Origin of the sequence: Janibacter terrae (assembly GCF_039636765.1) — a bacterium.
GTDB lineage: Bacteria > Actinomycetota > Actinomycetes > Actinomycetales > Dermatophilaceae > Janibacter > Janibacter terrae.
Genome location: NZ_CP144167.1, coordinates 55,689 through 277,046 on the forward strand (window position 1 = coordinate 55,689; position 221,358 = coordinate 277,046).

Genomic DNA, 221,358 nt, shown 5'->3' on the forward strand with positions numbered 1-221,358 from the left:
GGGCACGGCGTCACCGCACCACTGGTGCCCGAGAGGTAGATGGTGCGCGCCGTCGTCCCGGACGGGGTCCCGCCACCGGTCTGGTTCCACCACTCGCAGTAGGACAGGGCCAGCGGCAGCATCGCGGTACCACCGCTCGGGTAGCCCCAGGCGGCCGAGCTCCGTGCCGAGACGACGGCGCTGTCCCCCTGCCCGATGACGGGGGCGAACACGTGCTCGCTCGTCCCGCGGTTGTCCACCGTGACACGACCGACGACGGGGTCGAAGGCGGCGATCGTGGCCGTGGGGTCGGCGTCGTTGCTGTTGGGGACGGCGAGCGCCTGCGCGGTCTGGTTGCGCTTGTCGCAGGCCGTGGACACGCGGGCGCAGTCCTGGGCGATCGCCAGGGCGGCGGCGTCGGCCCCGGTCTGCAGCTGCTGCCGCTCGGCGTACATGGCGGCCACGTCGATGGAGATGGCCGCGAAGGCGATCAGCGGGACCATGAGCAGGGCCACGACGACGGCGACGGCACCGCGGTCGTCCTCAGCACGGCGCGTCATCCGTTGCATCGCATGGTCCCCTTGCCGGTGAGCTTGACGGTGAACTTCGTCGGGAGCAACAGGTCCAGCTCCCGGGTGATCGTGACGGTGGCCGTCGCCGGCACGGCCGTGGTGGTGGTGCAGCTCGTCGGGCTGACCGCGATGTCCGCGTCGGTGAGCTCCACGGTCGGCGACGCCGAGGACTTGGCCACGGCCCGGGCGGCGGCGGGCTTGTTCTGCAGGGCCATCACCCGGACACCATCACGAGCAGCCGCGGACAGCACCGTCTGGGCGTGGTAGGCGCGTCCGAACTCCGCCACGCCGAGCACCAGGGCCAGCAGCAGAGGGAGCACGAAGGCGAACTCCACCGCCGCTGCTCCACGGTCGTTTCCCATGGGCCTCACGCACACCTCCGAGAGGACGACCGGCGCAGCAGCCGCTGGCTGCTGCGCCGGTGGCTGGTCACGCGGGGATCAGGGGGTGACGGGCGCGCTCGTGGACGTGGACGCGGGCATCTTGTTCGAGACCGTCTCGAACATGCCGTTCAGCTTGGGGCCGAGGACCACGAGGGTGGCGATGATGGCCACGGCGATGAGGCCGACCAGCAGGCCGTACTCGACGGCGGTGGCGCCGCGGTCCTTGCGACCCTCGATGCGCTCGCCGATGAGCGTGTACATGGTGACCAGGTAAGCAGCTGCGTGGTTCATGAAATCTTCCTTCACTGGATTTTCGGACCGTTTGGCCCGGTCAGGGGGGCTCAGGTCCTCGTGAACCAGTGCCAGAACCATGGTGGCAGATCATTGCTGTATCTGCAACATCGCGCGTCGTGCGACTATTCGGACTGTGCAGATGTCCGGATCTTGGCCGAAAACTACCCCTACCGCCAGCTGCCGGGGCGACGGTTCAGAGCCTTGGCGCCCGGCGACTCGTTCGTGCGTTAGGGTCGGGCGGCATGGTCGAGATTTTGCGCGTTGCGCAACCTCACACATCAGGCAATTGCGGGGTATGGTAAGCAAATGGTCAAGGAAGAGTTAGGTCTCCGGGAGCTCAAGAAGCAGCTGACGCGTGAGTCGATCGCCGACGCGGCGTTGCAGCTCACCCTGGAGAAGGGTCTGAGCGACGTCACGATCGAGGAGATCGCCCAGGTGGCCTTCGTGTCGCCGCGAACCGTCTCGAACTACTTCTCGTGCAAGGAGGAGGCGATCGTGACTGCAGGGGGCAGCGCGTCAGCGGCCCTCCTCGACGAGTTCGCCCTCCGACCGGCAGAGGAGGCCCCGCTCGACTCCCTGCGCGAGGTCATCGTCGCCTCCGTCTCCTCGAGCACCCCGGAGCAGCTGCGGCTCAGCGTGCAGAAGATGCGGCTCGTCGACGAGAACCCGTCCCTGCGCCCGTACCAGGTGGCCCAGCACGCCCACCTCGAAGAGGTCCTCCGCACGCAGATCGCCGAGCGCAACGGGTGCGACGTCGAGAAGGATCTCTACCCGTGGCTGGTCGCAGGTGCTGCGGTGACCGCGGTGACCGCAGCCATGCGGCTCTGGGCCCACCAGGATGCGCCGCCGGAGCGGCTCGTCTCCCTCGTGGAGGACGCCTTCACGCTGACCTCCCGGGGACTGCGCCTGCCGTCGCACGAGCACACGAGCGCACGCCTCGACGACGCCCCCGCAGCAGAGTCGGTGGGCGACTCCGCGGCGCGCGCGGGCTGACCCCCGAGCCGACGGGCACAGCGCCTCTGCTCCGGCTCACACCTCGTCGTCCGGGGCCATCCGGCCGGCCCACGGCCACCAGATCCGGTTGCCGAGGTCCGAGGCGAGGGCCGGTACGAGGACCGACCGCGTGACGATCGTGTCGAGCAGCACGCCGAAGGCGACGATGAAGGCGATCTGCGCGAGGAAGAGCAAGGGGATGATCGCCAGTGCGGAGAAGGTCGCGGCGAGCACGACACCGGCGCTGGTGATGACCCCTCCGGTGACGGCGACAGCGCGCCGGATGCCGCGCCGCGTGCCGACCTGCAGCGCCTCCTCACGTGCCCTCGTCATGAGGAAGATCGAGTAGTCGACGGCGAGCGCGACGAGGAAGACGAAGCCGAGCACGGGGGTCGACGGGTCGGCGCCCGGCTGGTCGAGGACCTGGGTGAACAGGACCGCGGAGACCCCGAGCGTCGCCGCGAAGGTCAGGACGTTGACCACGACGAGCAGCACGGCGGCGGCCACCGACCGCAGCAGCGCGATGAGGATCAGCGTCACGACGAGCAGGATGGCGGGCACGACGACGCGGTAGTCGCGGGTGCTCGCGTCGTCGGTGTCGACCGCCGTGGCGGTCGTGCCGCCGACGAGGATCTCCCCGTCGACCGCGTGCAGCTCCTCGCGCAGGTCTCGCACGACCTGCCGCGCCTCCTCCGACTCCGAGCCGACCGTGAGGGTCGCCGAGAGCAGCGTCGTCCCGGCCCCGCTCGTCGACCCCTGCGCCTGCACCCGCTCGGCGACGTCCTCGTGGCCGGTGAGGACCCCCTTCGCCTCCTCGACCGCCGCGTCGGGCGCGACGACCTGGACCGGCTGCTGGTCACCGCCGTCGAAGTGCCGGTCGAGCACACCCTGGCCCTCGACGGACTCGACGTCGGTGGTGAAGAACTGCGCCTGCGTGATCCCCGAGGTCGGGAAGGTCAGGGCCGCCACGGCCGCGACGAGCAGCAGGGCGGTGGTCACCACCCACGTGATCCGCGGTCGCACCGTGACGCGTCGGGCGACGCCGGACCAGAAACGGTGCCGGGGCTGGGTCCCCCTCCGGGGGACGGAGGGCCAGAAGGCCGCGCGACCGAGGAGGGCCAGGACCGCCGGCAGCAGCGTGAGCGCGGCGATCATCGCGCCAGCGATGCCGAGGGCGCCCACCGGCCCGAGGCCGGAGATGTTGCCGAGGTCGGACAGCAGCAGGCAGAGCAGACCGGCGATGACCGTGCCGCCGCTGGCAGCGACGGGTCCGAGCGTCTGCCGCCAGGCCACCTTGAGCGCAGGGAGCGGGTCGGCGGAGTGCAGCTCCTCGCGGTAGCGGGCGACGAGCAGCAGCGAGTAGTCCGTCGCGGCACCCACGACGAGGATGAAGAGGATCCCCTGGCTCTGCCCGGACAGCTGGATCCAGTCCGCGTCGGCCATCGGGTAGATGACGAGTGCGGCGAGCGCCAGGCCGAAGATGCTCGTCAGCAGCACGACGAAGGGGAGGACCGGGCTGCGGTAGACGACGAGCAGGATGACGAGGACGACGGCGAGCGTGACGAGCAGGAGCAGCCCGTCGATGCCGGCGAAGGCCTCACCCAGGTCTGCGGCGAAACCCGCCGGACCGGTCACCGCGACGCTCGCCCCGTCGACCTGGGGGGCGAGGTCGCCCCGCAGGTCCTCGACGAGCAGGTTGGAGATCGCGGTCTCCTCGACGGTCTCCTGCACCGCGTCGGCGTCGAGGCTGAGGACGACGAGCGCCGCCTGACCGTCCTCGGACGGGATGACCGGGATGCGTTCCTGCGCCAGGTAGTCCCCGAACGTGCCGGGGACGTCGGTCACCTGCTGGGCCGGCAGCTGCTTGGCCCAGGCGTTGAGCTCGCCGAGGACGGCCCGACCCAGCCCCCCTTCGTCCTCGACGGCGAGGATCAGGGGCAGGGTCGCGTCCGCGTCGAAGTCCGCGAGCTGCTCGGCCACCCGCGTCGACTCGGCCGACTGCGGGAGGAAGGAGGCCTGGTCGTTGTCCTGCACGCTGGACAGCTGGCCGACGAGCGGCCCGCCGATCCCGGCCAGCGCGAACCAGAGGACGACGACGATGCCGGCGAGGACCCGCAGACGGAGACCTGAGCGCGCTCGAGAGACCATGCCCAAACCTTAGACGAACATTGGACGATCTCGGACCACGAGGCCGGGGTCATCGGCGAACGGCCTCTGGCGGCCGTCAGTCCATCGCTGCCGCGAGTGCGCGGGCCGACGCGGCGTAGCCGTCCTGGGTCGGGTGCGCCCACTCGGGCACCTCCCGGCCCGGGGCCAGCACCGGCACGAGCCAAGCTCGGGAGTTGTCCGGCACCGAGCGCGGGTCGAGTCCGTGGGTCCGACCGTCCCAGGCGGGCTTGACGTCGACGAAGGTGAACCCGCCCGGGCCCTCGGCCGTGTCGTCGAGCTCGGCGACGGCCTCGCGCTGGACCCGGTCGCTCCTGAGCTGGAGCGCGTCGAGCGCGGCGCCGGCGTCGTAGGTTGGGGCGGCCTCGGGGATGGAGTAGCTGTCGGTGTTGATGAGGTGCGGGTAGCCGAGCAGGTACACCTGCGCGTGGCCGCCGGAGCGCTCGTAGACGGCGTCGAGGGCCTGCTTGGTCTGCTGCTGCAGCCGCGGCAACCTGGCATCGGCGGTCTCGAGGCTGCCCTCGCAGGAGCTCGCGCTGCGCAGCACGAGGCAGCTGAGCACGATCGAGGAGAAGCCGATGTCGTTGCCGCCGATGGTGAGGAAGACGGCGTCGGTGTCCCTGGTGACGGCGTCGATCTGCGGGGCCGCGGTCAGCTGGCAGCTGACCGTCGAGGTCCGTGCGCGCCCGACCTGCGACGCCGAGGTCACCGTGTACTCGTAGGACCAGTCGGCCTGGGCCTGCGTCCCGCAGAGCTCGGCGGCCCTGGCCTGGCGCAGCCAGTGGTGGGCGGCGTTGGGCGCCTTGCCGGGGATCTCGTAGGTCGCGGTGCGCGTCGTCGGCGCGCCGAGCGGGCGCGGGTTGAGGATGTCGGCGACGACCCCGCCGCTGCACGCGACGTCGGTGTAGCTCGCGCCGTCGGCCCGGGCCACCCGCGCGCCGTAGTTGTCCGGCGAGCGCCAGCACGTCTTCTCGTCGTAGGTGCCCGCGCCGTTGCCGGCCGAGTAGGAGTCACCGAGCTGCACGTACTCCAGCGCCGGGTCGGCGCCGGCCGTGGGAGCGGCCAGCCCCACACCACCTCCCATCGCGGCGACGGCGGTGATCAGGGCGAGGGTGCGACGACGGTGGCGCATGGGTACCTCCAGGTGGACGAAGGGGGATCAGAGACTACCCATGAGGTTCTCCATCAGTCTGATCGCTCCAGGGCCGATGATGACGACGAAGAGCGCCGGGAAGATGCAGAGCAGGAGCGGGAAGAGGATCTTGACGGTGACCTTCTGTGCCTTCTCCTCACCCTTCTGCCGGCGGGTGACGCGCATGGCCGAGGTCTGCTCGCGCAGGACCTTGGCGATCGGGATGCCGAGCCGGTCGGCCTGGACGATCGCCGAGATGAAGTTCTTCACCTCGGGCAGCACCATCCGCTCACCCAGCGAGGAGAAGGCGTCGGCGCGCGTCTTGCCGAGCTGGATCTCCGAGAGCACGCGGGCGAACTCACCCGACATCGGACCGTCGGTGCCGCGGGCGACCCTCAGGAGTGCGGCGTCGAAACCCTGCCCGGCCTCGACGCAGACGGTGAGCACGTCGAGCGTGTCCGCGAGGTCCCTGGCCGTGCGCTCCTGACGATGCAGCCCGGCGTTGTGGACTAGCAGGTCGGGGACGAAGAGGCCCACGGCGCCGAGCACGACGGCGACCAGGGTCCCCCCGAGGTCAAGACCCGCATAGAGGATGCCGAAAGCAACGCCCAGGAGCAGGGCCAAGCCCTTGACCCCCATGAGTCGGTCGACGGTCCACGGTGCGGGGTTTCCCGCACGGTCCAGCGACTTGGCGATCCGCTCCACCGTGCCCGCGGGGGACAGCCGGACCGCGAGGCGACGGCACCCGTCGATCAAGGGCGTGACGAATCGCTCCTTGACGGGCAGCTCGCTGCGGCTCACCGCGTCCGGGCTGATGCCGCCATTGATCATCACGAGGCTCCTGGCGACGCCGGTGGGTCCCGAGCTGAAGCCGAGCACCACGACGGCCACGACGAGCACGAGCGCCAGGGCGATGAGTCCGATACCGATGAGAGCGATGGTCATGTCACACCTCGATCTTGACGACGCGACGCATCCAGACGACCCCGACGATCATCTGCGTGACCGCACCGATGAGCATGATCAGTCCGATGGACGTGGTCCACAGGAGCTGGATGTAGTCGTAGTTGACGTAGAGCATGTACAGGAACATCCCGATCGGCAGGCCGATGAGGATCTGCGCCGAGAGACGCCCTTCCGCTGACAAGGTGGCGATCTGCCGCTTGAGGGTCTCGCGCTCGAGCAGGGTGCGTGCGGTGGTCTCGAGGGTCTCGGCAAGGTTGCCGCCGACCTCGCGCTGGATCCGGATCGCCATGACCGCCATGTGCATCGCGTCGCTGCCCATGCGATCGGCCATGCGCTCCAGCGCGTCGCCGATGTCGGTGCCGATCCGGGTCTCGGCGAGAGCTCGTGAGAACTCACGGTCGACGGGGGGAGCAGAGTCCTGCGCCACGGCGCTCAGCGCCTGCGGCAGCCCGAACCCGCTCCGCAGGGTGGTCGCGACGAGCGTGAGCGACTGGGGCAGGACCCGTTCAAAAGCCTTCGCCCGGCGCGCCGCGAGGTAGCGCAGCACGAGCTGCGGCAGGAAGACGCCCGCGACGAGCCCCACCACGATCCCGAGCAGCCAGGGTCCGGGCAGGAGGAGCGCACCGATGACGAGCCCCCCGAGGGTTGCGCCCAGGCGGATGACGAACCACTCCCCCGCCCGCAGCGGCAGGTCCGCGCGGTTGATGAGCTGCATGGTCCGGGTCGTCGAGCTGCGACCGTGCATGGTGCGCTCACCGAAGGCGACGAGCTGCTCCCGCACCGGGGGGCTCGCCGCCCGGGCATCCGCGCGGGTCGCCATGCCCGGCACGACATAGGTGTCGATCGCGGCAAGACGCCGCTCACGACGGGTCAGCAGCGTGGGCGTCAGCATGCCGTAGGCGAAGAGCGAGATGGCCAGACCGAGGCTCAGGGCCCCGAGCCAGGGCCACAGCGACGAGGTCATGCCCGGTGCGGCGATCTGGCCGAGGGCACCATCCCCCGGGTCGAGGGTGGGCGCCACGGCGGCGGGGCCGGCTCCGGCACCCAGGTCGAAGCGCTGCTCGACGACGAAGGGCTCACCACCCGCGGTCCCCTCGAGGCGGATGACGTGGCTGCCGACGAGCGGCTCGGGCGTCGTGATCTCGAAGGAGGACTGGGACTGCAGCGCGCGGGCCGACCCCTCGAAGGCTCGACCGACCTCCTGGGCGTCCCCTGCGGAGATGACGGAGCCACCCCCCGCACGAGCGAACCCCTGCAGTGCGGTCGTGGCGTCCGGGTCGTCGGTGTTGAAGCGCACGACGTCCACGCGGATCCCCCTGTCACGCAGGGCCTTCGTCGCCTTCTTGCGGTCCGAGGTGCGGGCCGTGCTGATCGTGTCGGCGCCGTCGCTGAGCAGCACGATGCTGCGGTCACCTTCGTCGCCGAGGGCCTTCGCCGCGGCGGTGACGCCCGCGTAGAGGCTGGTGTCGCCGTAGCTGACGAGTCCGTCGACGACCCGCTGGACACGTCCGCGGTCAGCGGTGGGCGCCTGGTCCACACCGGCGGTGTCGGCGAAGGTGGCGACTCCCACGCGCACGTCCTTAGGCGCCTCGGCGAGATAGGCCTTGGTCGCCGAACGCACCGTGCGCATGCCGTCTGCACCCATCGAGCCGCTCGTGTCGATGACGAGCATCGAGGTCCGCTTGATGCTCGAGGACTCCGATGCCACGACCTCTCGCGCCTCGCCGTCGACCTTCGCCACGAGCCCGCGGGGGTCGACCTCGACGACCTCGGCGCTGCGGAAGGTGAGGACGCCGGTCACCGAGGTGCCATCGACCTCGACATTGCCGATGGACACCTTGGTCACGGCTGCGGCGGGCGCGGCCCCGAGTGCGGCGACGACCAGGAAGGCGAGCACCGATCCGAGGAGCCGGGCGAGGAATCTCATCATGATGAGTACCGCACGAAGAGCTGCGGTGGCAGCGCGATCCCGAGGTCCTCGAGCTCGTGGACGAAGCCCGGACGGATGCCGGTCGGCACGAGCGAGCCGAGGTACCGGCCGTCGACGTCGCGACCTGCGGCGTAGTCGAAGGTGTACAGATCCTGCAGCGTGACGATCTCGCTCTCCATCCCGATCACCTCCGTGATGGCGACGATGCGCCGCGTGCCATCGCTGAGACGGGACTGCTGGATGATGAGGTCGACGGCACCGGCGACCTGCTCACGGATGGCGCGGACCGGCAGCTCGATGCCGGCCATGAGCACCATCGTCTCGAGCCGGGCGAGGCTGTCACGGGCAGAGTTGGCGTGGACGGTCGTCAGCGACCCGTCATGGCCGGTGTTCATCGCCTGCAGCATGTCGAGGGCGGCGGCGTCACGGACCTCCCCGACGATGATGCGGTCGGGGCGCATGCGCAGGGCGTTGCGCACGAGGTCACGGATGGAGATCTCCCCGCGCCCCTCGATGTTGGGCGGGCGCGACTCCAGGCGCAGCACGTGCCGCTGGTGGAGCTGGAGCTCCGCGGCGTCCTCGATGGTCACGATGCGCTCGTCCTCGGGGAGGAAGCTGCTCACGACGTTGAGCGTCGTCGTCTTGCCCGAGCCGGTACCACCGGAGACGACCATGCTGCGCCGGCCGCGCACGCAGGCGTCGAGGAAGTCCCGGACCTGCCGCGACATCGTCCCCATGCCGACGAGGTCGTCATCGGTGAAGGGGTCCGCGGCGAACTTGCGGATCGTCAGCATCGAGCCGTCGATGGCGACGGGGGGCAGCACCGCGTTCACCCGGGAGCCGTCGGGCAGACGGGCGTCGACCATGGGGCTCGACTCGTCGACGCGCCGCCCGACCCGGGAGACGATCTTGTCGATCGTGCGTCGCAGGTGGGCATCGTCGACGAAGCTGGTCGGCGCCGGGAAGAGGCGACCGGCACGCTCGATGTAGATGTCGTCCGGCCCGTTGACCATGATCTCGGTGACCTCGGGGTCACGCAGGTAGGGCTCGAGCGGCCCGTGACCGAGGATGTCGTCGGAGACGTCCTGGGCGATCTTGGTGCGGTCGGCCTGCGAGAGGGGTGTGTGCTCCGAGTCGATGACCGACTGCAGGGTCGCTCGTACCTGTGCGGCGAGCTCGTCCTCGGAGAGGTGCGGGTCGTAGAGGCGCGGTCCGAGGGACTCGACGAGCTCCTGGTGGACGCGTGCCTTGACGTCGGCGTGCGGGTCAGCGCGGTGGTGGGCCCCGGCCCGTCGCGTGCGTGGCCCGGCGCTCGGATCCCCGCCCGAAGAGGGGTTGCGCACCTGGTCGAGACGATCGGCGAGACTGCTCATGCCCTGCTCCTCTTCAGCCCGAGGCTGCGCCGCGGACTCTCCTCGACCAGCTCGCCGAACCGACGGCGGACCTCACGATCGGTCAGGTCGCGGATCGCCAGGGTCGCCGGTCCCTTGGGGTCCTGGACGAGCAGCGGGACGCCACGGTTGGTGGCCGCCGGCACGCTCAGGCTGTTGGGGATGCTCACGGCGATGGCCTGCTTGAGCACGTCCTCGACGTCGCCGCCGTCCAGACCGACCTTGAGCCCCGAGCGGTTGAGGACGACGACCCGGTTGTCCCTGGACCCACCCAGGGTGTCCAGGGTGTTCATCGCGATGCGCAGGTTCTTCACCGCGGGGATGTCGAGCGTCGTGATGAGCACCGCGAGGTCACTGATGTCCAGGGCGGTGAGGACGTGGTCGGTGAAAGCGGGCGGGGTGTCGATGACGATGTAGTCGTACATCGTGCGTGCGGTGCGCAGCATCTCGAGGACGACATCGGCGGGGACGCGCTCCGCGTCCCCCGGGTCGCTCGAGGGCGCGATGACGTCGAGCCCAGTGCCCTCGTGGGTGACGACGATGGACTCGAGCCCTGCCCGGTCGATGTGGCCCCGCATGGTGACGAGATCGGTGACCGTGCCGTTGGGGACGAGCTGGAGGCTGATGGCGACGTCGCCGAACATCAGGTCCAGGTCGACCAGGAGCGTCCGCGCCCCGCTCGTCGCGAGATGAGCCGCGAGGTTCGTCGACACGGTCGTCTTGCCCACTCCTCCCTTGGCCGAGAAGACGGTGATGATCCGCCCCTGCTTCTGACGGGTGGAGTCACCGCCGAGGCGGGCGGAGAGCTGCTCGTTGCGTCGCATGGCGTCGGCGAGCGCGGTCTGGTCGTCTGCCTGGACGACCTCACGGATGCCGCTGCGCAGGGCGAAGCCCATGACGTTGACGTCGAGGCGGTGCCGCAGCAGCAGGACGCCGACCTCGGGGCGCTGGACGCGCAGGTGCTCGGCCAGGTCGCAGGCGGCCTCGACGGGGATGTCGGGGCCGATGACGACGAGTCGGTGACGTGACGACTGCTCGAGCTCGCGCACGACCTGTGGCCCGTGGGTCATCACGTCCGCCGACTCGCCGAGGGCGAAGGAGTAGGTGTCGATGGCCCGCGGGTCCGGGTCCCAGAGGATGGTCATGACGCGTCCTTCCGTAGCAGGTCGGCCGCGACGTCCTCGTCGAAGACCGTCATGTCGTTGGTCGAGGACCCGTCGTCCATCTTGACGTCCGACCCGCGCAGACCGGCGTAGAGCTGGTACTCGGTGATGCCGTGGGCGAGTCGAGGGGCGTCCTTGGGGTCGACCGCGACAGTCACGAGGAAGCTCTGCTGCTCGGTCGCCTGGGCGTCGCTCTCCTCTTCGTCGTCGGGAGAGGCCTGCTGTGTCGGGGCAGCCAGGGGCTTGGTCCCCATGGCGATGACCTGGACGTCGGGCAGCAACACGCTCGTGCCGGAGACGTCGAGCTCGTTGATCTGCTTCACCTTGGCCCCGTCCCCGATGACCTTGATCTTGTGGGTGGCGTAGATCGCGATGCGGGAGCCCGGGGTCACGAACTCGCCGACGCGCGCCGGGTCGGAGAGCTCGACCGACATCGCGAGCTTGCCGGGCGGCACCTCGATCGCCTTGGTCCCGGTCGGTGTGGTGCCGAAACGCGAGGTCATGAGGAACTCGCCCGGCTGCACGTCCGAGAGCGCGAGCAGTGCGTTGTTGTCCGGGCCGACCCACTCGAGCGCACCATCCGGTCGCGCCTCGGAGGCGACCTTGGTCCGCACGATGAGGTCATTGCGCTGCGCGTCCTTGAGGGTCGTGCCTGCGGGGACGGGCTGCTCGGCGACGTAGACGTAGACCGGCTGTGCTCCTGCCACGGCTCGCGCATCCGCCCCGCGGACATAGGTCAGGACCATGACGGACCCGCCGAGCGCCAGGAGGACTGCGACGATGACGGCGATGACTCGACGTTTCATGGGTCTCTTCTCTCAGTGTTTCGTGGGACGCTGGTCAGCCGGCCGGGACGATGCTGCGAGCACCGCGGTCCTCGCCGCCCAACCCGCCGGAGTCGACGGGCTTGAGGCTGGAGGTGAACCAGCCCCAGATGTAGCTGACGGAGTCGTTGCACTTGCCCGTGCACACCGTCGCCGGTCGCTGGTAGATGTCGTAGCTCTTGGTCGGGGCGGCCGAGGACACGCCGTTCCACCCCGCGAAGTAGAAGGACGCGACGCCGGAGATCTTGTACTCCGCACCCCCACCCGTGCCCTTGGTCTCTACGTAGATCGGGATGAAGACCTCGGTCCCGATGTACTTCTTCAGCTCGTCGGCAAGGCATCCCTCGCTCGTGCCGGGGCCGCCGCCCACCCAGCCGTCCGAGACGTCGGCCACGCAGCCCTCGTTGTCGAGCCAGGAGAAGCCGCCCGGGTAGGTCGCGCCCGGGCTGCCCTCGCACTTGTGGTCGGCGCTGTCGTGGGTGAAGATGCCCGTCGCGTAGTCCCCGGACGAGATGGAGGTGGGCAGGACCGGCGGGGCGCTCCCGTTGGGCGCCGGCGTGTACGGAGGGGACGGCGCGTACTTGGAGCCGGGCACCCCGCCGACCGAGGTCTTGTTCACCCAGTCGCATGCCCCGATCGTGATGGGCAGCGTGTTTCCGGTGCTTCCGGCAGGGCCGTACGCCGCACGGGCGCACGCAGTCGTCCCCGAGTCCCCGTCGCTCCCGCCGGTCAGGACCCGCGAGAAGGGGAGGAAGAGCTCGTCGTCGCCCGACGTCGTGAGCGTGCGGGTGTAGGTCTCGACGTAGGGGATGCTCGCGCCGGTCCCGGTGAGCCAGGACGGCAGGGGCGGGCACTCGCCCAGGTCCCCGATCGAGCCCGTGGCGAGGCAGGTGGGGAGCGACCCGATCCCGCGGCCGCACGCGCCGTTCGGCGCGCCGTTCACGGTCCGGTTGTCGTACTGCATGCGCTCGTCCCCGGCATTGGGGTTCAGCAGGTCGGACACCGCGGTAGGAGCGCACCCGGCCGCGTCCTCAGCGCACTCCTGGGCGAGAGCCAGCGAGGTGGCGTCCGCGCCGTTCTGCAACTGGCGGCGCTCGTAGGTGAGGTTGCCGAGGTCGACACTCACGGCCAGCATGCCGATGATCATCAACCCCGAGAAGAGGACGGCCACGATGACCGCCGCGCCGCCGCGCTCACCCTGCAGACGCCGTGAAGCGTGCGAACGGATACGAGTCAGCCACCGCACCTCATCACCGCCTTGGCCCGTGCCGGCGGCAGGGTCCCGCTGGCACCGAACAGGCTCATGGCCGGGTCCAGGAGGATCCACTCGAAGGTGCCAGTGGCGACGACCTCGGCGTCACCTCCCACACCTGCGGTGCACAGTTGCGGTGTCGTGACCGCCAAGCCTTGGACCACGCCGGCGGCCTTCTCGGTCCGCAGGACAATATTCGGCTGGGACTCACCCAGCACCGCGACGCGGGCACCCTCGCGGACCGCGTTGGTCAGCTGGATCTCGGTCAGGAAGTATCGGCCGAAGTCGACGATGCCGGCGATCATCAGGAACAGCAGGGGCAGGACGAGTGCCATCTCGACTGCGGCAGCGCCCCGTTGGCGCCAAGCAGGACGGGAGTGTCCGGTGCGTGCCATGGTCCACCCCTTCGAGGCGTCGTCGTCATGGAGGTTGGGACCACTCATGGGTCCGGGTCATGGATCGGATGGCATCCGCGGCGGGGGTGGGCAGGAACGGCACCCCCGCCGGGGACTGCCACCGGGCTCTATCAGGGGGTGACGGTGATCGCCTTCTCGACCTTTTCGAAGGCCGCGTTGATGTCGGTGCCGAGCGTGGTGACGGCGAGCACGATCACGGCCGCGATGAGCGCGACGATCATGCCGTACTCCACGGCGGTCGCCCCCTTCTCGCGCTGGACCGTGAGCAGGGACTGGAGGCGGACGTAGAGCTCGATCATGGTTCTCTCCTTGTGCAAAGGCGCCGAGGAGCCCCGGACGGGCACGGCGTGTGGCGGTGGTGCTGTGGTCGTCAGACCAGGTCCGTCGACGACGGGCCGAAGAAGGGCCGGCGGCCCGGTGCGGGCTGGCGGCGAGAGCCGTTGCGGCTGAAGGGACCTCGTGAACGACCGAGGTGCAGGGACGTGGTGCAGGGACGGCAGGACCAAGGCATGGCACTGCCCTACAACTGGTTGATCTGGTCTTCCCCCGAAGTGCTGTCTCAGGAATTCCTGGCCAACTGATTCGTAACCGTAAGGGCTTGGTCAGGTTTTTGCCAGAGTTTCTTCAGTAACATTTTCAAGCGGCCCGAATCGACGAGTCCCGCGGCCGCCGGTAGGGTCGAATTCGTGCCCGACATCGCCGTCCTCTCCGTGACTCTGATCGGCGCCCTGGCGGGGGTCGCGCTGCGGTTCCGGCTGACGCGCCTGGGCTACCGGCTGGACGACGAGCGTGAGCTGTCGCGTCCCCCTTCGTGGTGGGTCGTCCCGGTCACGGCGATCGCGAGCGTCCTTGTGTGGCAGTCGATTTTGCCCGACAACCCGCCCGTCGTCCCGGCGGTCTACGTGCTCGCCAGCTGGGTCATGGTGGCGCTCGCCTTCATCGATCTCGACGTCCACCGACTGCCCGATCGCATCCAGCTGCCGGCCTACCCGACCGTGCTGGTGCTGCTCGTGGCATGCAGCATCGCGAGCAGCGACTGGGGTGCGCTCGTCCGCGCGCTCGTCGCGGGCGTGGCCCTGTTCGTCCTTTACCTTTTCCTTGCACTTCTGCCCGGAGGCGGCATCGGCTTCGGCGACGTCAAGCTCGCCGGCCTGCTCGGGATGCTCCTCGGGTGGCTCTCGTGGACCCACGTGATGCGCGGGACGGTCGCCGCGTTCCTCATCGGTGGCCTCGTCGCGGCGCTCCTGCTGGTACTGCGCAGGGTGAAGCGGGACGACGAGTTCCCCTACGGCCCACCGATGCTCGTCGGCGCGGTGGGCGCGCTCATCGCACCCCTCGCGCTCGGGGCGATCGGCTGATCAGGCCAGACGCACGAGGGCGTCCGGGTCCTCCTGGGGCAGACGCCCCTCGGTGAGCACGGCCGTGACGGCCTGCCGGTTGAAGTTCATCCGGCCCCCACGAGTGGTGAGGAAGGCCGTGTCCGCGGCGTCGCGGCCGGTCGCGATGCGGACCATGGCCTCACGCGGAGCGAGCCGGGTCGCGTCGACGATGTGCCACGCGTCCTCGACCCAGGCCTCGGCGACGGCGTGGAAGTCCATGGGCTGCAGGCCCGGCGCGTAGACCGAGACGAGCCGTGCCGGCGTGCCCAGCGCGCGCAGCAGTGCGACGACCACGTGCGCGAAGTCCCGGCACACCCCCGACGCCTGGAGGATCGAGTCGACCGCACCGTCGGTGCCGCGGCTCGAACCGGAGACGTAGGCCATGTGCGAGTTCACCCACTCCGCGACCGCACGCACGCGCTCGACCCCGGTCTGCGACGGGAAGAGCTGGGCGGCCATGGGCGCCAGGCGATCCGACTCCGCGTACCGGCTCGGGCGGGTGAAGACCCAGCGGTCGAAGTCGATCTCGGGCCCGACCTGGTCGCCCACCGGACGGGTGATGTCGACGAGCGCCGAGTAGGTCACCTCGAGCCAGCCGCTGCCCACGTCCTCGACGAGGTGCAACCGCGTGCCGTGGTTGCCCGCGAGCTCGCGGGCCTCGACCCGACGGCCGGCCGCGTGGATGAGGATCTCCTCCTCGAGGATGTCGTGCGCGCTGGACACCGCGAAGGACAGCAGTGCCTCCCGGACGCCGTTGGTCCCGTAGGCGAACTTGGTCCCCACCCGCGCCTGGAGCGGGGTGGAGTCGGCGTCGACGATCGCGAGGTCGGTCATGGGTCCATCCGACCCCGCCCGGGCACCCCAGGTCAAAGCGAAGGGAGCGCCGCTCGCCTCACACCGCCGCCGGCACGGCCAGGAAGGCCGAGAGCGCACCGAGGGTCTCCGGCGCGATGCGGTACCAGACATAGGTCCCGCGACGCTCCGACGTGACGATCCCGGCCTCGCGCAGGGTCTTCAGATGGTGCGAGATCGTGCCCGCGGACAGGGCGAAGGCCGGGGTGATGTCGCAGACGCACACCTCGGGCTGGGCCGCGATGAGGCTGGCCAGGCGCAGGCGCACCGGATCGCCGAGGGCCTTGAACACCGGAGCCATGCTCACCGCATCGGCCTCGCTGACCGGCGCCTCGGTGAGGCCGCCACACGTGACGACCGGCTCGACGAGGTGGGTGCGGGCGCTCATGGAGCCATCTTGACATATGTCAAAACAGCGATCACGCTGGGACCGCTGATTGGCCAACCATCAAAGCAGGAGCTCACCGTGACCCGGCAGGACATCCACGACGTGGTCCGCGAGCGCTACGCCTCCGCCGCCCGCACCGCCCTCGACCCGACGACGACCTCGACCTGCTGCGGCAGCACGGCGACCGACCCGATCACGGTCGGGCTCTACGAGGGGACGGACTCCCCTTCGGACACCGCACTGGCCGCCTCCCTCGGGTGCGGCAACCCGACCGCACTGGCCGACCTCTCGCCCGGTGAGGACGTGCTCGACCTCGGCTCGGGCGGCGGCCTCGACGTCCTGCTGTCCGCGCGACGGGTCGCCCCCGGCGGCACCGCCGTCGGTCTCGACATGACCGACGAGATGCTCGAGCTCGCTCGTCGCCACCAGGCCGAGGCCGGCATCGACAACGCGCGCTTCCTGAAAGGGATGATCGAGCAGATCCCGTTGGCGGACGCCTCCGTCGACGTCGTCATCTCCAACTGCGTCATCAACCTCTCGCCCGACAAGGACGCCGTGATCCGCGAGGCGCACCGCGTGCTGCGTCCCGGCGGCCGCTTCGCCGTCTCCGACGTCGTGCTCCTCCGCGAGATCCCCGACGCGCTGCGGGGCGTCGTCGGCCTGTGGACCGGGTGCATCTCCGGCTCGCTGCTCGACACGGACTACGTCGCCAAGCTCACCGCCGCCGGCTTCGCCGACGCGGGCGTCGAGGTGACCCGACGGTTCGACCGCTCCGACCTGGAGGACATGTCCGACCTGGTCGGCGACCGGCTGCCGCCGGGCTGGACCCTCCCAGGTGTGCTCGACGCGCTCGACGGCTCCTTCGCCAGCGCATTCGTCCGTGCCCGGAAGGCAGACCGCTGATGACCACCACCACCGCCCGACCCCAGTCGCCCGCTCGTCTGTCGACCCTGGACCGCTGGCTCCCCCTGTGGATCGGCTTGGCCATGGTCGCCGGCCTCCTCCTCGGACGACTCGTCCCCGGCCTCGGCGGAGCGCTGAGTGCGATCGAGGTCGACGGCATCTCGCTCCCGATCGCCATCGGCCTGCTCGTCATGATGTACCCGGTGCTCGCCAAGGTCCGCTACGACCGGCTCGACACGGTCACGAGCGACCGGCGCCTGCTCGGTTCTTCTCTCGTGCTCAACTGGCTCGTCGGGCCTGCCCTGATGTTCGCCCTCGCCTGGCTGATGCTGCCCGACCTGCCCGAGTACCGCACCGGTCTGATCATCGTCGGGCTCGCCCGGTGCATCGCCATGGTCATCATCTGGAACGACCTCGCCTGCGGTGACCGCGACGCAGCCGCGGTGCTCGTGGCCATCAACTCGCTCTTCCAGGTCGTCGCGTTCGCCGCGCTCGGCTGGTTCTACCTGTCGGTCCTGCCCGGCTGGCTCGGTCTCGACCAGGCGGCGCTCGACGTCTCCGCATGGCAGATCGCCAAGTCCGTGCTGATCTTCCTCGGCATCCCGCTGCTCGCGGGCTACCTGACCCGCCGGGGTGGCGAGCGCCGGTGGGGCCGTGAGCGCTACGAAGCCTCCTTCCTGCCGAGGATCGGCCCGTGGGCGCTGTACGGGCTGCTCTTCACGATCGTCCTGCTCTTCGCCCTGCAGGGCGAGGCGATCACCTCCAAGCCCGGTGACGTCGCCCGCATCGCGCTGCCGCTGCTCGCGTACTTCGCGATCATGTGGGGCGTCGGCTACCTCACCGGCCGGCTGCTCGGGATGTCGTACGAGCGCACGACCACCCTCGCCTTCACCGCCTCGGGCAACAACTTCGAGCTGGCGATCGCCGTGGCGATCGCGACCTTCGGCGCGACGAGCGGCCAGGCCCTCGCCGGCGTCGTCGGTCCGCTCATCGAGGTCCCCGTCCTCGTCGGGCTGGTCTACGTGAGCCTCGCACTGCGCCACAGGTTCCCTCACGCCTCGCCCGTGGGCCCGGCCCGCACCCCCGCCGAGGAACTGTCATGAGCGCCCACGCCCACGCCCACGACCCGTATGCCGACATCGTCGACGACCTGACGTACGCGTACGACGGCGTCTTCTCCCCGGAGACCGTCGCCACGGTCGTGCGCGAAGCCCGCGAGCTGCTCGAGCCCCGCGCGACGATCACGCGGTACCTGCCGATCTTCGTGGCCCGTCAGGCCCGCGAGCAGCTGATGACGGTCGCCCAGGCCGACGGGCGGGTCGCCAAGCAGGTGCCCGAGGTGCTCTTCGTCTGCGTGCACAACGCGGGCCGCTCCCAGATGGCTGCGGCTCTCACCGAGCACCTCTCGGCCCGTCGCGTCCACGTCCGCTCTGCCGGCTCGCAGCCCGCCGACGAGGTCAACCCCGTCGTCGTGGAGGCCCTCGCCGAGCGCGGCATCGCCCTCACGACGCCGTACCCCAAGCCGCTCAGCCACTCCGCCGTGCAGGCCGCCGACGTCATCGTGACGATGGGCTGCGGCGACGCCTGCCCGATCTTCCCCGGCAAGCGCTACGAGGACTGGGACGTCGCCGACCCGGCCGGACAGCCCCTGGAGGCGGTCCGGGACATCCGCGACGACATCCAGGGCCGCGTGACCGCGCTGCTGCGCGCCGTCCTCTCCTGACCCACCGCCCACCCGGAGGCATCGATGACCGACCACCCTTCCGTTCTCTACGTCTGCGTCCACAACGCCGGCCGCTCGCAGATGGCAGCCGCCTACACGCGCGCGCTCTCCGGCGGGGCCGTCGAGGTCCGCTCCGCCGGTTCGGCGCCTGCCGACTCGATCAACCCCGCTGTCCACGGGGCCATGCTCGAGGAGGGCATCGACCTGTCGGCCGAGCGGCCGAAGGTGCTGACCACCGACGCGGTGCAGTCCTCCGACGTCGTCATCACCATGGGGTGCGGCGACGCCTGTCCGATCTTCCCCGGCAAGCGCTACGAGGACTGGCAGCTGGAGGACCCGGCCGGTCAGGGCGTCGAGGCCGTCCGTCCCATCCGTGACGAGATCCGGGGCCGCGTCGTCGCGCTCCTGTCCTCGCTCGACGTGCCCGTGCAGGACTCCTCGCGATGAGCCGCCCGTCGGTGCTCTTCGTCTGCGTCAAGAACGGCGGGAAGTCGCAGATGGCCGCGGCCCTCATGCGCCAGCGTCACGGCGCCGACGTCGACGTGCACTCCGCGGGCACCCGACCGGGAGACGCACTCAACCCGGGCTCGGTCGCCGCACTCGAGGAGGTCGGTGCCGACGTCGGGGGCGAGCACCCCAAGCCCATCGACCCGGCGCTGCTCGACGCCGTCAGCCTCGTCGTCGTCATCGGCGACGAGGCCCGGCTCGACCTCCCCGGCCGCGCGCCGGTCGACCGGTGGGTCACCGTCGAGCCGTCGCTGCGCGGCATCGAGGGCGAGGAGCGGATGCGCCTCATCCGTGACGACCTGACCGAGCGGGTCGACGCCCTCGCCGCACAGATGACCCGCTCCATCTCCCCGTGAGGAAGGGGGTCGGACCCCCCCCCTTCGTCAGTGGTCGGCGCCCAGGCGCCCGCTGAGCCGATCGTGTCGGTCCGCCGACGCCTGGTTGAGCCCGACGATCTCCACGCTCTTGCCCAGCCGCTCGTACTTGGTGCGGATGCCGTCGAGCGCGGCCACGGTCGAGGCGTCCCAGATGTGGCTGTCGGACAGGTCGATGACGACTCGAGCAGGGTCCCCGGCGTAGTCGAACTGGTAGACGAGGTCGTTGCTCGTGGCGAAGAACAGCTCACCGTTGACCTTGTAGACCCTCACGTCGACCGCGCCGTCCCCGTCGACATCAGTCTCGGCGATCCGCTCGACGTAGGCGAAGTGGGCCACCCGCCGGGTGAAGAAGATCATCGCCGCGACGACACCGAGGATCACCCCGTAGGCCAGGTTGTGCGTGACGACCGTGACGGCCACGGTCGTCGCCATGACGAGGTTCTCGCTCTTGGGCATGCGCCGGAGCGTGGCGGGGTGGACGCTGTGCCAGTCGAAGGTCGCGACCGACACCATGACCATCACGGCGACGAGTGCGGCCATGGGGATCATGCCCACGAGCGGTCCCGCACCGACGACGAGCGCCAGCAGGAAGGCGCCGGCGAGGAATGTCGAGATCCGGGTCCGGGCTCCCGAGACCTTGACGTTGATCATCGTCTGGCCGATCATCGCGCAGCCACCCATGCCGCCGAAGAGGCCGGAGGCCATGTTGGCCACGCCCTGGCCCCAGGTCTCCCGGGTCTTGTCCGAGTGGGTGTCCGTGATGTCGTCGACGAGCTTGGCGGTCATGAGCGACTCGAGGATGCCGACGAGGGCCATGGCCAGCGCGAAGGGGCCGATGACCTGGAGCGTCTCCAGGGTGACCGGGACGTCGGGCAGGAGCAGCTGGGGCAGCGACTCCGGCAGCTCGCCCTGGTCGGACACGTCCGGCAGGGTCCACCCGCCGGCCCAGACCACGGCGGTGACGGCAACGATCGCCACGAGGGGCGCCGGCACCAGGGTCGTCAGTCGGGGCAGGCCGATCATGATCAGGATGCCGGCCGCGACCATGGGGTAGACCAGCCACGGCACTCCGACCAGGTAGGGCAGCTGCGCCATGAAGATCAGGATGGCCAGGGCGTTGACGAAGCCGATCATCACCATCCGCGGGATGAAGCGCATGAGCTTGGCCACGCCGAGCAGGGACAGGACGATCTGCAGCACGCCCGCGAGGATCACGGTCGCGAGGAAGTAGTCCATGCCGTGGTCCCGCGCGACGGGGGCGATGACGAGTGCGACCGCGCCCGTGGCCGCCGAGATCATCGCGGGCCGGCCACCGACGAAGGCGATCGTCACGGCCATGACGAAGCTGGAGAACAGCCCCACTCGCGGGTCGACGCCCGCGATGACCGAGAACGAGATCGCCTCGGGGATCAGGGCGAGCGCCACGACCAGACCGGCAAGGACCTCGGTCCTCAACCGGCGAGGGTCGCGAAAGGCAGCGCGGGTGGAGGTCTCGCGTTCACCGGCCTCGGGCACTGCCGGTAGGCCGGAGCCGGCGGGCGCGGTACTGACGGCAGGGTCGGGCACGGGGATCCTTCAGGACGAGGCACGGAGAGCACGGCAACCCTACCGTGACGTTAGGGTAGCCAGATCCCGGTCGCGAGTCCGTGTCGACCTGCCACGGTGGGGCGGCTGCCAGACGGTAGCCTTCCGCCCATGTCTGCTGTCGCTGACGGGATGAGGACGTGAACGACGACCCCCACGTCCACATCGGCCAGGTGGCCTCCCGCACCGGCCTGTCGCACCGCACCCTGCGCTACTACGAAGAGATGGGGCTGCTCACTCCCAGCGCGCGCACCGACGGTGGATTCCGCCTCTACGGCCAGGCTGACGTCGAGCGCCTCCTGCTGATCAAGCCGATGAAGCCGCTCGGGTTCTCGATCGAGGAGATGCGTCAGCTCGTGGACGCCCTTGATGTCCTCGCAGACCCCACCGCGAACGCGGCAGACACATCGTCGGCCCGAGCGCAGGTCGATGCGATCCACGCGGACGCACTCACACGGGTGACCGAGCTGAGAGCGGCCACCGCGCGTGCAGAGGCCTTCACCGACGCCTTGGCGCAGCTCGCTCTGCCCAGGCCACCGACGAACGACCCTGCCGGTCCGTGAGCGTAGTGTCGTGTGCAGTCCGACGCACCGCTGAGCACGCGCCCCCCGAGGAGATCACATGAGCCACCCACACCTCGAGCTGGGCCCACCGCCTGCACTCTCCAAGGGAGCCCTGCGGGTCATCCCCCTGGGTGGTCTCGGCGAGGTGGGGCGCAACATGACGGTCCTGGAGCACCGGGGCAAGCTGCTGGTGATCGACTGCGGCGTCCTGTTCCCCGAGGAGCACCAGCCGGGCGTCGATGTCATCCTGCCGGACTTCACCTTCCTGAAGGACCGTATGGACGACGTGGTGGGCATCGTCCTGACCCACGGCCACGAGGACCACATCGGCGCCGTGCCCTACCTCCTGAGACACCGCAACGACATCCCCCTGATCGGCTCGCGTCTCACCTTGGCGCTGATCACCGCGAAGCTCAAGGAGCACCGGATCAAGCCCTCGACCCTCGAGGTCGTCGAGGGCGACCACCGAGCCCTGGGCCCCTTCGGGTGCGAGTTCGTCGCGGTCAACCACTCCATCCCCGACGGCCTGGCCGTCGCCGTGCGTACCTCAGCCGGCCTGCTGCTCCACACCGGCGACTTCAAGATGGATCAGTTCCCGCTCGACAAGCGGCTGACCGACCTCCCCGCCTTCGCCCGGCTGGGGGCGGAGGGCGTCGACCTCTTCCTCACCGACTCCACCAACGCGGAGGTGCCCGGCTTCACCACCTCCGAGAAGGACCTCGCGCCGGCCATCGAGACCGTCTTCCGCACCGCCCCGGGACGGGTCATCGTCTCCAGCTTCGCCAGTCACGTCCACCGCATCCAGCAGGTGCTGGACTCGGCACATCGCAACAAGCGCAAGGTCGCCTTCGTCGGCCGATCAATGGTGCGCAACATGGACATCGCACGACGGCTCGGCTATCTCGATGTCCCACGCGGGCTCGTCGTCGACGTCAAGGAGCTCTCGAGGTTGCCCGACCGCAAGGTCACCCTGGTGTGCACCGGGTCGCAGGGTGAGCCCATGGCCGCGCTCTCCCGGATGGCCAGCGGCGACCACCAGATCCGTATCGGGGACAACGACACGGTGCTGCTGGCGTCCTCGCTCATCCCGGGCAACGAGACCTCGATCTCGCGCGTCATCAACGGCCTGATCCGGCGGGGCGCCGACGTCGTGCACAAGGGCAACGCCAAGGTGCACGTCTCCGGTCACGCCAGCGCCGGCGAGCTGGTCTACTGCTACAACCTCGTCAAGCCGCGCAATGTCATGCCGGTCCACGGGGAGTGGCGCCACCTGCGCGCCAACGCCGACCTGGCGATCGCCACGGGCCTCGACCCCGAGCACGTCGTCGTCGTCGACGACGGAGTCGTGGTCGACCTGCAGGACGGCGAGGTGCGCGTCACCGGCAAGGTCCGTGCCGGGTACGTCTACGTCTCGGCCGGCACCGTCGGCGGCGTGACCGAGGAGAGCCTGCGCGACAGGGTCACGCTGAGCCAGGAAGGCATCGTCACGGTGCTCGCGCTGATCGACATCGACACGGGCAAGCTCGTCGAGCCGCCGGAGTTCCTCACGCGGGGCCTGGGTGCCGACGAGTCCCTCTTCGACGAGGCGATCCCGGCCATCGAGAAGGCGCTCACGGCGGCAGCGGCAGACGGTGTCGGCGACCCGATCGATCTCGAGAAGCGGATCGGGCGCGCCGTCTCCCAGTGGGCCGGGCGCAAGCACCGTCGCAATCCCCTGGTCATCCCCGTGGTCGTCGAAGCGTGAGCTGAAGCACCTCGGCGCCCTGCAGCGCGGCCAGCTCGGCGGCGTCGACGAGCAGCTTGGAGCCGCGCACGCCCGAGCCGATGACGACCTCGCCGGCGGCAACGACCGCCTCGTCGACGAGCACCGGCCACCCCTCCGGCAGCCCGACGGGGGTGATGCCGCCGTACTCCATGCCGGTGACCTCGACGGCCTCGTCCATCGGGGCGAAGGAGATCTTGCGCGCGTCGACGTGCCGGCGCACGACGCCGTTGATGTCCGCCCGGTCCGTCGCGAGGACGAGGACGGCGGCGTGCCGGGTCTCCCCTCCCCTTCGGCCTGCGACGACGACGCAGTTGGCGGACAACTGCGGCGGCGACGCATAGGCCTCGCAGAAGGCGGCGGTGTCCGCCAGCTCGGGGTCGATCTCGGCCACGCGGGCCGAGGGGACCGCCGCGATCGCGGCGGCGACGGGCGCGGCGAGCAGGTCGGTGCGCTCGGCCGCCGGAGTCCAGGTCAGGGTGCCGGCTGCGGTGCTCATCCCTCGACTCTAGGCCCCGCCCGGTCTACCCTGACCGGGGACCACGAGGAGGTGGCCGATGGTGGAGTCGGGCCGACGGCGCACGCTGCAGCGCGCCTGGGAGCACTGGCGCGAGGGCAGTGCCCCCGAGCAGGTGCGCCCCGAGATCCTCTCGTCGTGGGAGCGGTCCGCCGAGCACCTGCCCGCCAGCGTCGACGCGGCCCCCCTGGCCGACGAAGGGGAGACCGCCAGCCTCTTCGCGGAGTCACCGCTGTCGGCCGCGGTCGCCCGGCTCGAGGGGGCGCTGCGGTCCGCGGCCGAGGACGGCGACCTCGTCGTCGCTGTCACCGACCCCCAGACACGGATCCTGTGGACCTATGGCGGGCGGGTCATGCGCAGCGCTGCCGAGCAGGTCAACTTCGTCGCCGGCGGCCGGTGGGACGAGGGCAGCGTCGGGACCAATGCGCTCAACCTCGCGCTGCGCACGGACTCCGTCTCAACCGTCTTCGCCGCCGAGCACTACGCCCCGATCATCCACAACTGGGTCTGCTGGGCCGCGCCCGTCCACGACCCGGTGACCGGTGCCCAGCTCGGGGTGCTCGACCTGTCGACGACGTGGGACCGCAGCCACCCCATCGGCGCCGCCACCGCCCAGGCGCTGGCGCGTCTCCTCGAGACGGCGATCCCCGCCTCGTCGATCGCCTCGACGCTGACCGTGCCAGCGCAGCAGGGGCTGCACCTACGGCTGCTCGGCGCGAGCGAGGTCCACCTCGACGGCTCGCGCCTGCTGCTCACCCGCCGCCAGGTCGAGATCCTCGCGATCCTCGCGCTGCACCCCGACGGGCTCTCGCTCGGCGAGTTGCACGCCCACCTCTACGGCGACGAGCGGGTCTCGACGAGCACCCTGAAGTCGGAGGTCAGCCACCTGCGCTCGGCCCTCGGCGGCCGGCTCGCATCGCGCCCCTACCGACTCGACCTGCCGGTGACGAGCGATGTCGACGCCGTCCGGGCCGCCGTGCGGCGCGGTGACGCCCGGGCCGCCGTCGACGCCTACGGCGGCGACCTCGTCCCCGGGACCAGCTCGCCGCTGCTCACCGAGACGGCCGACTACCTCGCCGTCGCCGTCCGCGAGTGCCTGCTCACCGACCCCGACCCCTCGGCGGTCCTCGCCTACAGCGAGGTCGTCGCCGACACCGAGGTGCTGCAGCGGGCGCTCGACGAGCTGGGCGATGGGCGCCACCCGGCCCGGGCACCGCTCACCGCGCGGCTGGCGGCGGTGCTGCGGTAGGGCGGTAGCGTCGCACCATGAGCGCAGCCGATCGCGCGGGCCAGCCCGCACTGCCCGAGGACCTCATCGACGTCAGCCACGTCGTCACCGCCTACTACGCGGTCCAGCCCGACCCCGAGGACGTCGACCAGCAGGTCGCCTTCGGCACGAGCGGGCACCGGGGCTCCTCGCTCACCGCGTCCTTCAACGAAGCCCACATCCTCGCCACGACCCAGGCGATCGTCGACCACCGCCGCGCGGCCGGCATCGACGGCCCGCTCTTCCTCGGCCGCGACACCCACGCCCTCTCCGAGCCGGCGTGGACCACCGCCCTCGAGGTCCTCGTCGCCGGCGGCGTCACCGTCCTCGTCGACTCCCGCGACGGCTACACCCCGACGCCCGCGATCTCGCACGCGATCCTCACCGCCAACCGGGGCAAGGACCTCACGGCGAAGGGGGGTGGCCTCGCCGACGGCATCGTCGTCACCCCGTCGCACAACCCCCCGAGCGACGGCGGCTTCAAGTACAACCCGCCCCACGGCGGCCCCGCCGACACCGACGTCACGAGCGCCATCGCGGACGCGGCCAATGCACACCTGCGCGATGGGCTGCGGCAGGTGCGGCGGACTCCCTTCGCCCGGGCCCGGGCCATCGCGACCGACCACGACTACCTCGACGCCTACGTCACCGACCTGCCCGATGTGGTCGACCTGCAACGGATCCGGGACGCCGGCGTGCGGATCGGTGCCGACCCGATGGGCGGCGCGGCCGTGCACTACTGGGGCGAGATCGGCGAGCGGCACGGCCTCGACCTCACGGTGGTCAACCCGCTCGTCGACCCGACGTGGCGGTTCATGACCCTCGACAAGGACGGCAGGATCCGGATGGACTGCAGCTCGCCGTCCGCGATGGCCAGCCTTGTCGCACAACGCGATCGGTACGACATCGCGACCGGCAACGACGCAGACTCCGACCGGCACGGCATCGTCACGCCCGACGCGGGGCTGATGAACCCCAACCACTACCTCGCCGTCGCGATCCAGTACCTGCACGGCGGCGCGCGAGCGGGATGGACGAGCCGGCGCATCGGCAAGACGCTCGTGTCGAGCTCCATGATCGACCGCGTCGCGGCCGACCTCGGCATGGACCTGTGGGAGGTGCCGGTCGGCTTCAAGTGGTTCGTCCCCGGCCTGCTCGACGGCTCGGTCGGCTTCGGCGGCGAGGAGTCGGCCGGCGCCTCTTTCCTCCGCCACGACGGGTCGGTGTGGACCACTGACAAGGACGGCATCATCCTCGCGCTGCTCGCCTCCGAGATCCTCGCGACCACCGGTCGCTCTCCCAGCGAGCACTACGCCGACCTCGTCGCGCGGCACGGCGAGCCCGCCTACGCCCGCGTCGACGCGCCCGCGACCCGTGAGCAGAAGGCTGCCCTCAAGGCCCTCACCCCGGCCGCTGTCTCCGCGGACTCCCTTGCAGGAGAGGCGATCACGGCCAAGGTCACCGAGGCCCCCGGCAACGGCGCGGCCATCGGTGGGCTCAAGGTCACCACCGAGTCGGCATGGTGTGCCGCGCGCCCGTCTGGCACCGAGGACGTCTACAAGATCTACGCCGAGTCCTTCCGCGGGCCCGAGCACCTGGCGCAGGTGCAGGCGGACGCCAAGGCCATCGTGGACGCGGCACTGGGCGGCGCCTGACCACCCGCCTGACCGACCCGGGCAGGCCACGGACTACCCGTTAGGGCAGTTACGGCCGTCCTCTCACGTCACTAACTTGGGCCGAACCAGACAGCGACGTCGGAAGGACAACACCATGGCAGACGAGCAGCACGACGGTCTCGAGCAAGACGCTCAGGTCGACGCAGTCGCCGATGACCTCGTGGAAGAGGTCTCCATCGACGGCATGTGCGGCGTCTACTGATCCGCGCCTCGACCAGAGATCGATGATCGCGATGAACGCGGAAACGCCACGGATGCTGATGCGGCCCTGGGAGCTGTCGGCATCCGTGGCGCTTCGCCCCGAACCCTTCGGGGCCCTGGCCTACAACTTCCACAACCGCAAGCTGTCCTTCCTCAAGCGACCGGAGCTCGTCCGCGTCGTGGAGCACCTCGCCGACCACCCGGACGTGCAGAGCACCCTGGTCGCCGAGGGCATCCCGCAGGAGCAGCACGACGGGTACCTGCGTGCGCTGCAGGGTCTTGCCGCCAACGGCATGATCCGCCCACGCACCGACTCCTGAGGAGCCAGCATGACCCTCACCACCGACCGACCCGCGGCCCGGCAGGCACCAGCCCGCCCCGAGGGCGGCACGCTCGTCGAGCAGTTCGAGTTCGGCCTCGACGCCCCGATCTGCCTGACCTGGGAGCTGACCTACGCCTGCAACCTCGAGTGCGCCCACTGCCTCTCCAGCTCGGGTCGGCGAGACCCGCGCGAGTTGAGCACCGAGCAGTGCAAGGCCGTCATCGACGAGTTGCAGCGGATGCAGGTCTTCTACGTCAACATCGGCGGTGGTGAGCCGACGATCCGCCCCGACTTCTGGGAGCTGCTCGAGTACGCGGTCGCCCACGACGTGGGCGTGAAGTTCTCGACGAACGGCGCCCGGATCACCCCCGAGCGCGCGGCCTTCCTCGCCGCGACCGACTACGTCGACGTACAGATCTCCCTCGACGGCGCGACCGCCGAGGTCAACGACTACGTCCGCGGCCCCGGCTCCTACGACATGGCGCTGCGTGCCCTCGACAACCTGCAGGCCGCCGGGTTCGGTGACGCCAAGATCTCCGTCGTCTGCACCCGACAGAACATCAGCCAGCTCGACGACTTCAAGGCCATCGCCGACCGCTACGGCGCCACGCTGCGCCTGACCCGGCTGCGTCCCTCGGGCCGCGGCGCCGACGTGTGGGACGAACTGCACCCGTTGCCGGAGCAGCAGCGGGTGCTCTACGACTGGCTCATGGCTCACGGAGAGGACGTGCTCACCGGCGACTCCTTCTTCCACCTTGCGGCCTTCGGCGAGTCCCTGCCCGGGCTCAACCTCTGCGGTGCCGGCCGCGTCGTCTGCCTCATCGACCCCGTCGGTGACGTCTACGCGTGCCCCTTCGCGATCCACGACCAGTTCCACGCCGGGAACCTGCTCACCGACGGCGGCTTCGGCGGGGTGTGGCGCGACTCCGAGCTCTTCCGCGAGCTGCGCTCCCCTCAGACCGGTGGCGCCTGCTCGAAGTGCGCCCACTTCGACAGCTGCCGCGGCGGCTGCATGGCCGCGAAGTTCTTCACCGGCCTGCCGCTCGACGGCCCCGACCCGGAGTGCGTCCAGGGCTACGGCGAGTCCGCCCTCTCGGGCGAGCGCACCGTGCCCGCCGCCAGCCAGGACCACTCCAAGGCCAACCCCACCCGCAACGAGCCCGTGATGCTCAAGCTCATGCGCCGCCGGCCCGAAGGGGAGACCGCTGCCCCGCCGCGTCCGGTCTCGCCGTGCGCCGAGAGCCCGCTCGCTGGCTTCGACCCTCGATGACGAGGACGAGACGATGAACAAGCCCGAGTGGCTCACCAACCCCTGGAAGCAGAACCCCTGGTTCGAGTCCGTCGCCGTCGCCCAGGAGCGCGCCCGCAAAAAGCTGCCCGCTCCCGTCTACGGCGCACTCGTCGCCGGGTCGGAGCGCGGCCAGAGTCGCGACGACAACCAGAGCGCCTTCGCCGAGATCGGCCTGGCTCCGCACGTCGTCGGCCAGCAGCCCGAGCGTGACCAGTCGACGACCGTCTTCGGCCAGCAGATCGGCTCGCCGGTCATCATCAGCCCCACCGGCGTCCAGGCGGTCCACCCCGACGGCGAGGTCGCCGTCGCCCGGGCCGCCGCGGCCCGCGGCACGATCATGGGCCTGTCCAACTTCGCCTCGAAGTCCGTCGAGGAGGTCTGCGACACCGGAGCGACGACCTTCTTCCAGATGTACTGGACCGGCGACCGCGACACGATGATCCAGCGGATGACCCGCGCCCACGAGGCCGGCGCCAAGGGCCTCATCGCCACCCTCGACTGGTCCTTCTCCATCGGCCGTGACTGGGGCAGCCCGGAGATCCCCGAGAAGGTCGACCTCAAGGCGATGATCCGGCTCGCCCCGCAGGTCGCGACGAAGCCTCGCTGGCTCGTCGACTTCGGCCGCCAGTTCATCGACACCGGCAAGCTGCCCGACCTCACCGCGCCCAACCTCACCCCGCCCGGAGGGGAGGCGCCGACCTTCTTCGGTGCCTACTACGAGTGGATGACCACGCCGCCGCCCTCCTGGCAGGACGTCGCGTGGATGCGGGAGCAGTGGTCGCAGATCAGCGGCACCCCCTTCGTCCTCAAGGGTGTCTCCCGCGTCGACGACGCGCTGCGCGCGGTCGACGTCGGCGTCGCCGGCATCTCGGTGTCCAACCACGGCGGCAACAACCTCGACGGTACCCCCGCCGCGATCCGCATGGTCCACCCGATCTCGCAGCGGGTCGGCCACCAGGTCGACGTCGTCATGGACGGCGGCATCCGCCGCGGCTCCGACGTCGTCAAGGCCCTCGCCCTCGGCGCCAAGGCCGTCCTCATCGGCCGGGCCTACCTCTGGGGGCTCGCCGCCAACGGCCAGGCCGGGGTGGAAAACGTCCTCGACCTGCTCAACGGCGGCGTCGACTCCGCGCTGCGCGGCCTCGCCCTCTCCTCCGTCGCCGAGCTGGGCCCCGAGCACCTGCTCGTCCCCGAGGGTTTCCACCGCGAGCTCGGTGTGCCCGCGGCCGCGACGACGCGCTGACGGGCATGCCCTCCCCCGACCGGCCGCGCGAGCTGGCCCACCTTGCCTCCGCGGAGGCCGAAGGGGTGGACCTCCTCGTCGTGCCGGTCGGGTCGATCGAGCAGCACGGCCCGCACCTGCCGCTCGACACCGACGCGCTCATCGCCACCGCCGTCGCCCAGGGCGTGGCCGAGCGGCTCACCGCCGCGGGGACGACGGCGTGGGTCGCGCCCGTCGTCGCGCTCGGGTCGAGCGGCGAGCACCAGCACTTCCCCGGGACCATCTCGATCGGCACCGAAGTCCTGCGCCAGGTCGTCGTCGAGCTCGTCCGCTCGGCCCGCACCTGGGCCCCACGGGTGCTGCTCGTCAACGGGCACGGCGGCAACAGCCAGGCGCTGACCGCCGCCGTGGGGCAGCTCGTCGACGAGGGCCACGACGTCGGCTGGGCCGCGTGCGCCACCGAGAGCGTCGACCTGCACGCCGGGCGGACCGAGACCTCGCTGCTGCTCCACCTGCGCCCCGAGACCGTCCGCCTCGACCGCGCCGAACCCGGCGACACCCGGCCCCTCGCCGAGATCCTGCCCACGATGATGGCCGGCGGGGTCATCGCCGTCTCGCCCAACGGCGTGCTCGGCGACCCGACCGGCGCGAGCGCCGCCGAGGGCGCGCCGGTCCTCGCCGCGATGGTCGACGACGTCGTCGCGCAGGCGCTGCAGCCCACCCTGGAACCCTCGTCATGAGCCGGGTCGCCCTCGTCACCGGGGCCGCCCGCGGGATGGGGGCGGCGACCGCCCTTCGTCTCGCGGAGGAGGGCTACGACGTCCTCGCGCTCGACGCGTGCGCCGGCCCCACCGCCCACCCCTACCCGATGCCGACGGTCGACGACCTCGAGTCGGTCGCCGCCGACCCGCGAGCCGGCGGCCGGGTCGTCACCCGGGTCGCCGACGTGCGCGACCCCGCGGCCGTGGCCGACGCGGTCGTCGACGCCGTCGAGCGGTGGGGGCGGCTCGACGCCGCGGTCGCCGCCGCCGGGATCGTCGCCGGAGGCCAACCCCTCTGGGAGACACCGACCGACCAGCTCGACCTGCTCTGGCAGGTCGACGCGCTCGGCGTCTGGCACACCGCGGCCGCCGCCGTCCCCGCGATGCTCGCTGGGCCGGACCCCTCGGGCGGCCGGTTCGTCGCCATCGCCTCCGCGGCCGGAGGGCGCGGCCTCTTCCACCTCGCCGCCTACAACGCCGCCAAGCACGCCGTCGTCGGCATGGTGCGCGGGCTCGCCGCCGACCTCGTCGGCACCGGCGTCACCGCCGTCGCCGTGAGCCCCGGCGGCACCGACACCCCGATGCTCGCGGCGACGGCCGCCCTCTACGGCACGACGAGCGAGCACCTCGCCGAGCACCAGCTGCTCCGCCGCCCCCTCGACCCCGACGAGATCGCCGCCACCGTGAGCCTGTGCTGCTCCCCCGCCGGAGCCGCGCTCAACGGCGGCGTCGTCGCCGCCGACGGGGGGTTCAGCGGATGACCACCCGGTTTGCCCCCGGCTACGAGGCCCGGATCCGCCACGACGTGCGGGCCTACGACGACGGCCTGCTCGTCGGCGGCTCCCCGCTGCGGGCCGTGCGCCTGGGCGCCGCCGCCCGCGAGCGCGTCGTCGACGGTCGCCTCGTCGTGCGCGGCCCCGCCGACGAGCCCCTCGTCGCCCGCCTCGTCGACGGCAACCTCGCCGACCCCGTGCTCCACGGCGCCGGCCCCGACCCGTCGGAGATCACCGTCGTCATCCCGATCCGCGACCGGCCCGAGCAGCTCGCACGAGCCCTCGACGCCCTCGACGGACTGCGCTGCATCGTCGTCGATGATGCGTCGCACGACCCCGACGCGGTCGCCCGGGTCGCCGCCGACCACGGCGCGCGGGTCATCTCCCTGCCCGTCAACCTCGGCCCCGCCGGGGCCCGCAACGCCGGCGTTCTCGCGGTGGAGACCCCCTTCGTCGCGCTCGTCGACTCCGACGTCCAGGCCGACGCTGCGATGCTGCGCCGGCTGGCCCGACACTTCGCCGACGACCAGGTAGCGCTCGTCGGGCCCCTCGTGCGCAGCCGGGCCCGCGCCGACGACCCCGCGTGGTTCGAGCGCTACGACGAGCAGGTCTCCTCGCTCGCCCTCGGGCGCCGCGCCTGCTCGGTGCGGCCGGGGGCCGCCGTCGGGTGGCTGCCCAGCGCCTGCCTCGTGGCCCGCGTCGACCGGCTGCGCGCCGCCGGCGGATTTGCCGAGGACATGCGCGTCGGCGAGGACGTCGACCTCGTCTGGCGGCTCGTCGACGCCGGCCAGACCGTGCGCTACGACCCCGACGAGATCGCCTGGCACGACACCCGCGCCACCGTCGGCGGCTGGCTCGGCCGCAAGTTCCTCTACGGCACCGGCGGCGCCGGCCTCGCCGCCCGCCACGGGCGCAAGGGCGCCCCCGCCGTCATGTCCGCGACGATGGCCGTCACCGCCGCGGCCGTGCTCGCCCGCCGCCGCTGGTCGCTGCCCGTGGCCGGCTTCGGCCTGCTCTGGGGCGTGCGCTCGCTCGACCGACGACTGCCCGAGGGGCCGCAGCGGCGCGAGCTCGCCGTGCGCCTCGGCGCCCAGGGCCTGGGCTGGGCCGTCCGGCAGGAGACCGCGCTGCTGCTGCGCCACTGGTGGCCGCTCGCCGCCGTCGCCGCGACCCGCAGCAGCACCGTGCGTCGAGCCCTCGTCACCTCGCTGCTCGTCGACGTCGTCGTCGCCCGGACCGACCACCCCGAGGCGACCTACGACCCGATCAGCCGCCGCCTCGACGACCTCGCCTACGGCGCCGGCCTCTGGGTCGGCGCCGCGCGAGCCCGGTCCCTCGGAGCCCTCCTGCCCCGCCGTCCCGGCGGCTGACGGCGGCCCTCCCTTCGCCCCACGAGCCGAGCCGGCACCGCGGGGCGATGACCCACGTCCGGGCGCTCTGCAGGGCCCTGCCCGATCGGGCAGGTGGGCACCTGCCACGGGGGTGGGGATCTGGACTCTGGACTGTCCGGCCGGTGCACCGCCGCCCTAGGTTCCGAGAGCAACCCACCCCCGGTCAAAGGAGACCAACAATGCAGGTTGATGATCTGCTCAAGCCATTCCCGATCAAGGAGTTCCACCCCTTCCCGCGCGCCATGATGGGCCCCGGAGCCTGGGAGATGATCGGTCCGGAGGCCCTCAAGCTCGGCTTCCGCAAGACGCTCGTCATGACGACCGGCCTGCGCGGCACGGACATCGTCAAGAACATCGTCGAGTCGATGAGGTACCACGGCCTCGAAGTCGTCGTCTACGACCAGGTCGAGTCCAACCCCAAGGACTACAACGTCATGGACTCCGTGGCGCTGTACCAGGAAAACGCCTGCGACTCCTTCGTCTCCATCGGCGGCGGCTCCGCGCACGACGCCTGCAAGGGCGCGCGCATCTCCGTCGCGCACGACGGTCGCAATGTCAACGAGTTCGAGGGCTTCAACATGTCCGAGAACCCGAAGAACCCGCCGCACATCGCGGTCTCCACCACGGCCGGCACCGGCTCCGAGACCTCGTGGGCCTACGTCATCACCGACACGACGACCGACCCGGACAACCCCCACAAGTACGTCGCCTTCGACGACGCGTCCGTCGCCAGCCTCGCCGTCGACGACCCGGTGCTGTACTTCGACTGCCCGACCGACTTCACCGCCCAGTGCGGCTTCGACGTCCTCGCGCACGCCTCCGAGCCCTATGTCTCGCGACTGAACTTCGAGCCCTCGCTCGGCAACGCCATCCGGGCGATCAAGCTCACCTCGGAGAACCTGCGCGAGGCGGTCTGGAACGGTCAGGACCTCAAGGGCCGCGAGGGCATGATGTACGCCCAGTACATCGCCGCCCAGGCCTTCAACTCCGGTGGCCTCGGCATCATCCACTCGATCAGCCACGCGGTGAGCGCCTTCTACGACACGCACCACGGGCTCAACAACGCCATCGCCCTGCCGCGCGTGTGGGCCTTCAACATGCCCGCCTGCTACGGCCGCTTCGCCGACATCGCGGAGGCCATGGGCATCGACACCCACGGCATGACCAAGGTGCAGGCCGCCGACGCCGCGCTCGAGGCGTCGATCCGGCTGCTGCGCGACGTGGGCATCCCCGAGCGCTTCGTCGACGTCACCCAGGACAGCTACTCCAAGAACCGCCTGGGCACCGGGCCGACGGAGTACTACAAGAACTCCCCGGAGATCAAGGGTGACGCCGCGGACGTCGACCGCATCACCAACCACGTCCTCGGCGACGCCTGCACCCCGGGCAACGCCAAGGAGTGCACCTTCGAGACCGTGCGCCCCGTCGTCGAGCACTGCATGACCGGTGACCTCGACGACCTCATCAGCTGACGCACCTCACCAAGCCGCGGCGGTCCCCCTTCGTCCCCACCGGGTAGGAGGACGAAGGGGGACCGCCGCACCCCCGGACGAACCACCGACAGGAGCGCCATGTCCACCACCACGACGGACGCCGTGCCCGCCCTCGCGAGCGTCGAGGACACCATCGAGCAGTTCCGCGAGCACGGGTACCTCGCCGACCGCAAGCTCGCGACCACCGTCTTCCTCCAGACCCGCCTGGAGAAGCCGGTCCTCCTCGAGGGGCCGGCCGGCGTGGGCAAGACGCAGCTGGCCCAGAGCCTCGCCGAGGTGACCGGACGCCGCCTCATCCGCCTGCAGTGCTACGAGGGCCAGGACGAGTCGAAGGCCCTCTACGAGTGGGACTACGGCAAGCAGCTGCTCTACACGCAGATCCTGCGGGAGAAGATCGGGCAGATCGTCTCCGACGCCGCCGACCTCACCGAGGCCGTCGACCGGATCTCGGCGCACGACAGCATCTTCTTCTCCGAGCGATTCCTCGCGGCGCGACCGCTACTCGAGGCCATCACCAGCGAGGACCCCGTCGTCCTACTGATCGATGAGGTCGATCGGGCCGATGAGGCCCTCGAGGCCGTGCTGCTCGAGCTGCTCTCGGAGTTCCAGATCTCGATTCCCGAGATCGGTACCGTCCGGGCCAAGCACCTCCCGCTCGTCGTACTGACCTCCAACAACACCAGGGACCTGTCGGCCGCGCTCAAGCGCCGCTGCCTGCACCTCTTCCTCGACTACCCGAGCCCCGAGCGCGAGCTGGACATCCTGCGCTCCAAGGAGACCGGGCTGCAGGACGCGCTCGCCGCGCGCCTCGTCGAGATCGTCCGCGGCCTGCGCGAGCTCGAGCTGCGCAAGGCGCCGAGCATCTCCGAGACCATCGACTGGGCGCGCACGCTCGCCGTCCTCGGGGTCGACGAGCTCGACGCGACCCTGCTGTCGGACACGCTGAGCGTCGTCGTCAAGTACGACCGCGACCTGCGCCGTGCCGGCGAGGCGCTGCCCAAGCTCGTCGACCCCAATGCCGTCGTCCCCGAGGGGCACGACCACGGGCACGGGCACGACCACACGCACGACCACCCTCATCCCCACGGCTCCGACCACGGGGACGACGACGTCGACGGGCGCGAGGCCCGCAAGGCGAAGGACGCCCCCGGCCGCCACGACACCGACTACTACGGAGCACCCGGGGGTCTCGGGACCTCCCGCAAGGTGACACCGGGTCAGGGCGACCGCTCCTTCGCCGGTCGGGGCGCGCGCAAGCGCCCCCTGTGAGGAGGGAGCGACGATGGAGACCACCCTCCACCGCTTCGTGCGGATCCTGCGGCTGCGCGGTGTCCCGGCGAGCGTCGCCGAGGCCATCGACGGGCTGAAAGCCGCCGCGCAGCCGGGCGTCCTGGAGGACCGCGAGGTCCTCCGGGCCGCCCTCGCGGTCAGCCTCATCAAGGACCGCCGGGACATGCCGGTCTTCGACGAGACCTTCGACCGCTTCTTCTCGCTGCGGCCGGTGCTCACCCAGGACCCCGAGCACGGGCACAGCCACGACGACCTCTCCGACGACGGCGAGCTCACCGAGTTCTCCCTGTCAGAGGAGCCGGGCGACATGCCTCAGGACGGTCACTCGCACGGCAAGCCGGTCGACCTGCACGACTTCTTCCGGCCCGAGGACATGGCGCAGCAGTACAACCTGCACCAGGAGGCCAACCGCCTCGACATGGCCAACCTCACCGACGAGATCGTCCTGTCCGACGGGACCCAGGCCGGTCCCGACGAGGCCGCGCGCGTGCAGATCTCCACCTCGCGGCTGCACAACCCCGGGGCACCGGGCGACCTCGCCCGCCGACCGGGCATGCAGGTCGACGCCGAGCTGAGCGTCGCGCAGGAGATGGCCCTGCTCGCGTGGCTCGACGAGTCCTCCGACCTGCCCGAGGGCGACGAGGACGAGGGACCGGAGATGGCGGCGCTGCGCGAGGCGCTGCAGCCCTTCCTCGACGCGCTGCCCGAGCGGCTCAAGGGGTTCCTCGAGGAGCTCATGGCCCGCGAGGCCGAGCTGGAGATGCGCGAGATCGAGGCGGCCCAGGCCGAGACCGTCGACGAGGCCGACCGGGCCGCGCTCGAGGACTCGATCCGCCGGCTGCTGCGCTCGCTGCACGGCGCGCCCCGCCCCCGGCGGCACACCGCGGCCCGCGGGACGATCGACGGCCGGCTGACGATGCGCCGCAACATGCGCTACGACGGCGTGCCCTTCCGCCCCGTCACGGTGAGCAAGGTCGAGGACCGGCCGCGGCTGCTCGTGCTGTGCGACGTCTCGCTGTCGGTGCGGCAGACCTCGCGCTTCATGCTCCACCTCGTCCACTCGCTGCAGTCCGTCGCGGCCAAGGTGCGCTCCTTCGCCTTCGTCCAGGACTGCGTCGAGATCACCGACCTCTTCGCCGACCACCCCGTCGAGGAGGCGCTGTCGCTCGTCATGTCCGGCCTGCCCGCGGGTGGGGTGCTCGACGTCGACGCCGACTCCGACTTCGGGTCCGCCTTCGAGGTCTTCCTCGAGCAGTACGGCGGCGCGCTCAACCGGCGCACGACGGTCATCGTCCTCGGCGACGGGCGCAACAACGGCAACGACCCGCGGATCGAGGTCTTCGAGGAGATCGCCCGGCGGGTGCGCTCGGTCATCTGGCTCACGCCCGAGCCGCGCTACTCGTGGGGCCTCGGCAGCTGCGACCTGCCCCTCTACGCCGAGTCGTGCGACCGCGTGCAGGTGGTGCGCAGCCTCGGCGGGCTCGAGCGCGTGTCCGCCGCGACCGTGGGGGCGGGGACGTGATCCCCGTCGTCGCGAGCGCCGAGCCGCGGCCCATCGACCCGCTCGCCCCCGGGCGGCCCGCCTACGTCGACGACCTCGTCCGGGTCGTGCGCACCGACGGCGAGCTGCCGCGGCGCACCCTGCGGACCGTGCGGACCGAGCACTTCGACATCAGCCACGAAGGGGGCCGGGTCGCCATCGCGCACCGCGTCCCCCTCGAGGAGGTGCACGCCGGTCTCGCGGAGCTGCTCTCCCGGGAGATCTTCGGCCCCGGGTGGCTGCGCGGCGCCGACGTCTTCGAGCGGATCATGACGGGCATCGTCCTGACGTCCGCCGACGACCCGCTGAGCGCGTGGGAGCACTTCTACCGCACGAGCCTGCGCACGATCGAGGCCGCGACCGACCTCGCCGACTCGCCCTCCGCGGGGATGCACGGCGCGGTCGCCGGGTACGCCCCCGTCTACGCGCGCGCCGAGGAGGTGCTCGTCGGCGACTCGGTCGTCGAGCTGGGCTCGTGCTTCGGCTTCTTCTCCCTGCGCCAGGCCGGGACCCGCGAGGTGACGGCCATCGACGTCTCCGCAGGGTCGATCCGCCTGCTCGAGCAGGTCTCGGCGCAACTCGGCACGCCGGTGGAGGCGCTCACCGCGGACGCCGCCCACGTGCCGCTGCCCGACGGGTGCGCCGACACCGTCGTCGCGCTCCACCTGCTCGAGCACCTCGAGCCGCAGCACGGCTGGCGGGTCGTCACCGAGGCGGTCCGCCTCGCCCGCCGCCGCGTCGTCATCGCCGTTCCCTACGAGGACGAGCCCGAGGAGCTGTGGGGTCACGTGCGCACCCTCACCCGCGAGGACCTGGCCGCCTACGGCCTGCGCACCGGCCTCCCCTTCGCCGTCGAGGAGCACCACGGGGGCTGGCTCGTGCTCGACCTCGCCTGAGCGAAGGGGGTCAGAGCAGGCCGGCCTTGGAGGCCGCGTACACGGCCTCGGCCCGGCGCGAGACGCCGAGCTTGCGCAGGATGTTGCCGACGTGGAACTTCGCGGTCGTCTCGGAGATGAAGAGCTCGGCGCCGATCTTGCTGTTGGACAGGCCCGACGCGAGCAGCCGCAGGACCTCGAGCTCGCGGCTCGTCAGCTCCTTGGGCTGCTCCTCCTCCGCCCCGTGCAGCCCGCGGACCATCGCGGCCGCCGACCGGGCATCGAAGGCGCTGCCCCCGCGGCTCACGTCACGGATCGCCCGGACGAGGCCCGAGGTGTCGACGTCCTTGACGACGTAGCCACGCGCGCCGGCCCGGATCGCCCGCAGCACGAGCCGCTCGTCGAGGAAGGTCGTCAGCACGAGCACCGCGATGTCGGGGTGGAGCGTCGTGAGCTCCTCGCACAGGGCGATGCCCTCGCTGTCGGAGGAGGTCGAGAGCTTGAGGTCGAGGCAGACCATCTGCGGGGAGAGCTCGGCCACGAGCTCCTTGGCCCGGGCCGCGTCCTCGGCCTCGCCGACGACCCGGATGCCCTCCTCGCGCTGGAGCACCGAGCGCAGGCCCTGGCGCACGATGGCGTGGTCGTCGACGAGGAGCAGCCGGATCTCGTCCTCGTCGGTGGTGCTCGTCGCTGTCGTCATGCTCGTCCCCTCTCACCGGTCCGGTCACCCTGCGCGAGCTGCTCGATGAGGCTGTGCCGCTCGCCGTCCGACGGGACGGGCACCCGGATCTCGACCCGCACTCCCCCGATGCGGGCGCGGCGGAACCGCACCCGCCCGCCGAGGTCGGCCACCCGCGCCTCGATGTTGGCCAGGCCGCGGTGGCTGCCGTCGGTGCTGCGACGCTCGACGCGCAGCAGCCGCCCGAGCACGACCGGGTCGCCGCAGCCGTCGTCGGCCACCGACGCGACGACCTCGTCGGGCCGGTAGTGCAGGCGCACCACCGCCCGCGTCGCCTGCGCGTGGAGCGCGACGTTGAACATCGCCTCGCCGACCGCCCGGGCGATGTCGTGCTCGGCGTCGGCGCCCAGCGGCACGGCCTCGCCCGCGACGCGGACCTTGACCTGCAGGTGGCTGCGGTGGTGCTCGGCGACCTCGCGGACGAGGTCGGGCAGCGAGGCGAGGGTCTCGCCCTGGGAGCGGCTCAGCGCGTAGATCGCCCGGCGCAGCTGGCTCACGGCCTGCTGGGTGAGGTCCTTGGCGGTGACGAGCTGCTCGTGCATCGGGTCGGCGGTCCCCGACCGTGCCTCGACCTCGCCCCGCGCGATCTCGACCGCCATGCCGGCCGAGAGGACGTACTGCGTCACCGAGTCGTGCAGCTCGCGGGCGATCCGGCCGCGCTCGGTGTCGATGAGCTCGCGCTGCCGGGCCAGCTCGAGCCTCTTTTCGAGGCGGTGCAGCTCGTGGGTGCGCTGTTCGAGGTCGCGGGCCTGCGCCTGCACCTCGTCGTAGAGGCTCTGCGCCCGGCGGTGCTGGCGCTGGCCCTCGAGATACTGCTCCGACGTGTGCAGCGAGACGGCGGCCTGGTTGGCGAGGATCCGCAGCACCGCGAGGTCGCCGGGCTCGGGGTCCGCGGCCAGGCCGTGCAGCCCGGCGAGCGCGCCGACGGGGGTCCCGGCGAGCACGACCGGCACCCGCACCCACGGCCCCTCGTCGGCCGTGCGCACCGCGAGACCCGCACGGATCGCGCCCAGCTCGCGGCGCACCATCGGCGGCAGTTGCTCCTCGTCGTCGACGGGGGTGGTCTCCCCCTTCGCCAGGGCGAGGACGCGGGGCCGGGCCCCGATGAGCCGGCCGTCGGCGATCGCGAGGATCATCCACTGCGCCTCGAGGTGGGACGCCGCCGCGCGCACGACCTCTTCGAGGAGTCCTCGCGGACCCTCGTGGGTGCGCACGAGCGCCCGGGAGATCGAGTCCATCGCCCGCACGGCCCGCTGGGTGCGCTCGTCGGAGCGGACGTAGGCGCGGTAGTAGGACCCCTTGCCCGAGCGGACACCGGTGAGCGCCTCGAGGTCGTGGGCCGACCGCGGGGTGCTCACAGCGCGCCCCGGAAGAGCGCCCGGATGTCGTCCTGGTCGGCCGCCCGCGGGTTGGTCGTCAGGCAGGCGTCCTCCAGGGTGGTCGCCGAGAGGGAGTCGAGGTCCTCCTCCCGCACGCCGAGGTCGCGCAGGCCCCGCGGGACGCCGACGTCGTCGGCCAGCCGGCGCACGTGGTCGGCGAGCAGCTCGGCGGCCTCGTCGCCCGGCACGTCGCCGACGGTCAGCCCGGCCGAGCGCGCCAGCCCGACGAAGCGGTCGGGCGCCGCACGGGCGTTGTAGCGGATGACGTGCGGCAGCAGCACGCCGTTGATCACCCCGTGGGGTGCGTCGAGGAGGCCGCCGACCTGGTGGCTCATCGCGTGCGTCGCGCCGAGGATCGCGTTGGTGAAGGCCATGCCGGCCTGCAGGCTCGCCTGCGCCATCTTGCCCCGCGGCCCGAGGTCGAAGGGGTGGTCCATCGTCTCGCGCAGGTGGCCGCAGACGAGCCCCACGGCGCTCAGCGCCTGACCGTCGGCGATCGGGTTGTGCGCCCGGGAGACGTACGACTCGACGGCATGGGTCAGCGCGTCGAGACCGGTCGCGGCGTTGAGGTCCTCGGGCATCGTCGTGAGCAGCCGCGGGTCGGTGATCGAGATGTCCGGGACGAGGGCGCGGCCCATGATCGTCAGCTTCACCCGGCGGTCGGTGTCGGTGACGATGCAGAACTGCGAGACGTCGGCGCCCGTGCCCGAGGTGCTCGGGATGATGAGCACCGGCGGGATCGGCGCGTCGACCTTGTCGATACCCGCATAGTCGCGGATGTCGCCGCCGTTGCCCGCAAGGACCGCGACCCCCTTCGCCGCGTCGGCACAGGAACCCCCTCCGATGGCGACGATGACGTCACCACCCACCTCGAGGTAGCGCTCGTAGGCGGCGGCGATCTCGTGGTCCTTGGGGTTGGGAGTCACCGAGGTCCACACCGTCGGCTGGAGACCCTCGGCCCGGAGGAGCAGGACGAGCTCGTCGACCCAGCCCGCCTCGACGATGCCCGGGTCCGAGACGACGAATGGACGCTGCGCGCCCAATCGCGCTGCGGCACGGCCGGATTCGTCGAGCGAGCCGGGGCCGAAGAGGATCTCCGGGGCGTGGAACTTCAGGAGGAAGGGGCCGTCGGACGGACCGGTCACCTCGGACGCGGACTCCGGGTCCGCGTGTCGGTGTCGGCTCGTCGTCGTCGACGTGATCCCTCCCGGTCTCATCCGGTCACCGTAGCCCCACGTCGGGGTGCACGGTAGGTCGACGGAGCAGACCTACCCGATCGGGTAGGTGGGTGCGCACGCGACCAACCTTCGACCAACCTCCCCCGTCCTACGGTCGGCCCAGGACGACGGCGCGACGGAGCGTCGTCGGTTGACTCTCAGGAGGCAGACAGACATGGCCGTCTACAGCCAGCCGGGCAGCTCGGACTCGACCATCGAGGTCAAGGCGCAGTACGACAACTTCATCGGTGGCGAGTGGGTCGCCCCGGTGAACGGAGAATACTTCGACAACATCACGCCGGTGACCGGGCAGGTCTTCACCCGCGTCGCACGCAGCACCGCCGAGGACGTCGACAAGGCCCTCGACGCGGCCCACGCCGCCAAGGACGCCTGGGGCCGCACCTCGATCACCGAGCGGTCCAATATCCTGCTCAAGATCGCCGACACCATCGAGGCCAACCTCGAGGACATCGCGGTCATCGAGACCTGGGACAACGGCAAGGCCGTGCGCGAGACGCTGGCCGCGGACATCCCGCTGGCAGTTGACCACTTCCGCTACTTCGCCGGGGCCATCCGCGCCCAGGAGAGCGGCAACACCGAGATCGACAACGACACCATCGCGTACCACTTCCACGAGCCGCTCGGCGTCGTCGGGCAAATCATCCCGTGGAACTTCCCGATCCTCATGGGCGTCTGGAAGCTCGCGCCCGCTCTGGCCGCCGGCAACTGCATCGTCCTGAAGCCGGCCGAGCAGACCCCGTGGTCGATCCTCAAGGTCATGGAGCTCATCGGCCACCTGCTGCCCGCCGGCGTCCTCAATGTCGTCAACGGCTTCGGCCTCGAGGCCGGCAAGCCGCTCGCGTCGAGCCCGCGCATCGCCAAGATCGCCTTCACCGGTGAGACGACGACCGGCCGGCTGATCATGCAGTACGCCAGCCAGAACATCATCCCCGTCACGCTCGAGCTCGGTGGTAAGTCGCCGAATGTCTTCTTCGACGACGTGGCCGCCCAGGACGACGCCTTCTACGACAAGGCACTCGAAGGCTTCTCGATGTTTGCGCTCAACCAGGGCGAGATCTGCACGTGCCCGTCGCGGGCGCTGGTCCAGAAGGGTATGTACGAGAAGTTCGTCCCCGACGCCATCAAGCGGGTCGAGGCCATCGTCCAGGGCAACCCCCTCGACACCGAGACGATGATGGGCGCCCAGGCGAGCAATGACCAGTTCGAGAAGATCAAGAGCTACCTCGACATCGGCCGCGAGGAGGGCGCCAAGGTGCTCACCGGCGGTGAGGTGGTCGACCTCGGCGGTGACCTCTCGGGCGGGTACTACATCGCCCCGACGGTCTTCGAGGGCACCAACAAGATGCGCATCTTCCAGGAGGAGATCTTCGGCCCGGTCGTCTCGCTGACCTCCTTCACTGACGAGGAGGAAGCCCTGTCGATCGCCAACGACTCGCTCTACGGCCTCGGCGCGGGCGTCTGGTCGCGCAGTGCCCACACCACCTACCGCATGGGCCGGGGCATCCAGGCCGGCCGGGTCTGGACCAACTGCTACCACCAGTACCCCGCGGGTGCTGCCTTCGGTGGCTACAAGGCGTCCGGCATCGGACGTGAGAACCACAAGATGATGCTCGATCACTACCAGCAGACCAAGAACCTGCTGGTGAGCTACGACCAGAACAAGCTCGGCTTCTTCTGATCGAGCCCGATCACCGACACGAAGGGAGTTCCCCGCCATGGGTACACGCGTCGACCTCACTGACGAGGCAGCAACAATGCTCGCGACGCTGGAGCGGCGGCACGGACCGCTGATGTTCCACCAGAGCGGCGGCTGCTGCGACGGGTCATCGCCGATGTGTTACCCGGCGGGGGACTTCATCACGAGCGAGGCCGACATCAACCTCGGCACGCTCACCAGCGAGGGCTTCACACCGATCGAGTTCTGGATGAGCGTGTCACAGTACGAGTACTGGAAGCACACCCACCTCACGGTCGACGTCGTCCCGGGGCGCGGTTCCGGCTTCTCGGTCGAGGCACCCGAGGGCGTGCGCTTCCTCATCCGGTCGCGCCTGATGACCGAGGACGAGCTGCGGGAGTTCGACCTCCTCTGAGCGGGGTGGGGGCGGCGGAGCGAGCAGGTCTACCGTGGGGTCGTGACCGCTCCCCTCCTCACCGCAGCCGCCGTCGACGAGGCGGCAGCCCTGCTCGCCGATGTCCTGCCGCCGACCCCGCTGCACCGCAGCGAGCGCCTGTCGACCGCGACCGGCGCCGACGTCTGGCTCAAGCGCGAGGACCTGCAGCCGGTGCGGTCGTACAAGGTGCGCGGGGCCTACACCTTCATCGCCCACCTCTCCGACGAGCAGCGGGCGAAGGGGGTCGTCGCCGCCTCCGCGGGCAACCACGCGCAGGGTGTCGCGCTCGCCGGTCGCCGGCTCGGCGTACGTGCCCGGATCTACCTGCCGCGCAACACCCCCCGGCAGAAGCGGGAGCGGGTCGCTGCGCTCGGTGGCGACCTGGTCGAGGTCATCGTCACCGGCGAGGTCTACGACGACGCGGCGGCCGCGGCGGCCGCGGATGCGGCACGCAGCGGCGCGGTCATGGTGCCGGCCTTCGACGCCCTCGACACGATGGCCGGGCAGGGGTCGGTCGCGGTCGAGATCGTCCGGCAGCTCGGCCGCACCCCCGACCTCGTCACCGTGCCCGTCGGCGGCGGCGGGCTCCTCGGCGGCATGGCCACGTGGCTCGCCGCCAACTCGTCCACGACCCGCCTCGTCGGGGTGGAGCCGGAGGGGGCGGCCTCGATGGCCGCGGCCCTCGCCGCGGGCCGGCCGGTCGAGCTCGAGGAGGTCTCCCCCTTCGTCGACGGGGCCGCGGTCCGGCGCGCCGGCGACCTCACCCACGCGGCCGTCGCCGCGACCGGCACCCACCTCACGTCGGTCTCCGAGGGGGCGCTGTGCGTGGAGATGCTCGCGATGTACCAGTCCGACGGGATCATCGCCGAGCCCGCGGGTGCCCTGGCGACGGCGGTCCTGCCGGACCTGCGGATCGAGCCGGGCGCCACCGTCGTCGCCGTCGTCTCCGGCGGCAACAACGACGTCTCGCGGTACGCGGAGATCGTCGAGAAGGCGCTCATCCACGAGGGTCGCAAGCACTACTTCCTCGTCGACTTCCCCCAGGAGCCGGGCGCGCTGCGACGCTTCCTCGACGAGGTGCTCGGGCCCGACGACGACATCGCGTACTTCGAGTACGTCAAGCGGAGCAACCGGGAGACCGGCCCGGCGCTCGTCGGCCTCGAGCTCGGTCACGCCGACGACCTGCTCCCCCTGCTCGCCCGCATGGACGCCTCGCCGCTGACGATGGAGCGGGTCGACCCCTCGAGCCCGCTCTTCCGGTTCATCGGCTGACGGACCCGCCGAGGGGCTGTCCATCGGGGCCGGGCCGGCGCATACTCGAGGGGTGCCCTCCGACCTCGGGTTCGCCGGCTCCGTGCCGTACGTCTACGACACCCTCCTGGTGCCGCTGATGTTCCTCGACTACGCCGAGGACGTGGCGCTCGCGGTCGCCGCCACCGCTCCCGACGAGGTCCTCGAGACCGCGGCCGGCACCGGTGTCGTGACCCGGGCACTGCACCGGGCCCTCCCCTCCGCCCGGATCACCGCGACCGACCTCAGCCCGGCCATGCTGGACCGCGCGGCCCACCATCTCCCGGCCTCCGAGTCCGTGACCTGGGCACCCGCCGACGCGCACGACCTCCCCTTCGACGACGACTCCTTCGACGCGTTGGTGTGCCAGTTCGGGGTGATGTTCCTCGACCGCCCCCGCGCCCACGCCGAGGCCCGGCGCGTCCTTCGGCCCGGAGGACGGCTCGTCCTCGCCGCATGGGGACGCCTCGAGGACAACGAGGCCGCGCTCGGCGTGCAGGAGGCCCTCGAGGCCCTCCTCCCGGACGACCCACCCCTCTTCCTGCGGCGGGTCCCCTTCGGCTACACCGACGTGGGCGTCATCCGGGCCGAGCTCGAGGACGCAGGCCTCACCGACGTGGACGTCCGCGTGGTCGCCCACCGCAACCGGCCCGCGTCCGCCCACGACATCGCCCTCGCGCACTGCCAGGGCACGCCAGTCGCCAACATCCTCGCCGAGCTGCAGCTCGACGCCGAGCAGGTCACCGAGGACATGGCGCGGCTGCTCCGCGAGCGGTGGGGTGACGAGCCGGTCAGTGGCCCCATCACCGCGCACCTCGTCACGGCGACGGCCTGAAATACCCTGCCGGGGTATGGTGTTGACCTCTGGAGACCATCAGGAGGACGACATGGCCGGCTACAGCGGCAGCAAGGACGACTACCTCAAGCGGTTGCGCCGCGTGGAGGGCCAGATCCGCGGCATCTCGCGGATGGTCGAGGAGGACACCTACTGCATCGACATCCTGACCCAGGTGGCCGCCGCGACCAAGGCCCTGCAGGCCGTGAGCCTCGGGCTGCTGGAGGACCACGTCGGCCACTGCGTCGTCGATGCCGCCCGCGAGTCCGACGAGGCCGCGGCCGCCAAGGTCGCCGAGGCCAGCGCGGCGATCGCCCGGCTCGTCCGCTCCTGAGTCGACCGGTCGTCGTCAGCCCCCCGATCGAGGTACAAGGGGTCGATGGGCCAGCGACCGGATAAGCGGTCGCGAATACCTCGATCCGGGCAGACGGCACCGGCGACGCGCCACCCCGGCCTCCCTCGGGAGCCACCCGCCGGACGGGACAATGAGGCATGAGCACCACGACCACCCCCCGCCCCGAGGCAGACGTCGAGCCGGCCACCGGGGACGAGGGCAGCATCGCGCCCGGCCCCCGACTCGCTCCCCCGACGCACACCGCGCTCGAGGGCACCGACCTGCAACGGCGCACCGCCGTGGCCGTCGTGCTCTCGCTCGCCGTCGTCGTCCTCGCACTCGGGCCGTGGGACGGGCCGGCCATCCCGTGGGTCCAGTGGCTGCTCGCCACCCCGGTCATCGGCTGGGCCGCCTGGCCGCTGCACCGAGCCGCGGTCCTCGCCGCCCGCCGCCGCAGCACCACCACCGACACCCTCTCGAGCCTGGGTGTCGTCCTCGCCTGGCTGTGGTCCACGGTCACCCTGCTGACTGGCGCCGGAGCAGAGGCCACCTACTTCTTCGCTCCGGCCGCCGTCGTCACCGCCTGCCTCCTCGTCGGCCGCTGGGTCGAGGCCCGGGCCATGGACGCGGCCCGGGCGGACCTCGACGAGCTCACCGGGCTGGGCGCCGACGGGGTCGCCGTGCAGCGCATCGACTCCCGCACCCGGGCGACGACCGAGGTCCTCCTGCCGCTCGGCGACCTGCGGGTCGGCGACCACTTCATCGTCCGGCCCGGCGAGCGGGTCGCCACCGACGGCGTCGTCGTCGACGGCACGAGCTCGATCGACACCTCCTTGCTCACCGGCAGCACGGTCCCGCTCGACGTCCGCAGCGGGGACCACGTCGACGCCGGCACGGTCAACACCTCCGGCCGCCTCGTCGTCGAGGTCACGGCGCTCGGCGCCGACACCACCCACGCCGAGATCGTGCGCCGCGTCGAGCGGGCGCAGACCGGGTCGTCCGACGCACAGCGGCTCGCCGACCGGGGCGCCTCGGCGCTCGTGCCCGCCGTCCTTGGCCTCGCCGTGCTGGCCTTCTTCGGCTGGTGGGTCGGCAGCGGCTCGACGGTGACCGCGCTCGGCGTCGCCGTCGCCGTCCTCGTCATCGCCTGCCCCCTCGCGCTCGCCCTGGCGACCCCGGCGGCCGTGCTCGTCGGCACGACCCGCGGCGCCCAGCGCGGCATCCTCGTCGCCGGCCCGCACGTCCTCGACGGGGTCGGTCGCATCGACACCCTCGTCCTCGACAAGACCGGCACGATCACCACCGGCGACGCCCAGGTGACCGACCTCGCCGCCGCCCCCGGCCTGCATCCCGCCGCTGTCCTCACCGCGGCCGCGGCGGTCGAGTCCGGCAGCGACCACCCCATCGCGCGGGCGATCGTGCGCCGGGCGCAGGACCAGGGCATCAAGATCCCCGTGGTCCGCGACTTCGAGGCGCTGCCCGGCTCCGGTGCCGTCGCGTCGATCAAGGACACCCGCGTCACGGTCGGCCGGGCCGACCTCTTCGACGAGGTGCCGGCCGAGCTCGCAACGCTCGAGCGTCCCGGGACGACGGTCTTCGTCGGCTGGGGCGGCACCGCCCGCGGCGCGCTCACCGTCGCCGACCCGGTGCGCGACTCGTCCGGGGACGCCCTGCGCTCCCTGCGCGCCGCCGGTCTGGAGATCTGGCTCGTGAGCGGCGACAACGCGCACAACGCCACCGAGATCGCGGCGAAGGTCGGCATCGAGCCCGAGCACGTCATCGCCGACGTGCGCCCGCAGGACAAGCACGACGAGATCGCCCGGCTCCAGGAGGCCGGCCGGGTCGTCGCCGTCGTCGGTGACGGCAGCCACGACGGCACCGCCATCGAGCGGGCCGACCTCGGCCTCGCCCTCGGCACTGGCGCCCCGTTGGCTGCGGACTCGGCCGACATCGTCCTCGTCCACGGTGACCTCGAGTCCGTGCCGCGGGCGGTCGCGCTCACCCGGCGTACCCACACCGTGAGCCGGCACAACGTGCTCTTCGCGATCGGCTACAACGTCGTCGCGCTCCTGCTCGCGCTCACCGGTCTGGTCCCGCCGGTCGTCGCCGGTGCACTGACCGCGGTGGCGTCGGTCGCGGTGGTGCTCAGCTCCCTTCGCCTGCGGCGCGCTGCCGACTGACCCGAGACGAACGTCGGCCCGGGTACGCCCCCTGCGGGTACCCGGGCCGACGCGTGACCGGCAGAGGTGTCACACCTCCGCCCGCCACGCCTCCCTGTAGAGAGCGAGCCGCGGGTCTGCATGAGCGGCCGCCGGTGGATCCGCTCGGCGACGAGACGCATCGGCTGCAGGATCGCGGAGAAGGGGGGCACCCAGCCGGGTACGTCGGCCACCGTCCCCGAGAGGGGGGCAGGCGACGAACCACGCGGCGATGAGCTTGCTGAGGAGCGACTCGCCGACGTGGTCGAGCCGGGAGGCCACGGTGGTCAGAGGGTGACCGGACCGCCGGGGGTGTTGAAGGTGACCGACATCAGGCCCGGCGTGCCGTGCGGCGCGACGAACTCGAAGTCGATGACGGAGGAGGTCTCCTCGGGCGGCAGGCCACCGAGCCAGTCGGTGACGCGCGCCGGGTCGCCGGCGATCATCAGCGCGGAGATGGTCACCTCGGTCTCGGCCTCGGCCGAGGGGTGAGGGGAGTCGTCGTTCCACTTGACGAAGAAGGGCAGCTGCGGGTCGGCGAGGGTGCCCTTGATGCCGATCTGCTTCCAGGTGAACTCGCGGCCGTCGGCGAGGCGACGGTTGCCGTCGACGGCCGGGCGGTCGAGGCGCGCCTCGACGGCCTCGAGGTCGTCGTCGACCCGGATGACCCAGCCCATCCAGCCACCACCGGCCTCGGAGCGGGCACGGACGACCTGGCCGAAGGGGGCCTTGTCGGAGCTCGGGTGGTCGAGGACCCCGACGACCTCGACGTAGCGCTCGTGGGCGAGCGGCAGGATCATGTTGCGCGTGCCGAAGCGCGGGTGGATACCCCCGTCGACGGGGGTCACGCCCAGTGCCTCGCCCAGACGCTGGGCCGTGGCCTTGACACCGGACTTGTCTGCTGCAAAGGAGACATGGTCGACGCGCATGCAGGCATCGTGACACAGGCCGCACCCGGGCCAGTAATCGGGGTGGTCAGACCCGTCGCTGGCGGACCGCCTCGTAGACGACGACGGCAGCAGAGGTGGCGACGTTGAGCGAGTTGGCGCGTCCGACCATGGGGATGCGGACGCGGTGGCGGGCACCGGCGAGGGCGGTGTCGGTGAGACCGTACTTCTCCGAACCCACCGCCAGCGCCACGGGACCGGTGAGGTCGACGTCGGTGTGCTCGACGTCGGTGTCGGGCGTCGTGGCGACGACCCCGATGTCGCGCTCGGCGAGCCACGCGAGGGCGTCGTGCGTGCTCGCGGCGGCGACCGGCACGGAGAAGACGGTGCCCTTGCTCGACCGGATGACGTTGGGGTTGCCCCAGTCCGTCACCGGGTCCGCGGAGATGACGAGGGAGACGCCGGCCGCGTCGGCGGTGCGCAGCATCGCGCCCAGGTTGCCTGGCTTCTCGACGCCCTCGCACAGCAGGACGAGCGCGCCGTCGGGAAGGTCGACCTCGTCGAGCCGGAGGCCTGGTGCGGGCACCTTGGCGAGGATGCCGTCGGGCCCCTCCCGGTAGGCGACCTTCTCGAAGGCGGCGCGCCCCAGCTCCACGACCTCGGCGCCGGCGGCGCGGGCGCCCTCGACGAGCGCGGCGCCGACGGAGGGGTCGAGCATGAGCTCGGGGCAGTGGAAGAGCGCGATCGGCGCGACCCCGGCGTCCAGCGCGAGGGTGGTCTCCTCGAGGCCCTCGACGAGGGTCGTGCCGGTGCTCTCACGGGCACGACGGCGCCGGAGCGTGACGAGGTCCTTGAGCCGCTGGTTGGCCGGGGAGGTGATGACGAGATCGGACATGGCGGGACAAGCATGCCCCACAATCGGGTGGTGCCTGCCGACCACCACCCCACGTCTCTGCGTGCCGTGGCCGCCCTCGTGACGATGACGCTCATCATGCTCTGCGTCGCGGCCCTCGGTCGCTGGGTGCTCATCCCGTCCGGGTGGGCACGGCGGCTGGACGAAGGGGGCCTGGCCGCGGGCACCGACCTCGTCCTCTCGGCGCCGTGGCTGGCCGATGTCGCGCAGGTGTGGTCCGACCTCAGCGGTCCGTGGGTCGTGCACCCGCTCGTCATCGCCGTCACCCTCGTCCTCATCGCCCGGGGCTGCGTCGGGCGCTGGGCGCTCGTCGTGCCCGCGATCGGGCTCGTCGGCTGGGGGCTCGGCGCCCTGTGCAAGGAGGTCGTGCAGCGGGCCAGGCCCGAGGACGCGGTCGTCGCCTTCGGCAGCTGGTCGTACCCGAGCGGGCACGCGAACAACGCGGCCCTCGGCGCGGTGCTGCTCGTGGCACTCCTGGCGACCGTGCGGACCGCATGGATCCGTTGGGGCGCCACGGCGCTGGTCGTCCTGGGCGCCCTGCTGACCGCGGCCGACCGGATCGTCCTGGGGGTGCACTACGTGACCGACGTGAGCGCCGGACTGCTCCTCGGCACGGCCACGGCCCTGACGGGCCTGGCCGTCCTGCGCCCGCTCAGATCCGCTGGTGACGCGCCCGCGCGAAGCAGTACAGGCCGAAGGCGACGAGGCCGAGGGCCGCGGCGGTGAGCAGGTACGGGCCGAAGGGCTGGTCGCGCAGGGACTTCAGCGCGCCGTCCAGGCCGGTGGCCTCCTCCGACTGCTCCTGCACGGCCGCGATGATGAAGAAGACGCCGACGAGGGCGAGGACGGCCCCCTTCGCCGGGTAGCCGATCATGCCGAGCGTGCGCGCCACGGTGCCCGGGTCCTCCTCGAGGTCCTTGATGAAACGCTGCGTCACGCCCTTGTACACGTGGTACCCGCCGACCGCGATGATCCCGACGCCGAGCGCACCGACGAGCCACCGCCCGGCCGGCTGCTGCATGAGGCTCGCGGTGACATCCTGCGAGGACTGCTCGCTCGACGACGAGGAGCCCGAGCCGAGCGCGAACTTCAGCGCCGTGAAGGCCAGCGCTCCGTAGACGACGGCCTTGCCGACGGCCTTGAGCCGGTCGCCGACGCCCCCGTCACCGACTGCGGGCGCGACGGCCACGGCCAGCTGCCAGAGGGCGAGCGCGACGAGGCCGATGACGACGACCCACATGAGCACGACGCCACCGGGGTTGCTCGCGAGCGAGGCGAGCGCGCCGGACTGGTCGGCCTGCCCGCCGCCACCGCCCCACGCGACGCGACCGGCGGTGTAGCCGATGACGATGTGCAGGACGCCGGAGACGACGAAGCCGACGCGGGCGAGGGCTTCGAGGGCGGGGTGGTCGCCCACGGTTCGGGCGGTGTCCCGGGCAGCGTCACGGGCGTCGTCGAGGTCTCGGGTGCGGCTCACCTGCCAATCATGCCCCTCCGCCGGACCCGGAGGGTTCAGGCGAGGGGGCGAAGGGCGTGCGCCAGCCCGTCCTCGTCGACGGACCCCGTGGTCTCGTCCGCGGCATCGACGACCTCGGGCGGCGCACCGCCCATGGCGACCCCGCGTGCCGCCCACCGGAGCATCTCGAGGTCGTTGCGCTGGTCCCCCGCGGCGAAGGTCAGGTGCGGCTCGACGCCGAGGCGACGGCGCACGAGCTCGAGCGCGGACCCCTTGGACACACCCTCGGGCGCGAGGTCGAGCCAGGCGGTGTAGCCGACGGCGTAGCTCACGCCGTGCAGACCGATCCGCTCGACGAGCTCGAGGAAGTCCTCGCTCGCCGCGTCGGGGTCGTGGAAGGTCACGCGGGTCGTCGGCCGGTCGACGAGCTGCTCGAAGGGGACGACGACCTGCTCGCCCTGGAGCACGCCCTCGGGGTAGGGGCGGGCGACCTTGAATCCCACGCCCACCTCCTCCACCGCGACGAGGATGTGGGGGGCGTGCTCCATGACGAGCGTGAGCGCCGCGCGCGGGTCGAAGGTCACCGTGTCGGCGATCCGATAACCCTGCGGCGCAGCGGGATCCAGCTCGAGGGTGACCGCGCCGTTGGAGCAGATCGCCCACCCGTGCGAGAGACCGAGCAGGTCGAGGACCGGGGTCGTCGCCAGGACGGAGCGGCCCGTCGAGACGACGATGTGGTGCCCCGCGTCGGCGACCGCGCGGATCGCGTCGCGGGTGGCCGGACGCAGCTCGCCGGCGTGGGTCAGGATCGTGCCGTCGACATCCAGGGCGACGAGGTGCGGCTCCATGTCGCGCAGGCTACCCGCCGCCCGCCCCGCCCCCGGAGGAGGTCGCGAAGCAACCATCTCGAAGGGCTCAGACGCGTGCGGCACCGAGCTTCCAGTAGCCGGAGAAGGTGATCGCGCGCCTGTCCATGCCGACCTCCTGCACGAGATGGCGCCGCAGGGAGGTCGCCAGCCCCGACTCGCCGCACAGCCACGCGTGGTCCAGGTCCGCGGTCGAGACGGGGGTGGCGACGAGTGCGGTGAGGACCGCGGTCCCGGGGGCGGCGTGCCCGCGCTCGTGGACCGTGACCCGGGCCGGGACGTCGAGGCCGCCCAGGACCTCGGCGGAGGGGACCTCGACGTGCGCCTCGATGTCGGCGCCGAGGCCTGGCAGGCCGCGACGGTCGCGCTCCTCGAGGATCGCGAGCAGCGCGGGCACCGCGGTCTCGTCGGCGACGAGCAGCTGGCGCGCGTGCTCGAAGCTGGAGTAGAGCGCTCCCCCGGAGCGGAACGCGGCCCTGTCGCCGACCTGGGCGGCCGTCGCCCATGCGGAGCCCGGGCCGGAGTCGCCGTGCGTGACGATGTCGACGTCGATCTCGTGGACATCGCGACGCAGCGCGCGCACCGTGTACCAGCGCAGCCCGGGCTGCTCGTCCTCGGGCATCTCGCTGATCGCAGCCCGCACGTTGCTGCACGCGGGATCGGGCAGGTGCAGCCGGCCGTCGGCGCCGGGGACGAGCAGACCGAAGTACTCGTCGGGGCCGACCAGGCGGTGGTCGCGCAGCTGCGGCGCGGACAACGTGATCCGGCGCACCACGGGGTTGAGGTCCGTGACGGCGACGACCGTCACCTCGAACTGCGACTCCACCTTCGACTCTCCTCGTGCGACCGGGACGGCTTGATGAGGCGAGCCTAACCTAGCCGTGGAGCACGGGGTCAGGCGAGCCCGAGCTCCTCGAGCCCGAAGACGTGGCGGTACTCGAGGCCAGCCTCGGCGAACTTCTCCGCCGCACCGGTCGCGCGATCGGCGATCGTCGCGACGGCGACGACCTCGGCGCCCGCCTCGCGGGCGGCGGTGGCTGCCTCGAGCGGCGAGCTCCCGGTCGTCGAGGTGTCCTCGACGACCAGGACACGCCGCCCGGCGATCGACGGGCCCTCGATGCGCTGCTGCAGGCCGTGCGCCTTGCCCGCCTTGCGCACGACGAAGGCGTCCAGGCGCTCCCCCTTCGCCGCAGTGGCGTGGAGCATCGACGTGGCGACCGGGTCGGCACCGAGCGTGAGCCCACCGACGGCGTCGAAGTCGAGGTCCTCGACGAGGTCGAGCAAGACGCGGCCGACGAGCGGGGAGGCCTCGCCGTCGAGGGTGATGCGGCGCAGGTCGACGTAGTAGTCGGCCTCCGCGCCGGAGGACAGCGTCACGCGTCCGTGGACGATGGCCTTGTCCTTGACGATCTCGAGCAGGCGGGCGCGGTCGGCAGCGATGTCAGTCACGCCTGCCAGTTTAGGTCGACCGTCGTCAGTGGGTGTCCTTGCGATGCAGCGCGGTGACGCGCGGGTTGCGCAGGAGCACCCGGGGCAGGTGGCGGACGAGCGCGACGACGGCCTTGTACTGCGGGCTCGGCACGGAGACGACGCGACCCCGCTCCGAGTCGGCGAGCGCCGCGCGCACGAGGTCGCTCGCGTCGAGCCAGAAGGGACCGGACCGGGTGCCCTTGTCGATCCCGGCGCGCTCGTGGAACTCGGTGCGCACGTAGCCGGGCAGGAGCGCGGTGACGCGGACCCCCTTCGGCCGCAGCTGTGCCGCGATGGACTCCGTGAAGGTCGTCACCCAGGCCTTGGCCGCGGCGTACGTGCCGCTCGTCAGGTGGCCGGCGACGGATGAGACGTTGATGATCCGGCCGTGCCCGCGCGCGACCATGGCGCCGGCGGCCGCGTGGCTGAGGACGAGCACCGCGCGCACGAGCACGTCGAGCAGGCGCTCCTCGTCCTCGACGTCGGTGTCGACGAAGGGGGTCCCCAGCCCGTACCCCGCGTTGTTGACGAGCAGGTCGACGGGCCGGTCGGCGGCGCGCAGCCGCTCGGCGACCCGCTCCAGCTGGGCACGGTCGGACAGGTCGGCCGCGAGCACCTCGGCGTGCACCCCGTGCGCCTCGCCCAGCTCGGTGGCGAGGTCGTGCAGCCGCGCGGTGTCGCGGGCGACGAGGACGAGGTCGTGACCCTGCGCGGCCAGCTGGACCGCGAACTCGCGGCCGATGCCGGCCGTGGCACCGGTGACGAGGGCGGTGCTCATGCGTGCTCTCCCCCGGCCTGCAGGGTCCGCGCGAAGAGCTCCTCGAGCTCGGCGAAGTGCCGCTCGGCGCCCGCCTCCTGGTAGCTCGACGTGTCGCTCATCGTGAAGCCGTGCGGGGCGTCGGGGTAGATCGCGGTCTGCGCCTGCAGGCCGTGCTCCGCGAGCGCCGCGTCGAGCCGCTCGACCATCTCCGGCGGCATCGTGCCGTCGCGGTCGGCGTGCCCGTAGACGAAGGCCGCCCGCGCGCTCCCCAGCGACAGGTGCGGGCTGTCGGGCCCGTCGGAGGCGACGTGCGCCCCGTGGAAGCCACCGCAGGCCGCGATGCTCGGGTCGACGCAGGCGGCCCGGGTCGCGTGCTTGGCCCCCATGCAGTACCCCGTGGTCCCGATCGGGCCCTCGGCGACGCCGGGCAGGGCGCGCAGCGCGGCGACGAAGGGGGCGACGTCCGCCTCGGTGCGCTCCTTCGTCAGCTCGGCGACACGCGGCAGGCTCAGCTGACCGTAGGTCGCCCGCTGCTCGGGGTCGGTCAGGTCGGTACCTGCAGGGGGCGACATCTCTGCCGCAGAGCCGAGCCGGTAGAAGGTGTTGGGCGCCAGCACGATGTAGCCCCACGAGGCGATGCGGTCGGCCATCTCCTCGATGCGGGGCCGCAGCCCGATGGCGTCCATCCACAGCAGGACGCCGGGGTACGTGCCGTCCGCGTCGGGCCGGGCGACGACCGCCTCGGCCGTGCCGTCGGCAGCGGGGATCTCGACGAGGGGTCGCATGGCCATGGGCCCATGGTGTCAGGCCGCGCTCACCCGCGGGGCAGGCCAAGGCGCCCGGCTAGGGTGGCGCCGTGCGTATCGCGACCTGGAACGTCAACTCCATCCGCTCCCGCGTCGACCGCGTCGAGGCCTGGCTGCAGCGCAGCGACGTCGACGTGCTCGCCATCCAGGAGACCAAGGCCAGGGAGGAGCAGTTCCCCTTCGACCGCTTCACCGCCCTGGGCTACGAGGTCGCCCACCACGGCCTGAACCAGTGGAACGGCGTGGCGATCCTCTCCAGGGTCGGCCTGCAGGACGTCTCGATCGGGTTCGACGGTGACCCCGGGTTCGGCGATCCGCTCGCGCCCGAGGCGCGCTCGATCGGCGCGACGTGCGGGGGCGTGCGCGTGTGGTCGCTCTACGTCCCCAACGGTCGCACCCTCGACGACCCGCACATGGCCTACAAGCTCTCCTGGCTCGAGCAGCTGCGGCAGCGCGCGAGCGAGTGGAGCGCCGACGGGACCCCGACGGCGCTGTGCGGCGACTGGAACGTCGCGCCGCAGGACGAGGACGTGTGGTCGATGGCGTACTTCGCCGACAAGACCCACGTCTCGCCGCCGGAGCGGGCCGCCTTCAACGCCTTCCTCGAGTCCGGTTTCGTCGACGTCGTCCGCCCCCACACCCCCGGGCCGGGTACCTACACCTACTGGGACTACCAGCAGCTCGCCTTCCCCAAGAAGCGCGGCATGCGCATCGACTTCATCCTCGGGTCGCCGTCCTTCGCCGACCGCGTCACGGGCGCCTCGATCGACCGCGAGGAGCGCAAGGGCAAGGGCGCGAGCGACCACGCGCCGGTCATCGTCGGGCTCGACGGCGACCCGGGGAGCCCTGCGTGACCTCGACGGCCCGTCGCCTCACGGTCGCCGCCCCTGACGGGGCGCGCATCGCGGTCCTCGACCACCCGGCGGCCGGCGACCGTCCCGAGGGCCCGACGCTCGTCCTCGCCCACGGCTGGTGCTCGACGACCGAGGTGTGGGAACCGGTCGTCGCCGAGCTGCAGCGCCGGCGCCCCCACCTGAGGGTCATCACCTACGACCAGCCGGGCCACGGCCGGTCGACGCCGGGCCGGGACCGCCGCGTCTCCCTCCTGGACCTCGGGGTCACGCTGCGTGAGGTCATCGCGGAGACCGCGCCGGAGGGCGATGTCGTCCTCGGTGGCCACTCGATGGGCGGCATGACGATCATGGCGATGGCCCAGGTCGACCCCGAGCTGGTGCGCCGCCGCGTCCGTGGCGTCGCCCTGGTCGGCACCGCCGCGCACCTCGACCGGCGGGCGATCCGGGGCGAGGCCCTCGCCATGGGGCTGCTCGGCCGTCTGCCGGCCAAGGCCCGCGGGCTGCCCTCCACGGCGCGGCTCACGGCAGCCAACCTCTTCGGTCCGGACCCCGACCCGGTCGCCGTGCGGACGACGATGCGGATGACCACGCGCACCCGGGCCAATGTCGTCTCCGACTGGCACCGCGCGATCGGCGAGCTCGACTTCCGCAAGCACCTCGCCCCCTTCGCGGACGTGCGCACGGTCGTCGTGACGGGCGGGATGGACCGGCTCACCCCGGTCTCCGCCGGCCGGCGGCTGGCCGCCGGCATCCCGGGGGCCGACTTCTGGATGGTGCCGCGCACCGGCCACATGGTCCTGCTCGAGGTCCCTGCGGTGGTCGCCGACAAGATCGAGCTACTCCTCGACGCCGAACCCGCGCGCCAACGAGCCTGAGCCCTCGCGCCGCCGGATGCCGAGGAAGACGAAGGCGAGCAGCGCGCCCACCGCGGCGGCACCGGCGGCCCCGACGAAGACCGTGTGCACCTGCAGCAGCGCGGCGTCGAGCAGCGCCCGGCCGCTCGTCTGCTGCTCGCGCGGCAGCGCCTCGACGGCCGCGTAGTAGCGGTGCAGGCCGACACCGGTGAGCAGCGCGAGCCCGACGACCATCCCGACCATGCGGGCGACGACCACGAGGCTCGAGGCGGTGCCGTGGACGTCCTGGGGCGAGTCCGCGAGCGCGGCGTCGTTGACCGGCGCGAGCGCCATGCCGAGCCCGAGCCCGACGAGCGCGAGGGTGAGGGTCGAGGTGAGCTCGGCGAGCGACCCGCGCTCCCAGCCCGACATGAGCAGCAGCCCGACGGCGGCGAGGGTGAGCCCGACGCCGGCGGCCAGACCGTCGCCGACCCAGCGCAGCACCCACCCACCGAGGAGGGCGCCGACCGGGACGGCGACGAGGAACTTCACGAGCTCCATCGCCGCGTCGGTCTGCGAGCCCTCCGTCGTCAGGCGGGAGAAGAGCGGCACGTCGACGACGACCGCGACGAGGGCCACCCCCACGGCGAGCGAGACGAGCAGCGACCAGCCCGTGCGGCCGCGGACCGTGCCCCGCGGGACGAGCGGCGCTCCGGCCGTGCGGTGCCGGACGACGTAGAGCAGCACGGCGACGACCGCGACGGGCAGCAGCGCGTAGCCGAGCGGGCCGACGACCTCGCTCTCGGGGTCCGCCGAGCTGAAGGTGAGCACGACACTCCCGAGTGCCGTCCCGAGGAGCAGCGCGCCCGGGAGGTCGCTGTCGCGCAGCGGCGCCCACCAGAGGCGGGCGGTGCGGACGAGCAGGAGCACGGCGAGGGCCGCGGTCAGCGCACCGACCGGCGTGAGCACCCGGCGGTCGCCGACGAAGGGGACGAACGGCACCCCGAGGTAGACGTCCGTGGCGAGCACCGCGGGGGCCGCGAGCGTCAGCCAGAGCAGGCCGACGGTGACGACCCCGAGGACGACCGTCCCAGTACGCCTCCCCCGCTCCCTGCCCGCAGCCGGACTCCCCCGCTCCCTGAGGAGGCCGCCCGCAGCCGGACTCCCCCGCTCCCTGAGGAGGCCGCCCGCGGCCGTCTCGAAGGGCGCCACCCGGGTGATCGACGCGATCGCGACCCAGAGGACCAGGCCGAGCACGACGTTGAGCCAGAAGATCGCCCGCCAGTCCGCGACGGCGAGGACCGCTGCCCCGAGCAGGGGGCCGAGGACCGAGCCGAGCTCCTGGACCGCGCCGACGACGCCGAGCGGCATCCCCCGGCGTCCCGGCGGCCAGAGGTCCGCGACGAGCGCGAGGGTCGCTGGGACGAGGCCGCCTCCGCCGACGCCCTGGACGACGCGGCCGACGACGAGCACGTCGAGGTCGACCGCGAGCGCGGTGATGCCTGAGCCGACGACGAAGACGGCGAGGCAGCCGAGGAGGATCCGCGATCGGCTCACGACGTCGGCGAGGCGCCCGATGAGGGGCAGGACCGCGACGTAGCCGAGGAGGAAGCCCGAGATGATCGGTGCGGCGCGCTGGAGGTTGTCCAGGCCGAGGCCGACGCCGTTCATCATGTCGGTCAGCGCGAGGACGACGACGTAGGTGTCCGCGGCGGCGAGCGCGACCGCCGTCGAGGCGAGCGCGAGCAGGGCCCGGGGGCTGCGCCCGGGGACGTCGAGCGTCACGGTCAGGACGCGGGCTCGGAGATCTCGACGGCCTTGCCGTAGTCCTTGATCTTGAGCGTGAAGGTCGTCTCCTGCTCCTCGTAGAAGTTGCCGGTGATCTCCGCCGAGCGCAGCTCCCCGCTCTCGGGCTCGATGCCGTACGTGACGTCGAAGTCGTCGGCGCCCTCACCGAGCGCGAACAGTCGGTGGACGTCCTCGGCCGGGACCTTGCCGGTGTACTCCTGCAGGACGGTGTCGCCGGCGCGGGTGCGCTCCCCTTCGCTCGCGTCGGTCGTGCCGGCGAGGATCTGGTCGACGCCGCTGCCGGGGCGGAAGAACTCGGCCGGGTTGGGCGCGCCGAGGTCGGACATGTCGACCGGGTTGAAGTCCTTGGTGAAGAAGGACATCCACGTCTTGTCGTCGACGGCGATGATCTCGACGCCTGCGGAGTTGCCCCGGATGACCCCGGTGACCTCTCCCTGGAACTTGGGCGTGGTCGTGTCGACGATGCCCGAGCCGTCCGCCGCGGACACGCCGTCGCGCCCCTTGGGGATGGCGGACTGCTTGAGGTCGAAGCCGACCGCACCGGCGTCGACGAAGGCCGTGCGCGCCGTCTCGAGGGCCTCTGCGGGCGGGGCTGCGTCCTCGAAGGCCGAGCAGCCGGCCGGCAGTGCCAGGGCGAGGGGCACGGCGGCCACCAGGAGTCGTCGTCGCATGTCGGCCAACCTAACCGCTGCGGGCACCGGTCCCGGTGCGGACGTGACCCGGGTCAACGCACCTTGTTCTTGCGCATCCAGTCCCGCAGCTCGTCGTAGGCACCATCGACGTTGGCGAACTCCACGACATTGCGCGCGGACGTGAACCACGGCCCGGTGGAGGGGCGCACCTCCCCGAGCGAGCGCTTGAGGTCGGCCATGCCGATCCAGCGCATCGTCCCGGTGCGCGCGCCCTCCATGAGGGCGAACTCGGTGGCGGTCTCGCAGACGTGCGCGATGTCGGCGCCCGAGAGGCCCTGCGACCGGCGCGCGAGCCAGGCGACGTCGACGCCCTCGACGGGCCGGTCGGCGAGGTGGTGGCGGAAGATCGCGGCCCGCGCCTCCTCGTCGGGCGGGGCGACGAAGAGCGTGCGGTCGAGTCGGCCGGGGCGGCGCAGGGCCGCGTCGACGTCCCACGGCTGGTTGGTCGCGCCGACGACGAAGACCCCCTCGTTGTCGGCCTCGACCCCGTCCATCTCCATGAGCAGCTGGTTGACGACCGTGCGCAGGCCACTGTTGTGCGTCGTCGCACGCTTGGCGCCGATGGCGTCGAGCTCGTCGAGGAAGACGACCGTCGGCGCGTGCGAGCGGGCGAACTCGAAGATCTCCGAGACATTGCGCTCGGACCGGCCCGTGTACATGTCGAGGACGTCGCTGATCCCGACGTTGACGAAGCCGGCGCCGAGCTCGCCTGCCAGGGCGCGGCCGACGAAGGTCTTGCCGCAGCCGGGCGGACCGTAGAGGAGGATGCCGCCCTTGAGCGACTTGCCGTACGCCTTGCGCAGCTCCGGATGGCGAAGGGGGGCGAGGAAGGCCGCGTCGAGCCGCGCCTTGACCTGCTGCATGCCCCCGACGTCCTCGAGCGTGATCGCGGGACGCTCGAGGTCGTGCGCGGCGACCTCGGACGCGCCCGGGTCGCCGTCGACGAACATCGGCTGCGGGGAGATGTCGCCCATCTCCCCCTCGGCGGCGCTCCAGTCGAAGCCGTCGTGGGAGCGGGCAGGCGCGGGCGTGGTGGGCCCGGGTGAGGTGGGCCCTGGCGTGAGGGCCGCGGCCATCAGCTCCCGCGCCGCGGCGTTGGCCGGGTCCTGCTGGAGGACGGTGGCGCAGTGGGTGACGGCCTCGTCGCCGCGGCCGGCGTCCACGAGCAGCTGCGCGAGGTGGAGACGCAGCGGCAGGTCCTGCGGGCTGGCTCCGACGGCGCGGGCGAGTGAGTCGATGAGGTCGCTCATGGGCCCATCCTCCACGACACCCGGCTCACCACCGGCTCCAGGCGATGACGATCGCCGCGACGCACGCGACGGTGACGACGACGGCCCAACCGGTGGCGACGCGGTGGGCACGGGAGAAGCGGCGCAGGTACGCCCTTCGTCCTCGGGGGACGGCGCGGGCCCAGGCGAGCGCGGGCAGGGCGAGCAGCAGCGGCGGGAGGAGCGAGACGGCACGCCCGACCCACGGCAGCGACCCGGTGGCCATGACCGTGACGAGCTGCCCGACGACCAGTGCGGTCCACAGCCCGAGCAGGAAGACGAGGACCAGGTCCATCGACCCCGCGGACCGGCCGTCGTCGAGCGCGGCCTGACGCACGATGCGGGAGGTGGCGCTCCCGATGCGGGCGCCGCGCAGGTCCGTGCGGGCCAGCTCGGTCATGGCCCAGGCGTGGTGGGGGTCGAGACGCAGGGCCTCCATGAGGTGCCAGCGGGCCGCGTCGCGCTGCGCCCGGGAGCCTCCGGGCGAGCTGGGCCAGAGGGTGATGCCCATCGTCACGTGGCTGTCGGGGTCGCCCGGGTCGAGCGAGAGCGCGTGCGCCGCGACGGCCACGGCTCGCTCCCGGGTCCCGATGTCCTGCACGAGCACGAGCGCGACCTGCCGGTGCGGGCCGGGGGCGAAGGGAGCCAGCCGCGTCGCCTCGACCGCCGCCTCGTAGGCGCCGGCGCGGTCGCCGCGGACGTGGAGGACCGACGAGCGGATCATGTGCAGCCCGGGCTCGTCGGGCGCGACGGCGAGGGCTTCGCCGACGGCGCGCAGGGCCTCGGCGCCGCGGTCGAGCTGGTGCAGCGCGCGGGCACGCAGGGTGAGCAGCTCGGGGTCGTCCGGTGTCGCCGCGAGGCCGGACTCGACGGTCGCGAGCGCCTGCGCCACCCGCCCCAGGCCGAGCTGTGCGTGGACCCGCTCGGCCGCTCCCCCGGCTGGCACGCCTAGCGGTTGCGGGCCCAGGCGACCCACGACAGGACCGCGCCGACGAGGAGGCAGCCGACCCCGATGCCGTAGGCCCCGGCGAAGCCGGTCGCCGCACCGAGGAGGAAGGCGAGCACGCCCACGAGGAGCAGGCAGGCCCAGATCGCGACGAGCGGCTGCCGCCGCGCGAAGCCGCGGAGGTAGGCACCGCGGGCGGTCGGCACCTCGCGCAGCAGGCGCACGACGATGAACCCGACGGCGAGGAGCGAGAGCCCGGCGATGATCCCGAAGCGGGGGCGCTCCGGGATCGCGTCGATCCGACCGATGATGAAGACCGACAGGAAGAGCGCCCAGTGCGCGATCGCCACGTTGTTGGTCAGGGCGACGTCCATGTTGGCGTGGAAGAGCTGCTCCTGAGGTGACCCCGACACGGCTCGCGCGAGGGTGCCGGCGGCCGCAGCGGGGCGCCGGCGCGCCATCTGGATGCGCGCGAGCTCGTTGAGCGCCATGGGCGACTCGGGTTCGAGGTCGAGGGCGGCGCGCACGTGGTGCTCGGCGAGCTCGAGGTCGCGCCGTCCGGGTCGGCGGCCCTGCGGGAAGACGGCGTCCACCATCGCCAGGTGGCTGTCGGCCTCACGGGGACCGAGCTCGAGGGCGCGCCCGGCGGCGAGCCGTGCCTCGGCGGACCACTGCGGACCGCCCGCCGCGTAGGCGCGAGCCAGCTGGCGCTGCGGCTCCGGCTCGAAGGGGGCCAGCCGCGCCGACTCGCCGGCGGCCGCGACGGCGTCGCCGTGGTGGCCGAGTCGCGACAGGGCCATCGACGCGAGGAGGTGCAGGGTCGGGTCGTCCGGGTCGGCGACGAGCGCGTGGTTGGCCGCGTCGAGGGCCCACTGCGAGCGACCGGAGTCGAGGAGGGCGACGACGCGCAGGCGTTGCAGCTCGGCGTCGTCCGGGGCGCTCGCCAGGGCCTGATCGACGTCCTGGAGCGCCGCGTCGTAGAGCCCTCGCGACAGGTGGAGGCGCACGCGCTCGCGCGCGACGTCCAGGTGGTCGTGGTCCACGCGCCAGAGACTAGGGCACGAGGCGCAGCGCTCGGTCGCGCACACCGCGGCCGCGGCGGCTCGTCGCCGCCCGGAGGGCGACGGTCGCGGTGAGCCGCAGGACCTGGCCGGAGGCGTGGCGGCGTCTGCTGTAGGCGAGGGGGGCTCCCTTCGTCCCCCGGCGGTGGATCTCCTCGGCGAGGACGACCGCGTCCCGGAGGGCCTCGTTGGCGCCGCGGCCGAGGTTGGGGCTCATCGCGTGCGCGGCGTCGCCGACGAGGACGAGGCCGTCGTCGACGATCGTGCGCATCGGCGGCGCGAGGAGCACCCGCTGGACGTCCGCGGCATCGCCGACGCGGGCCAGGACGTCGCGGACCGTGGGGTCCCAGTCACCGAAGTGGCCCCGCGCGGCGGCGACCGCCTCCGCCGGGTCGACGGTGACGCCCCGGTGGTCGGCGCGCACCGCGCAGAACCACGCGACGCCCTGTGGGCCGGGCGTCGTCCCGAAGAGGCCGTCCGGCCCCCACCACTCCGTGGCGCTCGTCGTCGGCGGTCCGGGCAGGTGGCCGCGCAGCGCGATCCACTCCGTGACGACCGGCGCGCTGCCCTCGAAGGCCTGCTGCCGGCAGACCGAGCGCACCCCGTCGGCCCCGACGACGAGGTCGGCGCCGACCTCCGCGGCGAGCGCGCGCGGGTCGGTGACCTGCCGGGTCGTGCGCGTGACCGAAGGGGGGATCCCCGCCTCGAGCGACGTCACGAGATCGCGGCGCGGGACGAACCACAACGGCAGGTCGCGGCGGGCGACGAGGGGGGCGCCGTCCGCCGAGCGGAGCGCGGCCCGCTCGACCGGCAGCGCGGTGCGCCGGACCGTCTCGCCGACCCCGAGGTCGTCGAGGGCCGATCGGCCGCCGCGCCACAGGGCGAGGACGGTGCCGTGCCCGGCCCGCTCGGGGCGTTCCTCGACGAGAGTGACATGCACCCGGCGCGGGTCGAGGGCCGCGGCGAGCGCGAGGCCGGCGATGCCGCCCCCGACGACGAGGACGTGATGGCGTGGTCGCACGGGTCCACCCTGCCAGCAACCGGAGGTCGTCCCGACTAGCCTGACCCCATGCATCGACGCCTCTCAGCCGACGACTCGGCCTTCCAGCAACGGCTGCGTGAGTACTTCACGACGACCTTCCCCCAGGATCTCCGCGACAAGGTCGGGGCGGGCGAGAAACTTGGACCAGAGGACATCCGACGCAGTCAGGCAGCCCTCGCCGAGGCGGGTCTCGCCACGCCCGGGTGGCCGACGGAGTGGGGCGGTCAGGACTGGACCGCGTTGCAGAAGCACATCTGGAACACCGAGCTGCAGGCAGCGGGTGTCCCGCCGCCGCTCCCCTTCAACGCGTCGATGGTGGGGCCGGTCATCGCGACCTTCGGGTCCCAGGAGCTCAAGCAGAGGTTCCTCCCCAAGACGGCCACCGCCGAGATCTGGTGGTGCCAGGGGTTCTCCGAGCCGGGTGCCGGGTCGGACCTCGCGTCCTTGCGCACGACCGCTGTGCGCGACGGTGACGTGTACGTCGTCAACGGCCAGAAGACCTGGACGACCCTCGCGCAGCACGCCGACTGGATGTTCGCCCTCGTCCGCACCGACCCCGCGGCACCCAAGAAGCAGGCCGGGATCTCCTTCCTGCTGCTCGACATGCGCAGCGAGGGGGTGACGGTCCGGCCGATCCGCACGCTCGACGGGGGCCAAGAGGTCAACGAGGTCTTCTTCGACAACGTCCGCGTACCGGCCGACCAGCTCGTCGGCGAGGAGAACAAGGGCTGGGACTACGCGAAGTTCCTGCTGGGCAACGAGCGCGTGGGCGTCGCCAACACCGGGCTCGTCAAGCGCTGGCTCGTCGAGCTCAAGGAGCACGCTCGACAGGTGCGCCTCGGCGACGGCACCCTCCTCGACGACCCGGGCACGGCCGCGCGATTCGCCGACCTCGAGTCGCGGCTCATGGCGCTCGAGCTGACCGTCGTGCGGGTCTCGGGCACCTCGGAGGACGGCCGGCCCAACCCGGCGTCCTCGATCCTCAAGCTGTGCGGCTCCCAGCTCCAGCAGGAGGTCCTCGAGCTGGCGGTGGACATCAGCGGCCCGATGGGCCTGGTCTGGGACGAGCTCGACTCCGTGCCGGCCTGGGCCGCGCGCAGCGTCCCCACCTACCTCAACTACCGCAAGGCGACGATCTACGGCGGATCCAGCGAGGTCCAGCGCGGCATCGTGGCCGCGACCATCCTCGGACTGAAGGGCTGACCCATGGACTTCACCCCCACCGACGAGCAACGTGCCCTGGCCGATGCCGTCCGCGGCGTGCTGCGCCGCCACGGCTCCCCTGCGGCCGAGCGCGGCGACTCCGCCGCCCCTGCTCACCATGACGAGACCGTCTGGTCGGGTCTGGTCGAGACAGGCGTGCCCGCTCTGCTCTGGTCCGAGGAGGACGGAGGGGTAGGCGCCGGTCTCGCCGACCTCGCCGCCGCCGCCACCGAGGTCGGCCGGTCCCGAGTGCAGGTACCGCTCGCCGAGACGGTCGTCGCCGGGTCGCTCGTCCGCTCCCTCGCCACCGACGAGGTCCGCCGCGAGGTCCTCGCCGGCCTGTCGTCAGGAGAGGTCCTGGCGGTTCCCGCGCTCGCCGAGCCGATGCGCGCGTGGTCCCCCGTCCCGACCGACGTCACCGCGACCGGCGCCGACGGTGCGTGGACCCTCACCGGCACCAAGTCGCCCGTGCGCTACGCCCCGTCCGCGACCCACCTGGTCGTCACGGCAGCCACGGACGCGGGGACCGGGGTCTTCCTCGTGTCGACCACGGGTGCGACCACGCAGGAGGTCGTGCTCGACGCCACCCCTGCGACCCTGCTCGGGCAGGGGCCGGCCGCCGACACCGCCCTCCGTGAGGCGCTCGCCTCCGGCCACACGGTCCTGTGCGCCGAGGCGATCGGCGCCATGGACGAAGCCCTGCGCCTCACGACGGAGTACCTGCGCACCCGGACCCAGTTCGGCCGCAGCCTCGCCAGCTTCCAGACCCTGACCCACCGGGCCGCCGACATGTACGCCGAGCTGGAGCTGGCCCGCAGCGCGACGCTCTACGCCGCGATGGTGGTCGACGAGTCACCCCTCGACGTCGACACCGTCCTGCGCGCCCTGGTCGTCGTGGACAGGGCGGCCCGGCTCGTCGGCCAGGAGGCCATCCAGATGCACGGAGGCATCGGGGTCACCGCTGAGCACCCGGTCGGGCACCTGACCTCCCGGCTGACGATGATCACCCGCACGTGGGGTGACCGGCGAGCACACCTCGCGGACCTGTCCGAGCGCATCGCCGACCACGCCGGCGTCGACGTCCTCGCGTGAGCCACGAGGGCCCACGGACTCCTGGTCCGTGGGCCCTCGTCGACCGTGCCGGCGGTTCGGCCCTCAGCGAAGGGAGAGCCGCCCCCCTTCGTCATCGACGTCCACGACGACGGTCGAGCCGTCGCGCACGTCACCGGCGAGCAGGGCGGTGGCCAGCCGGTCACCGATCTCCTTCTGCACCAGGCGACGCAGCGGTCGGGCGCCGTAGGCGGGGTCGTACCCGGTCTCGGCGAGCCACTCGCGCGCGGCCGGGGTGACCTCGAGCCCGATCCGCCGGTCGGCCAGGCGGGTGGTGAGCTCACGCACCTGCAGCTCGACGATGTGGCCGAGCTCGTCACGGGTCAGCGCGTCGAAGATGACGATCTCGTCGAGCCGGTTGAGGAACTCCGGCTTGAAGGACTGCCGCACGAGGCCCATGACCGACTCGCGTCGCGCCTCCTGCTCGATGAGCGGGTCCGTGAGGAACTGGCTGCCGAGGTTGGAGGTCATCACGAGGATGACGTTGCGGAAGTCGACCGTGCGGCCCTGGCCGTCGGTCAGGCGGCCGTCGTCGAGCACCTGCAGCAGGATGTCGAAGGTCTCGGGGTGCGCCTTCTCCACCTCGTCGAGGAGCACGACGGAGTACGGACGGCGCCGCACGGCCTCGGTGAGCTGGCCGCCCTCCTCGTACCCGACGTAGCCGGGAGGGGCGCCGATCAGGCGCGCGACCGCGTGCCGCTCGGCGTACTCCGACATGTCGATGCGCACCATCGCGCGCTCGTCGTCGAAGAGGAAGTCCGCGAGCGACTTGGCCAGCTCCGTCTTGCCGACACCGGTCGGGCCGAGGAAGAGGAAGGAGCCGGTCGGCCGGTTCGGGTCGGCGATGCCGGCCCGCGAGCGGCGCACCGCGTCGGAGACCGCCCGCACGGCCGCGGTCTGGCCGATGAGGCGTGAGCCGATGATCGACTCCATGCTCAGCAGCTTCTCCGTCTCGCCCTGGAGCAGGCGCCCGGCCGGGATGCCGGTCCAGGCGGAGATGACCTCGGCGATGTCGTCGGCCCCGACGCGCTCCTTGACCATGAGGTCGTCGTCGCGGTTGGCCTCGGCCTCGCTGGCCTGCGCGAGCTCGGCCTCCAGCGCGGGGATGTCGCCGTACATCAGGCGCGACGCCCCCTCGTAGTCACCCTCGCGCTGCAGCCGGTCGGCCTGGGTGCGCAGGTCGTCGAGCCGCGCCTTGAGGTCACCGACGGCGTTGAGGCCGGTCTTCTCCGCCTCCCACCGCGCGGTGAGCCCGGCGAGCTCCTCGCTCTTGTCGGCGAGGTCCTGGCGCAGCCGCTCCAGGCGCTCCTTCGACGCGTCGTCGCTCTCCCGGGCGAGGTGCAGCTCCTCCATCTTCAGCCGGTCGACGGCGCGGGAGAGCTCGTCGATCTCGACCGGGCTGGAGTCGATCTCCATGCGCAGCCGCGAGGCCGCCTCGTCGACGAGGTCGATCGCCTTGTCGGGCAGCTGCCGGCCGGTGATGTAGCGGTCCGACAGCGTGGCCGCCGCGACGAGCGCGGCGTCCTCGATCTCGACCTTGTGGTGCGCCTCGTAGCGCTCCTTGAGCCCGCGCAGGATCGCGATGGTGTCCTCGACGCTCGGCTCACCGACGAAGACCTGCTGGAAGCGCCGCTCCAGGGCCGGGTCCTTTTCGATGTGCTCGCGGAACTCGTCGAGCGTCGTCGCGCCGACGAGTCGCAGCTCGCCGCGGGCGAGCATCGGCTTGAGCATGTTGCCCGCATCCATGGCGCCGTCACCGGACGCGCCCGCACCGACGACGGTGTGCAGCTCGTCGATGAAGGTGACGATCTGCCCGTCGCTGGCCTTGATCTCCTCGAGCACGGCCTTGAGCCGCTCCTCGAACTCGCCGCGGTACTTCGCGCCGGCGACCATCGCGCCGAGGTCGAGGCTGACGAGCCGCTTGTCGCGCAGCGACTCGGGCACGTCACCGTCGACGATGCGCTGGGCCAGGCCCTCGACGACGGCGGTCTTGCCGACGCCGGGCTCGCCGATGAGCACGGGGTTGTTCTTCGTCCGGCGGGAGAGCACCTGGACGACGCGGCGGATCTCGGCGTCCCGCCCGATGACCGGGTCGAGCTTGCCGTCGCGGGCGGCCTGGGTCAGGTCGGTGCCGTACTGCTCGAGCGACTCGCCGCCCTCGGCGGGCGTCTCGGACGTCACCTTGCGCCCGGCGCGCAGCTCGTCGATCTTCGCCTCCATGTCGCGGGCGCCGCGGGACTCGACGGCCGCGAGGTGGCCCGTCTCGGCGAGCGCGAGCAGGAGCAGGTCGAGGGCGAGGTGCGTGTCCCCCTTCGCCCGCATGAGGGTGTCGGCCTGCTGGAGCACAGCGAGCAGGCTGCGCCCGAGCGTCGGGGAGGCCGCCGCACCGCTCGTGGTCGGCAACGAGCGCACGGCCGCATCGGCCTGCGCGAGGACGTGCCCGGCGCCGGTCCCGGCGGCCTGCAGGAGGGTGTCGCACTGCGGTGTGTCGAGCTGCACGAGGGCGCTGACGAGGTGGTCGGGCGTGACCTCGGGGTGCCCCTGGGTCTGGGCAGAACGCTGGGCCAAGGCGAGCGCCTCGGCCACCTTGGTGGTGGGCTGGAAGTCCATGGGGTCTCCTCTACGTCTGGCGGTGGTCTCTTCTTCGATCAACCTTCCCAGACTTGAGTCTATTCCGCTCAACTCTGTACCGACCCCCTTCCGCCGCGTGCTCCCCTTCGGCCAGAGCCACCCCGCACGAGAGCGGCCCTCACAGACTTGACGTCGAGACTCTGCATTGCCGTAGGGCAATGCAGAGTCTCGAGGGTCAGCAGGTGGCGGTGATGTCGCTCAGCTCGTCGGACTCGGTCGTCGTCGTCGAGGAGGAGGACGGCTCGGTGGTGCTGGTCGAGCTGGGGGTCTTCTTCGGGGTCGACGTCTTGGGGGCAGGGGGCGGGGGATTGATCGCCTCGTCGACCATCGCGTGGATCTTGGCGTAGTCGGGCTTGTTGACGTCGATGTTCTGGTTGGTGAGCGGCAGCGACTTGATCGAGCCCCCCTCCTGGATGCGCAGGACGAGCTCGGCCCAGGCCGAGAGGTCCTGCTGCGGGATGTCGACCTTGACGTTGTCGCGCAGGGTCTTGGCCAGCGCCGGGTAGCGCACGAGCATCGAGGTCGGGTTGACCTGGTTGAGCAGCGCACCCACCATGCAGCGCTGGCGCCGCATCCGGGAGAAGTCACCGTCGGCGGACTCCGCGCGGGAGCGCGAGTACCACAGGGCCCGGTAGCCGTCGAGGCGCTGGATGCCCGGCTCGATGTAGCCCGTCGTGCCCACGACGTTGCCACCGGGATCGATGTGGCAGCCGATGCACACCCGCTCCTTGACGTCGATCTCGACGCCGCCCATCGCGTCGACGAGCTGCGTGAAGCCCTCGAGGTTGATGACGGTCGTGTAGTCGATGTCGAGCCCGAGGACCTGCGAGGCCGCGTCCTTGGTCGCCGTCAGCCCCGGGTTGGGGTCGCCGGGGAAGAGCGCGGCGTTGTCGCGGCCCAGGGTCCAGACGTACTCCATGAGGCACTCGTCGCCGCAGTTGAACCCCTCCGGGTACTGCTTCGACAGCGGGTTGTCCGGGGAGAAGGGGATGTTCTGCAGGTTGCGGGGGATGCCGAAGAGGACGGTCTCGCCGGTCTGGGTGTCCACGCTCGCGACCATGACCGAGTCCGGACGGATGCCGTCGCGGTCCTGGCCGGCGTCGGACCCGACGAGCATGATGTTGACCCGCTCGGTGCCGGCCCACGGGTCCTCGCCCTCGACGGGAGCGGCCGCGCCGTCCGGGCGGAACTTCTCGAAGACCGTGCCGATGACGGAGCGCTGGATGACGGCGTACCGGACCGACTGCGCGGCCGGCGCGAAGACCAGGATCGAGGCGAACGCGGCGAAGACGACCATCGCCACCTTGGATCGCCCCCGCGTGCCCTCCGGCAGGTTGTCGCGAGCGGTGGTGATGATCCCCCAGATCCACACGAGAGCGCCGACGACGACGAGCGGGATGAGCACCATCAGGGCGCGACGGCTCACCCCGACGCTGATGACCGAGGAGGTCACCCCCTTCGTCAGCATCCAGCCGAGCGCGGCCAGGAGGGCGATGACGAAGCCGGTGAGGATCGCGATGCCGGTGCGCCGCCGGGTGCGGATCAGGCCGAGGCCGGGGACGAGCGTGCTCGCGGCCGTCAGGGTGTAGTACCTGCGGGCCTGCAGCGCCTTGCGCCGCGAGATGCGGGCGCGTTCCCCCAAGGCACGGCTGTGCCCGGTCTCGCTCTCAGGTACCAACTGGTCCTACCTCCGACGTCCGGGACCCGTGGACGATCGGGCGCCATCCGTGGGGAGTTCGTCATCATATCGTGACACGAAGATGGCCCCGGGACGCAAACTCGCCGGGTGACGACCCTGCTCACGCAGGTCGGGTCACGCGCCGGTCGCCGGCTCCGGGTCGTACCACCCGTCGAACTCCTCGGCCAGCGCCGCGAAGCGCTCGCGCAGCCCGTGGGCCACCGCGCCACCGTCGTCGCCGACCATCTCCTCGCGCACGTGCACGGCCCACTCGTGGTCCTCGCCGTCGTCCTCACCCGCGAGGGCCTCACGGACGACGCGGACCTCGGTGAAGCCCTCGTCGCGCAGGTCGTCGGCGATGCGCTCGGCGTCGTCACGGTCGGGGAAGACCATCAGGTGCTCGGACATGGCTCCAGCCTGACACGCCGCCAGGGGTGGACACCGACCGGCTTCGCGTGGTGTCGTCGAGGGCATGGCACAGGAGCAGAGGATCACCGTCCAGCGCACCATCGACGCGCCCGCCAAGGACGTCTTCGAGGTGCTGACCAACCCCGAGCGGCACGCAGAGCTCGACGGGTCCGGCTTCGTCCGATCGGACGAGAAGACCGACCGGATCCAGGCCGTCGGCGACGTGTTCCGGATGAACATGTCCGGCGACCACATGGGTGGCGACTACCAGACCGACAACCACGTCACCGCCTTCGACCCGAACAAGATGGTCGGCTGGAAGACCGCCCCCGCCGGCACCGAGCCGCCCGGCTGGGAGTGGCTGTGGGAGCTGGAGCCGCAGGGCTCGGACAGCACCATCGTCACCCACACCTACGACTGGAGCGGCGTCACCGACCAGGCCCTGCTGGACAAGGTCGGCTTCCCGCTCGTCAAGGAGTCGCAGCTCGAGGACTCGCTGGCCCGACTCGCGGCCGCGGTGAGCTGACCCCCTTCCCCGGCGGCGACGTCGGTGGGCATGATCACGACATGTCCGTCGACGTCGCCGCACTCCGCGCCCGCTTCCCCTCCCTTCGCTCCGGCATCGCCCACTTCGACGGGCCGGGCGGCACCCAGACCCCGGCCGAGGTCGGTGAGGCGATCGCTGCGACGCTCACCGGGCCGCTGTCCAACCGCGGCTCGTCGGTGGCGAGCGAGCGCAACGCCGAGGCGGCCATCGCCGACTTCCGCTCCGCGATGGCCGACCTGCTCGGGGCCTCCCCCGACGGGATCGTCTACGGCCGCAGCGCCACCCAGCTCACCTACGACATCTCCCGGACTCTGGCGAAGGGGTGGGGCCCGGGTGACGAGGTCGTCGTCACCGAGCTCGACCACGACTGCAACGTGCGGCCGTGGGTCCAGGCCGCCGAGGCCGTCGGGGCGAGCGTGCGGTGGCTGCGGCTCGACCCCTCGACGGCCGAGTTGGACCTGACCGACCTCGACGAGGTCGTCACCGAGCGCACCCGACTCGTCGCGGTGACCGGTGCGTCCAACCTGCTCGGCAGCCGTCCGCCCGTGGCCCGGATCGCCGAGCGAGCCCACGCGGTCGGGGCGCTCGTGCACGTCGACGGTGTGCACCTGACGGCGCACGCGCACATCGACGTCGCAGCGCTCGGCGCCGACCTCTACGTGTGCTCGCCGTACAAGTTCTTCGGCCCGCACTGCGCGGCGCTGGCGGCGGATCCGACTCTCCTGCACGGCCTTCGGCCCGACAAGCTGCTGCCGTCGACCGATGCGGTGCCGGAGCGCTTCGAGCTGGGGACGCTGCCCTACGAGATCATGGCGGGCGCCACAGCGGCGGTCGACTTCATCGCGTCGCTGGCCCCGCAGGGCCCGTCGCGCCGGGAGCGGCTGGCGGCGGCGCACGATCTCGTCCACGCTCACGAGCTACGCCTGCGGCAGCGGATCGAGGCCGCGCTCGCCGACCTCGGCGACCGGGTCGTGCTCCACTCGCGGGCCGCCGACCGCACCCCGACGCTCTTCTTCACCCTGCCGGGCGGTGATGCCCGCGCGGTCTCCGCGAAGCTCGCCGCGGCGGACGTGCTCGCGCCGGCCGGGACCTTCTACGCGCACGAGCCCTTCCGGGCGCTCGGACTCGACGTCGACGTCGGGATCCGCGTCGGTGTCGCGCCCTACACCGATGACTCCGACGTCGACCGGCTGCTCACCGGGGTGGGCGAAGCGCTCGCCTGACCCCGGCAGCGTTGGTGCCACCCGGCGTCGTTGGTGTCACCTGGTTGCCCCTCTCCGGGGGACCAGGTGACATCAACGCCGCCAGGCCGCCGCCCACGCGGCGAGGGCCAGTCAGGCGCGCGGGTCGCGACCGGTGAAGGCGATGACCCGCTCCTGGCGGCTGGCATCGGGGCCGACCTCGACGGCCGGGCCGCAGACGCCCTCGCTCCGCACGGCGTCGCCGAATCCGGCCAGCGCCTCCTCGACCTGGTCGAGCTCACGGTCGCTCAGCTCGACCGGGACGCCCGCGGCCGCACCGATGTCCCAGCGGTGGACGAGCAGGTCGAAGCCGTAGAAGCGGTCGAAGGCGGCGCCCACCGTCGTCGAGCCGAAGGGCGTCTCGTAGGGCCGCTCGGCCAGGGTGTCGTCGGCGAGCTGCCGGGCGACGCCCTCGGCGTGGGTACGCCACGCGGTGGCCGGCCCGAGCGCAGCGACCGTCGGCGCCGGGTCAGGCAGGTCGGCGCCCGCCTTGAGCAGGAAGTCACGCTGGGTGTCGATGAGGTGCTGCACGACGTCGAGCCCCGACCAGCCGGCGCACGGGCTCGGGCCCGCGAGCGCCTGCGGGTCGGCGGCGTCGACGAGACGCATGAGCGGGGTGTTCTTGCGATCGAAGACCGAGGCGGCGTCCTGGGGAAGTGGCATGGAGCACAGCCTGCCAGCGCCCTCCGACAACGGCCACGGCCCTCCCTTCGTCCTGCGGGTGAACTCCCGGCGGCGGGACGGCGAAGGGAGCCCCCGCCCCCTTGATCCGTGGGCAGGCCGCCACCAGCATGACGAAGGACATGAGCGGGCTCTTCGTCGCCGTCGGCGACTCCTTCACCGAGGGCGTGGGTGACCCCAACCTCCACTACCCCAACCAGGTGCGCGGGTGGGCCGACCGACTCGCGCGGCAGCTCGGGCGGGCGGACCCGACGTGGCGCTATGCCAACCTCGCGATCCGCAGCAAGTTCCTCGACCAGGTCGTCGACGACCAGCTGGACGCGGCCCTCGCGCTGCGGCCCACGCACATCTCCTTCTGCGCCGGGGGCAACGACCTGCTGTCCCTGCGCGCGGACGTCACCGCCATCGCGGAGCGCTACGAGCGGGCCCTCGTGCGGCTCGTCGGGTCGGGTGCCGAGGTCATCGTCTTCACGACCTTCGTGCCGCAGGCGACGGGGCTGCTCAAGCCGCTCACCAAGCGGGTGCACGCCTTCAACGCCGCGATCCGCGACCTCGCGTCGACCCACGACGCCACGCTCGTCGACCACGACCTGCTGCGCGAGTACGACGACAAGGCCCTGTGGTCGCTCGACCGGATACACATGGCCCGGCCGGGCCACAAGCGGATGGCGGCCGTCGTCGCGGAGGCCCTCGGCGTGCCCCACACGCTCAAGCTCAGCGACCTCGTGACCGGCGACCAGCCCGGGTGGCGGCACTCCGTGCGCGTCGAGGCGGAGTTCGTCCGCGACGAGGTCGTCCCGCTCGTGCGGCGGCGGCTGCGGGGCGAGTACGAAGGGGACACGACCCGCCCGAAGTGGCCCGAGCCGATCCACCCGAGTGACGGGATGAAGCGGCTGGCCGCGGAGCAGGCCGCCGTCGAGCGACGGTTGCGGGAGTGGGGCGACCTGCTCGAGCGGGTGTGACGGCGCGAAGGGAGGGTCAGCCCACCTGCCGCACGACGAGCGCCTGCCCGCCGCTGCGGGGTCGCGGCCGCTGGCCGCGGCGCAGCACGACGATGTCGCCCTGCGAGCCGACGGCGAAGAAGCGCCGCCCCTCGCCGAGCTGCTCGCGCGCGGCGTCGAGCTCGTCGTCGAGCTCGTCGACCCGGGCGCGCAGCACCTCGACCTGGTGCTCGAGGTCGAAGATGCGCTGGATCGCCGCGAGCGAGACGCCCTCCTCCTGGGAGAGGCGCTGCACCTCGCGCACCCGGGTGACGTCGGCGGCGCTGTAGCGTCGGCCGCCACCCCGGGTGCGCGAGGGCGTGACGAGCCCGATCCGGTCGTACTGGCGCAGCGTCTGCGCGTGCATGCCGGCGAGCTCGGCGGCAACGGAGATGGCGTAGACGGGCGTGCGGTCGTCACCACTCATGGCGGATCCGTGCAATGTGCCCACCTCCCTTCGTCATCGGTGCGTCACCAGTGCGTCGCGGTCAGGCGCTCGCGGCGGCGAACAGCGCGGCACGCGGGTCGTCGGTGCGGGCATCGCGCAGGACCTCGACCGCCTCGCGCTCGGCCTCGCTGAGCTCGGTCGGCACGATGATCTGGACCTTGGCGAGCAGATCGCCGGTGGCCTTCTTCGTCGCGATGCCGCGTCCCTTGAGCCGCAGGACGCGGCCGCTCGGGGTCCCCGGCGCGATCCTGACCTTGACCTGCGACCCGTCGAGGGTCGGCACGGCGACCGTGGCACCGAGGGCGGCCTCGGCGAAGGTCACCGGCAGGTCGAGGGTCAGGTTGTCGCCGTCGCGGCCGTAGACCGGGTGCTTGCCCACCGACACGGTGAGGATGAGGTCACCGCGGGGCCCGCCCTGGTCGCCGTGACCTCCCTTGCCGCGCAGACGGATCTTCTGGCCGTCCTTGACGCCGGCAGGGATCCTGGCGTTGACCTTCTCGCCGTTGACGGTCAGGGCGATGGTGCGCCCCTCGACCGCGTCGCGGAAGGACAGCTCGGTGCGGGCGGTGAGGTCCTGGCCCTTGACCGGGCCCCGCGGGGCGCGGAAGCCCGCGCCCTGCTCGCCGAAGCCGGCGCCGCCGCCCCCGCCGAACATCGACAGGATGTCCTCGAGGTCGGGCTCGCCCGCCCCACCCCCGGCGAAGGGGGAGCCGCCGCCGGTGCTGTAACGCACCCGCGAGCCGCCCCCTCCCCCGCCGAAGGCGGAGAAGATGTCCTCGAAGCCTGCGCCCCCACCCGGGCCACCGGCGGTGAATCGCGCACCGCCGCCGGCCATCGAGCGGATGGCGTCGTACTCACGACGCTGCTCCGGGTCGGAGAGCACGGCGTGCGCCTCGCCGACGTCCTTGAACTTCTGCTCGGCGGCGTCGTCCCCGGCATTGCGGTCGGGGTGGTACTGCTTGGCGAGCTTGCGGTAGGCCTTCTTGATCTCGGCGGTATCAGCGTCCTTGGCGACACCCAGGACCGCGTAGAAGTCCTTGTCCAACCAGTCCTGACTGGCCATGTCTCCTCCTCTCGGTGGTGGTTACTGCGGGTCGGCGACCGCGACGCGGGCGGCGCGCAGGACGCGCTCGCCGGCGCGGTAGCCGGGCTGGAGCACGGTGACGACCGTCGTGGCCGTCGCGTCGCTCGGCAGCTCCGGGTCGGAGGCGTCCCACGCGCCGTGCATGAGGGCCTCGTGCACGTTGGGGTCGAAGGCCTCGCCCTTGACGCCCACGCGCTCCAGACCCTGCTTGGTGAGGACCTGCTCGAGCTTGTCGGCGATCGCGCGGAAGGGGGAGCCCTCCGGCAGGTCGCCGTGCTGCTCGGCGAGGTGGATCTCGTCGAGGACCGGCAGGAGCGACTCGAGCAGGTCGTGGACGGCGCGCTCCTTGTGCACCGGGAGGTCCCGGTCGACGCGACGCTTGTAGTTGACGTACTCGGCCTGGAGGCGCAGGTAGTCGTCCTGGAGCTGGTCGGCGCGGGCCGTGTCGGGGTGGACCTCGGCGTCTCCGGTGGCCTCCCCTTCGCCCGGGGCGGTGGCCCCGTCGGCCGGGGTGGCCGACTTGGGCGCAGCGTCGGCCGCGTCCTCGTCGACCACCTCGGCCTCGACGACCTGCTCCTCGGCCTCCGGGTTCGCCGCGTCGGCGGTCACCTCGGGCTCGATCGGCTGGTTGGGGTCGGTCACTTCTGCTCCTCGTCGTCGTCGACGACCTCGGCGTCGACGATGTCGTCGTCACCCTCGGGAGCGGGCTGCTCGGCGCCGGCGTCGCCGCCGGGGGCCGCGCCCTCGCCCTGCTCCGCGGAGGCCGCGTAGAGGGCGGCGCCCATCTTCTGCGACTCCTCGTTGAGGGTGTCGACCTTCTTGGCCAGCTCCTCGACGCTCACGCCGGACTCCGGCTTGAGGGCCTCCTTGAGGTCGGCGAGCGCGTCGTCGACGGGCTTGCGCTGCTCGTCGGTCAGCTTGTCGCTGGACTCGGAGAGGAACTTCTCGGTGGAGTAGACGAGGTTTTCCGCGTTGTTGCGGGCCTCGGTCTCCTCGCGCCGGGCCTTGTCCTCGTCGGCGTGCGCCTCGGCCTCCTTGACCATGCGCTCGATCTCCTCCTTCGACAGCGCAGAGCCGCCGGAGATGGTGATCTTCTGCTCCTGGCCGGTGCCCCGGTCCTTGGCCGTCACGTGGACGATGCCGTTGGCGTCGATGTCGAAGGTGACCTCGATCTGCGGCACGCCGCGCGGCGCCGGCGCGATGCCGGAGAGCTCGAAGGTGCCGAGGTTCTTGTTCTGCTGCGCGATCTCGCGCTCACCCTGGAAGACCTGGATCAGCACGGAGGACTGGTTGTCCTCGGCGGTGGAGAAGACCTCGGAGCGCTTCGTCGGGATGGCGGTGTTGCGCTCGATGAGCTTGGTGAAGAGGCCACCCTTGGTCTCGATGCCGAGGGAGAGCGGCGTGACGTCGATGAGCAGGACGTCCTTGCGCTCGCCCTTGAGGACACCGGCCTGCAGGGCCGCGCCGAGCGCGACGACCTCGTCCGGGTTGACGCCCTTGTTGGGCTCCTTGCCCCCGGTCAGCTCCTTGACGAGCGAGCTGACGGCCGGCATGCGGGTGGAGCCACCGACGAGGACCACGTGGTCGATGTCGGAGACCTGGACGCCCGCGTCCTTGATGACGTTCTCGAAGGGGGTCTTGGTCCGGTCGAGCAGGTCCTTGGTCATCTGCTCGAAGTTCGCACGCGAGAGCGACTCGTCGAGGTGGATGGGGCCGTTCTCGCCCATGGACAGGTACTGCAGGTTGATCGACGTGGTCGAGGAGGAGGAGAGCTCCTTCTTCGCCTGCTCGGCGGCGTCGCGCAGACGCTGCATGGCGATCTTGTCGCCGGAGAGGTCGACGCCGGTGTTGTTCTTCACCTGGGTCAGGAGGTGATCGACGATGCGCTCGTCCCAGTCGTCGCCACCGAGCTGGTTGTCACCGGAGGTCGCGCGGACCTGGATGGTGGAGAAGCCGTCCTCGGGGTCCTTGCCGACCTCGAGCAGGGAGACGTCGAAGGTGCCGCCACCGAGGTCGAAGACGAGGATGAGCTCGTCCTCCTTGCCCTTGTCGAGGCCATAGGCCAGGGCGGCCGCCGTCGGCTCGTTGACGATGCGCAGGACGTTGAGGCCCGCGATCTCGCCGGCCTCCTTGGTGGCCTGGCGCTCGGCGTCGTCGAAGTAGGCGGGGACGGTGATGACCGCGTCGGTGACGTCCTCACCGAGGTAGGCCTCGGCGTCGCGCTTGAGCTTCTGCAGCGTACGAGCGCTGATCTCCTGAGCGGTGTACTTCTTGCCGTCGATGTCGTCGGTCGTCCAGTCGGTGCCCATGTGGCGCTTGACCGAGCGGATGGTGCGGTCGGCGTTGGTCACCGCCTGACGCTTGGCGATGTCGCCGACGAGGACCTCGCCGCCCTTGGAGAAGGCGACGACGGACGGGGTGGTGCGGCCACCCTCGGCGTTCGGGATGATCGTGGGCTCGCCACCCTCGAGGACGGCGACGGCAGAGTTGGTGGTTCCGAGGTCGATGCCAACGGCACGGGCCATGGGGCGCTCCTTTGTTCGGGTGGTCGAGGTGGTCTCCCCGACGCAAGTTGAGTTGCTGCTGCTCAACCTAGGAGCCGGTCCGCGACCTGCGCAAATCCGGCGCCCAAAAGTTGAGTTCACCTCGCTCAACTACGGACGAAGGGGGTTCATTCCCGCCCTTCACCCAGCGCTCACCCAGCGCTCACCCGGCGCTCACCCGGCGCCCGGGCGCTGCTCGCTCCTGCTGAAGGGCGACTCGGGCCGCTCGAGCAGGACCCCGTCGACGCGCAGGTCGACGAGCTCGTTGTAGAAGCAGACCCGCCCCTGGACCGCTTCGACGGCTCGCAGGGGGGAGGAGTAGGACCAGGCGATGTCGGCGAGCTCGGGCGGGCCCGGCCACGTCCAGTACCCGTCCGCCGTGCCCTTGTAGGGGCACGCCGAGGTGGTGTCGGTCGCGACGAGCAGGTCCAGCCGCACGTCCTCGCGCGGGAGGTAGTACCGCGTCGGCAGGTCGGTCTCGAGCAGGAGCACGGGCGCGTCGCTCACCGCGAGCACCTGGTCGCCCACGCTCACCTCGACGTGCCGGGAGCTGCGCAGGGTCTCCACCCGCTTGTGCGGGTCGCGTGGGTGCAGGCCGACGCTCTCGTCCTCCTCGGTCCACGACAGGCGGTCGGGCTCCCACGTGAGGACGACCCGGTCCGGCAGGTCGGCGAGCCGCCACGCGCCGCGCGGGACGACCTCGTCGCCTGCGACGACGTCGACCCAGTCGTCGACCCGTGCGTGCGGACCGAAGAACCACTCGCCCGGGTAGCCGGCGTCGCGGTCCGCTGCCGGTCGCAGGACCCCCTGCGCGATCTCGTCGGAGGCGAAGCCGTAGACCGGCGGGAAACCCGGCTGCCACACGAGGAGGGGGTCCCGGGACTCGACGAGGACGACGTCACCCAGCCGGCCGCGAACCCGCTTGTCGATCCACTCCGTGCTCAGCTCATCGCTCATCCACCGAGTTTGGCATCGAAGGGTGGACTCGGCCCCGCTCTTGCCACCCTGAAGGCCCAGACGTACGCTTATCTGTACAGGAGGTCACCATGAAGACCATGAGCTACACGGAGTCCCGGGCGCGCTACGCAGAGGTCCTTGACGGGGTCGTCAACGACCGCGAGGAGGTCGTCATCACGCGCGCCGGGCATGACCCCGTCGTGATCGTCTCCCTGGACGACTACGAGTCCCTCCGCGAGACGGCGTACCTCATGCGATCGCCCCGCAACGCGCGCCGGCTGCTCGATGCCATGGAGCGTCTCGAGAGCGGTCGGGGCGGGCCCCACGAGCTCATCGAGGAGTGAGTTGCTCCTCGTCTGGGACGAGCATGCGTGGGAGGACTACGTGTGGTGGCAACGCCAGGACCGCAAGGTCCTCAAGCGCATCAACACCTTGCTGACGGACATCCAGCGCAATGGCAACGACGGCATCGGCAAACCTGAGGCACTCAAGCACGACTTCGCCGGGTACTGGTCTCGTCGCATCACCGATGAGCATCGGCTCGTCTACAAGGTCGTCGACGACGAGATCCGTATCGCCGCCTGCCGGTACCACTACGGCTGACTCGACCGGTCCAGGCCTCGCGACCATCCTCGCCCGGACGCACCTCGCCCATCAGACCGCGACGTACACCGTGTTGCTCGACGTGCCGCCCGTGAGGAAGTTGTCGAAGTCCACGACGTGCGCCCGGACCCGGTCGAAGACCCGCTCGAGCAGCGCGCAGAACCCGTCGTCCGGCGGGTCGTCGGACCAGAGCGCGAAGACCCCGTCGGGACGCAGGTGACGCTTCAGGCGGCGCAGCCCGTCCTCCGTGTAGAAGGGGGCGTGGTCGGGGTGGAGCAGGTGGTGCGGCGTGTGGTCGATGTCGAGCAGCACCACGTCGAAGGTCCTGCCCGGCGTCTCGACGTCGAAGCCCGCGTCGGACGCCGCGAGCTCGAAGAAGTTGGCCAGCTGCAGCCGGGTGCGCGGGTCCCGGACCAGCGCAGCGGCGTCGGGCAGCAGCTCGCGCTCGTGCCAGTCGATGACCTCCGGCATGGCGTCGACGACGATCATCGAGCGCACCCGCTCGTCCTCGAGCGCGGCGCGGGCGGTGCACCCGAGCCCCAGGCCGCCGACGACGACGTCGAGGTGCTCCCCCTTCGCCTGCGCCAGACCGAGCCGGGCGAGCTCGATCTCGGCGGCCGTGAAGAGGCTCGACATGAGGAACTCGTCGCCGAGCTTGACCTCGTAGACGTCGACCTCGAGCGTCGGCTCGACCCGACGTCGCAGGCTGATCTCGCCGCGGGGCGTCTCGCTCCAGGCGAGCTCCTCGAATCGTCGCATCGCCCCAGTCTGCCCTGCGGCGCTCAGCGCGAGGTCCGTCCGTAGAAGATCTCGGAGGTCAGGTCGGACAGGCGCATGTCGGGACGTACGCCGTAGGTGAGGACCGAGTTGATCCTCGGACGGCTGCCCTCGACGGGGGTGACGCGGTGCAGCGCGTGCTCCCCGCGGAAGAAGGCGAGCGACCCCGGCGCGGCGGGCAGCACCTGGAGGCCACCTTCGTCCCCGTCGAGGACGCGCCGCACGCCGTCGTGGCTGTCGTCGTCCTCGCTGCGCAGCCCCGGCACGTAGACGAACTCGCCTCCGCGCTCGGCCGGCTGGTACATGACCGTGACCGAGAACTCGGAGTTGTCGAAGTGCCACCCGAGCTCCTCGCCCGGGTGGAAGGCCGTGACCTGGAAGGCGTCGAGCGGGTCGGCGGAGCGGTACAGCGCGTCCTTGCCGAGGACGGCGGCGATGAAGTCCGTGAGCTCGTCCGACTCGTAGAGGCGCCGCACCGGCGCCTCCGCGGGGATGCGGTCGTAGGCGTAGCCGTGCTTGGCCGAGCGGACCTGCCGGCGAAGGGGGTGACCCGGGTCGAGCGTCTCGTCCGGCTCGGTGAAGTACACGGTGTGGGGACGGTCCGTGGCCCAGGCCTCGTCCGCGACCTGCTCCGCGACCTCGACCATTCGGGCGACGGCCTCGGGCCGGATGAAGCCGGGCAGGTTGCACACGCCCGCGGCGTCGAGCTCGGCCCGGCAGCGCCGCACCAGGTCCTGCCCATCCGCCGACCCGAGCTCGTGGATCGGGTAGCGCTCGAGGTCCACGACGTCGGCGTGGGTGGGAGTCATTGTCGGCCCCTTCCATGGCGGTCGGACCATCCTGCCGCACGAGGGAGTAGCGTGTCCGCCCGTGGGCCAGGCCGCGACCAACACTCACCTGCTCAACCGTCTGGTGGCGAACCCCGCCCGGACGGTCATGCTCGGCTTCGCCGTGACGATCGCCGTCGGCACGTTGGTCCTGATGACCCCCTTCGCCTCGCAGTCCCGCGAGGCCACCGACCCGCTCACCGCGCTCTTCACCGCGACCTCCGCGACCTGCGTCACCGGTCTGGTCACGGTCGACACGGCGACGCACTGGTCGACCTTCGGTGAGATCGTCGTCCTCGCGCTCATCCAGCTCGGGGGTCTCGGGGTGATGTCCGCCGCCACGCTGCTCGTCATGCTCATCGGTCGTCGGCTGAGCGCTCCCGCCACCGTCCTCACCGGCGCGGAGGCGCGCTCCATGTCCGACCGCAGCCCGGCCCAGGTGCTCGTCGGCGTCCTGCGGTTCACGCTCACGGTCGAGGTGGCCACCGCGGCGGCCCTCGCCGTCCGGCTGCGCATCGCGTACCACGAGGACTGGGCGACGGCGCTCTACTCGGGGGTCTTCCACGCGGTCTCGGCCTTCAACAACGCCGGCTTCGGCCTGCACCCCGACAGTGCCGTCTCCTGGGCGCAGGACCCGTGGATGTGCCTCCCGCTGATGCTGTCGGTGATGATCGGCGGTCTCGGGTTCCCCGTCTGGTGGGAGATCCTCAAGCACCGAGGTCGCCGATCTCGACGGTGGACGACGCAGGCGACGATCACGATCTGGGGCTCCGTGGTCCTGTGGCTCGTCGGCACGGCGCTCCTCGCGGGCTTTGAGTGGGACAACGCCGACACGCTCGGGCCGATGGGCACGGGCGGCAAGGTCCTCAGCGCCGGGTTCCAGTCGGTCGTCGCCCGCACCGCCGGGTTCAACAGCGTCGATGTCGGTGCGCTGCACCAGGAGAGCCTGCTCCTCCTCGACGGCCTGATGTTCGTCGGTGGCGGGAGCGCGGGCACCGCGGGCGGCATCAAGATCACGACCTTCGCCCTGCTCGGCTTCGTCATCTGGGCCGAGCTGCGGGGAGAGCCGACCGTGCGCGTGCTGCGGCGACGCGTACCGCAGGACAACATCCGCCAGGCGCTCACCGTCGCGCTGCTCGGCGTCGGCCTGGTCGTCGCCGGCACGGCGGCGCTGCTCGTCGTCACGCCCTTCAGGCTCGACGTCGTGCTCTTCGAGGTGATCTCGGCCTTCGCGACGGTCGGGATGTCCACCGGCATCACGGCCGACATCCCACCGGTGGGCCAGCTCGTGCTCATCGGACTCATGTTCCTCGGGCGCCTCGGCCCGATCACGCTCGGCGCCGCCCTGGCGCTGCGCAACCGACCCCGGCGCTACGAGGTGCCGGAGGAGAGGGTCCTCATTGGCTAGGCACGACGTCGTCGTCATCGGGCTCGGCCGCTTCGGCGCGGCGCTCGCCCTCCGGCTCGAGGACGAAGGGAGGCACGTGCTCGGCGTCGACGTCGACGAGCGTGTCGTCGCCTCCCTGGCCGAGGAGCTGCGTGATCTCGCGATCGCGGAGGCACGCGACGAGGAGACGCTGCGGCAGCTCGGCGTCGGCGCGGAGACCCTCGTCGTCCTCGGGATGACCAATGTCGCGGCCTCGCTGATGACGGCCACCGCGCTCAACGAGCTGGGCGTGCGCGAGGTCTGGGCCAAGGCCGGCTCACGGCAGCACGTCGAGGCCCTGCGCAGGCTCGGCGTCGCCCGGATCATCCAGCCCGAGCGCGAGGCCGGGTTGTCGATGGCGAAGGAGATCCTGCGTCGGTGACCGGGGGTTGACCGCCGTCGCGACGGAGGGCCCACCGGGTGGTCACCACCGCCATCCGTGAGGAGCGTCGAGGGCATGGCGACGACGACCGCAACCACTGCACCGACGACGATCCGCTGGGCCGAGCGACCACCGCAGGACTGGGCCGTGCTCGCCGCCTGGGGCACCCTGCTCGCGAGCCTGCCGAGCGCACTCTGGCGGCTGCTGATGATCGGCGGCGCCCTGCCCGGCACGGATGAGCTGCGCCGGCTGCACGAGGGGGAGGTCGGGTACGTCCTCGGGCTCTCGATCACCCAGGTCCTGTGCGGCGTCCTCGTCGTGGGGCTCGTGCGGCCGTGGGGCGAACGCTGCGTCGGGGTCGCGATCCACCGCTCGGTGCCGGTCGCCCTCGGCGCCCTCGGCGGTCTGGCGATGACCTACCTCTTCACGATCTCGATGGCCCTCGGGCTGCTCGCCGGCCGTCGTGCCGACGAGGGCACGGTGCACGACGGCGCCCTCGTGCTCATGGTCGTCGCGTACGCCCCGATGCTGCTCTTCGGGCCGCTCACGCTCGTCGCGACCGCGGGCTACGCGCTGCGGCGGCGCCGCTGACCCGTCGTCCCGGGATGCAGGTCGGCCAGTCGCCGGGCCTCGCTCTCGCGGGCCGTCCTCGTCACGAAGCTCTCGCGACGGGTGAGCACCGAGACGGTGGCGACACCGAGGACGAGGAGCCCGAGCGCCCCGGGGACCAGGGCGGCGAGGGCCCGCCCGGTGGAGTCCGTCGACGTGTCGCCCACGGCCAGGCGCGGGGGCAGGAGACCCGCGTCGTCCCTCAGCACCGCGACACGGGACCCCGCCCTCGGGACGACGTAGCCCGGGTACGGTCCATCAGTCATCCCGGTGGAGTACCCCCGCTCCCGGGTCCCGTCCTCGAGCTCGAAGAGGACCGACGGCGGTTGGTTGCCGCGAGGGTGCGCCTCGACGACGGTCGCGCTCGTGCGCTCCGAGCCCAGGGTCCCGTAGCCGGCGACCACGCCCAGGTAGACGAACCCGGGCGCGGCGACGAGCGCGAGGAAGCAGAGGCCGAGCACGACGGGGTGCCACCGGTGGCTCACCTGCAGCAGCAACGCGACCATGAGGACGAACCACACGACGATCAGCACGACGGCGAGCGGGTTCACGCTGAAGATCCCCGCATCGAGCCCGGGGAAGACCAGCGCCGCGCTCGCCCCCAGCAGGACCGCCCACGTGAGTGCCACGAGCACGACGCGGCTGCGCCGCCGCATCCCGTCGACGTGGGGGAGGTCGACGGGGTCGCTGGAGGTCATGCCGTCGATCATGCCGTCCCGAGGCGGTCGGCGCCGGCCCACGGAGCCGGTCCCCTCGGTGACAATGGCCCCCGTGACCGTGCTGATCCGACCCCGCCGTGACGACGACCTCCCAGCCCTCGGGCGTGCGCTCGTCGAGCAGCAGGCGGCGTCCGGCTACCCGCACCGCCGACCGCTGCCGATGCCGCCGGAGGACTTCATCGCCCGGTCCGGCACGCTCTCAACCTGGACCGCGGAGGTCGACGGCGCACCGGTCGGCCACGCCGCGGTCCTCCCCGTGCGCGTCGACGGCCACGAGCCCGAGCTCGCCCGGCTCTGGAGCGACGGCCACGGCCTGCCCGCCGAGCGGCTCGGCGAGATCGGCGTGTACTTCACCTCCAGCGCCGCGCGCGGCACCGGCGTCGGGGCCGCGCTGATGCGCACCGCCCTGGCAGACCTCGACGAGCGCGGGCTCGCGCCGTGCCTCGACGTCGTCTCCAGCGGTGCGGCCGTCGACTACTACCGCCGCCGGGGGTGGGTCGAGGTCGGCGCCACCCGCCCGTCCTGGCTCGCGGACGACGCCGCCGACGTCATCGCGATGATCCTGCCGGCGGCCCGGGACGACGCAGGCACGCCACGACCCCTCGGGGGTACTCGCGCACCTCGGTGAGCACGAGGCCGTCGGGCAGCTCGATCGCGTGGGCCTGCTCCGCGGTGCCGAGCTGCAGCAGCGCCGCGCCGTCGGCGTGGAGGTGCGCGGCGATGACCTCGACGCACTGCCGGGCGATGTCGAGCCCGTCGGCACCACCGTCGATGGCCCCGGGTGGGTCCTGGGGATAGGTGCCGATCGACGCGTGCGGCACCCAGGGAGGGTCGGCGACGACGAGCGGGTAGACCTCACCGGGGGCGACCACCTCGGACAGGTCGCCGCAGCGCACCTCGACGCGATCGGCCATGCCGACGCGCCCGGCGTTGGCCCGGATCGTCTCCGCCGCGATCTCCTCGCGGTCCACGGCGACGAGCACCCGGGCGGAGCCGCGCACCGCCGCAAGACCGATGTGGCCGGCTCCCGAGCACAGCTCGAGGACGGGGCCCTCGGGCAGGTGCGGCAGCAGCTCCGACGCCCAGTCGGACTGGGCCCGGGTCCACTCGCGGGGCTCGAGCAGCCGCTCGTCCGTCTCGAGATCCATCCCGGCGAAGGCGAACGCGGTGCGCGCCATCAGCGACCTCGCTTCGCCGCGACGACCTTGTGCGTGCCGTCGCACCACGGCGCCCGGCCACTCATGCCGCAAGCGCACACGGCGACGACCGGCCGGGTGACCTCGTGCTCGACGCCGGAGGCATCCCGCACGACCTCGGCCCCCCGCACGAGGAGCGGCCCGCCGGGGCAGCGCTCCACGGACACCTCGGCCCGCGCGGGCCTCACGCCGAGACCTCGGCGACGCTGCCGGCGCGCCACAGCTCCAGCTGCTCGCGCGCCGCGAGCGCGTCGAGCTCCAGGCACGCCGCGACGCCGAAGAGCACGTCCTCACGCAGCTCCGGCTCCGCGTCGACGAGCGGCACGCAGATGCTGCGGATGGCCAGCTGCTCGTGCACGGCGTCCGCCTCCACGTGCTCGTCGTAGTACGCCTCGACCTCGTCGGGCAGGCCGAGGCGCCGGGCGCCGGCGGCGATGCGACGGCAGGGCACGGAGCTCGTGGACTCGAAGGCCGCGAGGTGGCCCATCGCTGCCCCACGCCAGCGCCGGGAGAGGCCGAGCACGAGCATCGTGGTGTTGACGGCCAGGGTGCTCGCGCGGGCCTCGTCGAGGTACGCGCCGTAGGTGGGGTCCAGGCCGCAGGCCTGCAGCGCCTGCGCGAAGAGCAGCGAGTGCAGACGCGCCGGGCGCCCGGCGCCGAACTCGTCGTACTGCAGCTCGGCGAGCGCGACCTTGGCCGGCCCGTCCAGCCGCGGCACGACGAAGGCGTGCGGGTCCGACTCGGCCAGGTGGTAGATGCTGCGCTGCCGCAGGAACTCGTGGACCTGGTCGACGTCGGCCCGACGTGCCAGGAAGTCCGCGAGCGAGGGCCCGTCGTCGTCGGCGAGCAGGGCGGCGATCTGGTCCGCGAGGTCGGCACCGTCGTCGACGCGCGCGAGCCGCTCTCGGGTGAGCTCCCGCAGGGCCGCCAGGTGGGCGTCCTCGAGACCGCGCCGCAGCCGCAGGACCTCGGGGTCACCTTCCAGGCCCGGGTCGACGCCCTCGAGACCGCGGTGGTGCAGCTCGAGCAGCAACCACAGCGCCAGCTGCACGTCGTCGTCCCCCAAGACGTCCACCCCGGCGCTGCCAGGCGCCGGACCGGGGCCGGCCGGACGGCCCTGCAGGACCTCCAGCACGTGCTCGCTCACCGGGCCGCGCGGCCCGGGCAGGGGTGCGCTCACTCGGTGTCCCTGCCCACGCCGTGGTCGACGGACTCGTCGACGTCGCCGTGCTCGGGGGAGACCTCGGCCTCCTTCGCCGACTGGTCCTCCTGCGGGGCGTCGGCCGACGGCGGGACCCCTTCGCTCTGCTGGTAGGCCTCGTCCACGTCGGTGTCGCGCAGGTTGCTCGTCTCCGAGACCTGACCGCCCTCGTCGCCGCCGTCCGCTTGCTGGCTCATGGCGCACTCCTCTCGCTGGTTGCCGCTCCCCTACCCGCCCCGCGGCGACCCATTCCTGCGGGACCGGGCGGGTCGTAGGGTACCGCCATGAGCCGCCACGTCCTCGTCACCGGAGCCTCCCGCGGCATCGGCCGTGCGGTGGCGCAGGCCTTCGCGGAGCAGGGTGATCGGGTCGCGGTCCACGTGCGCTCCGCGGTGGACGAAGGGGAGGCCACCCGCGCCTCCCTCCCGGGCACCGGCCACGCCCTGCTCGTCGCGGACCTCGGCGACGCGGCCGAGGCGGGAGCGCTGCCGGCGCAGGCCGAGGAGGCTCTCGGCGGACCGGTCACCGTGCTCGTCAACAACGCGGGCATCGCCACCGACGCCGGGCTCGCGCACCCACCCGCGACGACGGACCCCGCGGCCTGGCGGCAGCGTTGGGAGGCCTACCTGCGCATCAACACGCTCGGCACCGCGATCGTCACGCACGCGATGACCTCCCGGCTCGTCGAGCTCGGGCTGCCGGGCCGGGTGATCTCCATCGGGACGCGGGGGGTGCACAAGGGCGAGCCCGAGTTCCCCGCGTACGCCGCGAGCAAGGCCGCGCTGCACGCGATGGACGCCTCGCTCGCCGTGGCCCTGGCGCCGCACGACATCGCGGTCGCGACCGTCGCACCCGGGTTCGTCGAGACCGAACGGGTCGCGGACCGACTCGCCTCCCCGGCCGGGGACGAGATCCGGGCGGGCTCCCCCTTCGGTCGTGTCGGTCGTCCCGAGGAGGTCGCCTCCGCGGTGCTCTGGCTCGCCTCGCCGGAGGCGGTCTGGGCGTCCGGCGCGACGCTCGACCTCAACGGCGCCTCCCACCTGCGGCCATGACGCGCTACGTCGCGCTGCTCCGCGGGATCGCCCCCTCGCTGCCCAACAACTCCAACGCCCAGCTGCGCGCCGTCGTCGAGCGCCTCGGGCACGCGCGCGTAGAGTCGGTGCTGGCGAGCGGCAACATCCTCTTCCGCAGCGAGCAGGCCGACGTGCCCGAGCTCGAGCGGACGATCCAGCAGGCGCTCGTCGACGACCTCGGCATCGGCGGCGGGACGATCGTCCGCGAGCTCGGCGAGCTGCAGGCGCTCCTGGCGCGCGACCCCTTCGACGGGCTGGTGCACGGCCGCGGGACCTACCTCGTCGCGACCTTCCTCAAGGACGGGCACGAGCCCCCGAGCACGATCCCGGACGACCCGGACCCGCTCGTGCGGGTCGTCGGCTTCGACGAGGAGGCGCGCGCCTTCCTGGCCGTCATCGACAACGGGGACCCGGGGCGGACCCCGGACTTCATGCGCTGGCTCGACCGGACCTACGGCAAGGACATCACCACCCGCACCTGGCTCACGGTCCAGCGCATCGTCACCCGACTCGCCGCGCCCTGATCCCCCTTCGTCCCGCGCGCTCCATGACCGCCGGTCTGCATTCCCCTAGGGCAATGCAGACGAACGGTCGCGGCCGGTGCGAGGATCTGCGGGTGCCGGTGGGGGCGCTGGCCTGGCCCACCCCCTTCGCTCCGTGACGACGCGCCTGAGCCCGACCGGCCGCGTCCCTCCCACCGTCTGATCCGCAGCGCGAAGGGGAGCTCCCTCGCTTTGCCAGCCATGTACTACACCCAGTAGTATTTGAAGTGTCATCCTCCGCGATGGACGCGCCGCAGGCTCCCTGCCACACCTCCTTCTCGGGACCCCTCGAACGACCCAGAAAGGCACTCCGCCATGCGCAGCAGCCGCACCATGAGCACCCTCCTGATGATCCTCGGCGCCGTCTTCATCATCGCCGGTGCAGGCACGTACGTGATGACGAGCCAGGAGCTGAGCAACGCCAACATCACCGTCGCGGACGACGCCGCCTTCCTCGCCGGCGACGACGTGAACGGCCCGTTCTCCGCCTACGCCCAGGCCCAGATCATCGACAAGCACGCCCTGGCCCTGACCGAGGGCAAGACCTACGCCGAGCTCGGCCGTGAGGACCCGCTGCGCGAGGTCGCGATGTCCGCCTCCTTCCTGCGGGCCTCCCTCTTCACCTCGGTCGTCGCCTTCGGTGTCGCCACGATGGCCATGGGTGTGGGCCTCGGGATGATCTTCGGTGGCCTGGGCCTGCGCGGCCGCGCCACCGAGGCGCCCACGGTCGCCTGACCCGACCAGCGCACCCTGCGAAGGTCCGGCCCCCCTCCCCGGGGCCGGCCCTTCCGCGTCCCCGCTCGTGCGAGGCTCGGTGCATGACCGACCTCGACCTGCCGGCCATCGGTGCGGGGCTCCCCTTCGCCGAGGCGCTGGGTGACCTGCGCGCAGCGGTCGAGGAGCGCGGGGTCGCCGTCGTCCAGGCCCCACCCGGCTCCGGCAAGACCACCCTCGCACCGCCGCTCGTCGCCACCCACGTCACCGGTCGCGTCGTCGTCACCGGCCCGCGCCGGGTGACCGTGCGCTCGGCCGCCCGACGCCTCGCCCACCTCACCGGCACACCGCTCGGGGGGCTGGTCGGCTACACCGTCCGCGGCGAGCGCCACGTGCAGGCCGGCACGAGGATCGAGTTCGTCACGCCGGGCGTCCTCCTCCGCAGGCTCCTCGCCGACCCCGAGCTGACCGGCACCGCCGCGGTCGTCCTCGACGAGGTCCACGAGCGAGGGCTCGAGGGCGACCTGCTGCTCGGGATGCTCGCCGAGGTCCGTCAGCTGCGGGAGCTGCCGCTCGTCGCGATGTCGGCGACCCTCGACGCGCCGGCCATCGCCCGCCTGCTCGACGACGCCCCGGTCGTCGTCAGCGAGGGCGCCCTCCACCCGCTCGACGTCGTGTGGGCGCCCGCCACCGGCCCCCGGACCGACGCGCGCGGGGTGACGCGGGAGTTCCTCGACCACGTCGCCGCGACGACCGCCCACCACCATGACGAAGGGGGCGACACCCTCGTCTTCGTCCCGGGCGTCCGCGAGGTCGACCGGGTCGTCGAGCAGGTGCGCGGCCTCGTCCCGGGGGCCGAGGTCCTGCCCCTCCACGGTCGTCTCGCCCCCCGCGAGCAGGACCGGGCGACTGGGGAGGGTCAGGGTGATTCGTCGCGAATCATCGTCTCCACGGACCTCGCCGAGTCCTCGCTCACCGTCCCCGGCGTGCGGCTCGTCGTCGACGCGTGCCTGTCGCGCGAGCCCCGTCGCGACGCGGCCCGTGACATGTCCGGCCTCGTCACGGTGCAGGCCTCTCGGGCGTCGATGACCCAGCGCGCGGGTCGGGCCGCGCGGCTCGGCCCGGGGCGCGCCGTCCGGCTGATCGAGGCGTCGGCGTGGTCGCGGGCGCCCGAGCACGTCACGCCCCAGATCACGACGGCCGACCTCACCGGCCCCGCGCTCACCCTCGCGGCATGGGGGTCACCCCGGGCGGAGGGCCTGCCGCTCCTCACGCCCCCACCGGCCACCGCGATCACCGCCGCCGAGGCCACCCTGCGCGGCCTCGGTCTCGTCGACGACGACGGCCGGATCACGCCGGACGGGGAGGCTGCGGCCCGCGTCCCGGCCGACCCGCGCCTGGCCCGGGCGCTGCTCGACGGCGCCCGGCTCGTGGGGACGACCGCTGCGGCCGAGGTCGTCGCCGCCCTCTCCGACGACCTGCGCAGCGAGGACGGCGACCTGGACCGCCTCGTCGCCGAGCTGCGCTCGGGGCGCGCCCGCGAGCCCGGTCGCTGGCGGAGGGAGGTCGAGCGGCTGACCCGTCTCGCCCCCTCCGGAGGCGGGGAGACCACGTCCGACCCCGTCGGCCTCGTCGCGGCGCTCGCCCACCCCGGCCGCATCGCCCGCCGGGTGGGTGACGGGCCGACCTACCTGCTCGCCTCCGGGACGCGCGCCGCGCTGCCGGCGGGGAGCCCCCTTCGTCATCACGAGTGGATCGTCGTCGCCGACGTGGCCCGCGCCGACGGCCGGGTCGCGGCAGGGACCGGCGCCGTCATCCGCCTCGCCGCCGGGCTCGCCCGCGACGAGGCGGAGACCGCCGGGGCAGGGCTACGCGTCCGCGAGGTCCGCGCCGACCTGGGCGAAGGGAGGGTCACCGCCCGCGAGGTCGACGCCATCGGGGCCATCGAGCTCAGCTCCACCCCCGTCCGCGCCGACCCGGCGACCGGCGCCCGGGCCGTGGCGCGCGCCCTGACCACGCAGGGTCTCGGCCTGCTCACCTGGTCCCCGTCGGCCGATGTGCTGCGACGACGCCTCTCCTCCCTGCACCACCACCTCGGCGACCCGTGGCCGGACGTGTCCGACGACGCCCTGACGTCCCGCATCGAGGAGTGGCTCGGTCCCGAGCTGCACCGCATCGCCGGGGGGACGCCGATCGGACGGATCGACCTGACCGACCCGCTCCGGCGGCTGCTGCCCTGGCCCGAGGCGGCCCGGCTGGACGATCTCGCCCCCGAGCGCCTCGCCGTCCCCAGCGGGTCGACCGCCGCCGTCACCTGGCCGCCGCACGACGAGGCCGCTGCCGCACCGGTGCTCGCGGTCAAGCTGCAGGAGTGCTTCGGGCTGGCCGAGACGCCGCGGCTGGTCGACGGGCGCGTGCCCGTGCTCTTCCACCTGCTCTCACCGGCCCGGCGCCCGCTCGCCGTGACCGACGACCTCGCGAGCTTCTGGTCCGGCCCGTACGCCCAGGTGCGTGCGGAGATGCGCGGCCGCTACCCCAGGCACCCGTGGCCGGAGGACCCGTGGACCGCTCCGGCGACCGCGCGGACGAAGAGCCGTGAGCACAAGAGGTAGTGCTGGTGCATCTCGTGGCAGATCTGACCACCTCGTGCACCAGGACGACCCTTCGTGCACGCGATCACAGCGCCGCTCCCCCGCCGGGTGGGTCAGCCCAGCAAGGTCCGCAGCACCCGGCGGTAGCCGGGGGCCGCCACGCGGGCGGCGAGCCACTCCAGGCGACGCAGCGGCCGGGGCAGCCACGGCAGTGCCACCTGCTGGCGCCAGGTGATCCGCGTGCCGCCCGACCCTGCAGGAACGACGTCCACCTCGATGCGCCCGCCGAGCAACCGGCCGGTCTTCACGACCACCGCACGCCCGGGCTCGGCGACCGTGGGTGGGCGCCACTCCTCGATCCGCATCGTGTCGTCGAAACCGAGCCGACCGAGCGCGGTGCGGCCGGTGAACCCGGCCCCCACCGCGAGGGCGGTCGCCGGCGGGTCGAGCGCGACGCGGGTGAAGGGGATGACCGTCGTGTGGCGGTCGAGGTCCCAGATCCGGTCCCATGCGACCGCGGGCGCCAGGTCGGTCTCGACCCTCGCGACGAATTCGCTCATGGGAGCAACCCCTTGAGGTAGGCGGCCTGGCCGATGTGCTGGGTGTCGTCGTCGATGACGCTCACCAGGCGCACCCCGAGGGTCACCGGCGGGTCCCAGCGCGTGTCGACGACCCGGTCGAGGTCTGCCTCGGTGAGGCCACCGACCCAGGCGCGGGTCTGGTGGTGGACGGCCTGAACGTAGCGGGCGAGCAGCTCCGCGGGGGCGCGCACCTCGGCGACCTGGGCGGACGTGTGCCCGTAGCCGGTGTCGTCCTCGTCGAGGTCGAGATCGAAGAACTCGATGAATCCCCGTGCAGCCCAGACCTGCTGGAGCCCGGCAGCATCGGCGAGGTGGTCGTCCTGGACCCGCATGGCGTGCCACACGAGCCACGCGATGGAATTGGCGTCCGGCGTGATGCGGTGCGCGAGCTGGTCCTCCGTGAGCCCGTCGAGGACGGAGAGGGCGCCATCGTGCACCCGCCCGAAGGAGTCGAGGAGCAGCTCCGCGGGCGTCATCAGATGGCGCAGCCGTCGGGGCCGCACGCCTCCGCGTCGCTCGACCCGTCGACGACCTGCAGGGCGGGGGCCTGCTCGGCGAGCGCTGTGTCGATGGCCTGACGGAAGACCTCCGGCGGCTGCGCCCCGGAGACCGCGTACTTCATGTCCACGACGACGAAGGGGACGCCCGTCACCCCGATCTGCCGGGCCATGTCGATGTCGGACGCGACGGCAGCCTGGTACCGGCGGTCCTCGAGGGCCGCGCGGATCTCCCCTTCGTCCAGCCCGGCGCCGACACCGACCCGCACGAGCTGGTCGACGTCGCCGATGTCCATGCCGTGCTCGAAGTGCCCGGAGAGCAGCGCCTCCTTGACGGCGTCGGCGAGGCCGCGCTCCTTGGCCAGGTGCAGCAGCTCGTGGGCGCGTGCGGAGTTGGCGACGACCAGCGTGTCGAAGTCGTAGGCCAGACCCTCACCGGCCGCCTGCTCGGTGACGTGGCCGAACATCTGCCGGACCTGCTCGACCGGCATGCCCTTGCGGGAGGCGAGGTACTCGACCTCGGTCCCCTCGTAGTGCTCCGGGAGCGTCGGGTCGAGCTGGTAGCTGTGCCAGGTCACCTCGATCTCGTCGCGCTGCGGGTGGTCGGCCAGCGCGGTCTCGAGGCGGCGCTTGCCGATGTAGCACCACGGGCAGGCGATGTCGGACCAGATGTCGATCTGCATGCCGGTGCCAACACCGCTGCGCGCGGGGATCATCCCGAGTGCGCGACGAGCGTCTCGCGGGCACGCAGCCACGGGATGACCGCGAGCGCCGAGACGAGGCCGCTCAGGGCGAAGGCCCACTGCCAGCCCCACAGGTCGGCGACCGCGCCGATGACCACGGGACCGCCGATGCCGCCGGCGTCCTGGCACATCTGGAAGGCCGCGAGCACCTTGCCCCCGGACCGGCCGTTGCCGACGACGTCGGCGACCGTGGCCTGCTGCGCGGGGTTGAGCAGGCCGGCCCCGACGCTCAGCACGGCGGTGAGCGCGAGGATCACGGCCAGGCTGCCCGCGAGGCCCATGGCGCCCATGCCCACGGCGCTCAGCGCCAGGCCGAGGATGATCGGACGACGGCGGCCGAGGCTGTCGGCGAGCCGTCCGGAGAACTGCAGGGTGATCGCGGTGGTGGCCGCGCCCACGGCGAGCGCCACGGCCGCGGCCCAGGTCTCACCCACGACCGCGACGGCGAAGAGCGGCAGGATCGCGACCCGCACCCCGAAGTTGGTCCAGCCGTTGGCGAAGGCGGAGACCATCGCGGAGCGGTACGCGCTGTCCTGCAGGGCCTCGCCGACGGTCATCGGGGGGACGGACGCGTGGGCCGGGTCGGCGCGAAGGGGGGTCCCCCGCAGCATGATCGCGACGAGGGCCGCGGCGATGAGCAGCGCGACGCCGTAGACGACGAAGGGGACACGCATCCCGAGCTCGCCGAGCGCGCCCCCGATGACCGGCCCGATGACCCCACCGATGAGGAAGGCGCTGCCGTACATCGAGGAGACCCGGCCGCGGATGAGCGGCGGCGCCATGCGCACGAGCAGGGCCATGGCCGAGACGGTGAACATCGTCGACCCGATGCCGCCGAGCGAGCGGAAGACGAGCAGCTGCCAGTAGGACTGCGCGAAGGCCGAGGCGCCCGTCGACAGCGCGACGATGACCAGGCCGATGATGTAGATCGGCCGCTCGCCCAGGCGGGTGACGAGCGCGCCGCCGGCCGGGGCGAAGAGCAGCCGGAAGAAGGCGAAGGCCGAGACGATGACCGAGGCCGCGGTGACCCCGACGTCGAAGCTCTGCGCGAACTGCGGCAGCACCGGGGTGATGAGCCCGAAGCCGACCGCGATGACGAAGGCAGCCGCGACCAGGACCTTGATCTCGACGGGTACGGCCGGGCGCTCCCGGAGGGTCTCGGCCGAGGGGTGGGTCACCCTGCGTACTGTGCCACCCCGGTCCGACGACGACCGGCACAGGCCTGGCCGACGGCCCAGGTCAGCAGGTAGGACACGACGAGCCCCGCGGTCATGAGCGCGGCGAACTGCAGGAGGAAGGGGTTGCCGAGCGGGTCGGCGAGCCGGTAGGCGATGACGTCGACGAGGCCACGGGGGTTGGTGAGCACGTCCCAGGAGTTGAACCGCGGGAAGCGCCCGAGGTAGATCCCCAGCGAGGACAGGGCGAGCGACCCGATCGCGAGCACCCAGCCCGCGAGGTGCCCGACCCGTGCGGCGACGACGTGGTGGACGAGGAGCAGGGAGGCCAGCCCGAGGAGCAGCCCGGTGCCGGCGAAGGCCCCGATGAGGAGCACGTCGAACCACAGCGGTGCGCCGGGGATCGCCCCGACGTGGATGAAGTCGGTGAGGATGTACGGCGCGTTGGGCAGGAAGAGCAGCCACACGACGCCGAGGCCGACGAGGAGCCAGCCGGGCGAGCGCACCCGGTGCAGCACGAGCAGCGCGAGCGCCAGGACGTACGGCACCCAGGCGAGGAAGAGGTTCCAGTGGAGGAAGGCGAAGACCGGGGCCCCGGTGCGCTCGGCGCGCACGTCCTGCAACCCAGCCGCCAGCACGGTGCCGGCGAGCAGGAGCGCGGTGAGCCCCGCGAGCCATCGTGCGGGGTGGGAGGACTGTGACATCCCACCGAGCCTAGGGGCCAGACCTTGGGACAACCTTGGGACAGACTGAGTGCCATGCCAGACCTCAAGGAGCAGCTGCACGGTCACCTCAGGGCCCAGCGTGCGGCGCTGCGCCTCAAGCTCGAGGGTGTGCCCGAGCGGGAGGCGCGCCTGCCCCGGACCCCGACGGGCACCAACCTCCTCGGCCTCTACAAGCACGCGGCGGCCTGCGAGCTGGGCTACTTCGGCGAGACCTTCGGACGGCCGAGCGAGATCGTCCTGCCGTGGGCGCGGCCGGGCGTGGAGCCGGACGACAACGAGGACATGTTCGGCACCGAGGACGAGTCGCTGGCGGACGTGCTCGCGTGGTGCGAGTCCTGCTTCGCCCACGCGGACGCGACGATCGAGGCGCTCCCGCTCGACGCCGAGGGGACGGTGGCGTGGTGGCCGGCGGACCGCAACGCGGTCACGCTCGCGCAGGTCCTCGTCCACGTCGCCCTCGACGAGGCTCGCCACGCCGGGCACGCCGACATCCTGCGTGAGCAGCTCGACGGTCGCGTCGGTCTGCGCTCCGAGGGCAACAACCTGCCGGCGTGGGACGAAGGGGGCTGGCGCGCCTACGTCGAGCGCCTCACGCGCATCGCCGACCAGCACGCCTGAGAGGACCGGTCGTGGACCTGTCGGACGCCGTCGACGAGATCTACGGAGCCCCGCTCGCGGACTTCGTCGGGACGCGCACCCGGTGGGTCACCGCCGCGAAGGACGGTGGTGACGACGACCTGGCCCGGGAGATCAAGGCCCTGCGCAAGCCGACGGTCGCCGCACACCTGCTCAACACCGTGGCCCGCGAGGAGCCGGCGGTCGTCGCCGCGCTGACCGACCTCGGCGAGCGCATGCGCACCGCCCAGTCGCAGGGCGACGGGGTGGCCCTGGCCGACCTGCGTCCCGAGCGGCGCGAGCGGATCGACGCGCTCGTGGCCGCGGCCGGGCGCGCCGCGAAGGAGCGGGGGGTGTCGTACGCGCCCGCCGCGCAGGAGGAGGTGTCGGCGACCGCCGTCGCGGTCCTCGCGGACGAGGGCAGCGGGCGGGCCCTGGCGTCGGGCCGGCTGCTGCGCCCGCTCTCCTACGCGGGCTTCGGCGAGGTGGAGCTCGACGACGCGGTGGCGACCCCCCTTCGCCTCGTGCCGCCGCTGCCCGACACGGAGACCGTCGCAGAGCCCGACGACGAGCCTCAGGACGACGAGCCCCAGGACGACGAGGCCGAGACCGTCGACCCCGAGCAGGAGGCAGCGGAGGCGGCCCGTCGGGAGGCCGCCGACGCGGCCCGCGACGAGCTGCGCGAGGCCGAGCGCGAGCTGGCCGCAGCCCGGCTCGCGGAGTCCGAGGTCCGCGCGCAGCTCGTCGCCGCACGTGACCGGGTCAACTCGGCCGAGGCGCGCGTGGCGGACGTGACGCGCGCCCTCGGGCGGCTCGGGACACGCCGGGACGGTTGAACCTGCACGGGTTCGGCTGCCCGGCGCGGGATCATGGCACACATGAGCACGGCGCGCACGACCTCCACCACCAGCCACCCCACGGACCTGCCGACCCGGGCCGCGCTGCAGACGATCCGGGCCGAGGACCTCGAGGCCATGCTCGCGACCGATGACGACGCGGTCGACACCGCCGTCATCCCGCGCCTCGCCTACCGCGACGCCGTCGAGGAGTCCGCTGCCGCAGTCCAGAGCGTCGTGGTCCCCGTCGCCGAGCCGGAGCCGGTCGCCGAGGCCGTCGCCCCGCCGATGGGCCACAGCCTGCGCAGCCGCCACGCCACCCCCGAGTCGGTCACGGCGATCCGCCGCAACCTCGTCGCGGTCGCCTGCGTGGCCGTCGCGGTCGTCCTCATCGGCTCTGCCGTGACGTGGTCCGGCGGCTGGGTCGCCCTCGTCGCCTACGCGGTCCTCGTCGCCGTCGCGGGCCTCACGCTGCGCCGCGCCAACGCGCGCTACGCCCCTCGCCACAGCCGCTACAGCCCGCGCCACGCCTGAACGCCACGATCTCCCGGCAGGACGCGAAGGGGGGATCCCGCCGACCGGCGGGATCCCCCCTTCGTGCTCCGCACGTGCGGTCAGTGGGTGGCCTCCCACAGGGAGCCGCCGTCGCGCACGCCGGGGTAACCGAGCTCGTCGAGCCGGCGGGGCCGCCCGTCCTCGCCCGTGACCGACAGCTTGATCCGGACGCCCGCCGACTCCTCGCCGAGGACGTCGCTGGCCCGGCGCAGGGCGTCGTCGACGACCGCACCGGTGTCCCCCGTGACGCTGAAGGCGCCCCGGACCAGGGGCCCCGTGTACCCCGTGCCCGCGTCCACGTCGTGCACGGTGATCTCGGTCGAGGTCACGCCCGGCGTCGTCGCGATGGCCTCGACGACCTCGGTGCGCCAGGCGTCGCCCTCGGGGACCGGGTTGTCGTCCCCGCCGAAGAACGAGCAGGCGCCGAGCAGCGAGCAGCTGCTGACCAGGATCACCGCGGCGACACGCATGACGCCATCCAACCGCATCGTCACCGGCGGCCGGTGCCGTACTCGGTGATGCGCACCGAGCCCGGGTCGTCGGTGAGGAAGACGTCGATGCCGGCGCTGGCCGCGTAGTCGGTGAGGGCCCGGTTGCCCGCGGCGATCTCCCGGCGCACGGTGTCGGCGTACTGGTCGTAGTGGTGCGCGTTCATGGCATCGGGCACGCCGAGGGGGGCGACGCCGGGGTTGGGGTCGACCCGCACCTGCGTCACGTGGTCCCCCGAGCCGGCGAGCGCGGGGTCGAGGTTGGGGATCGGGGTCATCGGCAGGACGACGGTCGGCAGCGGGCCGGGCAGCGGCAGCGGCACGGGCGGTCCGGCGAGGGCGTCCCCGAGGTCGACCATGGGCACGATGTCGTTGGTGTGCTCGATGGCGAGCGTCCGCACCCCCTCGGGGATGCTCCGGCTGTCGTTGGGCGAGCCCTGGGTGATCATGTGGGTGACGTCGTAGCGGTCCATGAACTCCGGGTCCTGGACGAGCTCGCCCGTCACCATGCCGCCCTGGCTGTGGCCCTGGAGCATGACGGGCGCGTCCGCCGGGATGCCCGCCTCCGCCATCGCCGCCATCACCGCCTCCATCGAGGCGCTGCGCCGGCCCGCCTGCAGCTCGAGGTTGGAGGTGTTGTCGAAGGCGTCGTCGCCGCCGGTGACCGACCCCGGGAAGTCGAAGAGGCCGCTGGTCCCCGGCACCGTCACGACATAGGCGGACGTGCCGTCGGGCTGCACCACCTCGGTCACCCGGACGTGCCGGTTGTCGCTGCCGCGCCCCTCGGTGGAGTCGTAGGTGTCGCTCTGGATGTCCATGAGCGCGTCGAGGTCCGTCGGGACCCGACCCCGGCCGTCCGGCGTGCTCGTCGTGAGCTCGTGCCGGGACGTGACGACGCCGTCGCCGCTCTCGAGGATCCGGTGGTCCTCGCCCGTGAGCAGGTTGACGCCGAGCCCGGCGGTGCGGCCCGCGAGCAGCAGCCCGCTGGCGAGGACCTCGTGGAACCGCGGCCAGCGGCCCTCGGTGAAGACCTGCGTGAGCTGCTCCCCGACGTCGACCACGGAGGGCCCCAGGCGGGCCAGCGCCTCGACGCCCGCGTCCCAGCGGGCGAGCACCTCGTCGTCCCAGAGCCGGCGCGCGACGTGGGCGAGGTCGTCACCGCGGTCGCCGAGCCAGTCGAGGCCTCCGCGGCCCCACTCGGCGAGGTCGTCACCGCGGTCCCCGGCCCAGTCCCACGCGTCCTCGACGGTGTCGGTGCCGCGGTCCCAGGCGTCGCGCGGCCCGCCGAAGGGATCGGGCAGGTCCCAGCCGCCGCCGAAGCCGCCCCCGAAGAGGTCGTCGAAGACGTCGTCCGGGACGACGTCGGGCGCCCCGGGTCGGTCGGGCCAGCCCGGTCCCCGGCCCCCGCCCCCGACCGCGTCGGAGGTCGCCTCCTGCTCGCCCGCCTGGCGCAGCAGCGCCCGGTGCATCGCGACGAGGGAGTCCGCCGCGCCCTCGAGCGACGCCGCGCCCGTCTCCCACCCGACGCCGAAGCCGTCGAGGTCGGGCCCCGACCACGCGTCCTGCAGGACCCGCAGTCGCGACGACCCCTCGTCACGCAGTGCGCGCAGGCCCTCCCCGGACCGGCCGAGCCCCGCGGCGATCGAGCGCACCCGCTCGACGTCCATCCCCTCGCGGACGCTCATGACGCGGTCTGCCCCACGCGCCTCCGCAGGTCGAACGCCCCCACGGCCAGCCAGGCGACCTCGTCGGCGACGGTGCCGTGCGGCACGTCGACGACCGTGACCTCGTCCCGGAGGAGGCGCACCTCGAGGAGACGGTGGTCGTCGGCCTCGAGCCAGTGCCGGCTCGTGACGAAGGGGGTCGACGTCCCGTTGTCCACGCGCAGCGCCAGGTTGACCTCGACGTCGGCGCCCGCGAGCGCGGCGAGCACGCTCTCGGGCAGTGCGGTGCGCTCGGGCACCTCGGCGATGACGCCGACGGTGCGCTCGTCGGTGGCGGTGGCAGCGCTGCCCTCGGCCCGGACCGCGGCGGACGGTGGCAGGACCCGCTGGACGGCCGGCCAGACCAGGCGCGGGTCGAAGAGCGCGATCTCGACCGCGTCCTCGACCGCCTCGACCTCGACGTGGGCGTCGGTGACGCGCAGCCGGCGACGCTCGGTGACCGAGAGCCCGATGCCCGGGGTGAGGGCGAGCGTGCTGCTCATGCCGGACCGGCCGAGCCGCGAGTCGACGCGCAGCCCGACGGGGGCGCGCGAGGCCCCGCCGAGCACCCGGGCCCACCGGGGCCGCAGGGCGCGCTCCGCGGTGCAGAAGCCGGCCTCGACGAGCTCACCCCAGTCCTCGTCGCGGCCGTCCGGGGCGCGTCCGCGCACCAGCTGCGTCAGCAGGTCGAGACTGCTCGCCCGGATCGTGCGGGCGCGAAATCGCGTGGTCTGGGCGGCCATCTGGGTCCCCTCATGGCACCGGTCGTCGTCCTGACCGACCGTAGGGAGAGGTGACGCAGGGGGGAATGGGGAGCGCTCCCCTTCGCCCTCAGGCCAGGAGCGCGGCCAGGGTCCCGCCGAGCTCGCGGGCGCGCTCGAGCGCGGCCTCTTCGACGTCGCCGAGGACCTCGAGGACGTCGGCGGACTGCCGCCAGCCGAGCGCACCGACGATGGAGGTGACCGCGCGGACCGCACCGGTCACGTCGTAGCGGCCGTGGACCCACAGACCGAAGGGCCGCTTGGCGGTCGGCCCGGCGCCGGTGGGGTCACCGCCGCCGGAGTCGTCGAGCGCGCCACCGACCTGGAGGAAGGTCGAGTCGAAGAAGTGCTTGAGCGCCCCGGACATGTACCCGAAGTTGGCCGGGGTCCCGAGGAGGTACCCGTCGGCGGCGAGGACGTCGTCGGAGGTCGCCTCCAGGGCCGGGACGACCTGCACCTCGACCCCGGCGATGTCCGGGTGGTGCGCGCCTTCGAGGGCCGCGTCGAGCAGGGCGCGGGTGGACCGGGTCGGGCTGTGGTGGACGACGAGCAGACGGGACATGTCCCCATCGTGCCCGCGCCGCCCGCGGATGACCACGTGCCCACCGTGCCCTAGCCTGAACCCGGACATCCGGGGGCGGTGCCGACGACTTCCCTCGGGCACGTACGCACCAGGGAGACCCACCGATGACCGCCCCCACGCCCGAGCCGCCCCCCGAGCAGGCCACCCGACGCACCCGCTCGGGCAAGGACTCGAGCAACGTCGAGCTCGCCACCGCGCCAGAGCCGCCGAAGCTGCGCCGTCGCCCGATGCTCGTCGCGCTCTCGGTCCTGCTCATCGCGCTGGGCGCGCTCCTCGGCGCGTGGCTGCTGTCGTCGCTCTCCGGCACCGAGTCCTATGTCGCCGTGCGCGAGGACGTCCAGCGCGGCGAGCAGATCCAGGAGACCGACCTGGTGCGCACCCAGCTCAAGCGGGACGGCGCGATCTCCCCGGTCCTGTGGAGCCAGCAGGGCGTCATCGTCGGCACCTACGCCACGGTCGACATGGCGAAGGGGTCCCTCGTCACCCGGGAGTCGGTGGCCGCGGAGATCGCCCCCCGCGCCGGGCACCGCGAGGTCGGTCTCGCCCTGATGCCCGGGCAGTCCATCGCCGGCGAGCTGCGCAACGGCGAGCCGATCGAGGTCGTCATCGTCCCGGCGAGCGCGGACGCGGGGGCCCCGCAGGAGCCGGTCGCCGGGTACGTCCTGAGCGCGCGGATGTCGGAGGACGGCCAGACCCGCCTCGTCGACGTCGAGGTCCCCGAGAGCCAGGCCAAGGCCATCACCGCGGCCGCCTCCCGGCAGGAGGTCGCGATCCAGGTCGCGTCCGCGCAGACCGGCTCGGACGCCGGTGCCTCCGAGGACACGGGGTCCACCGGGTCCACGTCCCCGAGCTCGAGCAGCACGAGCAGCTGATGGCAGTCGTCACCCTCTTCTCCGCCTCGGGCTCGCCGGGCGTCACGGTCTCCTCGCTCGGGCTGGCCCTCGCCTGGCAGCGCCACGTCATGCTCGTCGACGCCGACCCGTCGGGGTCCTCGTCGGTGCTCGCGGGCTACCTGCAGGGGCAGACCGCCCATGACCGCGGGCTGCTCGACCTCGCCGTCGCCAACCGCGTCGGCAACCTCGGCTCCGCGATCGCCACCGTGTCGATGACCCTGCCGGGGTCGTCCGTGGAGTTCGTCCCCGGCATCCGCTCCCACCAGCAGGCGGCGTCGATGACCAATCTGTGGGAACCGCTCTCGGGGGTCCTGCGCGGCATGGAGCAGCGCGGCGTCGACGTCGTCGTCGACGCCGGACGCGTCGGTCTGGCCCACGCGCCGCTGCCGATCGTGCGCTCGTCCGACATGTCGCTGCTCGTCCTGCGGAGCGACCTGCCGGCCGTCGCGGGTGCGCGCGCCTGGGCTCACTCGCTCCGCGAGCAGATGGCCTCCGTCGGGGCCGCGCACCAGCTGGGTGTCCTGCTCGTCGGCCCGGGCCGGCCGTACACCAGCCGGGAGATCCGCTCGGTCCTCGGGCTGCCGGTCATCGCCGAGCTGCCCTTCGACCCCGAGGCGGCGTCCGTGTACTACGCGGGCACGCGCCCGAGGAAGAACTTCGCCACCGGCCCGCTCAACCGCTCGCTCCGCGCGACCGTGAGCTCGGTCCAGGGCCTCATCGCGGGCAACCGCCAACGTCTGGGCCAGCGCGTCCACGAAGGGGGGACCCAGTGACCACCCCTCCCGGCGGCCGCCCTGACGACCCGACCGCCCTGCCGCTCTTCGCCGCGCAGCCCGACCCGGACGAGCGCACCCACCCCCGGGACGAGGTCGCCCAGCGTCTCGCCGCCGGCGCAGGCTCCGTCTCGCCGTACGACCGGCACGCCGCCCCCGAGCACACACCCCCGCCGCCCACGTGGGGGATGGCGCCCGCGAGTGCCACGGCCTCCATGCCCTCCATGCCCGCCACTGCGACGCTCCCGACCGTCCCCGCCCAGCGGCTGAGCGCGGACGTCGCCCACGCGAGCGAGGTCGACTGGTCGCAGGTGGCCGAGCTGCGCACGCAGGCCTCCGAGATGCTCACCGGTGCCTTGCAGGACCGCCAGCACATCGAGCCCGCGGCGCAGCGGGAGCTCGGCCGCTCGATCATCGTCGAGCTGCTGCAGACCACGGCCGCCAACAACCTCGCCGTCGGTCGCCGCGCGTGGTCGATCGACGAGCAGGACCGCATCGGTCAGGCCGTCTTCGACGCCCTCTTCGGCCTCGGCAGGCTCCAGCCCCTCGTCGACGACGAGCGCGTGGAGAACATCGAGATCACCGGCTGCGACAACGTGCTCCTCGAGTACACCGACGGGACCCTGCGCCCCGGCCCGCCCGTCGCGGAGAACGACCAGGAGCTCATCGACTTCCTCGTCTTCCTCGCCTCGCGCTCGGAGGTCAACGCCCGTCCCTTCTCCGAGGCGCAGCCGCGCCTGCACATGCGCCTCGACGGCGGGGCACGACTGGCCGCGACCGCGTGGGTGACGCCGCGCCCTTCGCTCGTCATCCGTCGCCACCGGCTGCGCGAGATCACGCTCGAGGAGCTGTCCGCGCGCGGGATGCTCGACTCCGTCGCCGTCTCCTTCCTGCGGGCGGCCGTCAAGGCGAAGAAGAGCATCGTCGTCGCGGGCGCCCAGGGCGCCGGCAAGACGACGATGGTCCGCGCCCTGTGCGCCGAGCTCGACCCGTGGGAGCGCATCGGCACCTTCGAGACCGAGTACGAGCTGCACCTGCACGAGCTGCCCGACAAGCACCGCCGCATCGTGGCGTGGGAGTCCCGCCCCGGGTCCGGGGAGGTCGGCCCCGACGGTCGTCAGGCCGGTGAGATCCCGCTCGACGACCTGCTCTACGACTCCTTCCGGTTCAACCTCTCCCGGCAGATCGTCGGTGAGGTCCGCGGTCGCGAGGTCCTCGCGATGATCAAGGCGATGCAGTCCGGGTCCGGCTCGATCAGCACGACCCACTCGGCCAACGCCATCGGCGCGATCCGCAAGCTCGTCACCTGCGCCATGGAGGCCGGCTCGCACGTCACCGAGGCGTACGCCCAGCGGGCGATCGCCGAGCACATCGACGTCATCGTCCAGGTCCAGCTCGACACGACCCCGACGGAGGACGGCCAGGCGCGCCGCGAGCGCTACATCAGCGAGATCATCGTCATCCATCCCGGCGAGGACGGTCCGGCGACCACCCACGTCTTCCAGCCCAGCCCGCACGGCGGGCCGCCGACGCCGGGCATCCTGCCCGACGACTACCGGGCCCTGGCGCGGTGGGGGTTCGACATCGAGGGGTACTTCGCCCGGGCGGGCGCACCGTGAGCCCCTGGATGATCGGGGCACTCATGGGCGCCCTGGTCGTGGCCGGCCTGATCCTCCTCGTCGAGGGCCTGCGCAAGGTGCCACCGCGCGCCAAGAAGGTCAAGGTGGCCGCGGGTGCCCGCGACAGCGCGTGGGACCGGCTGCCGCGACGGACGCAGCAGATCATCATCGTCGGGGTCCTGGCCGGCCTCCTCTTCGCCCTGGTGACCGGGTGGGTCATCGCCATCGTCCTCATCCCCGCCGCCATCATCGGCCTGCCGTGGCTGCTGAGCTCGGGGGACGCCGCCGCCCAGGTCGACCGCCTGGAGGCCATGGAGGAGTGGACCCGCTCGCTCGCCGGCGTCCTCACCGTCGGGGTCGGCCTCGAGCAGGCGATCGTCGCGACGCTGCGGTCGGCACCCAAAGAGATCCAGCCGGAGGTCAACCTGCTCGCCGCCCGACTGCGGGCGCGCTGGCCCACGGAGGAGGCGCTGCGCGCCTTCGCCGACGACCTCGACGACTCGACCGGCGACCTGCTCGCCGCCAACCTGCTGCTCGGCGCCCAGCGTCGCGGTGCGGGCCTGGCGAGCGTCCTCGAGTCGGTGGCCGTCTCCGTCGGCGAGGACGTCCGCTCCCGCCGGATGGTCGAGGCGGACCGGGCGAAGCCACGGGCCACCGCCCGCTGGGTCACGATCATCACGCTCGTGGTCCTCGTCGTGCTGTTCTTCTTCACGGACATGCTCGACCCGTACCGCAGCGGGATCGGCCAGCTCCTCCTCGCCGTGCTCCTCGCCGCCTACGTCGCCGCGCTCGTGTGGATGAAGTCGATGGCGAAGGGCAAGAAGCTGCCTCGGTTCATCGGCAACGAGGTCGCCCGGGAGGCCCAGCCGTGACCACGTCCCTGCAGATCGCGATGCTCGCGGGTGCCCTCGTGGGCCTGGGGGTCTCGCTGCTCATCTGGCGGATCCGGCCCGCGCAGGTCGACCTGGCGACCGCCCTCGACCGCCTCTCCTCCGACCGCAGCCTCTCCGGCGCCGCCGTCGCAGCGGAGACGGAGACCGACGGCGACTCCCGGGACCGGCTCGGCCGCTGGGCCATGCGCACGCTGCCCCTCGACTCGCTGGCCGCCCCGCCGTACCGGGAGCTGGCGCTGATGCGCGTGCCGGTCCACCGCTTCTACGGCGAGAAGGTGCTCTTCGCCATCCTCGGCGCCTTCCTGCCCGTGCTGGTGATCTTGATCCTCCAGACCTTCGGCCTCGGCCTGCCGTGGATCGTGGCACCCGGAGCCAGCGTCGTCGGCGCCATCGCGATGTTCTTCCTCCCGGACTACAACATCAAGGACGACGCCAAGGCCGCCCGCAAGGAGTTCGGCCGCGCCCTCGCCTCGTACATCGACCTCGTGGCCCTGGAGCGCAACAGCGGGTCGGGGCCGCGGCAGGCCATGGAGATCGCCGCGAACATCGGCGACTCGTGGGTCTTCCGGCGCCTGGCCACCGAGCTGGCGCGCTCCCGCTGGTCGGGCCTGCCCCCGTGGGACGCCCTGCGCAAGCTCTCCGACGAGCTGGGCCTGCCCGAGCTCGCCGACCTGGCGGACATCATGCGCCTGTCCGGCGAGGAGGGGGCGCAGGTCTACGCGACCCTGCGCTCCCGCTCGCAGTCCATGCGGACCGCCGAGCTCAACTCCGCCCTCGCGGAGGCCAACGCGACCGGGGAGCGCATGTCCCTGCCGATGTCGGCGCTCGGTCTGATCTTCATGATCATCCTCGTCACACCGGCGCTGCTCGAGGTCTGGGGCACCTGAGCCCCGTCGACGTGCGATGACGGGGAGTTCTCTCCTTGGGTCCCCGGGAGGACTCCGATAGCCTTGGGCCCGTCCGGGGGGACACGCCAGCCCCGGGCGTCACCTCACGTCATCCGGGAGCACTCACCATGATCCAGCTGTTCGCGACGTTCCAGGTTCTGGGCGCCCAGACCATGGACTACCTCGACCGCCAGGCCGACGTCATCGACCGCGCCCGCCAGGACCGCGGGTCGATCACCATCGAGCAGGTGCTCTGGGCCGTGGCGGCCATCACCGTCGTCGGCATCGTCTTCACCGCGATCAAGACCTTCGTCCAGCGCAAGACCAGCGAGATCAACTGATCACATGACCGCAGGCAGGGGACGCCGATCACGGTCGGAGCGCTGGCGCTCCGACCGAGGCGCGCTGACGCTCGAGCTCGTCGTCCTCCTGCCCCTCGCCCTGAGCATGCTGCTGCTCGCCGTCCAGGGCGCCGTGTACTACCAGGGCCGCACCGTGGCCATGGCCGCGGCCCAGGACGGCGCGCGGGGAGCGGCCGCGTTCCGGGCCACCGACGCCGACGGGAGGTCGGCCGCGTTGGCCTTCGCCCGCAAGGCCGGCGGTGAGGGCCTGCTTGAACGTCCTGAGGTGCGGATCGAGCGCGACCAGGTCGCCGGGACGGTGACCGTGGAGGTCCGCGGGACGACGATGTCGCTCGTCCCCGGGTGGGACCCGACGGTCGAGCAGTCCTCCACGCGCCCGATCGAGGAGTTCACCGGGGCAGAGGACTCCGGGGGTGGTGTCACGTGGTGACCCCGCGCCGATGGGCCGGCGACCGCGGCTCGGCGAGCATCGAGCTGGTCATCCTCGGTCCGGCCTTCATGCTCCTGCTCGGGCTGCTCGTCATGGGCGGGCGCCTCGCCATCGCCAACCAGACCATGCAGTCGGCCGCGAGCGCGGCCGCACGCAGCGTGACGATCGAGCGCGGGGGCGACTCCGAGGAGCGTGGCCGCGAGGCCGCGGCCCGGGTCCTCGACGAGCAGGGCACCCAGTGCACCCAGCTGGACGTCGCCCTCGACCTCACCGGCAAGGACACCGATCCCGGCGTCGTCGGCCAGTCCGTCACGGCCACGGTCACCTGCAAGGTCGACCTGAGCGGCCTCGGTCTCCCGGGGATCGACGGCGCCCGCACGGTCGAGGCCTCCGCCAAGAGCCCCGTCGACACCTACCGGGAGCGCTGATGTCCCTCCCTACGTCCCGGACGCGGCTGCGCGACGAGCGCGGCTCGCTGAGCACCTACTTCGTCTCCGCCGTCATCGCGACGATCCCGCTCGTGGGCCTGGTCGTCGACGGGGGCGGGCAGGTGCGCGCCCTCCAGCGCGCCAACGACGTCGCCGCCGAGACAGCCCGCTACGCGGGGCAGGCCATCGACAAGGGGTGCGCCATCCAGGGCGCGGAGGTCGAGGTGCCGGCTCCCCTGGCCCGGCTGGCCGCCCAGGAGTTCATGGCCGACAACCCCACCGACGTCAGGCTCGAGTCCGTGCAGGTGACCGACGGTGGCCACGCCATCACCGTGCGCACGAGCGTCACGTACGACCCGATCTTCCTCGGCGCCGTCGGCGCGGGCTCCAAGCAGCTGACCGGCGAGGCGAGTGCCTACCAGTACCGTACCGACCTCTCAGGAGAGGAGTACGACCCCAGTGAACAAGCGTACGGCTCCTGCCGCTAGGGCCAAGGGCCTGCTGGCCCTGGTCGGCATCCTCCTGCTGGTCGTCGGTTTCCCCTGGCTGATGTCCCAGATCGGCGCCGGCCCGGTCCCCGATCGGTGGGTCTCCCCCGCCGAGATGTGGGACGCCGTCACGACCCCTGACGACGGGGCCGTGCTCATCACGATCTTCCGCTACGCCGCGTGGCTGGCATGGCTCTTCATCGTCCTCTCGATCGTCCTCGAGGTCGTGGCGCGGCTGCTCGGCACCGATGTGCCCCAGCTGCCGGGCCTCTCGCTCCCGCAGGGCATCGCCCGCTACGTCGTCGGCACGGCGGCGCTGCTCTTCGTCAGCCTCCCCGCGGTCGGCAGCTGGGCGACCGCCAGCGCCGCCCCCATGCCGGGCGACGTCGGGTCCACGACAGCGTCCTCGACCGCCCTCGCAGGTGGTCTCGCGGCCACCTCCGCTGCGGGCGCCGTGGCGGACCAGGTCGCGAGCGATGCCCCCACCGCGGACCGGGCGAGCGACACCCGCGAGAGCGTCAGCCACGAGGTCGCCCGGGGCGAGAGCCTGTGGTCGATCGCCGAGCAGCGCCTCGGTGACGGCACCCGCTACACCGAGATCGTCGACCTCAACCGGGACACCATCCCGGCCTCTCACTGGATCTCACCCGGCCAGACCCTGCAGCTGCCCGCTGACGCAGCGAGCGACACCGCTCCCTCGGAGGACACCCGCACCGTCGAGGCGGGCGACACCCTCTGGGACATCGCCGAGGACGAGCTCGGGTCGGGCGACCGCTACACCGAGATCGTCGATGCGACCGGCTCGGTCGAGCAGCCGGACGGCGACCGCCTGACCGACCCCGACCTCATCAAGCCGGGCTGGACCCTCCAGCTGCCCGGCGACGGGGACGCCTCGGCGACCACGACGCCGCCCGCCGCCGACACCACCGCCGACTCCGCCGCCGACCCCGCTGCGAAGGACGCCACGACGGGTGCGGCCGGTGCCGGCGCCGGGTCCGGCGCCACCATCCACACCGCGGCCGCGAACCTCGGCAGCGACACCGCTGCCGACACCACCGCGGACGACGCCGACGACACCGACCGGGGTGCGCTCGACCCGACGCTCGCCGGAGACCCCGCGGACAAGTGGGGCAGCACCGTCCTCGGCCTGTCGGGCCTCACCGCCGCCGGCCTCGTCGCGCTCGTCGACCTGGCGCGGCGCCGCCACGCAGCGCGGCTGGGCACGCCCGACCGGTCCGACCCGACCGGGCTCGAGCGGGACCTGCGGCTCGCGGCCGACCGTCACACCGCCGAGACCATCGACCTCGCGCTGCGCCACGTCGCCGCATCCGCAGCAGACGCCGGCCGCGCCCTGCCCGGGCTGTACTCGGTCCGCATGACCCGCGAGCAGCTCGACGTGCAGCTCGCCGACCCCATGCGGCTGCCGGCGCCGTGGACCTCCACCGCCGACCCGCGGCTGTGGACCCTCGCCGTCGACCGGGCCGTGACGCTCGACCGGCAGGCACTCGCCGAGGTCGCTGCCCCCTTCCCGTCCCTGGTCGTCGTCGGCCAGGACGACGAGGGCGCCCAGGTCCTCGTCAACCTCGCGCAGGCCCGCACCTTCGCGGTCGTGGGTGCCGGCGAGCACACCCGCGAGACCCTGGCCGCGATGACGCTGGCGCTGGCGACCGCCCCGTGGTCCGACGCGACGACCGTCACGGTCATCGGGGGCGATGCGTCCCTGGAGCAGGTCATCGCCTCCCCCCGGGTGCGCTTCGTGCCCGACATGGCGACCTACACCCTCTCGGTGGAGGTCCAGATCAGCCCGACGGCCCGCGAGGTCATCATCGTCAGCGGCGACCTCGACGCCCGCGACCGCCGCCGACTCGACACGGCCGTGGCCTCCTCCCCCCGCGTCGCGCTCGCACACGCGGCGACGAGCGCCCCCGACGGTGCGGACGCGCTGACCATCGCCGACGACCCGAGCACCGCGGTCCTCTCCCCGGCATACCTGCAGCTGCACCCGCAACGCCTCAGCGAGCACGACGCCGCCCGGCTCGCCGACCTCTTCGCCCTCGTCGCCCCGTCGACCGACCGCTGGGCGCCCCCCGACGGCGAGCCGACCCTGGCGAGCATCGGCGAGGCCGCGGCCGCCATGGGCGCGCCCGGCATCATCGTCAACCCCTCCGCCGACCTGCCCGTCGACGACGCCCCCACGGTGCGCCGCTCGCAGTCGCACGACCGGGTCGCCCACGGGACGCCGGTCCGCTGGAACACGCCGGTCCACACCCCGGTGGCGCAGAGCTCGTCGACGCCGGGCGACGACGTCCCGACGGTGCGCCGCACCGGGGGCCTGGACCTCACCGCCCTGGCGAGCGCGCCCCACTGGTTGTCCAACCAGATCACCCCGACCCCGGGTACGCCGTTGCCGCCGGTCATCGCCTTCCCGGAGCGGGTCCGCGAGCTCGCCGCCCCGACGCACGCGCCGGTCCTGCGCGTGCTCGGGCCGGTCGACATCGACAACGTCGGTGAGGTGGCCGCCGCCCACCGCATGCGGCTCACCGAGCTCGCCGCCTTCGTCAACCTCCACCCGTGCGCGAGCGGCAGCGAGGTCGACGACGCCCTGTGGCCCAACCGGGCCCAGCACGACCACGTGCTCGTGCGCAACCGCGCGCTCACCGGCCTCGGCGAGTGGCTCGTGCAGACCCCTCTGCCCGACGCCGGCCGCACGGCCGCCGAGGGTCTCGTGAGCGACTGGGGACTCTTCCGCGGGCTCGTCCCCGGCGACCCCTCCGTCGCCGGGACCGACCACCTCGAGCAGGCGCTCGGCCTGGTGCGTGGCCGCCCCTTCGCCGGGGTGCACCCGCGCCACTACGTGTGGGCCGAGGCGCTGCGGGCCCAGATGGTCTTCGCCATCACGACCACGGCCACCGAGCTCGCCCGACGGCTCCTCATGGAGGGCCGCTGGGCGACCGCCCTCGACGCGACCGTCGTCGGCCTCACGGTCGAGCCCGGGGTCGAGGCCCTGTGGCGGATGCAGCTGCTCGCCGCACACGAGCTCGGGGACCTGCCCGCCGTGGAGGCCGCGGCGGTCGGCCTCGCCGACTGCGCGCGCCTCGCCGACCGCGAGCTCGAGGCGGCCTCGCTCCAGCTGCTCGCCACCCTGCCCGAGCTCACCGCGGAGCAGACGCGGACGACCACCCACCACGCGGTCTGAGGAGGCCCACATGTCCGCCCCGACCCTCTTGCGCCGCGAGCGGCTCCTCGGCGTCCTCGGCGTCACCCTCCTGCTGCTCGTCACCTCGCTGGCCACCGCGCCCCCGAGCGACGCGGGCATCTGCCAGAACTTCGGGCTCAACGCCAGCTGCCGGATCATCTTCGGCGGTGAGAAGAGCAACGGCGACGGGGGCAAGGGCGGCGGCGGCAAGGTCATCCCGCCGTGCAACCGCGGAGCGCCGGAGCACGAGGCCGTCCCCTGCGAGAACGCCGTCGGTGGCTCCTGGAGCAACGAGCGGCAGTGCTACGTCCTCGCCGCAGACCCCCAGCCCGACCCGTCGGACCCCCTGTGGCAGCGCAGGGGCAAGCTCTACACCTGCTTCGGCCTGGACGACGAGGGCCAGGTCGTCCCCAAGGACTCCTTCTGGTCCGTGCGCGAGCCGCGCACCGACAGCCCGGGCAACCTGCAGGAGGACCTCGAGCGGGGCGTGCGGACCAAGTTCCGCGCGATGTACCCCGGTCTGGCCCCCAACCCCGTGCCGATGCACTCCCGCTTCGACGGCTGGCGCATGGCTCCCGTCGGCCTGTGGGTGTGGATGTGGCCCCGCGCCCCCTTCGACTCCCAGTGGGGCCCGATCGAGGCGACCGATGAGTCGACGGGCTACTACATCAACGCACGCGTGACCCACGTCGTGTGGGAGATGGGGGACGGCACGACGAAGTCCTGCGGGAAGAGCCCGGCCTTCATGCCGTACATGCGCGACCGCACGCCGACCTGCGGGCACAAGTACAAGAAGCCCGGCAACTACCTCGTGCGGGTCACGACGCACTGGAAGATCGACTTCCGCGACGCGGCCGGTCCCGACAGCACGACGCTCTCCTTCCCGCAGTCCCTCTGGGTCCGCATCGGCGAGAACCAGGTGGTCACCAAGTGACCCGACGCCACGCGGGCGCCACCCCCTTCGTCCTCGTCGCGGTCGCCGGGCTCCTGCTCTCCGGGTGCGGCGAGGAGTACCCGGACGAGACCATCGATCGACAGCTCGTGAGCTCGAGCACGACGACGCCGCCGACCGGTGAGGAGGTGGCGAAGGAGCGCGCCCGCGGGGCCGTGTACCAGTACGTGAGCGGCCGCAACACGGTGCTCAGCGACCCCGGGAGCTACCGCGACACCTCCTCGATCGGCTTCGCCGAGGGGCGCGCGGCCACCTCGGTCGTCGCCGAGGCGGGCGAGCTCGACGTCGAGCACCACCGGATGTCCGGCCAGGCGAAGCTCACCGCCGACCCCGAGGCGACCGACATCGACCTGGACCCTCCCGCGAAGGGCGGGGTTGCGGTCGCCCCCTTCGTCGAGGTGCGCGGGTGCATCGACGAGAGCGCGACGTACGCGGTCGACGCGAGCGGCGCCAAGGTCGAGGGTTCGCAGGGGCCGGGCCCGCACCCGGTGCGCTTCCACGTCATCAACCGGCAGTGGCCCAGCCCGTCGGGGTGGCAGATCGCCTGGTTCGAGGAGCTCAAGGGCTCCTGCTGAGTCAGGCCCGCGCGGCGAGCGCGACCACGACCGGGACGAGCGCGGCCACGACGACGAGGGTGTCGGCCCGGGTCCACGGCGCCCGTGAGACCCAGGTGCGCCGGCCCGCCGTCGCGAAGCCCCGGGCGTCCATCGCCACGGCGAGGGTCGCGGCCGACCCGAGCGAGCGCAGCAGCATGCCGAAGGTCGAGGCCCACAGGTGCGCGAGCACCGACCCCGGCCGTCGCCACGTGATGCCCTGGCCGCGCAGCCGGCGCGCCCACCCGATCTCGGCCCACACCTCGCCGAAGGACTGCACGCGCTGGAGCGCCGCGCCGAGGGCGACGACCGGCCGCGGCGGCAGCCGCAGCCGCTGGGCGAGGTGGTCGGCGAGGTCGTCGGGGTCGACGAAGGCGAGGGTGATCGCCGAGGGGACGACGATGACGAGCAACCGAGTCGCCGCGGACAGCGCCGTGTCGACCTCGCGCGCCCCGAGGAGCCAGGTCGACCACCCGACGCCGAGAGCACCGAGGAGCGCCGGGACGAGCCGGATACCGAGTGCGCGCCACCGCGCGGCGTCGGTCCACCCGCCGCCCGACCCGCGCTGGTTGGCCAGACCGACGAGTGCACCGAGAGCGAGCAGCCCGAGGATCGCGAGCGAGACCTGCCAGCCCGGCGAGAGGACCGCCGCGACCATCGGCAGGGCCGCGGCGGCGAAGAGGGAGAGCGGACCGCAGCGCGACAGGACCGCACGCGGGGTGGTCCGGGGCGGCGCCGCGGGCGGTGGCACGACGGGCCTGGTCTCATCGACGAGCGCGACGAGGTCGGCGTCGTGCGTGGCGGCGACGACCGCGCCGCCGCGGGCGCGGTGCGCGAGGAGGAGCCCGGTCACGGCCGACCAGGTGCCCCGGTCCTGGCCGACCGTCGGCTCGTCGGCGAGCACGGCGGCCGGGCCGTGGGCGAGGGCGGCGGCGACGGCCAGGCGGCGCTGCTCGCCGCCGGAGAGGGTCTGCGGGTCGGCGGACTCGAGGTGGGCGAGGCCGAGCACCTCGAGCAGGTGACGGGCGCCCCCTTCGTCCGGGGCGCCGAGGGTGGCGCCGGTCAGGGTCACCTCGTCCAGGACCGTCCGCGCGAGGAGCGCGCTCGAGCTCCACTGCGGCACCCATCCGATGAGCGGCGCGACCTCCGTCGCCGGCAACCCGGCCACGTCCCGGCCATCGCCCGTCATCACACCCCCGGACGAAGGGGGCAGGAGCCCCGCGATCGCCGCCAGCCACGTGCTCTTGCCCCCACCGCTCGGCCCGGTGAGCGCCGTGGCCCGGTGGGCCCGCAGGTCGAGCGGGGTGTCCGTGACGAGGGCGGTGCTCACCTCGCTGCTGCCGTCGAGGCGGCTTCGCCGACGCTCGACGACGAGGGGGTCGACCGTGATGACCGGGTCGGTGGCCGGGACGGCGAGCGGACCGAGGTCGACGGCGAGCGGCTCGGGTGCGGGCACGCCGGGCACCCAGATGCCGTCTGCGGCGAGGGCCTCCCCGTGGTCGGCCAGGACGGTCCGTGGTGGTCCGTCGTGGTGCACCCGGCCGTCGCGGCCGAGGACGAGCAGGCGGTCGACGTGCGGCAGCCACGGCCCGAGCCGGTGCTCGACGACGACGGTCGTGACGCCGGCGGCGCCGCGGACCACGGCCTCGCGCACCCGGGCGGCACTCGCGTCGTCGAGCATGGCGGTGGGCTCGTCGAGGAGCATCAGCGCGGGGTGCAGGGCGAGGGCGCCGGCCAGCGCGAGTCGCTGCGTCTGCCCGCCCGAGAGCGCGCCGGTCGGGGTGCCGGGGTCGAGGTGGTCGAGGCCGACCGCGGCGAGCGCGGCCGCCACGCGGGCGGGCATGTCGCTCGGGTCGACCGCGACGTTCTCCAGGCCGAAGGCCACGTCGCGCTCGACGGTCGCGGCCACGGTGCCCGAGCCCGGCTCCTGCAGGACGAGCCCGACGGTGCCGGGCCGTTCCCCGGGGGCCCGGCCGTCGACCCGGACGGACCCCGTGAGGTCACCGGAGTCGACGGTGAGCAGCAGGCCGGCGAGGGCACGCAGCAACGTGGACTTGCCCGACCCGCTCGGCCCGACGAGCAGGACACGCTCGCCCGGGTCGAGCGTGAGGTACAGGTCCCGCAGGACCGGCTCTCTTCGTCCGACGGGGCGCCAGGTGAGGCCCTCGACCTCGACCCGCCCCCCGCCGGACGCATGGTCAGCGGTCACCGATCAGACGGCCCGCCGCTCGAGGAGCTCCTGCCCGGGCGGGAAGGGGTTGAGCGCGCCGGCCCGCGCGAGAGCCCGGGTGAGCAGCCACCCGCCGATGCCGGCGACGACGAGACCCGAGACGACCATGAGCGGGAGGTAGGCGAGCTTCCAGGTCCAGGTCCAGTCGGTGAAGTAGTACGCGATCTCGTAGACCCACTCCAGGGGCGCTGACAGCGCACCGGCGAGGACCGCGACGGCGGGGCCGAAGGCCTTGTAGGCGAAGATCGCGAAGGCGATCTCGGCCCCGAGTCCCTGCGCGAGCCCGGAGACGATGGTCGTCACGCCCCACTGGTTGCCGAAGAGGGCCGAGACGATCGCGGCGATGAGCTCGCAGGCCAGGGCGGCGCCGGGACGGCGGACGACGAGGCCACCGACGATCCCGGCGATGAACCAGAAGCCGACGAAGAGCCCGAAGAGGGGCTGGAAGGCGAGCCCGAGCGCGGAGATCGGGCCGTTGTAGAGCAGGCCGTAGCCCCAGTAGGCGACGCCGAAGGCCACGCCGAGGAAGGCGATGGTCAGCAGGTCGACGGTGCGCCACCGCATGAGCGGGCGGGTAGCGAGGACGGTCGCGGTGGCGCGCTCCGTCGAGGACGTGGTGGTGGTCATGATGGGTGCATCTCCTGTGTCGTAACCCACAGGGAGGACCGTGGTCGTCGACGCGACCGCAGGGTCGTGCCGGCGACGACGTCCCTTGAGACTCGACTCCCTACGCCGGTGCTAGCCGGATCAGGTACGAGGGTCTGCGGTTGCCCGCACTCTCAGCGCTGCTGCGCTCCCCTGTCGTGCCCGACCAGCATACCGAGCCCGGTGGCCCGGCGGACCGGGAGGACGTCCTGTGGCAGTGTGGGACCCGTACCGGGTGGGCGAATCCGTCGGCCACCGATCGACGTTGAAGGGAACACCGACGTGGGCAACATGGTCTGGAAGATCCTCGGCACGGGCTCGGCGATCCTGGCCGGCATGGTCGCGAACAAGATCGTGCAGGTCATCTGGTCGCGCGCCGGCAGGGACGAGTCGATCGACCCCAACAACCCGGAGAACCCGATCGGTGAGGCGATCGCCTTCGCCGCACTCGCGGGCCTCGCGATGGGTCTGGCGCGCACGATGGCCACGCGCCAGGCGGCCCACTTCTACAAGAAGTCGGCGGGCCACCTGCCCGACGCGATGCGCAACCTCGAGGGCGAGCTCGACAAGGTCTCCTGATGCGCGGCATCTCAATCAACGAGCCCGGTGACGCCGACGTCCTGCAGGTCACCGAGGTCCACCCGCCCGTGGCGGGTCCCGGCGAGGTCGTCGTCGACATGGTCGCCGCGGGGGTCAACCGCGCGGACGTCATGCAGCGCCTCGGGCACTACCCGCCGCCGAAGGGCGCCTCCCCCCTGCCGGGCCTCGAGGTCTCGGGCACGGTCCGCGAGGTCGGCCCGCAGGTCGAGGGCTGGTCCGTCGGCGACGAGGTCTGCGCCCTCGTCGACGGCGGCGGTTACGCGGAGCAGGTCAAGGTCCCCGCGGCACAGCTCCTCCCCGTGCCGAAGGGGGTCTCCCTCACCGACGCCGCGGGGTTGCCCGAGGTGGCGTGCACGGTCTGGTCCAACGTCTTCATGACGGCCAACCTGCAGCCCGGTGAGGTCTTCCTCGTGCACGGTGGGTCCTCCGGCATCGGCACGATGGCCATCCAGCTCGCCACGGCGGCCGGGGCGCGCGTGGCGGTGACGGCCGGCTCGCAGGACAAGCTCGACGTCTGCCGCGACCTGGGCGCCGAGATCCTCGTCGACTACAAGGAGCAGGACTTCGTCGAGGAGGTCCGGGCCGCGACCGACGGCCACGGCGCCGACGTGGTCCTCGACCTCATGGGGGCGAAGTACCTGCCCCGCAACGTCGACGTCCTGGCCACGTCGGGGCGTCTGGTCGTCATCGGCCTCATGGGTGGCCGCAAGGGCGAGCTCGACCTCGGCAAGCTCCTCAGCAAGCGGGCCGCGGTCATCGCGACCTCCTTGCGCGCCCGGCCCGCTGAGGAGAAGGCGGCGATCGTCGCCGCGGTCCGCGAGCACGTCTGGCCGCTCATCGAGGACGGCGCGGTCCGCCCGATCGTCCAGGGCACGCACCCGCTCGACCGGGCGGCCGACGCCCACCGCGAGCTCGAGGCGAGCGGCCACATCGGCAAGATCCTGCTCACCGCCTGACGCGACCCCTCCCCCCTTCGCATTGCCCTAGGGGAATGCAGCCGCGAGCCCGCATTCCCCTAGGGCAATGCGGGCTCCCGCGGCCGGACGAAGGGGGTCAGTCCCCGAGCTCGGCGCCCATCGCCCGCCCCGCGGTGCGGCCGGAGAAGATGCACCCGCCGAGGAAGGTGCCCTCGAGCGCGCGGTAGCCGTGGAGGCCGCCGCCGCCAAAGCCGGCCGCCTCGCCCGCCGCGTACAGCCCGCGGACCGGCTCCCCGTCGTGCCCGAGGACCCGCGCGGACAGGTCGGTCTCGAAGCCCCCGAGGGTCTTGCGGGAGAGGATGTGCAGCTTGACGCCGACGAGCGGCCCCTTCTTGGGGTCCTGGAGCTTGTGCGGCGGGTAGGCCCGCTTGGAGATCTTGTCCCCGATGTAGCTGCGGGCCACGCGCATCGCGGCGACCTGGGCGTCCTTGGAGTAGGCGTTGTCCAGCTGCGCGTCGCGCTCGTCGAGCAGGCGCTTGACGTGCGCGACGTCGAGCTGCGGCTCACCGTCCTCGACCAGCCCGTTCATCTGCGCGACGAGCTCCTCGACCGTGTCGGCCTGGACGAAGTCGGCGCCGTGGTCGAGGAAGGCCTGCATCGACGGCGTGACGTCGGCGAGCGAGCGCTTGCGGATGACGCCGCCGATGTCCTTGCCGGTGAGGTCCTGGTTCTGCTCCGACCCGGACAGCGCGAACTCCTTGCCCGCGACCGACCGGTTGGTGACGAACCACGAGTGGTCGTGGCCGGTCCGGCGCAGGTGCTCGAGGGTGCCGAGGGTGTCGTACCCCGGGAGCAGCGGCGCCGGCAGGCGGTTGCCCTCGGCGTCGAGCCACATGGAGCTCGGCCCGGGCAGGATCCGGATGCCGTGACCGGCCCAGATCGGGTCCCAGTTGCGGATCCCCTCGACGTAGTGCCACATGCGGTCGCGGTTGATGAGGCGCCCTCCGGCGGCCTCGGTGATGGCGATCATCCGGCCGTCGACGTGCGCGGGCACACCCGTGACCATGCGCCGGGGCGGGGTCCCGAGGCGCTCGGGCCAGTTCTCCCGGACGAGGTCGTGGTTGCCGCCGATGCCGCCGGAGGCGACGAGCACGACCGGCGCCCGCAGCTCGAATCCGCCCACGGGGTCGCGGTTGGTCGCGACACCGCGCTCGGCCGGGTCGGCCGCGAGCCGGACGCCTCGGACGCCGACGACGGCACCCCCTTCGACGACCAGCTCGTCGACGCGATGGCGGTGCGCGTAGGTGACCAGGCCCCCTTCGCGCGCCTCCTCGACACGACGGACGAAGGGGGCGACCACCCCCGGTCCCGTCCCCCACGTGATGTGGAACCGAGGGACCGAGTTGCCGTGGCCGTGCGCGGAGCCGTCGCCGCGCTCGGCCCAGCCGACGATCGGGAACCAGCGCATCCCCTGCTCGTGGAGCCAGGCGCGCTTCTCCCCGCCGGCGAAGTCGAGGTAGGCCTGCGCCCACCGGCGCGGCCAGTGGTCCTCGTCCCGGTCGAATCCGGCGGTGTTCATCCAGTCCGAGTGCGCGAGGTCCGCGGAGTCCTTGATGCCCAGGCGACGCTGCTCGGGGCTGTCGACGAAGAACAGCCCACCGAAGGACCAGTGCGCCTGTCCCCCGAGGTTGGCCTCGCTCTCCTGGTCGACGAGGAGGACCCGTCGGCCGGCATCCGCGAGCTCCGCGGCCGCGACGAGCCCGGCCAGTCCGTGGCCGACGACGATGGCATCTGCGTTCATGCCGTGAGCCTAGACGCGGTTACCGACAAGTAGCAATGTGGGTGCCAGCGGCCGTCTGCCTACAGTGGGGCGGTGCGATGGACCGAGCTGATGCGACGCGCCGGCATGGCCGCGCTCGTGGCCGCCGCGACGCTCACCGGTGGGCTCGTCACCGCCGCGCTGTGGCCCGTCACGGTCGAGACCGGGTACTACGCCGCCGACGTGCGGCTCGCCCCAGGGTGGGGCGACCGCTCGCGGATCGGGACGGACACGGTCGTCGGGAGCGTGTCGGCCCGCTTCTCCGGGCTGGCCCCGGGCGTCGACGTCGCGCCGCGCGTCAAGCCGGAGATCACCGAGCTCGTCCGCTCCGGCGACCTCGACGCCAGCGCCCTCGACGTCGGCCCCGACGAACGCACCCGGGTCATCCGCGAGGCCGCGACGGGCGTCGGCCTGCGCTTCGCCGCCGGTGCCGCGCTCGGGCTCGGCGTCGTCCTCCTCGGCGTCGGCCTGCGGCGACGGGGACTCCCTTCGCCCCGGACGGCGGTCGGCTCGCTCACCGTCGCCGCCCTCACCTGCGCGCTCTCCGGGGTCTCCGCGCAGCGCACCTACCAGGCCGACCGGCTCCTCGCGCTCGACTCGACCGGGCTGCTCCAGCTGGCCATCGCCAACCGCGGCCTCCTCGACGACGTCGAGCAGCGCGCCGACCAGGCGACCCCCTACCTGCGCAACCTGCTCGCCCTCTCCGCCGCGATGCAGGACGAGTACGCGCCCGAGGAGGTCCCCGGCGGCGAGGCCCTGCGCGTGCTGCTCGTCTCCGACATCCACTCCGCCAACCAGTACGCGCTGATGCGCACGATCGTGCAGGAGCAGGACGTCGACGTCGTCATCGACTCGGGCGACCTCATCAACCTCGGGCACGTCGAGGAGGCGCGCCTGAGCAACCTCTACCGCTCGATCACCTCGCTCGGCGTGCCGTACGTCTTCGTCGCCGGCAACCACGACCGCAGCAGCCCGAGCGACACCGCGCTCCTCGACGAACTCGCGGGCACGCAGGGGGTGCAGCTGCTCGAGCCGGGCGACGGCGGCTACCGCGAGGTCGACATCGGCGGCCTGCGGATCGCCGGGTTCAACGACCCGAGGTACTACGGCGACGCCGACGACGGCACCACCGACGCCCAGGGCGCGGCGCGTGATCGGTGGCTCGAGGCGCTCGGCGAGCAGGAGCCACCCGACATCACCGTGTCCCACGAGGCACCAGCTCTCGACGACGCCCCCGGCCGGCTGCGCGTCCACGGGCACGGCCACGTCCCGCTGCTCGACGGCAACCGGCTGCAGGTGGGCACCTTCACGGGCGGCGGGACGCTGTCGCACTTCGTCGGTGGGCCCGACGCCGAGCTCGTCGGCCAGCCGAGCTCCTTCGACGTGCTGACCTTCGACTCCTCCTGCCGCGCCCAGCGCCTCGTGCGCTACCAGTACCGCTCGGTCATCGAGGGCCGGCCGAGCTTCGACTCGCTGTCGGTGCTCAACGCCTCGCGGATCGTCGAGGACCCGGCCGAGGGACGCACCTGCGGCGGCGACGAGCTGAGCGTCCGCCCCCTTCGCCCCTGAGGTGGGGTGGCGGGGGCGCGAGTCCCACTGGCCCCATGATTATCGGGTCACCCGTTAAACCCCCGCTCAGCAAGAGTTTGAAACTCTTGCGAACCCGAGGTTTCTCGGGTGACCCGATAATCTTGAGGCGGCGCGGCCTCCCCGCCGCCGCTCAGACCGCGGGGAAGACCGGCGGGTGGACCGCCGCGATCTCCTCGAGGACGCGCACGACCTGGCACGAGTAGCCGAACTCGTTGTCGTACCAGACGTAGAGGACGACGCGGTCGCCAGCGGTGATGGTCGCGCGGCCGTCGACGATGCCCGCGTGGCGGTTGCCGACGAAGTCGGTGGAGACCACCTCGGGGCTGTCGATGTAGTCGAGCTGCTTGTGCAGGTCGCCGTAGAGCGAGGCCTGGCGCAGGAAGTCGTTGAGGGTCTCGCGCTCGACCGGCTTCTCGAGGGTGAGGTTGAGGATCGCCATCGACACGTTGGGCGTGGGGACGCGCACCGAGTTGCCGGTGAGCTTGCCCTCGAGCTCGGGCAGCGCCTTGGCGACCGCCTTGGCGGCACCGGTTTCGGTGAGGACCATGTTCAGGGCCGCGGAGCGGCCGCGACGCTCACCCTTGTGGAAGTTGTCGATGAGGTTCTGGTCGTTGGTGAAGGAGTGGACGGTCTCGATGTGGCCGCCGACCACGCCGTACTCGTCGTTGATGACCTTGAGCGTCGGGACGATCGCGTTGGTCGTGCACGAGGCAGCGGTGACGACCTTGCTGTCACCGATCATCGCGTCGTTGATGCCGCTGACGATGTTGGGCAGGCCGCCCTTGCCCGGGGCGGTGAGCAGGACGCGCGAGACGCCGGGGCACTGCAGGTGCTGGGACAGGCCCTCCTCGTCGCGCCACCGGCCGGTGTTGTCGACGACGATCGCGTCGTTGATGCCGTACTGCGTGTAGTCGACGCTCGAGGGGCTGTCGGAGTAGATAACCTGGATGAGCGTGCCGTTGGCGAGGATCGTGTTGTTGTCCTCGTCGACCGTGATCGTGCCGGGGAAGGACCCGTGGACCGAGTCGCGGCGCAGGAGGCTGGCGCGCTTGGACAGGTCGTTGTCGGCACCGCGGCGCACAACGACGGCGCGCAGGCGCAGGCCCTGGCCGTTGCCCGCGTGCTCGATGAGGATGCGGGCGAGGAGGCGGCCGATGCGGCCGAAGCCGTAGAGCACGACGTCGGTGCTCTGGCGGCTGCCGCCACCGGAGCCGCCGCCGACGACGTCACCGAGCTCGGCGCGCAGGAAGTCCTCGAGCGCGAGGCCCTCACCGGTCTCGAGGCGACGGCGGTGCAGGCGGGCGATGTCGACGGAGGCCGGACCGAGGTCGAGCGCCGCGAGCGCCTCGATCATCGGCAGCGTGTCGTCGAGGGTCAGCTCGACGTCGACGCGGCGGGCGAAGCGGTGCGCCTTGAGGATCTCGGTCGAGGACTGCCCGATGAGCGGCCGGCCGTGGATCGAGGTGACCACCCCGTGCTCCCGGTAGAGGCGACCCACGGCGGGGATCATGGCCTCGGCCTTGGCCTGTCGGTCTGCCCAGTCGGCGAGATGCTCGTCTGCTGCGTCGGTGGTCTGCGGCGTCGTCGTCATGGGCGCCGAGAATAGTCGCTCGCGTGGATGGGTCAGACGCCGGATCCGTCGGTCGGACGCACGTCGTACAGGGCCTGCTGCTTGGGCACCCCGGCGCAGGTGAGGACGTGGGCCTCGGACATCGTCCGGGTGACCCGGCGAAGGGAGGTCCTCCCGCCCGCCGTGACCGTCACCCGCCACGTCTCCTCGCCGATCAGGTCGACCTGCGGCACAGCGATGTCCGCCAGCCGGACCTCACCCTCGCGCAGCACGTCGTGGACGGCGGCCTGGGCCGCCGGGTGCCACGAGCAGCGACCGCGCCACCGCTCGAGGTCGACCCGTCCGTCGAGGTGGTCGAGCACGACCTGCGGGGCGGTGTCACCCTCGAGGCGCCCGTACATCGAGCCCTCGGGCAGGATCGTCACGTTGCCGGCGAAGCGGTCACCGCCGAGGTGGGTCGTCTCCCAGACGGCACCGGGCAGGGCGTCGTCGAGCACGGCCGCGACGACGCGGCCGTCGATGGCGCAGCACACGTCCTTGCGTCCGTGCGTGCACACGAGGAAGAGCGGCTCGGCGCTCGGGGAGGGCAGGTCGTCGAAGCGCCCGGCGAGCTCGACGAGGTCCTCGGGCCGCTCCCACGTGGCCCGTCCGACGAGCCCGCGGCGCACGTCGACGAGGAAGACCGGGTTGCCGTCGGCCGCGACGACCTCGCGCTCCTGGCGACCGTGCCGCCGGATGAGCTGGAGCCGGGCACCGAAGCGGTCGAGCGCCGCCGCGAGGGCGTCGCCCACCTCGGTGAGGGGCGGGGCGGTGATCGGTTTGACCGGCCACGGGCCGGGGTGGGCGACGAGCATCCAGTACCGCGCCGGCACGGCCGTGCCGACCGGCACGTCGCCGCGCTCACGGGCGGCGATCGAGCACCGGACGTGCTCTGCGGAGGGGTCGGGGCTCACCTCGGCGACCCTACGCGGGCGGAGCGGTGAGCGGGACGGCCACCCCGGCCACGACGAGGCGCCGCGCGAGCGCCGGGTCGAGCCGGGCAGGCTCCTCGGCCGCCAGCCACGTCGTGACGGCGTCGGCCTCGGACGCGTCCAGGGGCAGGCGGCCGGCCCGGCTCACCAGGACCGCACCCTCCCCGTCGGGCTCGAGGGCGGCGCGCAGGTGCTCCCGGGGGACGACGACCGGCTCACCCGCGAGGGCCTCGGTCGTGGCGACGGGCGCGACGGGCGCCGGGCGCTGGGCGGCGCGCTGGCGGCGGGCGAGCTGGGCCGCGACGGCCGCCTCGTCGACGGCGGCGACCGCGTCGAGCAGGGCAGCGCGGACGACGGCGAGGTCGTCGACGAGGTCGTCGGGGTCGGCGACGTCCACCCCGGGGCGAAGGGGGGTCCGCGCCTCCGCGAGGGCGGCCACCCCCCTCCGTGCGGCGTCGAGGACGGCCTCGGCGAGGTGTCCGCGGTGCCAGACGTGGACGCCGACGGTGAGGTGCGTGCTCACGCCGCCGAGCGCCTCGGCCGCGTGCAACCAGCCGCGCGGGACGTAGAGGACGTCGCCGGGCCGGAGCGTGACGAGGAGGTGCGGCTGCTCCTGCGCCGCCTGCTCGACCGGGGCTCGGCGGTCCTGCCAGGGCTGGGTGCGCAGGGGGTGCTCGAGGACGGGCGGGTGGAGGCGCCAGGTCTTCTCACCGCCGCACTGGAGCACGAAGACGTCGTGGACGTCGTAGTGCGCGGCGAACCCGCGGCTCTGCGGCGGGGTGACGTAGGCGTTGACCTGCACGGGGTGCCCGAGGTCCGCAGCCAGGTCCTGCGCGAAGTCCAGCACAGGCGGGTGCGTGCGGTGCAGCCCCTGGAGCACGAGCGTGTGGCCCTCCGCGAAGAGCCGCAGCAGCGCGGTGTCGTCCAGCTGGTCCGCGACGCCCGCCCCGACGCCACCGCCGCGCGTGAACTCCGCGTCGGCCAGCGTCTGCCCCTCCCGCGCCACCCGCAGGAAGGGGGTGCGCAGGCCGCGCCGGGAGAGCAGGTCGTCGACGGCCGGGGTGTCGAGCAGGTCCACGAAGTCGCTGCCGAGGGCCGCGGCGGGCACGTGCCGGGGCTCGCGTCCCCAGGCCCGCGCGAAGTCCTCGGGGCCGAGGTCCGTGACGCGGCGGAGGCCGGTGCCCGTCGGGGCACCGGCCTCCTCGCGTGGGGTCACTCAGGCACCGCCGTCGGCGCCACCATCGCCAGCAGCACCGTCACCGGCCGCGCCGTCCGCGCCACCGTCACCGGCCGCGCCGTCCGCGCCACCGTCACCGGCCGCGCCGTCCGCGCCACCGTCACCGGCCGCGCCGTCCGCGCCACCGTCACCGGCCGCGCCGTCCGCGCCACCGTCTCCGGCTGCGCCGTCCGCGCCACCGTCGCCACCGGTCGTGGGCGCCTCGGTGGGCACCCCGCCGATGGCCTCCTCGGGAACGTCGGGAGTCTCGTTCGGAGGCTGCGTCATGTGCTTCTCCTTCGTCGTCGGTGACGGTGCGGCGCACCGCCTCCCCCCTTCCTAGCGGAGTCGACCCCCGGAGGGAACCCTCACCCCGTGACGACGTGCGCACAGGACGCGAATGTCCCTGCCGGGCAATGCGGTTAGTGTCGAGAGCATGACTTCGTCCGCCGCCGCTCGTGAGTACGACATCGTCCTGGTCGGGGCCACCGGCTTCGTGGGGCGCCTCACCGCGGGCCACCTGCGCGACCACGCCCCGGAGGGGCTGCGCATCGCGCTCGCCGGCCGCTCCCGTGACCGTCTCGACGCGCTCGCCGCGGAGCTCGGCGGGCGGGCCGCCGAGTGGCCCCGGCTCGTCGTGGACCTCGCCGACCCGGGGGCCTGCACGGACCTGGCCGAGCACGCGCGCGTCGTCGCCACGACGGTCGGGCCGTACGCCCGGTACGGGCGGGAGCTCGTCAAGGCCTGTGCGGTGGCGGGCACCCACTACGCCGACCTGTCCGGCGAGGTGCTCTTCGTCCGCGACAGCGCCGAGGCCTTCCACGACCTGGCCCGCCGCACCGGTGCCCGGATCGTGCACTCCTGCGGCTTCGACTCCGTCCCGTCCGACCTCGCGGTCTGGGAGACCGCCCGGGTGGCCGCCGCCGAGGACGCCGGCGAGCTGACCGACACCGTGCTCTTCGTCCGGCGCCTCAAGGGCGGTCTCTCCGGCGGCACCATCGACTCGATGCGCACCCAGGTCATCGCGGCCAGCGAGTCCCCGGAGGACCGCCGGGCGATCGCCGACCCCTACGCCCTGAGCCCCGACCGGTCGGCGGAGCCGACCCGCGCCGACCGCGCGGGCGTGCCGACCGCCGGTGCCGCGCAGCGCGGCCGGGTCCGCAGCGTCCTCGGCCGCCTCGGCTCCCGTCTGCCGGTCCGGCGCACCGAGGACGGCCACTGGACCGGCCCCTTCATCATGGCCTCGTACAACACCCGGGTCGTGCGCCGCTCCAACGCGCTCCTGGGCTGGCGCTACGGACGCGCCTTCCGCTACCACGAGGTGACCGACTTCGGCACCCGCGCCAAGGCCCCCTTCGCGGCGACCGGCATGACGGTGGGCCTGCTCGGCCTCGTCGGCGGGCTCGCCTTCGGCCCGACGCGCAAGGTCGTCGACCGCTTCCTGCCCGCCCCGGGAGAGGGTCCCGACGAGGAGTCGCGGACCCGGGGCCGCTTCGCCGTCGAGGTGGTCGCGAGCACGACCACCGGCGCCCGGTACGCGACGACGGTCGCCGCCGACGCGGACCCGGGCTACAGCGGCACGGCGATCATGTTCGGCCAGGCCGCGCTCTGCCTCGCCCTCGACGACCTCGACAGCGAGGGGGGGGTCCTCACCCCCGCGGTCGCCATGGCTGCCCCGCTCGTCGAGCGCCTGCGCGCCCACGACTTCACGATCGAGACCACCCGCGTCCTCGACTGACGCGCGCCCGGCCCCGGCGAGCTACTCGTCGAGGCGGGCCTGTGGGACGGGCGCGTCGATGCCCTCGGCGAGCACGTCCCGTTGCCACGACTCGGTCCGGTAGCGGGTGACCCACCCCATGGACTCGTAGATGCCGTCCGCCCCGGTCGGGCTGTCAGCGTCGACCTCGAGGGAGACCCGGTTGCGGCCGCGCGCCGCGGCGTCGGCGATGACCGCGTGGAGCAGCGACTTGGCCACCCCGCGCCCGCGGGCCAGCCGGTGCACGCCGATGTAGTCGATGTAGGTGCCCTCGGTCCCCGACGCGTCGGGCGGCAGGACCGCCGCAGCGACGGCTCCGCCGGGGACCCACTGCCCCTCCATCTCGATGTCCGCGATCCACCAGTGGTCCCACCGGTGACCGGGCGCCTCGCGCAGCCGGGCGAGGAACTCCGGGAAGGACTCGCGGTAGGAGTTGAAGTGGTCCGCGAAGGACTCCTCGATCATCCGGTAGACCGCCTGCAGGTCGGCCGCCACCGGCGTGCCGTCCTCGCGCCGGGCCACCCGGCGCACGACGACGCCCTCGCGCCGGTGCGTCTCGAGCAGCTCCTCGTCGCCGGGCTGCGTGGGCCGCCTCATCTGCAGCCAGGTGCGGACGTGCTCGAACCCGTCGGCCGCGAGGAGACCCCGCAGGCGCTCGTCGTCCTCGTGCACAGACATGTCCAGCCGCGTGCCCCCGAGACCGCGACCGCGGGAGATCCTCAGGGCGACCTCCTCCGCCCAGGCGAGGACGGACGGCGCGAGCTGCTCCTCGACCTCGGCACCCAGCGCGGGGTCGGTCGTCAGGTCGATGTTGCAGCGACCGGCGGCGCGGTCGTGCACGCGGGCCCAGAGCCTGATCGCCCCGGCCGGGTCGACGACGACGACCTGGCGCCGCGTCCACGACGCCTCGCCCACGGCCTCGCTGGCGACGAGCTCCTCCTCCACCGCACCGGAGCCGTCCACGGCCTCCTTGGCGGTGGACACGAGGGCGATGAGGTCCTCGACGTCTCCCTCGTCGGGGACGCGGGTGGTCCACCCCTCGGGGAGACCCTCCGGGACGATCGGGAGGAAGCCGGTCTGCTGCTGCGGTCCGCCGCTCACGGGACGAGGCGACGCTGGCGGGGCAGGTACTCGGCGGCGGTGCGCTCGAGGTTGGCCTTGCGGGCTCGGGCGGCGTTGGGGCCCAGGAGCAGCGGGAGCTGCTCGAGTCGCTCGCGGGCGAATGCCCGCCGGGGACCGGAGGTCCACGTCCGGTCGAAGAGCCGCTTGGTCGCCGCGAGCGCGTCGGGCGAGCGCTCGGCGAGCTCACGCGCCAGCTCGGTCGCGGCCCCCACCGGGTCCTCGGCGAGATCAGTGACGAGGCCGAGCTCGTGGGCCCGCTCCCCCGAGATCTTGGCGGCGGTCATCGACAGCTTCTTGGCGACATCGATACCGACGAGCTGGGACAGGGCGTGCACGCCCGACATGTCGGGGACGATCCCCCAGGCACCCTCGAGCACCGACCACGTCGAGTCCGGGCGGGCGATGCGGAAGTCGGCCGCCAGCGCGATCTGCAGCCCGCCACCGAGGCAGTGGCCGTGCACTGCCGCGATGACCGGCACCGGCAGCCGCCGGTAGGCCCACGGGGCCTCCTGGAAGGTGTTGGTCCCCCGCCACGGTCGCGGCACGAAGCGCCTCGCGATGCCGCGAGGGTCCTTCATCGCCGAGCTGAAGTCGAGCCCGGCGCAGAAGGCGTCCCCCTCACCCGAGATCACGACGGCGCGCAGCCGTCGGTCGGCACGCAGGCCGTGGGCGGTGGCGACGAGGTCGTCGAGCATGTCGAGCGTCAGCGCGTTGAGCTTGTCCGGCCGCGCGAGACGCACCTGGGCGATGCCCTCGTCGATGGAGGTGGTGATGTGCCGTGCCATGGCGTCCACCCTATGGCGCCGGGCACGACGAGAGGGCCCCGTCGGGTGACGGGGCCCTCTCGATCGGTGACGCGTCGATCACACGGTGTCGAGCAGCTTGCCGAGGATCGCCGAGACCTCCTTGGCGGAGTCGCTGCTCACGGAGGTAACGAGGTAGGTCGTGCCACCGGACTCGCCGGCGCACTGCTGCGTGGAGCGCAGCGTGCCGCAGTGGTGGTCGCCGACCTTTTCGTCCTTGTCCCAGATCGCCTCGAAGTCGGCCGGCTTGACCGAGTCGGAGATGACGACCGAGATGGTGTCGCCGCCCTTGGTGTAGACCGCCGTCTCCTGGCCGCCCGCGTCCGAGGTCTGGCCCTTGGTCCAGCCGTCGAAGGAGTCGGGGAAGCTGGCGCCACCGCCGGCGCTCGTCGTCTCGCTCGAGGGCTCGCTCGTGGAGCTCTCCGTGGTCGACTCGGTGGTGGGCTCGCTCGTCGAGCTCTCCGTCGTCGACTCGGTGGTCGAGCTCGGCGTCGTCGACTCGCTCGACGTCACCGACGAGGTGGTCGTGCTCGAGGACTCGTCGTCGTCGCCGCGGGCGATGAGGAAGCCACCGATGCAGCACAGGAGCAGCAGGAGCGCCACGCCGCCGGCGATGCCGGCGAGCAAGCCCTTGCCCATGCCCTTCTTCGGCGGCTGGCCGCCTGGCCCACCGGGGCCTGGACCGCCGTAGCCCTGACCGGGCGGCGGCCCGGTGTACCCCTGCCCGGGGGGCGGCGGTCCGGTGTACCCCTGCCCCGGGGAGTTGAACTGACCGGACGGCGGCTGCGTCTGGCCGAAGTTTCCGCTACCGGGCGGCGGTGGGACGTTCGGGCCGCTCGGACCCCCTGCTGATGGTGTCGACATGAGGTCATCGTCACACAAACGGGGCCGGCGCGACACCGCTCGTCATGAGGACACACGCAGGGGCGGGACTCCCCCTGCGGAGCCCCGCCCTGCGGTCAACTCCGGGACCCCCCTGCGGGTCCCGCGTCGGTGCCATCCGAGGATCCCCATCCCGTTTGACACCGATGAATCTACGAGCCGGCGAAGGTGCGGGTCGATGGGGAGAAGTACCCATCCCTGCGGGGGTCTACCGGACGGACGAAGGGGGGCGATCCCCCCTTCGCTGGTCAGCGCTCGAGCAGGGACTTGAGGTTGGAGAGGGTCTGGGCCATGCCGGCCTGGAGCTCGCGGTCGAAGGACTCGACGCCGCCCAGGACCTTGTCCTGCAGGGTGCGGGAGACCTGGGTCGTGCCGTCCGGCGCCTCACGGCGGTGGACGACCGTCGTGCCACCAGAACCGTTGGGGGACAACGAGAAGGACCAGATCGCCGCGTTGTCCTTGACGCGGAACGCGAACTCCTTCGAGGGCTCGAAGCGCACGACCTTGGCGCGGGTGGGCCACACGAGCAGACCGCGTCGGTTGAGGTTGACCATGCGGGTGCCCAGGCCCACCGGCCGGTCGCCGACGATGTGGGTGCGCAGCACCTGGGGGCTCAGGCCACCGAGGGCGCGGGGATCGGCGACGACCCGCCACACCGCCTCGGGCGTGGCGTCGATGTCGATCTCGGACGTCAGGAGCGGGGCGTTCTGCGTGGTCGTCATGGGGCGAGCCTAGGCAGTCGCGGGTGCCGTCGAGGTCGGGGCGGCGTCGAGCCTGGGGGAGGATGTCGGGCGTGATCCCCCCTTCGTCCCGGACCGCGCCCACCGCTCGACCGGTCGGGGTCGCGCTGGCCGCGCTCGTGCTCGGCGGCGTGGGGATCGGCATCACCGAGTTCGTCACCATGGGTCTCCTGCCGGAGATCGCCGAGGGCATCCGCACGACGATCCCCCGCGCCGGCCACACGATCTCGGCGTACGCGCTCGGCGTCGTCATCGGGGCGCCGGTCATCGCGGTCCTCGGCAACCGGCTGCCCCGGCGCGAGCTGCTCGTCGGGCTCATGGTCCTCTTCGCCATCGGCAACGCGCTGAGCGCACTGGCCAGCAGCTACGGCGTGCTCATGCTCGCCCGGTTCATCAGCGGCATCCCGCACGGGGCCTTCTTCGGCATCGCCTCGATCGTCGCCTTCGACATCGTGGCGGTCGGGCGCGGCGGGTGGGCGGTCAGCCGGATCATGCTCGGCATCCCCGTCGCCAACGTCGCCGGCGTCCCCTTCGCCACCTGGCTCGGGCAGCAGACCGGGTGGCGCTCCGCGTACTGGTTCGTCGCGGCGACCGGCGTCCTCACCGCCGTGCTCGTCCAGCTCCTCGTCCCGCACCAGGCCGCCGACCGGGAGGCGCGGGTGCGCAGCGAGCTCGCCGCCTTCAAGGACTCCCAGGTGTGGCTCACCCTGCTCGTGGGCTCGATCGGGTTCGGCGGCGTCTTCGCGATGTACTCCTACATCTCGCCGATCCTGCGCAACCAGACCGGCCTGCCGGCCGACGCCGTCCCGGTCTACCTCTTCGTCTACGGCGTCGGCGGTCTCGTCGGCACCGTCGTCGCCGGGCGCCTCGTCGACCGCTCCGTGCTGCGCACCCTCGTCGGGTCGACCATCGCGACCGGGCTCTCCCTCGCCGCCTTCGCCCGGGCCGCCGACTCGCCGGTCCCCGCCGCCGTCGTGCTGCTGCTGATCTGCATCTCGGTCTCGGCCTTCGTGCTCGCGCTGCAGCTGCGGCTCATGGAGGTCGCCGGCCGCGCCCGCACGCTCGGGGCCGCCGGCAACCACGCCGCGCTCAACATCGCCAACGCGCTCGGCGCCTGGCTCGGCGGCGTCGTCCTCGCCGCCGGCTGGGGCTGGCAGGCGCCCTCGCTCGTCGGCGCGGGCCTGTCCGCCGCCGGCCTGCTCGTGCTGCTCCTGTCGCTTCGGGTCCACCGGCGGCGCACGACCTTGGACTGAGGGCACCCTTCGAGACGGTCGCTGCGCGACCTCCTCAGGGAGCGCGTGGCGGCGGGCTCCTAGAGTCGGGCCATGCGCCATCCCGACATCCGGCCCGCGACCGCCGCGGACGTGCCCGACATCCTCCGCCTCGTCCACGACCTCGCCGAGTACGAGCGCGAGCCCGACGCCGTCGAGGCGACCGAGGCCGACTTCGTGGCGGCGCTCTTCCCCGAGGAGGGCACCCCGAGCGCCGCCTGCCATGTCGCAGTAGGAGGCGAAGGGGAGGAGCGTCGCGTCGTCGGGATCGCGCTGTGGTTCCTCACCTTCTCGACGTGGACCGGCAAGAACGGCATCCACCTCGAGGACCTGTACGTCGAGCCCGCGCACCGCGGGTCCGGCCTGGGCAAGGCGCTGCTCCTGACGCTCGCCGACGAGTGCCGCGCCCGCGGCTACCGACGACTGGAGTGGACCGTGCTGCGGTGGAACACCCCGTCCATCGAGTTCTACGAGTCGCTCGGCGCGAGCCCCCAGAGCGAGTGGGAGACCTACCGGCTCGACGGCGACGGCCTGGACCTGTGACAGCGTGAGCACCATGCAGCGACCCCGCACCGCGTCCGGCACCGTGACGATCGCCGTCGACCCGATGACGGCGTGGGAGGCGGTCAGCGACATCACCCAGATGGGTCGGTGGAGCCCCGAGAACACCGGCGGCCGGACCGCCACGGACGGCCCGGTCACCGTCGGCAGCTCCTTCGTCGGGCGCAACCGCCGCGGTCGGGCGCGGTGGACGACCGAGTGCACCGTCACCGCCGCCGACCCGGGCGAGCGCTTCGCCTTCCGGGTCCACCGCATCGGCGGCAGGCGCCCGGTCCTCGCCGCGGCCATCGCCACGTGGGAGTACCGCTTCGAGCCGGTCACCGGCGGCACCCTCGTCACCGAGACGTGGACCGACGACCGGCGCTGGCCCGACGGCGTGGCGCGCGTCTTCGACCGCGTCGTGACCGGCGGGCGGACCTTCGCCGAGTACCAGCCGGGGAACATCCGCCGCACCCTCGACCGCCTCAAGGTCGAGCTCGAAGGAGCCTGACCCGGCCCCACGACGGGATGCGGGGGTCCCCCCTTCGTCCTGCCACGAGGAACCGACCACGACCCGACCCCTGGTGCCTGTCATAGTGGGCGGGTTCAGCGCACGCGTCTTGGGAGGCACCCGGTGAGTCAGTACGTCCACATGTTCAGCGAAGGCGATCGCGACCAGAAGGACCTCCTCGGCGGCAAGGGGGCCAACCTCGCCGAGATGGTCAAGCTGGGTCTGCCGGTCCCCCCGGGCTTCACGATCACGACCGAGGCCTGCCGGGCCTACCTCACCGAGGGACGCGTCCCGCCCGAGGTGCGGGTCGAGGTGACCCAGCGGCTGCGCGACGTCGAGGACCTCATCGGCCGCACGCTCGGCGACTCCGAGGAGCCGCTGCTGCTCTCCGTGCGCTCCGGGGCGAAGTTCTCGATGCCCGGCATGATGGAGACCGTCCTCAACGTCGGGCTCAACGACGACACGGTGCAGTCGCTGGCCTCCTTCGCCGGTGACGAGCGCTTCGCGTGGGACTCCTACCGCCGCCTCATCCAGATGTTCGGCAAGACGGTGCTCGACATCGACTCCGAGCGCTTCTCCGACGTGCTCGACGCCCACAAGCAGGAGGCCGGGGTCGAGGCCGACGTCGACCTCACCGCGGACCACCTCAAGGCCGTCGTCGCCGAGTTCAAGCAGATCGTCCTCGACGAGACGGGCAACCCCTTCCCGCAGACGCCGCGCCGTCAGGTCGACATGGCGATCGAGGCCGTCTTCCGCAGCTGGAACACCGAGCGCGCCCAGCTCTACCGCCGCCGCGAGCGCATCGCCGACGACCTCGGCACCGCGGTCAACGTGCAGGCCATGGTCTTCGGCAACCTCGGCGACACCTCCGGCACCGGCGTCTGCTTCACCCGCGACCCCTCCTCCGGCCACTCCGGCGTGTACGGCGACTACCTGCCCAACGCCCAGGGCGAGGACGTCGTCGCCGGCATCCGCAACACGCTCGCGCTCACCGACCTCGAGGACCGTGACCCGGCCGCCTACCGGGAGCTGCGCACCGCGATGCGCCGTCTCGAGACGCACTACCGCGACCTGTGCGACATCGAGTTCACCATCGAGCGCGGCAAGCTGTGGATGCTGCAGACCCGTGTCGGCAAGCGCACCGCCGGCGCCGCCTTCCGCATCGCCACGCAGCTCGTCGACGAGGCCCTCATCACGATGGACGAGGCGCTCGAGCGCGTGACCGGCGAGCAGCTGGGCCAGCTGCTCTTCCCGCAGTTCGACCGCGAGGCCAAGCGCACCCTCATCGCGACCGGCATGGGCGCCTCCCCGGGCGCCGCCGTCGGCGCGGTGGCCTTCGACAACGCCAGCGCCGAGGCCAAGCAGGCCGAGGGCAGCTCGGTCATCCTCGTGCGCCGCGAGACCTCCCCCGAGGACCTGCCCGGCATGATCGCCGCGGCCGGCATCCTCACCGCGCGTGGTGGCAAGACCTCGCACGCGGCCGTCGTCGCGCGCGGCATGGGCAAGTGCGCCGTGGTCGGCGCCGAGGACCTCGTCGTCGACGTGGCCGCCAAGGAGATCCGGGTCGGCGAGCACGTCGTCCGCGAGGGCGACACCCTGGCCATCGACGGCAAGACCGGTGAGGTCTTCCTCGGTGACGTGCACGTCGTCGACTCCCCCGTCATGACCTACATCTCGCAGGGCGTCGAGGCCGCCGTCACGATCGCCGACGACGACGAGACCCGCGAGCTCATCGAGGCCGTCGACCGCGTGCTGCAGCACGCCGACGCCCGCCGCCGCCTGCGCGTGCGCGCCAACGCCGACACCGGTGAGGACGCCAAGCGTGCCCGCGACCGCGGCGCCGAGGGCATCGGGCTGTGCCGCACCGAGCACCAGTTCCTCGGGGACCGGCGCCAGCAGATCGAGCGGGTCGTGCTCGCCGAGGCCGACGAGGAGCGCGAGGCCGCGCTGGCGGAGCTGCTGCCGGCGCAGGTCGAGGACTTCGTCGACCTGCTCACCGCGATGGACGGGCTGCCCACGACGATCCGTCTCATCGACCCGCCGCTGCACGAGTTCCTGCCCGACCTCACCGACCTGACCGTCGAGGTCGCCCTGGCCGACGAGCGGGGCGAGAGCGGCCCGGAGGTCGAGCGGACGCGGGCGCTGCGTGACGCGGTGCGCGCGATCCACGAGTCCAACCCGATGCTCGGTCTGCGCGGCGTGCGCCTCGGGCTGAAGATCCCGGGCCTCTTCGGCCTGCAGATCCGCGCGATCGCCGAGGCCGTCGTGCGTCTGCGCGAGGAGGGCAAGGACCCGCAGCCGGAGATCATGGTCCCGCTCATCGGCTCCAACCGTGAGCTCGTCATCGTGCGGCGCCAGGCGGAGGAGATCATCGCCGAGGTCGCCGAGGCGAACAACCAGTCGATCGAGATCCCGATCGGCTGCATGATCGAGCTGCCGCGCGCCGCCCTCACGGCCAACCGCATCGCGCAGACCGCCGACTTCTTCTCCTTCGGCACCAACGACCTGACGCAGACGACGTGGGGCTTCTCCCGCGACGACGTCGAGACCGCCTTCTTCCCGAAGTACCTCGAGAACGGCGTCCTCACCATCTCCCCCTTCGAGACCCTGGACGCGATCGGCGTCGGCGAGCTCGTACGGATCGGTGTGGAGAAGGGCCGCTCGACCAAGGCCGACCTCAAGACCGGCGTCTGCGGCGAGCACGGCGGTGACCCGGAGTCGATCCACTTCTTCCACGACGCGGGTCTGGACTACGTGAGCTGCTCCCCCTTCCGCGTGCCGGTCGCGCGGCTGGAGGCTGGTCGCGCGGTCGTGCTCAAGGACGACGTCGGCACGCGCTGAGCGCACGGGCGGGGATGCTCAGCGCGTGGAGAGGAGCGGGTGGAAGCGGTCAGCCATCCGCTGGTCGTACGGCGCGTGGTACGTGGGCCCGGAGGCCGAGGCGGCGAGGCCGCGCTCGCCGCGGGTCTCGTCCTGGGACATGGCGGCGAGCTCCGCGGCCATGCGGTGGTGGTCGGCGTCCGGGCCGGCCCCCCAGTGGCGGTTGGCGGCGGGACGCAGGGCGTTGACGTAGGTCATCCAGAGCTTCTCCATGGCCAAGATCTTGCTCGCTTCAACTATTTTTATCCAATTCAGTTTTGTGCATGTTCGTGCAGTTCTACTTCACGATCGGGTAGGTTGCGGGGCATGGTCGACGCGCACCGGCTCCGGATCTTCTTGTCCGTCATGGCGTCCGGTTCGGTGGGGGCCGCCGCGGGCCACCTGGGGTACTCGCCCTCGGCCGTGAGCCAGCAGCTCGCCGCCCTGCAGAAGGAGACCGGTCTCACACTCTTCACCCGCCACGGGCGTGGGATCGAGCCCACCCCGGCGGCCCACACGCTCGCCGCGGAGAGCGAGCGGCTCATGGTCGAGCTCAAGCGGGTCGATGCCGTCGTCGACGACCTGCGCGAAGGGAGCACCGGCTCGCTGTCGATCGGGTACTTCGCGTCGGCCGGGTACCGGTGGATGCCGCAGCTGGCCAAACGGCTCCAGGCGAAGCTGCCCGAGCTCACCCTGCAGATGGTGCTCACCGAGGGCTACCCGCCCGGGGAGGCGCCGCCGGTCGACATCGACGTCGTGCCCGACGACCCGACGACCTCGATCCGGCCCGGGTACATCGTCACCCCGCTCATGACCGACCACTTCGTCGCGCTCGTGCCCGCCGACCACCGGCTCGCCGGGCGGCGCCGGGTGGAGCTGGCCGAGCTGGCCGAGGACCCGTGGATCAGCAACGACATCTCCGCCGGCATCACCCAGGAGATGGTCGACCGCGCCTGCCGCGCAGCCGGATTCCGGCCGCGGTACAGGGTCGAGGCGCAGGACCACTACACGGCAACCGCCTTCGTCGCGGCCGGCGTGGGCATCACCGTGATCCCCGACCTCGCCGCCCGCACGATCCCCAAGACCGTGCGCCGGCTGCGCCTGACCAACCCCAACCCGGTGCGCGACATCGTCGCCCTGACCGCGCCCGTGGCCAAGACCAACGAGGCCGCCCGCCTCGCGGTGGAGATGCTCCAGCAGATCGCCGCGGCGTCGGCTCGGCGGGGGTGACCCGCCACATACGCCTCAGGTTTATCGGGTCACCCGATAAACCTCGCCTTCGCAAGGGTTTAAAACTCGTGCGAACCCGTAAGAAGTCTTGCTGAGCGTCTCCTTCCCCTTCGTCCACAGGGGTCGGAGCGGGCGGCAGGCCGTGCGTGCCAAGGTGTCCACACGACCACGACGAAGGGGGATGACGTGACGGCTTTCGGGATCGGCCGCGACCGCGAGGCGGACATCGCGGAGATGGCCGACCGGGTCATGCAGGGGGCGAGCGCGTGGTCCAACCGGCGCACGCGGACGGCCGAGCGGTCCATCGCGCAGCTCGTCGACGACACCCGCACGCGGTACGACCGGGAGTGCGCGGGGTGGGCGATCCTGAGCATCCTCGCCGAGCGGGTCGGCCTGGCCTTCGAGCGCGGCTGGCAGCCCGTCGACCTGCACCGCCACGTCACCCGCTCCACCAAGGCGCCGGCCGCGTCCCTGCTCGGCGACGCGATGGCGTACCACCTTCGCCCCTACGCCCGGGCCACGGTCGACCCCGACTGGTGGACCCAGATGGAGGCGATCGGGGCGAGCGTCTGGTGGCCGGACCACGAGAGCTACCCGGCGGCGCGCGGTGCCCGCGACTCCTGGCCCGAGGTGGTCCGGGGCGCGGTCGAGCTCATCGCGGCGATCTGGGGTGTGCCCCGGATCGAGCAGATCGGCCCGCTCCCGGGACAGGCCCACCCCTCCTCCCGTCGGCCCTCCTCGCACGTCGACGCACGCGTCCTCGAGCGGGTGCGGGCCCTGCTCGCCAAGGCGGAGTCGACGACCTTCGAGGCGGAGGCGGAGACCTTCACCGCGGGCGCCCAGGCGCTCATGGCCCGCCACAGCATCGACGCGGCCCTGCTCGCGGCGAGCACGCCCACGTCCGACGCCCCGGGCCTGCGACGGGTCGGGATCGAGGGGCCCTACGAGTCCCCCAAGGTCTCGCTCCTCTCCGGCATCGCCGCCGCCAACGCCGCCCGCGCCGTGTGGACCAAGGACCTCGGGTTCGTCACCCTCATCGGGCACCAGGACGACCTCGACGCGGTCGAGACGCTCTTCACCTCGCTGCTCGTGCAGGCGACCACGGCGATGGCCCAGCACGGTCAGCGCACCGACGAGCGCGGCCGCTCCCGGACGGCTGCCTTCCGTCGGTCCTTCCTCGTCGCCTTCGCCCACCGCATCGGTGAGCGGCTGCGGGAGGTCGTGGACGCCGAGGTCGCCACGGCCGTCGGCGAACGCCACGGGTCGACGGGCACGGACCTCGTGCCGCTGCTCGAGCAGCGCAGGGAGGCCGTCGACGACGCCGTCGACGAGCACTTCCCGTACCTGCGCGCCGCGCGCTCCACGACGGTCAGCGACGGCGAAGGGTGGTTCTCCGGCCAGGCGGCAGCCGACCGGGCGTCGTTGAGCGGGGGCGGTGCCGTGGAGGGACGGCACTGACCACGGTCGAGGTATTGGCGACCGCCTATCCGGTCCGCGGCCCTTCGACCCCTGATACCTCGACCCACTCCTCGCGGAGGATCCCGTAGGTGTAGCCGTCGAGCCAGCCGAGCTCGGCGTGCCACGAGTCCTTGACCCCGTGCTGCTCACGCCGCATGCCGATCCGCTCCATGACCCGCCACGAAGGGGTGTTGTCGGCGAAGCAGCCCGCCGTCACCCGGTGCAGGCCGAGGTCGTCGAAGGCGATCGACAGCAGGGCGCGGGCGAGGTGCGTCCCGTGGCCGCGGCCGGCGTGGGCCGGGTCGATCGTGTAGCCGATGCTGCCCTGGGCCCGTCGCCAGATCGGCTCGCCGGCGTGCACCTGACCCATCGCGTCCGCGATGTCGAGCGAACCCGTACCCACGAGCTGCCCGTCGACGTGCGCCGCGACCCCGATGCTGTCCGGGTCCTCGGCGAGCCAGCTGCGGGCGTACGTCACCGGATCGACGGTGGTGAGCAGGAGCCAGCGCGTCACCTCGGGGCTGTTGCGCCACGTGAGCGCCTGCTCGATGTCCTCGGCCGTCGGAGGGCGAAGGGAGAGCGGCCCGGCCTGTCGGGGCCACGCCAGCTCAGGCACCAGCGCCCCAGGACCGCTCGACGAGCTCGCGCAGCACGGACTCGTCGACGTCCGACATCTGCTTGACGTAGAGGCAGCCCTTGCCGGTCGTGTGCGTGCCGAGGCGCTCGAGCAGGTCCTCGTTGGACCCGTAGAAGGTCAACCCGTAGAAGGTCAGCGCCGCCTTGCGCGGGGCGAGCCCGACCCTGAACCACTCGCGCTCCTTGCCGTCGGCCGTCGTGTACGGCTGGGTGCCGAAGCCGATCATCGACGGTCCCCAGACGACCGGCTCCACGCCGGTCACCTCGCGCACGAGCGCGATCGCGCGCTCGGCGTCAGCCCGGCGCCGCTCGTCCTCGACCGCCGCGATGAGCTCGTCGGCAGAGGCATCGGTCGGCTTGGTCTTGCGGTCGTCGGCCATGGGACGAGGGTAGGGCCGTGAGGAGACACCGCGTGCCGCCGGTCAGCGCAGGTCGTGGTGGACCCAGACGTTCGGCTCGACGTACACCGCGTGGTCGTTGGCGACGTCGACGTGCACCGGGGCGAGACCCCCTTCGACATCGACGCGACCATCCGCATCGAAGGGCAGGCCGGTCCACTCACGCCACTGCTGCAGCGTCCCCGGGATCGTCATCGACAGCGGCGCGACCTGCACGATCCGGCCACCGAGCCGGACGTGAGCACGCAGCCACGGGTCGACCGGGAGCCCGTCCTCGCGCACCCGCCGCGCGTACTCGTCCGCGCCGGTGCGCGGCTCGAGCCACTTGCGGGTCGGCCGCACCGGGCCGAAGAGGTCCCGACAGCCCAGCGCCGCGTACCGCCGGCGCGCCTCCGCGAGCAGCGCACCGCTCAGGCCCTCGCCTCGCCGGCCCACCGCCACCCGCGCCTCGATGAGGCTGACGGTCGAGAGGTCAGGGGTCGCCTCCTTCGCCACCATCCACTCCGCCCGCTGGAGCGCGTGGTCCCACCCGCGGGGAGGGAGGGAGTGGACGTCCGCCTCGAACGGGACGGCGTGCAGCCGCGCGACCGCCACGTCACCGTCCATGACGACGAGGTGCAGCTGCGGGAAGCCGTCGACCACCGCCTCGTAGGCGCGGTCCGACGTCGGGTCCTGGAGCATGAAGGTCGGCCAGTCGTCGTCGATCGACCAGAAGGCGTCGACGAGGTCCGGGCGCTCGGCGAGGGAATGGGTCCGCATCAGGCCATCCAAGACGAAGGGGGAGGAAGGGGCCACTGGGTTTTCGCTGGGTAGGGTCGGCCCATGACGGATCGCGACTTCCGCAACCTCTACCGCCACGGCTTCGCGCGGGTCGCCGCGTGCACGCTCCCGGTGACGATGGCCGACCCGCACGCCAACGCGGAGGCGGTCCTGACGCGGGTGCGCCACCTCCACGAGCGCGGCACGGCGGTCGCGCTCTTCCCGGAGCTGGGCCTCACCGGGTACGCCGTCGACGACCTCTTCCTGCAGGACGTGCTCCTGCGCGACGTCGAGGCCGCCCTCGTCCACCTCGCCGAGCAGACCGCCGACCTGATGCCGCTCGTCGTCGTGGGCGCCCCCCTTCGCCACCGCAACCGTCTGTACAACTGCGCGGTCCTCATCCACCGCGGCGAGGTCGTCGGCATCGCGCCCAAGGCCTACCTGCCCAACTACCGTGAGTTCTACGAGAAGCGGCACTTCGCGGCCGGGGCCGGCATCGTCGACGAGTGGTTCCGGCCGACCTTCGCCACCGGTGATGCTGCAGAGGTGCTCGACGGCGTCCCCTTCGGCACCGACGTCCTCGTCCACGTCGACGACGTGCCGGGGCTTGTCGTCCACGCCGAGGTCTGCGAGGACATGTGGGTCCCGGTCCCGCCGAGCCACGCGGCGGCCCTCGCCGGTGCGACCGTCCTGCTCAACCTCTCCGCCTCCCCCATCACCGTCGCGCGCGCCGATGACCGGCACCTGCTCGCCCGGTCCGCGTCGATGCGCTGCAACGCGGCCTACCTCTACGCGGCGGCCAGCGAGGGCGAGTCGAGTACGGACCTCTCCTGGGACGGCCAGACCATGGTCTACGAAGGGGGAGACCTCCTCGGCGAGTCCGAGCGCTTCCCCGCTGGTCCCCGCGAGACCCTCGTCGACGTCGACGTCGACCGGCTGCGGCAGGAGCGCATGCGCCAGGGCAGCTTCGACGACAACGCGGTCGGCATCGGTGTCGACGTCGCGCCCTTCCGCGAGGTCCACATCGAGATCGACCCACCGACCGGCGACCTCGGCCTGCTCCGCGCGCTCGACCGCTTCCCCTTCGTCCCCGACGACGAGGCCCGGCTGGCCCAGGACTGCTACGAGGCCTACAACATCCAGGTGTCCGCCCTCGAGCAGCGGCTGCGCGCCATCGGCGGCCCCGACTGGGAGCCGAAGATCGTCGTCGGCGTGAGCGGCGGGCTCGACTCCACCCACGCCCTGCTCGTCGCGGCCAAGGCGATGGACCGGCTCGAGCGCCCGCGCACCGACATCATCGGCATCACGATGCCGGGCTTCGCGACGAGCGACCGCACCAAGACCAATGCCGTCGCGCTCATGGAGTCGCTCGGCATCACGTGGGAGGAGCTCGACATCCGGCCCACGGCCACCCAGATGCTGCGCGGCCTCGGCCACCCCTACGGGCTCGACCCCGAGGCGGACCACCCGGACGGGGTCTACGACGTCACCTTCGAGAACGTGCAGGCCGGGCTGCGCACGGACTACCTCTTCCGCATCGCCAACCAGCGCGGGGGGATCGTGCTGGGCACCGGCGACCTGTCCGAGCTGGCCCTCGGCTGGTGCACGTACGGCGTCGGCGACCAGATGAGCCACTACGGGGTCAACGCGGGCGTGCCCAAGACGCTCATGCAGCACCTCGTGCACTGGGTGGCCGACTCCGGCCAGCTGCCCGAGGTCTCGCAGACGCTGCTGTCGGTGCTCGGCACCGAGATCTCCCCCGAGCTCGTCCCGAGCAAGGACGCGGACCGGCCGCAGTCGACCCAGGACAGGATCGGGCCGTACGCGCTGCAGGACTTCACCCTCTTCCACGTGCTGCGCCGTGGGGACCGGCCGAGCAAGATCGCCTTCCTCGCGGAGCAGGCGTGGTCCGACGCGTCGCGCGGCACCTGGCCGAGCTCGGTCGCCGAGGAGGATCGCGGCGCCTACGACCTGGCCGAGATCAGGAAGTGGCTGCTCGTCTTCGTCCGGCGGTTCTTCGACAACCAGTTCAAGCGCTCGGCGCTGCCCAACGGGCCCAAGGTGCTGCCGGGCGGCACATTGTCACCGCGGGGTGACTGGCGGATGCCGAGCGACGTCGCCGGCACCCGCTGGGTCGCGGACATCGAGAACAACGTCCCGACGCAGTGACGAAGGGGGGCACTCCCCCCCTTCGTCACGGGGTCACTTGATGCCGATCGAGGGGCTGTCGGTCGCCGTGTCGCCCTCGGCGTAGGTGTAGCTGCCCATGCCCATCTTGCTCATGACGACGCCGACGACGATCGTCACGACGGTCAGGATGACGGCGAGGATGCCGAGCATCGGGCTCAGTGCGATGACGGCCCACGTGCCGACGGCGGCGGCGATGACACCGAGGACGAGGACTGCGTACCACGCGGCGTTCTGCGCGTGGCCCAGGTCCTCGACGGCGTGCGGCCCGGTCGGCGGGTGGGACAGGCGAGGGTGCTTGCTCATGGCGCCCATCATCCCATGAGGCGACGCCTCGTGGACAAGGCCTCTGCCCTCACGTCCGCGGGCCTGCGAGATCGCGCAGGTCACGCCGCACGACCTTGCCGTTGGCGGTCCGTGGCAGCGCCTCCAGCACGCGCACCTCGCGGGGCCGCTTGTAGGGGGCGAGCCGCTCGGCCGCGCGGTCGAGCACGCCCTGCCGCAGCGACCGCGGGTCGGTACCGGCCGTCGGCACGACCCACGCGCAGACCAGGCTGACCCCGTCACCGACGGCGAGCGCCGACACGGCGACCTCGGCGACGCCCGGCGTGCCCGCGAGCGCCTCCTCGACCTCGGCCGGGGAGACGCGGTAGCCCATCGCGTTCATGACGTCGTCGGAGCGACCGTGGTAGGTCAGGTACCCGTCCTCGTCGAGCTCGGCGAGGTCACCGGTGACGAACCACTCCCCCCGCAGCACCTCGGCCGTCTCCTCGGGCCGCTGCCAGTAGCCGAGCATCAGGCCCGGGTCGGAGCGGTGGACCGCGAGGCGCCCGATCTCGCCGGGAGGCAGGGGCATCGGGGCCTCGAGCCGCTCGGGGTCGAGGACGGCGACCCGGCGGCCGGGCTGGGCGCGCCCCGGGCTGCCGGGGCGCACCGGCACGTCAGGCCCGGTGGAGACGAAGGTCGAGATCTCGCTCATCCCGAGCGACTCGTGCAGCGGCACCCCGGTCGCCCGCGTCCACTCCCGCCACAGGGACGAAGGGAGCGCCTCGCCTGCCACGAGCGCGGCCCGCAGGGAGCGCAGGTCCCACGCCGCCGGGTCCCCGTGGCGCAGCAGGTGGCGGTAGACCCCCGGGACAGCCGCGACGTGGGTCGCGCGGTGGGAGGCGATGATCCACGGCCAGACCAGGCCGTCCCGCGGACCGTCGTGGACGATCGCGGTCGCGGCACTGGCCCACGGGTCGGTGAGCCCGACGCCGAGCGTGTACGTCCAGTTGAGGGCACCGGCGTGGAGCATGACGTCGCCCTCCTCGAGCCCGTACCAGCCGCGGTACATCGGCCGCCGGCCCCAGGCGCTGCGGTGGGCGTGGGTCACCCCCTTCGGCCTGCCGGTCGTGCCGGAGGTGTACGTGATGAAGGCCGGCCGGTCCGGGTCGCCGAGGTCGTGCTCGGCGCGCTCGCCGCCCGCGACCCAGGTCGCGATGTCGTCGGCCGTGACGACCGGGACGCCCTGCGGGACCACGAGATCGAGGTCGGGGTCGAGCGCGACGGCGGAGGCCCCGCAGTCCCGGAGCAGGAGCCCGGCCTCGTCCGCGGTGAGCTGCGAGCTCGTCGGGACCGCGACGAGTCCCGCCGCGATCGCCCCGAAGAAGACGAAGGGGAACTCCGCCCGGTTGCCCATGCGCAGCAGCACGCGGTCACCCGGGTGCAGCCCGAGCCGGAGCAGCCCGGCGGCCACGGCACGCACGCTGTCGTCGACCTGCCCGAAGGTCCACCGCGAGTCGTCGCCGTCGCCGTGCACGACGACGAGCGCGTCCCGGTCCGGAGCCCGCCCCGCAGGGTCGGCGACGCAGTAGACGGACATGCCGAAGGGGGACGGGACCGCCTCGCCCGGGACCGGCCGGACCGGCCAGCGGGCCGCCCCCTCGCCGGCCGTCACGCGGTGTGGCCGTCGGCGACCGACAGCGCCTCGTCGAGGATCGCCAGGCCCTCACGGACCTCGTCGGCGCTCGTCGTGCACGGCGGCACGACGTGGACCCGGTTGCCGGCGACCATCGGCCACAGCCCGGCCTCCTTGCACGCCGCCGCGACCTCACCCATCGGCGCGGACGCCTCGCCCGAGGCGTTGAAGGGCACGAGCGGCTCACGGGTCTCCCGGTCGCGCACGAGCTCGACCGCCCAGAGGACGCCGAGGCCACGCACGTCACCGACGCTCGGGTGCCGCCCGGCGATCTCGCGCAGGCCGGGGCCGATGACGTCCTCGCCGAGCGCGCGGGCGTGCTCGACGATCCCGTCCCGCTCGAAGATCCGCATCGACGCCACCGCGGACGCGCAGGCGAGCGGGTGTCCCTGGTAGGTCAGGCCGCCCGGGTACGGGCGCTGCCCGAAGGTCTCCCGGATCGGCGCGTCGACGATGACCCCGCCGAGCGGGACGTAGCCGGAGTTGACCCCCTTCGCGAAGGTGATGAGGTCGGGCGTGACGCCCCACCGGTCCACGGCGAACCACTCGCCGGCGCGGCCGAAGCCGGCCATCACCTCGTCGGCCACCATGACGATGCCGTGCTCGTCGCAGATCTCGCGGACACCGGCCAGGTAGCCGTCCGGCGGGACGAGCACGCCGTTGGTGCCGACGACCGTCTCCAGGACGATCGCGGCGACGTGCTGGGGACCCTCGACGGCGATCGTCTGCCGCAGGTGCTCCAGCGCGCGCTCGCACTCCTGCTCGTCGCTGTCGGAGTGGAAGGGCGAGCGGTACGGGTACGGGCCCCAGAAGTGGACGACGCCGGTGAACGACGGCTCGCTCCCCCACCGCCGAGGTTCACCCGTGAGGGCCATCGCCCCGGACGTGCCGCCGTGGTAGCTGCGGTAGGCCGCGAGGACCTTGTGCCGCCCCGTGTGCAGGCGCGCCATCCGGATCGCGTGCTCGTTGGCGTCGGCGCCACCATTGGTGAAGAAGACCGAGTCGAGGTCGCCGGGGGCCCTGGCGGCGATCATCGCCGCGGCCTGCGAGCGCGCCTCGACGGCGAACCCCGGCGCCATCGTCGCCATCCGCCCGGCGGCCTCGGCGATGGCCGCGACGAGCTCCGGGTGCTGGTGCCCGATGTTGACGTTGACGAGCTGGCTGGCGAAGTCGAGGTAGCTGCGGCCCTCGTGGTCGGTGAAGCGCGACCCCTGCGCCGACGCGACGCCCGGCGGGTCGATGAGGTCCTGGGCCGACCAGGAGTGGAAGACGTGCGCCCGGTCGAGCCGGCGCACCTCGTCCATGTCGAGCGAGGGCAGCAGCTCCGCCATCACATCTCCTCGTGGGTCTCGGGATCGGCGCCGAAGAGGCGCCCGTCGGGCCGGCCGAGCGCGGTGATCGCCTCGGTCTCGGCGTCGGAGAGGTCGAAGCCGAGCACCTCGAGGTTGGTGCGCTGGCGCTCGGGGTCCGCGGACTTCGGCAGCGGGAGGGAGCCGAGGTGCAGGTGCCAGCGCAGGACGACCTGGGCCGGCGTGACGCCGTGGGCCTCGGCGGCGGCCATGACGGGCGCCGCGTCGAGGAGCTCGCCGCGGCCGATCGGGCTCCACGCCTGGGTGACGATGCCGCGTGCGGCGTCGGCGGCGCGCTGCTCCACCTGCGGGAAGGCCGGGTGCATCTCGATCTGGTTGGACGCCGGCGTCACGCCCGTGGCCTCGATGATCTCGTCGAGGAACCGCGGCGTGAAGTTGCTGACGCCGATGGACCGGACGAGCCCGGCCTCCTTGGCCGCGACGAGCCCCTCCCACGCGCGGACGTAGGACTCCTGCGAGGGGTTGGGCCAGTGGACGAGCACGCTGTCGAGGTACTCGAGGCCCATGACCTGCAGCGAGGTCTCGATGCAGCCCTTGGCGCCGCGGTGGTCGCGACCGGGCACCTTGCTCTGGATGAAGACGTCACCGCGATCCAGGCCGCTGGCGCGCACGGCCTCCGCGACCTCGCGCTCGTTGCGGTAGTTCACCGCGGTGTCGATGAGGCGGTAACCGACCTCGAGCGCGGAGACCATGGCGCGCACGCCGTCGTCACCGCGGAGCGGGTAGGTGCCGAAGCCGAGGACGGGGACGGAGACGCCGTCCCCCAGGACGCGTGTGGGGAGCTCAACCATGGACCCACGCTAACCAGCCGCGAGTCGCGGTGCGAGCCCCGGTCGGGGTCGGGCAGGAGGGCCCGCCGGCTCACTCCCCGAGCACGGCGAGGAGCTCCCCCTTCGCCTGCGTGTACTCGGCCTCGAGCTGGTCGACGAGGTCGGCCACCGGCAGGACGTCCTCGATGCCCGCGACGGAGTGCCCCGCGCTCCACACGTCGCGCCACGCCTTGGGCGCGATCGTCGACGAGGTGCTGCGCGGTTCCTCCTCGGTGTGCGGGTTGGTCACGTGGGAGACGTCGATGCGCTCCGGCGCGGGCAGGTCGTCGGGGTCGAGGCCGGCCCCGATGATGCTGCGGCGCAGGAAGTTGGCCGGGATCGTGCTGATCGACGGGGTGTAGACGATCTCCTCGGCGCCCGAGTCGACGAGCATCCGGCGGTACTCCTCGGACACGGCCGACTCCTGCGTCGCGAGGAACCGCGTGCCCATGTACGCCAGGTCGGCACCGGCGGCCTGCGCCGCGAGGACGTCGCGGCCGGAGCTCAGGGCGCCGCCGAGGATGAGCGGCCCGTCCCACACCCGACGCACCTCGGCGATGAGGGCGAAGGGGTTGAGCCCGCCCGAGTGGCCACCGGAGCCCGCCGAGACGAGGATCAGCCCGTCGACGCCGGCCTGCGCCGCCTTGACGGCGAAGGGAGCGTTGACGACGTCGTGGAAGACGAGACCGCCGTAGGAGTGGACCGCGTCGACGACGTCCTTGGCTGCGCCGAGACTGGTGATGACGAGCGGCACCCGGTGCTCGACGATCTTGTCGAGGTCGGCCTCGATGCGCTTGTTGGTGCGGTGCACGACGAAGTTCACCCCGTACGGCGCGGGCTCGCGGCCGGTGTCCGTCGGCTCGGCGAGCGCGCTCTCGATCTGCGTCAACCAGCCGTCGAACTCCTCCGTCGTGCGCAGGTTGAGCGCGGGGAAGGTCCCGATGACACCCGCGCGGCAGGTGCCGATGACGAGGTCGAGGCCGGAGCCGAGGAACATCGGCGCGGCGATGATGGGCAGGCGCAGTCGGCCCTGGAGCTGGGGGGGCATCGTCATGACCCCCATCCAAACAGACCCGCGCCGCGGTTACCGGGCGCGCCTCGTGGCGAGGGCCATCCCGCGGCCCATCAGCGACCAGTACCGCGCGGGGACGGCGCGTGCGATCTTGTCGAGCGCCTTGGCGTCGTTGCCGATGAGCAGCCGGCCCTGCCGCGCGATCGCGGCCTCGATGATGGCCTCGGCGGCCCGGTCCGCGGGGTGGCTGAGCATCTTGTCGAAGGCCCTGCGGTAGGTCTCGGCCTCCCCCGGGTCGACGCCCTCGGCGACCCGCGCGTTGACCGCGATGTTCGTCCTGATGCCGCCGGGGTGCACGACGGTGACGCCGACCGGCTGGTCCTCCTCGTCGAGCTCGCTGCGCAGCGACTCGGAGAACCCGCGCAGGCCGAACTTGCTCGTGCAGTAGGCGCTCTGGCCGGGTGGCCCGATCAGCCCGAAGAGGCTCGAGGTGTTGACGACCTGCCCCTGGCCGTTGCCGAGCATCACCGGCAGCAGCGCCCGGGTGAGGCGGATCGGCGCGAGCAGGTTGATCTCGAGCAGCCAGTCGAAGTCCGCGGCGCTCACCTGCGTGAAGCGGCCGCCGACGGCGACGCCCGCGTTGTTGAAGAGCATCGTCACGGCCGGGTGCTCGGTGCGGATCCGCTCGATGACGGCGTCCGTGGCGGCGCGGTCGGCGAGATCGACGACGAAGGGGGTGACCCCCGCTCCCGGGGTCTCCCGCCCGATCTCGGCGGCGACGCGGTCCAGGCCCTCCGCGTCCCGGTCGAGGATGACGAGGTCCGCGCCGCGGCGGGCCAGGCCCTTGGCGAGGTGCTCGCCCATCCCACCGGCCGCGCCGGTGACGACGGCGGTGCCGCCGGCGACGACGAGCTCGGGCCGCTTCATCGCAGCACCTCGAGGGTCTCGTCGCGCACGTCGCCCGGGGAGCCGTCGACATTGCTCGACGTCCCGGGCAGCGGCAGGACGGCCGGCGCCGCCGCACCCCGCGGGAGGTGGGCCCCCTTCGCCCCGACGGGCACGAAGTGCATGTCCGCGGTCACATCGGCGCGGCCGAAGGCGATCTTGTCCTTGAGGTAGCTCTGCGGCATCGTCCACGGCGCCCGGTCGCCGACCTTGGGGAAGGCGGAGACGACGCGCTGGACGTACCCCGCGGTGAGGTCGAGGATCGGCCCGGCGGTCATGCCGTCGGGAGCGACGGGGACGGCGACGCCGAGCCCGCGGTCGCGCATGTGGGCGATGAGCGAGGCGACGTACCGGCTCACCAGGTCGGCGCGCAGGGTCCACGAGGCGTTGACGTAGCCGACGGTCATCGTCACGTTGGGCACGCCGGCGAGCATGAGGCCGCGGTAGGCGTAGGCCCGCTCCATCGCGACCGGCTCGCCGTCGACGGTGAACCGGATGCCGCCGAGCAGCTTGAGCAGCAGGCCGGTGGCCGTCACGACGATGTCGGCCTCGACGACGCGCCCGTCGGTCAAGCGCACGCCCTCGGGGACGAAGCGGTCGATGTGCCCGGTGACGACGTCCGCGCGACCGCTGCGGATCGAGGCGTAGAGGTCGCCGTCGGGGACGGCGCATAGGCGCTGGTCCCACACGTCGTACGGCGGGGTGAAGTGCTCGTCGACGACGTCCTGCGGCAGCTGCCGCCGCAGCTGCCCGAGGACGAGCTTGTTGGCGGCCGCCGGCCGGCGCCGGGAGAGCCCGTAGAGGAAGTACTGCATACCGAGGTTCTTGACGCGGGCCACGGCCTGGACCGCGCCGGGGCCGAGCCGGGTGCGCAGCGCCTGGACGAAGGGGTCGACCCCCGGCACCTCGAAGACATAGCTCGGGGTGCGCTGCAGCATCGTCACGTGCGCGGCGGTCCGCGCCATCGCGGGGACGACGGTGACGGCGGTGGCGCCCGAGCCGATGACGACGACGCGCTGGCCGGCGTGGTCGAGGCCCTCGGGCCAGAACTGCGGGTGGACGACGGTCCCGGCGAAGTCCTCGACGCCCGCGAAGCCCGCGTCGTGCGCCCGCTGGTAGTCGTAGTAGCCGCTGCCGAGGTGGATGAACCCGGCCCGCACCTGCCGGTGGCCGGCCGGGGTCTCGACGTCGACCACCCACTCCTGGGCGTCGGTCGACCAGCTCGCGGCGACGACGCGGTGCCCGGTGCGGACCAGGGCGTCGAGGCCACAGGCGCGAGCGGTGTCGCGGAGGTAGTCGAGGATGTCGCCGCCGTCGGCGATCGCCCTGCGGCCCTGCCATGGACGGAAGGGGAAGGACAGGGTGAACATGTCGGAGTCCGAGCGGACCCCCGGGTAGCGGAAGAGGTCCCACGTGCCGCCGGTGGCCTCGCGGGCCTCGAGGATCGCCATGGTGGCGTCGGGGTTGGCCTCGCGGATCCGGTGGGCGGCGCCGATGCCCGACAGGCCGGCGCCGACGACGAGGACGTCGACGCGCTCCGGCAGCTCGCTGGGGGCGGGGCCCGGCTCGGCGCGGTCCTCGGGTGCAGCAGTCATCGGCGACCTTCCGTCACGGCGTTGTTCCTCACGGGTAACCTACGCCAGTCCCGGCGCGGACGCACCGCCGCGACGCTACGCCCGGGGCGTCCGCAGGTGACAGGCCCCCGGCTCGGCGAAGGGGGTGAGCTGCGGCTCGGGGTCGCCCTCGCGCCGGTCGACGATGCCGTCGACGAGGCCGAGGTGCACCTGGCAGATGACGTCCGGGTTGGCGACGGCCAGGTCGAGCAGGGGGCAGGTGGTGAGCCTCACGAGGTCGCCGTCCCGCTCCGGCCCGAAGCCGAGGTCGCTCAGGGCGGTGTCGAGGTCGGGGCGCGGTCCCTCCTGCGCAGCCCCGGTGGCGAGGTGCTCACCCCAGGCGCGCCCGATCCGGCGGGCCCGAGCCCGCACCCGGGGGCCGCCACCGCTCGCGACGAGATCGGCAGCGAACGCGCCGGCGAGGGCGCGGTACTCGCCGGCACGACCACCCGGCCGTGGGCGGGCTGAGTACAGGAGCGCCGGTCGGCCGCGCCCTCGGGCCGGGGCGGGCACCGCCTCGATGAGCTCCCGCTCGAGCAGCGTCGCGAGGTGCCCACGGATGGTGTTGTCGTGGGAGCCCACGGCAGCGGCGATCTCGCCGATGCGCAGCGGCCCGTCACCGCCGCGCAGCGCCTCGAGCACCCGGGCGGCGGCACCGAGGTCGTCGGGGTCGGCCCGGGGCGTCGGGCGCGGCCCGAGCGAGTTGTTATTCACGGAATCCAATGTAGTAAATTGGCAAGGCGCGGACAACAGCACCGCGGCCACCCTCGAAGGGACACACCATGACCGAGACCCACCTCCCCCTGGCCGAGGACATCCCGGCCCTCGACGTGCGCCCGATCCCGCGCTCGATCCGGCACGCCACGGTCATCGGCGCCCTGTCGGCGATCCGCCCGGGAGGCGCCCTCGACCTCGTCGCCCCGCACGACCCGCAGCCCCTGCTGCGCCAGGTCGAGGGTCTCGAGCCGGGCGTCTGGTCGGTCGAGTACCTCGTGCCGGGTCCCGACGCCTGGACCCTGCGCCTCACCCGCGCCGCGTCCTGACGTCATGTGCTCCTACTGCGGCTGCCAGTCGATCGACATGATCGGGCGCTTCACCGCCGAGCACGAGGAGCTCATCAACGCGACCGGTCTGCTGCGGCGGGCAGCGGCCGCGGGCGACACCGCCGAGGTCGTCGAGCTCGTCGACGAGGTCGCGGCCATGCTCGCGCCGCACACGGGCGCTGAGGAGGCCGGTCTGTTCACCGTGCTGCGGCGCGACGAGGACTTCACCGGGTACATCGACGCCCTGTGCAGCGAGCACGTCGGCCTCGACGGGCTGCTGGCCCGGGTCCGGGCCGGTGACCTCGCTGCCGCCGACCGCTTCTACACCGAGCTGCGCTCGCACATCGAGCGCGAGGAGGACGGTCTCTTCCCCGCCTCGCTCACGACCCTCCGCGGTGACGACTGGGACGAGGTCGACGCCCTCACGGCCGCGGCCGCGCCGACATCTCCCCTCGCAGCGCGGTGACGGGCCGACCGGCCACCCCGCCCCGAGGCCAGGGCGGGGTCTGGGCGATGCGCGACCGGCCCGGCGTGCTGTGGCTCGTCGCCGCCGCGCTCACGGCGCTCGTCCACCCCTTCGTCCCCGACGCGACCTGGCTCATGGTCCACATGGTCGCCCTCGGCGCCCTCACCCACTCGGTGATGGTGTGGAGCACGCACTTCGCGACGACCCTGCTGAAGAACCACCCCGACATCGACCTGCGGGCCACGCAGAACAGGCGCCTCGTCCTGCTGCACCTCGGCGTCCTCGCCGTGCTCGTCGGCGTCCCGACGACCTGGTGGTGGTTGACCCTCGCCGGGGCGAGCGCCGTCGGCTCGGCCGTCTGCTGGCACGCCTGGCAGCTCGTGCGCCGGCTGCGCGGGGCGCTGCCCGGACGCTTCCGCGTCGTCGTGCACCACTACCTCGCGTCCGCGGCCTTCCTCCCGGTCGGCGCGACCCTCGGCGTGCTGCTCGCCCGCGGCCAGGGCGACGACATGCATGCGCGCCTGCTCCTCGCCCACTCCCTCGTCAACGTCCTGGGCTGGCTCGGCATCACGGTCACCGGCACCCTCGTCACCCTGTGGCCGACGATCCTGCGCGCCCGCATGGACGACGCCGCCGAGCGCCGCGCCCGCCAGGCCCTCCCGGGCCTGGTCGTCGGGCTGGCCCTGGCCTGCACCGGCGCCCTGCTCGGGTGGCGGTGGCTGCTCCTCGCGGGCATCGCCGGTTATGTCGCCGCGCTGCTGTGGAACGCCCGCTCGCTCGTCGCGCCGGCCCGGCAGAAGCCCCCGCGCCACTTCGCGTCGTGGTCGGTCATGGCCGGCGCCGCCTGGTTCCTCGTCGGCATCGCCATGATCGCCTGGCGGGTGGCGACGGCGGACGGGTTCCCGGCGATGGCCACCGGCTACGGACGGGTCGCGGCGGTGCTCGTCGTGGGCTTCGCGCTGCAGGTGCTCACCGGCGCGCTGAGCCACCTCGTCACCGCCGCCATCGGTGGCGGACCGCGGGTCGTGCGGATCGGCATCGCCGGCTTCGACCGGATCGGCATGACCCGCATCGTCATCATCAACGTCCCCCTCGCGCTCGCACTGCTGCCGGTCCCGGCCGGCACGCGGGTCGTGCTCACGACGCTCGTGCTCGTCGGGCTAGCGGCCAACATCTCGATCCTGCTCAGCACGATCAAGCGCCTCGTCGCCGCCCGCCGGGAGGCCGCGCTCGCCACCCCCGAGGACCGTCGGACGGGGCTGGAGCAGGGCCGGGCCGAGGCCGCCCGGGTGCTCGAGCCCCCCTTCCCCCGCACCCAGCTCATGGCCGGCGTGACCCTCGTGGCCCTCGCCCTGGCCGCCGGACCGGCCGTGCAGCCGGCCCTCGAGGGCGGCAGCGTGAGCGCCGCGCCCGCGACGTCCGTGGCCCCGACCGGCCACACGACCGAGGTCGCCGTGGAGGCCCGGGCCGACATGCGCTTCAGCCCCTCCCGCGTCGAGGTGCCGGCGGGCGACCGGCTCGTCATCACGCTCACCAACACCGACGGCAGCACCGTCCACGACCTCTACCTCGACGACGACACGCAGACCCCCCGCCTGGCGAAGGGGGAGTCCGCCACCCTCGACGTCGGCGTCGTCGGCGCCGACCGGCAGGGGTGGTGCTCCGTCACCGGGCACCGGGCGATGGGGATGACCCTCGACATCGTGGTGACCGGCGCACCCGACGGCGCCACCGCCGGCGCCACCGCCGACCCGGGCTCGAGCACGGGGGCGAAACCCCCCTTCGCCCTGACGCCCGGAGCCACGTGGCCGGAGGGCTTCGAGGCCGACGATGCCTCCCTCCCACCGTTGCCCGCGACGCGCACCCACCGCGTGACCCTGCGGGTGCAGGAGCAGGAGGTCGAGGTCGCGCCCGGCGTCACGCGCACCCGGTGGACCTTCGGCGGCAGCGCGCCCGGCCCCACGCTGCACGGACGGGTCGGTGACCGCTTCGTCGTCACCCTCGTCAACGACGGGAGCATCGGGCACTCGATCGACTTCCACGCCGGCGCCCTGGCTCCCGACCGGCCGATGCGCACCATCGGACCGGGCCAACGGCTGACGTACACCTTCACCGCCGAACGCGCCGGGATCTGGATGTACCACTGCTCGACGATGCCGATGTCGACGCACATCGCTCAGGGCATGTTCGGCGCGGTGGTCATCGAGCCGCCCGACCTGCCCGAGGTCGGCCGCTCGTACGTGGTCACCGCGTCCGAGCTCCACGCGGGCGAGGACACGAGCACGGACCCGTTCGCGACCGCCTTCAACGGGCGCGCCTTCCAGTACGACGCCGACCCGCTCACCGCCCGTGTCGGCGAGCGCGTGCGCTTCTGGGTCCTCGACGCGGGGCCGGACGGGCCGCTCTCCTTCCACGTCGTCGGCGGCCAGTTCGACACCGTCTGGGAGGAGGGGGCCTACCGCGTCGGTGGACCCGACGAGGTCGGCGGACCGGCCGCGGGATCACAGGTCCTGCCCCTGCTCCCGGCCCAGGGCGGGTTCGTCGAGCTGACCTTCCCCGAGGCCGGCCACTACCCCTTCGTCAACCACGTGATGACCGACGCCGAGCGGGGCGCGCACGGCATCGTCCGCGTGCGCTGAGCGGCCGGGTCCGCGTCAGGCCGTGGCGCGCTCGCCGGTCCGGGAGATCGTCGCCAGGACGACGTCGGCGACGAGGTCCGGGTGGTCGACCTGCGGGCAGTGGCCGCAGTCGGGCAGCGTCACGTGCGTCGCCGCGGGCAGTCGACGGCGCGCGACCAGCGCCTCGCTCGGCAGGAGCAGCCGGTCGGTGTCGCCCCAGGCGACGGTCGTCGGGACCGTGACGTCCTGGTCGAACCGCAGCAGGACCCCCCGGACGAAGTTCGGCCAGAAGCCCCTGGCGCGGCGCAGGTTGAGCGTGTCACCGACGGCGTCCTCGAGGGAGACCCGCTCCGGGTGCGTGTACAGCGAGCGGAAGGCGATCCTGCGGAACCACGCGTGGGCGAGGAGCCTGCGGTGCACGGCCTCGGGCAGGTGGCTCCCGAGCTTCATGAAGAGGAGGTTGGCGGCGACATTGGCCAGGTGCAGGGGCGGGAAGAACCCGGCCGGCGAGAGGACGGTCGCCGAGCGCACGCTCCCACGGTGGGCCAGCTCGAGCGACAGGGCACCCCCGAGGGAGTTGCCGACGACGTGCGGACGATCGAGGCCGAGACCGGCGAAGAGCCGCTCGAGCTGCTCGGCCTGGCTGCGCATGGAGTAGCCGTCCGGCGCGGCGGGCACCGGGGAGGAGCCATGGCCGGGCAGGTCGACGACGTAGACGTCGTGGCCGCGGTCGGCGAGGAGGCGCGGCACCTCACCCCACGCCTCACGCCGGTGGCCGATGCCGTGGACGAGGACGACGGGCTCGCCCACGCCCTCGAGGCGCGAGTACTCGACGGTGCTGTGCATGGACGCAGGTTACTCGTCGGTCACCTGCGACGCCAGAGGACGGCGAAGGGCGGGACGCACCTGCGTGCGTCCCGCCCTTCGTCATCGGTCCCGTAGAGCTCAGTGCTCGTGCGGGTCGGCCTCCTGGTCGGCCTTGGTCGCGTGGACGGTGCCCCGCACGTGCTCGGGCGGACCGTAGAGCGAGTAGACCTTGAGGGGCTCGTCACCGATGTTGGTGACGTTGTGCCACTGGCCGGCCGGGACCATGATGATGTCGTCGTCGCCGACCTCGCGGTCGAAGGAGAGGTCGTCCTCGGCAGGGCCCATCTGGACCCGGCCGCGACCCTCCTCGACCCGCAGGAACTGGTCGTGGTCGTCGTGCACCTCCAGGCCGATGTCGTCGCCGGGGGCGATCGCCATGACGGTCAGCTGCACGTGGTTGCCGGTCCACAGCGTGGAGCGGTAGTTCGAGTTCTGCAGCGTGGCCGACTCGATGTCGACGACATAGGGGGCGGGGCCGTGGTCCGAGAGGTCGATCTGCTCAGTCATGCTGTCTCCTCGTGGTGTGGGTCGGCTCAGGCGCTCGCGCCGACCGAGTCCGGCACGTCGATCTGGTCGCCGGCCTCGAGGGGGCCGTCGGCCGCCTTGGTCGCCGCGATCGCCGACTCCTCGTCGGGGGCGCTCGTGCGGATGAGGTGGTCGAAGGCGCTCAGCGACGCCGTCGAGCCGGCACCCAGGGCGGTGACGATCTGCTTGTAGGGCTCGACCGTGCAGTCCCCTGCGGCGAAGACGCCGGGCAGGCTGGTCCGGCCGACGCCGTCGATGACGATCTCGCCGCGCTCGGACAGCTCGACCGCGTCACCGAGCCACTCGGTGTTGGGCAGCAGGCCGATCTGGACGAAGACGCCCTCGAGGGCGAGCTGCTCGGACGGGCCGCCGTCGCGCGGCTCGAGCACCAGACCGGTCACCTTGCCGCCGTCACCGACGACCTCGGTCGTCTTGGTGCCGAGGCGGACGTCGACGTTGGGCAGCGAGCGCAGCTTGCGCTGCAGGACCGCGTCGGCGCGCATCTCGTCCATGAACTCGATGAGGGTCACGTGGCCGACGACGCCGGCCAGGTCGATCGCGGCTTCGACGCCGGAGTTGCCGCCGCCGATGACGGCGATGCGCTTGCCCTTGAAGAGCGGGCCGTCGCAGTGCGGGCAGAAGGTGACGCCCTTGTTGCGGTACTCCTCCTCGCCGGGGACGCCCATCGTGCGCCAGCGGGCGCCGGTCGCGAGGACGACGGTCCTGCCCGAGAGGGTGGCGCCGTTGGCCAGGTCGACGACCGTCAGGCCGTCGTCACCGGCGGACAGCCCGGCAGCCGCCTGGCTGCGGATCATCTCGACGTCGTACTCGGTGACGTGGCGCTCGAGGTCGGCAGCGAGCCTGGGACCCTCGGTGTGGGGGACGGAGACGAGGTTCTCGATCGCCATCGTGTCGAGGACCTGGCCGCCGAAGCGCTCGGCGACGAGGCCGGTGCGGATCCCCTTGCGGGCCGCGTAGATCGCCGCCGAGGCCCCGGCGGGGCCACCGCCGACGACGAGGACGTCGTAGGGCTCGCGGGCGGAGAGCTCCTCCGCGGCGCGGGCGGCGGAGTCGCCACCGGAGAGCTCGTCGACCTTGCCGACGATCTCGGCCAGCTCCATGCGGCCGGAGCCGAAGGACTCACCGTTGTGGAAGACGGTGGGCACCGCGAGCACGCCGCGCTCCTCGGCCTCGGTCGGGAAGACCGCGCCGTCGATGGCCGTGTGAGTGATCTGCGGGTTGAGCACGCTCATGAGGTTGAGGGCCTGGACGACGTCCGGGCAGTTCTGGCAGCTCAGGGAGAAGAAGGTCTCGAAGTGGTGGGCACCCTGCAGTCCCTTGACCTGGTCGATGAGGTCCTGCGAGGCCTTGCTCGGGTGGCCACCGACCTGCAGCAGCGCGAGGACGAGGGAGGTGAACTCGTGGCCCATCGGGATGCCGGCGAAGCGGACGGAGACGCTCGGGTCGGACACCCGGGTGATCGCGAAGGAGGGGACGCGCTCGTCGCGCTCGCCCCCTTCGGCCACGCGGCGGGTGATCTGCGCGCTCATGCCCTCGATCTCGACGAGCAGTGCGTCGAGCTCGGCGGACTTGGCCCCGTCGTCGAGGGAGGCGACGAGCTCGATCGGCTCGCGGAGGTTCTCGAGGTAGGCCTTGAGCTGGGTGGCGAGGTTCGGGTCGAGGGCCATGGTGTGGAGCGACTCCTGTCGGGACGAAGGGGGCGGCGCGAGGTGGTGCGCGGGTGCAGGGTGGGGGGCGACGGCAGGGCGCCGTCGCCCCCCTTCCGGATGCGGTGCCGGGCACAGCCCGGCGATCTGTCAGGGCTCGATCAGATCTTGCCGACGAGGTCCAGGCTCGGGGCGAGGGTCTCGGCGCCCTCTTCCCACTTGGCCGGGCAGACCTCACCGGGGTTGTTGCGGACGTACTGGGCGGCCTTGACCTTGCGGACGAGCTCGGCGGCGTTGCGGCCGATGCCCTCGGCGGTGATCTCGAGGAACTGGATCACGCCGTCGGGGTCGACGAGGAAGGTGCCACGGTTGGCCAGGCCCTCGTCCTCACGCAGGATGTCGAAGTTGCGCGAGATGGTCGCGGTCGGGTCGCCGAGCATCGGGTAGGTGACCTTGCCGACGGCCTCGGAGGTCTCGTGCCACGCCTTGTGCGTGAAGTGCGTGTCGGTCGAGACGGAGAAGACCTCGACGCCCAGGTCCTTGAGCTCGGCGTCATACTGGCCGGCCAGGTCCTCGAGCTCGGTCGGGCAGACGAAGGTGAAGTCCGCCGGGTAGAAGAAGAAGATCGCCCACTTGCCGGCGATGTCGGCCTCGGAGAAGTCCTTGAACTCACCGTTGATGTAGCCGGTGGCCTGGAAGGGCTTGATCTGGGTGTTGATGAGGGACATGCGTTGAGCTCCTGTGCATCTCGGGGTCAGTGGCTCCGACCCGCGTCGCGCTTGAGCGCTCCGTGGATTGGAACGATTCCAATCTAGCGGATGGCCCCCGAGGGCGCAAACCGGGTCCGTGAAATCCGGGTGAACTGCGCGGGGCGACTGGCGCGAAGTCCCCCGCGGGAGGTCAGCACCCGGCGTGCGCCGTCCTCGGATTCCGCCACCCGGCTCCGGATTCGGTCAGGTCCCGTGGCACAGGTCACCCCGGGGCGGCACCTTCGACTCACCGAGCCGGACACCCCGGCCACACCAAGGAGACGCCATGACACTGCGCAGCACCCTGTCCCTCACCGGAGCCCTCGTCGGCGCCGGCGTCATGCTCACCCCGGCCGCGACCGCGGCCCCCGTGCCCGACGACGGGATCAACCGGGCCGACCCGATGACGTCGTACGTCATGCAGCGCGACGGCAGGACGCAGGCCGAGGCCAGGAGCTACCTCGCGACGAAGGAGCGCAAGCAGGCCTCCCTTCGCTCGCTCGAGGCGAAGGGGGTCGACGCCGACGGGGCATGGTTCGAGGGGACCCAGCTCGTCGTCGGCGTGGGCACCGCCCGGGACGCCGCCAGGGTGCGCGCCGCGGGGCTGCGCCCGAGCACGACCGTGAGCCAGAGCGCCCTCGACCGGGTCGCGGCCACCGTGCTCAGGCGGGCCGGGTCGCAGTCGGGACACGTCGTCACCGTCGGCCCGAACCTGCAGCGCGGCGTCGTCGAGGTGCGCATCGCCGAGGACGCGCCGACCGCGCTGCGCCAACGCATCGCCGCCATGGACCGGGTCACCGTCACCACCGCCGACGCGCTGAGCACCCAGGCCGATGTCGTGCCGGGCCGGATCATGGACCTGTCCCCCGGCACCAACTGCAGCCTGGGCTACCCGGGCAGGACCTCCAGCGGCAACAACGTCCTGCTCACCGCCGGCCACTGCGTCGAGGGCCTGCCCGCCGTCCTCGACGCCAACGGCACCCACATCGGCAGCGGCACGCACAGCCGCTTCCGCGAGGGGTACAGCAGCGTCGACATGGGCCTGATGGACATCGACACCGAGGACGTGGGCCAGCCCTACGTCGACAGCCGCGGCCACTCGGGCTACTACGCCGTGCAGGGCGCGAGCAAGAACGCCGTCGGCTCCGAGATCTGCAAGGCCGGCAACACCACGGGCTGGACCTGCGGCACGATCAAGGCCTACAACCGCACCGTCAACTACGGCGGCACCATCGTCTCCGGCCTCGCCGAGGCGAGCGTCTGCACCGAGGGCGGCGACTCCGGGGGCGCGTACATCGGCGTCGGCAACCTCGCCCAGGGCATGACCTCCGGCGGCCCGGTCGGCGTGGAGTGCGGGTACAACCGCGGCTACGCGGCCGGCTCGTACAGCTTCTACCAGCCGGTCGTCGACGCAGCGAACTACTACGGCGTGCGGATCGACGTCGCCAACTGACCCCGGTCCGACGACGGCGAAGGGGGTGGGCCGCCCGGCCCACCCCCTTCGTCCTGCCCGGCGGTCAGGCGTCCTCGGCCAGCGGACCGCGGACGAGGCTGTCGCCCGAGTGCTCGGGACGGTCGTCGAAGGCCTCGTGGGAGATGTCGACGATCACGTAGCCCTCGTCGAGCAGCGACTGGGTGATGGGGAAGGACTCCACCCCCTCGGCGGCGTCGAGCACGCCGACGGAGACCATGCGCTCGCCGTCGCGGTTGATGAGCCACACCTCCGCGTACCCATCGGGGACGGAGACATCGCTCGCGGAGACCTGCAGCGAGACGCGGCCGTCCCGCTGCTCGACGGTCGCGGACCCGCGACGCTCACCCGTGTCGAGGGTGTCGAGCTCGGCCGCCGCGATCGTGCGCTGCTCGGGTTGCCCCAGGCGGTCGGCCACCACGGTGCCGCCCACCCCGAGGAGGACACCCGCGACGCACGCGGCGGCGAGCCAGGCCGGCGCGGGCCGGCGGGCACCACCCCGGCGGGCACGGCCGACCGCAGGCACGTCCCGCTCCTCGTCGAAGGCCTCCGCGCGGATGCCGGACCAGACGTTCGACGGCGGTGGGGCGAGGGCGGTGCCCGCGGAGTCGCGGGTCACGGCCACGGTCCGCCGGAGGGCGTCGAGGTCGCTGCGGCACTCGTCGCACTCGTCGACGTGCTGCTGCTCCGGGGCCGAGACGGGCTCCCCCAGGGCGATGTCGACCAGCCGGCCCTCACCGAGGTGGCCGTCGGGGACGGGCTCGAGGCGGGTCACGGGCTCACCTCCTCGAGGTGCTTGCGCAGGTGCAACAGACCTCTCCTGACATGGCTCTTGACGGTCCCGAGCGGCAGCTGGAGTGCTGCGGCGATGTCCTCCTGGCGACGGTCCTCGATGACCGCCATCCGGATGATCGTGGCGCGGGGGTCCCCCAGGGACTCCAGCACGTCGGCCAGGTAGACCTGCTCCGCCACGTCGGCGGGAGGGGACACGGGCAGCCCACCCTCTCTCGTGAATGCCTGCTCGTCGCGGGTGCGACGCGCTCGCGCCGCGTGGTGGTCCGCGCAGCGCCGACGCGTCACGGTGGCCAGCCACCCGCCGAGCGACCCGGCGCCCGGCGTGAGTGACGAGCGGGCCTTCCACAGCGCGACGAAGACCTGCTGGGTGATGTCCTCGGCCTCGTGGTGCTCACCGACCGAGCGCACGGCGATCGTGTGCACGAGGGCACCGAAGCGCTGGTACGCCTCGGCCAGTGCGTCCTCGTCGCCCTCGACGAGGCGGCGCATGAGGTCCTCGCTGGTCGCCGCCTGCAGGGGGTCACCCGTCACGCGACTCACTATAGGTCGGGGTCGCCGGCCCGACCGGTGTCGCGACCGCGACGACGTTGTCCTCGTAGCTGCGGGTCCGCGGGTCGAACTCACCGCCGCAGGTGACGATGTGGAGGCGGGCCGGGCCGGTACGGGCGAAGAGGACGTCGACATCCAGGGCCTCCTTCGAGTGGTGGTCCACGCGGCGGACCTCGTACTGCAGCTCCTCGTCGCCCACGGTGACGGTGACCCGGTCGCCCCGTCGCACCTCGTCGAGGCGGGACAGGGGCCCGACCTCGTCGGCGGTGTCGGTGTGCGCGGAGATCACGCTCGCCCCGGTCGTCGACGTCGGCCCGGCACCGAAGCGGTACCACCCCGCGGTCCCGGGGTCCTCGGGTATGGCCATCGCCCCGGCCTCGTCCACCCCCACCGGTCGCACCGGCAGGGTGGCGCCCAGCGAGGGGATCGCCAGGCGCGTGGGCGGGGACGGCGCGGGGGCAGGCGCGGCGGGGGTCGCCGGCCTCGTCCGGGGTCCGGTCGCCGATGGGGTCGACGCGACGGCCGGGCCAGGCGACGGGGTGGTCGCCCCTGACGAGCGGGCGGCCGACCCCGCCGACGCGGTGGGCGCGAGCGCCTCCCGGGTGTCGGCGGGGTCGGTGAGTCGCGACGGGGAGGAGAGTCCGTCGGTGACGCCGTAGCCGACGCCGCCTGCGAGCGCGGCGGTCATGACGACCACGACGGCTCTCCTCCTGCCGGGACCCGTGCGAGGAGCCATCTCAGTCGCGGACGGTGGCCCGGCGACGGGTCAGGATCAGCGCGGTCCCACCGGCCAGCACGGCAGCGGCGCCGGCGGCACCGATGCTCGCGTAGGAGCCGGTGTCGGACTGACCGCCGGTGCCGCTCGGGACGCCGTCGGGCGAGCTGTGCAGCCCGGAGACCTCCTGGACGGCGAGGTCCAGGTTGTCGTCCTCAGCGGAGCCCCACGCGTACACGATCGTGTTGGTGCCCTCCTTGAGCGTGACGTCGGCCGGGCCGATGACGACGTCGTCGGTGCCGGCGAGGACCACGTCGGCCGAGACGGTCCCGGCCGCGAGGTCGGTCGTGCCCTCCTTGGGGTTCGTCACGTCGGCGAAGGCGACCTCACCGTTGGCGCGGACGTCGACCGCCGGGGCCGCGGCGGTGTGCCGGACGGTCAGGCGGGCCTGCCCGGGCTCGGTGGCGGACACGTCGTTGGCGAAGGGGGTGAGGACAGGGGTGCCGTCGGCGTCCAGGTGGGCCGCGACGGTGATGTTGGTCCCGGCCTCGACCGCGACGTCGTCGGCCTGGATGACGGCGTCGCCGTCGGCGCCGGCACCGGCCGCGGTGACCTTGAGGTCGTACTCCCCCGCGGGCAGGGGCATGGGGTCGGTGATCGTGCCGGGCTCGAAGCCCTCGAGCAGGACGTCGCCGTTGGCGTAGACGTCCACCGTGGCGCCCGGCACCCCGTGCAGGATGCTCACGGTGGCGTCGCCGTCGGCGGCGAAGGCCGGGGCGCTCAGGGCGGTGACGAAGCCCGTGGACAGTGCGGCGATGGCGAGCGGTCGGGTGAGTCGCATGAGGGTGCTCCTGGTCTCGGTGGGGAGACGCTGCTTTGCGTCCTGCCCTTACTTCGCCCCACCCCCCTCGCAGGGATGCACCCCACCGGAAGTTTTTTTGGCGACGGCCGACCGGGGTCGTCGTCGCGGGTGCCCGCGGACCCTCAGCGGGCTCGGATCGTCTTGAGCGTCAAGGGTCTGCGCACCCGCTCGGCGAGCTCGGCCACCTGGGCGAGGTACAGCTCGGCGCAGCCCAGGGCGTCGGCGAGCGGGTCGTGGGGGCGGTAGCGGGGCAGGCCGAAACGCTCCCGCGAGGTCTGGAGCCGCAGCTCGCCCGCCCGGGGCTCGGGGCCGGTGCCGAGTGCCCCCGCGAGGACCCGGCGCTGCAGGTCCAGGGTGTCGACGCACGTCGCGGCAAAGGGCGCCGCGAAGACCCGGTCGCAGGCAGCGGCGAGGAAGGTGGTCTCGATGGAGGCGTGGTGGGCGAGCAGGACCCGTCCGGTGAGCGCGGCGAGCAGCTCGGTGAGCGCGTCGGCCTCCGGTTGGCCGGCTGCGACCGCGTCGTCCGTCAGGCCGTGCACGGTCGCCGACTCCCCGACGCCGGCGTCCGCAGCCACGACGAGACGCCGCGCTCCCCCGAGGTCGACGGCCGGCCCGTCGACCGGCACCCAGGCCATCGCGACGATCCGGTCGCTGCCGGCGTCCAGGCCGGTCGTCTCCAGGTCGAGGGCGAGCAGGGGCAGCTCGGCCACCGGGGTGTCGGGCGAAGGGGGTGGCACCGCCAGGTGGTCCCGCAGCGGGCCGGCCGGGGCCCGGCGCGCGGCGGCCTCGCGCCGCCGGGCCGAGCCGCCGCCCGGGTCACGCCACCGGATCATGCGAGGTGCTGCCCGGGGTGACGCTGCGCCAGGCCCCGCTGGGCCTCGCGGACGATGTGGAAGGCCTCGCGCAGCGCGCGGCGCTCGAAGGTCGTCAGCTCGTCCGGGGAGAGCCAGGACGTCGGGGGGAGCCCGGCGACCTCCCTTCGGGACTGGTGGGCCAGACGCACGTGCGAGATGAACTCGAGCGCGTCGACGAGGCCCTCCGCCGTCTCCGGGGAGAGCCCGCCGGGCCCGGCCACGGCGCGCAGCCGGGCGCGGGTGTTGACGACGGTCAGGCCCGAGCCCAGCGCGTGGACGCGGGCGAGGTCGACGATCGCCCCGACGCCGCCGCGCTTGAGGTCGAGCATGTCCTTGTGCTCCCCGCTGCGGGCGAGGACGAAGCCGCGGAAGAACCCGAGCGGGGGTTCGTTGGCCACGGCCTGGGCGGCCAGGTGCGCGAGGAGGTTGCGGGCCTGCGGCACCCGGGCGGCGACCCCCTCGACGAGGCGGGCGTGCAGCTCGTGGTCGCCGGCCAGCGGTCGGGAGTCGAAGAAGATGCTGGCGCCGAGCACGGCATCGGGGACCGGCTCGTCGAGCCACTGGCGGAACTCGGCGCGCCAGCCCGAGAGTCGTTGGTGCCAGCGGGGGTTCGTCGCCATGACGTCACCGGGGCAGCGCGGGTGCCCGGCCGCCTCGAGCCCCGCCACCACCTGCGCGGCCAGGGCGGCGACGTACTCCTCGGCACCCTCCGGGGCGTCGTCGGCGATGATCACCGCGTGGTCCTGGTCGCTGCCGAGGGCCTGCTCGTGCCGGGCGCGGGAGCCGAGGACCATCCAGCACATCCGGGGCGCGGGGCCGAGCCCACGGGAGGCGAGGTCCTCGTGGGCGAGGGCGATGAGGCGGCGCTCCACCGCGTCGCCGACCGAGGTGACGACCCGGGTGATGCCGTCGGCGCTCACGTCCTGCTCGAGCAGCTGCTGCACGAGCCTCGGTGTGCGGGCAGCGATCGCGACGACCCCGTCGACGTCGGGCTGCTTGGTCACCTCGCCGACGATGTGGACGGCGTTGGCGCGCTCGAGCCGCATGAGGTCGGTGGCGGTGACCACGCCGACCGGGCGGCGCCCCTCGACGACCGGCAGGTGGTGGACATTGGCCCGCGTCATCGTCAGGAGCATCTCCAGCGCCGGGGCGTCGACGGGCGCGACGATCGGCTCGCGCGTCATCACCTCGCGCACCGGACGGGCCGGGTCGACCCCGGCGGCGACCACCCGGCGCCGCAGGTCCCGGTCGGTGAGGATGCCGACGAGCACGTCGTCGTCGACGACGAGGAGGCTGGAGACCCCTTCGTCCGTCATGACGACCGCCGCCTGCGCGATGCCTGTCCCCGACCCGACGGTGATGGGGGCGCGGTGGACCAGGTCACGGGCGGAGGTGCGCATGATCGCCTCGCCGTGCCGGCTCGTCGCGACCGCCGTGGCCGCTGCGCGCAGCAGGCCCGCCCGCTGCACCTCGAAGTGGTCGGCGAAGCGCGGCTGCTCACGGCGCAGCTCGTGGAAGACCTCCGCCGGCATGTGCAGGCCGAGCGTGTCCTCGATGGCGACGACGTCGAAGCGCGACGGGTTGCTGCCCACGAGGGTCGTCGAGCCGCTGGCCCACCCCTCGGCGCCGCGGCTGACGAGCCGTCCCTCCGCGTCGCGGGTCTCGACGGCTCCCGAGCGGATGATGATGAGCTCGTCGCTGTCCCGCCCCACGCTGATCAGGTGGCTGCCGCGGCGGTGGTAGCGGACCCGCAGGCGGCGCGCGAGGTCCCGGCGCACCCGGTCCGGCAGCGCGTCGAAGGGGGCGTGCTGCGCGAGGAAGTCGACGACCTCGGTCAGCTCGGTCTCGGCCATGCCCCCATGGTGGCAGCCCGGTCCCCCGCATTCCCCTAGGGCAATGCGCAGGTCGGCGACCGCTCGTCTGCATTGCCCTAGGGGAATGCAGCGTCTCGGGGCAGGGCGGGCGCCGCCGGATCAGGCGGAGTGGGTCAGGCGCCCGGCGACGAAGGTCGCGAGGACCCGGGTCGTGCGCAGCAGCGCGGCCTGCTCGGCGGTGCCGGACAGGCCGGCGGGGCGGGCGCCGTCGTCGACGAGCGCGAGGTCGGCCGGGCCCCCGACTGCCGGCGCGGCCACTCCGTCCGTCGAGGCGAGCAGGGCCTCGCGCGGGGTGATCGCCTGCTCGGGCGCCCAGGGCTCGCGCTCGTCGGCGCTGCGGTGGACGGCGGCCGACATGGCCAGCCACGGGTCGAGCGGCGCGACGGGCGCGTCCGAGCCCAGGCGAAGGGGGATCCCCGCATCCGCCATCGACCGCAGGGCGAAGCAGCGCTCCAGCCGGTCGGGCCACAGGGCCTCCGTCGAGTCGCGGTCGTCGAGCAGGTGGGCCGGCTGCACGCTGGCGACGATCCCGAGCTCGGCGAAGCGGCCGAGCGCCTCCATGCGCACGAGCTGGGCGTGCTCGATGCTGCCGCGCGCGCCGCTGGCGGCGTAGGCGTCGAGGGCGTCGAGCAGGGCCGCGTCGCCGATGGCGTGCACGGCTCCGTCGAGGCCGTGGGCATGTGCCCGGGTGAGCATCGCGGTCAGCTCCTCGGGGTCGACATTGCGCTTGCCCCGTGGGTCGCCGAGGTCGTCGTCGGTGACGAAGGGCTCGCAGCACCACGCGGTGCGGGTGTTGAGGGAGCCGTCCGTGATGACCTTGAGCGGACCCATCGTCACCAGGCCGGTGGCGTCGAGGACGTCACCGGTGCGGGCACCGGCGGCGATCGCGTCGTCGAGCCCCTCCGGGTACGTGCACGTGCGCACCCGCAGCAGGTCGAGCCCCGCCGCCGTGCGGGCCGGCCACTCCAGGCGACCGGTCTCGAACTCCATGTCGGCGACGCCGACGACCCCCTTCGCCGCGGCCGCTCGCATCGCGCCGTCGAGGCTGGCGCGCACGACGGCCGGGTCCTCCGGCAGGTCCGCGAGGCGCGAGTAGATGGGGAACCAGTCGTCCTCGTCGAGGTGGCCCTCGCGCACCGGCAGCCCGAGCGCGCGGAAGGCGGCGCTGCTCAGCCAGCCCGCGTGGCAGTCACCGCTGATGAGGATGACCGGTCGGTCGCCGACGACGGCGTCCAGCTCCGCGGTGCTCGGGAGCCGGTCCCAGCCGGCTACCCGCCACCCGAAGCCCTGCACGACCGCGCCCGGCGCCGGACGCTCGATCGCGAGGTGTCGCGCGACCCTCGCGGTGACCTCGTCCGGGCTCTCGGTGTCCGAGACGTCCACCCTTCGCGCCATCGCGGCCCACTGGCCGAAGTGCACGTGACCGTCCCACAGACCCGGGATCACCAGCGCTCCCCCGGCGTCGTGCACGGCCGCGCCGCGGGCGGCGAGACCGGCGCCGATCTCCACGATCCGCCCTGCGTCCATCCGGATGTCGACGGGCGGGGCGTCGGGTCGCAGCCGGGCGCCGGTGAGCAGCGCGTGCGGGGCGAAGGGGGTCATGCCCGGCACCCTACGACGGTTACCGTGGCGCCATGCACCTGCTCGTCGTCGCCGCGATCGCGGCCGAGGCCGCCCACGTCCCCGAGGACGTCGAGGTCCTCCTCACCGGCGTCGGCAAGAGCCTCGCGGCGGTCGCCGTGACCCGTGCGGTCTGCGAGCACCCGCACCGCGAAGACCTCGTCGTCGTCAACATCGGGACCGCCGGTGCGCTGCGCCCGGACGTCACCGGGCTCCACGAGATCGGCACGGTGCTCAACCACGACCTGTCGGCCGAGCCGATCCGCCGGCTCGGCCTCGACCCGCGGGAGCGGCTCGAGCTGGACCCCGCTCACCCTACGACGCTCGCGAGCGGGGACCTCTTCGTCACCGACCCCGCGGTCCGCGACCGGCTCGCCGAGCAGGCCCACCTCGTCGACATGGAGGGCTACGCGATCGCCCTCGCCTGCCAGGAGCTCGGCGTCCCGGTCCATCTCGTGAAGATGGTGAGCGACAACGCCGACGAGACCGCGCACGACTGGTCGGCGGCGGTCGACGGGTGCGCGCGCGAGCTCGCGGCGTGGCTGGCCGACTTCGCCAGGTGATGGGAATGGTTCTCGACTCGTCGGGGTTGAGCACCACATGATGACGCGCAACGACACCCTCTACGGCTTCGAGCGGTACGAGCGCGCGAAGCACGCCTTCGATGCCGCCCGGTACACCGATGCCGCTCGCGAGCTCGAGGACTTCCTCATCGACCTCGCCGCGGCGCGCGCCGGTGGCGACGCGGACCCGATCGGCCACGGCACGGCCGAGCTGCACCTGCTGCTCGCCCGCGCCTACTTCCACTCCGCGCAGCTCGGGCGGGCCGAGTCCGCCTGCCGCCAGGTCCTCACCGAGGCCCCCGACGACGCCTACGCGCACCTGCTGCTCGGCCGCACCCTCCAGCGGGCCGGGCGCCACGACGAGGCGCGCGGCCCCCTTCGCCTCGCCGAGCTGCTCGGTGACTACGCGACGCCGGCGGACGCCGCCGCCGAGGTGGCCGACGAGGGCTTCTGAGCTGGCGCCCCACGTGTCCCACGATTCTCGGGTGACCCGAGAATCCTCGGGTTTGCAAGAGTTTAAAACGCTTGCGAACCCCGGGAAAGTCGTGCTCAGCGGCGCACGTCGTCCGCGTGCGATCGGTCAGGACGTCTGGGCCCGTCCACGACGAAGGGGAGGGGAGACGACGCGTCTCCCCTCCCCTTCGTGCTGCCGGCTGGGCGTCAGCCGGCGCTCGGGTGCGTCATGTCGGCCGGGACCACCCAGGCGTCGAAGTCCTCGCCGGAGATGTCCCCGGAGGCGAGTGCCGCCTCGCGCAGGCTCGTGCCCTCCTTGTGCGCCTTCTTGGCGATCGCCGCGGCCTTGTCGTAGCCGATGTGGCGGTTGAGGGCGGTGACGAGCATGAGGTTGCGGGCGAGGTTCTCCTCGATCTTCTCCGTCACCGGCTCGATGCCGACGGCGCAGTTGGTGTCGAAGGAGACGCACGCGTCGGAGATGATCCGGATCGACTCGAGGACCGCGTGGGCCATGACCGGCTTGTAGACGTTGAGCTGGAAGTTGCCCTGGCTGCCCGCGAAGCCGACCGTCGCGTCGTTGCCGAAGACCCGCGTGGCGACCATCGTCATCGCCTCGGCCTGGGTCGGGTTGACCTTGCCCGGCATGATCGAGGAGCCCGGCTCGTTCTCCGGGATGGCCAGCTCGCCGATGCCGTTGCGGGGGCCGGAGGCGTACCAGCGCACGTCGTTGGCGATCTTCATCAGGGCCCCGGCGAGTGTGCGCAGGGAGCCGCTCACCTCGACGAGCGCGTCGTGGGCGGACAGCGCGGCGAAGAGGTTGGGGGCCTGCACGAAGTCGTGCCCGGTCTCGGCCGCGATCTTGGCGGCGCAGAGCGCGCCGAACTGCGGGTGGGCGTTCAGGCCGGTGCCGACCGCGGTGCCGCCGATGGCCAGCTCGCGGGCCCGCTCGTCGGCGTGCCTGACGGCGTCGAGGGCGAAGTCGATCTGCGCGACCCAGCCGTCGATGACCTGGCCGAGGGTGACCGGGGTGGCGTCCTGCAGGTGGGTGCGCCCGACCATGACGACGTCGGCGTACTGCGTGGCCTTGGCGGCGAAGGTCTCCCGCAGCTGCGTGACGGAGGGGTAGAGGCGCTCGGCGAGGTCGAGGACGATCGCGATGTGCATCGCGGTCGGGAAGGTGTCGTTGCTCGACTGGCCGCGGTTGACGTGGTCGTTGGGGTGGACCGGGGTCTTGGATCCCATCTCGCCGCCGGCCATCTCGATGCCACGGTTGGAGATGACCTCGTTGGAGTTCATGTTGGACTGCGTGCCCGAGCCGGTCTGGAAGACGACGAGCGGGAAGTGCGCGTCGAGGTCACCGGCGATGACCTCGTCGGCGGCCCGGGTGACGAGGTCCGCGACGTCCTGCGGGAGCTCGCCGAGCTCGGCGTTGGCCAGGGCGGCCGACTTCTTCAGGACACCCAGGGCGCGGATCATCGAGCGGCCCCACACGAAGGTGTCCCGACCGATGTCGAAGTTGCCCAGCGAACGCTGCGTCTGCGCCCCCCAGTACTTGTCCGCGGCCACCTCGATGGTGCCCATGCTGTCCTTCTCCGCGCGCATCTCAGTCATGGGGCCAACGCTACTCGGAGCGCTCAGGTGAGCGACCGGAGCACCCGGGTCCCGACCCCGCGGGCCTCCAGCCCCTCGAGGGCGGAGTCCAGGTCGGTCGCCACGACGATGTCGTCCAGGCTCGCCGGCGACATGAAGCCGGCCTGCGAGATGCCGCGGAGGGAGTCCAGCAGCGGCGTCCAGAAGCCGTCGACATCGAGGAAGCCCACCGGCTTGTCGAGCAGACCGATCTGCCGCCAGGTCCACACCTCGAAGATCTCCTCGAGCGTGCCCATCCCGCCGGGCAGCGCGAGGAAGGCGCTCGTCAGGTCCGCCATGAGCGCCTTGCGCTCGTGCATGGTCTCGACGACGTGCACCTCGGTGAGGTCGTCGCGGCCCCACTCGCGCTCCACCATGAAGGAGGGGATCACACCGATGACCTCTCCCCCTGCGTCGAGCGCACCCTGCGCGAGCGCGCCCATGAGGCCGGACCCGCCCGCGCCGTAGACCACGCCGATGCCGCGCCCAGCGAGGTCGGACCCGACCGCGTGCGCCAGCTCGACCCACCTGGGGTCGTTGCCGGGGGTGGAACCGCAGAAGCAGGTCAGTCGCTCGATCACCCGTCGACCCTATGCGGCCGGCGGTGACGGCTCCTCGGCGACGAGTCGTCGCAGCGCCATCCGCGCGATCGGCGCGTAGGCGAGCGCGAGCGGCCGCGGCGCCGCGATCTCGACCCACGCGCTGCTCCCCCTTCGCCCTGCGTCGACGCCGTGGCGCATCCGCACCCGGAGCGGGGCCGGCCCGGGCGTCCAGACCCAGCGCAGCGCCTCGTCGTCGACCGCCTCCACGACGAAGGGGACGCGGAGCCCGAGCGGGCCGCGCACGACCCCTTCGCCATCGGCGGTGATGCGTCCGGGCGGGTGGTCGACGCCCCGGATCTGCGGTGCCCAGCCGGCCCACAGGGCGGGCGTCGTGTACCTGCGCCACACCTCGTCGACGGCCGCCGAGCCCTCCGCCCGGACGCGAAGGGGGCGCCCCGGACCGCTCGTCATCCTCGACCTGCACGGGTGGCCATGCGTCGACACTACGGCCGACCGGGCGACCGTAGGCTGAGTGAGTGGCCCCGGATCCCCGCACCCTCACCGCACGGACGGTCGGCGCTGCGCAGCGACGTCTGGCCACGGCGCTGCGCAGCCGGGTCGCGGGCCCCGACGCGCACGAGGCCGCAGCCCGCATCTGGGACACCCCCGGGCCGCGCTGGTTCACCCGCGAGGACCCGATCTGGCGGGTCCACGGGGACGCGTCGATGTTCACCGGGGGTGTCGCCGCCCTGCTGCTGCAGTCGCTGCACCCCTCGGCGATGGCGGGCGTCGCCGGGCACAGCGGGTTCCGCGGCGACCCGTGGGGCCGGCTGCAGCGCACCAGCCACTACCTCGCGACGACCACGTACGGCACGGTCGAGCACGCCGAGCAGGCGATCGACGTCGTGCGGGCGGTCCACGCGCGCGTGCGCGGCACGAGCGACCTGGGCGTCCCGTACGCCGCGGACGACCCGCACCTGCTGCGCTGGGTGCACGTGGCGGAGGTGTGGTGCTTCCTGCGCGCGCACCAGCTCTTCGGGGCGCGGCCCCTCACCGTCGAGGAGGAGGACACCTACGTCGCCCAGACCGCGGTCCCGGCGCTCCGCCTCGGCGCCCGCGACCTGCCGATGTCGGTGGCCGAGCTCGAGGTCCAGCTCGCCGACTACCGGCCCGAGCTCGTCGTGACCGAGGCGGCCCGGGACGCGGCGACCTTCCTCCTGCGCGAGCCGCCCCTCCCGCTGGCTGCTCGTCCCGGATACGCCCTCATCGCCGCCGGCGCCCTCTCGGTCCTGCCGCCCTGGGCGGGCGAGATGCTCGACCTGCCGGCGACCCGCGGGGGTCGGCTCACGCTCGCCCGCGCCGCGGGCCACACCTCCACCCGGTTGGTGCGGTGGGGCATGGCCGGCAGCTGACGCGCGAAGCCCTCGGCGGGGCATCTGGCAGGCAGTGGACCATCATGGCCAGATGAGCCGATCATGGATTCGTGACCACGCGCTGCTGCTGGCCAACCTCGCCCTGTTCGTGATCTTCCTCGTGGGCATGGTCGTCGCCGGCACCAGCGTCTACAACGAGACGCAGATGGAGCACGGCCAGCCGGGCACATCGCTCCTGGGCTACCTCAAGACGCCCGACTTCGTCGAAGCGGCCTTCGAGAACTGGGAATCCGAGTTCTTGCAGATGGGGATGTACGTGCTCCTGACAGCCAAGCTCGTCACGGTCGGATCCTCGGAGTCCAAGCCCCTGGAAGGGTTCGAGGGCGACGAGGACCCGCGCGACCATGCGCACGACCCCGACGCCCCGGGACCGGTGCGTCGCGGTGGGTGGCTGCTGCACCTCTACGAGCACTCCCTGGGCTTGTGGTTCCTCGCGTGGTTCCTGATCAGCATCGTCCTGCACGCACTCGGCGGGGCGGCGGCCTACAGCGAGGAGCAGGTCCAGCACGGCGGCGAGCCCGTCGGGGCGTTGTCGTACGTGACCACGAGCCAGTTCTGGTTCGAGTCCTTCCAGAACTGGCAGTCGGAGTTCCTCGCCGTCGCGGCGATCGTCTTCGCCTCGATCTGGCTGCGGCAGCGCGGGTCAGCGGAGTCCAAGCCCGTGCACGCGCCGCACCGGCAGACTGGTAGCTCCTGACTCACCCACCGGGCAGCGTGACGACGGCCAGCAGTCGCGCGAGCCGCTCGGCCATGTCCTCGGCGGTGTGGTCCTCGTGCTCCTGCCACCACGTCACCGCGGCGTCGACGATCGACTCCCAGATGTGGTCGAGCAGGTCGTGGTCGAGTGGGTCCTCGAGCCCCGCCGCGGCGAGCACGTCGCGGGTGCCGACCGTGCCCATCGTGCGCAGCCGGACCCGGTGGTCCATGGCGAGCGCGGCGGCGGCGGAGCCGGCAGGCAGGGTCTCGTCGTTGATGAGGGCCCAGGCGTGCCGGTGCTCGGCCATCGCGGAGAAGATGGCGGTGAAGGTCTCCTGCGCCCGCCGGCCCGGGTCGCTGGCCGTCTGGGCCGCGGCGATCGAGGAGACGAGCGGGGGCCCGACCTCCTCGAGGCAGGCGGCCGCGAGGTCGGCCTTGGACCCGAAGACGTTGTGCACCATCGCCTTGGACACGCCGGCCCGCTCGGCGATGTCGGTCATCGAGGCGCCGTCGTAGCCCTTGCGGCCGAGCTCTTCGACGGCGGCCTGCACGAGCTGCCGCCTGCGCTCGGCGCGGGCGACCCCCTTCGTCCCGATCGTGCTCACCGGACCTCCTGTCGTGGTGCGGCACATCTTGTCACCGACCCGAACTGACTCTATGGTCAGTTCGTCCCGTCCCGAGGCGAAGGAGCCCCGACATGGCACGACCCGACCTCACCGTGCTCGCCATCCCGGCCTTCATCGGCGCGATGGGCGCCGAGCTGTGGTGGCAGCGCCGGCACCCGGCCGCACCGGGCGAGGAGCGTGCGGGCGACTACGAGCTGGGCGACACGATCGCCTCGCTGACGATGGGAGTCGGCAGCCTCGTCACCCCCTTCGTCACCGGCCCGCTCCTGCGTCGCCTCACCCCCGGCAGCACGAAGGGGGGCACCGCCCTCCTCGCCCTCGGCGCCGCCGCGGGCGCGGCCACGACGGTCGGGGACGTCCTGCGCCGCCGCCGCGAGCACGGCGGCACCCTCCCGGAGGCCGGCACCCTGCCCTCCGACGCGGCACCACCGGTCACCGTGCGCTCCCGCGCCGACGCCCTCGGCCTCCTGACCGCTGGCTCGGCCGTCGCCGCGGTCGCCTCGACGGCCGTCGCCGCCGCCACCGTCTGGACCGCTCAGACCTCGGCCACGCGGCTGGCGCGGCTCGCCCCCTTCGGCCTGCGCACGGGTGTGGCGAGCTACCTGCTCGGGATCGCCGGCTGGGACTTCATCTACTACTGGAACCACCGCCTGTCCCACGAGTCGCGCTGGCTGTGGGCCGTGCACGTCGTGCACCACAGCAGCGAGCGCTACAACCTCTCGACCGCCCTGCGGCAGCCGGTCGCCGAGGGCTTCACGATGGCCGTGCCGTACGGGCTGCTCGCCCTCGCCGGCGTGCCGCCGAGGTACATCGAGGACGCGCGGGCGCTCAACCTCATCTACCAGTTCTGGATCCACACCGAGGCGGTGCGCTCGATCGGCTGGCTTGAGCGGGTGCTCAACACCCCGAGCCACCACCGGGCCCACCACGGCAGCCAGCGGCAGTACCTGGACATCAACCACGGCTCGATCCTCATCCTTTGGGACAAGCTCTTCGGGACCTTCGAGCCCGAGGTCGAACGCGTGCGCTACGGGCTGACCCGCAACATCGAGACCTTCGACGTCAGGACGATCGCCACGCACGAGTGGCGGGACATCGCCACGGACGTCGCCACGGCCCCGACCTGGGCCGACCGCTTCGGGTTCCTGCTGCGCGGACCCGGGTGGGCCTACGAGCGCCGTGCCGAGCTGGCCCCTGTCGCGGAGCCGGTCAGCCGGGTGTCGGAGCCGGTGGCGGGCTGAGCGGGCCGGCACGGCCTCACCCCAGGAGCAGGTCCCGCATCGACACCTCAGGGTCGGCGAGCCGGGTCCGGTCGAGCTGCTGCCCGTGGTGCAGGGCCCGCCGCCCGACCATGAAGTCGCGAGGCCGGTTGACCGTGGCGACCCCGCGGAAGCTCCCGTCCTCACGGAAGGCGAGGACCGCCAGGTCATCAGCGCCCTCGCGCACGACACAGTCGTCACCCGGACCGACGATCCCGGCCATCTGCAGGTGCAGATCGGCCTGGTCCGACCAGAAGAACGGCACGGTCGCGTACGGCTGCTGCTGCCCGAGGATGGACGCGGCGACCGTCTTGGCCTGGTCGATGGCGTTCTGGACCGACTCCATCCGACCGACGAACTCGACGTGCCCGCCGTTGGTGCAGTCGCCCGCGGCGTACACACCCGGCAGGGTGGTCCGGGCGAACTCGTCGACGACGATTCCCTGGTCGACCTCGGCGCCGATCGCCTCGGCGAGCTCGGTCCGCGGGGCAGCACCGACACCCACGACGACGAGGTCCGCCGGCAGGCTCGCGCCGTCCTCGAGCACCACCTCGAGCCCGCCGTCGGCCTGCCGCAGCCCGGCGATCCGCGCGTCGAGATGGAACTCGATCCCGCGAGCCTGATGGTGCTGCTGCACGAACGTCGAGATCTCCGGTGGTGCAGCCCGCCCGAGCAGCCGCGGCGCCGCCTCGAGCACGGTGACCGCACACCCACGGGCTCGAGCGACGGCGGCCGCCTCCAGCCCGATGAACCCGCCACCGACCACGACGACCCGCTGCGCGCTCGCCAGGCCCTCGGCGAGCCGGTCGGCGTCCTCGAGGTCCCGCAGGACGTGGACCGCGTCACCGGTGAACCCGGGCAGGGTGAGCGACCGGGGCGCTGCGCCGGTCGCCAGCACCAGGTGGGCGAAGGGGAGGTCCGCGCCACTGGTCGTGGTGGCGCGGCCCCCTCCGCCGGGCTCGAGGGTGACCGCCTCGACCCGGTCACCGGTGATGACCGTGATGTCCTGCGCCTCGTAGTACGAGTCGTCCCGCAGGACCAGGCTCTCCCGGTCCGCCTCACCGGCGAGGTACGCCTTCGACAGCGGCGGGCGCTGGTACGGGGAGATCGCCTCCTCGCCGACGATGACGACCGGGTCGGGGTAGCCCCCTTCGCGCAGTGACTGCGCGACCTGGGCGCCCGCCTGGCCCCCGCCGATGATGACGACGCCGGCGTTCATTCCTGCTCCGGAGCGATCGTGACCGACAGCCCGTCGAGCTCTTCGCTCAACTTGATCTGGCAGGACAGTCGGCTCGTCGGCCGCCGCGGGGCGACGGCCTCCTCGAGCATCTCGTCCTCCCAGTCGTCCGCTCCGCCGACCTGCGTCGCGAACTCCTCGTCGACGTAGACGTGGCAGGTCGCGCAGGAGCAGGCTCCGCCGCACTCCGCGACGATGCCGGGCACTGCGTGCTTGACGGCCGTCTCCATGAGGGAGCTGCCGGGCCTGCCGACGACCTCGTGGAGCTCGCCCGAGGGGGACGTGAGCCGGACGGTGATCATGATCGTTCTCCTTGGTTGTGCGGGTCAGAACTTCTCGAAGTACTCGCGGTGCTCCCAGTCGGTCACGCCGTTGACGTCGGCCTCCCGGTCGGGGTTGCTCGCGACCCACTCCTCGTACCGCCCCACCTCGAAGCGCTTCATCGTCACCAGGTAGTCGATGAAGCTGCTGCCGAAGGCCTCCCGGAAGAAGGAGTCGCTCTCGAGTGCGTCGATCGCGCTGCCGAGCGACTGCGGCAGCTGCGGCACGTCGGCCGCGTAGGGGTCGATGCTCGCGGCGCCCGGGTCGGTCTTGCGGCGGATGCCGTCGAGGCCGGCGGCGACCTGCGAGGCGATGTAGAGGTACGGGTTCGCGCTCGGCTCCCCGACGCGGTTCTCCACGTGAGAGCTCGGGTCGCCGGGGTTGGAGATGACCCGCATGAGGGCGGCCCGGTTGTCGTTGCCCCAGGTGAGCCGGTCGGGGGCCAGGGAGTACGGACGGCGACGACGGTAGCCGTTGACGGTCGGCGTGGTGAAGACCGAGGCCGCCTGCGCGTGCGCGAGGGTCCCGCCGATGTAGTGCATGCCGACGTCCGAGAGCTCCTGGCCCTCCCCCGGGACGAAGGCGTTGGCGCCGGTGACATCGTTGAGCGAGGTGTGCAGGTGCCACCCGCTGGCGTAGAAGCCCGCGATCGCCGGGGTGCACATGAACGACGCCAGGTGCCCGTTGCGCTTCGCGACCTGCTTGACCGCCATCCGGAAGAGGGTCACCGAGTCGGCCGCCTCCAGACCGGGCAGCACGTCGAATGTCGACTCCACCTGGCTGGGTGCCCACTCGTCGTCGGTGGAGCGCAGCGGCAGCCCGAGCGCCTGGACCGCGCGACGGATCGGGCGCAGCTGCTCGTCGATCTCGTCGAGGTGGTCGTCGAGCAGGTAGCTGTACCCGCGGGCGACCGGCGCGACGATCGGGGCGTCGGCGGCGATGCCGGGTGCTCCGAGCGAACCGTTCACCACGTTGTCATCGAGCAGCCGGGTGAGGTACCACTCGATCTCCAGGCCGGTGACGAGGTCGTACCCCTCGCTCTTGAGGTCCGCGAGGGTGCGCTTGAGGATCGAGCGCGGCGAGAACGGGAACGGGGACCCGTGGCGGGAGTACAGGTCGCACATCACCCAGCCGGTGCCCTCGGCCCACGGCAGGACCCGGAAGGTCGGGATGTCGGGGACCATGACGACATTGGGTGAACCCGCCAGCTCGGGGATGCCGAAGCCGCCGTCGGGCGAGAACGGGTTGAACACGATCCCGTTGGCCGTGTCGAAGAAGTACGGCGCCATGGTGATCTCGATGCCACCCTTGAGCGCGCTCTCGAAACCGTCGCGAGACATGCTCTTGCCGCGCAGCTGACCGTGCTGGTCGGGCCAGGTCATCCGGATCGCGTCGAGACCGAGCTCGTCGATCCGCGCGAGGAGCTCGCTCGCCGCGGCGCGCTGCTCCTCCGAGTAGATGCCGTGCCGCTCGATGAAGTTGCTGGTTGCACTCATGTGGGTCTTCTTTCGTGGGGAGATGGGTCGCCGTCCGGCCGCAGGTGGGCCGGCTTACCGGTGGGTCCAAGGGGGGAGGTCCAGCCAGCCGCCGATGAGGGCGGCCGCCGCGGCGCGGGAGGTCGGAGCGGCGGCCTCTGCGTCGGCGAGCATGGCGTCGACGTCGAGCCCCGCCGCGCGCAGCTTGGGGCCCTCCCGGGCGATCAGGTCCCGGATGCCGTCCGGGGAGATCTCGGGATGGAACTGCACCGCCAGCGCGCTCCCGAGGGACCAGGCCTGCGGGTAACGGTCGGTGGTGGCGAGGATGTCGACCCCCGGCGGAGGCTCGAAGGTGTCGCTGTGGAACGAGAAGAAGGTCCCGTCCATGGCATCGGACAGGGGGTGCTCGACGTCGGTGCGGCGCACCTGCGTCTGCCCGTACTCCAAACCCTGCGTGCCCGGCACCGCCGCCCCGCCGAGCACGTGCGCCAGGATCTGCGACCCGAGGCAGATGCCGAGGGTGGGGGCGCCCGCGTCGATCGCGGCGCGGGTCCACTCCATCTCTGCGACGAAGGGAGGATCGTCCAGCTCGTCGTACACGCTGGTCGGTCCGCCCAGGACGACGACCCGCTGCGGGTCGTCGGGCAGGGTCTCGCCGCCGAAGGTGTGCACGATCCGGTGCGGCATCCCGCGAGCGTCGAGCTCCTCGATGATCCACGCGACGTCGGGGGTGTCGATGTGGCTGATGATGATCGTCTCGTCGGTCACCGGGTGTGCTCCACCGTGGTGTGCCAGGGGCGCCAGTGGTCGACCTCGGCGAGGGCGCCGAGCAGCCCGACGGCCTCGTCCCGGTCGACCGCCACGAAGCTCTCGTCGGGGACGACCTCGTAGACCGAGTGGTCCCAGAAGTGCATCGCCCGGACCTGGACGGCGAGCTCGTCGAGCGCGACGAGGCGCCGTCCCTGGCGCTCGACGACGGCTTCGAGCGCGGCGCACCGGTGGCGCAGGCGTTCCGTCTCCGACCGCAGCTGTGCGATGGCGTCCTGCAGCTCGTCGGACATCACAGCACCAACGTGAGGTTCTCGTGGCCGTGCTCGGAGTCGAGCAGGTTGGTCTGCTTGAGCACGATCTCCCAGCCCTCCCCCTTCGGCCGCAGCACGTGGCCGCACCATCCGGAGTAGAGCTTGGTGACGCCGGCGCGGAACTCGGTGACCAGGACGTTGGAGCGGATGAACCGCAGCCCGCTGGTGGTGTCGTCGAGGACCTCGACGTTGGTGATCAGACGACGGGTGCGCGATCGCGGGATCTGGCAGTAGGCCAAGCCGGTGCGCAGCCAGTGCACCCGGTCGGTGAGCCGGCGGCGGTCGTCGAAGGCGTGGCTGACCTCGCGACGCGGGTCGCCGGAACCGGCGGTGATCGGCACCCAGTAGAGGCAGTCGTCCGAGAAGAGGTCGATCCACTCGTTGAACCGGCCTTCGTCGACGTACCGCGCCTCCCGGTGCAGGTAGGCCGCCGCTTCCGCGGTCGTCGTCGGGTCGGCGATCGGCCAGTCCTCGCCGAGGGTGGCGACGAACCCGGTGAGCCGCTCGTACCAGGCCTCGTCGACGTGGTACGACCAGCGGGAGGTGTCCGAGTAGTCGGTGGCGGTCATCGGCCGGCTCCTTCCATGAGACGGGTCCACTCGGCGTAGTACCCCCGCATGTGCAGCTCGTCGGTCACGGGGCTGAGTCGGCGACCGTGCTCGTCGGTACCGTCCCAACCCTCGACACCGAGCCCACGGTTCATGAGGATCCACTCGACCTCGCCGATCCCCAGGCCGATCTGGGCCTCCTCGAAGTTGGCCTGGTCGTCCGGCTCACCGAAGGCGGGGAAGTCCTCCTGGGTGCGCATGCGCATGGTGTTGACCAGCTCCGGGACACCCTCGACAGTGCTGGCCCACCAGACGAGCTCGGTCTGGTCGATCGCCAGCGGTTCGACGACCTGCACCTGGTTGCCGATGATCAGCAGGTTGGGGAAGATGCTGAGGTTGATCATCGAGCCCGAGCACAGGTCGAGGTACTGGTCGGCCTCGTCGGGGTACCGCTCCCGCAGGGTCTCCTCGATCCACTCGCGGCCCGGTTGGGGACGCTGGTTGCGCCAGATGTCGCCGGGGGCAGCGAAGTTGGTGCGCTGGTCGATGACGCTGTGCCCGTTGCCGAGCTGACGGACCGTCATCGTCCCCTCGTCGGGGCTCTTGCCGAAGTAGGCCATGTCCTTGCTGTCACCGAGGCGACCAGCCATGTCGAGCAGCGAGCGGTGCGAGAACGCAGGGTGGTACCCGTCGCCGGCGTTGTCGAAGGCGAGCTTCCAGTTGCCGCGGTAGGCCATCCGGTGGGCGGCGCTGCGCAGCTGGACCTGCCCGGTGGGCGCACGGTCGATCCAGTAGTCGAGCCATTCGGTCGCGCCGGCGAGGTGCTCGGTCAGCGACGGCGCGTCCATCGAGAGGGTGCCGAAGATGAAGCCGCGGTAGGACTCGACGCGCGGGACCGCCGTGAGACCGAGCTCGGACTTGTCGAAGTCCTCTCCATAGCCCCCGGGCCAGGGCACCCCGACCAGCTCGCCGGTGTTGCGGAAGGTCCAGCCGTGGTACGGGCACTGGAACTGCTTGGCGATGCCCGAGTCCTCGCGGCAGACGGTCGCGGCGCGGTGGGAGCACCTGTTGAACAGTGCCCGGATCTCGCCCTTGCGGTCGCGGGTGATGAGGAGCGGGCGGAGGCCGAGCTTCGCGCGGAAGAACGAGTTGGGCTCGGGGAGCTGGCTCTCGTGGGCGAGGTAGACCCAGGTCTGCCCGAAGATCACCGCCATCTCCCGGGCGAAGACGGTGGGGTCGGTGTACAGGTCCCGATGGACCCGGTCGGGCTTGACCAGGTTGGACCAGGACCTCGTCGAGGTCTCACGCGTGACGGTCATGCAGGCTCCTTGTCAGGCTGACGACCGAAGGGGTTCGTCACGGCCGGTAGGCCTATGACGTTGTCCCACGTCCGGCCCGGCGTAAAGGAAGAAAACTTGCCGTAAGGGGGAGCGGAACGGTCGGGTGCCTGCCGGCCGGCACCGAGTAGCCTGCAGGCAGTCGTCTGGTGAGCGAGAGGTGGCTGCGCGATGATGCGCGGAACTGGCGAGGACCCGAGTTCCCCTGCGCCCCAAGGCAATTCGACTCCCGTCGAGGTGCGCCCGCTCGACCCTCGACTCAACCGCAAGGTGCTGAGCGCGGTCCAGCAGATCTCGACCTTGCTGACGGAGTCCATCCTCGACGGCTCGTTGCGCCCCGGTGACCGGTTGCCCTCCGAGGACGTCATGGCCGAGAACCACGGAGTGAGCCGACCGACGATGCGCCTGGCGCTGCGAGCGCTGCGCGTCAAGGGGGCCATCCGGGTGGTCCGGGGGCCGAAGGGAGGGCACATCGTCGAGGACATCGACCCCGCCGTCATCGCGGACGGGTTGAGCGGTCGGATGAGCCTGGCGCTCGACGGGGCGGAGCTGACCTACGACCAGATCTCAGAGGTCCGCGACGAGCTGGAGCTGTTGTCGGCGCGGCTGGCCGCGCAACGCCGGACAGACACCCAGCTGCACGACCTGCTGGCACTGGACGAGCAGCTCGGGCTGTCTCCGGCGGACCGGGGGGTCGGCCTGGAGGATGCGGTGCGGTACGACATGCACTTCCACCGACGGTTGGCGGAGTGCAGCAACAACCCCCTGCTCGTCGCCTTCGCGAGCGGCTCGATCATCGCCTTCCAGGACCGCGACATCGCCCCTCTGGGCCTCGACGGCGAGAAGCTCCTGGTGCACCTGGACCTCGTCCGGGCGGCCGTGGTCGCCGGCGACCCGGTTGCCGCCGAGACCGCGATGGGGCGTCACCTTGCCGACGCCCGTCCGCCCCGCGCGCGGTTCGTGGCGCCGCGGCAGGTCGAGCCCGGCGGTGGCTGACTCCCCCGCGACTCAGTAGTACACGGCGAGCGGGCCGTTGGGCCCGGCGACCACCTGCACGTCGGTGTCGAAGACCCGCGTGAGCACCTCGTCGGTCATGATCTCCTCCGGCGTGCCGAACTCGACGACCCGCCCCTCCTTGACGGCGCAGATCCGGTCGGCGTAGTGCCCGGCGAAGTTGATGTCGTGGAGCACGACGATGATCGTGCGGCCCAGCTCGGTCGCTGCCCGACGCAGCAGGCGCATCATGTGCACCGAGTGCTGCATGTCGAGGTTGTTGAGCGGCTCGTCGAGCAGCACGTAGTCGGTGTCCTGCGACAGGACCATCGCGACGTAGGCCCGCTGCCGCTGCCCGCCGGAGAGCTGGTCGAGGTAGCGGCCCTCGAGCTCGGTGAGGTCGAGGAAGTCGATCGAGCGGGAGATGACCTCCTCGTCCGCGACGGTCAGCCGGCCCTGCGAGTGCGGGAACCGTCCGAAGCCCACGAGCTGGCGCACCGTGAGCCGGGTGATGAAGTGGTTCTCCTGCCGCAGGATCGAGATGATCTTGGCCAGGTCCTTGGACGCGGTGCTCGCGATGTCGTAGCCGGCCACCTCGATGCTGCCCTCGTCGAGGTCGAGCAGGCGCCCGATCATCGTCAGCAGCGTCGACTTGCCGGCGCCGTTGGGCCCGACGAGCGCGGTGACGCCCCCGGCCGGGATCTCGAGGTCGACCGGCCCGATCGTCACCTCGCTGCCGTAGGTCTTGCGGACATCGGTCAGGGTGATCACAGGCGCCCCTTGCGGAGGATGACGACGAGGAAGACGGTGCCACCGACGAGCTCGATGATGATCGAGACGACGCCCTGCGCGTAGAACACGTGCTTCATGACGACGTAGGCCCCGCAGAGCACGACGAAGCCGGTGAGCACGGCGACGGGGAAGATCCGGCGGTGGTCGTAGGTGTCGGCGAACTGGTAGGCCAGCGTGGCGACGAGGAACCCGAGGAAGGTCATCGGCCCGACGAGCGCGGTCGAGACGGCCATGAGGACCGAGACGAGCAGGAGCGTCGTCATCAGCTCGCGGCGGTGGTCGACCCCGAGGTTGGTCGCGGCGTCGCGGCCGAGGGCGACGACGTCGAGACGGTGGGACCGCCACCACAGCATCGCGGCCGCGGCGACGCACAGCGGGACGGCGACGGGGAAGTACCCCGGGTCGGCGTTGGCCATCGACCCGAACATCCGCGCGGTGAGGACGTCGAACTCGCTCGGGGTCAGCATCCGCCGCATGAAGGAGGACACCGACGCGAGCCCGCCGCCGATCACGATGCCGATGAGCAGCATGATCTGCACATTGCCGTAGCGCCCGGAGAGCAGCCACCCGTAGAGGGCGAGCGACAGGCCGACCATGACGGCGACCTGCAGGACGAACTGCGGCAGCCCCGTCATCATCCCCAGCCCGGCGACGCCGAGGAAGTAGACGGCCGCGGTCTGCACCGCGACGTAGAGCGACTCGAACCCCATGATCGAGGGCGTGATGATCCGGTTGTTCGTCACCGTCTGGAAGCTCACCGTGGCGATCGCCTGGCAGACGGCGACGACCGCCATGGCCACGAGCGAGCTCGCCCGCAGCTCGGCGACGAGCCAGAAGCCCCGCGACCCGACCGGCATCGGGTTGTCCCAGGCGAGGTGCCCCAAGGCGGAGCCGAGGGCGAGGACGACGAGAACGGCGAGGACGACCCGGTAGCGCCGGCGGGCGCGGACTGTGGGAAGGGGGCCGGACGCACGTCCGCCCGTGGTCACCACCGGCTCGGTGGTGACCGGGGTGACGCGGGCCCGTGCGGGTGCCTCAGCCACGACGGCGCTGCCTGAGCAGGAGGGCGATGAAGACGACCGCCCCGACGACGCCCAGGATGAGCGAGACCGGCACCTCGAAGGGCGCGATGATCGTGCGGCCGACGAGGTCGCAGACCGTGACGATGCCGATGCCGAGCAGGCAGACCCACGGCAGGTTGCTGCGCAGGTCGTCCCCGCGGAACATCGAGACGATGTTGGGGACGATCAGCCCGAGGAAGGGCAGGTTGCCGACGACGACGGTGACGACCCCGGTGGCGACGGCGATGAGGCAGGTGCCGATCAGGATGACCCGGTCGTAGTCGAGCCCGACGTTGGTCGAGATCTCCTCGCCGAGCCCCGCGACGGTGAACCGGTCGGCGACGACGAAGATCGCGACGGCCACGAGGGCGACGACCCAGAGCACCTCGTACTGCCCACGCAGGACCGAGGTGAAGCTGCCCGCGAACCAGATGCCGAGGTTCTGCAGCATGTCGGTCTGCAGCGCGACGAAGGTCGAGACCGACCCCACGACCGCACCCAGCATGATCCCCACGATCGGGACGATGAGCGAGGACCTGAGGGTCACCCTGCGCAGGAAGAGGAAGAAGACCATCGTGCCGATGAAGGCCGCGACGACCGCCCCGACCATCCGCTCCATGAGGCTGGCGCCCGGGAAGAGGATCATCACCGTCAGCAGCCCCAGGCCGGCCCACTCCGTGGTGCCGGTGGTCGTCGGCTCGACGAAGCGGTTCTGCGTGAGCAGCTGCATCACCAGGCCAGACATCGCCATCGCGGCACCGGCGAGGACGAGCGCGACCGTGCGCGGGATGCGGGTGATGGCGAACATCTCGCCGCCGCGCTCCCCGCCGAAGATGTCGTAGACGCCGGTGAAGAGGGACAGGACGAGGAGCCCGCCCACGGCGAGGGCGCCGAGGGCGAGCTTCGCGTCGAGGAGGCGCCCCTTGGTGACGGCGCGCCCGGCGGTCGTCGTGCTCAGCTCTTGTCCTCGAGCGCGTCGGCGAAGGTCGTGAAGAACTCGGTGAAGGTCTGGATGCCCTCGTTGGTGTAGCTGTCGGCGGGCATGAAGACGACCTGGCCCTCGGAGACCGCGGTGACGTCCCGCAGCGCGTCCGAGTCCTCGATGAGCTGCTTCGCGGGCGTGTAGCCCTCCTCGTCGGCGGCGACGGCGGCGTCCCGGTCCATGACGAGGATCCAGTCGGGGTCGGCCTTCGCGATCGCCTCGACGGAGACCTCGTCACCCTGGTGGTCGTCGCTCGCGCCCTCGACCTCGAGCGCCGGCTCCAGGTCGAAGAGGTCGAAGACCGGGCCGAGGGTCTGGCCGACGGTCGGCGCGATGTAGCCGAGCTCGCCACCCGAGGTGTTGATCGCCATGACGGTGTCGCCGGGCTGGTAGGCCGCCTCGACCCGGGCGACCTGCGCGTCCAGGTCCCGGCCGAGCTCTTCGGCCTCGCTCTCCTTGCCGAAGACCTCACCCAGGACCTCGGTCTGGCGCTTGAGCTCGGCGTCGAGCGGCTCGCCCTCGCGCGGGTCGAGGTTGAGGAAGGCGGCGTCGGGCGCGAGCTCCTTGAGCTTGGCCTCGTGCTGCGTGAAGCGCTGGCCGTTGATGACGAGGTCCGGCTCGGCCGCGACGATCGCCTCGAGGTCGGGCTCCCGGTGGGTACCCAGGTCGACGATGGCGTCGTCCTCGACGTACTCGATGGTGTCGGGCATCAGGCTCACGGCGGCGGCGGAGAGGTCGATGCCCCAGTCCGAGAGCGTCTCGAAGGTGCGGTTGTCCGTCGCGACGACCGAGGTCGGCGGCGCCGGGACCTGCTGGGTGCCGTGGTTGTCGGTCACCTCGATGGTCTCGCCGGAGCCTCCCCCGGCGGCGTCGGTCTGCCCGCCGCAGGCGGAGAGGGTGAGGGCGAGGCCGCCGACGAGGGCGAGCGAGCGGGTGCGCGTCAGCACGAAGGGAGGTCCTTCCGGAAGGGCGTCGCCGCACGGCCACGCCCACGAGGCGATCAGGTCGTGTGAGGTTAGCCTAACCAAATAGTCCGCTCGCACCCCGGTCCCGCACTGCGGGACACCGGTCAGCCGATCGGGGCGCCCAGGATCGCCACGAGCCGCTCGTGGACGCCCTCGTCGCCGTCGACGGCGAGGGCGTCCTCGATGCCCCGGTGCCACAGCCACAGGTCGACCTGCTCGGCGCTGCCACGGACCGTCACGTCCGCGGCGCCCGTGTGCTCGTGCAGGGCGGGGTCGAGCACGGCGAGGTCGTCGACGTCGACGACCTCGCCCGAGCGCGGGTCGCGCCCGGCGAAGCGCCCGAGCCCGACGAGCAGTCGCCGTCCGACGTCGGTGAGCTCGACGACCACGCGCGTGCCGTCGGGCGTGAACCGCCCCCACCGGGGGTGGGAGCCGTACATGACGTCGAGGCACTCGAGCACCCCGTCGGCCGCGAGCACCGGGTCGAGCGGGGTCCGCGCGCCCACCGTCAGCTCGGCGTCGACGCGGTGGACCAGCGCCTCGTGCGCCTGCCGACGCATCGTGAAGCCGACGGTGTGCAGCCGCGGGTCGGCACTCCAGGACCAGGCACCGTCGGCCGGGTCGGCGTTGCGCAGGCGCAGCAGCAGGTCCTCGTGCGCCTGGTCGTAGAAGGCGAGCACGCCCGCGTGGCCGCCCGGCCGGTGCGGCTCGGGGTAGGACTCGGGCCCCTCGGGTCGCTGGGCGATCACCCACGCCCAGAAGTGCTGCACGTCCCCGCCCAGGTGCCACAGCAGGTCCTCGGCGCTCCAGTCGGGGCAGCTCGGCACCCGCAGGTCCGGGTCGGCGTCGGCGAGGCACTCGCGGAACCGGCGGCTCTCCCGCTCGATCGCGTCCAGGTAGCGGTCGAAGGGGAGCCAGTGGGCCTGCACGTCGGCGTTCATGGGGCGAGACTTCCCCCCTTCGGGCTCGTCGGCAACCGGGGTGACGGCGCGCCGGTGCACGATGGTCCGGTGACGACCACCGTCTTCTTCCACGCCCATCCCGACGACGAGGCCAGCGGGACCGCCGGCTCGATGGCCCTCGCCTCGCGCGCGGGGGGCCGGGTGGTCGTCGTCTACGCGACCCACGGCGAGCACGGCACCGTCCCCGACGACCTGGGCGAAGGGGGGAGCCTCGCCGAGCACCGCCGGCGCGAGGCCGACGCGTCCGCGGCGATCACCGGCACGGCCCGCGTCGAGTGGCTCGGGTACGCCGACTCCGGGATGACCGGGTGGGAGGAGAACGGTCACGAGAGCGCCTTCCACTCCGCCGACCTCGACGAGGCCGCCGGGCGGCTGGCCGCGGTCCTCGACGACGAGGACGCGGACGTGCTCGTCGGCTACGACTGGCACGGCGGCTACGGCCACCCCGACCACGTCAAGGTCCACCACGTCGCCCACCGCGCCGCCGAGCTCGCCGCCCGCCGGCCCCGTCTGCTCGAGGCGACCATCAACCGCGACCGCCTGCGCGAGCAGCTCGCCGCGGCCCGCTCGCTCGGCATCGACCCGGGGTTCGACGCCGACGCCCCCATGGACGACGGCAACCCGATCGGCCTGCCGCAGCACGAGATCCACCACGCCGTCGACGTCACCGAGGTCATCGACCTCAAGCGGGCCGCCCTGGCCGCCCACGGCTCGCAGTCCGACGTGCAGGAGATGCTGGCGATGCCGCCGGAGGTCTTCGCCGAGGCCTTCGGCGTCGAGCACTACGCCGAGCCGGGCCGCCCCGAGGGGATGGCGCGCGACCTCCCCTTCGTCTGAGCGGTCAGCGCAGGCGCACGCGCACGCGGCCGTCGACGACCTCGAAGGTCACGTCGGCCAGCGAGTCCACGACGAGGTCCGCGTCCGCGAGGGCGTCGGCGCCACTCGTCGTCGTCACCGCGAGGACCGCGCAGCCGGCCGCCCGGGCCGCGGCGACGCCGCTCGGGGCGTCCTCGCAGACGAGGCACTCGGTCGGGTCGACCCCCAGACGCTGCGCCGCGAGGAGGAAGGGGTCGGGGTGCGGCTTGCCGCGCTCCACGTCGTCGAAGGTCACCACCTCGTCGATGCCGATCTCGGCGGCGGTGAGGCGGACCCGGGCCAGCTCCCGGGTGGCGGAGGTCGCGACGGCGACCGGCACGTCGACGAGCGCCGCGAGCGCGTCGTGCACACCGGGCAGCGCGAGGACGTCCTCGACGTCGTCGACCTCGAGCCGCTCGATCCGCGCGAAGGCGTCGTCGGGGTCGAGGTGGGGCGCGACCGAGGCGATGATCGCCGGCGCGGGCATCCCGTGGTGACCGACGAGGGCCACCGGGTCGACGCCGTGCTCGATCGCCCACCTCACCCACGACCGCTCGACCGAGCCGGTGGAGTCGACGAGCGTGCCGTCGTTGTCGAAGATCACCGCGGCGAAGGTGCGGCCGTCGAAGGGGGTGGAGTCCATGGCACGACCTTAGGGAGACCCTAGGGTGGACCCGAACCACGGAGGTCACCATGTACGCGTCTTCATCCGGGTCGAGCGCCGAGGACCAGCCCCGGCGGGCCGCCATCGGGCCCGACTCCCGCGGCCTGTGGCTCATGGGCAACGACGTCGACCTCGCCCGGCGGCTCGCCGGCACGGGCTTCGACTGGCTGGCGCTCGACGCCCAGCACGGGGCGATCGACCGCTCCGCCCTCGTCGACCTCGGACGGGCCCTCGGCGACGTCGGCGCCAACTTCGTCGTCCGGGTGCCCGGGGTCGACCACGCCTGGATCGGGGCCTCCCTCGACGCCGGCGCCGCGGGCGTCGTCATCCCCTCCGTCGCCTCGCTCGAGGACGCGCGCGCCGCGGTACGGGCCGCCTTCTACCCGCCGCTCGGCGAGCGCAGCTGGGGCCCGCTCACCCCGATGTGGGACGGCTACGCGCCGGACGCGGAGCGCGCCAACGCCCAGGTGCAGTGCGCCGTGATGATCGAGACCGCCGGGGCGCTCGAGGCGGTCGAGGAGATCGCGGCCGTCGACGGGGTCAACCTCCTCTTCCTCGGACCGGTCGACCTCTCCCTCGCCCTCGGCGTGCCGATGGCGCAGATGCTCGCCGACACCTCCCCGAGCGGTCCGGTGCCCCGGATCCTTGCGGCGGCCCGCCGCCACGGCACCGACGTGGCGGCCTTCGCCGGCCACCCCGACCACGTCCCCGCGCTGCGCGCCCTGGGCATCACCCGGGTCGCGGTCGCCACCGACATAGCCCTGGTCGCCCTGGGCGCCGAGGCGGTCCTCGACCTCACCTGAGCCACGTATCCTCGGACGTCGTGAGTGACGTGCAGCTGGACCGTGCCGTGGACGGCGTCGACCCCGATGACCTGGCCACCACCCTTCGCGTCCTCGGGATGCTCCACGAGCTGCCACCCGGCCACGAGGACATCGCCACGGTCAAGCGCGCCGCGGGCTCGATGTACAACCGGGTGAAGAAGGCCCGCCGGCGCGAGGCCCGGCAGGCCGAGCGCGGCCCCAAGATGGCGCACGACCAGGCGATCCTGGACCGGACCGCGACCGGCTCACCGCTGCGCATCGACGACGAGACGAAGGGGATCCCGCTCGCCCCGACGAGCGAGGGCCGCTTCGTCGGGGAGCTGCAGATCCCCCGCGGCTGCTACATGTGCCACGCGGACTACACGCTCGTCGACGCCTTCTACCACTGGCTCTGCCCGGACTGCGCGGCCCGCAGCCACGTCCGCCGCGACCAGGGCACGGACCTGCGCGGCCGCCGCGCGCTGCTCACCGGCGGCCGGGCGAAGATCGGCATGTACATCGCCCTGCGGCTGCTGCGCGACGGCGCCGACCTGACGATCACCACGCGCTTCCCCCGCGACGCCGCGCGACGCTTCGCCGAGCTCGCCGACTCCCCCGAGTGGATCGACCGGCTGACGATCATCGGCATCGACCTGCGCGACCCCACCCAGGTCGTTGCCCTCACCGACGAGGTCGCTGCCGCAGGACCGCTCGACATCCTCATCAACAACGCCTGCCAGACGGTGCGCCGCTCCCCCGGCGCCTACTCGCACCTCGTCGACGGCGAGTCGCAGCCGCTCGAGACCGGTGGCGTCACACCGCGGATGCTGACCTTCGACCGGGTGAGCGAGGCACACCCGGCGGCCCTCATCGGGACCCTGGGCTCGCACCCGGTGCCGCACGCCGACGTCGCCACGCAGAGCGCCGCCGACCTCACCCGCCTGGCCCTCTCCGCGGGACACGCCTCGCTCGAGGCGCACCTCGCGGGCACCGCGGTGGACGCCGGCGGGCTGCTGCCCGACGTCGTGGCGACCAACTCGTGGAAGCAGACCGTCGACGAGGTCGACCCGCTCGAGCTGCTCGAGGTGCAGATGTGCAACTCGGTCGCCCCCTTCCTCCTCGTCTCCCGGCTCCGGCCGGCGATGCGTGCGGCGGTCGAGCGCCGTCGTGCCGAGGTCGGCGACGCGGCCCGGGCCTACGTCGTCAACGTCTCCGCGATGGAGGGGCAGTTCTCCCGGCGGTACAAGGGCGCCGGGCACCCCCACACCAACATGGCCAAGGCCGCGCTCAACATGCTGACCCGCACGTCGGCGGGCGAGATGTTCGAGACCGACCGCATCCTCATGACCGCTGTCGACACGGGGTGGATCACCGACGAGCGCCCGCACCACGAGAAGCTCGAGATCGCGGCGCAGGGCTGGCACGCCCCGCTCGACCTCGTCGACGGCGCTGCCCGCGTGTACGACCCGGTCGTGCGCGGCGAGCGCGGCGAGGACCTCTACGGTGTCTTCCTGAAGAACTACGAGCCGTACGCCTGGTGACCCGTCGCGGGGTGTTTGGCGCTACGGTGAAGAGCGTCACACCACGTCGACGAAGGGAGCAGCGGCCATGGCACCGAAGGACTCGACCTTCCTGGGCTGGCCCGTGCTGCGTCAGCTGGCATCGGGCGACTTCCTCGGCCGCGGCAACGCGGTCACCTCGCGCAGCACGAGGGAGATGGAGCCGCGCACCTCGACGGCCGACCGTGTCGTGCAGAGCGTGTGCCCCTACTGCGCCGTCGGCTGCGGCCAGCGCGTCTTCGTCAAGGACGAGCGGGTCGTGCAGATCGAGGGCGACCCGGACTCGCCGGTGAGCCGAGGGCGGTTGTGCCCCAAGGGTGCCGCGAGCGAGCAGCTGGTCAACTCCCCCTCGCGTCAGACCCACGTGCTCTACCGCGCGCCGGGCGCCACGGAGTTCCAGCGGATCGAGCTCGACGAGGCGATGGACATGGTCGCCGACCGGTATCTCCAGGCCCGCGCCAACAAGTGGCAGGAACTCGACGACCAGGGTCGTCGGCTGCGCCGCACGATGGGTATCGCCTCGCTCGGGGGAGCCACCCTCGACAACGAGGAGAACTACCTCATGAAGAAGCTGTACACGGCTTCGGGAGCGATACAGATCGAGAACCAGGCGCGTATTTGACACTCCGCCACGGTTCCCAGTCTGGGATCCTCCTTCGGGCGCGGCGGCGCCACCCAGTCCCTCCAGGACATGGCCAACGCGGACTGCATCATCATCCAGGGATCCAACATGGCCGAGTGCCACCCCGTGGGGTTCCAGTGGGTGTCCGAGGCGAAGGCACGCGGCGCGCGCGTCATCCACATCGACCCGCGCTTCACCCGCACCTCGGCGATCGCTGACACGCACGCCGCGATCCGCGCCGGCACCGATGTCGTGCTCCTCGGCGCCCTGATCAACCACGTCCTGGCCAACGACCTGTACTTCCGCGACTACGTCGTCGCGTACACCAACGCGGCGACCCTCGTCGGCGAGGACTTCGTCGACACCGAGGACCTCGACGGCGTCTTCTCCGGGTACGACCCGGAGACCGGCACGTACGACATGTCCTCGTGGGCGTACGAGCAGCGCGCGTCCGAAGGGGGCGACGACGACATCGACGGCCCCTCCGGCAGCAACGAGCACGGGTCGAGCAAGCGGGCCCGGGCCGCGGGCGACCAGCACGGCGCCTCCGGTCCCCCGCTCGAGCACGCGCGCGTCGTCCGGGACGAGACCCTGGAGCACCCGCGCTCGGTCTTCCAGGTGCTCAAGCGCCACTACGCGCGCTACACGCCCCAGATGGTCGAGGACGTCTGCGGCATCCCGCAGTGGCAGTTCCACGAGATCGCCAAGGCGCTCACCGACAACTCCGGGCGCGAGCGCACCACCTGCTTCGCCTACGCGCTGGGCTGGACCCAGCACAGCCTCGGCGCCCAGTTCATCCGCACGGCCGCGATCCTGCAGCTGCTCATGGGCAACATGGGACGTCCGGGCGGCGGGATCATGGCGCTGCGCGGCCACGCGAGCATCCAGGGATCGACCGACATCCCGACGCTCTTCAACATCCTCCCCGGGTACCTGCCCATGCCGATGGTGGGCAAACACGACACCTACGAGGAGTACCTGAGCAGCATCTCCTCGCCCCTGCAAAAGGGCTTCTGGACCGAGGCGCCGTCCTACACCGCCAGCCTGCTCAAGGCGTGGTTCGGCGATGCCGCGACGCCCGAGAACGACTTCTGCTACGACTACCTGCCCCGGCTGACGGGTGCCCACGGCACCTACCAGACGGTGATGTCGATGCTCGACGACGAGGTCGAGGGCTACTTCATCCTCGGCCAGAACCCCGCGGTCGGCTCGGCCCACGGCAAGATGCAGCGGCTGGCGATGACGCACCTGAAGTGGGTCGTCGTGCGCGACTTCCAGCTCATCGAGTCGGCGACCTTCTGGAAGGACTCCCCCGAAATCGCCAGCGGCGAGCTGAGGACGGAGGACATCGACACCGAGGTCTTCTTCTTCCCGGCCGCCAACCACGTCGAGAAGTCCGGGACGTTCACCCAGACCCAGCGGATGCTCCAGTGGCACCACCAGGCGGTCCAGCCGCCCGGCGATGCCCGCAGCGAGCTCGAGTTCTTCCACGAGCTCGGCGTGCGCATCCGGGAGCGCCTCAAGGACTCGACCGACGAGCGCGACCGCCCGCTGCTCGACATGACCTGGGACTACCCCAAGGACGAGTTCGGCGAGACCGATGCCGAGGCGGTCCTGAAGGAGATCAACGGCTACTACCTCACCGGTGAGCGCGCGGGCCAGACCCTCGACAAGTTCGCCGACATGCGCGCGGACGGCTCGACCTCCGGCGGGTGCTGGATCTACACCGGCGTCTTCGCCGGCGGGGTCAACAAGTCCGCCAACCGGGTCCCCGGGCGCGAGCAGGACGAGACCGCCCTCGAGTGGGGCTGGGCCTGGCCGATGAACCGCCGCATCCTCTACAACCGCGCGTCCGCTGCCCCGGACGGCACGCCCTGGAGCGAGCGCAAGAAGTACGTGTGGTGGGACGCCGACGCCGGGAAGTGGACGGGCAAGGACGTCCCCGACTTCCCGGTCGACCGCGACCCGTCCTTCCGGCCCGACCCGGAGCAGGGCGGTCCGGCGGCGATCGCCGGCGACGACCCCTTCATCATGCAGGCCGACGGCAAGGGCTGGCTCTTCGCACCCAAGGGGATGGTCGACGGTCCCCTGCCGACGCACTACGAGGCGCAGGAGTCACCGGTCGACAACCCGCTGTACTCGCAGCAGCGCAACCCGGCCCGCCTGGTGTACCCGCGCAAGGACAACCTGTGGAGTCCCTCGGGCGACGAGCCGGGGGCGGAGGTCTACCCCTTCGTCTTCACGACCTACCGGCTCACCGAGCACCACACGGCCGGCGGCATGAGCCGGTGGCTGCCGTACCTGTCCGAGCTGCAGCCCGAGATGTTCTGCGAGGTCTCCCCCGAGCTGGCCGAGCAGCAAGGCCTGGTCAACGGCGAGTGGGCGACGATCGTCTCCGCGCGCAGCGCGATCGAGGCCCGCGTGCTCGTCACCGAGCGGATGACCCCGCTGACGATCCGCGGTCGCACGGTCCACCAGATCGGGCTCCCGTACCACTGGGGTGTCGGCCGCGACGCGGTCGTCGAGGGCGACGGCGCCAACGACCTGCTCGGCATCGCGCTCGACCCCAACGTCCAGATCCAGGAGTCGAAGGTGGGTTCCTGCGACATCATCCCGGGCCGCCGGCCGCGCGGCGAGGAGCTGCTGCGCTTCGTCGCCGAGTACCAGTCCCGCTCGGGCACGACGGTCGAGACCGGCAACACCCGCCGCGACGAGCAAGGAGCGCACTGATGGGCTACCTGTCACGCCAGCTCTCGGGGGAGACCAACCCGGCGGTGGACGCCGGGTGGGCCGACGCCCCGGAGCGCAAGGGCTTCTTCACCGACACCTCCATCTGCATCGGGTGCAAGGCCTGCGAGGTCGCCTGCAAGGAGTGGAACGGCATCCCGCTCGACGGGCTGGCCATCACCGGCAACTCCTACGACAACACCGGCGACCTGGGCGCGAGCACGTGGCGGCACGTCGCCTTCGTCGAGCAGACCAAGGACCGCATCGAGGCCGCGCGCGAGTCCGGCCGCAAGCTCGTCGACCTCGGGATGCCCGCGCTCGGCGCCCCCACGGCCGACCCCCCTTCGGGCGGGGCCCCTGCGGGCTACGGCACGCTCCCGGCACCGATCGAGGGCCACGGGCCGGCGCTGGGCGACATGCTCACCGAGAAGGCCAACATCGAGGCCGGCGGCACCGGTGACCACGGGCTCACCGTGGACGGGGTGCCGATGGTCGGGCCGGTCCCGGAGTTCCGCTGGCTGATGTCCTCCGACGTGTGCAAGCACTGCACCCACGCGGGCTGCCTCGACGTCTGCCCGACCGGCTCGCTCTTCCGCAGCGAGCACGGGACCGTCGTCGTGCAGGCCGACATCTGCAACGGGTGCGGCTACTGCGTCGGGGCCTGCCCCTTCGGGGTCATCGAGCGCCGCAACGACCAGAGCGTCTCGGTGACGGCCGACGACCACGTGCCACACGTCGGCGTCGCGCAGAAGTGCACGCTCTGCTACGACCGGCTCGGCCACGACCAGACGCCCGCGTGCGCGCAGACCTGCCCGACGACGTCGATCAAGTTCGGCGCGCACGACGACATGGTCGCGACCGCTCGCGAGCGCGTCGTCCAGCTGCACGAGCAGGGCTTCACCGAGGCGCGCCTGTACGGCGCCAACGAGCAGGACGGCGTCGGCGGCACCGGCTCGGTCTTCCTGCTGCTCGACGAGCCCGAGGTCTACGGGCTCCCGCCGGACCCGGAGGTGCCGAGCAAGCGGCTGCCCGAGATGTTCCGGGCCGCCGGCTTGGCCGGTGTCGGGCTCCTCGGCGCGGTCGCCGTCTCCTTCATCGGGGGCAGGTCGTGACCACCTCCCCCTTCGACGCCTACCGCCCGCCCGAGGAGGGCCGCCGCAAGCGCCGCCGTGACTCCGGCGTCCGTGGCGCGGTGACCGGCGCGGCCCGGGACCTCGCGAAGGGCGGTCAGCGCAGCTGGCTCTCCCGCGACGGTGGTGGCCGGCGCGAGGCGCCGGCCGTCCCGGACGCGGAGTTCTCCAGCTACTACGGCCAGCCGATCGTCAAGCCGGTCCCGTGGGACCACAAGATCTCCGCGTACCTCTTCGTCGGCGGCATCGCCGGCGCCTCCGGCATCATCCAGGCGGGTGCCGCAGCCACGGGCAACACGGTCCTGCAACGCAGCTCGCGCCTGACCGCGATGACCTGCGTCGCCCTCAGCGGTGCCGCGCTCGTCGCCGACCTCGGCCGGCCGGAGCGCTTCCTCAACATGATGCGCACGGTCAAGCTCACCTCGCCGATGTCGGTCGGCACCTGGATCCTGTCGGCCTACGCGGGATTCGCCGGGGTGACGACCGCCTCCGAGGTCCTCCGGCTGCTCCCTTCGCGCGGCCCGGTCGCGGCCCTCACCCGCGTCACCGACGTGCTCGGCGTCCCGTCGACGATCGGGCAGGCCGCCTTCGGCGCGCCGCTCGCGGCGTACACCGCGGTCCTGCTCTCCGACACCGCGCACCCGGTGTGGCACGAGAGCCGGCGGGAGCTCCCCTTCGTCTTCGTCGGGTCGGCGGCACTCGCCTCCGGCGGGATCCAGATGGTCCTCAACCCCACCGGCGTCGCAGGGCCGGCTCGCCGGCTCGCCCTGGTGGGGGCGGCGACGGACCTCGCCGCGATGCACCGGCTCGAGGAGCACCTGGCGCACCTCGACATCGACGAGCCGGTGACGTCCGGGCAGGGAGCCGGCAAGCTGCGACTGGCCAAGGGGCTCGTCATCGCGGGCGGGCTCGGCACGCTGCTCTCCGGGCGCAGCCGTCTGCTCGCCATCGCCTCCGGCACGGCCCTGGCGGCGGCCTCCGCGCTCACGCGCATGGGGGTCGTCGAGGCCGGGATCGAGTCCGCCAAGGACCCCAGGTACACCGTCCGCGTCCAGAAGGCTCGCCTCGAGGCGCGGCGCGAGCAGGGGATCGTCCACGACAGTGCCGTCACCGTGCGGTAGCACTCACGCACCAACACACCGGGAGGTTCCATGAGCACGGAGACCGAGCAGGCCCCCACCACCGGGGTGGGCAACCGCTGGATCATCCTGGCGGGAGGTGTCCTCGTCCAGCTGACGATCGGCGCCGTCTACGCCTGGAGCACCTTCAGCAAGGCGATCCAGAGCGACACCTCGGCGATCGAGCTGTCCAAGGTGCAGGCGACCATCCCCTTCGAGGTGGCCATCGGCATGCTCTTCCTCGGCACCTTCCTCGGTGGCCGGATCCAGGACAAGCAGGGGCCGCGCATCGTGGCCCTCACCGGCGTGGTCATCTACTCCATCGGCATCATCGTCGCGAGCTTCACCCGGGACGCCTCCGACCTGTGGCTGCTCATCCTCGGCTACGGCGTGCTCGGCGGCTTCGGTCTCGGCCTGGCCTACATCGTGCCGATCGCGATGCTGCAGAAGTGGTTCCCGGACAGGCGCGGCCTGATCACCGGCATCGCCGTCGGTGGCTTCGGCTTCGGTGCCGTCATCACCTCCCCCCTCGCGCAGCGGATGATCTCCGGGATCGAGGGCTACGACGTCCACCCGACCAAGGCCTTCCTGTGGCTGGGCATCGCCTATCTCATCTTCGGTCTCATCGGCGCCTCGGTCTTCAAGAACCCGCCGGCGGGCTACGTCCCGCCGGGCGTGGCCAAGGCGCACGCGCAGCACGACACCAAGCGGGAGGAGCAGGTCAGGAGGGCTGGCCGCGACTTCACCCAGCAGGAGGCCCTGAGCACCCCGCAGTGGTACATGCTCACGCTCATCCTGACGATCTCCGTCACCGCCGGCATCTCGCTGATCTCGGTCGCCGCCGGTACCGCCACCGACGTCGCCGGGATGAGCGCCGCCGCCGCTGCGACCCTCGTCGGCATCATGGGCCTGTTCAACGGTGGTGGCCGCATCCTGTGGGCCGCGATCTCGGACAAGATCGGGCGCATGCCGGCCTTCCTCGGCATCCTCGGCCTGCAGGGCCTGGCGCTGCTCGCCATCCCGCACGCGGGCAACGCCGCGCTCTTCTACGTCCTGTGCGCGGTCGTCTACACCTGCTACGGCGGCGCCTTCGGCACCATGCCCTCGACGGCCGGTGACTTCTTCGGCGTGAAGAACTCGGGTGGCATCTACGGCCTGATGCTCATCGGGTGGTCGATCGGTGGCGTCGTCGGCCCGCTGCTCATCTCGTGGCTCATCGGCGAGGACCAGGCCTACACGATGGCCTTCACCGTCATGGGCATCATCGCTCTCGTGGGCCTGGTGATCCCCTTCATCGCCAAGCCGCCGAAGCACGCCTGAGCATCCCGGTGACCGTTCGCCTGCACTGCCCCGTGGCAGTGCGGGCGAACGGTCACTGCTCACTCGCGGACGTCCGCCGGGCCGTCGTGCAGGGGCAGGCCGGAGGCGGTCCAGGCCTCCACCCCTCCGATGACGTCGGTCGCGTCGACCCCTAGGGAGCGAAGGGAGACCGCCGCCAGTGACGAGCTGTAGCCCTGCCGGCACAGGACGATGACGCGGGTCCCGGGCATCGCCTCGGGGATGCGGTGCGGGCTGGTCGGGTCGAGCCGCCACTCCAGGACGGTCCGGTCGATGACGAGCGCCCCCGGCACCTCACCCTGACGGGTGCGCTGCGCGGTGGTGCGGGTGTCGACGAGGAGGGCTTCCCCCTTCGCCGCGTCGTGGGCCTGCTGCGGGGTCAGCCGGACGAGGCCGGCCCGGGCGGCGGCGAGGACGCGATCGACCGCGCTCACGCCACCTGCACGAGGACCCCGTGCCCGAGCGTGCCCGCGGCGACGGTCTCGCCGACGACCGGCGCACCCGGCACCTCGCCGACGACGAGCAGGCCCCCGGAGGTCTGCGCGTCGGCGAGCAGGATGAGCTCGTCCTCGCTGGTGCCGTCGGCGGACAGGTGCGGGCGGACCCAGTCGAGGTTGCGCTTGGAGCCGCCGGGTACGTGGCCCGCCGCGAGCGCCTCGCGCGCGCCTGTGACGTAGGGGACGGCCGCGGCATCGATCCGCGCGGCCACCGACGAGGCCCGGCACATCTTGTACAGGTGACCGAGCAGGCCGAAGCCGGTGACATCGGTCGCCGCCCGCACCCCGGCCGCCAGCGCGGCGCGGGAGGCGTCGCGGTTGAGGGCGACCATCGAGGCGATCGCCTCCTCGCTGCGCTCGCCGGTCGTCTTGTGCCGGTTGTTGAGCACGCCGACACCGAGCGGCTTGGTGAGGCTGATCGGCAGGCCGGGCTCGGCGGCGTCGTTGCGCATCAGCCGCTGGGGGTCGGCGGTCCCGGTGACGGCCATGCCGTAGATCGGCTCGGGGGCGTCGATGCTGTGGCCGCCGAGGACCGGGAAGCCCGCCTCGGTCGCGACGTCGAGACCACCCCGCAGGACCTCCCGCAGGAGGTCGGTCGGGAGCAGCTCACGCGGCCAGGCGACGAGGTTGATCGCCATGACCGGGTCGCCGCCCATCGCGTAGACGTCGGAGACGGCGTTGGCGGCGGCGATCCGGCCCCAGTCGTAGGGGTCGTCGACGACGGGCGTGAAGAAGTCCGCGGTCGAGAGCACCGCCCGGCCGCCCTCGATGCGCACGGCCGCCGCGTCATCGCCGTCGTCGAGGCCGACGAGGACGTCCGCGCCGGGGGGCGCCGCGACGTGCAGCCCGGCGACGATCTGCTCGAGCTCTCCGGCGGGGATCTTGCAGGCGCACCCTCCGCCGCGGGCGAACTGGGTCAGTCGGACCGGTTCCATGGCCTCACCCTAGGACGCCGGTCCCACCGAGGGGCGGCAGGGGCTCAGCCGAGGACGACGAGCGCCGCGCCCGCCCCGAGGCCGGCGGCGGTGACGACACCCGCGGTGACCGCCGTGACCCGCCAGGTGAGGGCGCGGCCCACCATGACCAGGGACGGGAGGCTCACGGCCGGCAGCGCGATGAGGACGAGCCCCAGCACCCACGGGCTGGCACCGACGGCGGCGAGGGCGAGGAGCACCGGGATCTCGCCACCGGTCGGGATGACGAGGAGGACCACGACGGCAGCGACGGCCACCAGGGCGAACCCCCCGCCGGTCACCCACGCCGCCTCGAAGCTGAAGACGTGCGCGGCCGCGCCCACGAGCGCGACGACGACGAGGTACTCCGGCACGAGGGTGAGCGTGAACCGCACGAGCGAGCGGACGAACCGCCCCAGCGACGGCCCGTCCTCGTCCACGGTCTCCGGTGCGATGTCCGCGGCGGTGGGGTCCACCCTTCGTCCCTGGGCGAGGCGGGCGGCGAGCGCCGCCGCCCCCAGGACCAGCCCGACCCCGACGACGAGCCGGGTCGCGGCCCACTCCCACGGCCCGACGAGCGCGAGGAAGACGAGGACGGCCGGGTTGAGGACCGGGTTGCCGAGCCAGTAGGCGACGACCGACGGGAGCGGCACCCCGCTGCGACGCAGCGAGACCGCCACCGGCGAGGCGCAGCAGGTGCACATCATGCTCGGCAGCGAGGCAGCGCCCGCGATGGCCGCGCCGGAGGTGGAGCCGCGGCCGGCGAGGACCCGGCGCAGGTGCTCCCGGGGCAGGAGCGCGTCGATGGCCGCGGCGACGAGCAGGCCGACGAGCAGCGCCTTCCAGACGGCCAGGCTGTACGCAAGCGTGAAGTCCCAGGCCCCCTGCGACCACGTCGACGCGTCACGCGCGACGTCGACGAGCGCACCCCCGTCCCACGCCCGGCTGCCGACGAGGCCGTCGATCTTCAGCGCGTAGGGCCACCACTTGGCCCAGACGAGACCGACGACGAAGACCAGGGCGGTGTTCGCGACCCCGAGGACCCAGCGGTCGAGGTGTCGCGGCCGGCCGGGAGACGGTGCGGTGCTCACGTCGTCACCGTAGGAGAAGGACGCTCCGGTGTCTCGGGGGACGACCTGTCCTAGGGTGGGCGGCGGAGGCGTCTGGGTTCCTGGTGGTCCCCCCGGTCTTCAACACCGGTGAGGCTGAGCATCTCGGTCTGGCGGGTTCGATTCCCGTCCGCCTCCGCCACACGTCCGACCCGAAGGGAGCACGGTGACCGACCCCCGGCAGGCCATCCCGCGCACCGACACGCTGCTGGCCTCGGCGCCCTTCGTCGCCGCGGCGGAGCGACTCGGGCGGGATGTCGTCCGGGTCGCGATCACCGCCGCCCAGCAGCAGGCGCGCGACGGGAGCATCGGCCCCGACGAGGTCCCCGCCACCGCACTCGCCGGGCTCCCGACCCGGGCCAGCTCGCTCACCGCGGTCCTCAACGCGACCGGCGTCGTGGTGCACACCAACATCGGCCGGGCCCCCTTGTCCCCCCGCGCGATCGAGGCCGTCGTCGACGCCGCCGGCTACGTCGACGTCGAGATGGACCTGGCCACGGGAGCGAGGAGCCGACGCGGCGCCGGGGCACTCGCCGCCCTGCTCGACGCCGTCCCCGACGCGACCGGCGCGCTGGTCGTCAACAACGGCGCGGCCGCGCTCGTGCTCGCCACGACCGCGCTCGCCGCCGGGCGCGAGGTCGTCGTCTCGCGCGGGGAGATGGTCGAGATCGGCGACGGGTTCCGCCTGCCCGACCTCATCGCCTCGACCGGCGCTCGGCTGCGCGAGGTCGGCACGACGAACCGCACCCACCTGAGGGACTACGCCGACGCGATCGGTCCGGGCACCGGGTGCGTGCTCAAGGTGCACCCGAGCAACTTCCGCGTCGACGGGTTCACGGCCGAGGTGGGCCTCGGTGAGCTCCGCGGGCTGCGTCGGCCCGACGGCTCCCCCGTGCCGGTCGTCGCCGACATCGGGTCCGGCCTGCTGCGGCCCGACCCGCTGCTGCCCGACGAGCCGGATGCCACGACGTGGCTGCGCGCGGGCGCCACGATCGTCACCGCCAGCGGCGACAAGCTCCTCGGCGGCCCGCAGGCGGGTCTCGTCCTCGGCGACGCGGAGGTCGTCGAGCGGTTGCGCCGCCACCCGCTTCAGCGCGCCCTGCGCGTCGACAAGCTGACCCTCGCCGCGCTCGAGGCGACTCTGCGCGGATCGGTCCCACCGGTCACCGCCGCGCTGCACGTCACCGCCGACGAGCTGCGGCCGCGGGTCGAGGCCCTCGCCGCCGCCCTCGGCCGTGGGGTCGTGGCGGTCGAGGGCCGCGTCGGCGGCGGCGGGGCGCCCGGCGTGCCCCTGCCCGGCTGGGCCGTCGAGATCCCCGCGGACGCCGTCGAGCGCCTGCGCGTCGGCGAGCCGGTCGTGCTCGCCCGGGTCGAAGGGGGGCGCGGCCTGGTCGACCTGCGCTGCGTCCCGGCCGATCGGGACGGTGACGTCGAAGCGGCACTGCGGGCGGCGCTCGGCGACGACGGGCCCGACCCGGGGACGCCCACCCCATGAGGCGCGTGCTCGCCACCGCCGGGCACGTCGACCACGGCAAGTCGACGCTCGTGCGCGCGCTCACCGGGCGTGACCCCGACCGGCTGCGCGAGGAGCGCGAGCGCGGGCTGACCATCCAGCTCGGTTACGCCTGGACGACCCTGCCGAGCGGGGCCGAGGTCGCCTTCGTCGACGTGCCGGGGCACCAGCGGTTCCTCGGGACGATGCTCTCGGGGCTGGGGCCGGCGCCGGCGGTGGTCTTCGTCGTCGCCGCTGACCAGGGCTGGCAGGCGCAGAGCAGCGAGCACCTCGCCGCCGTGCAGGCGCTCGCCATCACCGACGGCCTGCTCGTCATCACCCGGTGCGACCTGGCCGACGACGAGCAGCGAGCCGGCGTGCTCACCGAGTCGCGGCGACACCTGGCCGAGGCCGGGCTCGACCTCCCTGCCGTCGAGGTCTCGGCGGTCCGGGGCGACGGGATGGACTCCCTTCGCGCGGCGCTCGACGAGCTCGCTGCCCGGCTGCCGGAGCCGGACGCCCGGGCGCCGGTGCGGCTCTGGTCCGACCGCAGCTTCTCCGTCTCCGGCGCGGGGACGGTCGTCACGGGCACCCTCGGCGCGGGCACGGTCCACGTCGGCGACCGGCTGGTGCTGCTCGACCGCGGGTCCGCACGCGAGGTGACGGTGCGTGGCCTGCACAGCCAGGACGAGGCGCACGAAGCCGTCGGCCCGGTCTCCCGGGTCGCAGTCAACCTGCGCCGCGTGGACGAGGTCGGCCGCTCCGTCGCGCTGCTGACGCCCGACGCCTTCGCGCTCGCGTCGGTCGTCGACGTGTCCGCCACCGAGCTGCATTCCCCTAGGGCAATGCAGACGAACGGTCACGGGAGCGCGCATTCCCCTAGGGCAATGCAGATGGTCGAGCAGGGGACGCTGCACGTCGGGTCGGTCGACGTCGAGGTGCACGTGCGCCCCCTCGGGCCGGACCACGCCCGCCTCTCGGCCGCGACCGTCCTCCCGTGGCGCGTGGGCGACCGGGCGATCCTGCGCGACGCGGGGAGTCGTCGCCTGTGGGCCGTCCGCGTCGTGGACGTCGACCCCCTGCCGCTCACCCGCCGCGGTGCCCCAGGGCGAAGGGGGCAGGCCCTCGCCTCTGCAGGCGCGGACCCCGCCGACCTCGCCACCGCTCGGCTGCGCTCGCGCGCAGCCGAGCGGGCGGACGTGCTCGACCGGCTGGGTCTCCCCGCGCCAGCGGGTGCCGTGCGGCACGGTGACTGGTGGGTCGACGCGGGGGCCGTGAGCACGTGGCGCGACCGGCTCGGCGAGGCCGTCCGCCGGCACCATGCCGCCGACCCGCTCAGCGCCGGGCTGCCCGTCGCCGAGGCGGCCAGGTCGCTCGGCCTGCCCGAGCACCTCCCTGCGGTGCTCGGGCAGGCCCTGGTGCCGGGACTGGCCACCGACGCCGGCCTCGCCGTCGCCGACGGCCGCGTCCACGACCCGGAGGCTGGCGGCCTCGGAGCCGCGGAGGCCGGGATCGCGGCTCTCGAGGCACGGCTGGGGGCCACCCCCTTCGTGGCGGCGGAGCGGGGTGAGCTCGCCGAGCTCGGTCTCGGGACCGCGGAGCTCGCGGCCGCCGAGCGCCTCGGACGGATCATGCGTCTGCCCGACGACGTCGTGCTGCTCCCCGACGCGCCGGCGCGGGCGATGCGGGTGCTCGCCGGGCTGGAGCAACCCTTCACCCTCAGCCTCGCGCGACAGGCGCTCGGGACCACCCGGCGCGTCGCCGTGCCCCTGCTCGAGCACCTCGACGCCCGCGGGTGGACCCGGCGGGTGGACGGGAGTCTGCGGCAGGTCGTGCGCTAGGCCGCGCTCAGGCAGCGACCTCGAGGCTCGTCGTCACCGGCACGCCGTGCGTGAGGTTGTCGAGGACGGGGCAGTGCTCGGCGACGGCCTGCTCGAGGCGGCGGTACTCCCCTTCGCTCTCCGGGCCGCTGACCGTGATGGCCAGCTCGATGCCCTGGAAGCCCGGACGCACCGACTCGTCCGTGCCGAGGAACCCGGCGAGGTCCAGGTCGCCGCGCAGGTCGACGTCGATCGTGTCGACCCGGAGGCCGAGCTTGTCGGCCCAGACCTGGTAGCTGATGACGGTGCACGAGGCGAGGGCGGCCAGCAGGTGCTCGACCGGGTTGGCGCCCTTGTCGGTGCCGCCGAGGGCCGGCGGCTCGTCGATCGTGTAGCTGAACTGGCGGCTCGTGATGGCGACCTCGGTCCCCGTGACGAGCGCGCCCCGGGTCGTGACCTCGAGCAGCGTGGTGGGTGCGGTGGTGGCAGTCATGGACGGCTCCGTGGATCAGGGGCTCTCGTGAACCCGCGCTTGGCGCGGCCGGTCGGCCGACGCCCAGGTCGTCACCCGGGGCACCCCACCGAGGGTGGAGGGTTGCCGCCCAGCAAGCCGGGGCTTCGCGCTGGGACTCATGACCTGGCCATAAGATGACACACAGCAATCCATAACGTCCAGTTATGTATCAGGAAGTGGGACCGCGCCTGAGGTCGACCGTGAAGAGCGGCAGGAAGAGCTGGGCCAGCGGCCCGATGGCGAGCGCGTAGAGGAAGGTGCCGACGCCGACCGTGCCGCCGAGCAGCCACCCGACGACGACCACCGTGACCTCGATCCCCGTGCGCACCAACCGGATCGAGTGGCCGGTGAGGCGCGCGATCCCCGTCATCAGGCCGTCGCGCGGACCGGGCCCGAACTGCGAGCCGATGTACATGCCGGTCGCGATGCCGTTGAGCACCACGCCCCCGACGAGGAGCACGATGCGCCAGCCGAGGTCGCCCGGCTCGTCGAGGTGCGCGAGGACGAGGTCGGCGGAGGGGCCGATGAGCAGAGCGTTGCCGATCGTGCCGACGCCGGGCTTCTGCCGCAACGGGATCCACCCGAGCAGCACGAGCAGCGAGACGCCGACGACGATCGTGCCGAAGCTCAGCGGGACGTGGCGCGAGACGCCGACGTGGAGCACGTCCCAGGGGATCTGGCCGAGCGTCGCGCGCAGCACCATCGCCATCGACGCGCCGTAGAGGAAGAGGCCCGCGAGGAGCAACGGCAGACGGACCCCGAGGCGCCCGGCACGCAGCTGCTCGAGGGGGCCGATGTCGGCGAGCTGTCGCCCGCGGGGTGGCGCGTCGTCGGTCACCGGGTCAGCGTAGGGCTCGACGAGATCAGTCGCCCACGGTCTGCTTGCCGCGGGCGACGACCTTGCGGTCGGGCGCGTAGACGATCTGGGTGTCCTTGTCCTCGTAGTCGAACTGGTTGAGGAAGAAGCGCATGGCGTTGATCCGGCCGCGCTTCTTGTCGTTGGACCTGATGACCGTCCAGGGCGCGTGCTTGGTGTCGGTCCGCTCGAACATCGCCTCCTTGGCGGCGGTGTACGCCTCCCACTTGTCGAGGCTCTCGAGGTCCATCGGGGAGAGCTTCCACCGGCGCACCGGGTCGATCTGGCGGATGGCGAAGCGGGTGCGCTGCTCCTGCTGGGTCACGGAGAACCACAGCTTGGTGACGTGGACCCCGGCGTCGATGAGCATCCGCTCGATCTTCGGCGCCTGGTCCATGAAGCCCTCGTACTGCTCGTCGCTGCAGAAGCCCATGACCCGCTCGACGCCGGCGCGGTTGTACCAGGAGCGGTCGAAGAGGACGATCTCGCCGCTCGTCGGCAGGTGCCGCAGGTAGCGCTGGAAGTACCACTCGCCCTCCTCTCGCTCGCTCGGCCTGGTGAGCGCGACGACCCTGGCGCCCCGGGGGTTGAGGTGCTCCGTGAAGCGCTTGATCGTGCCGCCCTTGCCGGCGGCGTCACGGCCCTCGAAGAGGACGACGAACTTGCGGCCGGTGTCCTGCGCCCAGTACTGGAACTTCAGCAGCTCGATCTGCAGCAGGTACTTCTCGACGTCGTAGTCGTTGCGGGTCATGAGCTCGTCGTACGGGTAGTTCTCCCGCCACGTCTCGACGGCCAGGCCGTCCGGTCGGATGAGCATCGGGTCGTCACCCTGGTCGTCGCGGACGGTGTAGCCCTCGTCGATGAGCCGGTCGATGTACTCGCGGAGGTTCTGCTTCTGCATGGGACGTGGGTACCACGTGGACCTGTCGCGCGGGTGTCGGAGCGGGTGGCGGAGACTGGAGTCCATGGCCAGGAGGACGAAGGGGGGCGGCGCCACCCCCGCGACGCGGGCGCTGGCGGCGGCCGGGGTGGCGTACACGGAGCACCCCTACGAGCACGACCCGGCGGCGCCCTCGTACGGCGTGGAGGCCGCCGAGGTGCTCGGGGTCCCACCCGAGCGGGTCCTGAAGACCCTGCTCGCCCAGACCGACCTGCCCCGCGACCACGGACTCGTCGTGGGCATCGTCCCCGTCGCCGGGCAGCTGGATCTCAAGGCCCTGGCCGCGGCGGTCGGCGCGAAGCGGGCGAGCATGGCCGACCCGGCGCTCGCCGAGCGGACCACCGGCTACGTCGTGGGCGGGATCAGCCCGGTCGGTCAGAAGCGCGCCCTCGTCACGGTCCTCGACGCCTCTGCGCTCGGGCACGACACGGTCCTCATCAGCGGCGGGCGACGAGGGCTCGACCTGGAGCTGGCCCCCGCGGCCCTCGTGGAGGTGACGGGCGCGGTCGTCGCGGCGATCGGGCGGGCCTGATCACGGCCGGAGGCGGTCCACCTGGCTGACGCAGCCCACCGGCAGGTCGCCGCCGTAGACGTGCGGGAAGAGCTCGGTGTCGCTGCCGACCGGCGTGCCGGGGACGGCCGGCTCGAGCCGGACGGTGAGGCCCCGGGCGGCGAGGGACTGCGCGTCGAGCGTCAGGAGCAGCAGCGGCTCGGTGACGTCGGCGTAGAAGCGGGCGAGGACCCCTTCGAGCTGGGCAGGCGACCCGCTGCAGTGCATGAAGCCCTCCTGCGAGATGAGCCGCCCGCGCGTCGAGACGGGGTAGGTCCCGGACGCCTGGGCGGCCTGCCAGTCGGACTCGAGGGCGATGTGCTGGAGGGTCATGCAGCCATCATCCCGCGCGCCGCGCGTGGATTCGAGGGGTTGCCCTGAGCGCGCGGGAGGAGCAGAACCGCCGCCTGCTGCGTGGCCCCGACACGATGGGCCGTGACCACGGCAGCCCGCTGGACATCCCTTCGCTCACCCCTCGGCAACCCGGTGCGGGTCACCCAACGGCCGAGGGCTCCGCGCAGGAGGGTCCGGGGCCTGACCACTCGACAAGAGAAACCTCGCCTTCGCATGAGTTTCAAACTCTTGCGAAGGCGAGGTTTATCGGGTGACCCGAGAATCCTGGGGCACCTGAGGCGTCACACCCGCACCCCGATGTACTTGGTCTCGAGGAACTCCTCGATGCCCGTCGTCCCCCCTTCGCGCCCGAGCCCGGACTCCTTGATGCCACCGAACGGGGCGGCGGGGTTGGACACCACGCCCTGGTTGAGGCCGACCATGCCCGCCTCGAGGGCCTCGCTGACCCGCAGGCCGCGGTCGAGCCCCTGCGTGAAGACGTAGGAGATCAGGCCGAAGGGGGTGTCGTTGGCCAGGCGGATCGCCTCCTCCTCGGTGTCGAACTCGGTGATCGCCGCGACCGGCCCGAAGATCTCGGCCTCGGCCATCTGCGCGTCGGCGGGCACGCCGGTGAGGACCGTCGCCGGGTAGAAGTAGCCCTCCCGGTCGGCCGGTTCGCCGCCCAGCCGCGCCGTCGCTCCCCGCCCGACCGCGTCGCGGACGAGCTCGTCGACCTTGTCGACCGCCTTCTGGTTGACCAGCGGCCCGACGACGACGCCCTCCTCGACCCCGCGCCCCATGGGCAGCGCGCCCATCCGCTCGGCCAGGCGCCGCGCGAACTCGCCCGCGACGGAGCGCTGCACGAGGATCCGGTTGGCCGCGGTGCAGGCCTGGCCGATGTTGCGCATCTTGGCCGCCATCGCCCCGTCGACCGCGACGTCGAGGTCGGCGTCGTCGAAGACGAGGAAGGGGGCATTGCCCCCGAGCTCCATCGACGTGCGCATGACCGTCCTGGCGGCCAGCTCGAGCAGGTGCTTGCCGACCGGGGTCGAGCCGGTGAAGGAGAGCTTGCGCGAGCGCGGGTCGAGGATCATCGGCCGCATGACCTCGTCGCTCCGGCTCGTCGTCACGACGTTGACGACGCCCGCGGGCAGGCCCGCCCGCACGAGGATGTCCGCGAGCGCGAGGGTCGACAGCGGGGTCTCGGCGGCCGGCTTGATGACCGAGGTGCAGCCGGCGGCGATGGCCGGGCCGATCTTGCGGGTGCCCATCGCCATGGGGAAGTTCCACGGGGTGATGAGCACGCACGGGCCGACGGGCTGCTTGGCGACGAGGAAGCGCGAGCCGCCGGCGGGTGCGGTCATGTAGCCGCCGTCGATGCGCACGGCCTCCTCCGCGAACCAGCGGAAGAACTCGGCGGCGTACGCGATCTCCCCCTTCGCCTCCGTCAGCGGCTTGCCCATCTCGAGCGTCATGACCAGCGCGAGCCGGTCGACGTCGGCGAGCATGAGGTCACGGGCCCGGGTGAGGATCTCGCTGCGCTCCCGAGGTGGCGTCCTGGCCCAGTCGGCCTGGGCCTCCGCTGCGGCGTCGAGAGCGGCCGCGGCCTCGTCGGGGCCGGCGTCGGCGACCTCGACGAGGGGCTCGCCGGTCGACGGGTCGACGACCGGCATCGTCTCCCGGGTCTGGCGCCACTCACCCCCGATGAAGAGGCCCGTCGGCACCGAGGCGATCGCCTCGCGCTCCTGCTCGCGGGTGACCTCTGGCGTGTGGGTCGTGGTCATGGAAGGCTCCTTCGTCAGCGTCCTTGCCGTCCCCCTCACCGTAGACGTATTGTCAACAATCAGACGAACAACCGGAGGTACCGATGACAGCGCTGTCCCCCCTGCTCAAGCAGGCCACCCCCGTCACGATCGACCACGCCCTCGGCAGCGAGATCTTCGACGTCGACGGCAACCGCCACCTCGACTTCACCTCCGGCATCGGGGTCGTGAGCACCGGCCACTGCCACCCCAAGGTCGTCGCGGCCGCGCAGGAGCAGGTCGGCAAGCTCATCCACGGGCAGTACACGACCGTCATGCACCAGCCGCTGCTGGCGCTCGTCGACAAGCTCGACGGCGTCCTCCCTTCGCACCTCGACAGCCTCTTCTTCGCCAACTCCGGCAGCGAGGCGCTCGAGGCCAGCCTGCGCCTCTCCCGCCAGGCGACCGGCCGGCCCAATGTCATCGTCTTCCACGGCGGCTTCCACGGCCGCACCGTCGCGACGGCGACGATGACGACGTCCGGCACCCGCTTCTCGGCCGGCTTCAGCCCCCTCATGGGCGGGGTGCACGTCGCCCCCTTCCCCACCGCCTACCGCTACGGGTGGAGCGAGGAGGAGGCGACCGCCTTCGCGCTCAAGGAGCTCGACTACATCCTCGCCACGCTCACCTCGCCGCAGGAGACCGCCGCCTTCATCGTCGAGCCCGTGCTGGGCGAAGGGGGGTACATCCCGGGCAACACCGCCTTCTTCCAGGGTCTGCGCGAGCGGGCCGACAAGCACGGCATCCTCCTGGTGATGGACGAGGTCCAGACCGGCTTCGGCCGCACGGGCAAGATGTTCGGTCACCAGCACTTCGACGTGCAGCCCGACATCATCACGCTGGCCAAGGGGATTGCCTCCGGCTTCCCGATCTCCGGCATCGCTGCCTCCCAAGAGCTGATGAGCAAGGCGTGGCCCGGCTCGCAGGGTGGCACCTACGGGGGCAACGCCGTCGCCTGCGCCGCTGCCGTCGCCACCCTCGAGGTCATCGAGGAGGAGGGCCTCGTCGCCAACTCCGCCGAGCGCGGCGCCCAGCTGCTCGAGGGCGCGAGGGCCGCCGCCGCCGTTCGAGACGGTCGCGGGGCGACCTCCTCCTCAGGGACCAACGGCATCGGTGACGTGCGCGGCCTCGGTCTGCTCGTCGGCAGCGAGTTCACCGCCGCCGACGGAACCCCGGACACGGCCCGCGCGCAGGCCGCCCAGCAGCTCGCCGCGACGAAGGGCCTGCTGCTCCTCACCTGCGGCGCCCACATGAACGTCGTGCGGATGATCCCGCCGCTCGTCGTGACCGCCGAGCAGGTGGACGAGGCGCTGGACATCTGGGGCAAGGTCCTGGCGGAGGTCTGAGCCATGCCCCGGTACATCACAATCGCCCTCGAGTCGCGCGGCGTGGTGTGCCGGGCACGGCTCCTCGACGACGAGGCGCCGTTGACCTGCGACGCCGTGTGGGACGCACTGCCGGCAGGCGGTGACGCCTTCCACGCGAAGTACGCCCGCAACGAGGTCTACACGCTGCTCCCGCGGATCACCGCCGCACCCCACCGGGAGAACCCGACGATCACTCCGATCCCCGGCGACGTGTGCCTCTTCGACTTCGAGCCCTGGGAGATCGGCAACCCCGCCTACGGGTACGACCCGGGGTCGACGGCGCACGCCGAGCAGGGCGCCACCGACCTGGCGATCTTCTACGGCCGCAACAACCTGCTCATCAACGGCGACCTGGGCTGGGTGCCCGGCTCGGTCTTCGGCGCGATCGAGGAGGGGCTCACCGAGATGGCCGAGGCCTGCAACGACCTGTGGCGCCACGGGTTCGCCGGGGAGCGGCTGGTCTTCGCCCGGGGGTGAGCCCCCCATCGGGTGGAGGTATGCGCGCGGATGTTTCTCCGGCGCGTTCACCTCCACCCAGCGCGAAGGGGGTCAGCCCGCGAGGACGCCCTCGACCCACCGCGCAGCGGCCAGGACCAGGTCGTCCGAGTGCCGCGGGCCGACGATCTGCAGTCCCACGGGCAGTCCCGCCGCGGTCGTGCCGCACGGGATGCTGATCGCTGGCTGCTGGGTCATGTTGAAGGGGTAGGTGAAGGGGGTCCAGTCGGGCCAGCCGCGCAGGCCGCTGCCCGGCGGCACGTCGTGCCCGGCCTCGAAGGCGACGATCGGCATCGTCGGGGTGAGCAGCAGGTTGTGCCGCTCGTGGAAGGCACCCATCGTGATGCCGAGCTGCGCCGCCACGGCCCGCGCCTGGAGGTACTCGACACCGGAGCTGGTCTCCCCTTCGTCCCAGATGCGGCCGAGGCCGGGGTCGACCGTCTCGCGCGCACCGGGCATCCCGCGCAGGAGCGTCGCGGCACCGGTCGCCCAGAGCAGCTCGAAGGCCTCCCGCGGGTCCTCGAAGCCGGGGTCCTCGGCCTCGACGACCATCCCCGCGGCAGCGATCCGCGCGACGGCGGCATCGACGATCGAGCCGACCTCGTCGTCGACCTGCGCCCAGCCGAGGTCCCGCGAGTAGGCCACGTGCAGCCCGGTGAGGTCACGGGCCAGCTCACCGCGGAAGGTCCGAGTCGGTGGCGCGAGCGAGGTGGGGTCGCGCGGGTCGGGCATCGAGAGGATGTCCATGAGCACGGCCGCGTCCTCGACTGTGCGGGTCATCGGACCCGCGTGCGCGAGGGGGCCGAAGGGGCTCGCGGGGAACATCGGGATCCGCCCGTGCGTGGGCTTGAAGCCGACGATCCCGCAGAAGGACGCGGGGATCCGCACGCTGCCGCCGCCGTCCGTCCCCACCGCGACCGGGCCCATGCCGGCCGCGACCGCCGCAGCCGCGCCCCCCGACGACCCCCCGGCGGTCGTCGAGGGGTCGGCCGGGTTGCGGGTGATGCCGGTCAGGGGTGAGTCGGTGACGCCCTTCCACGCGAGCTCGGGCGTCGTCGTCTTGCCGACGAAGACCATCCCGTCCGCGCGCAGCCGGGCCGCGACGGGCGAGTCGACCGTCCACGGCTGGTCCGGGTCGATCGCCCTAGAGCCGCGAAGGGTGGGCCACCCCTCGGTGAGGAAGATGTCCTTGATCGAGATGGGCACCCCGTCGAGCAGGCCCTGCGGGTGCCCGGCACGCCACCGCTCCTCCGCGGCGCGCGCCTGGACGAGGGCCGACTCGCGGTCGACGAGGCAGAAGGCGTTGATCTCACCGTCGGCCGCCTCGATCCGGTCGAGTACCGCGTCGGTCGCCTCGACCGGGGAGAGCTCGCCGGACCCGTAGGCGGCGACGAGCTCGACGGCGGTCATCTCGGTGGGGTTCATGCACTGCTCCCGTCGGTCGGTACGTAGCCCAGCGAGGTGTCGACGACGTGGAGCAGCGGCTCCTCGTCGACCCACCGGGCGAAGTTGTCGGCGAAGAGGCGCACGAGCTCCTCGCGCCACCCGACGAAGTCCCCCGAGCTGTGCGGCGTGATGTGCACGCCCGGCATGTCCCACAGGGGGTGGTCGGCAGGGAGCGGCTCGGTGTCGAGGACGTCGAGGACGGCGCCGGCGATGTCCCCTTCGCGCAGGGCATCCACGAGGTCGTCGGTGACGACGGACTCGCCGCGCCCGACGTTGATGAGGCGGGCGTGGTCGGGCATCACGCGGAAGGCGGCGGCGTCGAACATGCCGCGCGTCGCGTCGGTGAGCGGGGCGATGCAGACGACCCAGTCGGCCGCGGCGAGCGCGTGGTGCAGCTCCTCCTGCGCGGTGACGGTCCCGAAGTCGGGGTCGTCGGTGCGGGCGCGGCGCCCCGACCCGCTCACCTGCATGCCGACCGCCCGCAGCAGCCGGGCGATGGCGCGCCCGATCCGGCCGGTGCCGACGACGAGGACGCGGGAGCCCGCGACCCGCTCGGACTCGCGGTGGACCCAGCGGTGCGCCTGCTGCAGCTCCCAGGAGCGCGGCAGGTCCTTGGCGATGCTCACGACCTGCCCGAGCACGTACTCGGCGATGGCCTCGTCGAAGACCCCGCGCGAGTTGGTGAGCACCACGTCGCTGCCGCGCACCTCCGGCGAGAGGATCGCGTCGACGCCCGTGGAGGCGACGTGGATCCACCTCAGGGCGTCGGCCGCGTGCCAGGCCTGGGGGATGGCGCTGGAGAAGAAGTCGTAGGCGAAGAGCACGTCCGCCCCCGCGAGCGCCTCCGGCAGCTCCTCGGCGCTCGCGTAGCGCACCTCGCGCGCCCGCTCGCGGACCGGCGCCATCGCCTGCTCGCTCGGGAGATCACCGTCGTGGAGCACCACGACCACGGACTGCCTGGGCATGTTGACAACGTATGAGCGGGTTCCTAGATTGTCAACAATCTGGCAATCCCGGTCGAAGGGAGGTCCTCGCGTGGAGCTGACCGGCACCGAGTACGACGGTCCGCTGGCCCAGCGCGGCATCGGGGTCATCGCCCCCTTCGACCTCGCCCTCGAGCGGGAGCTGTGGCGGTGGGCGCCGCTGGAGGTGAGCTTCCACCTGGCGCGCACCCCCTTCGAGCCGGTGCCGGTGAGCCTGGAGATGGCGCAGCGCGTCTCGGACGTGGCGGTGCTGCAGGCGGCGACCCGTGAGCTGCTCGGGGTCGAGCCGGAGGTCGTGGCCTACCTGTGCAGCTCGGGCAGCTTCGTCCACGGGCGCGAAGGGGAGGTCGCCCTCGGTGACGCGATCCGCGCGGCAGGCGCCCCCGACGCCGTGACCTCCTCCGGCGCCCTCGCCGAGGCGGTGACCGCCCTCGGGCTGCGGCACGTCTCGGTCATCACGCCCTACGACCAGCCGCTCACCGAGCGGCTCGTCGGCTTCCTCGGCGAGCTCGGGGTCGAGGTCGTCACGGCCCAGCACCTCGGGCTCGGCGGCGGCATCTGGCGGGTCAACTACCGCACCGTGGCCGAGCTCGTCTGCGCCGCGGACGACCCCGCGAGCGAGGCGCTCTTCGTCTCGTGCACCAACCTGCCGACCTACGACATCATCGGTCCGCTCGAGCGGGACCTCGGCAAACCGGTGCTCACCGCCAACCAGCTGACCGTGTGGGCCTGTCTGGCCCGCATGGGGCTGCCGACGACGGGGCCGGGCCGATGGCTCCGGGAGGTGTTCGGCCCGTGAGCGCACCCACTGCCGCGATCATCTACCCGGACCACGCGGCCGAGGACGAGTACCCCTGGGCTGCTGCGCTGCTCGGCGTGCACCTGCCCGTCACGCACGTCTACGGCACCGACCTGCACGCCGTGCCCGAGCTGCTCGACCTCGGCCGGCCGGACCGCCTCGCCGCGGGCGCTGCGGCGCTGGCCGAGCACGCGCCCCAGTCGGTGGTCTGGGCGTGCACGTCGGGCAGCTTCGTCTACGGGCCGGAGGGTGCGCAGCAGCAGATCGACCAGCTCGCCGCTGCGACAGGCGTGCCCGCATCGAGCACGAGCGCGGCCTTCGTCGCCGCCCTGGCCGACCTCGGCCTCACCCGGGTCGCGGTCGCCGCGAGCTACCCGCGCGAGGTGGCCGCCCTCTTCGTGGACTACCTCGCGGCCGCGGGCATCGAGGTCGTCGCGATGGGCAGCGCCGGCATCGACACGGCCGCGGAGGTGGGGGGCCTGGCCCCCGAGCAGGTCCTCGAGCTCGCCGTCGCCCACGACCGTCCCGAGGCGCAGACGCTCCTCGTGCCCGACACGGCGATGCGTACCCTCGCGGTCATCCCCGACCTCGAGGCGCGGCTGGGCAAGCCGGTGCTCACCGCCAACCAGGTGACGATCTGGCAGGCGTTGGCCCTCGCCGGGTCGAGGCCCACGTCCTCCGTGCTGGGGGCCCTCTTCGCGCAAAGGCAGGACCATGCCCGTCAGTGACCTGACCCCCAACCCGCGCCGCTCGACGGTCGAGTACCTCGCCGACGAGCTGCGCGGCGCCGTCATGACCGGGCGCCTCGAGCCGGGTGAGCAGCTCGGCGAGGCGGACCTGGCCGCGCACTTCGAGGTCTCGCGCGGCCCGCTGCGCGAGGCCATGCAGCGCCTCGTCTCCGAGGGCATCCTCCACGCGATCACCAACCGCGGCGTCTTCGTCAGCGAGCTGACCCTCGAGGACGTGCGCGACGTCTACCGGACCCGCTCGGTCATCGAGCGGGGCGCCCTCGAGGTCGTCCTCGACGAGGGCCGCCGCGAGGCCACCGCCGGCGAGCTCGACGAGGTCGTCCGGCGGATGCGTCAGGCCGCCGCGAAGGGGGACGGCCCGGCCGTCTCGGACGCCGACCAGCACTTCCACGAGGTGCTCGTCGAGGCCTCCGCCAGCCCGCGCCTCATCCGGGCGATGCGCACCCTGCTCGTCGAGACCCGGATGTGCCTGGGCGAGCTGCGCACGACCTACACCGAGCTCGAGACCCAGGTCGACGAGCACGAGGCCCTGCGCCGCACGATCCTCGAGGCGACCCCTGCCCGCGCCAAGGCGGCGCTGCAGGCCCACCTCGACGATGCCGTCGAGCGGCTCGTCGCCAAGCGCACGCCCTGACCGCGCCGACACTCGGGTGATGGCTCCTATCCGGACCGGATAGGAGCCATCACCCGAGTGTCAGGACGTCAGGGGATGACGATCTGGGCGCCCTCGAGCAGCCGCAGGTTGGTCGCGGCGAGTGCGAAGGCGGTGTCGCGCATCGGCGTGCCCTCCTGCCTCCACGCCCGGGCGAGCACCGCGACCTTCGAGCGCATCTCGGTCGACAGCCGCCGGAAAGAGTCCTGCGGATCGGTCCCGACCTGCCCCTGGAGCAGCCACCAGGCCCAGGCCGCGGCCCCCGTGTTGGCGATGAAGTCCGGCACGACCGGGATGCCGCGCGCGGTGAGCGTGTCCTCGGCCCCCCAGGTGGTCGCGGCGTTGGCGGCCTCGACGACGACGCGGGCGGCCACCCCTTCGACGTTGTCCTCACGGATCGCGTACGAGACCGCCGCCGGCACGAAGACGTCCGCGGTGATCTGCAGGATCGCGTCGCGGTCGAGCTGCTGCACGTGGGACGGCACCCGCGAGCGGTCGATCTCCCCGTACTGGTCGCGCAGGTCGAGCAGCGTCGGGATGTCCAGCCCGGCGGGGTCGACGAGCGTGCCGCGCGCGTCGGCGATCGCCGTGACCCGGGCGCCCGCCTCGTGCAGGTACCACGCGGCGCCGCCACCCATCGTCCCGATGCCCTGGATCGTGACCTCGGTCTCGGGCACCGCCCAGTCGAACCCCTCGGCGACGCCGAGGCAGGCCTGCGCCACGCCGTAGCCGCCGATGATGTCGCCGAGCGGCAGCCCGTCGGTCATGACCGCCAGTCCCGCGTGCACCCGCTCGAGGGTCGCCTCCGGGTCCGGGGAGCGGGTGATCGCCGCGTGGAAGGACTGCGACAGGCCGATCTCCTCGAAGACGTCGTCGATGAGCTGCTGGGTCACGCCGAGGTCCTCCGCGGTGACCCAGTGGCCGTCGAGCCACGGGCGCATCGCGTCGAAGAACCTCGAGAGGACACCGAAGGCCCGCGGGTCCTTCGGGTCGAAGTCGATGCCCCCCTTCGCCCCGCCGACCGGCAGACCGAAGGCGGCCGTCTTGGTCGCCATCCCGCGCGCCAGGTCCGCGACCTCGTCCCGCGTGCAGCCGGGACGCATCCGGGTGCCACCCGTCGCGATGCCGCAGACGAGGGTGTGCACGACGAGGTACCCGTGGGCCCCGGTCACCGGGTCGACCCAGGTGACCTCGTGGGCCGGGGCGCGGTCGACGAAGGCGTGGGACGGGTCGGTGCTGTGGGTGAGGGTCACGGGGAACCACCTTCTGCGTCAGGAGCGATGGTCCCAGCGTCAGCGTGTGACGCCGTTGACGTCCAGTTACGGAAGGTGCGCGTGATCGTGCACCTTCTGTGCACGATCCGCGCCGCCTACTGTGGGCGGATGGAGCTGTCCCTGCGACGACTGCAGATGCTGCGCGAGCTGCACCGGCGCGGCACGATCACCGCTGCCGCGCAGGCCCTGCGCTACAGCCCCTCCGGCGTCTCCCAGCAGCTCGCCCAGCTCGAGCGCGAGGTGGGCGTCAAGCTCATCGAGAAGCACGGTCGGCGGGTGCAGCTCACCGAGCTCGGCCTCCTCCTGTCCGAGCACGCCGAGGAGATCCTCGGCTCCGTCGAGCGGGCGACCGCGGCCATCGAGCAGGCGCAGTCCGGCATCACCGCGCGCCTGACCGTCGGCGTGTGGGCGTCGGTCGCCTCCGGCCTGCTGCCGCGCGCCCTCTCGGCGCTGGCGCTCGAGCACCCCGGCATCGCGGTGCGCACCACCGAGCTCGTCCCGGAGGAGACCGCCGACGCGGTGCGCGACGGGCTGCTCGACATGTCCTTCGTCATCGACTACTCGGGCCACCCGGTCGACTGGGACCCCGCGGTCCAGCGGTCGGTCGTCGCCGTCGAGCGACTGCACGCAGCCGTCCCCGAGGGTGTCCTGCCCGGCGACAGCGTCTCCCTCACCGAGCTGGCCGAGTACCCGTGGATCCTCTCGGGGCCCCGGTCGCACTTCGGCCGCGCGGTCCGGGTGGAGTGCCACGCGCACGGTTTCGAGCCGCGCATCGTGCACACCGTCGAGGAGCAGTTCACCGCCCTGGCGATGATCGCCGGCGGTCTCGGGGTCTCCCTCGTCTCCGACCTCGGCCTGACGCTGCTGCCGCCGGGCGTCGACGTCGTGCCGCTCGAGGAGACGATCCTGCGCACGGTCTCGGTCGCGCACCGGGCCAGCTCGACGCCGCGCCCGTCGATCGACCTCTTCGTCGAGGCGGTGCGCACGGCTGCGGACGAGCAGGGCCTCACCGTCGGTGGCGTGCCCCCGGGGGAGGCGCGACCCTCCTAGGGCTGGGCGGGCGTGCGTGCAGCAGGAGCACTGCCCCGGCCACGACCTGCCAGACGATGACCGCGTCGACCGCGAGCCGCTCGGCCAGCCCGAAGCCGACCACCCCGGTCCACATCAGGACGATCCCCGCGCACGACACGAGCGCGCAGACCGCGGCCCAGCCGGCGAGGGCCGGGTACCGGCGCGCGAGGGCGATCGTCAGCGCGACGAGCAGCAGCGTGCCGCCGACGATCGCGAGCACCGCGCCGGTCCCGTGCCCGTTGGCCCGGTCGGAGGTCAGGCCCGTGGGCACGAGACCGACGACGACGACCCCGAGCCCGTGCACGACGGCGAGAGGGAGCACCGCCCAGCGCCACCGCGGGACCCACGGGGCGAGGACGAGCGCGGCGAGCGCGACCCGCACACCCGAGACGACGAAGGTCGCGTTCATCGCCCCGTGCCGCGTCGACTCGGCGCGGTCGGCATCGGTCCACATGACCTCGGGCACGCCGAGCGCGCTGATCGCGTCACGGGTCCAGCTGTACGGACGCCCCTGCCAGCCGCCGACGGCCCAGGCCTCGCCGAGCAGGTAGAGCACGGCGAGCAGGAGCAGCAGCCCGCCGAGCCGCAGTCGCGTCACGCGTCGGGCGAAGGGGGGCTCGCCGGCGGCTGGTCGCCGCCCGGCTCCTGCCCGCCCGGCTTCTGGTCGGCCACGAGGTCGACGCCCGCGGCCAGCCCCGAGCGCACCCTGCCGAGGAACCCGGCGCCCGTGCCACCGGTCACCCGAGCGACCTCGCTCTCGGCGCGATCGAGGAACCCGTGGGCCTGCTCGCGGTGGTCGGCGGCGAAGGTCCCGACGAGTCCCACCGCGTCCTGGGCGATCTTCGCCGCGGCCGCACCGGCCTCGCCGAGCCGCCGCTCGAGCTCGAGGTCCTCGATGGCCCGGCGGGCATCACGCTTGTCCTCGGTCACGTCGGTCACACTCCCTTCGTCACGGGCAGGTGGGCATCGAGCCAGCCGATGACGTCCGCCGTGACCTCGTCGCGGTTGATCTCGTTGAGCAGCTCGTGCCGGGCACCGGGGAAGATCTCCACGGTGACGTCCCGGACGCCGCCGGCACTGAAGGCCTCGGCCACGGCACGCGCGCCGCGGCCGTCCTTGCCGCCGACGGGGTCGTCGGAGCCGGAGACCACGAGCAGCGGCAGGTCGTGCGGGACCCGGGCGGCGAGGCCCTGCAGGCGACCGACCCCGCCCAGCAGGTCGGCGAAGAACCCGGCGGTGAAGACCTCGCCGCAGCGCGGGTCGTCGACGTACTTGCGCACCTCGGCCGGGTCGCGGGAGAGCCAGGCGAAGTCGCCCTCGTCCTTGAAGGGCTTGTTGTAGGCGCCGAAGGTCAGCGCGTCCATGAGCCGGGACGTCGTGCGGCGACCGCGGATGCGCGCCTGCAGGGTCGCGACCACCTGGCCGACCTTGCCGAGGAGGCCCGGGTCGCCGGCGGTGCCGGAGAGGACCGCGCCGGCGAGGGTGTGCCCGTACCTGGTGATGTAGTCGCGGCCGAGGAGCGAACCCATGGAGTGCCCGAAGAAGAAGACGGGCAGGTCGGGGTGCCGCTCGGCGATGGCGTCCGAGATCGCGTGCAGGTCCTCGACGACCGTGTCCCAGCCGTTGTCGTCGGCGTAGTAGCCGCGGTCCTCGACACCGCTCGAGGTCTCCCCATGTCCTCGGTGGTCGTGCATCCACACCGCGTAGCCGGCGTCGGTGAGGGCCTGCGCGAAGCGCTCGTAGCGACCCGAGTGCTCGGCCATGCCGTGGGCCATCTGCACGACCCCCTTCGCCTGCGCGTCCGGGAGCCAGATACGGACGAAGAGCGGCAGACCGTCCTGCGGAGAGGTGATGGTGGTCGTCTCGGAGCGCATGGCGCCAGACTAGTGGCGAGAGCCCCCAGTGGACTTTCAGTTGACGGTGCAATAATCGGCCCAGACCCGCCCCCGACCCCGAGGGACCCATGAGCAGCAAGAAGTCCACCAACCTCTCCGCCCGCGAGGCCAAGCTCGCCGAGGCCCGCAAGGCTCAGCAGTCGGCCGACCGCCGCCGGTCGCTCCTCCTCGCCGGCGCCGCCGGCCTGGTGATCGTCTTCATCGCCGGCGCCGTCCTCTGGGCGATCCTCGGTGAGCGCGACGAGCGCGCGGCCGCGGGCGACCTCGGGTCCGTCAAGACCTTCGACTACAAGGGCGGCAACCACGTCAACGGCCGGGTCGACTACAAGGAGTCGCCGCCGGTCGGGGGCGAGCACAACGGCGTCTGGCTCAACTGCGGCACCTACGACGAGGCGGTGCCCGACGAGCACGCGGTCCACTCGCTCGAGCACGGTGCCGTCTGGATCACCTACGACCCGTCCCTGCCCGAGGCCGACGTCGACAAGCTCGACGACGCCCTGCCGGACACGTACACCCTCCTCTCCCCCTACGAGGGCGACATGCCGAGCAAGATCGTCCTGTCCGCCTGGGGCACCCAGCTCGCCGTCGACTCGGCGGACGACCCGCGGATCAAGGGCTTCATCAAGGAGTACCGCCAGGGGCCGCAGACCCCTGAGCCCGGCGCCGCCTGCACCGGCGGGGTGACCCCCGAGACGAGCCTCGTCAAGTGACCCCCCGGGTCGTCCTCGCCGCCGTCGTCGCGCTGGCCGTCGGGCTCGTCGCCGGGCTGCTCGTCAGCCGCGCCGGCGGGGACGACCTGCCGGCCGACGACAGCGTCGCGGCAGGCTTCGCCCGCGACATGCAGACCCACCACGACCAGGCCGTCGAGATGTCGTGGATCATCTACGACCGCACCGACGACCGGTTCGTGCGCTCGCTCGCCTACGACATCGCGCGCACCCAGTCGCACCAGTCCGGCCAGATGGCCGGCTGGCTGCAGACGTGGGGCCTGAGCCCGACCGGGCCCGGCGAGCCGATGGACTGGATGAAGGGCCTGGGCCACTCCCACGGCGACGAGGCCTCCGAGCTCACCGACGACGGGCTCATGCCCGGCATGGCGAGCCAGGAGGAGATCACCAGGCTCGAGGGCCTGGAGGGCGAAGAGGCGGAGGTCTACTTCCTCCAGCTGATGATCCGCCACCACGAGGCCGGCGTGCCCATGGCCGAGAACGCGCGCGACTACGCCAGGAACGAGGCCGTCGAGACCCTCGCCACCTCGATCATCAACAGCCAGACCAGCGAGGTCGAGACGATGACGACGATGCTGCGGGAGCGTGGCGCGAAGCCGCTGGCAGAGTGAGTCCCATGGACTTCGGCATCGACACGATCAAGGCCGCGGCGCGGCGGCTCGACGGACGCGTCCGACGGACCCCGCTGCTCTCCTCACCGATGCTCGACGAGCTGGTCGGCGCGACCGTGCTCGTCAAGGCCGAGGCGCTGCAGCTGACCGGCTCGTTCAAGATCCGGGGCGCGCTCAACACGCTGCTCTCGCTGGACGACGAGGAGCGGGCGGCCGGCGTGCTCGCCTTCTCCACCGGCAACCACGGCCAGGCGGTCGCGGCCTCGGCGCGGATGACCGGCTCGACCGCGACGATCGTTATGCCGCAGGACGCCCCGCGGATCAAGGTCGACGGGTGCCGCTGGTGGGGCGCGGAGGTCGTCTTCTACGACCCGGCGACGCAGGACCGCGAGGAGGTCGGGCGCGGCCTCGTCGCCGAGCGCGGCCTGACCCTCGTGCACCCCTACGACGACGTCCGCGTGATGTCGGGCCAGGGGACCGTGGGCCTGGAGATCGTCGACCAGCTGCGCGAAGGGGGTCACTCCCCCGACGCCGTCGTCCTCCCGTGCAGCGGTGGTGGGTTGTCGTCGGGGGTCATCGAGGCGGTCCGCTCGACGTACGACGTCGCCCCCTTCGTCGTGGAGCGCCATGGGTACCCCAAGATGGCGCGCTCGCTCGCCTCGGGCCGGGTGGAGAAGGTGCCGGCGGTGCCGGTCTTCCTCGACGCGATCGGGTCGCCGACCGTCGGTGAGCACACGCTCGCCGCGCTCTCGCGGCACCCGGTCACCGCGCTCGAGGTCACCGACGACGAGGCCCGGGTCGCGATGCGCGAGGCGGTGCGCACGCTCAAGCTCGTCGTCGAGCCGGGCGGCTCGGCCGCGCTGGCAGCGGTGCTGGCACAGCGGGAGCGGTTCGCCGGTCAGACCGTCGTCGTCGTGGCGAGCGGCGGCAACGTCGACGCCCCGGTCCTCGCCGACGTGCTGACGGCGAGCCTGTCAGGCCCGCCCGGCAGCGGCCCTCAGCCGAGGCGTGCTGCCAGCTCCTCTGACGTGACCTCCCGGTCCGCGTAGACGAGTCGGACGGCGTCAGGGGCCCCCTCAGCGGGGCCGCGGTGGACCAGGGTCATCCCGAGCCGCTCGGCAACCCGGCGGGAGGCGGTGTTGTGCTCGAGGAGCCGGGCGAGGACCGGGCCGTCGGGCCTGACCTCACGCGCGGCGGTGAGCGCGGGGGCGCAGGCCTCCGTGGCCAGGCCCGCGCGACGGGAGTCGGGGGCGATGGCGTAGCCGAGGTTCCACCAGCCACCCGGCCGCAGCCAGCACCCCGCGTTGCCGAGGAAGGTGCCGTCGTCGAGCGAGCGCACGATCCACGGTCCCAGCCCGTCGCGCTCCCACCCGTGCAGCCAGCCCGCGAGCATGACGAAGGTCGTGCGCTCATGGGTCTGCAGATCCTCTGGGGAGTGCGCCCAGGTCCGCGGGTCCGAGTAGATGGCGTGCAGGTTCGACAGGTCTTCGATGGTCGGGATGTCGAGCCGGAGCCGCTCGGTGCGCACGTGCTGCAGATCGCCCATGTCAGGTGGGAGCGATGACGGTGAAGCCGAGGTCGCGTGATGCCTCAGCCATGCGGTGATCGTAGGTCACGACGGCATCGGCCCCGATGCGTACGGCTGCCGCGAGGTGCAGGGCGTCGAGCGACCTCGGGCGAGGACCGCCGAGCAGCCCCGCCTCGCGGAAGAGCGAGGCCGGCATCTCGAAGAGGTTCACCCGCTCGACCAGCTGGGACACCACCTCCTGGGTGAGGTCACCCCTTCGCTGCGCTGCCCGACGCAGCTCCGTCTCGAGCAGCAGGCAGGCCACGAGGTCGGGTGTCTCGGTGTCCAGGTGATCTGCCAGGACGCTCGATTCCCGCGCCTCGATCACGAGCTTCAAAGCCGCCGAGGTGTCGAGGTACCAGCAGCTCACCGATCGCCGCGCAAGTCGTCGAGGATCTCTTGAGTGGACTCGGTGGCGTGGGCCCGGCGGATCTCGGCGAAAGGCGATCGCTTGGTCGCCGGCCGCAGACACTGCAGGTCCGTCTGCTCGGTGAAGGGTGACAACGTCGCCACGGGGACTCCGCGACGCGTCACCGTGTAGCTCTCGCCCCGCTCGACGCCGCGCATGATCTCCGCGTTGTCGTTGCGCAGCTGCCGCTGGCTGATGGTGCGCATGGATCAACCGTAGCGCGCTGTAGCACATGACCGCGGACGTCGAGCATGTGGATGGTCCACCACGCGCTGTCGGTCGGCGCGGATACGGTCTGCATGTGGCCCTACACCTCCACCGCGCGCAGCGCACCGACACCCTCGCCGAGGACCTCGGTGGGCTGCTGGCGAGCCCGCTGCCGGACCCCTTCGCCCAAGAGGTCGTCGTCGTGCCCGAGCAGGGCATCGAGCGCTGGCTCGCGCAGCGGCTCTCGCACCGCCTCGGCACAGGCGAAGGGTGTCAGGACGGGGTGTGCGCGGGCGTCACCTTCCTGCGGCCGCGCTCGCTCGTCACGATGCTCACCGGCCGTGACGACGACGACCCGTGGCTGCCGCAGCACCTCGCCTGGCCGCTCCTGTCGGTCATCGACGACGCGCTCGGCGAGCCGTGGTGCACGGCCCTCAGCCGGCACCTCGGGCACGGCACCGAGGACCCCGACGGCGTCCGGGCCGGGCGGCGGTACTCCGTCGCGCTGCGCCTCGCCCGAC

229 protein-coding genes, 1 tRNA gene and 2 riboswitches (2 of these 232 running past the window's edge) are annotated in these 221,358 nt (G+C 72.5%); of the genes, 103 read left to right on the forward strand and 127 right to left on the reverse strand.

All coding sequences use genetic code 11. The features are described from left to right. The 3 genes from V3C34_RS00280 to V3C34_RS00290 all read right to left on the reverse strand — a co-directional run. On the reverse strand, nt 1-539 hold the 5' portion of the coding sequence (locus V3C34_RS00280) for a pilus assembly protein TadG-related protein (RefSeq protein WP_068328822.1). It extends 412 nt beyond the left edge of the window; only the first 539 of its 951 coding nucleotides appear in the window; the start codon lies at nt 537-539; the stop codon falls past the left edge of the window. Beyond that, entirely contained in the window at nt 536-913 is a 378-nt protein-coding gene (locus tag V3C34_RS00285) for a TadE/TadG family type IV pilus assembly protein (RefSeq protein WP_068328820.1), read from the reverse strand. The genes V3C34_RS00280 and V3C34_RS00285 overlap by 4 nt, the downstream gene beginning before the upstream one ends. Before the next feature lie 78 nt (nt 914-991). Further along, nucleotides 992-1,225 carry a Flp family type IVb pilin gene (locus tag V3C34_RS00290; RefSeq protein ID WP_068328817.1) on the reverse strand — a complete coding sequence of 78 codons (234 nt, stop codon included), beginning with the start codon at nt 1,223-1,225 and terminating at the stop codon, nt 992-994. A gap of 309 nt (nt 1,226-1,534) precedes the next feature. Here V3C34_RS00290 and V3C34_RS00295 point away from each other — a divergent pair, with 309 nt between their 5' ends. Next, complete coding sequence (locus V3C34_RS00295; RefSeq protein ID WP_068328815.1) at nt 1,535-2,221, forward strand: TetR/AcrR family transcriptional regulator; 687 nt, start codon at nt 1,535-1,537, stop codon at nt 2,219-2,221. Between the two features lie 36 nt (nt 2,222-2,257). Here the strand turns inward: V3C34_RS00295 and V3C34_RS00300 are convergent, their stop codons facing one another. The 10 genes from V3C34_RS00300 to V3C34_RS00345 form a co-directional block, all read right to left on the reverse strand. Continuing rightward, the gene (locus tag V3C34_RS00300; RefSeq protein ID WP_346007772.1) at nt 2,258-4,369 is read right to left on the reverse strand and encodes an MMPL family transporter; all 2,112 of its coding nucleotides are present in this window, start codon (nt 4,367-4,369) and stop codon (nt 2,258-2,260) included. A gap of 76 nt (nt 4,370-4,445) precedes the next feature. Then, entirely contained in the window at nt 4,446-5,519 is a 1,074-nt protein-coding gene (locus V3C34_RS00305; protein ID WP_346007773.1) for an SGNH/GDSL hydrolase family protein, read from the reverse strand. A 27-nt stretch (nt 5,520-5,546) separates the two neighbouring features. Then, nucleotides 5,547-6,464: a type II secretion system F family protein gene (locus V3C34_RS00310; protein WP_068328811.1), complete on the reverse strand. Its 918-nt coding sequence runs from the start codon at nt 6,462-6,464 to the stop codon at nt 5,547-5,549. Nucleotide 6,465: 1 nt separating this feature from the next. Further along, nucleotides 6,466-8,415: a type II secretion system F family protein gene (locus V3C34_RS00315; RefSeq protein ID WP_068328808.1), complete on the reverse strand. Its 1,950-nt coding sequence runs from the start codon at nt 8,413-8,415 to the stop codon at nt 6,466-6,468. Next, on the reverse strand, nt 8,412-9,788 hold the full coding sequence (locus V3C34_RS00320) for a CpaF family protein (RefSeq protein WP_068328805.1): 1,377 nt from the start codon (nt 9,786-9,788) through the stop codon (nt 8,412-8,414). Before V3C34_RS00320 ends, V3C34_RS00315 begins: the two co-directional genes overlap by 4 nt. After that, nucleotides 9,785-10,951, reverse strand: coding sequence for an AAA family ATPase (locus V3C34_RS00325; RefSeq protein ID WP_068328802.1), 1,167 nt, complete (start codon nt 10,949-10,951; stop codon nt 9,785-9,787). Before V3C34_RS00325 ends, V3C34_RS00320 begins: the two co-directional genes overlap by 4 nt. Continuing rightward, the gene (gene cpaB, locus V3C34_RS00330; protein WP_068328799.1) at nt 10,948-11,775 is read right to left on the reverse strand and encodes a Flp pilus assembly protein CpaB; all 828 of its coding nucleotides are present in this window, start codon (nt 11,773-11,775) and stop codon (nt 10,948-10,950) included. The genes V3C34_RS00325 and cpaB overlap by 4 nt, the downstream gene beginning before the upstream one ends. Nucleotides 11,776-11,809: 34 nt before the next feature. Beyond that, nucleotides 11,810-13,120: a TadE/TadG family type IV pilus assembly protein gene (locus V3C34_RS00335; protein ID WP_346007774.1), complete on the reverse strand. Its 1,311-nt coding sequence runs from the start codon at nt 13,118-13,120 to the stop codon at nt 11,810-11,812. Further along, complete coding sequence (locus V3C34_RS00340) at nt 13,027-13,440, reverse strand: TadE/TadG family type IV pilus assembly protein (RefSeq protein WP_169702038.1); 414 nt, start codon at nt 13,438-13,440, stop codon at nt 13,027-13,029. Before V3C34_RS00340 ends, V3C34_RS00335 begins: the two co-directional genes overlap by 94 nt. Before the next feature lie 131 nt (nt 13,441-13,571). Beyond that, nucleotides 13,572-13,760, reverse strand: coding sequence for a Flp family type IVb pilin (locus tag V3C34_RS00345; RefSeq protein ID WP_068328791.1), 189 nt, complete (start codon nt 13,758-13,760; stop codon nt 13,572-13,574). Between the two features lie 387 nt (nt 13,761-14,147). On the opposite strand from V3C34_RS00345, the gene V3C34_RS00350 reads away from it, so the two are divergent. After that, a complete protein-coding gene (locus V3C34_RS00350) occupies nt 14,148-14,819 on the forward strand; it encodes an A24 family peptidase (protein WP_346007775.1) in 672 nt (223 codons plus the stop codon). Here the strand turns inward: V3C34_RS00350 and V3C34_RS00355 are convergent, their stop codons facing one another. Both V3C34_RS00355 and V3C34_RS00360 read right to left on the reverse strand, forming a co-directional pair. After that, nucleotides 14,820-15,674 carry a transglutaminase family protein gene (locus V3C34_RS00355; RefSeq protein ID WP_338537468.1) on the reverse strand — a complete coding sequence of 285 codons (855 nt, stop codon included), beginning with the start codon at nt 15,672-15,674 and terminating at the stop codon, nt 14,820-14,822. 58 nt (nt 15,675-15,732) lie between these two features. Further along, nucleotides 15,733-16,080 (reverse strand): metalloregulator ArsR/SmtB family transcription factor, encoded by a 348-nt coding sequence (locus V3C34_RS00360; RefSeq protein WP_346007776.1) that lies wholly within the window; start codon nt 16,078-16,080, stop codon nt 15,733-15,735. Between the two features lie 78 nt (nt 16,081-16,158). On the opposite strand from V3C34_RS00360, the gene arsM reads away from it, so the two are divergent. Genes arsM through V3C34_RS00385 form a run of 5 tightly spaced genes read left to right on the forward strand, consistent with a single transcriptional unit; the run spans nt 16,159 to nt 19,569 of the window. Next, nucleotides 16,159-16,983, forward strand: a complete 825-nt coding sequence (gene arsM, locus V3C34_RS00365) for an arsenite methyltransferase (RefSeq protein ID WP_346007777.1) — start codon at nt 16,159-16,161, stop codon at nt 16,981-16,983. Continuing rightward, a complete protein-coding gene (gene arsB / locus V3C34_RS00370; RefSeq protein WP_346007778.1) occupies nt 16,983-18,086 on the forward strand; it encodes an ACR3 family arsenite efflux transporter in 1,104 nt (367 codons plus the stop codon). The genes arsM and arsB overlap by 1 nt, the downstream gene beginning before the upstream one ends. Beyond that, entirely contained in the window at nt 18,083-18,706 is a 624-nt protein-coding gene (locus V3C34_RS00375) for an arsenate reductase ArsC (RefSeq protein WP_346007779.1), read from the forward strand. The genes arsB and V3C34_RS00375 overlap by 4 nt, the downstream gene beginning before the upstream one ends. Nucleotides 18,707-18,730: 24 nt before the next feature. After that, on the forward strand, nt 18,731-19,153 hold the full coding sequence (locus tag V3C34_RS00380; RefSeq protein ID WP_068328769.1) for an arsenate reductase ArsC: 423 nt from the start codon (nt 18,731-18,733) through the stop codon (nt 19,151-19,153). Next, complete coding sequence (locus V3C34_RS00385; RefSeq protein ID WP_346007780.1) at nt 19,150-19,569, forward strand: low molecular weight phosphatase family protein; 420 nt, start codon at nt 19,150-19,152, stop codon at nt 19,567-19,569. The genes V3C34_RS00380 and V3C34_RS00385 overlap by 4 nt, the downstream gene beginning before the upstream one ends. 27 nt (nt 19,570-19,596) lie before the next feature. On the opposite strand, the gene V3C34_RS00390 is transcribed toward V3C34_RS00385, so the two are convergent. Further along, entirely contained in the window at nt 19,597-21,105 is a 1,509-nt protein-coding gene (locus tag V3C34_RS00390; protein ID WP_346008580.1) for a SulP family inorganic anion transporter, read from the reverse strand. A gap of 209 nt (nt 21,106-21,314) precedes the next feature. On the opposite strand from V3C34_RS00390, the gene V3C34_RS00395 reads away from it, so the two are divergent. After that, nucleotides 21,315-21,737, forward strand: a complete 423-nt coding sequence (locus V3C34_RS00395) for a MerR family transcriptional regulator (protein WP_338537462.1) — start codon at nt 21,315-21,317, stop codon at nt 21,735-21,737. A 58-nt stretch (nt 21,738-21,795) separates the two neighbouring features. Beyond that, on the forward strand, nt 21,796-23,481 hold the full coding sequence (locus tag V3C34_RS00400; protein ID WP_346007781.1) for a ribonuclease J: 1,686 nt from the start codon (nt 21,796-21,798) through the stop codon (nt 23,479-23,481). Here V3C34_RS00400 and V3C34_RS00405 read toward each other — a convergent pair. Further along, a complete protein-coding gene (locus tag V3C34_RS00405) occupies nt 23,456-23,998 on the reverse strand; it encodes a YbaK/EbsC family protein (RefSeq protein WP_068424164.1) in 543 nt (180 codons plus the stop codon). The two genes, V3C34_RS00400 and V3C34_RS00405, sit on opposite strands and share 26 nt — an antisense overlap. A gap of 58 nt (nt 23,999-24,056) precedes the next feature. On the opposite strand from V3C34_RS00405, the gene V3C34_RS00410 reads away from it, so the two are divergent. The 13 genes from V3C34_RS00410 to mftM all read left to right on the forward strand — a co-directional run bounded on the left by V3C34_RS00410 (nt 24,057) and on the right by mftM (nt 38,139). Beyond that, on the forward strand, nt 24,057-25,265 hold the full coding sequence (locus V3C34_RS00410) for a histidine kinase (protein WP_068328749.1): 1,209 nt from the start codon (nt 24,057-24,059) through the stop codon (nt 25,263-25,265). Nucleotides 25,266-25,282: 17 nt separating this feature from the next. Continuing rightward, a complete protein-coding gene (pgm, locus tag V3C34_RS00415; RefSeq protein WP_346007782.1) occupies nt 25,283-26,938 on the forward strand; it encodes a phosphoglucomutase (alpha-D-glucose-1,6-bisphosphate-dependent) in 1,656 nt (551 codons plus the stop codon). 115 nt (nt 26,939-27,053) lie between these two features. Continuing rightward, nucleotides 27,054-27,161 (forward strand): mycofactocin precursor MftA, encoded by a 108-nt coding sequence (gene mftA, locus V3C34_RS00420; RefSeq protein WP_082807721.1) that lies wholly within the window; start codon nt 27,054-27,056, stop codon nt 27,159-27,161. A 58-nt stretch (nt 27,162-27,219) separates the two neighbouring features. Continuing rightward, entirely contained in the window at nt 27,220-27,480 is a 261-nt protein-coding gene (gene mftB, locus V3C34_RS00425) for a mycofactocin biosynthesis chaperone MftB (RefSeq protein WP_223277665.1), read from the forward strand. 9 nt (nt 27,481-27,489) lie between these two features. Further along, a complete protein-coding gene (gene mftC / locus V3C34_RS00430; RefSeq protein WP_068328741.1) occupies nt 27,490-28,752 on the forward strand; it encodes a mycofactocin radical SAM maturase in 1,263 nt (420 codons plus the stop codon). A 13-nt stretch (nt 28,753-28,765) separates the two neighbouring features. Further along, the gene (gene mftD / locus V3C34_RS00435; protein WP_084449797.1) at nt 28,766-30,016 is read left to right on the forward strand and encodes a pre-mycofactocin synthase MftD; all 1,251 of its coding nucleotides are present in this window, start codon (nt 28,766-28,768) and stop codon (nt 30,014-30,016) included. Nucleotides 30,017-30,021: 5 nt separating this feature from the next. Then, on the forward strand, nt 30,022-30,735 hold the full coding sequence (gene mftE, locus V3C34_RS00440; protein ID WP_068424160.1) for a mycofactocin biosynthesis peptidyl-dipeptidase MftE: 714 nt from the start codon (nt 30,022-30,024) through the stop codon (nt 30,733-30,735). After that, entirely contained in the window at nt 30,732-31,517 is a 786-nt protein-coding gene (locus V3C34_RS00445; protein ID WP_068424158.1) for a mycofactocin-coupled SDR family oxidoreductase, read from the forward strand. The genes mftE and V3C34_RS00445 overlap by 4 nt, the downstream gene beginning before the upstream one ends. Beyond that, the gene (mftF, locus tag V3C34_RS00450; protein ID WP_068424156.1) at nt 31,514-32,899 is read left to right on the forward strand and encodes a mycofactocin biosynthesis glycosyltransferase MftF; all 1,386 of its coding nucleotides are present in this window, start codon (nt 31,514-31,516) and stop codon (nt 32,897-32,899) included. The genes V3C34_RS00445 and mftF overlap by 4 nt, the downstream gene beginning before the upstream one ends. Nucleotides 32,900-33,099: 200 nt before the next feature. Then, nucleotides 33,100-34,392, forward strand: coding sequence for an NDMA-dependent methanol dehydrogenase (mdo, locus tag V3C34_RS00455; protein ID WP_338537457.1), 1,293 nt, complete (start codon nt 33,100-33,102; stop codon nt 34,390-34,392). Between the two features lie 99 nt (nt 34,393-34,491). After that, on the forward strand, nt 34,492-35,682 hold the full coding sequence (locus V3C34_RS00460) for a MoxR family ATPase (protein ID WP_338537456.1): 1,191 nt from the start codon (nt 34,492-34,494) through the stop codon (nt 35,680-35,682). Nucleotides 35,683-35,695: 13 nt separating this feature from the next. Beyond that, nucleotides 35,696-37,225, forward strand: coding sequence for a VWA domain-containing protein (locus V3C34_RS00465; protein ID WP_068328723.1), 1,530 nt, complete (start codon nt 35,696-35,698; stop codon nt 37,223-37,225). Continuing rightward, the gene (gene mftM / locus V3C34_RS00470; protein ID WP_068328720.1) at nt 37,222-38,139 is read left to right on the forward strand and encodes a mycofactocin oligosaccharide methyltransferase MftM; all 918 of its coding nucleotides are present in this window, start codon (nt 37,222-37,224) and stop codon (nt 38,137-38,139) included. Before V3C34_RS00465 ends, mftM begins: the two co-directional genes overlap by 4 nt. Nucleotides 38,140-38,149: 10 nt before the next feature. On the opposite strand, the gene V3C34_RS00475 is transcribed toward mftM, so the two are convergent. From V3C34_RS00475 to V3C34_RS00485, 3 genes are read right to left on the reverse strand one after another with little or no spacing between them, the layout of a single operon-like run. Continuing rightward, a complete protein-coding gene (locus tag V3C34_RS00475) occupies nt 38,150-38,818 on the reverse strand; it encodes a MadR family response regulator transcription factor (RefSeq protein ID WP_068328717.1) in 669 nt (222 codons plus the stop codon). Continuing rightward, nucleotides 38,815-40,215: a MadS family sensor histidine kinase gene (locus tag V3C34_RS00480; protein ID WP_082817176.1), complete on the reverse strand. Its 1,401-nt coding sequence runs from the start codon at nt 40,213-40,215 to the stop codon at nt 38,815-38,817. Before V3C34_RS00480 ends, V3C34_RS00475 begins: the two co-directional genes overlap by 4 nt. Continuing rightward, complete coding sequence (locus V3C34_RS00485; protein ID WP_068328714.1) at nt 40,212-41,453, reverse strand: iron-containing alcohol dehydrogenase; 1,242 nt, start codon at nt 41,451-41,453, stop codon at nt 40,212-40,214. The genes V3C34_RS00480 and V3C34_RS00485 overlap by 4 nt, the downstream gene beginning before the upstream one ends. A 175-nt stretch (nt 41,454-41,628) precedes the next feature. Here V3C34_RS00485 and exaC point away from each other — a divergent pair, with 175 nt between their 5' ends. From exaC to V3C34_RS00515, 6 genes are all read left to right on the forward strand, one after another. Then, entirely contained in the window at nt 41,629-43,152 is a 1,524-nt protein-coding gene (exaC, locus tag V3C34_RS00490) for an acetaldehyde dehydrogenase ExaC (protein ID WP_068328711.1), read from the forward strand. A 37-nt stretch (nt 43,153-43,189) separates the two neighbouring features. Further along, nucleotides 43,190-43,564: a DUF779 domain-containing protein gene (locus V3C34_RS00495; protein WP_068424150.1), complete on the forward strand. Its 375-nt coding sequence runs from the start codon at nt 43,190-43,192 to the stop codon at nt 43,562-43,564. A 42-nt stretch (nt 43,565-43,606) separates the two neighbouring features. Then, the gene (gene ilvA, locus V3C34_RS00500; RefSeq protein ID WP_068328705.1) at nt 43,607-44,857 is read left to right on the forward strand and encodes a threonine ammonia-lyase IlvA; all 1,251 of its coding nucleotides are present in this window, start codon (nt 43,607-43,609) and stop codon (nt 44,855-44,857) included. A 52-nt stretch (nt 44,858-44,909) separates the two neighbouring features. Continuing rightward, a complete protein-coding gene (locus V3C34_RS00505) occupies nt 44,910-45,710 on the forward strand; it encodes a class I SAM-dependent methyltransferase (protein WP_068328702.1) in 801 nt (266 codons plus the stop codon). A gap of 52 nt (nt 45,711-45,762) precedes the next feature. Continuing rightward, entirely contained in the window at nt 45,763-46,044 is a 282-nt protein-coding gene (locus V3C34_RS00510) for a metal-sensitive transcriptional regulator (protein WP_068328699.1), read from the forward strand. 158 nt (nt 46,045-46,202) lie between these two features. Beyond that, nucleotides 46,203-48,224: a heavy metal translocating P-type ATPase gene (locus V3C34_RS00515; RefSeq protein ID WP_082807719.1), complete on the forward strand. Its 2,022-nt coding sequence runs from the start codon at nt 46,203-46,205 to the stop codon at nt 48,222-48,224. Between the two features lie 305 nt (nt 48,225-48,529). Here V3C34_RS00515 and V3C34_RS00520 read toward each other — a convergent pair whose 3' ends face one another. Then, entirely contained in the window at nt 48,530-49,171 is a 642-nt protein-coding gene (locus tag V3C34_RS00520; protein ID WP_068328697.1) for a VOC family protein, read from the reverse strand. A 46-nt stretch (nt 49,172-49,217) separates the two neighbouring features. Further along, complete coding sequence (locus V3C34_RS00525; protein WP_068328695.1) at nt 49,218-50,024, reverse strand: TrmH family RNA methyltransferase; 807 nt, start codon at nt 50,022-50,024, stop codon at nt 49,218-49,220. A 30-nt stretch (nt 50,025-50,054) separates the two neighbouring features. On the opposite strand from V3C34_RS00525, the gene V3C34_RS00530 reads away from it, so the two are divergent. Then, complete coding sequence (locus tag V3C34_RS00530; protein WP_170307565.1) at nt 50,055-50,768, forward strand: phosphatase PAP2 family protein; 714 nt, start codon at nt 50,055-50,057, stop codon at nt 50,766-50,768. On the opposite strand, the gene V3C34_RS00535 is transcribed toward V3C34_RS00530, so the two are convergent. From V3C34_RS00535 to V3C34_RS00560, 6 genes are all read right to left on the reverse strand, one after another. Next, nucleotides 50,695-51,519 (reverse strand): DUF1206 domain-containing protein, encoded by an 825-nt coding sequence (locus tag V3C34_RS00535; protein WP_245634790.1) that lies wholly within the window; start codon nt 51,517-51,519, stop codon nt 50,695-50,697. The genes V3C34_RS00530 and V3C34_RS00535 overlap by 74 nt on opposite strands. Before the next feature lie 35 nt (nt 51,520-51,554). Next, the gene (locus V3C34_RS00540; protein WP_068328689.1) at nt 51,555-52,346 is read right to left on the reverse strand and encodes an HAD family hydrolase; all 792 of its coding nucleotides are present in this window, start codon (nt 52,344-52,346) and stop codon (nt 51,555-51,557) included. A 67-nt stretch (nt 52,347-52,413) separates the two neighbouring features. Then, entirely contained in the window at nt 52,414-53,190 is a 777-nt protein-coding gene (locus V3C34_RS00545) for a siderophore-interacting protein (RefSeq protein WP_338537443.1), read from the reverse strand. A 68-nt stretch (nt 53,191-53,258) separates the two neighbouring features. Beyond that, nucleotides 53,259-53,813, reverse strand: coding sequence for an orotate phosphoribosyltransferase (pyrE, locus tag V3C34_RS00550; RefSeq protein ID WP_345913200.1), 555 nt, complete (start codon nt 53,811-53,813; stop codon nt 53,259-53,261). A 25-nt stretch (nt 53,814-53,838) separates the two neighbouring features. After that, entirely contained in the window at nt 53,839-54,612 is a 774-nt protein-coding gene (locus V3C34_RS00555) for an SDR family NAD(P)-dependent oxidoreductase (protein WP_068328683.1), read from the reverse strand. Continuing rightward, nucleotides 54,609-55,385 (reverse strand): dienelactone hydrolase family protein, encoded by a 777-nt coding sequence (locus V3C34_RS00560; RefSeq protein WP_068424144.1) that lies wholly within the window; start codon nt 55,383-55,385, stop codon nt 54,609-54,611. Before V3C34_RS00560 ends, V3C34_RS00555 begins: the two co-directional genes overlap by 4 nt. 65 nt (nt 55,386-55,450) lie before the next feature. Between V3C34_RS00560 and V3C34_RS00565 the strand changes: the two genes are divergently transcribed. Beyond that, nucleotides 55,451-56,254, forward strand: coding sequence for an exodeoxyribonuclease III (locus V3C34_RS00565; RefSeq protein WP_345913201.1), 804 nt, complete (start codon nt 55,451-55,453; stop codon nt 56,252-56,254). Next, complete coding sequence (locus V3C34_RS00570; protein ID WP_345913202.1) at nt 56,251-57,129, forward strand: alpha/beta hydrolase; 879 nt, start codon at nt 56,251-56,253, stop codon at nt 57,127-57,129. The genes V3C34_RS00565 and V3C34_RS00570 overlap by 4 nt, the downstream gene beginning before the upstream one ends. On the opposite strand, the gene V3C34_RS00575 is transcribed toward V3C34_RS00570, so the two are convergent. Genes V3C34_RS00575 through V3C34_RS00600 form a run of 6 tightly spaced genes read right to left on the reverse strand, consistent with a single transcriptional unit; the run spans nt 57,091 to nt 63,884 of the window. Continuing rightward, nucleotides 57,091-58,872: an MFS transporter gene (locus V3C34_RS00575; RefSeq protein ID WP_345913203.1), complete on the reverse strand. Its 1,782-nt coding sequence runs from the start codon at nt 58,870-58,872 to the stop codon at nt 57,091-57,093. The two genes, V3C34_RS00570 and V3C34_RS00575, sit on opposite strands and share 39 nt — an antisense overlap. 2 nt (nt 58,873-58,874) lie before the next feature. Next, nucleotides 58,875-59,567 carry an LppX_LprAFG lipoprotein gene (locus tag V3C34_RS00580; RefSeq protein ID WP_082807715.1) on the reverse strand — a complete coding sequence of 231 codons (693 nt, stop codon included), beginning with the start codon at nt 59,565-59,567 and terminating at the stop codon, nt 58,875-58,877. 53 nt (nt 59,568-59,620) lie between these two features. Next, on the reverse strand, nt 59,621-60,838 hold the full coding sequence (locus V3C34_RS00585; RefSeq protein WP_068328664.1) for an AAA family ATPase: 1,218 nt from the start codon (nt 60,836-60,838) through the stop codon (nt 59,621-59,623). Between the two features lie 25 nt (nt 60,839-60,863). Next, a complete protein-coding gene (locus V3C34_RS00590) occupies nt 60,864-61,802 on the reverse strand; it encodes a tetratricopeptide repeat protein (protein WP_169702036.1) in 939 nt (312 codons plus the stop codon). A 2-nt stretch (nt 61,803-61,804) separates the two neighbouring features. Further along, nucleotides 61,805-62,845 (reverse strand): tetratricopeptide repeat protein, encoded by a 1,041-nt coding sequence (locus V3C34_RS00595; RefSeq protein ID WP_068328656.1) that lies wholly within the window; start codon nt 62,843-62,845, stop codon nt 61,805-61,807. A gap of 10 nt (nt 62,846-62,855) precedes the next feature. Then, nucleotides 62,856-63,884: an FAD-dependent monooxygenase gene (locus V3C34_RS00600; protein ID WP_068328646.1), complete on the reverse strand. Its 1,029-nt coding sequence runs from the start codon at nt 63,882-63,884 to the stop codon at nt 62,856-62,858. Between the two features lie 48 nt (nt 63,885-63,932). Between V3C34_RS00600 and V3C34_RS00605 the strand changes: the two genes are divergently transcribed. Both V3C34_RS00605 and V3C34_RS00610 read left to right on the forward strand, forming a co-directional pair. Then, on the forward strand, nt 63,933-65,108 hold the full coding sequence (locus V3C34_RS00605; protein WP_068328643.1) for an acyl-CoA dehydrogenase family protein: 1,176 nt from the start codon (nt 63,933-63,935) through the stop codon (nt 65,106-65,108). A gap of 3 nt (nt 65,109-65,111) precedes the next feature. Next, complete coding sequence (locus V3C34_RS00610) at nt 65,112-66,200, forward strand: acyl-CoA dehydrogenase family protein (protein WP_346007783.1); 1,089 nt, start codon at nt 65,112-65,114, stop codon at nt 66,198-66,200. 63 nt (nt 66,201-66,263) lie between these two features. On the opposite strand, the gene clpB is transcribed toward V3C34_RS00610, so the two are convergent. From clpB to V3C34_RS00625, 3 genes are all read right to left on the reverse strand, one after another. Beyond that, nucleotides 66,264-68,828, reverse strand: coding sequence for an ATP-dependent chaperone ClpB (clpB, locus tag V3C34_RS00615; protein ID WP_346007784.1), 2,565 nt, complete (start codon nt 68,826-68,828; stop codon nt 66,264-66,266). A gap of 196 nt (nt 68,829-69,024) precedes the next feature. Continuing rightward, nucleotides 69,025-70,491 (reverse strand): LCP family protein, encoded by a 1,467-nt coding sequence (locus V3C34_RS00620; RefSeq protein WP_346007785.1) that lies wholly within the window; start codon nt 70,489-70,491, stop codon nt 69,025-69,027. A 171-nt stretch (nt 70,492-70,662) separates the two neighbouring features. Further along, nucleotides 70,663-70,935 carry a ribonuclease E inhibitor RraB gene (locus V3C34_RS00625; RefSeq protein ID WP_068328589.1) on the reverse strand — a complete coding sequence of 91 codons (273 nt, stop codon included), beginning with the start codon at nt 70,933-70,935 and terminating at the stop codon, nt 70,663-70,665. Between the two features lie 64 nt (nt 70,936-70,999). Here V3C34_RS00625 and V3C34_RS00630 point away from each other — a divergent pair, with 64 nt between their 5' ends. Both V3C34_RS00630 and V3C34_RS00635 read left to right on the forward strand, forming a co-directional pair. Then, nucleotides 71,000-71,461: an SRPBCC family protein gene (locus V3C34_RS00630; RefSeq protein WP_068424126.1), complete on the forward strand. Its 462-nt coding sequence runs from the start codon at nt 71,000-71,002 to the stop codon at nt 71,459-71,461. Nucleotides 71,462-71,502: 41 nt separating this feature from the next. Continuing rightward, complete coding sequence (locus tag V3C34_RS00635) at nt 71,503-72,705, forward strand: cysteine desulfurase-like protein (RefSeq protein ID WP_068424124.1); 1,203 nt, start codon at nt 71,503-71,505, stop codon at nt 72,703-72,705. A 111-nt stretch (nt 72,706-72,816) separates the two neighbouring features. Here the strand turns inward: V3C34_RS00635 and V3C34_RS00640 are convergent, their stop codons facing one another. Further along, nucleotides 72,817-73,386 carry a TIGR03086 family metal-binding protein gene (locus V3C34_RS00640; protein ID WP_068424122.1) on the reverse strand — a complete coding sequence of 190 codons (570 nt, stop codon included), beginning with the start codon at nt 73,384-73,386 and terminating at the stop codon, nt 72,817-72,819. A gap of 101 nt (nt 73,387-73,487) precedes the next feature. Between V3C34_RS00640 and V3C34_RS00645 the strand changes: the two genes are divergently transcribed. Then, entirely contained in the window at nt 73,488-74,366 is an 879-nt protein-coding gene (locus V3C34_RS00645; protein WP_068424120.1) for a GDSL-type esterase/lipase family protein, read from the forward strand. A gap of 16 nt (nt 74,367-74,382) precedes the next feature. Here the strand turns inward: V3C34_RS00645 and V3C34_RS00650 are convergent, their stop codons facing one another. The 5 genes from V3C34_RS00650 to V3C34_RS00670 form a co-directional block, all read right to left on the reverse strand. Continuing rightward, nucleotides 74,383-74,811: a heat shock protein transcriptional repressor HspR gene (locus tag V3C34_RS00650; protein ID WP_346007786.1), complete on the reverse strand. Its 429-nt coding sequence runs from the start codon at nt 74,809-74,811 to the stop codon at nt 74,383-74,385. 61 nt (nt 74,812-74,872) lie between these two features. Next, entirely contained in the window at nt 74,873-75,895 is a 1,023-nt protein-coding gene (locus V3C34_RS00655; protein ID WP_068328563.1) for a DnaJ C-terminal domain-containing protein, read from the reverse strand. A 21-nt stretch (nt 75,896-75,916) separates the two neighbouring features. Continuing rightward, on the reverse strand, nt 75,917-76,558 hold the full coding sequence (locus V3C34_RS00660) for a nucleotide exchange factor GrpE (RefSeq protein WP_068424116.1): 642 nt from the start codon (nt 76,556-76,558) through the stop codon (nt 75,917-75,919). Then, nucleotides 76,555-78,441, reverse strand: a complete 1,887-nt coding sequence (gene dnaK / locus V3C34_RS00665; protein ID WP_346007787.1) for a molecular chaperone DnaK — start codon at nt 78,439-78,441, stop codon at nt 76,555-76,557. The genes V3C34_RS00660 and dnaK overlap by 4 nt, the downstream gene beginning before the upstream one ends. Before the next feature lie 192 nt (nt 78,442-78,633). Further along, the gene (locus V3C34_RS00670; RefSeq protein WP_346007788.1) at nt 78,634-79,416 is read right to left on the reverse strand and encodes a DUF427 domain-containing protein; all 783 of its coding nucleotides are present in this window, start codon (nt 79,414-79,416) and stop codon (nt 78,634-78,636) included. An 89-nt stretch (nt 79,417-79,505) separates the two neighbouring features. Here V3C34_RS00670 and V3C34_RS00675 point away from each other — a divergent pair, with 89 nt between their 5' ends. Together V3C34_RS00675 and V3C34_RS00680 are read left to right on the forward strand one after the other, a co-directional pair. Then, nucleotides 79,506-79,760, forward strand: a complete 255-nt coding sequence (locus tag V3C34_RS00675) for a type II toxin-antitoxin system Phd/YefM family antitoxin (RefSeq protein ID WP_068328548.1) — start codon at nt 79,506-79,508, stop codon at nt 79,758-79,760. A 1-nt stretch (nt 79,761) separates the two neighbouring features. Then, entirely contained in the window at nt 79,762-80,019 is a 258-nt protein-coding gene (locus V3C34_RS00680) for a Txe/YoeB family addiction module toxin (protein WP_068328544.1), read from the forward strand. A 51-nt stretch (nt 80,020-80,070) separates the two neighbouring features. Here V3C34_RS00680 and V3C34_RS00685 read toward each other — a convergent pair whose 3' ends face one another. Beyond that, nucleotides 80,071-80,778, reverse strand: a complete 708-nt coding sequence (locus V3C34_RS00685; RefSeq protein WP_346007789.1) for a spermidine synthase — start codon at nt 80,776-80,778, stop codon at nt 80,071-80,073. A 23-nt stretch (nt 80,779-80,801) separates the two neighbouring features. Then, nucleotides 80,802-81,605, reverse strand: a complete 804-nt coding sequence (locus V3C34_RS00690) for a HalD/BesD family halogenase (protein ID WP_346007790.1) — start codon at nt 81,603-81,605, stop codon at nt 80,802-80,804. Between the two features lie 61 nt (nt 81,606-81,666). Here V3C34_RS00690 and V3C34_RS00695 point away from each other — a divergent pair, with 61 nt between their 5' ends. From V3C34_RS00695 to V3C34_RS00705, 3 genes are all read left to right on the forward strand, one after another. Further along, complete coding sequence (locus tag V3C34_RS00695; protein WP_211596814.1) at nt 81,667-83,031, forward strand: TrkH family potassium uptake protein; 1,365 nt, start codon at nt 81,667-81,669, stop codon at nt 83,029-83,031. Beyond that, a complete protein-coding gene (locus tag V3C34_RS00700; RefSeq protein WP_068424108.1) occupies nt 83,024-83,431 on the forward strand; it encodes a potassium channel family protein in 408 nt (135 codons plus the stop codon). The genes V3C34_RS00695 and V3C34_RS00700 overlap by 8 nt, the downstream gene beginning before the upstream one ends. A gap of 75 nt (nt 83,432-83,506) precedes the next feature. Beyond that, nucleotides 83,507-84,022, forward strand: coding sequence for a hypothetical protein (locus tag V3C34_RS00705; RefSeq protein ID WP_346007791.1), 516 nt, complete (start codon nt 83,507-83,509; stop codon nt 84,020-84,022). Here the strand turns inward: V3C34_RS00705 and V3C34_RS00710 are convergent. After that, on the reverse strand, nt 83,998-84,738 hold the full coding sequence (locus tag V3C34_RS00710; protein WP_346007792.1) for a hypothetical protein: 741 nt from the start codon (nt 84,736-84,738) through the stop codon (nt 83,998-84,000). The genes V3C34_RS00705 and V3C34_RS00710 overlap by 25 nt on opposite strands. Before the next feature lie 73 nt (nt 84,739-84,811). Here V3C34_RS00710 and V3C34_RS00715 point away from each other — a divergent pair, with 73 nt between their 5' ends. Beyond that, the gene (locus tag V3C34_RS00715) at nt 84,812-85,387 is read left to right on the forward strand and encodes a GNAT family N-acetyltransferase (RefSeq protein WP_170307560.1); all 576 of its coding nucleotides are present in this window, start codon (nt 84,812-84,814) and stop codon (nt 85,385-85,387) included. Here V3C34_RS00715 and V3C34_RS00720 read toward each other — a convergent pair. The 4 genes from V3C34_RS00720 to V3C34_RS00735 are packed head-to-tail and all read right to left on the reverse strand — an operon-like array spanning nt 85,308 to nt 87,353. After that, nucleotides 85,308-85,937, reverse strand: a complete 630-nt coding sequence (locus tag V3C34_RS00720) for a class I SAM-dependent methyltransferase (RefSeq protein ID WP_346007793.1) — start codon at nt 85,935-85,937, stop codon at nt 85,308-85,310. The two genes, V3C34_RS00715 and V3C34_RS00720, sit on opposite strands and share 80 nt — an antisense overlap. Continuing rightward, complete coding sequence (locus tag V3C34_RS00725; RefSeq protein ID WP_068424098.1) at nt 85,937-86,143, reverse strand: CDGSH iron-sulfur domain-containing protein; 207 nt, start codon at nt 86,141-86,143, stop codon at nt 85,937-85,939. Before V3C34_RS00725 ends, V3C34_RS00720 begins: the two co-directional genes overlap by 1 nt. Further along, nucleotides 86,140-87,135 carry an iron-containing redox enzyme family protein gene (locus tag V3C34_RS00730; RefSeq protein WP_338537407.1) on the reverse strand — a complete coding sequence of 332 codons (996 nt, stop codon included), beginning with the start codon at nt 87,133-87,135 and terminating at the stop codon, nt 86,140-86,142. The genes V3C34_RS00725 and V3C34_RS00730 overlap by 4 nt, the downstream gene beginning before the upstream one ends. Then, nucleotides 87,132-87,353, reverse strand: a complete 222-nt coding sequence (locus V3C34_RS00735) for a hypothetical protein (RefSeq protein ID WP_068328521.1) — start codon at nt 87,351-87,353, stop codon at nt 87,132-87,134. The genes V3C34_RS00730 and V3C34_RS00735 overlap by 4 nt, the downstream gene beginning before the upstream one ends. Before the next feature lie 87 nt (nt 87,354-87,440). Between V3C34_RS00735 and V3C34_RS00740 the strand changes: the two genes are divergently transcribed. From V3C34_RS00740 to hrpB, 4 genes are all read left to right on the forward strand, one after another. Next, a complete protein-coding gene (locus V3C34_RS00740; protein WP_068424094.1) occupies nt 87,441-88,208 on the forward strand; it encodes an SDR family NAD(P)-dependent oxidoreductase in 768 nt (255 codons plus the stop codon). Beyond that, the gene (locus tag V3C34_RS00745; RefSeq protein ID WP_068424092.1) at nt 88,205-88,753 is read left to right on the forward strand and encodes a DUF1697 domain-containing protein; all 549 of its coding nucleotides are present in this window, start codon (nt 88,205-88,207) and stop codon (nt 88,751-88,753) included. Before V3C34_RS00740 ends, V3C34_RS00745 begins: the two co-directional genes overlap by 4 nt. Before the next feature lie 351 nt (nt 88,754-89,104). Beyond that, complete coding sequence (locus V3C34_RS00750) at nt 89,105-89,506, forward strand: aromatic ring-opening dioxygenase LigA (RefSeq protein ID WP_255218341.1); 402 nt, start codon at nt 89,105-89,107, stop codon at nt 89,504-89,506. Nucleotides 89,507-89,589: 83 nt separating this feature from the next. Then, nucleotides 89,590-92,097, forward strand: coding sequence for an ATP-dependent helicase HrpB (gene hrpB, locus V3C34_RS00755; RefSeq protein ID WP_346007794.1), 2,508 nt, complete (start codon nt 89,590-89,592; stop codon nt 92,095-92,097). A 92-nt stretch (nt 92,098-92,189) separates the two neighbouring features. On the opposite strand, the gene V3C34_RS00760 is transcribed toward hrpB, so the two are convergent. Genes V3C34_RS00760 through V3C34_RS00780 form a run of 5 tightly spaced genes read right to left on the reverse strand, consistent with a single transcriptional unit; the run spans nt 92,190 to nt 95,776 of the window. Then, nucleotides 92,190-92,636 (reverse strand): hypothetical protein, encoded by a 447-nt coding sequence (locus V3C34_RS00760; protein ID WP_068328512.1) that lies wholly within the window; start codon nt 92,634-92,636, stop codon nt 92,190-92,192. Beyond that, a complete protein-coding gene (locus tag V3C34_RS00765; protein WP_068424086.1) occupies nt 92,633-93,133 on the reverse strand; it encodes a mycothiol transferase in 501 nt (166 codons plus the stop codon). Before V3C34_RS00765 ends, V3C34_RS00760 begins: the two co-directional genes overlap by 4 nt. Further along, complete coding sequence (locus tag V3C34_RS00770) at nt 93,133-93,837, reverse strand: DsbA family protein (RefSeq protein ID WP_068424084.1); 705 nt, start codon at nt 93,835-93,837, stop codon at nt 93,133-93,135. The genes V3C34_RS00765 and V3C34_RS00770 overlap by 1 nt, the downstream gene beginning before the upstream one ends. Before the next feature lie 29 nt (nt 93,838-93,866). Beyond that, entirely contained in the window at nt 93,867-95,075 is a 1,209-nt protein-coding gene (locus V3C34_RS00775) for an MFS transporter (RefSeq protein ID WP_338537402.1), read from the reverse strand. Then, a complete protein-coding gene (locus tag V3C34_RS00780) occupies nt 95,072-95,776 on the reverse strand; it encodes a DUF1361 domain-containing protein (RefSeq protein WP_346007795.1) in 705 nt (234 codons plus the stop codon). The genes V3C34_RS00775 and V3C34_RS00780 overlap by 4 nt, the downstream gene beginning before the upstream one ends. A 54-nt stretch (nt 95,777-95,830) precedes the next feature. Between V3C34_RS00780 and V3C34_RS00785 the strand changes: the two genes are divergently transcribed. From V3C34_RS00785 to V3C34_RS00795, 3 genes are read left to right on the forward strand one after another with little or no spacing between them, the layout of a single operon-like run. After that, complete coding sequence (locus tag V3C34_RS00785; RefSeq protein ID WP_346007796.1) at nt 95,831-96,415, forward strand: DinB family protein; 585 nt, start codon at nt 95,831-95,833, stop codon at nt 96,413-96,415. Between the two features lie 11 nt (nt 96,416-96,426). Further along, a complete protein-coding gene (locus V3C34_RS00790; RefSeq protein ID WP_346007797.1) occupies nt 96,427-97,248 on the forward strand; it encodes a hypothetical protein in 822 nt (273 codons plus the stop codon). A 42-nt stretch (nt 97,249-97,290) separates the two neighbouring features. Continuing rightward, nucleotides 97,291-97,782: a hypothetical protein gene (locus tag V3C34_RS00795; RefSeq protein WP_068328497.1), complete on the forward strand. Its 492-nt coding sequence runs from the start codon at nt 97,291-97,293 to the stop codon at nt 97,780-97,782. Between the two features lie 80 nt (nt 97,783-97,862). Here V3C34_RS00795 and V3C34_RS00800 read toward each other — a convergent pair whose 3' ends face one another. The 4 genes from V3C34_RS00800 to V3C34_RS00815 all read right to left on the reverse strand — a co-directional run bounded on the left by V3C34_RS00800 (nt 97,863) and on the right by V3C34_RS00815 (nt 101,317). Beyond that, complete coding sequence (locus V3C34_RS00800; RefSeq protein ID WP_346007798.1) at nt 97,863-98,273, reverse strand: hypothetical protein; 411 nt, start codon at nt 98,271-98,273, stop codon at nt 97,863-97,865. Between the two features lie 20 nt (nt 98,274-98,293). Beyond that, nucleotides 98,294-99,976 carry a hypothetical protein gene (locus V3C34_RS00805; protein WP_346007799.1) on the reverse strand — a complete coding sequence of 561 codons (1,683 nt, stop codon included), beginning with the start codon at nt 99,974-99,976 and terminating at the stop codon, nt 98,294-98,296. Continuing rightward, nucleotides 99,973-100,737 (reverse strand): hypothetical protein, encoded by a 765-nt coding sequence (locus V3C34_RS00810; protein WP_346007800.1) that lies wholly within the window; start codon nt 100,735-100,737, stop codon nt 99,973-99,975. Before V3C34_RS00810 ends, V3C34_RS00805 begins: the two co-directional genes overlap by 4 nt. A gap of 88 nt (nt 100,738-100,825) precedes the next feature. Further along, the gene (locus V3C34_RS00815) at nt 100,826-101,317 is read right to left on the reverse strand and encodes a flavodoxin family protein (RefSeq protein WP_346007801.1); all 492 of its coding nucleotides are present in this window, start codon (nt 101,315-101,317) and stop codon (nt 100,826-100,828) included. A gap of 125 nt (nt 101,318-101,442) precedes the next feature. Here V3C34_RS00815 and V3C34_RS00820 point away from each other — a divergent pair, with 125 nt between their 5' ends. The 12 genes from V3C34_RS00820 to V3C34_RS00875 all read left to right on the forward strand — a co-directional run bounded on the left by V3C34_RS00820 (nt 101,443) and on the right by V3C34_RS00875 (nt 112,834). Next, nucleotides 101,443-102,210, forward strand: a complete 768-nt coding sequence (locus V3C34_RS00820) for an SAF domain-containing protein (RefSeq protein WP_068328483.1) — start codon at nt 101,443-101,445, stop codon at nt 102,208-102,210. Next, nucleotides 102,210-103,004 carry a hypothetical protein gene (locus V3C34_RS00825; RefSeq protein WP_068328478.1) on the forward strand — a complete coding sequence of 265 codons (795 nt, stop codon included), beginning with the start codon at nt 102,210-102,212 and terminating at the stop codon, nt 103,002-103,004. Before V3C34_RS00820 ends, V3C34_RS00825 begins: the two co-directional genes overlap by 1 nt. Then, the gene (locus tag V3C34_RS00830; RefSeq protein WP_068328477.1) at nt 103,001-104,623 is read left to right on the forward strand and encodes a CpaF family protein; all 1,623 of its coding nucleotides are present in this window, start codon (nt 103,001-103,003) and stop codon (nt 104,621-104,623) included. The genes V3C34_RS00825 and V3C34_RS00830 overlap by 4 nt, the downstream gene beginning before the upstream one ends. Continuing rightward, nucleotides 104,620-105,495, forward strand: a complete 876-nt coding sequence (locus tag V3C34_RS00835; RefSeq protein WP_245634785.1) for a type II secretion system F family protein — start codon at nt 104,620-104,622, stop codon at nt 105,493-105,495. The genes V3C34_RS00830 and V3C34_RS00835 overlap by 4 nt, the downstream gene beginning before the upstream one ends. Continuing rightward, on the forward strand, nt 105,492-106,403 hold the full coding sequence (locus V3C34_RS00840) for a type II secretion system F family protein (RefSeq protein ID WP_068328473.1): 912 nt from the start codon (nt 105,492-105,494) through the stop codon (nt 106,401-106,403). The genes V3C34_RS00835 and V3C34_RS00840 overlap by 4 nt, the downstream gene beginning before the upstream one ends. Before the next feature lie 128 nt (nt 106,404-106,531). Beyond that, entirely contained in the window at nt 106,532-106,744 is a 213-nt protein-coding gene (locus tag V3C34_RS00845; RefSeq protein WP_068328469.1) for a hypothetical protein, read from the forward strand. 4 nt (nt 106,745-106,748) lie between these two features. After that, nucleotides 106,749-107,195, forward strand: a complete 447-nt coding sequence (locus V3C34_RS00850; RefSeq protein ID WP_068328466.1) for a TadE/TadG family type IV pilus assembly protein — start codon at nt 106,749-106,751, stop codon at nt 107,193-107,195. Continuing rightward, nucleotides 107,192-107,623: a TadE/TadG family type IV pilus assembly protein gene (locus tag V3C34_RS00855; protein WP_245634784.1), complete on the forward strand. Its 432-nt coding sequence runs from the start codon at nt 107,192-107,194 to the stop codon at nt 107,621-107,623. The genes V3C34_RS00850 and V3C34_RS00855 overlap by 4 nt, the downstream gene beginning before the upstream one ends. After that, nucleotides 107,623-108,111, forward strand: coding sequence for a hypothetical protein (locus V3C34_RS00860; protein ID WP_068328463.1), 489 nt, complete (start codon nt 107,623-107,625; stop codon nt 108,109-108,111). The genes V3C34_RS00855 and V3C34_RS00860 overlap by 1 nt, the downstream gene beginning before the upstream one ends. Beyond that, nucleotides 108,083-111,307 carry a LysM peptidoglycan-binding domain-containing protein gene (locus tag V3C34_RS00865; protein WP_346007802.1) on the forward strand — a complete coding sequence of 1,075 codons (3,225 nt, stop codon included), beginning with the start codon at nt 108,083-108,085 and terminating at the stop codon, nt 111,305-111,307. Before V3C34_RS00860 ends, V3C34_RS00865 begins: the two co-directional genes overlap by 29 nt. 10 nt (nt 111,308-111,317) lie before the next feature. Next, nucleotides 111,318-112,241 (forward strand): PKD domain-containing protein, encoded by a 924-nt coding sequence (locus tag V3C34_RS00870; RefSeq protein ID WP_068328457.1) that lies wholly within the window; start codon nt 111,318-111,320, stop codon nt 112,239-112,241. Beyond that, nucleotides 112,238-112,834 (forward strand): hypothetical protein, encoded by a 597-nt coding sequence (locus V3C34_RS00875; RefSeq protein ID WP_068328455.1) that lies wholly within the window; start codon nt 112,238-112,240, stop codon nt 112,832-112,834. Before V3C34_RS00870 ends, V3C34_RS00875 begins: the two co-directional genes overlap by 4 nt. A 1-nt stretch (nt 112,835) precedes the next feature. On the opposite strand, the gene V3C34_RS00880 is transcribed toward V3C34_RS00875, so the two are convergent. Together V3C34_RS00880 and V3C34_RS00885 are read right to left on the reverse strand one after the other, a co-directional pair. Further along, nucleotides 112,836-115,061 carry an ATP-binding cassette domain-containing protein gene (locus V3C34_RS00880; RefSeq protein WP_346007803.1) on the reverse strand — a complete coding sequence of 742 codons (2,226 nt, stop codon included), beginning with the start codon at nt 115,059-115,061 and terminating at the stop codon, nt 112,836-112,838. Between the two features lie 3 nt (nt 115,062-115,064). Further along, nucleotides 115,065-115,709 (reverse strand): ECF transporter S component, encoded by a 645-nt coding sequence (locus V3C34_RS00885; RefSeq protein ID WP_346007804.1) that lies wholly within the window; start codon nt 115,707-115,709, stop codon nt 115,065-115,067. Between the two features lie 80 nt (nt 115,710-115,789). After that, nucleotides 115,790-115,892: riboswitch (TPP riboswitch) on the reverse strand. A gap of 126 nt (nt 115,893-116,018) precedes the next feature. Here V3C34_RS00885 and V3C34_RS00890 point away from each other — a divergent pair. Together V3C34_RS00890 and V3C34_RS00895 are read left to right on the forward strand one after the other, a co-directional pair. Then, the gene (locus V3C34_RS00890; protein ID WP_255218340.1) at nt 116,019-116,306 is read left to right on the forward strand and encodes a DUF4235 domain-containing protein; all 288 of its coding nucleotides are present in this window, start codon (nt 116,019-116,021) and stop codon (nt 116,304-116,306) included. Beyond that, entirely contained in the window at nt 116,306-117,283 is a 978-nt protein-coding gene (locus V3C34_RS00895; protein ID WP_346007805.1) for an NAD(P)H-quinone oxidoreductase, read from the forward strand. Before V3C34_RS00890 ends, V3C34_RS00895 begins: the two co-directional genes overlap by 1 nt. Before the next feature lie 97 nt (nt 117,284-117,380). On the opposite strand, the gene V3C34_RS00900 is transcribed toward V3C34_RS00895, so the two are convergent. After that, nucleotides 117,381-119,045, reverse strand: coding sequence for an FAD-binding dehydrogenase (locus V3C34_RS00900; RefSeq protein WP_338539260.1), 1,665 nt, complete (start codon nt 119,043-119,045; stop codon nt 117,381-117,383). Nucleotides 119,046-119,117: 72 nt separating this feature from the next. On the opposite strand from V3C34_RS00900, the gene V3C34_RS00905 reads away from it, so the two are divergent. Beyond that, nucleotides 119,118-120,632 (forward strand): metallophosphoesterase family protein, encoded by a 1,515-nt coding sequence (locus tag V3C34_RS00905; RefSeq protein ID WP_169702029.1) that lies wholly within the window; start codon nt 119,118-119,120, stop codon nt 120,630-120,632. A 151-nt stretch (nt 120,633-120,783) separates the two neighbouring features. On the opposite strand, the gene V3C34_RS00910 is transcribed toward V3C34_RS00905, so the two are convergent. Genes V3C34_RS00910 through V3C34_RS00925 form a run of 4 tightly spaced genes read right to left on the reverse strand, consistent with a single transcriptional unit; the run spans nt 120,784 to nt 124,698 of the window. Beyond that, nucleotides 120,784-122,244 (reverse strand): glyceraldehyde-3-phosphate dehydrogenase, encoded by a 1,461-nt coding sequence (locus V3C34_RS00910; RefSeq protein ID WP_068328437.1) that lies wholly within the window; start codon nt 122,242-122,244, stop codon nt 120,784-120,786. Nucleotides 122,245-122,276: 32 nt separating this feature from the next. Beyond that, nucleotides 122,277-123,176, reverse strand: a complete 900-nt coding sequence (locus V3C34_RS00915; protein WP_068328434.1) for a sucrase ferredoxin — start codon at nt 123,174-123,176, stop codon at nt 122,277-122,279. 10 nt (nt 123,177-123,186) lie between these two features. Further along, entirely contained in the window at nt 123,187-124,410 is a 1,224-nt protein-coding gene (locus V3C34_RS00920; RefSeq protein ID WP_068328431.1) for a cupin domain-containing protein, read from the reverse strand. After that, complete coding sequence (locus V3C34_RS00925) at nt 124,411-124,698, reverse strand: hypothetical protein (protein WP_176573195.1); 288 nt, start codon at nt 124,696-124,698, stop codon at nt 124,411-124,413. Nucleotides 124,699-124,846: 148 nt separating this feature from the next. Here V3C34_RS00925 and V3C34_RS00930 point away from each other — a divergent pair, with 148 nt between their 5' ends. After that, nucleotides 124,847-126,148, forward strand: a complete 1,302-nt coding sequence (locus V3C34_RS00930; RefSeq protein ID WP_068328427.1) for a saccharopine dehydrogenase family protein — start codon at nt 124,847-124,849, stop codon at nt 126,146-126,148. Between the two features lie 21 nt (nt 126,149-126,169). Here V3C34_RS00930 and V3C34_RS00935 read toward each other — a convergent pair whose 3' ends face one another. The 4 genes from V3C34_RS00935 to V3C34_RS00950 form a co-directional block, all read right to left on the reverse strand. After that, nucleotides 126,170-127,267, reverse strand: coding sequence for a GNAT family N-acetyltransferase (locus V3C34_RS00935; RefSeq protein WP_068328424.1), 1,098 nt, complete (start codon nt 127,265-127,267; stop codon nt 126,170-126,172). Continuing rightward, complete coding sequence (locus V3C34_RS00940; RefSeq protein ID WP_346007806.1) at nt 127,264-128,073, reverse strand: crotonase/enoyl-CoA hydratase family protein; 810 nt, start codon at nt 128,071-128,073, stop codon at nt 127,264-127,266. Before V3C34_RS00940 ends, V3C34_RS00935 begins: the two co-directional genes overlap by 4 nt. Before the next feature lie 78 nt (nt 128,074-128,151). Further along, the gene (locus V3C34_RS00945; RefSeq protein ID WP_068424051.1) at nt 128,152-128,730 is read right to left on the reverse strand and encodes a hypothetical protein; all 579 of its coding nucleotides are present in this window, start codon (nt 128,728-128,730) and stop codon (nt 128,152-128,154) included. 491 nt (nt 128,731-129,221) lie between these two features. Further along, nucleotides 129,222-129,695, reverse strand: coding sequence for an SRPBCC family protein (locus V3C34_RS00950; protein WP_338539256.1), 474 nt, complete (start codon nt 129,693-129,695; stop codon nt 129,222-129,224). 71 nt (nt 129,696-129,766) lie between these two features. On the opposite strand from V3C34_RS00950, the gene V3C34_RS00955 reads away from it, so the two are divergent. From V3C34_RS00955 to ppdK, 4 genes are all read left to right on the forward strand, one after another. Further along, nucleotides 129,767-130,966: an MFS transporter gene (locus V3C34_RS00955; RefSeq protein ID WP_345913323.1), complete on the forward strand. Its 1,200-nt coding sequence runs from the start codon at nt 129,767-129,769 to the stop codon at nt 130,964-130,966. A gap of 72 nt (nt 130,967-131,038) precedes the next feature. Next, on the forward strand, nt 131,039-131,527 hold the full coding sequence (locus V3C34_RS00960) for a GNAT family N-acetyltransferase (protein WP_346007807.1): 489 nt from the start codon (nt 131,039-131,041) through the stop codon (nt 131,525-131,527). Nucleotides 131,528-131,540: 13 nt separating this feature from the next. Next, nucleotides 131,541-132,035, forward strand: a complete 495-nt coding sequence (locus V3C34_RS00965) for an SRPBCC family protein (RefSeq protein WP_068424321.1) — start codon at nt 131,541-131,543, stop codon at nt 132,033-132,035. A 123-nt stretch (nt 132,036-132,158) separates the two neighbouring features. Continuing rightward, a complete protein-coding gene (gene ppdK / locus V3C34_RS00970; RefSeq protein ID WP_346007808.1) occupies nt 132,159-134,876 on the forward strand; it encodes a pyruvate, phosphate dikinase in 2,718 nt (905 codons plus the stop codon). Between the two features lie 18 nt (nt 134,877-134,894). Here ppdK and V3C34_RS00975 read toward each other — a convergent pair whose 3' ends face one another. Continuing rightward, nucleotides 134,895-135,128 carry a hypothetical protein gene (locus V3C34_RS00975; RefSeq protein ID WP_068424043.1) on the reverse strand — a complete coding sequence of 78 codons (234 nt, stop codon included), beginning with the start codon at nt 135,126-135,128 and terminating at the stop codon, nt 134,895-134,897. A 93-nt stretch (nt 135,129-135,221) separates the two neighbouring features. Here V3C34_RS00975 and V3C34_RS00980 point away from each other — a divergent pair, with 93 nt between their 5' ends. Together V3C34_RS00980 and V3C34_RS00985 are read left to right on the forward strand one after the other, a co-directional pair. Beyond that, nucleotides 135,222-136,124, forward strand: coding sequence for a LysR family transcriptional regulator (locus V3C34_RS00980; RefSeq protein WP_346007809.1), 903 nt, complete (start codon nt 135,222-135,224; stop codon nt 136,122-136,124). A 186-nt stretch (nt 136,125-136,310) separates the two neighbouring features. Next, nucleotides 136,311-137,582, forward strand: a complete 1,272-nt coding sequence (locus V3C34_RS00985; RefSeq protein ID WP_346007810.1) for a DUF2786 domain-containing protein — start codon at nt 136,311-136,313, stop codon at nt 137,580-137,582. 25 nt (nt 137,583-137,607) lie between these two features. On the opposite strand, the gene V3C34_RS00990 is transcribed toward V3C34_RS00985, so the two are convergent. Genes V3C34_RS00990 through V3C34_RS01000 form a run of 3 tightly spaced genes read right to left on the reverse strand, consistent with a single transcriptional unit; the run spans nt 137,608 to nt 139,375 of the window. After that, nucleotides 137,608-138,198, reverse strand: coding sequence for a GNAT family protein (locus V3C34_RS00990; RefSeq protein WP_346007811.1), 591 nt, complete (start codon nt 138,196-138,198; stop codon nt 137,608-137,610). Then, nucleotides 138,191-138,598, reverse strand: a complete 408-nt coding sequence (locus V3C34_RS00995; protein ID WP_346007812.1) for a DUF1801 domain-containing protein — start codon at nt 138,596-138,598, stop codon at nt 138,191-138,193. Before V3C34_RS00995 ends, V3C34_RS00990 begins: the two co-directional genes overlap by 8 nt. A 42-nt stretch (nt 138,599-138,640) precedes the next feature. Next, nucleotides 138,641-139,375 (reverse strand): N-acetyltransferase, encoded by a 735-nt coding sequence (locus V3C34_RS01000; protein ID WP_338539249.1) that lies wholly within the window; start codon nt 139,373-139,375, stop codon nt 138,641-138,643. A 63-nt stretch (nt 139,376-139,438) separates the two neighbouring features. Between V3C34_RS01000 and V3C34_RS01005 the strand changes: the two genes are divergently transcribed. Beyond that, nucleotides 139,439-141,544, forward strand: a complete 2,106-nt coding sequence (locus tag V3C34_RS01005; protein ID WP_068426605.1) for an NAD(+) synthase — start codon at nt 139,439-139,441, stop codon at nt 141,542-141,544. A 33-nt stretch (nt 141,545-141,577) separates the two neighbouring features. Here V3C34_RS01005 and V3C34_RS01010 read toward each other — a convergent pair whose 3' ends face one another. The 8 genes from V3C34_RS01010 to V3C34_RS01045 all read right to left on the reverse strand — a co-directional run bounded on the left by V3C34_RS01010 (nt 141,578) and on the right by V3C34_RS01045 (nt 149,985). Then, complete coding sequence (locus tag V3C34_RS01010; RefSeq protein WP_170307662.1) at nt 141,578-141,868, reverse strand: hypothetical protein; 291 nt, start codon at nt 141,866-141,868, stop codon at nt 141,578-141,580. A gap of 49 nt (nt 141,869-141,917) precedes the next feature. Further along, nucleotides 141,918-143,501, reverse strand: a complete 1,584-nt coding sequence (locus V3C34_RS01015) for an acyl-CoA synthetase (RefSeq protein ID WP_346007813.1) — start codon at nt 143,499-143,501, stop codon at nt 141,918-141,920. After that, nucleotides 143,498-144,853 carry an aspartate aminotransferase family protein gene (locus V3C34_RS01020; RefSeq protein WP_346007814.1) on the reverse strand — a complete coding sequence of 452 codons (1,356 nt, stop codon included), beginning with the start codon at nt 144,851-144,853 and terminating at the stop codon, nt 143,498-143,500. The genes V3C34_RS01015 and V3C34_RS01020 overlap by 4 nt, the downstream gene beginning before the upstream one ends. After that, nucleotides 144,853-145,683, reverse strand: a complete 831-nt coding sequence (locus tag V3C34_RS01025; RefSeq protein WP_346007815.1) for an aldo/keto reductase — start codon at nt 145,681-145,683, stop codon at nt 144,853-144,855. The genes V3C34_RS01020 and V3C34_RS01025 overlap by 1 nt, the downstream gene beginning before the upstream one ends. A gap of 70 nt (nt 145,684-145,753) precedes the next feature. Continuing rightward, entirely contained in the window at nt 145,754-146,755 is a 1,002-nt protein-coding gene (locus V3C34_RS01030; protein WP_346007816.1) for a nitronate monooxygenase, read from the reverse strand. Nucleotides 146,756-146,785: 30 nt separating this feature from the next. Next, nucleotides 146,786-147,640, reverse strand: coding sequence for an SDR family NAD(P)-dependent oxidoreductase (locus tag V3C34_RS01035; protein ID WP_346007817.1), 855 nt, complete (start codon nt 147,638-147,640; stop codon nt 146,786-146,788). Further along, the gene (locus tag V3C34_RS01040; protein ID WP_346007818.1) at nt 147,637-149,253 is read right to left on the reverse strand and encodes an NAD(P)/FAD-dependent oxidoreductase; all 1,617 of its coding nucleotides are present in this window, start codon (nt 149,251-149,253) and stop codon (nt 147,637-147,639) included. The genes V3C34_RS01035 and V3C34_RS01040 overlap by 4 nt, the downstream gene beginning before the upstream one ends. Before the next feature lie 75 nt (nt 149,254-149,328). Beyond that, complete coding sequence (locus V3C34_RS01045; RefSeq protein ID WP_068328352.1) at nt 149,329-149,985, reverse strand: helix-turn-helix transcriptional regulator; 657 nt, start codon at nt 149,983-149,985, stop codon at nt 149,329-149,331. 68 nt (nt 149,986-150,053) lie between these two features. Between V3C34_RS01045 and V3C34_RS01050 the strand changes: the two genes are divergently transcribed. Genes V3C34_RS01050 through V3C34_RS01060 form a run of 3 tightly spaced genes read left to right on the forward strand, consistent with a single transcriptional unit; the run spans nt 150,054 to nt 153,419 of the window. Then, nucleotides 150,054-150,314, forward strand: a complete 261-nt coding sequence (locus V3C34_RS01050; RefSeq protein ID WP_068328347.1) for a DUF2249 domain-containing protein — start codon at nt 150,054-150,056, stop codon at nt 150,312-150,314. Nucleotides 150,315-150,318: 4 nt separating this feature from the next. Further along, complete coding sequence (locus V3C34_RS01055) at nt 150,319-150,780, forward strand: hemerythrin domain-containing protein (protein WP_068426620.1); 462 nt, start codon at nt 150,319-150,321, stop codon at nt 150,778-150,780. 47 nt (nt 150,781-150,827) lie between these two features. Further along, nucleotides 150,828-153,419: a multicopper oxidase domain-containing protein gene (locus V3C34_RS01060; protein WP_346007819.1), complete on the forward strand. Its 2,592-nt coding sequence runs from the start codon at nt 150,828-150,830 to the stop codon at nt 153,417-153,419. A gap of 15 nt (nt 153,420-153,434) precedes the next feature. Here V3C34_RS01060 and V3C34_RS01065 read toward each other — a convergent pair whose 3' ends face one another. The 4 genes from V3C34_RS01065 to ahpC all read right to left on the reverse strand — a co-directional run bounded on the left by V3C34_RS01065 (nt 153,435) and on the right by ahpC (nt 157,185). Then, the gene (locus V3C34_RS01065; RefSeq protein ID WP_346007820.1) at nt 153,435-154,244 is read right to left on the reverse strand and encodes an alpha/beta hydrolase; all 810 of its coding nucleotides are present in this window, start codon (nt 154,242-154,244) and stop codon (nt 153,435-153,437) included. A 99-nt stretch (nt 154,245-154,343) separates the two neighbouring features. Further along, nucleotides 154,344-154,772 carry a cupin domain-containing protein gene (locus V3C34_RS01070; protein ID WP_346007821.1) on the reverse strand — a complete coding sequence of 143 codons (429 nt, stop codon included), beginning with the start codon at nt 154,770-154,772 and terminating at the stop codon, nt 154,344-154,346. Nucleotides 154,773-154,798: 26 nt separating this feature from the next. After that, nucleotides 154,799-156,478: an alkyl hydroperoxide reductase subunit F gene (gene ahpF, locus V3C34_RS01075; RefSeq protein ID WP_346007822.1), complete on the reverse strand. Its 1,680-nt coding sequence runs from the start codon at nt 156,476-156,478 to the stop codon at nt 154,799-154,801. Between the two features lie 140 nt (nt 156,479-156,618). Beyond that, nucleotides 156,619-157,185 (reverse strand): alkyl hydroperoxide reductase subunit C, encoded by a 567-nt coding sequence (ahpC, locus tag V3C34_RS01080; protein WP_068328331.1) that lies wholly within the window; start codon nt 157,183-157,185, stop codon nt 156,619-156,621. 307 nt (nt 157,186-157,492) lie between these two features. Between ahpC and V3C34_RS01085 the strand changes: the two genes are divergently transcribed. Further along, nucleotides 157,493-158,659 (forward strand): S1 family peptidase, encoded by a 1,167-nt coding sequence (locus V3C34_RS01085; protein WP_346007823.1) that lies wholly within the window; start codon nt 157,493-157,495, stop codon nt 158,657-158,659. 64 nt (nt 158,660-158,723) lie between these two features. Here V3C34_RS01085 and V3C34_RS01090 read toward each other — a convergent pair whose 3' ends face one another. The 7 genes from V3C34_RS01090 to V3C34_RS01120 form a co-directional block, all read right to left on the reverse strand. Beyond that, nucleotides 158,724-159,452: an anti-sigma factor gene (locus V3C34_RS01090; RefSeq protein ID WP_346007824.1), complete on the reverse strand. Its 729-nt coding sequence runs from the start codon at nt 159,450-159,452 to the stop codon at nt 158,724-158,726. After that, the gene (locus V3C34_RS01095; RefSeq protein ID WP_338539239.1) at nt 159,449-160,003 is read right to left on the reverse strand and encodes an RNA polymerase sigma factor; all 555 of its coding nucleotides are present in this window, start codon (nt 160,001-160,003) and stop codon (nt 159,449-159,451) included. Before V3C34_RS01095 ends, V3C34_RS01090 begins: the two co-directional genes overlap by 4 nt. Continuing rightward, entirely contained in the window at nt 159,993-160,709 is a 717-nt protein-coding gene (locus tag V3C34_RS01100; protein WP_346008542.1) for a class F sortase, read from the reverse strand. The genes V3C34_RS01095 and V3C34_RS01100 overlap by 11 nt, the downstream gene beginning before the upstream one ends. A 49-nt stretch (nt 160,710-160,758) precedes the next feature. Next, nucleotides 160,759-161,577 (reverse strand): DUF4397 domain-containing protein, encoded by an 819-nt coding sequence (locus V3C34_RS01105; RefSeq protein WP_338539238.1) that lies wholly within the window; start codon nt 161,575-161,577, stop codon nt 160,759-160,761. Nucleotides 161,578-161,720: 143 nt separating this feature from the next. Beyond that, on the reverse strand, nt 161,721-162,431 hold the full coding sequence (locus V3C34_RS01110) for an exonuclease domain-containing protein (protein WP_346007825.1): 711 nt from the start codon (nt 162,429-162,431) through the stop codon (nt 161,721-161,723). Next, nucleotides 162,428-164,305 carry a DUF294 nucleotidyltransferase-like domain-containing protein gene (locus V3C34_RS01115; RefSeq protein WP_346007826.1) on the reverse strand — a complete coding sequence of 626 codons (1,878 nt, stop codon included), beginning with the start codon at nt 164,303-164,305 and terminating at the stop codon, nt 162,428-162,430. The genes V3C34_RS01110 and V3C34_RS01115 overlap by 4 nt, the downstream gene beginning before the upstream one ends. A gap of 120 nt (nt 164,306-164,425) precedes the next feature. Beyond that, on the reverse strand, nt 164,426-165,928 hold the full coding sequence (locus tag V3C34_RS01120; RefSeq protein ID WP_346007827.1) for an amidohydrolase: 1,503 nt from the start codon (nt 165,926-165,928) through the stop codon (nt 164,426-164,428). Between the two features lie 32 nt (nt 165,929-165,960). On the opposite strand from V3C34_RS01120, the gene V3C34_RS01125 reads away from it, so the two are divergent. Next, nucleotides 165,961-166,509 (forward strand): nucleosidase, encoded by a 549-nt coding sequence (locus V3C34_RS01125; RefSeq protein WP_346007828.1) that lies wholly within the window; start codon nt 165,961-165,963, stop codon nt 166,507-166,509. Between the two features lie 40 nt (nt 166,510-166,549). Next, nucleotides 166,550-166,963 (forward strand): tetratricopeptide repeat protein, encoded by a 414-nt coding sequence (locus tag V3C34_RS01130; protein WP_245634852.1) that lies wholly within the window; start codon nt 166,550-166,552, stop codon nt 166,961-166,963. Nucleotides 166,964-167,169: 206 nt separating this feature from the next. Here the strand turns inward: V3C34_RS01130 and fumC are convergent, their stop codons facing one another. Genes fumC through V3C34_RS01145 form a run of 3 tightly spaced genes read right to left on the reverse strand, consistent with a single transcriptional unit; the run spans nt 167,170 to nt 169,604 of the window. Next, on the reverse strand, nt 167,170-168,573 hold the full coding sequence (fumC, locus tag V3C34_RS01135; RefSeq protein ID WP_068328298.1) for a class II fumarate hydratase: 1,404 nt from the start codon (nt 168,571-168,573) through the stop codon (nt 167,170-167,172). Nucleotides 168,574-168,596: 23 nt separating this feature from the next. Further along, nucleotides 168,597-169,172, reverse strand: a complete 576-nt coding sequence (locus tag V3C34_RS01140; RefSeq protein WP_346007829.1) for a TIGR00730 family Rossman fold protein — start codon at nt 169,170-169,172, stop codon at nt 168,597-168,599. 9 nt (nt 169,173-169,181) lie between these two features. Continuing rightward, on the reverse strand, nt 169,182-169,604 hold the full coding sequence (locus V3C34_RS01145) for an SRPBCC family protein (RefSeq protein WP_346007830.1): 423 nt from the start codon (nt 169,602-169,604) through the stop codon (nt 169,182-169,184). A 65-nt stretch (nt 169,605-169,669) separates the two neighbouring features. Between V3C34_RS01145 and V3C34_RS01150 the strand changes: the two genes are divergently transcribed. Further along, nucleotides 169,670-170,545, forward strand: coding sequence for an oxygenase MpaB family protein (locus tag V3C34_RS01150; protein ID WP_346007831.1), 876 nt, complete (start codon nt 169,670-169,672; stop codon nt 170,543-170,545). 52 nt (nt 170,546-170,597) lie between these two features. Then, entirely contained in the window at nt 170,598-171,263 is a 666-nt protein-coding gene (locus V3C34_RS01155; protein WP_346007832.1) for a DUF6766 family protein, read from the forward strand. 1 nt (nt 171,264) lies between these two features. Here V3C34_RS01155 and V3C34_RS01160 read toward each other — a convergent pair whose 3' ends face one another. Then, entirely contained in the window at nt 171,265-171,867 is a 603-nt protein-coding gene (locus tag V3C34_RS01160) for a TetR/AcrR family transcriptional regulator (protein WP_346007833.1), read from the reverse strand. A gap of 92 nt (nt 171,868-171,959) precedes the next feature. Between V3C34_RS01160 and V3C34_RS01165 the strand changes: the two genes are divergently transcribed. Beyond that, nucleotides 171,960-173,129, forward strand: a complete 1,170-nt coding sequence (locus V3C34_RS01165) for a sterol desaturase family protein (protein ID WP_346007834.1) — start codon at nt 171,960-171,962, stop codon at nt 173,127-173,129. 16 nt (nt 173,130-173,145) lie between these two features. Here V3C34_RS01165 and V3C34_RS01170 read toward each other — a convergent pair whose 3' ends face one another. From V3C34_RS01170 to V3C34_RS01200, 7 genes are read right to left on the reverse strand one after another with little or no spacing between them, the layout of a single operon-like run. Continuing rightward, entirely contained in the window at nt 173,146-174,366 is a 1,221-nt protein-coding gene (locus V3C34_RS01170) for an NAD(P)/FAD-dependent oxidoreductase (protein ID WP_346007835.1), read from the reverse strand. Then, on the reverse strand, nt 174,363-174,686 hold the full coding sequence (locus V3C34_RS01175) for a 2Fe-2S iron-sulfur cluster-binding protein (RefSeq protein WP_346007836.1): 324 nt from the start codon (nt 174,684-174,686) through the stop codon (nt 174,363-174,365). The genes V3C34_RS01170 and V3C34_RS01175 overlap by 4 nt, the downstream gene beginning before the upstream one ends. 24 nt (nt 174,687-174,710) lie before the next feature. Beyond that, nucleotides 174,711-176,201, reverse strand: a complete 1,491-nt coding sequence (locus tag V3C34_RS01180) for a glutamine synthetase family protein (RefSeq protein ID WP_346007837.1) — start codon at nt 176,199-176,201, stop codon at nt 174,711-174,713. A 54-nt stretch (nt 176,202-176,255) separates the two neighbouring features. Next, nucleotides 176,256-176,948 carry a type 1 glutamine amidotransferase gene (locus V3C34_RS01185; protein ID WP_346007838.1) on the reverse strand — a complete coding sequence of 231 codons (693 nt, stop codon included), beginning with the start codon at nt 176,946-176,948 and terminating at the stop codon, nt 176,256-176,258. Then, on the reverse strand, nt 176,945-177,241 hold the full coding sequence (locus V3C34_RS01190; RefSeq protein WP_068328263.1) for a hypothetical protein: 297 nt from the start codon (nt 177,239-177,241) through the stop codon (nt 176,945-176,947). Before V3C34_RS01190 ends, V3C34_RS01185 begins: the two co-directional genes overlap by 4 nt. Further along, on the reverse strand, nt 177,241-177,831 hold the full coding sequence (locus V3C34_RS01195; protein WP_338539224.1) for an aromatic-ring-hydroxylating dioxygenase subunit beta: 591 nt from the start codon (nt 177,829-177,831) through the stop codon (nt 177,241-177,243). Before V3C34_RS01195 ends, V3C34_RS01190 begins: the two co-directional genes overlap by 1 nt. After that, nucleotides 177,828-179,129, reverse strand: coding sequence for an aromatic ring-hydroxylating dioxygenase subunit alpha (locus tag V3C34_RS01200; protein ID WP_338539223.1), 1,302 nt, complete (start codon nt 179,127-179,129; stop codon nt 177,828-177,830). The genes V3C34_RS01195 and V3C34_RS01200 overlap by 4 nt, the downstream gene beginning before the upstream one ends. A 255-nt stretch (nt 179,130-179,384) precedes the next feature. Between V3C34_RS01200 and V3C34_RS01205 the strand changes: the two genes are divergently transcribed. Next, a complete protein-coding gene (locus V3C34_RS01205) occupies nt 179,385-180,143 on the forward strand; it encodes a FadR/GntR family transcriptional regulator (RefSeq protein ID WP_346007839.1) in 759 nt (252 codons plus the stop codon). Between the two features lie 12 nt (nt 180,144-180,155). Here the strand turns inward: V3C34_RS01205 and V3C34_RS01210 are convergent, their stop codons facing one another. The 5 genes from V3C34_RS01210 to V3C34_RS01230 form a co-directional block, all read right to left on the reverse strand. Continuing rightward, nucleotides 180,156-180,911 carry an ABC transporter ATP-binding protein gene (locus tag V3C34_RS01210; RefSeq protein WP_346007840.1) on the reverse strand — a complete coding sequence of 252 codons (756 nt, stop codon included), beginning with the start codon at nt 180,909-180,911 and terminating at the stop codon, nt 180,156-180,158. Next, entirely contained in the window at nt 180,908-181,975 is a 1,068-nt protein-coding gene (locus V3C34_RS01215) for an iron chelate uptake ABC transporter family permease subunit (protein WP_346007841.1), read from the reverse strand. Before V3C34_RS01215 ends, V3C34_RS01210 begins: the two co-directional genes overlap by 4 nt. Continuing rightward, entirely contained in the window at nt 181,968-182,873 is a 906-nt protein-coding gene (locus V3C34_RS01220; RefSeq protein WP_346007842.1) for an ABC transporter permease, read from the reverse strand. The genes V3C34_RS01215 and V3C34_RS01220 overlap by 8 nt, the downstream gene beginning before the upstream one ends. Nucleotides 182,874-182,947: 74 nt before the next feature. Continuing rightward, the gene (locus V3C34_RS01225) at nt 182,948-183,922 is read right to left on the reverse strand and encodes a siderophore ABC transporter substrate-binding protein (RefSeq protein WP_346007843.1); all 975 of its coding nucleotides are present in this window, start codon (nt 183,920-183,922) and stop codon (nt 182,948-182,950) included. Between the two features lie 122 nt (nt 183,923-184,044). After that, a complete protein-coding gene (locus V3C34_RS01230; protein WP_346007844.1) occupies nt 184,045-184,881 on the reverse strand; it encodes a maleylpyruvate isomerase N-terminal domain-containing protein in 837 nt (278 codons plus the stop codon). 69 nt (nt 184,882-184,950) lie between these two features. On the opposite strand from V3C34_RS01230, the gene V3C34_RS01235 reads away from it, so the two are divergent. After that, complete coding sequence (locus V3C34_RS01235) at nt 184,951-185,739, forward strand: PIG-L deacetylase family protein (protein ID WP_346007845.1); 789 nt, start codon at nt 184,951-184,953, stop codon at nt 185,737-185,739. 4 nt (nt 185,740-185,743) lie between these two features. Here V3C34_RS01235 and V3C34_RS01240 read toward each other — a convergent pair whose 3' ends face one another. Then, the gene (locus V3C34_RS01240) at nt 185,744-186,400 is read right to left on the reverse strand and encodes an HAD-IA family hydrolase (RefSeq protein ID WP_345914027.1); all 657 of its coding nucleotides are present in this window, start codon (nt 186,398-186,400) and stop codon (nt 185,744-185,746) included. A 50-nt stretch (nt 186,401-186,450) separates the two neighbouring features. Here V3C34_RS01240 and V3C34_RS01245 point away from each other — a divergent pair, with 50 nt between their 5' ends. The 6 genes from V3C34_RS01245 (at nt 186,451) to V3C34_RS01270 (ending at nt 195,700) form a co-directional block, all read left to right on the forward strand. Further along, nucleotides 186,451-187,224: an HpcH/HpaI aldolase family protein gene (locus V3C34_RS01245; RefSeq protein WP_345914026.1), complete on the forward strand. Its 774-nt coding sequence runs from the start codon at nt 186,451-186,453 to the stop codon at nt 187,222-187,224. Nucleotides 187,225-187,244: 20 nt separating this feature from the next. Next, on the forward strand, nt 187,245-188,765 hold the full coding sequence (locus tag V3C34_RS01250; protein WP_346007846.1) for an SDR family NAD(P)-dependent oxidoreductase: 1,521 nt from the start codon (nt 187,245-187,247) through the stop codon (nt 188,763-188,765). Nucleotides 188,766-188,832: 67 nt separating this feature from the next. After that, complete coding sequence (gene fdh, locus V3C34_RS01255) at nt 188,833-192,135, forward strand: formate dehydrogenase (RefSeq protein WP_346007847.1); 3,303 nt, start codon at nt 188,833-188,835, stop codon at nt 192,133-192,135. Further along, nucleotides 192,135-193,244, forward strand: a complete 1,110-nt coding sequence (locus tag V3C34_RS01260; RefSeq protein WP_068426379.1) for a 4Fe-4S dicluster domain-containing protein — start codon at nt 192,135-192,137, stop codon at nt 193,242-193,244. The genes fdh and V3C34_RS01260 overlap by 1 nt, the downstream gene beginning before the upstream one ends. Beyond that, complete coding sequence (nrfD, locus tag V3C34_RS01265; protein ID WP_068426381.1) at nt 193,241-194,383, forward strand: NrfD/PsrC family molybdoenzyme membrane anchor subunit; 1,143 nt, start codon at nt 193,241-193,243, stop codon at nt 194,381-194,383. Before V3C34_RS01260 ends, nrfD begins: the two co-directional genes overlap by 4 nt. 30 nt (nt 194,384-194,413) lie before the next feature. After that, a complete protein-coding gene (locus V3C34_RS01270; protein WP_068426388.1) occupies nt 194,414-195,700 on the forward strand; it encodes an L-lactate MFS transporter in 1,287 nt (428 codons plus the stop codon). 59 nt (nt 195,701-195,759) lie between these two features. Here the strand turns inward: V3C34_RS01270 and V3C34_RS01275 are convergent, their stop codons facing one another. From V3C34_RS01275 to V3C34_RS01285, 3 genes are read right to left on the reverse strand one after another with little or no spacing between them, the layout of a single operon-like run. Further along, nucleotides 195,760-196,152, reverse strand: coding sequence for a rhodanese-like domain-containing protein (locus V3C34_RS01275; protein WP_346007848.1), 393 nt, complete (start codon nt 196,150-196,152; stop codon nt 195,760-195,762). Next, entirely contained in the window at nt 196,149-197,150 is a 1,002-nt protein-coding gene (gene selD, locus V3C34_RS01280) for a selenide, water dikinase SelD (protein WP_346007849.1), read from the reverse strand. Before selD ends, V3C34_RS01275 begins: the two co-directional genes overlap by 4 nt. A 44-nt stretch (nt 197,151-197,194) precedes the next feature. Then, entirely contained in the window at nt 197,195-198,259 is a 1,065-nt protein-coding gene (locus tag V3C34_RS01285) for a permease (protein ID WP_346007850.1), read from the reverse strand. Nucleotides 198,260-198,323: 64 nt separating this feature from the next. Here V3C34_RS01285 and V3C34_RS01290 point away from each other — a divergent pair. The 3 genes from V3C34_RS01290 (at nt 198,324) to V3C34_RS01300 (ending at nt 201,610) form a co-directional block, all read left to right on the forward strand. Beyond that, a tRNA-Sec gene (locus tag V3C34_RS01290) sits at nt 198,324-198,419 on the forward strand. Nucleotides 198,420-198,443: 24 nt separating this feature from the next. Continuing rightward, nucleotides 198,444-199,772 (forward strand): L-seryl-tRNA(Sec) selenium transferase, encoded by a 1,329-nt coding sequence (gene selA / locus V3C34_RS01295; RefSeq protein ID WP_346007851.1) that lies wholly within the window; start codon nt 198,444-198,446, stop codon nt 199,770-199,772. Then, nucleotides 199,769-201,610 carry a SelB C-terminal domain-containing protein gene (locus V3C34_RS01300; RefSeq protein WP_346007852.1) on the forward strand — a complete coding sequence of 614 codons (1,842 nt, stop codon included), beginning with the start codon at nt 199,769-199,771 and terminating at the stop codon, nt 201,608-201,610. Before selA ends, V3C34_RS01300 begins: the two co-directional genes overlap by 4 nt. A gap of 7 nt (nt 201,611-201,617) precedes the next feature. Here V3C34_RS01300 and V3C34_RS01305 read toward each other — a convergent pair whose 3' ends face one another. From V3C34_RS01305 to ppk2, 3 genes are all read right to left on the reverse strand, one after another. Continuing rightward, nucleotides 201,618-202,082: an OsmC family protein gene (locus V3C34_RS01305; RefSeq protein WP_068328185.1), complete on the reverse strand. Its 465-nt coding sequence runs from the start codon at nt 202,080-202,082 to the stop codon at nt 201,618-201,620. A 30-nt stretch (nt 202,083-202,112) separates the two neighbouring features. Next, nucleotides 202,113-202,227, reverse strand: a riboswitch (SAM riboswitch). Nucleotides 202,228-202,272: 45 nt separating this feature from the next. Further along, on the reverse strand, nt 202,273-202,941 hold the full coding sequence (locus V3C34_RS01310; RefSeq protein WP_068328182.1) for a YczE/YyaS/YitT family protein: 669 nt from the start codon (nt 202,939-202,941) through the stop codon (nt 202,273-202,275). 25 nt (nt 202,942-202,966) lie between these two features. After that, nucleotides 202,967-203,860 (reverse strand): polyphosphate kinase 2, encoded by an 894-nt coding sequence (gene ppk2 / locus V3C34_RS01315; protein WP_169702024.1) that lies wholly within the window; start codon nt 203,858-203,860, stop codon nt 202,967-202,969. Nucleotides 203,861-203,924: 64 nt separating this feature from the next. Between ppk2 and ybaK the strand changes: the two genes are divergently transcribed. Continuing rightward, entirely contained in the window at nt 203,925-204,431 is a 507-nt protein-coding gene (gene ybaK, locus V3C34_RS01320; protein WP_068426403.1) for a Cys-tRNA(Pro) deacylase, read from the forward strand. On the opposite strand, the gene V3C34_RS01325 is transcribed toward ybaK, so the two are convergent. Next, on the reverse strand, nt 204,432-204,782 hold the full coding sequence (locus tag V3C34_RS01325) for a DUF952 domain-containing protein (RefSeq protein ID WP_068328173.1): 351 nt from the start codon (nt 204,780-204,782) through the stop codon (nt 204,432-204,434). A 302-nt stretch (nt 204,783-205,084) separates the two neighbouring features. Continuing rightward, entirely contained in the window at nt 205,085-206,566 is a 1,482-nt protein-coding gene (locus V3C34_RS01330; protein ID WP_346007853.1) for an NAD-dependent succinate-semialdehyde dehydrogenase, read from the reverse strand. Nucleotides 206,567-206,649: 83 nt separating this feature from the next. On the opposite strand from V3C34_RS01330, the gene V3C34_RS01335 reads away from it, so the two are divergent. Both V3C34_RS01335 and V3C34_RS01340 read left to right on the forward strand, forming a co-directional pair. Next, entirely contained in the window at nt 206,650-207,930 is a 1,281-nt protein-coding gene (locus tag V3C34_RS01335; protein WP_068426408.1) for an aspartate aminotransferase family protein, read from the forward strand. A gap of 3 nt (nt 207,931-207,933) precedes the next feature. Then, the gene (locus tag V3C34_RS01340) at nt 207,934-208,428 is read left to right on the forward strand and encodes a DUF3830 family protein (protein WP_068328166.1); all 495 of its coding nucleotides are present in this window, start codon (nt 207,934-207,936) and stop codon (nt 208,426-208,428) included. Nucleotides 208,429-208,500: 72 nt separating this feature from the next. Here the strand turns inward: V3C34_RS01340 and V3C34_RS01345 are convergent, their stop codons facing one another. Next, entirely contained in the window at nt 208,501-209,871 is a 1,371-nt protein-coding gene (locus V3C34_RS01345) for an amidase (RefSeq protein ID WP_338539207.1), read from the reverse strand. Next, nucleotides 209,868-210,857, reverse strand: a complete 990-nt coding sequence (locus V3C34_RS01350) for a D-2-hydroxyacid dehydrogenase (RefSeq protein WP_346007854.1) — start codon at nt 210,855-210,857, stop codon at nt 209,868-209,870. Before V3C34_RS01350 ends, V3C34_RS01345 begins: the two co-directional genes overlap by 4 nt. Nucleotides 210,858-210,927: 70 nt before the next feature. On the opposite strand from V3C34_RS01350, the gene V3C34_RS01355 reads away from it, so the two are divergent. From V3C34_RS01355 to V3C34_RS01365, 3 genes are read left to right on the forward strand one after another with little or no spacing between them, the layout of a single operon-like run. After that, nucleotides 210,928-211,674 carry a maleate cis-trans isomerase family protein gene (locus tag V3C34_RS01355; protein ID WP_068426418.1) on the forward strand — a complete coding sequence of 249 codons (747 nt, stop codon included), beginning with the start codon at nt 210,928-210,930 and terminating at the stop codon, nt 211,672-211,674. Then, a complete protein-coding gene (locus V3C34_RS01360; protein WP_346007855.1) occupies nt 211,671-212,402 on the forward strand; it encodes a maleate cis-trans isomerase in 732 nt (243 codons plus the stop codon). Before V3C34_RS01355 ends, V3C34_RS01360 begins: the two co-directional genes overlap by 4 nt. Next, a complete protein-coding gene (locus V3C34_RS01365; protein WP_068328140.1) occupies nt 212,389-213,057 on the forward strand; it encodes a GntR family transcriptional regulator in 669 nt (222 codons plus the stop codon). Before V3C34_RS01360 ends, V3C34_RS01365 begins: the two co-directional genes overlap by 14 nt. A gap of 68 nt (nt 213,058-213,125) precedes the next feature. On the opposite strand, the gene V3C34_RS01370 is transcribed toward V3C34_RS01365, so the two are convergent. Beyond that, nucleotides 213,126-214,328 (reverse strand): Glu/Leu/Phe/Val dehydrogenase dimerization domain-containing protein, encoded by a 1,203-nt coding sequence (locus V3C34_RS01370; protein WP_082817292.1) that lies wholly within the window; start codon nt 214,326-214,328, stop codon nt 213,126-213,128. A gap of 81 nt (nt 214,329-214,409) precedes the next feature. On the opposite strand from V3C34_RS01370, the gene V3C34_RS01375 reads away from it, so the two are divergent. Continuing rightward, entirely contained in the window at nt 214,410-215,399 is a 990-nt protein-coding gene (locus V3C34_RS01375; protein WP_346007856.1) for a LysR family transcriptional regulator, read from the forward strand. Here V3C34_RS01375 and V3C34_RS01380 read toward each other — a convergent pair. From V3C34_RS01380 to V3C34_RS01390, 3 genes are read right to left on the reverse strand one after another with little or no spacing between them, the layout of a single operon-like run. Continuing rightward, nucleotides 215,356-216,018 carry a DUF998 domain-containing protein gene (locus V3C34_RS01380; RefSeq protein ID WP_346007857.1) on the reverse strand — a complete coding sequence of 221 codons (663 nt, stop codon included), beginning with the start codon at nt 216,016-216,018 and terminating at the stop codon, nt 215,356-215,358. The two genes, V3C34_RS01375 and V3C34_RS01380, sit on opposite strands and share 44 nt — an antisense overlap. Further along, nucleotides 216,015-216,359, reverse strand: a complete 345-nt coding sequence (locus V3C34_RS01385; protein ID WP_346007858.1) for a hypothetical protein — start codon at nt 216,357-216,359, stop codon at nt 216,015-216,017. The genes V3C34_RS01380 and V3C34_RS01385 overlap by 4 nt, the downstream gene beginning before the upstream one ends. Further along, a complete protein-coding gene (locus tag V3C34_RS01390) occupies nt 216,356-217,294 on the reverse strand; it encodes an alpha/beta hydrolase (RefSeq protein WP_068328126.1) in 939 nt (312 codons plus the stop codon). The genes V3C34_RS01385 and V3C34_RS01390 overlap by 4 nt, the downstream gene beginning before the upstream one ends. A gap of 89 nt (nt 217,295-217,383) precedes the next feature. Between V3C34_RS01390 and V3C34_RS01395 the strand changes: the two genes are divergently transcribed. The 3 genes from V3C34_RS01395 to V3C34_RS01405 are packed head-to-tail and all read left to right on the forward strand — an operon-like array spanning nt 217,384 to nt 219,703. Further along, complete coding sequence (locus V3C34_RS01395; protein ID WP_338539204.1) at nt 217,384-218,025, forward strand: DUF3105 domain-containing protein; 642 nt, start codon at nt 217,384-217,386, stop codon at nt 218,023-218,025. Continuing rightward, on the forward strand, nt 218,022-218,654 hold the full coding sequence (locus V3C34_RS01400) for a DUF305 domain-containing protein (RefSeq protein ID WP_346007859.1): 633 nt from the start codon (nt 218,022-218,024) through the stop codon (nt 218,652-218,654). Before V3C34_RS01395 ends, V3C34_RS01400 begins: the two co-directional genes overlap by 4 nt. Before the next feature lie 5 nt (nt 218,655-218,659). Then, entirely contained in the window at nt 218,660-219,703 is a 1,044-nt protein-coding gene (locus tag V3C34_RS01405) for a threonine/serine dehydratase (RefSeq protein ID WP_345914005.1), read from the forward strand. Here the strand turns inward: V3C34_RS01405 and V3C34_RS01410 are convergent. The 3 genes from V3C34_RS01410 to V3C34_RS01420 are packed head-to-tail and all read right to left on the reverse strand — an operon-like array spanning nt 219,652 to nt 220,836. Further along, nucleotides 219,652-220,200, reverse strand: a complete 549-nt coding sequence (locus V3C34_RS01410; RefSeq protein WP_068328112.1) for a GNAT family N-acetyltransferase — start codon at nt 220,198-220,200, stop codon at nt 219,652-219,654. The genes V3C34_RS01405 and V3C34_RS01410 overlap by 52 nt on opposite strands. 1 nt (nt 220,201) lies before the next feature. Beyond that, nucleotides 220,202-220,591, reverse strand: a complete 390-nt coding sequence (locus V3C34_RS01415) for a type II toxin-antitoxin system VapC family toxin (RefSeq protein WP_068426436.1) — start codon at nt 220,589-220,591, stop codon at nt 220,202-220,204. Continuing rightward, the gene (locus tag V3C34_RS01420) at nt 220,588-220,836 is read right to left on the reverse strand and encodes a type II toxin-antitoxin system Phd/YefM family antitoxin (protein ID WP_068426438.1); all 249 of its coding nucleotides are present in this window, start codon (nt 220,834-220,836) and stop codon (nt 220,588-220,590) included. Before V3C34_RS01420 ends, V3C34_RS01415 begins: the two co-directional genes overlap by 4 nt. 95 nt (nt 220,837-220,931) lie before the next feature. On the opposite strand from V3C34_RS01420, the gene recC reads away from it, so the two are divergent. After that, a protein-coding gene (gene recC, locus V3C34_RS01425) for an exodeoxyribonuclease V subunit gamma (RefSeq protein ID WP_346007860.1) crosses the window boundary here: on the forward strand, nt 220,932-221,358 show its 5' portion. 3,068 nt of this gene lie beyond the right edge of the window; 427 of the gene's 3,495 nt are visible here — the first part of the coding sequence; its start codon is at nt 220,932-220,934; the stop codon falls past the right edge of the window.

What these genes read in the sequence shown, in the direction of transcription:
- V3C34_RS00285 (WP_068328820.1), bottom strand. Translation starts at nt 913, where the DNA reads ATGGGAAACGACCGTGGAGCAGCGGCGGTGGAGTTCGCCTTCGTGCTC.
- V3C34_RS00290 (WP_068328817.1), bottom strand. Translation starts at nt 1,225, where the DNA reads ATGAACCACGCAGCTGCTTACCTGGTCACCATGTACACGCTCATCGGC.
- V3C34_RS00295 (WP_068328815.1), top strand. Translation starts at nt 1,535, where the DNA reads ATGGTCAAGGAAGAGTTAGGTCTCCGGGAGCTCAAGAAGCAGCTGACG.
- V3C34_RS00300 (WP_346007772.1), bottom strand. Translation starts at nt 4,369, where the DNA reads ATGGTCTCTCGAGCGCGCTCAGGTCTCCGTCTGCGGGTCCTCGCCGGC.
- V3C34_RS00305 (WP_346007773.1), bottom strand. Translation starts at nt 5,519, where the DNA reads ATGCGCCACCGTCGTCGCACCCTCGCCCTGATCACCGCCGTCGCCGCG.
- V3C34_RS00310 (WP_068328811.1), bottom strand. Translation starts at nt 6,464, where the DNA reads ATGACCATCGCTCTCATCGGTATCGGACTCATCGCCCTGGCGCTCGTG.
- V3C34_RS00315 (WP_068328808.1), bottom strand. Translation starts at nt 8,415, where the DNA reads ATGATGAGATTCCTCGCCCGGCTCCTCGGATCGGTGCTCGCCTTCCTG.
- V3C34_RS00320 (WP_068328805.1), bottom strand. Translation starts at nt 9,788, where the DNA reads ATGAGCAGTCTCGCCGATCGTCTCGACCAGGTGCGCAACCCCTCTTCG.
- V3C34_RS00325 (WP_068328802.1), bottom strand. Translation starts at nt 10,951, where the DNA reads ATGACCATCCTCTGGGACCCGGACCCGCGGGCCATCGACACCTACTCC.
- cpaB (WP_068328799.1), bottom strand. Translation starts at nt 11,775, where the DNA reads ATGAAACGTCGAGTCATCGCCGTCATCGTCGCAGTCCTCCTGGCGCTC.
- V3C34_RS00340 (WP_169702038.1), bottom strand. Translation starts at nt 13,440, where the DNA reads ATGGCACGCACCGGACACTCCCGTCCTGCTTGGCGCCAACGGGGCGCT.
- V3C34_RS00345 (WP_068328791.1), bottom strand. Translation starts at nt 13,760, where the DNA reads ATGATCGAGCTCTACGTCCGCCTCCAGTCCCTGCTCACGGTCCAGCGC.
- V3C34_RS00355 (WP_338537468.1), bottom strand. Translation starts at nt 15,674, where the DNA reads ATGACCGACCTCGCGATCGTCGACGCCGACTCCACCCCGCTCCAGGCG.
- V3C34_RS00360 (WP_346007776.1), bottom strand. Translation starts at nt 16,080, where the DNA reads ATGAGCGCCCGCACCCACCTCGTCGAGCCGGTCGTCACGTGTGGCGGC.
- arsB (WP_346007778.1), top strand. Translation starts at nt 16,983, where the DNA reads ATGACCACCACCACCGCCCGACCCCAGTCGCCCGCTCGTCTGTCGACC.
- V3C34_RS00375 (WP_346007779.1), top strand. Translation starts at nt 18,083, where the DNA reads ATGAGCGCCCACGCCCACGCCCACGACCCGTATGCCGACATCGTCGAC.
- V3C34_RS00380 (WP_068328769.1), top strand. Translation starts at nt 18,731, where the DNA reads ATGACCGACCACCCTTCCGTTCTCTACGTCTGCGTCCACAACGCCGGC.
- V3C34_RS00385 (WP_346007780.1), top strand. Translation starts at nt 19,150, where the DNA reads ATGAGCCGCCCGTCGGTGCTCTTCGTCTGCGTCAAGAACGGCGGGAAG.
- V3C34_RS00400 (WP_346007781.1), top strand. Translation starts at nt 21,796, where the DNA reads ATGAGCCACCCACACCTCGAGCTGGGCCCACCGCCTGCACTCTCCAAG.
- V3C34_RS00405 (WP_068424164.1), bottom strand. Translation starts at nt 23,998, where the DNA reads ATGAGCACCGCAGCCGGCACCCTGACCTGGACTCCGGCGGCCGAGCGC.
- V3C34_RS00410 (WP_068328749.1), top strand. Translation starts at nt 24,057, where the DNA reads ATGGTGGAGTCGGGCCGACGGCGCACGCTGCAGCGCGCCTGGGAGCAC.
- pgm (WP_346007782.1), top strand. Translation starts at nt 25,283, where the DNA reads ATGAGCGCAGCCGATCGCGCGGGCCAGCCCGCACTGCCCGAGGACCTC.
- mftA (WP_082807721.1), top strand. Translation starts at nt 27,054, where the DNA reads ATGGCAGACGAGCAGCACGACGGTCTCGAGCAAGACGCTCAGGTCGAC.
- mftB (WP_223277665.1), top strand. Translation starts at nt 27,220, where the DNA reads ATGCGGCCCTGGGAGCTGTCGGCATCCGTGGCGCTTCGCCCCGAACCC.
- mftC (WP_068328741.1), top strand. Translation starts at nt 27,490, where the DNA reads ATGACCCTCACCACCGACCGACCCGCGGCCCGGCAGGCACCAGCCCGC.
- mftD (WP_084449797.1), top strand. Translation starts at nt 28,766, where the DNA reads ATGAACAAGCCCGAGTGGCTCACCAACCCCTGGAAGCAGAACCCCTGG.
- mftE (WP_068424160.1), top strand. Translation starts at nt 30,022, where the DNA reads ATGCCCTCCCCCGACCGGCCGCGCGAGCTGGCCCACCTTGCCTCCGCG.
- V3C34_RS00445 (WP_068424158.1), top strand. Translation starts at nt 30,732, where the DNA reads ATGAGCCGGGTCGCCCTCGTCACCGGGGCCGCCCGCGGGATGGGGGCG.
- mftF (WP_068424156.1), top strand. Translation starts at nt 31,514, where the DNA reads ATGACCACCCGGTTTGCCCCCGGCTACGAGGCCCGGATCCGCCACGAC.
- mdo (WP_338537457.1), top strand. Translation starts at nt 33,100, where the DNA reads ATGCAGGTTGATGATCTGCTCAAGCCATTCCCGATCAAGGAGTTCCAC.
- V3C34_RS00460 (WP_338537456.1), top strand. Translation starts at nt 34,492, where the DNA reads ATGTCCACCACCACGACGGACGCCGTGCCCGCCCTCGCGAGCGTCGAG.
- V3C34_RS00465 (WP_068328723.1), top strand. Translation starts at nt 35,696, where the DNA reads ATGGAGACCACCCTCCACCGCTTCGTGCGGATCCTGCGGCTGCGCGGT.
- V3C34_RS00475 (WP_068328717.1), bottom strand. Translation starts at nt 38,818, where the DNA reads ATGACGACAGCGACGAGCACCACCGACGAGGACGAGATCCGGCTGCTC.
- V3C34_RS00485 (WP_068328714.1), bottom strand. Translation starts at nt 41,453, where the DNA reads ATGAGACCGGGAGGGATCACGTCGACGACGACGAGCCGACACCGACAC.
- exaC (WP_068328711.1), top strand. Translation starts at nt 41,629, where the DNA reads ATGGCCGTCTACAGCCAGCCGGGCAGCTCGGACTCGACCATCGAGGTC.
- V3C34_RS00495 (WP_068424150.1), top strand. Translation starts at nt 43,190, where the DNA reads ATGGGTACACGCGTCGACCTCACTGACGAGGCAGCAACAATGCTCGCG.
- V3C34_RS00510 (WP_068328699.1), top strand. Translation starts at nt 45,763, where the DNA reads ATGGCCGGCTACAGCGGCAGCAAGGACGACTACCTCAAGCGGTTGCGC.
- V3C34_RS00515 (WP_082807719.1), top strand. Translation starts at nt 46,203, where the DNA reads ATGAGCACCACGACCACCCCCCGCCCCGAGGCAGACGTCGAGCCGGCC.
- V3C34_RS00520 (WP_068328697.1), bottom strand. Translation starts at nt 49,171, where the DNA reads ATGCGCGTCGACCATGTCTCCTTTGCAGCAGACAAGTCCGGTGTCAAG.
- V3C34_RS00525 (WP_068328695.1), bottom strand. Translation starts at nt 50,024, where the DNA reads ATGTCCGATCTCGTCATCACCTCCCCGGCCAACCAGCGGCTCAAGGAC.
- V3C34_RS00540 (WP_068328689.1), bottom strand. Translation starts at nt 52,346, where the DNA reads ATGGAGCCGCACCTCGTCGCCCTGGATGTCGACGGCACGATCCTGACC.
- V3C34_RS00555 (WP_068328683.1), bottom strand. Translation starts at nt 54,612, where the DNA reads ATGAGCACCGCCCTCGTCACCGGTGCCACGGCCGGCATCGGCCGCGAG.
- V3C34_RS00560 (WP_068424144.1), bottom strand. Translation starts at nt 55,385, where the DNA reads ATGGCCATGCGACCCCTCGTCGAGATCCCCGCTGCCGACGGCACGGCC.
- V3C34_RS00580 (WP_082807715.1), bottom strand. Translation starts at nt 59,567, where the DNA reads ATGCGACGACGACTCCTGGTGGCCGCCGTGCCCCTCGCCCTGGCACTG.
- V3C34_RS00585 (WP_068328664.1), bottom strand. Translation starts at nt 60,838, where the DNA reads ATGAGCGACCTCATCGACTCACTCGCCCGCGCCGTCGGAGCCAGCCCG.
- V3C34_RS00605 (WP_068328643.1), top strand. Translation starts at nt 63,933, where the DNA reads ATGCATCGACGCCTCTCAGCCGACGACTCGGCCTTCCAGCAACGGCTG.
- V3C34_RS00610 (WP_346007783.1), top strand. Translation starts at nt 65,112, where the DNA reads ATGGACTTCACCCCCACCGACGAGCAACGTGCCCTGGCCGATGCCGTC.
- clpB (WP_346007784.1), bottom strand. Translation starts at nt 68,828, where the DNA reads ATGGACTTCCAGCCCACCACCAAGGTGGCCGAGGCGCTCGCCTTGGCC.
- V3C34_RS00625 (WP_068328589.1), bottom strand. Translation starts at nt 70,935, where the DNA reads ATGTCCGAGCACCTGATGGTCTTCCCCGACCGTGACGACGCCGAGCGC.
- V3C34_RS00630 (WP_068424126.1), top strand. Translation starts at nt 71,000, where the DNA reads ATGGCACAGGAGCAGAGGATCACCGTCCAGCGCACCATCGACGCGCCC.
- V3C34_RS00635 (WP_068424124.1), top strand. Translation starts at nt 71,503, where the DNA reads ATGTCCGTCGACGTCGCCGCACTCCGCGCCCGCTTCCCCTCCCTTCGC.
- V3C34_RS00640 (WP_068424122.1), bottom strand. Translation starts at nt 73,386, where the DNA reads ATGCCACTTCCCCAGGACGCCGCCTCGGTCTTCGATCGCAAGAACACC.
- V3C34_RS00650 (WP_346007786.1), bottom strand. Translation starts at nt 74,811, where the DNA reads ATGAGTGGTGACGACCGCACGCCCGTCTACGCCATCTCCGTTGCCGCC.
- V3C34_RS00655 (WP_068328563.1), bottom strand. Translation starts at nt 75,895, where the DNA reads ATGGCCAGTCAGGACTGGTTGGACAAGGACTTCTACGCGGTCCTGGGT.
- dnaK (WP_346007787.1), bottom strand. Translation starts at nt 78,441, where the DNA reads ATGGCCCGTGCCGTTGGCATCGACCTCGGAACCACCAACTCTGCCGTC.
- V3C34_RS00670 (WP_346007788.1), bottom strand. Translation starts at nt 79,416, where the DNA reads ATGAGCGATGAGCTGAGCACGGAGTGGATCGACAAGCGGGTTCGCGGC.
- V3C34_RS00675 (WP_068328548.1), top strand. Translation starts at nt 79,506, where the DNA reads ATGAAGACCATGAGCTACACGGAGTCCCGGGCGCGCTACGCAGAGGTC.
- V3C34_RS00685 (WP_346007789.1), bottom strand. Translation starts at nt 80,778, where the DNA reads ATGCGACGATTCGAGGAGCTCGCCTGGAGCGAGACGCCCCGCGGCGAG.
- V3C34_RS00690 (WP_346007790.1), bottom strand. Translation starts at nt 81,605, where the DNA reads ATGACTCCCACCCACGCCGACGTCGTGGACCTCGAGCGCTACCCGATC.
- V3C34_RS00705 (WP_346007791.1), top strand. Translation starts at nt 83,507, where the DNA reads ATGGCGACGACGACCGCAACCACTGCACCGACGACGATCCGCTGGGCC.
- V3C34_RS00710 (WP_346007792.1), bottom strand. Translation starts at nt 84,738, where the DNA reads ATGACCTCCAGCGACCCCGTCGACCTCCCCCACGTCGACGGGATGCGG.
- V3C34_RS00720 (WP_346007793.1), bottom strand. Translation starts at nt 85,937, where the DNA reads ATGGCGCGCACCGCGTTCGCCTTCGCCGGGATGGATCTCGAGACGGAC.
- V3C34_RS00735 (WP_068328521.1), bottom strand. Translation starts at nt 87,353, where the DNA reads ATGAGCCAGCAAGCGGACGGCGGCGACGAGGGCGGTCAGGTCTCGGAG.
- V3C34_RS00740 (WP_068424094.1), top strand. Translation starts at nt 87,441, where the DNA reads ATGAGCCGCCACGTCCTCGTCACCGGAGCCTCCCGCGGCATCGGCCGT.
- V3C34_RS00745 (WP_068424092.1), top strand. Translation starts at nt 88,205, where the DNA reads ATGACGCGCTACGTCGCGCTGCTCCGCGGGATCGCCCCCTCGCTGCCC.
- V3C34_RS00750 (WP_255218341.1), top strand. Translation starts at nt 89,105, where the DNA reads ATGAGCACCCTCCTGATGATCCTCGGCGCCGTCTTCATCATCGCCGGT.
- hrpB (WP_346007794.1), top strand. Translation starts at nt 89,590, where the DNA reads ATGACCGACCTCGACCTGCCGGCCATCGGTGCGGGGCTCCCCTTCGCC.
- V3C34_RS00760 (WP_068328512.1), bottom strand. Translation starts at nt 92,636, where the DNA reads ATGAGCGAATTCGTCGCGAGGGTCGAGACCGACCTGGCGCCCGCGGTC.
- V3C34_RS00765 (WP_068424086.1), bottom strand. Translation starts at nt 93,133, where the DNA reads ATGACGCCCGCGGAGCTGCTCCTCGACTCCTTCGGGCGGGTGCACGAT.
- V3C34_RS00770 (WP_068424084.1), bottom strand. Translation starts at nt 93,837, where the DNA reads ATGCAGATCGACATCTGGTCCGACATCGCCTGCCCGTGGTGCTACATC.
- V3C34_RS00780 (WP_346007795.1), bottom strand. Translation starts at nt 95,776, where the DNA reads ATGTCACAGTCCTCCCACCCCGCACGATGGCTCGCGGGGCTCACCGCG.
- V3C34_RS00785 (WP_346007796.1), top strand. Translation starts at nt 95,831, where the DNA reads ATGCCAGACCTCAAGGAGCAGCTGCACGGTCACCTCAGGGCCCAGCGT.
- V3C34_RS00795 (WP_068328497.1), top strand. Translation starts at nt 97,291, where the DNA reads ATGAGCACGGCGCGCACGACCTCCACCACCAGCCACCCCACGGACCTG.
- V3C34_RS00800 (WP_346007798.1), bottom strand. Translation starts at nt 98,273, where the DNA reads ATGCGTGTCGCCGCGGTGATCCTGGTCAGCAGCTGCTCGCTGCTCGGC.
- V3C34_RS00805 (WP_346007799.1), bottom strand. Translation starts at nt 99,976, where the DNA reads ATGAGCGTCCGCGAGGGGATGGACGTCGAGCGGGTGCGCTCGATCGCC.
- V3C34_RS00810 (WP_346007800.1), bottom strand. Translation starts at nt 100,737, where the DNA reads ATGGCCGCCCAGACCACGCGATTTCGCGCCCGCACGATCCGGGCGAGC.
- V3C34_RS00815 (WP_346007801.1), bottom strand. Translation starts at nt 101,317, where the DNA reads ATGTCCCGTCTGCTCGTCGTCCACCACAGCCCGACCCGGTCCACCCGC.
- V3C34_RS00820 (WP_068328483.1), top strand. Translation starts at nt 101,443, where the DNA reads ATGACCGCCCCCACGCCCGAGCCGCCCCCCGAGCAGGCCACCCGACGC.
- V3C34_RS00825 (WP_068328478.1), top strand. Translation starts at nt 102,210, where the DNA reads ATGGCAGTCGTCACCCTCTTCTCCGCCTCGGGCTCGCCGGGCGTCACG.
- V3C34_RS00845 (WP_068328469.1), top strand. Translation starts at nt 106,532, where the DNA reads ATGATCCAGCTGTTCGCGACGTTCCAGGTTCTGGGCGCCCAGACCATG.
- V3C34_RS00850 (WP_068328466.1), top strand. Translation starts at nt 106,749, where the DNA reads ATGACCGCAGGCAGGGGACGCCGATCACGGTCGGAGCGCTGGCGCTCC.
- V3C34_RS00860 (WP_068328463.1), top strand. Translation starts at nt 107,623, where the DNA reads ATGTCCCTCCCTACGTCCCGGACGCGGCTGCGCGACGAGCGCGGCTCG.
- V3C34_RS00870 (WP_068328457.1), top strand. Translation starts at nt 111,318, where the DNA reads ATGTCCGCCCCGACCCTCTTGCGCCGCGAGCGGCTCCTCGGCGTCCTC.
- V3C34_RS00885 (WP_346007804.1), bottom strand. Translation starts at nt 115,709, where the DNA reads ATGACCACCACCACGTCCTCGACGGAGCGCGCCACCGCGACCGTCCTC.
- V3C34_RS00890 (WP_255218340.1), top strand. Translation starts at nt 116,019, where the DNA reads ATGGTCTGGAAGATCCTCGGCACGGGCTCGGCGATCCTGGCCGGCATG.
- V3C34_RS00895 (WP_346007805.1), top strand. Translation starts at nt 116,306, where the DNA reads ATGCGCGGCATCTCAATCAACGAGCCCGGTGACGCCGACGTCCTGCAG.
- V3C34_RS00900 (WP_338539260.1), bottom strand. Translation starts at nt 119,045, where the DNA reads ATGAACGCAGATGCCATCGTCGTCGGCCACGGACTGGCCGGGCTCGTC.
- V3C34_RS00910 (WP_068328437.1), bottom strand. Translation starts at nt 122,244, where the DNA reads ATGACGACGACGCCGCAGACCACCGACGCAGCAGACGAGCATCTCGCC.
- V3C34_RS00925 (WP_176573195.1), bottom strand. Translation starts at nt 124,698, where the DNA reads ATGACGCAGCCTCCGAACGAGACTCCCGACGTTCCCGAGGAGGCCATC.
- V3C34_RS00930 (WP_068328427.1), top strand. Translation starts at nt 124,847, where the DNA reads ATGACTTCGTCCGCCGCCGCTCGTGAGTACGACATCGTCCTGGTCGGG.
- V3C34_RS00940 (WP_346007806.1), bottom strand. Translation starts at nt 128,073, where the DNA reads ATGGCACGGCACATCACCACCTCCATCGACGAGGGCATCGCCCAGGTG.
- V3C34_RS00945 (WP_068424051.1), bottom strand. Translation starts at nt 128,730, where the DNA reads ATGGGCAAGGGCTTGCTCGCCGGCATCGCCGGCGGCGTGGCGCTCCTG.
- V3C34_RS00950 (WP_338539256.1), bottom strand. Translation starts at nt 129,695, where the DNA reads ATGACGACCACGCAGAACGCCCCGCTCCTGACGTCCGAGATCGACATC.
- V3C34_RS00960 (WP_346007807.1), top strand. Translation starts at nt 131,039, where the DNA reads ATGCGCCATCCCGACATCCGGCCCGCGACCGCCGCGGACGTGCCCGAC.
- V3C34_RS00965 (WP_068424321.1), top strand. Translation starts at nt 131,541, where the DNA reads ATGCAGCGACCCCGCACCGCGTCCGGCACCGTGACGATCGCCGTCGAC.
- V3C34_RS00975 (WP_068424043.1), bottom strand. Translation starts at nt 135,128, where the DNA reads ATGGAGAAGCTCTGGATGACCTACGTCAACGCCCTGCGTCCCGCCGCC.
- V3C34_RS00980 (WP_346007809.1), top strand. Translation starts at nt 135,222, where the DNA reads ATGGTCGACGCGCACCGGCTCCGGATCTTCTTGTCCGTCATGGCGTCC.
- V3C34_RS00995 (WP_346007812.1), bottom strand. Translation starts at nt 138,598, where the DNA reads ATGGCCGACGACCGCAAGACCAAGCCGACCGATGCCTCTGCCGACGAG.
- V3C34_RS01000 (WP_338539249.1), bottom strand. Translation starts at nt 139,375, where the DNA reads ATGCGGACCCATTCCCTCGCCGAGCGCCCGGACCTCGTCGACGCCTTC.
- V3C34_RS01005 (WP_068426605.1), top strand. Translation starts at nt 139,439, where the DNA reads ATGACGGATCGCGACTTCCGCAACCTCTACCGCCACGGCTTCGCGCGG.
- V3C34_RS01010 (WP_170307662.1), bottom strand. Translation starts at nt 141,868, where the DNA reads ATGAGCAAGCACCCTCGCCTGTCCCACCCGCCGACCGGGCCGCACGCC.
- V3C34_RS01020 (WP_346007814.1), bottom strand. Translation starts at nt 144,853, where the DNA reads ATGGCGGAGCTGCTGCCCTCGCTCGACATGGACGAGGTGCGCCGGCTC.
- V3C34_RS01025 (WP_346007815.1), bottom strand. Translation starts at nt 145,683, where the DNA reads ATGGTTGAGCTCCCCACACGCGTCCTGGGGGACGGCGTCTCCGTCCCC.
- V3C34_RS01030 (WP_346007816.1), bottom strand. Translation starts at nt 146,755, where the DNA reads ATGACGATGCCCCCCCAGCTCCAGGGCCGACTGCGCCTGCCCATCATC.
- V3C34_RS01035 (WP_346007817.1), bottom strand. Translation starts at nt 147,640, where the DNA reads ATGAAGCGGCCCGAGCTCGTCGTCGCCGGCGGCACCGCCGTCGTCACC.
- V3C34_RS01040 (WP_346007818.1), bottom strand. Translation starts at nt 149,253, where the DNA reads ATGACTGCTGCACCCGAGGACCGCGCCGAGCCGGGCCCCGCCCCCAGC.
- V3C34_RS01050 (WP_068328347.1), top strand. Translation starts at nt 150,054, where the DNA reads ATGACCGAGACCCACCTCCCCCTGGCCGAGGACATCCCGGCCCTCGAC.
- V3C34_RS01055 (WP_068426620.1), top strand. Translation starts at nt 150,319, where the DNA reads ATGTGCTCCTACTGCGGCTGCCAGTCGATCGACATGATCGGGCGCTTC.
- V3C34_RS01060 (WP_346007819.1), top strand. Translation starts at nt 150,828, where the DNA reads ATGCGCGACCGGCCCGGCGTGCTGTGGCTCGTCGCCGCCGCGCTCACG.
- V3C34_RS01065 (WP_346007820.1), bottom strand. Translation starts at nt 154,244, where the DNA reads ATGCACAGCACCGTCGAGTACTCGCGCCTCGAGGGCGTGGGCGAGCCC.
- V3C34_RS01070 (WP_346007821.1), bottom strand. Translation starts at nt 154,772, where the DNA reads ATGACTGAGCAGATCGACCTCTCGGACCACGGCCCCGCCCCCTATGTC.
- ahpF (WP_346007822.1), bottom strand. Translation starts at nt 156,478, where the DNA reads ATGGCCCTCGACCCGAACCTCGCCACCCAGCTCAAGGCCTACCTCGAG.
- ahpC (WP_068328331.1), bottom strand. Translation starts at nt 157,185, where the DNA reads ATGTCCCTCATCAACACCCAGATCAAGCCCTTCCAGGCCACCGGCTAC.
- V3C34_RS01085 (WP_346007823.1), top strand. Translation starts at nt 157,493, where the DNA reads ATGACACTGCGCAGCACCCTGTCCCTCACCGGAGCCCTCGTCGGCGCC.
- V3C34_RS01100 (WP_346008542.1), bottom strand. Translation starts at nt 160,709, where the DNA reads ATGACCGCCGCGCTCGCAGGCGGCGTCGGCTACGGCGTCACCGACGGA.
- V3C34_RS01105 (WP_338539238.1), bottom strand. Translation starts at nt 161,577, where the DNA reads ATGCGACTCACCCGACCGCTCGCCATCGCCGCACTGTCCACGGGCTTC.
- V3C34_RS01110 (WP_346007825.1), bottom strand. Translation starts at nt 162,431, where the DNA reads ATGATCCGGTGGCGTGACCCGGGCGGCGGCTCGGCCCGGCGGCGCGAG.
- V3C34_RS01115 (WP_346007826.1), bottom strand. Translation starts at nt 164,305, where the DNA reads ATGGCCGAGACCGAGCTGACCGAGGTCGTCGACTTCCTCGCGCAGCAC.
- V3C34_RS01120 (WP_346007827.1), bottom strand. Translation starts at nt 165,928, where the DNA reads ATGACCCCCTTCGCCCCGCACGCGCTGCTCACCGGCGCCCGGCTGCGA.
- V3C34_RS01125 (WP_346007828.1), top strand. Translation starts at nt 165,961, where the DNA reads ATGCACCTGCTCGTCGTCGCCGCGATCGCGGCCGAGGCCGCCCACGTC.
- V3C34_RS01130 (WP_245634852.1), top strand. Translation starts at nt 166,550, where the DNA reads ATGACGCGCAACGACACCCTCTACGGCTTCGAGCGGTACGAGCGCGCG.
- fumC (WP_068328298.1), bottom strand. Translation starts at nt 168,573, where the DNA reads ATGACTGAGATGCGCGCGGAGAAGGACAGCATGGGCACCATCGAGGTG.
- V3C34_RS01145 (WP_346007830.1), bottom strand. Translation starts at nt 169,604, where the DNA reads ATGACGAGCGGTCCGGGGCGCCCCCTTCGCGTCCGGGCGGAGGGCTCG.
- V3C34_RS01155 (WP_346007832.1), top strand. Translation starts at nt 170,598, where the DNA reads ATGAGCCGATCATGGATTCGTGACCACGCGCTGCTGCTGGCCAACCTC.
- V3C34_RS01165 (WP_346007834.1), top strand. Translation starts at nt 171,960, where the DNA reads ATGGCACGACCCGACCTCACCGTGCTCGCCATCCCGGCCTTCATCGGC.
- V3C34_RS01170 (WP_346007835.1), bottom strand. Translation starts at nt 174,366, where the DNA reads ATGAACGCCGGCGTCGTCATCATCGGCGGGGGCCAGGCGGGCGCCCAG.
- V3C34_RS01175 (WP_346007836.1), bottom strand. Translation starts at nt 174,686, where the DNA reads ATGATCACCGTCCGGCTCACGTCCCCCTCGGGCGAGCTCCACGAGGTC.
- V3C34_RS01180 (WP_346007837.1), bottom strand. Translation starts at nt 176,201, where the DNA reads ATGAGTGCAACCAGCAACTTCATCGAGCGGCACGGCATCTACTCGGAG.
- V3C34_RS01190 (WP_068328263.1), bottom strand. Translation starts at nt 177,241, where the DNA reads ATGTCCGACGAGCTGCAGGACGCCATCGCACAGCTGCGGTCGGAGACG.
- V3C34_RS01195 (WP_338539224.1), bottom strand. Translation starts at nt 177,831, where the DNA reads ATGACCGCCACCGACTACTCGGACACCTCCCGCTGGTCGTACCACGTC.
- V3C34_RS01200 (WP_338539223.1), bottom strand. Translation starts at nt 179,129, where the DNA reads ATGACCGTCACGCGTGAGACCTCGACGAGGTCCTGGTCCAACCTGGTC.
- V3C34_RS01230 (WP_346007844.1), bottom strand. Translation starts at nt 184,881, where the DNA reads ATGAACGCCGACGTGCAGGCCCACTGGCTCCCCTTCGACCGCTACCTG.
- V3C34_RS01240 (WP_345914027.1), bottom strand. Translation starts at nt 186,400, where the DNA reads ATGGACTCCACCCCCTTCGACGGCCGCACCTTCGCCGCGGTGATCTTC.
- V3C34_RS01245 (WP_345914026.1), top strand. Translation starts at nt 186,451, where the DNA reads ATGTACGCGTCTTCATCCGGGTCGAGCGCCGAGGACCAGCCCCGGCGG.
- V3C34_RS01260 (WP_068426379.1), top strand. Translation starts at nt 192,135, where the DNA reads ATGGGCTACCTGTCACGCCAGCTCTCGGGGGAGACCAACCCGGCGGTG.
- V3C34_RS01270 (WP_068426388.1), top strand. Translation starts at nt 194,414, where the DNA reads ATGAGCACGGAGACCGAGCAGGCCCCCACCACCGGGGTGGGCAACCGC.
- selD (WP_346007849.1), bottom strand. Translation starts at nt 197,150, where the DNA reads ATGGAACCGGTCCGACTGACCCAGTTCGCCCGCGGCGGAGGGTGCGCC.
- V3C34_RS01300 (WP_346007852.1), top strand. Translation starts at nt 199,769, where the DNA reads ATGAGGCGCGTGCTCGCCACCGCCGGGCACGTCGACCACGGCAAGTCG.
- V3C34_RS01305 (WP_068328185.1), bottom strand. Translation starts at nt 202,082, where the DNA reads ATGACTGCCACCACCGCACCCACCACGCTGCTCGAGGTCACGACCCGG.
- ppk2 (WP_169702024.1), bottom strand. Translation starts at nt 203,860, where the DNA reads ATGCAGAAGCAGAACCTCCGCGAGTACATCGACCGGCTCATCGACGAG.
- ybaK (WP_068426403.1), top strand. Translation starts at nt 203,925, where the DNA reads ATGGCCAGGAGGACGAAGGGGGGCGGCGCCACCCCCGCGACGCGGGCG.
- V3C34_RS01325 (WP_068328173.1), bottom strand. Translation starts at nt 204,782, where the DNA reads ATGACCCTCCAGCACATCGCCCTCGAGTCCGACTGGCAGGCCGCCCAG.
- V3C34_RS01330 (WP_346007853.1), bottom strand. Translation starts at nt 206,566, where the DNA reads ATGACCACGACCCACACGCCAGAGGTCACCCGCGAGCAGGAGCGCGAG.
- V3C34_RS01335 (WP_068426408.1), top strand. Translation starts at nt 206,650, where the DNA reads ATGACAGCGCTGTCCCCCCTGCTCAAGCAGGCCACCCCCGTCACGATC.
- V3C34_RS01340 (WP_068328166.1), top strand. Translation starts at nt 207,934, where the DNA reads ATGCCCCGGTACATCACAATCGCCCTCGAGTCGCGCGGCGTGGTGTGC.
- V3C34_RS01345 (WP_338539207.1), bottom strand. Translation starts at nt 209,871, where the DNA reads ATGAACCCCACCGAGATGACCGCCGTCGAGCTCGTCGCCGCCTACGGG.
- V3C34_RS01350 (WP_346007854.1), bottom strand. Translation starts at nt 210,857, where the DNA reads ATGCCCAGGCAGTCCGTGGTCGTGGTGCTCCACGACGGTGATCTCCCG.
- V3C34_RS01365 (WP_068328140.1), top strand. Translation starts at nt 212,389, where the DNA reads ATGCCCGTCAGTGACCTGACCCCCAACCCGCGCCGCTCGACGGTCGAG.
- V3C34_RS01390 (WP_068328126.1), bottom strand. Translation starts at nt 217,294, where the DNA reads ATGCGCTCCGAGACGACCACCATCACCTCTCCGCAGGACGGTCTGCCG.
- V3C34_RS01395 (WP_338539204.1), top strand. Translation starts at nt 217,384, where the DNA reads ATGAGCAGCAAGAAGTCCACCAACCTCTCCGCCCGCGAGGCCAAGCTC.
- V3C34_RS01405 (WP_345914005.1), top strand. Translation starts at nt 218,660, where the DNA reads ATGGACTTCGGCATCGACACGATCAAGGCCGCGGCGCGGCGGCTCGAC.
- V3C34_RS01410 (WP_068328112.1), bottom strand. Translation starts at nt 220,200, where the DNA reads ATGGGCGATCTGCAGCACGTGCGCACCGAGCGGCTCCGGCTCGACATC.
- V3C34_RS01420 (WP_068426438.1), bottom strand. Translation starts at nt 220,836, where the DNA reads ATGCGCACCATCAGCCAGCGGCAGCTGCGCAACGACAACGCGGAGATC.